Genomic DNA, 230,686 nt, shown 5'->3' with positions numbered 1-230,686 from the left:
TGTTAGTTATGCATATTTATTATTTCAATATCAATTAGCAACAGGACAAGCAGAAAACACATCTTGGGTTAGAAGAAGACTATCTTTCTTCCACGTTTCTGAACTTTCTCAATTACAACGTGAGATTGGGCCACTTGGTGGAATTTATGGACTACTTGCTTCTTTATCTGAGGACACTCTAAGAGATATCATCAATGAGGAAGCTAGGATCTTAGCAAAGAATTATCTACTTTCTCGAATAAAATACCCACGTCAATACAATGTTCTTGAGTATCGTTTTTACACAATGGACTCTATTGAACGCTATTTAGAATCGACCCCATATCAAATCTCTCGAGCAAGACCTGGTAAATGGTGTGTCTATACTGAAGGGCCAATTTGTTGGCGTCAAAGTACGAAGCATTTATTGCAAACTGTTTCAACTTCAACCTTAACTTCCTTCATTGGAATCCTCGTCATATTCTTCATTATCTTATGGCTACTCTTTAGCAAGATTAAGTGGGACAAAGTAGAAGAGAATCGTAAGAAAATGGCCTTGCAAGTTTTAACACATGAGTTTAGAACGCCAGTGGCATCTCTTCTTCTAATTATTGATAAGCTCAATCGTGATATTGATAAATTTCCTGAAGAGCAGCAAGAGGACTTATTAAGAATCTCCGGTGAAGTTTATCGCCTTCAGAGGTTAACTGAGAAGTCGAAACATTACTTACAGGGGGCAAATGCAAGAGGAATGCTCTCGTTTACATATCAAGAACTCGAAAATCCTGAGGACTTAATTTATGATACAATAATTCCTATTAAGGATACTTACCTAAAGGAAATTGATATCAATATCGATCTTAAAGGCCCTGTCTTTGTGGATTTTTATTGGTTTCAAATTTTAATAAAAAACTTAGTGGAGAACTCATTTATCCACGGTGAAGAAAAACATTATATTAATGTATTTGAGAAAGATAAAAACTTTGTCATTGAAGTTGGTGATGGCGGAGAGTTGAATAAGGATCTAGAGACCTTAACAAGTGAATTTGTAAAAGGATCAAAAAGTTCTGGAACAGGTTTAGGATTAAATATTATTAAAAATATCGTAGATGAATGGGGCGGTAAAATTGAGTTGGTAAAAAAGCCAACGAGATTTATTATTACGCTACCTAAGAGGAAAAAGCCAAATGGATAAATTATTACTAGTAGAAGATGATGTTTCTTTAGGCAAAGGGATTATGGACTTCCTAAAGATGGAAGGCTTTGATGCCATTTGGGCGCAGACCTTAGAGGATGCAAGAAAGGTTGATCTTAAAGATGTCGATCTTATCATTCAGGATTGGATGTTACCTGATGGCCAAGGAATTGATTTTCTAAAAGAGTTACGCTCAAATGGAAACACGACGCCAATGATTATCCTTACGGCAAAAACTGATCTTATCGATAAAGTTGTTGGCCTTGAGTCAGGGGCAAATGATTATATGACAAAGCCTTTTGAGACAAGAGAACTTCTTGCTCGTATTCGTGTTCAGTTAAGAATTGGTGAACAAGGTGGGAATAATAATGGCAATAACGCCGTTGATACAAAAGGAATTCTAACCTTAGGTAAACTTAAGATCGATAATGATACTCGTGAAGTAACTTGGGATGGTGGTCTCGTTGAGTTAACTAAGATGGAGTTTGATTTTTTAAAGCTACTTGTCGAAAATCCAAATCGCGCTCTTTCAAGAGACGAGATTTTAAATAAGGTTTGGGGTTATGAGTGTTATCCTTCAACACGTACTGTGGATACACACGTTCTTCAGCTTCGTCAGAAGTTTAATGAAAACTTAATTGAAACAGTTCGAGGTATCGGTTATAAGCTTCGACCGCAACATGCTCAATAAATAATTGAAAGGGGGAGTCCTTCCCCCTTTAGTATTCACAACTTTTCAAAGAATTGACATAACTCTAACGTAGCTTCGATAAAGCTAGTGCATAATTGTACGATAGGTTGTTAACAACTTAGGAGAAATAATGCTTAGTTCTAACAAAACATTTAACTTTTCAATTCTACTTGTGCTGGTTGCCTTGTTCTTAGCATCTTGCTCAAATAAGAACTCCGCGCAAGATATTAGAAAGGCACTAGATGACGATCCGACAATTCTTACAGATGTTATGAAGAAAAACCCTCAGGTTTTTATGGAAACATTACAACAAATGGCATCTGAAATGAAACAACAGGCATTGGCCGATCGTAATCGTAAAGAAAAAGAGATTCTAGAAGATGCTTTTAAAAATCCAATTCAGGTTCAATCTCATAGTGATGATCTTATTATAGGAAATCCAAATGCCAAGGTTAAGATCTATGAATATTCTGATTTTCAATGTCCATTCTGTTTTAGGGCCCTTGAAACTGTTAAACAGTTAATGGATGAATATGGTAAAGATGTGGCCTTTATTTATCGCCACTTACCAATCGATTCAATTCATCCTCAAGCAAGATTAGCAGCACAGTACTACGAAGCTATTCGTATTAAGCATGGAAAAAAAGCATTTAAGTTTCATGAAACAATCCTTCATAATCAAGCAAAGATTCGACTAGGAGAGAAGTACTTATTAGAAGTCGTTAAGAAAATGGGACTTGATACTAAAGAAATTAAAAAGCTAGCTAATTCAAAGCAGGTTGATGATAAGATTGCTTTTGATATTGAAAGTGCAAATAAGCTTGGCTTCAGTGGAACACCAGGATTTGTAGTTGGCGGAGTTCCTGTGAAGGGTGCTTATCCTTATGCTCACTTCAAGAAGATTATTGATCGTTTGTTAGAGAATAAGACTGCTGATACTAAGTAAGTCTAGGCCTATAGATTAGGAATTAATTTTATTAATTCAGGGTAGTCGATAAATGGGTTACGGTTACCCTGATACTTTTCAACCATTTCATTTCTAAATTTTTCAAAAGAAGAAACAGGGTCAAGTTTGTCCCAAGCTCTTAGAAACTCTTCTTCTCTATCGTCGATTGGAAGCTCATACATTACAGCAAAGTAGAAGAGGCCTCTTGCAATATCACCTTTAACTTCATCAGGTGGCTCAAAGAATTGTACTTGAGGGTATTTAGAGTTTTGTCCCATTTTGGAAGCTTCACATAATTGGCCTTTATTTTCCTGATCGACTTCTCCAAAGAAGTGATCACCACGCTTTTGATTTACTAATGAGTCAGTTGGATAGAGGTGATGCATATCAGATACCATTTCATCATAAGTGTTTTGATGATGAGGTACTTGCGGACCATAATCAAAGAAACGAGACTTTGGCCAAGTGTGTTCTGTATTTAAAACATTTCCATCAGGAAGGTCATCGTTATCCATAAAGATATCAACATTATTCTGGTATTCAACTTCACAGTAGATATCTCTTATAAAGTTATTCTCACTTCCTTCTTTATAATAAGCATAGATTTCATTAAATAGATGTAGTCTTGCTTCTTTGTAATAAAGAGTCTTTTTATTCTTCTTCATTAGGACGATTAGCTTTTGTCTTAATTCAAGAGATCGCTCTGGTCCTAGCGGTGTGATTTCGCCAGCAAGTATTGAGGTTGAAAGAATAAATAGACTAATAAGAGTTATAAATCTGCGCATGAGATGTTTTTACGGCCATTTATGAATTCTTGATAGGTTATTGTAGAATTTACGTGTAAATAAAAAGACAGGACCCCGTAAGGTCCTGTTATTATTGAAATCAAGCGCTTGGTTATCAGGCCACTTAAAAACGTGTTTTAAGCAGCTTTATTAAATTGTTGGTACTCTTTATTTTCTTCTTCTACACTGTCTCTAAGACTGTTTAAAAGCTTCTCAAGTTGGATTCTCTCGCTAACGCCAAGGTCGATAAATTGTACGCCCATTCCTTCTGGGTAACGTCCTACGGCCATAGACTTTCTAACTACTTTTGCCTTAAGTTCTAGCTCCTCACCAATATTAAAAGTGAAAACATCACCACATGAGAAAATATCCTTTTGAGTTGGAACATTATAAGAAATATAGGCTCCAGTTCTAGAGATATCAAAAGTATTACCTAAGTTAATTGGAATATCTGTTGAAGATACTTTTGTTGGTAGTGGTGCCTTATATCTTAGGGCCGTCTTCCACCACTGAGCAGCTGGTGAGTTAATTACATTTGTATCCTGACTTAGAATAAAATATGAGGTCATTAAGATATATGCGAATGTCGATAAAATAACTGTCGCTGCTTCAAAATCATTTCCATAAACGAGAACAATCGAATTATTTAAACAAACAAAACCAATTGAAAGAGGGAAGCTCCACTTTATATCATTTTGGGCCGTGAATGAGAAGTATGCATTAATACAGCAAGATGCCATGACCATTAAATTAAAGAATGTCATCTTGGACCAGATTGCACCAATATCTGTTGCGTTGTACCCATAGAGGAACATTACTTGGACTGGTATACTTACAGCAATTGCTAAAAATACAAATGCATAAACGTTAAAGATTAACGGCTTGATCTTCATGGATTTCTCCTTGTTCTTGATTTTGGCTAAAGTGATAACAGTAGCTATTTACTTTATTAATATAATTCTTTGCTTCTTTTAGGCGATCTGATTGACGCCAATTTGTACTTAGTTTTATTAGCTGTGACTTTACTCGAAATGGGCCTGAGTTATAACTTGCTAGAATAAGATCAGTGAATAATTGGCTTTTTTCAAATGATCTCACTGTCTTAATTTTTGGATAAGACTTTTGAATCAGATCAAAATTTCCTCTCCAGTACTTTTTTAGGTAGTTAATATATTCAAGGCCACCTATAACAGACTTTTTCTTATTAAGACGCCAGTCATTTTTATAATTAATTTTTCCTGTTCTAACTAAGAATTTAACAACACCATAAGGAAGCTTTTCAATTCTTTTATCAACCTTCCATTTATCATGCTTTTTAATAACATGTTGGCTTGCTGCATCTGTTACTTGTGTAAGGCCTATGGCCTTGGCCGAACTTACTGAGCGATAATTAAAACCAGATTCCTGTGCAATTAGGCCAAGAAGCATAGAAGGGTTTGTCTTTTCCTTATTTGCTTCTTTTTCAACTAATTCAATAAAGCTATCTTTTACATTAAAAGGATCAGTAGAAGATATTTTGATCTTCTCTTTAGATGCTTGACGACATGAAGGTTCTTCATATCGATAAAGAGATCTAATTTCTCCGCGATATTGATATCCAACTTTAATGTCCGTAGTAAGTCTAGCAGGTAGGCTTAATCGATTTATCTTATAGATGATATTCTTTTCATCTTGAAAGATAACTTTATTATTATGCTTAAAACTTGAGGTAACATTTTTTCCATTCCAAAAGATAACGATATTATCTGGATTTAGCTTACCTCTTGTTGAATTTATTTTTACGTATAAGTCATAGATGGAATGACGGTTTTGCTTTTTTGGGAAGAATTCGATTCCGATAGTACTTGTACCAACATTATCAAAGTTAATATGCTCATCTAAGATCTTTGTAAATGCTTGTAAATTCTCAAAATCATCACGATCATTAATAAGAGATAGAGTGTCACTTCCAAATGGATTCATAGGACCTGCACATGAACTTAGAAGGACCGTGGCCCCTAAAAGTAATGCTGAGAAACAGGCACGTGTTAAGGCACGGGCCATGTAATTGATAAATGTTTGTTTCTTGGAAGCGTTCATTGACAATATTATGTCAATTTTGTGTAATTTGCAGTAGATACTGGGAAGTTAATTGAATGATTACAGAGTCTTAACCCATTTTTTCCATAAAAATTCTAGTTATGAAAAATCGTAAATTTCGCCAACTTTAGAAGCCATAGAAAAAACCGTTATTGGATTTTGTTAAGTTTCTTAGGAATTTGTATAAGTTAGAGGATTTACTGAAGTTTTTGGCCCCTACTCCGATAGCATTAATCTGAACCTTGCGAAGACGGTTCTTAGTCGTGACCTGTTTGACGATATCATCGATATTATCGGGAGATGCTGTTGCTCCTGACTTTGTTGGTGAGCCATCACTCAATAAGACAATATCACTTAGATCAGAATATTGATCGAGGGTGTACATTAAAGCTGCTCTAGTTGGTGTCGTACCATTTGGAGTAAGCCTAGTAAGAAACCCATATACTTCTTCTTTTACTTTTAGATTATGAAGGCTTTGTAAAACACCCCAAAGAGAATAATATGATGAGCGATTAGGGCCTGGATAATAAATGATATCAACTTTATAGTCTTTACCCATTGAGGCAATTAACATTTTAAGGCCAGCCTTTACTTCTCCTATACGGTCATCTGTTGCCATTGATCCAGAAACATCAATGACAAAGGCAACATTCTTTCCTTTAAAGTTAAATCCTACATCATTAGTATTTGATGTATCATCTTGCTTCTTAGTGATCTTTTCAACGCTATCTTCTTTCTTAGGTTTTATACTTTCCTTAAGTTTTTGATTTAGCTCTTTTATAAGGTCTTGTTGTTGCGCTACAATTTTTTGACATTGATCTAGTGCCTGTGAGTTATCGACACAGACCTCTTGCTTTTGTGGTGGCTTTTGGGCAACTGGATTTTCATTTTTTGGAACGACAATAAATAAAATAATGACAGCACCGAGGGCACCAGAAAGTAGATCAAGAAATGAAATATTAAAGACGTCGATGGACTTTCTTTGGCGGCGCATAGACTTCCTTATACTTCGATTTTATTAACAAGGTTTTCAATGACATATTCCTTTGTTTTCATATGGAATTTGTCTGTTTTCTTTTGTAGGTCATGAAATAACCACATGAGAATAATACTTAAGATTAGTGCAACAAGTGTTGTATCGAAAGCTACACCAAGTGTTGCTGTAATGAGATTCATATCTTTTGAATTTGCAATCATCAATGCACTTGAGATACCTAGAACAGTTCCAATAAAACCAAGAGAAGGAATGGCCCACAGTAGATAGCGAATATTTGATTGTTCTGTTTCAGAATTATCGCGATGAAGATCAGTGATAATATTAATAACTTCTAAGACTTCTGAAATACTTTTTGAAGAGCGAAACTTTGCACAAGAATTTTTTATTAATTGAGTAAGTAGAGTTTTTGAGTATTTCTTTTCAAATTCTTTAACATTTCGGCCAATTTCAATGACTTCATTTGCCATTAAAAGGTGACCTTCATTAGTCGGTAAAAGATTTGCTTTAAAATATGATTTTTCAGCTTTAATTTGTGCCTTTAAAGATTTGATCTCTTTATAAGACCAAATAAATGCCATATAGGTTAACCACTGTATATAGCCGCCTTTAATAAAGTCTCCACCTAATAGGATTAATATCCTTGAGACGATACCATCTTTTGCAAAAATATCCGACAGATATGCTCCGTTTAAAATGACAATAAAAACAGTACTGAAAACAACGGCCTGTCCAATGAGTTGCAATTCTTTCTTTTCTAGCATTGAGCTACCTTTTAAATTATGATGATAAGTATATGTTATTATAATTATATCGAATTTTAAAAGGATATAAATGGTGGGAAAAAATAGTGAAACTCAAAACGAGCAAGAAAATATTCAACCTGAAGGTGAGCTTTCAGTAAGAACTCTAACAATGCCATGTGATACTAATCATAATGGTGATATTTTTGGAGGTTGGGTTCTTTCTCAAATGGATATTGCAGGTGCAATCTATTCAGGAAAAAGATGTAACGGAAGAACTGCCACAATCGCAATTGAGGCCATGAAGTTTATTCAGCCTGTTGGTGTTGGGGATATTCTTTGTTGCTATTGCTCTACTGTCAAAGAGGGAAATACTTCTTTGTCTGTAAAGGTTGAGGCTTGGGTTGTTCGTAAATTTGAAACAGAACGAGTTAAAGTAACAAGTGGTGTTTTCACATATGTTGCTATTGATGAGGACAAACGTCCAAGAAGTATTAATTCTAAAACAGTTCTAAAATAAAGGTTATCTATGAGTGTTATTGATGTACGAGGTGTATCGAAGAGATATCGTGACCAATTGGCCTTAAGTGATTTTTCTTTAAGTGTTGAAAATGGCGATGTTGTGGCATTGCTAGGGCCAAACGGAGCAGGGAAAACGACATTTGTAAAATGTATGTTGGATTTAATAAGCGCTGATTCGGGTGAGATTACAATATTTGGAAAGTCTTCTAAGGATCCACGCTCGAGAGCAAGTCTCGTTTATCTTCCAGAGAAGTTTAATTTTTATGATTATTTCACAGTAAAAGAAACACTTAAGTTCTTTGCTGAATTTCACGGTGTGGAAAAGTCTCAAGTAAATGGAAGAATTGATGAGGCCTTAAAGAAGTTATCGATTGATAAGTTTGAAAAGAAGAAATTAAAAGAACTTTCTAAGGGACAAATGCAAAGAGTTGGTCTTTGTATTGCTGTCGTTGCCAATAAGGAGCTTATCATTTTAGATGAGCCTTTCTCTGGCCTAGATCCAATTGGAATTAAAGATGTAAAAGATATCTGCCTTGAATTATCACAACAAGGAAAGACGATTTTAATCAACTCTCATATTCTTTCTGAGGTCGAGAAGTTTGCAACAAAGGTAATTATTCTAAATAACGGTCAAGTCAAAGCTCAAGGTCCTCTAAATGAAGTAAGAGGGGATATCTCATTAGAAGAGCGTTTCTATGATTTAGTTAAAAATGATAGTGGAAGTGAACATGCTTAATTTAATAAATTTTACATTAATTAAAAATACAGTAGAAAAAGAAATAAGAAATAAGTCAGTTATCTTTTTATTTGTTCTAACATTTGTAGTTATGTACTTAGGTGGCGTTTTAACCAATACATTACAAATTGAAATAGAAGAGTCTGGCTTTAGTACATATCTAGCAAATGCTAGTATGACAGTTGTTATTTGGGTCATTAGCTTAAGTGCAAAACTTGTGGCGGCCCTTATCGCTGCAAATATCTTTAAAAGTGATTTAGAAAGTGGAGTTATTTCTCAGATCTTAGCATTACCAATTAAACGTTCTTCATATGTTTTAAACCGTATGCTTGGGGGAGGGATCTTAAGCTTTCTTTATCTTGTTATAATTCTTGTTATTGGTATGATTATTTTAAGTGTAAATAATCTACTTCCTAAGGGAATGGACTTACCAGTCATAAGTATGATTGCTTCACTTATTCCCCATTTTATACAGATTATAATCATTATGTTTGTAAGCTGTTTTTTAAGTTTATACTTTAATAAAATTGGGACTTTATTATTAACTTTATTTTATGTTCTGGCTTCAATCGGAACTTATGCATATATTAGCAGTGGAAACCCTGTTATCACAGGCTTTAATATATCATCTATATTTGGAAGTATCTTTTATGGAATCTTACCACGTATTGGTGAAGTTTCTGCTATTTCTGATATGCTTTCATTTGGGGCCGAGCTTGATGGTGAAAAAGTTAAGAGTATAATATTTGGTCTAATTCATTTAGTTGCAACTTTAAGTGCATGGGGATTTTTATTTAATTATTTATTTAGAAAAAGATCGTTCTAATGAGAAGAATACTTATTATACACTCAGATCAAGGTGTTCAATCTAGCTTGCGAGAATATCTCTCAAATGAATACTCATTTGAAGTTGAGTCGATTAGACATTTTGAAGAGATTAAATCACCAAAAGAGTTATCTACTTTTGACGGCATTCTTTGTGAAAATAAGTATACTGATAAGGAAGGCTTTAATGTTACTTCTGGTAGAAACTTAATTAACTACTCTATCGATCATTCAATTAAAAAGCCAATCATTATCTTAGGTGAAGTGGAAGTTGACTATGGAAATTATGTCAGTCTACCTTCACGCTTTTCATTAAGAGACGTGAGTCTTCAGTTAATCAAGAGCCTTGGTGTTACTGAAGAAGAGTTAAGGCATCTTAAAATGCCTGATTATATCCAGGTTGAGATATCCAACTTCTATCAATTATCAAATCCTTGTTGTGATATTTATATTAAAATGACTAAAACAGGTGAGGATCACTACGTTAAGCGTATTTATGCCGATGATGTTCTAGATAAGGATATCGTTCGTCGTTATGAAGATAATAATCTAACTCATTTCTATGTTCAAAAGGAAGACTTTGAAAAATTAATGGGACAAATTTTATCTCAATCATTAAGTAAAGTCGTTAAAGCTTTTAAGCAGGGAAGTAAGGTATTAGAAACAAGTTCTGATACTTATGAGATCTCTCAGAATTTATTAAATGATATGGGAATAACTCCTCAGACTGTTAAACTTGCTAAGACTTCAATTGTGGCCATGCAAAAGACTATTGCTGGCTCTAAAAAGTTAATGCCACTTTTAAGAGGATTACTTGAAAATGAAACATCTTATGCCTTTAAAAGAAATTATCTTATAAGTTTATTCTTTTATCAGATTATTCCAAATCTCGGCTGGGGGCGTGGTGACCAATTAAAGCAAACTATGGATAAGGTATGTTATATCTGTTTCTTTCACGACATTGTTTTAAGAGATGAGGAGTTACTAAAGATTCACGACTCTGAAGACTTGGCCTTGGCCGATATTACAGCAAATCAAAAGAAGCTTGTATTAGAGCATGCAAATATGTGTACAACACTTCTACAGGAAATCTCAGGGATTCCTAGTGGTATTGATGTTATTGTACGCCAACATCATGGGGCATTAAATGGAATTGGATTCCCTGATGTCTACACATCCAATCTTTCTCCTTTAGCAATTTGTTTTATTGTTATTGAGAAGTATGTCGTTGAAATTCTTAAGTGTCTTGAGAATCGTGAAAAACTAAAGCTTAACTCGATATTATTAGAGCTCGATGACTTTTTTCATTTAAGTAGTTATCGTAAGATAGTTTTCGAATTAAAAAGCCTTATTAATCCTAATTAACATCATAATATAAAGGGAAAGTTATGAATCAAAGAAAAGTATGTATCGTTACAGGTTCGAGAATTCCATTTGCTCGCTCTGGAACAAAGTATCAAGGAGTTTCTAATAAGGAACTAATGACAGCGGCCCTTAAAGGTCTTGTTGATAAAATGAATTTAAAGGGAAAAGAAGTTGGTGAAGTTGTTCTTGGAGCTGTTAGTAAGCATGCTTATGACTTTTCTTTGGCCCGTGAATGTACAATTGAAGCAGGGCTTTCATTTCATACTCCTGCAACAGATATTCAAAAAGCTTGTGGCCTATCTCTTGAGGCCTCTAATATTATCGCCATGAAAATTGCTACAGGACAAATTGAATGCGGTATTGCAGGTGGTGTTGATACAAATAGTGATATTCCAGTTGAGTTCTCTAAGAATTTCTCAGATGCTATGAGTAAAGCAAATTATGCTCGTTCAACAGGTGATCGTATCAAGGCTTTATTGAGTATTCGTCCAGCGGACTTAAAGCCTTCATTTCCTGCTGTAAAAGAGCCTCGTACAGGTCTTTCGATGGGACAAAGTTGTGAACTTATGGCGCAACGTTGGCAGATTCCAAGAAGTGAACAAGATCAATTAGCATGGGAGTCTCATCAAAATGCAGATCGTGCATATAACGAAGGCTTTTATAGTGATCTCGTTGTTCCATTTAAGGGATTAGAAAAGGATGGGATCTTAAGAGCGGATACGACAGTTGAAAAAATGGGAAGCTTGAGAACGGCCTTTGAGAAGTCTGATAAGGCGACATTAACTGCTGCAAATTCAACTCCTCTTACTGACGGAGCATCTGCCGTTTTCTTATGTAGTGAAGAATATGCAAAAGAAAATAATCTAGAGATTCAAGCTTACTTTACAACTTGCCAGTCTGCTGCAGTTGATTTTATTGAAGAAGAAGGGCTTCTTATGGCCCCTGTTTATGCCGTTCCTAAACTTTTAAAAAGAGCAGGCCTTACTCTTCAAGATTTTGACTTCTATGAAATTCATGAAGCCTTTGCTGCTCAAGTTCTTTGTACTTTAAAAGCCTGGGAAGATGAAGAGTTCTGTAAAACAAAACTAGGGCTTGATGGGGCACTTGGATCAATTGATCGCTCGAAGCTAAATGTTAAAGGTGGATCACTTGCTCTTGGACATCCATTTGGTGCTACTGGCGCAAGAATTGTGGCAGGCCTTGCTAAAATGCTTAATGAAAAAGGCGGTGGAAGAGGACTCATCTCAATCTGTACAGCAGGTGGGATGGGAGTCGTTGCCATTGTTGAAAAATAAATAATTCTAAAAATAAAAAAGGGCATCAATGATGCCCTTTTCTTTGTTCAAATATAATCTTTAAATTTTTAAAATTATTTTTCGTTACAAGTTTCGTAACAAAGATTTCTTTGAGCTTCGTCAGCAACAAGTGCACACTCATCGTAACACCATGGCATCGACTTATTTCCTGATGCATAGTATGGCCCGTTTAAACATGAGTCCATGATTGCATTATGACATGCCATGAAATCATCTTTATTTGTTATTTCTTTACAAACTTCATTTGCTTGTTTTGCACAAACTTTTAAAACGCTTGCTGAAACATTTACTGATAATACTAAAGTAGCTGCTACTAATAATCCTTTCATATTTTTCCCCTTATAGATCATACACACAAGATGCTTTATTCCCAGTTAGAGACTCTAGCTTTGCTAGTGCCGCTTCGTAGTAATAGGCATCTTCCCCATTAGATTCTTTTAATACATATAATGTTTTGTAATTTGGTAATTCTTTTTCTTTTAAAACTTTAAAATTATCTGAGTATAAGATATTTTCAAGTTCCACAAGTGCGTGGTCTGAGATTCTTGCCCAATTAACGACAATCTTATATTGATGTAACTTTACGTAACCTGTTGCATAATATGCATTTTCACATTGCTCACGTAGCGTCTGCGCATTTGCAAAAAAACTAGTAGCTAGCATTAATATTGCTATTATTTTCTTCATGACCTCTCCAATGTAATTGGCCACTTATAACGAACGCATAACGAAAATAAAAGTTAATTTAAGAGATATGTAATAAGTTCTCAACTATTTTTATGACGCCCTCTGTCGCAGTCTTATCTATTGTGTAGTCAAATAATTGAGCGTTATTAGTTGGATGGGGATTAATTTCAAGACAGTATGCACCAGCGCTTTTGGCCATAGTTACAAAGTTGGCCGCTGGATAGACTAAACCTGACGTTCCAATAGAGATAAATAAGTCACAATCAAGTAAGATCTGTTGGATTTCATCGAGATGATGGGGGACTTCTCCAAACCAGACAATATCTGGCCTAAGATTGCCCTTTGTATGACAACACTCACAGCGACTTTCGCCAGTTAAATCGTCAAGCCATTGATAGACACGACCCGTTTTTATACAGCGGGCCTTTAGAAGTTCTCCGTGCATATGATAGACGTTCTTTGAGCCACCAGATTCATGGAGGTTGTCCACATTTTGCGTAATGATATTAACTGTATACTCACCACTTGCTTCAAGTTCACCAAGTTTTATATGGGCAGCATTGGGAGTTACCTCATCGCTTAAAAGCTGACGTCTTCTTTGATTGTAGAATTCATAAACTAAAGTGGGATTGTTTTTAAAGGCCAAGGGGGAGGCCACTTCATAAATATCATGATTTTCCCAAAGGCCATTCTGATCACGAAAAGTCTTAAGACCTGACTCTTTTGAGATACCTGCACCACTTAAGACACAGATATTTTTTATTGAATGTGAACCTGTAAGCTCTTTTAGAAAATCCATGGGAATATGGTATCATAAGCGAGTGAATTTAAAAATATGAGGTTTATAGGTGGATCCAGTTTCTCAAGCCGTTGTGGGAACAATGGCAGCTCTTGGAAGCATACGTAGAAAGAAAACTAAGACGACTGAAAAGGAGTCTGGCCCAAGCTTTAAGGCCATTGCCTTGTGGGGTGCTCTGGGGGGATTAGCTCCGGACTTAGATGTATTAATTCGCTCAGCTAGTGATCCTCTTTTTCACGTACAATTTCATCGCCATTTTACTCATTCCATTTTCTTTATTCCCATAGGTGCTCTTGTCGTCAGTTTATTCTTGCGATTATTTAGAGTGCCAATTAAAAGAAGTTATCTCTATACTTTCCTAGGTTATGCCACTCATGGAACTCTTGATGCTTTTACTAATTACGGGACACAGCTTTTTTGGCCACTCAGTGATATGCGTGTTGCTCTAAATGGTGTTGCAGTCATTGATCCTCTTTGCACAATACCGCTTGTGATTCTTGTCTTAGTCGCTATTAGGCTTAAAGATATACGATTTAATATAGCGGCCATTACTTATCTTTGTTTGTTTATGAGTCTAGGCCTTTACCAAAAGCAGAGGGTGACTGAGTTTTTGATTAGTAAATCGCTAATTAATAATGAAACAACACGCTTTATGGTTAAACCAACAATCTTTAATAATGTCGTATGGAGATCTATTGTTCTAGATCAGTCTCAAGCGAAATTCTATGCTGTAAAAAGTATTCCTTTTGGCGAGATTAAACTTTATCCAAAACATGAAAGCGCAAAGATTGTAAAAGAGGATGAGATTGAAAACTTACTCAAGCATTATGATTCAAAAAAGTTCTCTTATGATTATGAACGCTTTAAGCACTTTACTAGTGGCTACCTACATTGGGGAAAGAATAACACTATAGTAGATTCTCGCTATAGCATTCTGCCATATTCTTCTGAGGCCATGTGGTCTGTTCAATTTCATAAGGGCCCAGGCCACGTTCATTTTAATACTGAAAGGGCCGTTGATGTGAATGCTAGAAAAGAATTCTTAAAGCTACTCTTAGATTTCTAAGAGGTAACTTGATAGGTATTTAATATTTTCTTCTTGCAGCTCGTGAGAGTTAATTTTAAAACTCTTGTATTGTGCATTTGAAATGATTGTCTTCAGTTTTTCAAAACTTTTAAAAGAGTTCTCATACTCAACAACAGGGTCTCCCTCATTGTGAATTGAAAGGTGAGTGAAGTCTTTATTTTGCCCTAATTTATCAACCCTAGTATTTGAGTTAATGGCAATAGATGACTTAATCCCGCTTATCGACGAGGCCATAATCGGAGCAAGATACCCACCTTGAGAATAACCAATCAAACTCACTGTATTCATAGGCACATTTAATGTATTTAGAAAGTTTTCTAAGGCCATAATTGGTGCCTGCATATCAATATGATAACTACCCTTACTATGATCAAAGAAGTACCAACTATAACGATAATGAATAACTTTTGGTCTTATCTTTGGAATGGGAAGGATGCCATTAGGGATAAGGATTCGAAACTTATCTTTAACTTTATCTGCTAATTTATCAACTAATGTCTCTTTTATTTGCTGCGCATTTTGGGCAAAGCCGTGCAAGACAAGTAGAGTTTGCTCGGCGTTCTTATTTCCCATCTCAATATAGTCAATCGGTAAAGTCGTTTGGACATTTATTCGGCTAGTATTATTTTCCATATGTCATATAATAGTAGGGGCGAGGAGATATTAAAAGTGAATTCTAGTAGTGTGGACTTGGCCCGTGAAATTGTTTTAGAAAATATTTCATTCTTTGAATGGATGAATATGGAAAATATTCTTATCTCGATAAAAAAAGAAGATCTCACTCTCTTAGATGAGGTCAATATGGAAGTCCTGGAAGATTACTTAAGTGAATTCTTAAATGAGGATTTAATCGAGAGAAAAATTGAAATAATTAACTCTCGAAAAGAGCCTTATTATCGCCGCAAGCAAATTAAAAAGAAAAAGAGGTTTGGAATCTTCTAAGCTTCTCTCTTCTACATAATCAATGCAAGAAATACCCAAATTGAAGAAGCTGTCACAAGTGGAATTGTGAGATTGTCATCAATTTTAAAGTCTAAGAAGTCAAAACCGGTTACGACAATTGAGCTAAAAACACATACTAATGCGAGTTTCACATCAAAAGTGTAAACACTTGTAAGTACACCAATGTGGATTGCTAGAGTTGCAATAAGAAATGCAACAGTACCTTCAAGAGATCTATTAGGCGCTAACTTTGTCTTACCAAATCGAATTCCAATAATGGCACTTAATGGATCACATACTGCTAGTGTAAAGATGGCCACAAGTGCAATAGTTTTTGGAAATGTTAAAATTGTAAGAAGTAGCCCCATGAGATAAGGCATTGATGCCGATTCTTTAAGTTGCTCCTCTGCTCTTAGAAGATATTTTGAACCAAGTTTTGTTAACTTGTTTTCTGGATAGTTTAAACGAATTTGTTCAAGAATATAGAAAAGACACGTGGCCACCCCTAAGATATGCACGGCCTGAGTGTGAGTAAGAAAGTGCTTATAAATCATTCCTGCAATAACTCCCATCGAGAAATGGAAGATACGACGCGGCATGTGAAGGTCTTTACGAGTTTTTGTTATCTCTTCTTTCTTATCGTTATTCTTATCTGTATTTTCTGTCTCACTTGCTTTCACTTCACAAGTGTCTTGTTCATTAGCAGTCATTGAGGTTGTATCCATGTCTACATCTTAACTCACAACGTAAATCCTGACAAAGATATTTCAGTATATTCCTACTTTTTAAGGGCGGAAATACTATTATCAATGAAATCTTTCGTAATTTTAAAGAAACTTCGTGTTTGATCTGGGCCGTAACGACTTGCAGCATCGTTCATCATCTCCACTGATATCTCTCCACTTCGCTTCAATGTTTCCTTTAGGATAAGGGGACCAGCTAACTCAAATATGAATATACTAGAGATTATTGTTTGAAAGATGATTTCACTTGTTACATGTGGGATTTCTCCAATAACCATTGCAACCGCTATGGCCGTACCTGCATGTGAATATAGACAGTGGCCAAGATTGTGGTAGTCATTTTCTTTTACACGATAGGCAAAGACTTTATTAGCAAAGTAAATTGAAATTACTCTAACGACTATATACATGAGAACATAGAGAGCGCCCTCTGAGATAATACCTGCAATATTGATATGGGTACCAGCATAGACGAAGAAAATTGCATAGAGGGAGCTTCCCATATCTCTTACGGTAGTATGAATGAGGCGACCTTTGGAAGAAGCCTGAGTGATGGTAAAGCCCATCACTAAGGAAACCAATAGGACGTTCAAGTTTAAAAAATAAGTAAGGGTTTGCGCAAATATCAGCATTGTTACAATTGAAAAGAGAAAGTTTCCAATTTTATTTTCAAAATTCTCTAGCCAGGCAAGTAGGATTCCTAGAACAACACCGATAGCAATAGAGCCAAAAATGACCTTGGCCATACTTAAGATGGTCTCGTATGGAGTATCAAAAGATGGCCAAACACCTGTGGCCTCAAAGATAGCAGTAAAGATTAAAGTTCCAATGATTGTAACACCAGTGACAATTCCTAGGTGAATCATGATTGCATCTGTTAATGGCCCATGGCTATTATACTCTTTCATAACAAGAACTGTTGTAGGGGGAGCCGCTTCAACACTTATAACAGCAAGCATAAATGAAATAATAAGGATATTACTAAAAGTGAAGGAAGAAAAAATCAATAGGGTGATGGCAAAGAGAATAAAACTAAAGAAGAACATGAGGGCAACTTTTATATGTGATTCTTTCACAACCTGCTCTGATATACGCCTCAAAAGATACTTATTAAACTCGCCACCTATATTGAATAGAATAAGTCCTAGGGCAAGATCGGAGAGGTAACTTGTTTTTTCTAAGAACTCATGAGTTATCACACCACTTACATATGGCCCAAGTAGTATGCCCAAGATAATGAAACCAGAGACTTTTGGAATCCCAATATTCTTCGAAAACCTGGCCACAATAAGACATAGAAGTAGGCATAATCCCAGAATAGGAATAACGGCCTGAGTGTCTGATGGGTCAATAAAGTTGAACAATTTTTACCTCGAGCGTTTTCTGAGTACCATGAGTAATTTAATGCAGTGAGAAACTTTGACCAACTTAAGAGGTCTTAATTTTTACAAAATTAGTTTTTTGCGGATACAATAGAATAAATGAAGGGTGCCATGCACCTTTTGTTTCGCAATTGCGTAACAAAAGGTGCATGGCACCCACACTAAAGAGGGTGTTCAGTGAAAAAAAAGGTCTATTTTATTGTTTTTATTTTAGTCATTCTAGCAGGTTTACTGGGGTGGGGAATTCTAAATTACCCTAAGTCTGATGGTTATCGTTCAGGAAAACTTGTTCGTATCACAAAGAAAGGTGTTTTTTTTAAAACATATGAGGGAACTCTAGACCTTGGAAGTGGAGACAGATTAACTTGGAATTTCTCCATTCATGATGAGTCCATTGGTGAGCAGTTGTCAGCACAGGCCGGAAGAGATGTAAAACTTAAATACCAAGAACTCTTTTTCAAATTATTCTATGAGACTAATAATGTCGTACAATCGTGGCAAGTTGTGGAGAGTCGTGAAGATAATGTCTTCTTATGTCGACTTGTTCGTATTCTACAAGAAAACTCATCTGTCGTTGAATACTTAAGACCTAAGATTCAAGCACAAGATAGTGAACTACTTCAGCGTATGCGCGACTGCAAGTAAGGTTGCTCTACCAGTACTTCGCAGTTAGGGCGACTAGTAAGCATGGAAAGAGAATGATTACTGTGAAGATCAGAAAGTTGAATGCATAGTAATCAGGGTCACGAAAGAATTTCATAATAATTTTCTTTATATTTAATGACATAGTGGGGCTCCAGCTTGGGGGTTCCACATTGTATATACTCGATATGCAATTGTCACCGTTCCAATGATTAGAAATAAGTATGGGATTCCCATTTGCACCTTGGCCGGGAATTTAATTTTTTGAATAAGTGTTGGGCCAAAAACTAAACCAGGTAAAGTTCCAAGCCAAAAGAAGAAAACAAATAGGGCCGCAAGGGCAGGGGAAGCTGCACTGATAGCAAGAGCTAGCATCGCCCAAAGTAGACCACAAGGAAGTAAGACGCTAATACTTCCAATAGAAAAGTTAAATAGGTAAGGCCTATTTCCAACCTTCTTTGATATTGCAGGCCAAAGCCTTGCGTTCAATTGATGAAGCTTTTGAGAGATCTTTGCAGCAAATTTAAAATTATTAAACTTAAAGACTTTCTTTGCACCCATCCATATAAGAATGAGTCCAATACTTAGACTCGAAAAAAGCATTAAGTAAGGGTTGCCTTTAAAGTCAAGTAGAGTAAAACCTAGAGTTGGAATAATTAGTGCAACTGATAGGTAACCTAGTAGTCTTCCCAATTGGTATGAGAGATTTTGACCGACATTTCTTGAGACGGCCATTGTTATGCCACCACACATTCCCACACAGTGGAAATTTGCCACAAGTCCCATTGTTAAGCCTGCGCTTATAATGAGATATGGAGAAATGCCTTGGAGACTACTTAGTTGGTCCAACGAGTACCGCCTCTTTTTTTATAACTTTATTTGTATCTAAATCAGTAATGATAAAAGTAAACTTACGACTTCCTTTTTCTAATATACTATTATCGAAGACAATAAATACGTTTTGTCTCTTGTGAGTTGTCGTAAACTCAAAAGGGTTTCTTTGCATTTTTATCTCATAGTTTTCTTTATCAACACCTTCGATAGCAAATTTCACATTATGAGTTTTTATATCACCACTTTGTTCTAAAACAATTTGGAAATGATTTAATGTCTTTGTATCTGACTGTACTCTAAAAGGTGTACCTGGACCTCTGAGGACAGTAGTCGTAATTCCTTGTGACATTGAGACACTGAAAATAAAGCCGATTAAAAGTCCAATTAAGACAATAAGATAAGCGATATTTCTAAATGAAAAAATATGGCGTCCTTTGCCTTCCATATTACTTTGAGTATCGTAGCGAATTAAACCCTTGGGTCTCTTTGTTTTCACCATGATATCATCACATGCATCAATACAATTAGTACAAGCAATGCATTCAAGTTGAACACCACGTCTAATATCAATACCTGTCGGGCAGGCCTTTACACATGCATAGCAGTTAATACAGTCACCGTGCTCGTTAGGCTTCATCCCTGGCTGACGCCTCGGCTCCCCACGTTTTTCATCGTAGAGAATTGCCATCGAGTTATCGTCCATTATTACTGATTGCATTCTTCCGTAAGGACAAGCAATGATACAAAATTGCTCTCTAAACCAGCCAAAGTCTAAAAGAAATAATGCAGTCAAAAAGAGCATAATAGAAAATAGAGTGAAGTTTTCGGCCGGGTTTTGGAAACTGACTGATACAAGGTGGTGTGTTCCTACGAAGTAGCCGAGAAATGTATGAGAAATATGAAGAGAAACAATCGTAAAGACAATCCACTTTAGTGATTTCTTAATGATTTTTTCTTTGTTCCATGGAGAATCGTTAAGTTTTTTTCTTTGTCTTGGCTTTCCTTCAATTAGTGCCTCTAGTTTGAGGAAAATTGAAGTGATAAATACTGTCTGAGGACAGGCCCAACCACACCATACTCTTCCAAGGATACTTGTGATGAATCCAATAAAGAAGAGGAAGCCAAGAATGACAAATATAAGGATTGGTGCATTATGAGCATAGAATTTATATGTAAAAAATGAAAACTCTCTTGCCGGGATATTAAGGAGAATCATTTGTTCTCCTTGAATATAAATCCACGGCAAGATGAGATAAAAGAATATTAAGAACCAATAGAATATCTCACGCCTTGTTCGCCAAAAGCCTTTTACCTCTTCTGGGAAGAGGTAGACACGGTGACCTTTTTCATCCACTGTGCCTAGGCGTGAGTCGTGTAATTCAAATTGGTTCTTATTTGCCATTTTCTTCTCTTTAGTAATCTAGTATTTCACCTTGAGGCTCTTTTGCCTTAGCTGGAGTTGTTCCTTGAAGCTGAATTACATGGTCAGTTACGGCCATAATATCTTCTTTACTTAGAACTTCTCCCCATGCAGGCATCCCCATATCAACGTTACCATGAACAATGAAACTATAGATTTGTTCTGGCGCAAATTTCTTAATATTTTTCCAGTGCTTATCTGTTAAGTTTGGACCGATATCACCACCACCATCTTCAAGGTGACAGGCAGCACAGTTATCAATGAATACTGTGTTTCCAAGCTCTTTTGCAGCATCTGTTTCAACATATTTATTATAAACTTCAATATCAAAATTTGCTGTGTTTGCAGCTTCTGCATCAATAACTTTTTGCATTTCCTGCATATCTTTTTTGTACGTTTCAAGTAGTGTTGGACCATCCATTAAAACATAATACATAAAGTAAGGGATTGAGAAAATGAAAGAAAGCGCCCAAAGTCCACTCCACCAACTTGGAAGTGGGTGATTAAGCTCTTGTATCCCATCGTAGTCATGATCGAGGACTAGATGTTTTTCATCTTCTAAAACAATATTTTCGCTCTTGCTATTTTTGTTTTCGTTACTCATTGTTGCTTCCTTTGTTTTCATTTTTGACGGCTTCGCCATCAGAAAGGGCATTGTTTGCCACTTCTTCGTAGAGCTTTTTAGAGCCTGGTCGATGTGACCAGGCCAGGACTGCTACGAAGATCGTAAAGAAAATTAGAAGTGCTAATGTTGGCATCCATTCCCATGGCATGTTTTGCATTGCTTCTGTTTTCATCTCTATTCTCCTGCCTCTTCTTTAGTATCAATACCAAGTCTTTGAAGATAGGCGATTAGAGCAACGATTTCTTTATCGGCAACTTTCATCGAAACACCATTCTCACTTAGACCTTGTGCGATCTCTTGAGCTTGTGCCATCGCATCGTCAATTGAGCGAGTTACTTGCTCAGGAGTGTAAGGAGTTCCAAGTGCCATCATTGCATTCATTTTCTTTGGAAGCATTTTAAAGTTTACTTTCTTTTTAGTTAACCAATCATAATTTGGCATAATCGATCCAGCTGTTACTTCACGTGGATTGATCATATGGCGATAGTGCCACATATCGTTGTACTTTCCACCCACACGAGCAAGGTCTGGACCAATACGACGTGATCCCCACTGAAATGGCCTATCATATACTGATTCGGCCGCTACTGATGGGTTACCATAGCGAAGCTTTTCAGAAACAGTTGGTCTAATTTGTTGAGAGTGACATACATAACAACCTTCTTTTACGTAGATATCACGTCCAAGTAATTCAAGTGGAGTATATGGTTTTACTCGTGGATCTTTTTCTACAAAACGATCCGATAGAATTGATGGAATAATCTCGACAGCACCACCAACAAGAATCGCTAGAAGAGTAAGTACAGTAAATACCATTGGTAAACCTTCAAGCTTACGGTGGCTATCTGCATCTTTTTCTTCAGGTTGTGCTGATAAAGGAGCTGCTTTGTATACTTCTTCTGCTTCTTCTTTATCTTGGTTTACCCATTTTGATTTTCTATATGTCATCCAAATATTAAAAATCATTAAGAAGAAACCAACTAGAACGAATACACCACCAAAAGCTCTTACCCAATACATAGGTACAACTTTTACTACTGTTTCAATAAAGTTTGGATAAACAAGTTTTCCTGAAGCATCAACTGCACGCCACATTAGACCTTGAGTGATACCAGCAACCCACATCGACATCATATAAAGTAGAAGTCCAATTGTTGCTAGCCAGAATTGTGCGTTTGCAATTTTCTTTGAATAGATTTCTGTTTTAAATAATTTTGGAACTAAGAAGTAGATTACCCCAGCAATCATCATGTAGTTCCAACCAATCGTTCCTGCGTGTACGTGACCAACTACCCAGTCAGTAAAGTGTCCAATGTAGTTTACTGATTTGATTGACAGTAGAGGACCTTCAAATGTTGCCATTCCGTAGAAAGTTACAGCAGTGGCAAAGTATTTAAGCATTGGTTCTGTACGTACTTTATCCCATACTCCTCGTAGAGTTAGAAGACCGTTGATCATCCCACCCCAAGAAGGCATCCATAGAATAATAGAGAAAGTCATCCCTAGTGTTTGTACCCAGTCTGGAACTGAAGTGTAGAGTAGGTGGTGAGGACCTGCCCAAATATAAATGAATACTAAAGACCAATAGTGGATAATCGATAGACGGTAAGAATAAACCGGACGATTGGCCGCTTTTGGAATGAAGTAGTACATAATCCCTAGAAATGGAGTTGTTAAAAAGAAGGCAACGGCGTTGTGGCCATACCACCACTGAACAAGTGCATCTTGAATCCCTGCATATACCGGATAAGACTTCATAAAGCTTACAGGTAGTGAAAGAGAGTTAAAGATGTGAAGAACAGCTACTGTTACAATCGTTGCAATATAGAACCAAAGAGCGACGTACATATGACGTTCACGTCTCTTTATCAGTGTTCCAAAGAAGTTTACAGCAAAGACAACCCACACAACTGCAATAGCAATATCAATTGGCCATTCTAGTTCTGCATACTCTTTACCAGTTGTAATTCCCAGTGGGAGTGTAATGGCAGCTGAAACAATAATTAATTGCCAACCCCAAAAGTGTACCCAAGATAAGAAGTCTGAGAACATTCTTGTTTTACATAGTCTCTGAGTCGAGTAGTAAACACCAAGAAACATCCCGTTTCCAACAAAGGCAAAGATCGCCGCATTAGTGTGAAGTGGTCTTAAACGACCAAAAGTTGTCCATTCTAGCCCAAGGTTAAATTTCCAATAAGCTAGTTGAAATGCAATAAAGACTCCCATGAATAGAGCTATCGCACCCCAGAGAATTGTTGCCATTAAGAAGGCTTTCGAAATCTTGTCGTCGTACGAAAACTCTTCTAATTGGGCTTCATGATTTGTACTCATAATCACTCTTCCTTTTTGTTTATAACATCATCATTTATATGATTTTTTTTCTTCTCAGTTTTAATATCTTTATCATCATCAAATAACATTCTTACTGATGGCGTATCTAAGTCATCATATTGTCCGCTCTTTGCGGCCCAAATAAAGAAAACTAGAAACGCCACACCTAGCATTATCGCAAGAGGTAACAAAACAAATATGACTTCCATCAGCTTTCACCCTTTATTTTTAAAATTCTCTTATCAAATCCAATAAGAGGTATTGTACTAGAGAGCAATACAGTTAAAGAGCTTAGTGGCATTAGTATTGCCGCATAAAGAGGAGTAATTATATTGGCCATGGCCAGGCTTATACCTACGATGTTGTAGCTTACTGCAAAGAAGATATTTCTTCTTAATGTTTCTCTTACATTTGAAGCAACTTGAAATAGAATTTGGATAGGAGAGAGATCATCATTAGCAACGTAGATATCACAGCTTCTCATGGCCATATCTGCTCTTGCTCCTATTGCTATTGATGTATTGGCCTTAACCATTGCTAGGGCGTCATTATCACCGTCACCAATAAATGTAACATTCTGAAGCTTTGCTGCTAATGTTAGCTTTTCTTCAGGCTTTTGTTCGATGTAGATATGTTTTGGATTAATTCCAAGCTTTGTTGCAACATCGTATGCAGAATCAGAATGATCACCAGTTGATAAGTGTATATCGATATCTTTTTCTTTAAGGTAATTAACGACTTGTATACTTTCTGCTCTCACGCTATCTGATACTTCAAATGTTGCAAGAAGAGTTGAATCTTTAAATAATCCAATAAGATTTTTTTCTTGTTGAGTGATTGCTTTTATTTCATATTGAGCTTTGTTAATGATTGCACTAACTCCGCTTCCTAAAATATTAACAACATCAATAAGTTGGTATTGATTTGCTTCCTCTTTTGTTAACTTCGATTTTGCATATTTCTTTATAGCAATGGCAATTGGATGTTGAATACTTCGCTCAATTCCTAGTGCTATTGCAAGAATCTCATTATCGCTATATTGAGACTTATTAATGAAGTGATTAACGGCAAAGTCACCTTTAGTTAGAGTCCCTGTTTTATCAAAGATTAAATTCTTAGTATTATTTAATTCTTCAAGAGAAGATTCATTTTTAATATAGATACCAATTGATTTTAATTTATTAATTCTTGTTGCAATAACAATTGGTGTAGCAATTGCAAAAGCACATGGGCAGCCTACAATTAAAATGGCCAAGATCTTTTCAAAGCTTGTTGTAAGATTACCTGTATATAGGCCTTGTAATAGAACGATTGTACTTAAGAAGATAATTCCAATAGTGAAGTACTTCGAAATTTTTTGGGCCCATAAATTAGCAGGGTTCTTTTGGATTGAATTTGATTCAATTCTCTCTAGTGTCTTTCCTAGTTGAGTTTGTAGTCCTATTTCTTCAACCTCAAGAGACATACTAGGGCCAATGCAAATTGCTCCGGCCTTAATTTTGTCGCCTTTATTAAGAACTATAGGGTGGCTTTCTCCTGTGTTGATTGTATTGAGAATAATTCCCTTTTCACTCAATAACTTACAATCAAAAATTATGCGCTCATCTTCTTCAACGACAATTGTATCGCCGACTTCAATCTTACTTGAGTAAACCTGTTCTTCTTTTCCATCTTTAACAAGTTTCACACCTGTATTGTAGAAAAGAGAAGAGATACCTTTTGTGGACATTGATTTTTGCGTTAATACCTTAACAGCAAATCGCGATAGTAAGATTAGGAAAACTAAAGTTGTGATTGAATCAAAATATACAGGACCTGATCCAATTAGAAAATTATATGTTGATAGGATAAAGCCAAATGCAATGGCCATAGCAAGTGGGATATCAACACTTGTACTTTTAAGTTTAATAGCGCTTAAACTGCTAATAAAGATAGGTTTTGCGCTAAAGAAAATAACAGGTAGGGCAAAAGCAAGACTAATTCCATCAAATAGACGAGCGTACTCATGAGTTGCTCCTGCATAATTTGAAATCGCATAGATCATAATATTCATCATGGCCGAAGCAGCAACACCGATTCTTAAAATCTCTGTACGATTACTAAGTTTTACACTCTTATTTGATGCTGGATTATAAGCATGAGGAAGATAACCAAGTCCTTCTAATGTAGCGGCCAACTTTGCTATTGAATAAGGCTTCTTAGTGTCGATAGTAAAGCTTGCGACATTATTACCAATATTAACTTGGCCATGATCGATGAAGTCCAGTAGCTTAGAGATTCTCTCAATTAACCAGACACAAGCAAGGCAGTGAATTCCTTCTATTAGAAAGTGTACTCTTAGCTTGTCATTATCAATTGTGATAAAGTCATTTAAGAATTCTTTCTTATCCATAAATTGATACTTATCACTTAACTTTTCGTAACTTTCTTTACTTGTTGTTTGTAAAAGTTTTGGATTCTTAGACTTCTGGACATCTTGATATTGGTAGAATTCTTGTAGGTTATTTGAATGAAGTAGGCCATAGACACTCATACAGCCGTAACAACAAAAGTGATGTTTCTTACCACTCTCATTACCATCACTTTCTGATGTGATAATGTTATTGGCATCAAGAGGTTCACCGCAGTGATGACATATGCCATCTTGAGCTGCGACTAAGTGCTCTTGGGCCTGGGCCCTTTCAAAATCCATTTCTCAATTCTTCGTTATAATAACAATTCTTTAAACTTAATTAAGTAAAATATTAGTGAACCCCGTCGGCTCTTTTTTGTAGCTCTTTGCGATCTTTAATAACGATCAATTTACCATTTTGATCAATAAGGCCATCCTTTCGATATTCAGAGATGATGCGAATTAATGTTTCATTCGCTGTCCCAATCATTGTTGCCATCTCTTCTCTTGTAAGCTTGAGGTTAATTTGAACTTCGCCGTTACCAAGATCAACACCGTGCGAGTCTGAAAGTTCCAGTATAAGCTGTGCAATACGCTCTCTTACATTTTTTTGATGAAAAGAACTTGAGCGCTCTTCAGCAACACCCATATCACGGCTAAGCTTGTTAATTAATTCTAATGCGATTGATGGCTTATCATTGATTAGCTTAAGGACATGATTGCGATCGATAAAACAAACCACGACATCATCAAGGGCCGTAGCTGTTCCGTGAAATTCTTGTGCTGTAAAAAGAGAGCGGTGACCAATAACATCACCATGAGTAACAATTCTAATAATTGTTTCTTTCCCGTCTTGACCAGTTTTTGTAAGTTTTATATTTCCAGATTGAATGCAGTAGATTCCTTCCGGGCTATTTCCCTGAGAGAAAATACTTTGGCCACGTTTAAATTTTAATGTGTGTGTCGTCGATGAAACTTCCATTGCTTCTTGGAAAGTTAGACCACAAAAAATTCCCATATCTTTTGATGGGCAATCTGCACATTGTTTCTTATCTAAAACTGCCATTTTCTACCTACTCGTTCCTTACAAACATAATTTAACACTTATTTAAGTTAAATAATATTTTTGTAAAAAAACATGATCTTCATCATATTAATTGCATTATTTATAGTCAAATTTTCATATACTTAGCCAATTTAGCCTCTTTTTGTTGATGCAGTGTTTCTAAGTGCTTATCAAACCAATATAAATATTAACATCTTATACCAAATGCCGTAAATTAGGCATATGACTAATGATTCAAAAAATAAGAAAGAAATAAAAGATAATTCTAAGAATAATCCGGAGAATGCATCGCTTCCTAATACTGATGTTATTAACCTTATTCTTAAAGAATCTAAGGCCTACACTTCGATGGAATTAGTTAATAGCTATATATCAAAGGGAGAAAGCCTTGAAAAACTACCTGTTCAACCTCTTTATGTTTCTATTAAGGCCTTGCCAATTGAGGTTAAGACTCATGCTCTAAGCCTTTTATCAAAGGAGCAAAGAGAAACTTTCTACGATATTGATCTTTGGTCAAAAGATGACTTAGACATTAACGAATTCTCATCGTGGGTAAGCTCTGTTGCTAAGAGTCCAGATGATCATATTCGTTACGAGTTTATTGAATCTGATCAATTTATTCTCTTTCTAAAGGGACGCTTCAATGTATGGACTTTTGATGTTGAAGATCCTGAGTACCCTGACCACGATAATTATTTCTTAACTGAAGATAATTTACTACTTTTTGAATTTGATGAAGAAAATGAAATTGTTGATGAAGTAAGACAATTAATTCGTGATCTCTATACAAAAGTTGGAGTCGAAAAGGCCTATCAGCATCTTTTTAAAATGATCTCTGAAGATTATATGATTTATAATGAGAACCAATACCAGGCCAAAAAAGAGAGGCTTAGAGAGTATGGTTTTGTCGATTATTTTGATGCGCTAGAGGTAATGAATGCATTCCCATCAATCAGTCATATCGATTTCTTTATTAAAAAGAGAGAGCCCTTAACTGGAAATATTTCTACTCTTGGCAAGCTTCAAACTCTTCATCAGAACTCAATTATCGCTTTTGAAAAGAACTCTGGAAGTATTCATGAGGAACTTTCAAAGGTTTCAGATGAAAAGCGTTTTAACTACCTTCATTTTAACTTTATTCGTATGCTCAATGCGAGTATGGAATATTATGGCGTTCTAAAAGATGGCCCAGTGGCCATGACAAGAATTGGAAACCAAAACCGAGAACTTGTCTTACTTGGAATGTCTTATATCAATGAACAAAGATCTTTTGATAATGAAAGTCTTTTTGATTACTTTGATTTTACAGATATATATAAAATTGGAAATTCTCTTATTCGCATCTTACAAAAAGATGTGAAAAAGGCCCTTCGTAATAATCTTATGGAGGACTCAACAGATAACTTCTTAGGTGCATCTTTTGATCTTTTCCTCGATGATTTCTTTAGTGATCTGGTTAAGTATCGTGATGATGATAACAAAATTGTCGTGGTCAATAATGCTGAGGTTTGGCGAAAGCTTCAAAGTAAGTGCAACTTGTTAAGAGAGCTTATGCCTTTTATAAAAGGGTTAAAAGAAACATATCTTTCATTAAAAGATGATGGACTATTATCTGATAATTACTATTTAAATTACGATGTGAATTCAATTGATTTTGAGGCCATTATTCTCTCTACTTTTATTAATTTTAGTTTAGAGAAATTTAAAAAAGATGACTCTCGAAAAATGGGTGTTTCCATTGAAGAATTTAAGGACTTTCTAGGAAAGTCTAAGCTTAGTGAAGGAATTTTTGATAATCCATATATTGAAGAAAAGATTGCTCTTTTTGCTCAAACCTTTGGATTGGATAAGATAGATAATATTCACGCCTATATTATGAAGATTTTACATGATCATTTATCTGGTTATGAATTCGAAAATTTACGAGATGATGAGTTCAAGCACATCGGTGGCCCTATTATTTTCAACACTTTAAGTTAAGGCTAATAGTGCTTATTAGTCTGAGCTAATGCTTATTGGTCTTCAACGAGTGGAGCATGTAATATTTTCTCTCCCAAAAATTACGAAATAATGGCAGTATGCCTTATCAAATTGGAAGGGAGAGTAAATATGAAATTACTTATTCAATTATCGATTGTGGCATTTATAGCAACTAAACTTATGGCCGCACCAGTTAAACTTGTTCACATTACAAATGATGAAGACAAGTCATACTACCATCTTGGTATTAATGTCGATGATGAAACTTTGGAGGTTGAATCTCTTTATAAGAATGAATTCGATCAAAATGGAAAAGTTATCTCAACACAGACATATACCTTACAACAGCTTCTTAAAGGAGTGACTCTGGTTGAGCGCTCTGATCGTCAAGTTGTAAAAATCAAGGCTTCAAACTTAAACCCATCGGATGGTGCCGATATCACAATTGATACTTTGTACTCAGGTATTAACGGTGAAAGAAAGCATTACGATGCCTCTGTTGAAAGAGTTGGTTCAGATTGGAAGTTTAATTTTGAATCGAGAGCTTCATCAAAGCTTCACTTTGTTTCTAATAAGAAATTTCTAATTGGAACAATTGGTATCAAAGACATCAAAAGAGTTAAATAATTATCTAAAAAACAGGCGAGCGTTTCTAGTTCGCCTGTAATATCTTTGAAAATTCTTTTAAAAATGGCGGCATATTCTTATAGCTAAGAGTGGTCATATAAATATTCATATTCTTAAGGCCTGTAATAGGTTCTGTATGAAATTTATGATTCTTAGAAAGGGTATGATCAGGTACTACAGCAATACCTACACCGTGCTTAACTAGCGCTTTTATACTTTCAAGAGAGCTAACAACGATCTTTTTTGCGGGAGCCTTCTTTGAAAGCTTGTATAAGTGGTCTAGTTCACTAAAAACAATCCACGTGTACTCGTGAAGCTTCTTCTTGTTAATTTCTTCTTTTGAGATAATAACAAACTTCTCTTCAAATAACTTCAATGACGAAGTTAGGTCTGATTGAAAGCCATCAGTTGAAAAGATCATGTCATAGACACCGTCTTCAATACCTCGTCTAAGGGCCGGAGAGTCTGCTACGTGTACATATATATCGCGTTTATAATTTTGGGCATACTTTGCAAGAATTGGATTAAACCAGTTTACAAGTAGTCCATCCAGGATTCCTATGTGAATTGGCTTATCTTGATTTTTTTCAAAGATTTCACCAACGTCAACTTCAAAGTGCTCTATCGACTTAAGAAGATCTTTTGCTTTTTTCGTAAGAATAACTTTCTTACTAGAGCGAATAATAAGTTCTTCATTCATCGATTCTTCTAATAGCTTTACTTGACGAGATACCGCAGATTGAGCAATTTTTAACTCTGCTGCCGCTTTTGAAAAGCTTAGGTATTTTGCCGTTAGAGTAAATGCCTTTAGATAGCGATAATCCATATTTTATCCTACTGAATTTTGCTATTGAACTTTTGGAGGAATTTTTGACTTATCTTTACGCCAAAATTTTCCTTGGAACTCATCTTGTTGCTTATTAACAACGACAAAACCTTCTTCGTCGTTAATGTAGTTAAATTGATAATCGATCTGCGTTTCACCTAAGTAGAAAGCAGTAAATGGATCAATGGCCACTTCAGTATCCATTTCCTTCACAGGAACTAGAAAGTCATCATCATTTAAGTCGTGGAAACCTATTGAATATTTAAATCCTTCGCATCCTTTACCACTTATAAGAATTCTTAAGTACTTGCCTTGTAGAGTAAAGTCGTTTTCAAGCATAAGATTAAGCTGATCTTGGGCCATTTGAGTAAAACTTAATTTTGGTAGCGTTACTTGAGAGCGGTCGATATTGTACGACGCACTGCTTTGCGCTGATTTTGATTCAGTTTTCATCGGTTGTCTTCCATTAAATTGTGTTGTTAATGGCTTTTAGCAAGTAAACGAACCCTTTTCAAGAGGTTTTTGATGAAATAAATTAGAGTTATCTAACAGTTATAAAGTAAAGATAAAAGGAGCTATAGAAGTGCTTAAATATACGATTGATATTCCAAATCCACACACTCATCTCGTCAATATTAGTTTAGAAGCAGATATCAAATCTCAAGGTGTAGAAGGTGATAATTTTCGTTTCTATATGCCATCTTGGTCACCAGGCTCTTATTTAATGCGTGAGTATGCAAGGCATATTAAAGAGATAAAAGTTGAGGATTCTAAAGGTAATCGACTTTTTCACAAGCAAGTATCTAAGAATGAATGGGAAGTTCAACTTGATCATCCTGTTTTCAAGTCAGAAGTGATTAAAGACGATTCAAAGGTTCTTATTCAATATAGTGTCTATTGTCATGACTTAACGGTTAGAACATCTCACGTGGATAATACACATGCCTTCTTACATGGACCAAGTGTCTTTATTGCATTTGAAAATCAGCAAGGCCCTGCTCAAATTGAGATCAAGATTAATCCTCTTTGGACTAAAGTTACAACTGCATTAAAAGATGTATCTCCTGAGAGAACGACTTTCTTATATGAAGCAGAGAATCTTGATGAATTAATGGATTCTCCCTTTGAAATAGGCTGTCATGAAACTAATGGGTTTATGTATAAAGATAAGGAACATCACGTTGCTTTCTATGGAGATTTTGCTTCACAAAAAGATGTCTTCTCTGGACTAATGGCGGATATGGAAAAGGCCGTTCACGAGACAGCAAAGATTTTCGATGAAGATTTACCTTATGATCATTATTATTTCATCACTCATCTAACTCCTAATGGCTTTGGAGGTCTTGAGCATCTCGATTCTACAGTTCTTCAATTCTGTCCATTTGAATTGGCAAAAGAAAAAGGAAGGAAGCAATTTGTTGAATTAGTTGCCCATGAATATTTTCACCTATGGAATGTTAAAAGGATTAGGCCAAAAGAGCTTGGACCTTTTGATTATAAGAATGAGAATTATACTCGTATGCACTGGCTTACTGAAGGACTAACTAGTTTTGTGGATCAGTTAGTAACTTATCGTGCAGGTTTTTATTCACCAAGTGAGTATATGGAGTGCATGAAGAAAAATATTAATAATTTTCTTTCAACACCTGGCCGTGGTTATCACTCTTTAGAAGATTCATCTTTTAATGCATGGGTAAAGCTTTATCGCGCAGGGGAGAATTTTAAAAATTCTTCAGTTAGCTATTATTTAAAAGGTGGCCTTGTATTCTTCGTCCTAAATGTTCTTATGAAAGAAGAAGGTAAGGGGATTAATGACCTCGTCCGTGCTCTATGGGCGGATTATAAGCAAAGGCCTGAGACTGGTTTAACTAAAGATGGCTTCTTTAAAATCTTATCATCTCTTGTTTCTCAGAAAGTATGTGATGAATTTAAACTTCTAGTAGAAGGTGTTGAAGAGATTGATTTTGAATCTCATCTTAAAAAAATGGGTGTTGAGGTTGAGTGGACAACTCCTAAACTTGATCTTGGTGTTAATCTTTCGGATGAAAAGGGAAGAATCAATATTAAGTCAGTAAGACAAGGAAGCTGCGGATATAAAAGTGGCCTAAATGCTGGAGATGAAATTATTGCAATCAATGCTTTAAGGGTAGATAAGAAGATCATCGATAAATTAGATGAGATGTATAGTGAAAATGATCAAATCGATCTTTTAATCGCACGTACAGGTAAGTTGCAAACTGTAACAGTTACTCTAGGCAATGGATTAAGATCAATTAAAGAACTTAAAGTTAATGATGAAGAATTATTTAAAAAGTATTTGAGTTAATATTCTGCGAGGACAAGGATAAATTCTTTGTCCTCTACTTTTTGCTTTGTTAGTGAAAAATCAAAGGTTTCACCGTTTGGGGCCAACAAGGTCGCGTTTTCTTTAATTACAAAATCAGTTAGAACAAGTGTTTTTTGCGATTGATCGTGAAATGGATAATAGGCCTTAAAGGCCGCTTCTTTTATGCACCAAATCTCTAGGGGAGAATAGAGTTCTAATTCCTCTTCTTTTGAAACAAAGTATTTAAAGCTTCCATCCCTTATTTTTCTTCCAACCCATTCGATATCGATGCCGATAGAACGTACGTTTTTGTTGATGCATAGCGCACAGGCTGCTAGCTCCTTAGTATGACTTATTGATACCAACTTAGTCTCGTCAGCTTCCATATGTAAGTGATTGAATATACTTAAGTTCTCTTCTTGAGTCAGCTCTTTTAGGCACCATCTGGATAAGCGGTAATCAAGCTTGTGATCCATAAGATAGTCTTTTGGAACTTCTTTTGGTGTCACATATAAAAATGTACTTCGTTTAAAATTTTTATTGCTCATCAGCATTTCTTTTGCAATTATGCATTTATCTATCAATTATTTTTGTAGCTTAAAGTTTTGGAGTTCGCAATGTTACCACCAGATGCATATGAAGCAATATTAAAAATGGTCTTTGTTTTAATGGCAGGTTGTGTTCTTTGTATGTCTAAAATCAAGGCCGAAACAATTGATTATTCTAAAATCCAAACATTCCAAGAAATTCAAATTTCTCAATAAGATTTTGTTGGCATAAATATTCATCCTTTCCTATAATATTGGTAATAATAACTCACTGCCATGGAGAGGAAGTATATGAGTGTTCAAAGTAGTCTTAATGACACTATCAGTCAAGGCTTAAGTTTTTTTCGCCCTAAGGATACAGCTGGAAATTATCACAAGATATCAGATTATTTCGGTGAAAATACATTTGATATTCAAACAGCTGAAGAAATCCCTGATTCTATTAGAGAAGAAATTAACGAAGTCATTAATAGTAACGCTCAAATCACAGAGTCTCAGGCGCAGATTGTGGCAAAGGCCGTAACTGCTTGGGCCTTAAATAAAGGCGCAACTCACTTTTGCCATTGGTTCCAACCCTTAACAGGTGCAACTGCTGAAAAGCATGACGCCTTTCTCGATTACGATTATTCAACAGGACAGCCAATAGAAGAATTATCAGCGACTCAACTTATTCAAGGTGAGCCGGATGCATCTTCTTTCCCAAATGGGGGAGCGAGATCAACTTTTGAGGCCCGTGGTTATACAGCATGGGATTTAACATCTCCAATGTTCTTAATCGGCTCTGGACAGTCAAAGACGCTTTGTATTCCAACGGCCTTTGTTTCTTATCACGGAGAAGCTCTTGATATTAAGACTCCATTACTAAGATCAAATTCAGCTCTTGGTGAAGTAGCAAAGAAGTTCTTGCACTTAACTGGAGAAACTGATGTTAAGCGCGTTATCGCAACTTGTGGGGCAGAACAAGAATATTTCCTAATTGATAAGGCCTATTACTACCAAAGACGCGACCTCGTAATGACAGGACGAACTCTCTTTGGTGCTGCTTCAACAAAGAACCAACAACTAGATGATCACTACTTTGGCGCTATTAACGAAAGAGTTATGGCGTTTATGGAAGAGCTTGATTTTGAACTTCATAAATTAGGGATTCCTGCAAAGACTCGTCACAATGAAGTTGCTCCAGGACAATTTGAAATTGCTCAGATTTTTAGAGATGCAAATATCTCTGCAGATAATAATCACATGGTTATGGCGACAATTGAAAATGTGGCCAAGCGCCATGACTTTGAAGCTCTAATGCATGAAAAGCCGTTTGCTGGAATCAATGGATCAGGTAAGCACCTAAATTGGTCACTTGCAAGTGATACTGGAATCAATTTATTAAACCCAGGAAAAGAGCCTCACCAAAATTATCGCTTCTTAGCTTTTACTGCTGCCGTAATTACTGCGGTAGATCGCCATGCAAAACTACTAAGAGCTTCTATTGCTTCTCATAGTAACGACCATAGACTTGGTGCAAATGAAGCTCCTCCTTCTATTATTTCAGTTTTTACTGGATCAACAATTGAGAAAATTTTTAAAGCAATTAAAGAAAAATCTGACTTTGCTCCAGAGTCTCAAGAAATACTAGATCTTGGTGCTGGACAACTTGCCAAGCTTCCAAAAGATAATACGGACCGAAATCGTACTTCGCCATTTGCTTTTACTGGAAATAAGTTTGAATTTAGAGCATGTGGTTCTGATCAATCAATTGGATTTCCTCTAACAATTCTCAATGGAGCTGTGACAAGTGTTCTTGAAGAAGTTAATCATAAGCTTGAAAGCAAAATTAATGAAGGAACACCTGTTGATCAGGCCTTATTAGATGTTTGTCATGAGTTATTAAATGAGTCTTGGAATGTTATTTTCAATGGTGATGGTTACTCTCAAGAATGGTTAGAAGAAGCTGAGCGTAGGGGACTACCAAATCTTAAAACAACTGCAGATTGTTTAGAGTATTTAGTTAATAAAGATGAGACTTCATTTTTAACGAAGCATGGTATTTATCGCAATTCTGAATTAGAGACTCTTTATAACGTTCACTTAGAAGCTTATATCACTAAGCGTGAGATTGAATTTAATACTCTCATTGGAATGGTTAATCAGCATGTAATCCCTGCAGCGATTCAATATAAAGAAAAACTTACGAATTCAATTCTAGCTAGTAAGTCATGTAAGGTAGAGGCAACTGTGGAAAAAGAGCTTCTAAAAGAGCTACAATTCTCTCTTGAGGGTGCATTTGAGCAAACGCGAAACCTAAAGAATGCCCTAAGTGACTTACATGAGAAAAACTCAGAAGAAGAAGCTGCTAGAAAAATTGCTTATGACTTAATGCCTGTAAGTGAATTGATTGCACAAAACTGTGCTAATCTTGAGCAGATCATTCCTGATGATATGTGGCCAGTTCCAACTTACTTTGAAATGCTTTTTTGTATTTAAGATATGTAGAAGGCCAGCTTAATGCTGGCCTTATTTTTTTACTTTGAAGCGTATAATTCTTCTAATTTATCGCGTCCACCAATCAACTCCCCGTTGATAAAAATCTGAGGAACTTTTGTTTGGCCTGTGATAGCGAATAAGGCCTGATTTGAAGTATCCTTACCAAGGATTATTTCATTATACTTATGGCCTTTTTCTGTTAAAAGCTCTTTTGCACGATGACAGTGAGGACAACCTGGTCTTGTAAATAGAGCAATGGCCTCAGGTGCTTTAGCTTTCGGGTTTAAGTATTTTAACATTGTATCAGCGTCAGATACTTCAAATGGGTCACCTGGTTTATCAGGTTCAATAAATGATTTTTCTACCACACCGTCATTTACCACCATTGAGTAACGCCAAGTACGTGACCCAAAACCAATATCTGATTTATCAACAAGTAGTCCGATACCTTTTGAGAACTCACCATTACCATCAGGTAGGACGTGAATATCTTCTGCGTTTTGATCTTGTATCCAAGCATCCATTACAAAAGCATCGTTTACTGAGAGAACATAGATCTCATCAACACCTTCTTTTTTGATTGCATTGGCCAGTTCATTATAACGAGGTAGGTGTGTTGATGAACATGTTGGCGTATATGCACCAGGTAGTGAGAATACGACAACTCTCTTTCCCTTAAACACATCATCATAACTTAAATCTACCAGGCCACCATCTCTATAAACTTTAAATGATGTCTTAGGTACTTGTTTTCCATCAATACTTTCAAATGCCATGTTTTTTCTCCTAGTTATTTACTCGTTTATTGATTATTAAAACTTCTTAACGTTCAACGAATTTTATCGTTATATTCATTATCGAACGCTTTATAGTATAAATCCAGTAAATTAATATTAAGTCGCATTAGATAATATCTATCACTATTTAGTCGTAAATATATGAAATTAAGCCAGTGTTAATAATGGATAAGAAAAATCTTGCTTCGCGTCGATAAATGAACGAACATCCCTTTTAGGCTAAGAATCTGTATTGCACGTTAGTTTCCGTTTCTTTTCCTACCAAAAGTCCATTGTGGATAGTCCGCAGGGGAAATAGGGGGATGAACCGTGAACACTAAAGGTAATGCAGAGAAGAACTTGAAAACTCTACTTCTCATTTTAACATTCACAACTTTTACTAATCTAAATCTTGCTTTCGCACAGACAGGGCAGGAATCTGTTCAATTTTCTAATTTCAGTGTTGATAAGTATAAGTTAGAAAGTGAGTTTTCCGATACAGATCTGGCCGACATATCGCCAATTTATAAAACGATTTATGATAATTACGAAGCAAATTACCAGTCCATTGGTGATCGACTTAGTAATGAATCAAATGGTTTCTTTGGTGGTGTCAATCTTGTGGGGTGGAGACACGCTGGAAATTTTCATGGTTTTAAAGTTATGTTTAATCGCTCAGCTGCACCTTCTCTTTTTGATGAGGATCAGTATCTTGTAAATGATGAAATGGTGATTGAAATTTCTGCCCGTAATTTCCTAAGCGCTCTTCAAGAAAAGGGGATCATTGATATAGCCCCTGGGGTTTTGAAGTCTTATAGTAATTTATCTCTTAAAAGAACAATTCGCTACAATCACTTTGCTGCAAATGCAACGGATGCACTTCAGACAAACTTTGATCGTTTATTCTTTATGTATCGTTATTTGAATCCAGAAAATTTTGATAAATTAAGTGATTACGATTTTATCAAAAAAGAAGATGCCCTTACTTTTGCAGCTGGAGCGGCAGCAACTGCTTCCTATCAAGGTATTGGTGTTGCAGCTGGTGCACTTGCTAGCTATGAAAGAAAGTCCTCTGTTGAAATACAAAGACTTGGCCCGGCAGATAATGCAAAAGAAAATGAGTTAATACGTCTTACAGCAGAAGATTCTAAGTTAATTTCAGCTGGAGCAAATATCACGCTTATGGCGGACTTTTTAAATATTGTTAAGCTTACATTATTTCGCTATGACTTTAGTTATAGTTTTGAAAAATCATATAAGGCCTATATGTCTATTTATGTTCAGGACTTACATGATAGAGAGAAGTTATCTGAGTTAAAAAATGTAACTCGTTTTGGAAAATTTAATTATTCAAAATTAGCAGATAATATAACTAGCTATGAAAACCGTAAGAAAGAATTAAAAAAGAGTAAGTACTTGGCCTTTATTATAGGTGGGGTCAAAGACTCTCAAACAGAATCGACAGAGGTCGTAAAAGATGGAAAGGTTTATAAGTTCTTTTCTCATCGTTATGAACGTCTATCGTATACACAAAACTTTTTTACTAAATTACTTAATATCGTTCTTGGTCAATTAGTTGGCTATGATCAATTAATCTCAAATGATCGAGTTGATTCTAAGGTCGTTGATATCAATTATGAATCAGATGAGGAGCTTATTAAGTCTCGTCGTGATTTTGATATCTTTAGCTCTAATGTCTATACCATGACCCTTGATCAGCAAAGCAAGGTAAATAAGGACTATAAGTGGAGTAAGAATAAAACCGAAAAAAAGATGAGAGGTCTCATTAGAGATCGCACTCAAAGTTATGGTAACTTTGCCTCTGTCTTTGAAAACTATACAGTTAAGGCACCTGCTGAGTTTTCATCTACTATGACAATTGATAATTCTAATATGGCAAACTTCTTAAATCGTAATTCATCTGAAGTTTACGATATCTTTAAAGAAGCTTGTGGTGGAAAATCAAAGAACTTTTTTAGACGCCTAAGGTCTTTTTTCAGTGCTTGTCGTCACAAGCTTTATCGTTCATATGGGACATTCTTAAAAGAGTGGTCCGTTGGAAAGTATACTTCTGAAATAAAGAGAAAGTGCGAAAGAAAGTATCGCTGGAAGTATTTCTTTAGGCCTTCAAAGCGCAGAAGAATGGTCGCAGCATGTATGGAAATTGGTTCAAAGCAGCTCTATGCAAAGTATAAGCATGAACTACCACTGTGGCGTTTTAAAGATATTGCTTACAATATTAATAATCACGTTGAAAAAGATTATCTCATTCGTCGACTATTTGGTTCTTATTCAAATAAAGGAAGTTTTAGTGCTAATTTAAATGGTTCAATACCTTATAAGAATTATTATTCTGAAGGAGAGAATAAGGAGAATATCTTTACTCAATTTCAGATTGAACAAAATCTTCGTTCACCTGCATCATTATAATTTCAATATACTTGTGTATACGCCCATAAATAATTTATGGGCGCATGTGCATATAAATCATGTTAGGATGGGCCTATGAACGATTTTTACTTATTTTTCTATCATGAAAAGCTAAAGGATCTTCTACTTGAAGAAATTAAGTTAAAGCATCCTAAGCTTAGATTAAGTTTCTCTAATAAAGAATTCATCAGTATGAAAGGCCCTTCTTCATATGAAGAACAACTAACATCAAATCCCTTAATCTTTGCACGCAGACAAGCAGTCTTTAATGAGAAGAGTCAGGAAAAACCATCTGCTGGAAAGTTTGTCGCAGTCTCAGAGAATCAATTCTGGTCTTATCGTACAATTTCTACTTCGGTCGATACATTTGATATTGAAGAGGTTGAATTAGCGCAGGAAGTTCCTGCTCGTGCTTATCATAAGATTAACCAAGCATTTACACTATTTAATATAGAGCTATCATCAGATGATCAGGTTATTGAAGTAGGGAGTGCTCCTGGTGGAATTTCATACTATGTATTAGAAAGAGGTGCTAAGCTCGTCTCAATTGATCCTGCTAAGATGGATCCAATTATTAGTGAAAAGTTTGGTGATAATTTTGAACATATTAAAAAGAGTGTATTTGATATCACTCGTGCTCAATTGCCAAAACATTGTGATTGGTTGATTTCAGATCTAAATCTAAATGGTGACTTAAATACAAATCAATCTCGACGCATTATGGACTTTTATAAAGATATTAAAGGTGGCTTTCTTACGATTAAAACACCAGTCTTAAGTGATTTAGAAAAGATTGATTTGTGGGTAAAGAACTTCTCGGATAAATATGATGTGACAGTTTTTCATTTACCATCTCATCGCAGAGAGATCGGCTTTATGATAAGGCCGCTTAATAAGTAAGATCTATTAAGCGGCCGAGATCAATTATTGATTTAATACTTCAATTGCTTTTGAAATCCATCCTGACATGTAGTTTTTAGAATCTTCTAATGTCTCTACATATTCAATATCTGCCTTAACAGGTACATTTTCTGAATTTAGTTCATAGGCTGAGTCTAAACCTAGGTCTTGTTTGTAGCTAACTTCAGATTGTCCGTAACCAAATAGCATATTAGGAATCTGAGTAGAGAATACATGAAAGCGGTCTTTAAACTGTGTATTGTATTCATCATTTGAGCGATAACCTGCCCCTGTTCCATTAGCATGTGTACCTATTAACTTAGCTCGTTTTGATCCTTTAAGAAGAATACTTGTGATATCACACGCTGAAATACAATTTGGAGAGATAAGAGCTACGATTTTTCCATTGTAACCACCAACTTCTTCATCTGCTTTAATATCTTCATTTTGTACAGCTCTAGAGTATGGACGTTCGTTATATGCTGCTTCAAAGAATGCATCTGATTGTCTTTCCCAATCCATTCCATTGATATCTTTAAATAACTCTCTTACCCCATAGTATTCTATTAATTGGCGCATATAGCGTGTTGTTGCTGTTGCCCAAGTTGCATTTGGATAAGTCTCATTCTCTTGAGTTAGCATTGAAAGTAGTTGTGCAGGGTAACCACCGTTACCACCACCATTATTTCTTATGTCTAGAATTAGGTCTAGGCCTTGATCTTTAAAATATTTAATGTTTTGTCTTAAAGCATCAAGGAAGCTTTTGCTTTGGCCATTGTTATAAACAGTCGATACCGAAAATGAATTTACAGCAAGGTAAGCATAGGCTTTAGTGTTTTTAAGTATTAAAGCTGAGTGAACAATTGGACTTCCTCCACCATTTGCAGATGTCCAGTTCTCTAGTTCAATTGCACCTTTTGGTAGTCCTGAATCGAAGCCTTTTACTTTTAGGCTAGTGTTCTTTACAAATTTTCTTTCTTTATCTGAAAAAGTAAATCTTAACTCTTTAAGCTTTAGGAAACCTTTTTGCTCAAGGTAGTATGAAATATCTTTCTTTCTAATAACTGATGTATCACCAGAGAAATAAAGTGGTAGGCGTACTTTATAAATGCTTCCGTTTTTAGCACTCTTAATTTCTGCATCAAAGAAAGGTCTCGATGGAAAGAGGAAGTATCTTTCTAATAGAAAACGTCCTGCTTGTGACTTTGCAAAACCAACACTTGATGCATCCATATATGGCATAAGGTTTTTCATGGCCTCTTTTACTGGTACACCGTCAACGCTTAGTAGCTCATCTCCAAGTTCTACTTGCTCGATAACACCTGAGCGACTTTCTAAAACTGTCTTTTGAATAACTTTCTCATACATTTGTGCAATAACAACTTTATCACTAGCTGGGATGTATTTAGTATTAAAGCCAGATACAATCCAAGGTGCAGGTATATGAGTGTTAAGTCCAAAGTGAGTATCTTGGAAAGTTGCGATGATCTTTTTAGTACGATCGTAGAAATTCATATTGCTTCTTGCTTGTGCAATTGCACCATCGACATCAGCAATTGTTTTTTCTGCTTCGATTGCCTCTTTAAATAACTTATCTCCATCAACACCGATACGCTTTTTCTTAATTTCCCAAAGAGCGTATTCTGCTTTTGTTTGCTTATAAAGATCAGTTAAGATTTCTACACGGTCTGCCTGATCGATATACCAAAATTCTTTGCCAGAAAAGGCCGTTTTATTGATTGCCTGAATATTAAAAGAAATATTGAGGATGGTTAAGATTAAGACATACTTTATCGTATTCATGGGGCTCCTTTTGTGAATGAGGGAATTTACCAATCCTTGATGTACACGTCATGACTCTTTGCGTAAATATCTGAAAGCATTACAAAAATGACTCTTTTCATATGGTGGCATGTTGACACTAATAATTGTTGTAAACAGATCTTTTTTGACGAATATGGCCAAAACTGTTGTTAGATTTTGAATAAGATTTTCATTGGCCCTTTATAAGCACCTATTTTTATAGGTATTATATGTGCACTCAAGGAAAATGGGGAAATCTTAATATTTGGATGAGATTTTACTTTTGGTTACTGCGCTTTCTAAGATGGTCCCCGGTTACATACTCTATGGAGGAGAGAGATATGATTAAGCAATTAGCTGTACTACCTGGTGTTATTGTAGGAACAGGACGCCGCGTAAAGCGTATCTACCGTTCGGAGCTTAGAAATATTACTGAGGTTGATGAACTAAAAGAATTTCAAAGATTGGCCTACCAAAGAATTGGAGTTAAGTTTCCAATCGACTTTCTTGCTAGAAATAAAACATTCGCACTTTTTAATCGTCACGGCGTTATGTGTGGTGGTTTTACTTTTGCACTAGGAAGTGACTCACGTGTTGTTAAAAGTCTTCCAGATGAGGCCTTAGCAAAACTTAAAAAAGATGTACCTGACTTTGAAAATGATCTCTTCGAGGCAACTGCTCTTTGGATGTCTCGATATCAACGTTGTCGTATGCTTGGAATTTACTTCTGGCTTATGATGTATCTTGAAGCTACTAAGATGAGAAGAAACTTCTATATCTATGCATATTCAAGTTCTAAACCAAAATTAGGTGAAATTTATAATACTATTAGACCTTTTAGACTTTATAAAGGATATACTAAGTTACTTCCAGGGATGACTGAACCAGATGATGAAGTTATCGAGTATGGAACAATGATGAATGTCCACTTTTCATTTGGTCGTATTGTTACTTTCTTATTAAAGAGATTAGTTAGAGCAAGATCAGTAAGAAAAGTTAAATCTTACACTTAGACTTTTTTTAGTCAGATTTAAGTCCTTAAGGAGGCGTCTATGTTGACCTTAGAAGAGGTCATGGAACCATATAGTCATATCAGACTCGCTACAAAATCCGATAATGACGCCATCTTAAACTTCTACAAAGATATACATATGCAAACAGGGACAGAGTCCCTGTCTTTTGATCGTGGTGATAACTTCTTTGAATTTTATGAAAGAAAAGGAAATCACTACTGGAGCTTCGTCTTTTTAAATGATGATGAAACAATTTGTGGAGTAGGGACTATTATTAGGCAAATTCGCCATGTTGATGGAGAGTTTCGACCAGTTGCTTATTTTTGTGACTTACGAGTTTCTCCCGTTGGAGGCAGAAGAGCTAAAGTTCAATGGAGAAAATTGTTCAAAGATATCATTGAGGCCCTGCCAAATTTAAGTGAAGAGTTAAGATGTGAAATGTCTTATACTGCAATTTTATCTGATAATGAGCGTGCCATTAAATCCTTGACGAAAAATGGCCGAGGTTTCAATTACCGTCATATTGATAATTACCATGTTTACTCCGTTGTCTGTCCTCCAGTTTTTAATCCAGCAAGAGGGCGAGTTCAAAAAATAAATTTTAAGAAATTTAATGATTTCTATCGTAGTGAAAACTCTAATCTTGAACTTAGAGAGCAGATCACTGATGAGAAGGACAATAAATACTTTGGTGTATTTGATGGAGCAAAGCTTTGTGCAGTTTTTATGATTACAGACAAGTCATTAGGACGTCGTTATAAATTATATAATATGCAAGCACCTAAGAGGCTATTAACAAAGCTTGTTCAATTAATGGGAAGGCCAGGGGTTAGTAACGGTATCTTACAAACTCTTGAAGTTCTTTATTTATCATTTGAAAGATCATTGAGTAATGAAGCAAAAAAAGAAATGATAATGAGTATTCTAAAATATTTCAGTCTTAATAAGACGATGAATGATTTTCATATTTGCAATTTATATACAGGTCAGGAAAAGTTTAATTTCTCGTACTTTATTGATGGGATAATCGTTGAATCGACAGGGCATATGTTTGAAATTCACGGTGATACAACAGGTCCTCTTTGGCCAGTGAGAAAATTTCGATTTGAAGGAAGTGTTCTGTGATCTTTTCTATTTGGCCATTTAGTATTTTAAAAAACCGTTACCTCTCTAGAGATTGGGTAGGTGTTTGGTATGAGATTCTAAAAGAAAGAGGAGAGAATGATCAATGTGTTATTGGTAGGGCCAAATATATTGATGGTGATATTCATGAGCCTCAGTATTTTGAATACTCACACTCCTTAATGGATGGTAGTGCTTCAATCCCTTTTTATCTTACTAAGCTTGGGGCAAAAAGAGGTCCAATCTTTTCTAATTACAAAAAAGAGATTAGTTTCTTTGATCATATTAAACTTGCTTTTAGAGCAAAGGATATCTCACCAGCACACAAACCTGATTGGAAAATTCAAAGTCAAAAACGACCTAAGAATAATTATGAGTTTGCGCTAAAGGCCTTAAGTGTAGATGAAACAAAAAAGTTTAACGATTACTTGAAAGAGAATAAACTTTCGCAAAATATCGTCATCTTAGAATTATTAAATCGTTTTGTATTTGAGCTGATAAAAGAAGAAAGTCAAAATGAATCATATTCTTGGTTACTTCCAATTAATATTCGAGGCATCGTCAATAAAATTAATCCTTATGAGAATCATACATCATTTGTCCAGATGCGCTTAAATGCAAACTCTACATATGAAAGTATTAGAAAAGTTTTTAGTGCAAAAGTTAAGACTTTAAATCATATAGGACTTTGGTGGGTACATCACATAGGTGTGCTCTTTGGTCGAGGCTATATGGCAAAATTATCTCGTAACTCAGCAGGTAAGAATTTTTGGCTTGGTACATTTTCAAATGTTGGTTCATGGGATGTGAGAGATGAAACTTATGATAGTTTAGGGGAGCAAGAGGTGTGGTTTGCAACGACTCCTGGCTCAAGAAATTTTCCCATTGGATTAGTGGCCATGGAGTTTAATGCTAAACTTTCTCTTACTTTAAAAGTACATCCTTTCATAAGCGAAAATCATGTTGATACTGCAAAACGTATCTTAGATAAAATCACCACTGAAATAAGATCTAATTACAGTTAAGAACTTGCACTGGTGGTGTAGCGCTTTGAAGTGCGTTCGCTGTTGCTTGTGGAATACAATAAACATTAGAGTTCCACTTCATTCCTTCAAGGAAGTAGTCAACGCGTCCTAATTCATTATCATTATCATAGTTTTGCATGAATCTTTTTACATTACCTGCACCAAGTTGATCAGCGTCCTCAAGAGTCTCTTCAGGAAGTCCGTATTGTCCGTGAACAAGTCCAAAAGCAACAAAACCTTCTGCACACATTTCTCTTTCACATGCAATTACCGCTAGTTTCTCTCGGTCTGTCATCATACCTGTTGTTGCTTCAAACTCTGTGTCTGGTAATGTTTGTAGCTCACTTGAAACATAGCGATTTGTATAGGCCGTTACATTAGTATAATTCTTTAGCTGACATTTATTATTTTGTGGGTTGATGTATCCCGTACAACACATATTAGCATCATCTCCTGCTGCCATTTGAGTTCCTGCTGGCATACAACATGCAAACTCATCGGCCTCAAATACTGTCTTAAAGTCTTGTCCGGCCTGTGTTGTTGTATCAACATCTCTTGTCGCGTTAGTTAGTCCATTTAGAGTATAGAAGTCATCAGTATATTCATCTTGATTAGCATCAGGAGCAGCTCCATTTGAATATTCTGGAGTCGCAGCTGCTGATCTATATATTGGTTTTCTACACATTGGGTAGGAAGCTGATGTATCATGAACAGATTCAATATGATCCTTTATGACAACATTAGGAATACCTGTTAGTTCATAATAACTAAGCCATTTCGTTATATCTAAAGCGATAGGCTCTGGGATATCGAGTAGAGAACATAGATTACCGTTTAGAGCATTATTCCCATCACATGTGGCCTTGTCTTGCTCAGCATAATTATAACATTTGAAATCAGATAGGGTTTGTTGACCATGGGCCTGCATCTTATTAGGGCCCCATTCATGGCCGCCACCATTTTCATCTTTATTAAAACTTCTGACCCAGTTTTCAGAACAACACATCTTCTTACCATATGTTGTTAGTAATTTGTATTGTCTATCAACAGATGGTGTTGTTGGGTCTGAGATATCAACTGTGAGATCATTTCTTTGGATTTCCATTGTATTAAGAGAGTCTGTATTTCTCTCGTACTCTGTTAGAACATTTCCTGAGAAGCGTGTTGCTTCCTTGGCCCCGATTTCTGCTGCAGGAACTCTTTCAAGATCAACAGTGTCTGTTGCTGTAATAGATGAATCTGTAGAGATAGGTGAGCCAGTCGTTTCTAGAGTCGGAAGTTTAAATGTATTTCCAATTTCTGAACAACAGCGATTATTTCTAATATCGTAGTCACTGTCTGTTACTCTGGCCGGTTGAGAACACACAAGTTCTGTTTGCCAGAATGATAATTCATATTGGCTTGTTAGAGTTAAAATATCTTCTAGTGCAACACCTTTAGTGTTGTCGGCCACAAATTTAGAAGCTGAGCAGTCTAGGTCTGTGAAACAAGTTGAACCTGGCGCTCTTAAGCAAGCGTTGACAGGTAGAGATAGACTTTCGATTATACTTGTATCACTTTCATTTAGATCTGTTAGAAGCTCTTCGTTTGTTAGACCATCAAATACTTCTAAGAAGTATGTACTTAAGTTTTGAGAACGTGATAGTAATTGAAGTTCTGTCGTCTTAGTTGTTACATCTTGAAGAGGATCAAATGCTACATAATTTCCATTAGTATCAAAAGTAGGGCAGCTTAAGAACATATTCTCATTAGTATTATTTTGCATATCTGATACTGTATTACCCATATTTCCAATAAAGTCAGGCATGAATTCAGATGGTTCATCCATAGATGTTACGACATCTTCTAAGTTTGCATCACGGCCTGGTAGACAGAGTCCTTTTACATCATTAAGGATAAGGTTTCTTCTTGCTTGGTAGTTTGGTTCTTCATCACCTCTATATTTAAAAGGTCTTCCAAGGCTTGGTGCCACTAAACCTACAGTTGAAACCATTTCAGTATCATTGTCAGCTTGACCATTTTGAAGAGCTAGAGAAGTTGCTTTTCTAGAGATACGATTATTAAAGTATTTGTTGTCTGCTCCTTCCAGAGGTTGACAGTGATTATTAAAAGAGCAACCGTGAAGTTTCTTTGTCCCTACAGCAGTATATGAAATAGATGATGAATTTGTTTCATTATACTCTGGTCGACAAGCAGCACCGCGACCTCTATATACACATCGTTTCACATTACCTGAAAAAGTACCATTTAAAGATAGTAGGCGATCTATATCTAACTCTTGTGGAATCTCATTAGCATTGATATCAAAGTTTGGATATGGAGAAGATACTGTTGAGATATTCTCACATACATAATCCCAACCAAGAGATGAAACACATTCATTATCTGTGTTACAAGTATGAACTTGCTGACAAGTGGCACCATCGGTTTCAAAGTCAGTTGTTGGAATACTAATACTTCCATTAATAGTAGAGTCTTGAACAGTTACTGAATAACTATTTTCAACTGTTTGATCTGAAAATTTAGCATTTATTGCAAGAAATAATTTATTCGTTGTGGCCTTGATACGTCTCTTCGTACCTACAGCAAACCATTTTACTCCATCAAATGAACCAATGACTGATCCATAATTGAAACCATACCAATCGCGATCATAACCATTGGCGACCATGAAGTGTTGTGTACGCATACGATTTAATCTCTGCTCTTGCACATCTTCAAAAGTCTGATGGGCCCATCCAATCATTGTTGCTGGAACAAAACAGGCGCGTCCAAAGAGAAAATCATCAGAGCGGTATTTACTTGTCTCACTTCTTGAAGAAGTGGAAAGGTCTGGCTGGTAACCAGCAGGACCATTTTCAAATTCATTAGGGAACATTTTTACAGAAGAAGCGTAGTAGTCATTTCCACAAGATGAACAGCTAGAGTAGTTACCACCTGATACAAAAATATCATACGTTGTACCTTCTTTAACTTGAATCTCTTTAGCTGGTTTTGCTGAACTACTTGTTAAGTCAAAACTTCCGTATATTTCATTAAATCCAACATATCCATCAATATTATTTGGTTTCGCCTTGTCTCCACTAATATAAGCAAAAGCAGATCCTTCTTGAGCAAGTGTAGGGTCGGCGATGACATCTGAAAGAGTTAAGTCTTTCTTTGCTACACCGTTTGAGTCAAAGTATCTTTGAGGTGCAGTCTTAGCAGAAAGATAAAAGTTTTGTTGTAGCGGAGGATCATCTTGTGTTGGTTTTAAATAACACTGATAATCTACAACTGTATCACTCGTGTTTCTAACCTCTTCAAGAGCACATTCTCTTAGTGCACACTTACAATATGATGCGATCTCTGCTTGTGCCTTTTCTTTTGCATCAAGTATTGTTGTGTGATTAGTTAAATCAACATAAAAGATGATCTTTACAGTTTGTGAGTCTTGTACAATATGTGAGCTATTAAAGACAACTTCATTGATTGCACCAACTTCTAAGTTCCAAGATGTATTTTGTGTACGAGTTACATCATCAACTTGTACAACTAATTTATTTCCTAGATTTGCATAGTATGGAATTTGAAAGCGTTGTGTACCAGGGTAGTGGTCTGTGATAAGGCCTTCATTTTGTCCTTGTTTATACACTTTATAACATTGTGCCTGGAAGTTATTGATTCTCTTACATGAAACATCAGTATAAGCGTCTATTTCTAGATTTTTATATTTATTATCTTCATCATATGCTGTGGTAATTGTAAGCTTTGTTGTGTCAGTTAAGTTGTCATTTTCACCTGAGATTGATACTTCTCCAGGTCTAACTGATGAGCCATCTTTATAGATAACTGCATTTTGATATCTTACTTCGTGTACAGAATTTAAAAATGGTTTAGTTCCTTTATAAATATAGTCAAAGTTTGTATCATCGATATTCGTTTCGTAATTTGAAACGAGATCTGTACGCGCACCTTCATAAATAGTTGTACAAATACCTCTTTCTCCATCGATTGGAGTTGTACACTGATATAATTGTTTTAAACGATTAAAGCGAATAGCTGCTTCTTCATCTGGAGTATATTGATCTTCGTTATCTGTAGGTGGAGTGCTTCCTACTGTACAGATATTGTAATAATTTGGATAATTGTAAATAGCAGATGGATTGAGTTCAATTTCATTAAGAATTGAATTTGGTACTGTTTCTGTTTTTTGTGAAAGATCTTGAACACATTGATTACTTAAACAGCAAAAATCACTTCCGTATGTTGCACATGCACTATCGCTACTGCAGAGGTTATTGCTCCCACCACTATTGTCGCCATTGTATGTAAAATAAACTTTAAAGGCCAAGTTGTTTCCAAGATTCGTTGATAGGTCTTTTCCCATTGAGGTGGCAAACTTAAGTGGCCCGGAAGTAACTGAAACATTTGATAAACTTGAAGAAAGGTCTGAAACTTTGTATGTCACTTTAGACCAGTCAAGACCGTTTGCTGTAAAATAAGTTTGTAAGTTACCGCAATAGCTCTGTGATAAACCGGCATCATCCTTACGATAAGTGAAACGTATAAAGTATTCACGTGATGAGTCTTCTACATTTATAGTGTATTGTGGAAAACCAACCACAAGAAGAGGTGTTCCCGAATTAATAGAAGGAAAATTAACAACTGCACAATAAGTATCTGCTAGGTTTTCTTTAACGTAATTGTGTACACCTTCACCTTTAAGTGTAATCTGATCATCAAAGTAATTATCAATTTCAAAGACTGAAGAGTAAGTGCTGCCACCATATTGAATATATGTTGCCGACGACTCAAAGTCAGGTTCGTTGATGTTGCCACCAACGTCTTCACTATCTGTACTAGAAGTTAGACGATTATTGGCCGCTTCAGGTACACACGATGACGCCATCACTAGCACTAGTGTACTTACCAGTATGAATTTTAACTTATCCGTGTATTTCTTCATTTACTATCCCAAGTAATTATCGTCTCAATCACGTAACTACTTAAGATTAATATAAAGTAAGGTTAAAAAATGCCGTAGTAATTTTCAACTTTTATGAGCTTTCAGCTAGTTGCACCTGAAATCTGTGGACTTAAACTTGAGGGATTAGCTCAGATAGTGGGCATTCATATCTTTTTATTTAAATGAACTCAATGTGACTATTTTAATTGTCAAAATATCACCATATTTTAAAAAGCTGTTTTTGGCACCTAATATGCTCAGTAGAACTTTATCTATCTGATTTTATTGATCATTACTAAATATATAGCTCTGTATGCCATGAGTATCTTTTATAAGTCACAGAAATCGCTATTCTAGGTGCTATTCGAGGGTAGGATTATGAAAAAAGAAGAAAGAAAAGACGACGGATCAATCTGGAGTTCTTATTCAGATATGTTTACGACAGTTGCTGTCGTTTTCCTAGTTATGTTCGTTTTTGCCATGATCAAGGTCGGGGTAAAGTCACTCCAGCAAGCTCAACAGAAAAAAAAGCATGAAGAGCAGATGCAGGGGATGGTTTCAAAAGAGCAGAAAATCAAAGAAATGAAGGCCAAGAATAAGATTGAGCAATCAATCAATGAGGTCACTGACTATAAGAACGTCATTAATCAAAAGATGGTAGAGCTTTCTAAATTTGTTGAGAAGTTAGAGCAAAACAAGAAAGTTATGCAGGATATGGTTAAGGATCAAATCAAAAAAGAATCAATTGTTGAAAAAGTTGGAAAGCAACTTGATAAAGAGAAGTATAAATCATCTAAAATTTCTCGTGAAAACACAAAATTAAAGAAAGAAATTAATGAGAAGTCAGAAGAACTTAAAAAGCGTCTTGAAGAAATTCGCAAAAATAAAGACGATTTAAAGTCAAAAGAATCTCAATTAGACAAGCTATCAAAGATGATGGAGCGTCAGAAGAAAGAAGAAAAAGAGCTTGAAAAGAAGATAAAGAAAATCGTTCAAGAAATGAAACAAAAGTCTAAAGAGAACGAAAAGCTTTCTAAGAATCTTGAAAAAACAAAAGAAGAAGTAAAGAAGAAGGCAGAAGAAGAAGCAAGAATTAAGCAACTTTTGGAATTTAAAGAAAAGTCTCTCGTTAATCTTGAAAAGAAGATTGAAGAACGCGACTCTATGCTCGCAAAGGCAAAAGATAAGGAAAATATTCTTTTCTCTAAAGTCGGTGAATTAGATAAGAAAAAGAAAGAAGTTGAGGAAGAAAAGAAGAAAATTGAAGAGATGCTTGCTTCAGCTAAGAAAGTTAAGTCTCAGCAAGAAAAGAAGTTAAAAGAGCTTACAACACAAGTATCTAAGCAAACACAGAATATTAAACAAATTGAAAATGTTAAAACAAAGTTAGAAACAAAACTTAAGCAAGAGCAGCAAAAAGTACAAGAACAAGTTGCAGAAAATAAGCTTGTGAATAATGAAATCGTAAAGGTTCGTTCAAAATTAGCGAATACTCTTCAAAAATTATCAGAAGATACTAAAAAAATTCAAGAACTTCAGCAAGTAAAGCGTAAGAATGAAGAAATTATTGCTAAAGCTAATCGTGAAATACAAGGTCGAATTATTGCTCAAGAGAAGCTAGAGCAAAAGATTGTTGAACAAAAGAAGGCCCAAGAGCAGGAAGTTCAAAAGTTAAATCAAGATCATACTTTCAAAGTTGAGAGCCTTAATAAGAAGTATGCCAATATTATTTCAACTAAAGAACATGAGATTAAAACTCTAAATGCCCAACACCAGAATAAAGTTGCTGATCTTACTAAACAATTTGAAAAGAAAGAGCAAACTCAAAAAGCAGGCTTTGAAAAGAAGGTTGCAGATTTAAATAAGAAGTATCAAGCAGAACTTGATACGAAGGCCAAACAACTTGCCGGACAGAAGAAAGAGTCTCAAGAAACTATTGCTCGTTTAAACTCTGACCATCAAAAGAAAGTTGCTGATTTAACGAAAACTTATCAAAAGCAGCAGCAAGATACGAAAATGGGCTATGAGACGCAAATAGCAAATCTTAATAAGAAGTATCAGTCTGAACTTGATACTAAAGAGAAGCAATTAGCAGGACAAAAGAAAGAGTCTCAAGAGACAATTGCTCGTCTTAATTCTGATCACGCTAAAAAAGTCGATGATCTAACGAAGTCTTACGAGAAAAAGCAGCAAGATACAAAGATGGGATATGAATCTCAAATAGCAAATCTTAATAAAAAATATCAAAGTGAGCTTACATCTAAGCAACAACAACTTGATGGTCAAATTAAAAAGTCAAAAGAAACAATCGCAAAACTAAATGCAGATCATGCAAAGAAAGTTGACTCTATTACAAAGTCATATGAGAAAAAGCAACAAGATACAAAAATGGGTTATGAAACTCAAATTGCAAATCTCAATAAGAAATATCAATCAGAACTTGATACTAAAGATAAGATGCTTGCTGGTCAAAAGAAGAAGTCTGATGAAACAATTGCTAAGCTAAATGCTGATCACGCAAAGAAAGTGAATGATTTAACTAAGTCATATGAGAAAAAGCAACAAGATACAAAAATGGGTTATGAAACTCAAATTGCTAACTTAAATAAGAAATTTCAGTCTGAATTAGAGACTAAAGATAAGCAATTAGCAGGAACAATTAAAAAATCTCAAGAAGCAATTGCAAAACTTAATTCTGATCATGCTAAGAAGATCAATGATTTAGAAAAAATGCACCAAAGAACAGAAGCAAAGACGAAAGCTGGTTATGAAAGTCGTATTGCTGATTTAAATAAGAAGTATCAGTCTGAGTTAGATACAAAAGAAGCACAACTTGCTGGTCAAATTAAAAAATCAAAAGAGACAATTGCCAAGCTTAACTCTGATCATGCTAAGAAAATTACTGATCTTGAGAAAATGCACAAGAAATCTGAAGCAAAACAAAAAGCAGGTTATGAGTCTAAGATTGCTGATCTTAATAAGAAGTATCAGTCAGAACTTGATACAAAAGAAAAGCAACTTGCAGGTGTTAAGAAGGATGCAAAGTCTCAAATTGCAAAACTAAATGCTGATCATAAACGTGAGCTTACTGACTTAACTAAGCAATTTGAAAAGAGTAAGGCCGACCAAAAAATGGCCTATGATAACCAAATCAAGGATCTTAAAGGAAAACACGCTCAGGCGATGGACTCTCTTACAGCTCAAAAAGATTCTCAAATTAAAAAGCTTAATGCGGATGTAGCCGCTCGTGATGGAAAGATTGCAGGTTTAAATGATGATGTAAAAGGTCTTAAATCAAATCTTGCACGCTCTCAACAAAATAACCAGGGTTTAAAAGGTGATATTAAAAACCTTCAATCAAAGCTAGCTCAAGGAGACGCGAAGAATAAAGGTCTTGCTGGAGAAGTTGATCGTTTAAAGGCGATGGTTGGAAAACTTGAAGGTGATAAGAAGTCTTTAATGGCACAAAATGGTGGACTTAAAGATGCTCTAGGGCAGGCCAAAGGTAAACTTAAGGGAATGGCCGAAGAAAACGGTGGCCTAAAGAAGGCCCTTGGTCAGGCCCAAGGAAAGCTTGCAGGTATGCAAGAAGAAAATGGTGGTCTTAAGAAAGCTCTAGGTGAAGCTAAAGGCAAGATGAAAGGAATGGGCGAAGAGATCGGAGGCCTAAAAAAAGCTCTTGGTCAGGCCAAAGGAAAACTTGCTGGTATGTCTGAAGAAAATGGCGGACTCAAGAAAGCTCTAGGTGAAGCTAAAGGCAAGATGAAAGGAATGGGCGAAGAAATCGGTGGTCTAAAAAAGGCACTTGGTCAGGCAAAAGGCAAGATGGCCGGTATGGGTAAAGAGATCGGTGGACTTAAAGAGGCCCTTGGTCAAGCTAAAGGTAAAATGGCCGGTATGGGTAAAGAGATCGGTGGACTTAAAGACGCTCTTGGTAAAGCAAAAGGTGAGCTTGCCGGACTTGGAAAAGAGAACGGTGGGCTTAAAGAAGCTCTAGGTCAGGCAAAAGGTAAGCTTGCTGGTATGGGTAAAGAAATAGGTGGTCTAAAAGAGGCCCTTGGTCAGGCAAAAGGCAAGATGGCCGGTATGGGTAAAGAGATCGGTGGACTTAAAGAGGCCCTTGGTCAGGCAAAAGGCAAGATGGCCGGTATGGGTAAAGAGATCGGTGGACTTAAAGATGCTCTTGGTAAAGCTAAAGGTAAGCTTGCTGGTCTTGGAAAAGAGAATGGTGGTCTAAAAGATGCTCTTGGAAAAGCTCGCGGTAAGATGGCCGGTATGGGTAAAGAGATCGGTGGGCTTAAAGATGCTCTTGGAAAAGCTAAAGGCAAGATAGCCGGTATGGGTAAAGAGATCGGTGGACTTAAAGATGCTCTTGGAAAAGCAAAAGGTGAACTGGCCGGTCTTGGTAAAGAAAATGGTGGCCTAAAAGAAGCACTTGGAAAAGCAAAAGGTAAACTTGCAGGTATGGGAAAAGAGATCGGTGGACTTAAAGAGGCCCTTGGAAAAGCTAAAGGTGAGCTAGCTGGTCTTGGAAAAGAGAACGGTGGTCTTAAGAAAGCTCTTGGTGAAGCACAAGGAAAACTTGCAGGTCTTGGAAAAGAAAATAAAGGACTTAAAGATCAACTTGGTAAGGCCAAGGGTGATCTAGGTAAGGCAAAAGAGAAGATTGCAACTCTTAATAAAGATAATAACAATCTAAAAGGTAAGGTTGCGGGTCTTGGTAAAGAAGTTAATGATCTTCAAAATGCACTTGCTAATAAGAATGATGAAAATGGTAACTTAGGTCGTAAAATCGCCTCTCTTGGTAATGATCTTAATAACTGTCAGGCAGGTAATGCTGACTTAAGCAAGAAAGTTACAGAACTTGGAAATGGGCTAGATGGAACAACTAAGAAGCTTAATTCTTGTTTAACTGAAATTAACGATAAGAAAGACTTAATGAAGCAAGTTAAGAAGATTGCTAAAAAGGTTGATGATCAAAAGCGTAACCTACGTGCCAATATCGCAAAGAATCTTGCTAATAAGTTTAGAGAAAACGATATTGATGCAGCAGTTGACCCAGTTACAGGTAACGTAACTCTACTTATGAATAAGAACTTATTATTTGAGACAGGTTCGTCAAAACTTAGTCGCCATGCAAAGACTAAGCTTAAAGGATTAATCCCTCTATATTCTGAAGTTCTATTTGAAGATGATACTGTTAGAGAACAAATTGATAGCTTCAACGTTGAAGGGCACGCTTCACCACTATTTGCTGGTAAAGCAGTTGATCCAATGATGGCCGAAGCATACTCATATAACTTTAACTTAAACCTTTCGTCACGAAGAGCTCTTGCTATCTCTAACTATATCTATAGTGATGGCATGAACTATCCATATAAGTTTTATATGAGAAATGTGACGAAGTCGATTGGTTACGGGTTCTCAAGACCTGTTCCAATCAAGAAGGTAATTGAGCGCCAGCGCGAATCAATCGCAGCAGAGCTTATCGAGCCTAAAGGATTTATCCTTGAAGACCGTGCTCCTGCAAGTGTGATCGCTGTACCACTTCAAAATGAAGATATGAAGTGTGGTATTTACAGCTGTTCTGAATCACAACGTGTTGAGCTTAGCTTTACGCTTAAGGATGATCCAAAAGCGATGGAGCGTTTAATGAAATTAGATCCAATAGTGAAAAAGGATAACTTTACAACCAAATAGTCGAGGATTTGGTAAACAAAGAGGTACGTATGATTGAGTTAGTATTAGGATTTTTCGGTAATTATCTTATCGAATTTATGATGGGGCTACTATGTTGTGCTCTTGTCTTCCGCTACTTGGCCTATCGCCACAGTAAAGATGATGATGCTTATTATTCACGTTTTACAAGAGAATTAGATGCTTGTATCGATGATGATAAGCAAAAGAATATTCCTATTGATGATATCGATTCTTATATGTCTAATTTACTTGGACGTGTAAATGCTGCATTACCTGATAACGCTCTTCGTTTCAGTAATAATGCTAATATTCAAAATCGTCACTATGACGGTAAAGAGGCTATGCAACAAAGGGAAATTGATAAAGAGGCGCAAAGTTCTGATGGAACAAGTATTTCTCTAAATCAATACATTGGTTCTAAGCACGGTCTTATTGCATCCATTCATGGGGAGAGTTCGGTTTTTAAATCAACTGTTCCACCAAATTATACAGAACTTACTGATCGTATTATGAGTGATGATAGAAATTGGACGAAGCTCTATGGGCATATTCCAATTGATGGTGCTTCTCGTATGATCGATATTCTTCCAAACTTATTCATTGTATTTGGGGTTTTTGGTACCTTCATTGGTATTGCCATGGCACTTCCTGAGATTGCGGCCATTGACTTCAATAATATTGAAAAGTCGTCAGATAATCTTACAAACTTCGTTATTAACGTTGCCTTCTCCATGAAGACATCGATTGCGGGGATTTTCTTCTCTTTAATCTTAACTTTCCTAAACACTCTTTTCCCATTACCGGAGAAGCGTTTTAAGATCTTTAAGAAAGTTGAAACAAGTATGCAAAACCTTTGGTATCACCTGCAAAGAGGTAATGCTAAAGAGCAAATTGCAATGGAAGGTGTTTTAAAAGTTCTTCAAAGTATTGAAAGGTACTTAAAAGAAGATGCACCTTTAAAAGAGCAGCAACACGCAAAACGTGATGATAAGAAAGATGCTGCTTAATTAAAACTTGTAATACTAATTTTAATAAAGAGAGGAAGATATGAGTGTATTATCAATCGTTAAAGGTTGTCCGCTATTTTTCGACCTTTACGACAACGAAATTATGACTATATGTGAGCGCTGTAAGGTTCTAACTTTAAAGCCTGGTGACTATGTATTTAAGCATGGCGATGTGGGTGAAGAGCTTTTTTTGATTCTTAACGGTTCTGCTAAGGTCTTTAATGTAAATGATAAAGAGATTGCTAAATGTAAAAAAGGAGACCTCTTTGGTGAGATGGTTCTTCTAAAAGAAAATGTCCGCTATGGGACAGTTCAATCAGATAATTATACAGATGTTCTCGTTATGAAGTACTCAGACATATTCGGCCTGTACAAAACCAATCCTCGAATATTTTCACTCTTGATACTCAATCTATCAAGGTTACTGGCCGGACGTTTACAAGGCGCAGGTAAACGGATCTCTAACCTTATCACGGAAATGGAAGAATCTAAAAAAGCTGCCTAAGTTGAAGTACAGATGGGGGGAGGGGCCTGGTCACGAATCTGGCCCCTCTTATTTTTTAAGGCGTCATTTTCCAGGATGGAAAAATGATGCCGCGAAACGCATGGCCACACAGGAAGTGTGGCCAGGTGAAGCAGCTACGAACTTCTAATCTCATTCAATAAATCGATTAATCCTTGCTGACAGAACTTATTCTTCAACCTTTTTCGGTCACCGCGAAACTCATATCTGCTTGCACTTACTCCATTCTTTGTTGCAACACCTATGCATACGGTTCCAACAGGCTTACCTGGAGTAGCTCCGCCTGGACCAGCAATACCGGTATAAGAGATGACAATGTCTGCGCCAAGGGATTTTCTTGCGCCATTGGCCATCTCACTAGCTGTTTCAATACTTACAGCTCCATTTTCTTTTAAGGTTTCTTCTTTAACGTGAATAATACTCTCTTTGATGGAATTAGCGTAACTAACTACTGAGCCTAGAAAAACCGCTGATGATCCTGACACATCTGTTATTGTTGAACTTGCAAGACCTCCTGTACAGCTTTCTGCAAATCCAATTGTTAAGCCTTTTGCACTGGCTTCATGAACAATAACTTCCTCGATATTACGAGGCCCATAAGTCCATATATTATCTTTTAAGGGAGTTTCTTCTAATATTACTTTTAATCTTTGACGACTTTCATCGTTTTGATGCTCTGGCCTTAGGTCTACAGTAATATCCACACCAGAGATAATTGGAAGAGAGCTGACCTTTCCAAACTCCTCTAATGTCTCCCACAAGTTGGGGCAAAGTTTAAAGAAGATGGTTTCTTCAGGAATACTGTGAGTTCTACATATGAATAATTCATGACCACTTTGAGCACGATCTTTTAACATTGGAACGATTGTCTCTCGAACCATTGCCTGGCATTCTCTTGGAACTCCTGGGGTGCAAAAAACTTCACACTTATCAATTTTAGCGTGAATTCCTGGTGCCATTCCCGCAGGATTGTATAAAGGTAAAGATCCTTCTGGCATCATATGATAGTGACTATTTTCTTTTGACCACTCTCTACCAAAGTTGGCATATTGCTTTATTGCATATTCTCTAGCAAGTTCATTTTCTACTAAAGAGACACCTAAAGCATTAGCAATAATTGACTTCGTAAGATCATCTTTAGTAGGGCCAAGGCCACCAGTGATGATTAAAATATCATTTTCTTTAGATTGTTTTTGTATCTCATCTGTTACTTGATCGAACTTGTCGCCTAAGACGGTGCATTTTTTAAAGCTAAATCCTAAAGGTGCGATCTCTTTTGCTAGTATCTGCAAGTTAAGATCGTTGATTTTAGCGTTTAATAGTTCATCTCCAATAATTATCATGGAGACTCTAAGGGAAATTTTAACCATGTTAATCCTTTAACTTTACCAAGATAGGTTATAATATACGCTGATATTTTATCATATAAATTTACAAGAAAGAGATTGAATGAGTAAAATTACAAATTTTAAATTAGACTTTGATCAAGACTTAGAATTCTACTTAAATAAGAACTTTCCAGGTTTTGAGGATTATCGTATTCATAATAAGGCACTTGATGCACGTGGTGCTAACCGTGGAAAAAAGCCAATCTATAATTATAAGATAGAAGTTATTTACCCTGGTGAGAAATTTAGTGCTTATCAAGAGCAATTCAATTTTCTAGGTGAGTTCAAAGAAAAGCCTATTATTGTAGGAGCAGGGCCTGCTGGATTATTCTGTGCTCTAAGACTTGCTGAATATGGAATAAAGTCAATTGTCATTGAAAGAGGAGATCGTGCCCATAATCGTATGAAGCATATTGCTCGTTTTTGGCGATATAATGAATTTGATAAGGATAATAATGTTTGCTTTGGTGAGGGGGGCGCGGGCCTATTTTCAGATGGTAAACTTATTACTCGTATTAAATCTCCATATGTTCAATATGTAATGAATAAATTTGTTGATTTTGGTGCTCCTCCTGAAACGGCCTATGTTTCAAATCCACATCTTGGATCAAATAAAATTAGAGGACTAATAAAAAAGATAACAGATCACCTTAAAGAAAAAGGTTGTGAGATCTATTATAACGTGAAGGTTGATGAGGTTCTTTTTGATGAATCTCAAGTTCGTGGTGTAAAGCTTAGTGATGGTAGATTATTAGAAAGTAACAATATTGTTCTAGCAACAGGCCATTCAGCTAAAGAGATGTATCGTCATTTAAAAGAAAAAGAAGTTAAGATGGTACCAAAGGACTTTGCTGTTGGTGTTAGAGTTGAGCATCGTCGTGAGTTAATTGATTTTCTTCAATATGGACGCTTTGTTCACGAAAACCTAGGTGCTGCTCGCTATAAGCTTACATATCACAATAAAGATAATGACAAAGGTACGTATTCTTTTTGTATGTGTCCTGGAGGATATGTTCTTTCATCTGGAACAGATGAAGATGGTATTGTGGTTAATGGAATGAGTAACTTCGCTCGTAATTCACCATGGTCAAATTCGGCCCTTGTTGTTTCTGTTCAAGCTGGTAAAGACTTCTCAACTGATGATGTCTTAAATGGCCATTACTTTCAACGTGATATTGAGAAAAAGGCATATGAAGCTTCTATGGAGCATGCTGAAGGTAAGCAGGTCCCAACCCAAAGACTTAAGGACTTCTTAGAAGGTAAGGTTTCAAAAGATCTTCCTAAGACTTCTTGTCCATCTGGAATCTTTTCTCATTCATTAAACTCAGTTCTACCTGACTTTATTGCAACGGGCTTAAGGGAAGGACTTGAAAGCTTTGATAAGAAAATGCCAGGTTTTATAAATAATGATGCTATTCTAATGGCCCCTGAAACAAGAACCTCTGCTCCTGTAACGATAAAGAGAAGCCGAGCAACTTTTGAGTCAGAATCTCACAAAGGCCTATATCCATGTGGTGAAGGTGCTGGTTATGCAGGTGGGATTACATCTGCTGCTGTCGATGGTGTGAAAGTCGCCATGGCCATGATTCGTAAAGAAAAGAATGTTTAGGTGATGAAGTTATTTTAATTTAATTTTTCTAAGATCAATCGACATTGAAGCATTGGTGTAGAATTCCATATAATCCGTACCGAGATTGTCTTGAATCTCTTTTGATGTGAGAGGATTACTGCGCTTTTGATCGGCAACAGCAAAGAAGAGTCCAATTATATCACCAGTCTCTAAATTCATTACAGCACTTCCAGAGTCTCCTGATTGAGCATCACAGGCCGTGAAGAAAACATCTCTGACTTTATCTTTATTGAAAGTTATATCGATATTTCCATTTAAATAAAGGCAATCGCGATCCATTGATATTTTAGCATCATATCTTCTTCGGTTTGCTTTTCCCGCGCCAAAGCCTACACTCACAAGTCTGTCTCCGATTACCGGATCAGAAAAATCAGTACGAACCTCACTTATTTGAGATAAGAAGTTTAATCTCTCTTCTTTATTTACTTTAAAGTAAATATAATCACTTCCTGACTTGATTGTACCTTCTTGAATAACTCCATCACATGAAGCGTAGCGCTTATTGAAATCAGAATTAATAAGAAGAAGTTTTGAGTCGCGACATTCTCTGTTGCCAGATATGACGTGGTAATTTGTTAGGAAAATATAGTGGTCAGCATTCTCTTTATAAAAGAATGCTGTTCCAACTTTTCTTTGTTTTGTATTTACGACTTTTACAGTTCTTAAGATTAGCTCTTTTATAAACTTGTCTTGCTTTATAAAGAAGCTTTTATTTATACGTGGCCTATTCCATTGGTCACCACCTATATACCTCTTTGCATTAGTTGATAATGCGAAAGTAAGAAGAGTCAATAGTAAGCTTAACCTAATCAGTGCCATTGCTTTCCTAGTTATTCTTTGAACCGTCGTCTTTTTTATAACTCTTTAAGAAGTCTTCTTTCCACTGTGAGTAACGATTATCTAGAATTGCTTCACGAGCTTCTTCTGCCATATTCTTATAAAATTCAATATTGTGCATTGTTGCTAGAACTTGTCCTAGAATTTCATTTGAATCAAATAAGTGCTTCACATATGCGCGTGTAAAGTTCTGGCAGCAGTAGCACTTACAATTTGGTTCAATAGGAAAGAAGTCACGACGATAATTCTTATGACGTATTCTAATCTTTCCTCTTCTTGTAAAGAGAGTTCCACCACGAGCAAATTTCGTTGGAATGATACAGTCACTCATATCAATTCCATTCTCCCAGATCATACAGAGATCTTCAGGATTTCCAACACCCATTACATAACGAGGTTTATCTTTTGGCATCTTAGGACCTGTGTACTTTACGATCTTCTCCATTAACTCAGGGCCTTCACCAACTGATACTCCACCAATGGCATAGCCTGGTAGATCTCTTTTAACGAGTTCATCGAGACATTCGTCACGGTAGTCATCGTATGTTGATCCTTGAATAATTCCAAAAAGTGCTTGTTTTGGATTTGTCCAAGACTCAATACAGCGGTCTAGCCAACGATGTGTTCGATCAATTGACTTCTTAGTGTATTCGCGTGTTGCAGGGTATGGAATACACTCATCAAAGGCCATCATAATATCTGATCCCAGCTCTTGCTGAATCTCAATTGATGTTTCAGGAGACAGAAGAATTGTCTTACCTTTATGGTCTTTAAATTCTGCTCCTTCTTCTTTGATACTTTTTCTCTGCAAAGAGAATACCTGGAACCCACCAGAATCTGTTAAGATTGGGCGTGGCCAATTCATAAATTTATGAAGGCCTCCTGCTTTCTTAACTAGTTTTGAACCTGGTGATAGGTGAAGGTGATATGTATTTGATAGAATAATTTTTGTATCTAAGTCTTCTAGAAAGTTGGGTGGTAATGCTTTGATGGCACCATGTGTACCAACAGGCATAAATACAGGTGTCGGAATTTCTCCGTGAGGAGTAGTGATGACACCAGCTCTTGCCCCAGACTTTTTATCTTCGTGGACAACTTTAAATTGAAAATGTTCTTTGACTTGATCTTGAATGCGCATGGACTGCCCTTTGTCGTAACTCGACTTATGTATTCGTTCTAATAACTTTAGTTATTTAAAGTATTTAGCATTAATAAGGCCATTAGGCTTGCTTGTCTATTTAAAACTCTCTTATCTGTAAAAATTAAACAAGAGACGCATACACAGTCAGTGATGAGAGAAATAAGCAAACCATAAAAAATAGGATAAAAAAGTAGTTCATAAGCTCAATTAAACATATCGAGACTATTGTCACCATTGTTATGAAATATTTATAGAGCAGATAAGGCCAAGATTGATTTGCTTGGCCTCATTTTTGAAGTTTTAGTTACTTAGAATATTTAGATTCAGAATTTGTGTTGCAACTCGATTGGCCGATTCATTACCTGAGGCCTTAAAATATTCCACAAGATATTGAGTGAAGTCTCTAAATGCCTTTCTATTTTCACCATTATCTGTAACGGCAATAATGGATTGAATATCTTTTAATTCTTTTATTAAGAAAGAATCATTTGTTCCTTTGAATGCTTTTTCTACTGCATCAACATATTCAATTCTTACTTTAGGACGTGCAAGGAATGTAAAACCAGAAAGCTCGCTTGATCGCATTGTGCCAGCGACTTTTGCAAATTGCATTAGCGAATTATCATTTATGTACAAATAAACATCCTCAACTTTTGAGCGATAAAAAGATGTGAACTTATTTAAGTTGCGATATTCAACATATGGAAACTTAAAATGATTGAATATCTTCTTTGATTGATCAATTGCAAGAAAATCTAGATACATTAAATCTTCCGTTGCCATTCCTTTAATGATTTCTCCACCCCATAGAATCTTAGAAAAATCTTCTCTTACAAGAAATGATGATTTTTCATCTTTTAAGAAACTACTTAGGTAAGGATAGCGATATTTAAAGAATGGTATAGTTTCTAAAGTCTTTTTAAATGAAGCAAAGAAAGTAGAAGATGTGTTCTTTAAATAGAGTGATCTTCCAGACTTCTTATTAATAATAAAGTAGCTCGGTCGAGTCGCTGGTATTCTTAGAATAATATTTTCTTGTGAGAATTGTTTTGAGATAAGAAGCTCTTTCATTTTTAAAGGCCTCTTTCCTAGCTTCTTAGGAATATTTATTTTTTCTGGAGGATTACTATTAGATAATCCTTGTTCAATAATAGGGTATCCAACACAAATAAATGTAAATATTGAAAGGGTTACTAGTGGAATATAGCGAAAAGCTCTTAGGCGATAGCTGATAGGGCCCCTCGTTATAATCTCTTTCAAAGATGGAGTATCAAAAATAACTGGTGTTTCAAAAATTGGAAAGAAATGTGCAATAAAGTCAAATGGCGTTCTTAAAATCGCCTTCGCTCTCTTTGTTAGAAAGCTTCCTTTTGTTGTTGCCCCACAAATAAATAGTGTAGGAGAAACACTAAAGAGTAAATTTGAGATAAAAAGAATAATAAATAGGACAATTAGTGACTTTGTAATTTCTGGATTGAAGCTAAAGTCTACAAATTTTGCAATTTGTGTGTTGATGATTTCAGTTCCTTTATTACTCAAAGAGTTAACTGCTTCATTTTCAACTTGAGCACTAAGTAAGACTGTCACAAACATTAGAGATAAAGCACTTAAGAATCTCGTAAATGGCCCAACTAATTTATGATCATTTAAAAGTTTTGATCTTGATCTTGCTTTCTTCTTTGAGTCTCTCTTAGCGCGATTTCCTTTGTAATCACGTGCCGTTGTGATGGCCAATCCTGAGTCTGAGGCATTCTTGCTCTTTTTCTTTCCCGATTTCTTCTTGGCCTTCTTTTTACTTTTTTTCTTTAATGGCCTACTTACATGCTCATCATCTTTCTTTGATGCTTGCTTTTCATCTTCTTGAAGTCTTGCAACATTTAGGACTTGAGTGATACTCATTGTACCAGAGTCTTTTTCTTCATCCTCATTTGTATCTTGAGCAAGGTTAGTATCTAATTGAAATGAGTAGCCATTTCCTGAATTCTCGACATCAGACTCATCTTCAGAATCAGGTGAGTCAGCTGAGTCTGGTGTCTCTTTTGATTCAGAGATCTCTTTGGCCTGTTTTTCATTACTTTCGTCATCATCTGCATCTTCAAATTGAATACTATTATGACTTTCTTCATTCTCTAGACTTAACGATGGTGATTGGCCCAAGTCCTCATTGACTGAGTTTGGCGCAATTTCATCATTTTGTGTGATAGTTGGTTCTGGAATAGGTGATGAGGTATCAAGAGTTTTTAATTCATACGTGCTGTCTTTGTATGAAAGTTTTTCTCCGATTTCCATGAAGTAAGTAGAACCCTCTTGGAGGCTTGCTTCTTCTAAAATGGCATGTGGGATTTTTTGTATGACTTTTAAGATTAGGCAATCATCATCAATTTGAGCACGGATACTTCCTCCGTTTTCAGAGATAATGAGTTCATTATTTTCTTCTTTAAAATAAAATTCATGATTAGAGACACTAACTTCCTGTGAGTCCCCCTGATTGCTGTGGGTAAAACCAACCTGCATACTCAACCTTTTCTTACGTAATCTATTAATTTAATTACTATTTTAAGGTGAATATATAAATTTTCCTACTAATTTTTTCTCTCACGCTCATGGTAAAATCAGTTAACAAAAATTTCATGCTTTATTAAGTTCGAAAGACTCGAATAATTATAACAACTAGGGGACGTTGATGTTTAAAATGAAGAAAAAATCAATCCTAACAAAGGCCGCTTTAGCGACTCTTATGGTAGGACAGGTAGCTTACGCAGCAGACGCTGATTACAATGTGCTTGATCGCTTCCGTCTAATGGAAGACAAGTTTCAAACTCAAGAATTCTTAAGAGAGCCAGGACATGACTTTTTAATTGATATGTCAGTCTACGCTAATACTGACATTATGGAGCTTGCTTCAGATGTATCAGATGCTGAAGATTCAACTGCTGCCGCTGAAGTTCTTAGCGAATATGCTGATACAGAACAAAACTTAAGAGTAAATGTTGAGGTCGGAGTTCCTCTTCCTTCATTTAGTGCTTTTAAAGGAACAATTAGCCCAAGTGTAAGACTAGGGGTTAATGTTGGCTCTCTTATTGGTATTGGAGAAGAAGATATTGAAAAAGATACTCTTATTGCGGCCATTCCAGCAGATGCTTCTGCAAAGACAATTCTAGAAGATAAGTTAACACAAGATATTGTTAATGATGTTCTAGCTGGGACTACTAATACTGTTTCTGATTTAGCAACGGCATTAGGACTAAGTGGATCTGAGAGAACTCAATTTGAAACAGAATTAACAGAAGCACTAGGTGGTACAGCTATTCCATTTGCAGGATCTGGACAAACTGCAGCTATTATCGACGCTTATGTAAAAGCTGATGTTACAGCTGGATTAAACTTTGATTATAAGAATGAGAACCACTTTGGTGGACTTTCTCTATATGGGCTATATAGAGCTGACGTAAGACGTGTTCTTGATCAGGATGCAATTGCTGGAGATGGTGATGCTATCGACACTGAAAACCTTGATCAGAATATGACTCTTTATGCTATGGCCGATATTACTTATGGTTTCAATTGGCTAACAAACTTTAGAACAATGTTTAAGATTCAAGATATTGCACTTGCAACAATTATTGAAAGTGATGAAGGATATCTTCCAATTTATGAGCCAGAAGTTGGTTACCGTATGCACACTGACTATAGTTTTGACCTTTCTAACTTAAAACTTCGTCCATTTGTTGGTTTCCATATGAGAGATGGATATGATTTCGCAGATGGTGTTTATGCTGGTACAGATGTTATGCTTCACGTATGGAAGCAAAGAATTGCCTTAACTCTTAGAGGGATGGTTGATTCAGAACACCTGACTCTGACTCCAAGATTTAAGCTAGGATTCATGGATTTCATGTATTCTCTTAAGCAACCAATCACTTCTGAGGTAAAAGGTGTGGAAATTGCAACAATTCACTCTGTAAATTTCAGACTACACTTCTAATACAACTGCCATTGTGTTACATATTGGGGGATCTTTGATCCCCCTTTTTATTTTTACCGTGTAGGCTACGGGGAGCCGCGAGCGGAATTGTCACTTTAGGAGAGTACATAATGGCAAAAGACTCACAAAATTTTATTGATTTAATTAATATGGACCTATTTGCAGGTTTTCTAAAAGAAAATAAACTTGCAGCACCAACTGATGTTCAAGTTCAGTCAATTCCTGTTTTTCTAGATGGAAAAAATATTCAAATTCAGGCCAAAACTGGTAGTGGTAAAACTCTAAGTTATCTTCTTCCACTTTTTCAAATGCTTAAAGAAAGTGAAGCAAATCTTAGTAAGAATGATCAAAAACCTGGTTCTCCACGTGCAATTATACTTCTTCCTATTAAAGAACTTGCAATACAAGTTGCCGATGAGTGTAAGAAGATCTCTCACCATGCAAAGCTTCGAGTTAGACTGGCACTTGGTGGAGAGAAGGGAAAGAAAGTAAGTTCTCTAAAGAGCCAGAACTTTGATATCCTAGTGGGTGGCCCTGGAAGAATTAAGTCTATGATTGAGAAAAAAGAAATTCGTCTAGATAATCTTGAATTTCTTGTTATTGATGAAGCAGACCAACTTCTTGATATGGGATTTATGCGTGAGCTAAAATCCATTAGAAGACATTTAACAAATGATTATCAAGCGGCCCTTGTTTCTGCGACCATGGCCGATGACTTTGACCTATTAAAAGCAGACTTCTTCTCTGGAATGGAATTTGAGACAATCAGCTTAACTGATGCTCACGGTCTATCTCAAACTATTGAAACTTATAATATCGCTCTGGAATATACTGAGAAAAATGCCATGCTTGATGTCTTTATGAAAAATGAGGCCAAAGGCAATGGTATTATTTTTGTGAATCAAAAAGAGAAGGCCGTTGAAGTTTATAATTATATGAAAGAGAAGAAGCTTGCAAAAAAGCTTTTCCTATCTCATGGTGATATCAGCGCAAGAGAGCGAAGTGATAACTTTAAAAACTTTAAGTCTACTGGTGGTGTTCTTATCACAACAGATATGGCCGCTCGTGGAATCGATATTAAAACACTTCAATGGGTTTTAAATTATGATCTTCCATTTGAAGCTGTTTACTATATTCACCGTTCAGGACGAGTTGGACGTGCTGGAAGAAGCGGACGTGTTTATAATTTTGTTACAAAGAAAGATCAAAAGCTCATTGGTCAAATCAATGATGCCATTAAAAATCAGGATACACTCAAAATTGATCCAATCTTTCTTAAATCGACAATGGGGAAGGCGAATAAGGGAGCTTCTAAGAAGAAGGCACCTGCTAGACGTGGGCGTATGCCTAAGAAACCTGTTGTATCTGGACGAAACACGCCCAATAAGTCAAAAAAATCTCGCGGCCGTCGCGGTTAAGTGATAAAATGCTAATATGTCTAAACATATTAGCATTGTCTTTCTATTTACATTATCTCTAATTTTTACGTCTTGTTCTGAAAAGGATATTTACACTCCTTTAGAAATGTTTGATATGGCCTATAAATTTGATAATACAATTGAAGAAGTTCGTATTGCAGCAAAGGATAAAGATCGTCATTTAGAGTGTAGTGATTATCCTCAAGAAGGTTGTCTTAAGGGCTCTCCTAAGCGCTTCAAGGTTCGTCTTGTGGAAATGATAGTTGTTCAATACATGACAACTCGTGATTCTTGTCGTGCGGCCGCAAAAATTGGTCAATGGCATGCTCGTAATTGGCTTCTAGATGATGTGACAGGTGAGCCTGTTCTTGAGGATTTTGTTAAAAAAGTTTATAAGGCCAAAAAACCTAAAACTATCGAAAGTTGTAATTAGCTCTTTATCCAATTTCTGAGTTCTTCATAAATTTCATTAATCTCTTTATTTGACTGAAAAGCATCAGTTGTCATAATTTTTAGTCTCTTAGAGTTATTCAATTTTATTGTAATAAAGTAGTTGCCTGCATTCCCGCTGCCACGTCCTTTATTAAGTTCAATTTCTTCAATCTCATCTAGACCAAAGTTTTCAAACTTCTTTCTTATAAGAGAGCGTGTTTCCAGTCTTCCTGTGTTGCGAGGTTTATTGAGCTCAAGATGACGCTTTTTTAATATTGAAACAGTTGCAATAATTGGGATGAGAAAAATTATAATGTCTTTTGTTGCAGGCCTTGGGTCTTTGAAGATAAGCGTTAGGATTAATGCTAGTAAGAAGAAGGTGCAAATTAAGAATATATTTCTAGAATAGCTGTCAATTGTGACATATTGAATATTCTTCTCATATTTAATCATGCCTATCCCTCAAAAAAATACTTTTCAAAGCCTACTTTAAAAGTATCAATCTTATGTTCCCAAATATTAATAAATTTTGGATCTTCAGATCGATTTTCCTCTAGTGTTTGTTTAAATAATATTACCCATCGACCTAGCTCTCCCTTTCGAATCTTTAAATATTCGTGGGCCGATAAGAGGTGATGGGCCCCTTTAGGTAATTTTATTCCAAGTAATTGGGCCTGCCAAAAGGCATTTATTGATTTTAGATGCTCGTTGAAGTCTTCAATATTTGAGATCGGCCCGTTGTTTGAAGTTAATTTACGAAAGTGATAACCAATGAAAACGTCATTTATGGCCTTTTGATAAAAAGACCGAGTAACTTTCTCGATTAACTTAATACTTTCTTCCTGATTTTTCATAACTTAAGTCTACACTAAATATTGCATCATAAATACCGATTCATATGTATGAAGAAAATTTTAGATAGCTCCCGAGTATTCTTATTTATCATGATTGTGACTTCAAGCTCACTATTGGCCGGTCCTTTAACTTCTGTTGGAAATGATACCTGCTGGTATAAAGAAGGTGACTATCGTACAAAAATTGCTTCATTCAATGATCAAATAAGTTTAAATACCTCTCGTGATGATATTTTAGCTCCCGTGGTTAAGTTTTTTCATAAGAAAGGATTTAAAGCTGATCAGATCGATGCCATCCATACTTATGGAATTTGTGGCCCTCGTTTGGCCATCGCATTTCGTGTGACTTACGATGCAGTAGAGTATTGTCTTCGTGCAAATGCCAGTAAAGATGGAGAGTTAGTTTTTGATAAAGGTGAGGATATGTTACCATTGGCCGCTTCACGAAAAGGTGCTTGTGAAGGGATAAATCCACATCGTCTTATAATTTCGATTAAATCTGATCTTGTTGTGGATCTACAAAAATATTTAAATGCCAAAGGGCATATTGTTAAGAAAGCACAACACTTATCTGGCTCAGTTTATGTCTTAGATTTTTCAGTTGAAAGAGATGAGATTAAGAAGATTAAAACTTCGGTCGAGTCTTCTGGTCTTGCCCGTTCTGTGAGCTTCTCGTCTGGCCAATACCATATTGCAGATGAGTTTGAATTACTTAGTCTTAGTTATTTCAGAAAATAAAAAGGCCGCATAAGCGGCCTTTAGTATCTTTATCTTTTTCCAATTTCAGCAATTGTTTTTCCAAGAGATTTCGAACGCTTTAGATAAACATTTGATTTCTCTTCATGCTCAGCTTCTTCTTTACATGCAATACAAAGCTCTGCTGTATTTCTTGCCATAAGGCGATCGTAACCGATTTCAATATCACACTCATCACAAAGGCCATATTCGCCTTTTTCAATTTTTTGAAGTGCTTTATTGATTTTCTTTACGTAGAAGTTCTCACGATTTCTGAAACGAATTTCCTGCGAAGTTTGGACATTTGCTACTGCCTCATCCAGAGGATCAAGTAGTTCATTCTTGTCCATGCAATACTGCTCTTTCTCACTGTTTTTGTTAAGAATTCTTTCTTTGTCAGCAAGTAGTGCATCTTTTAGTGCAGCTATTTGCTTGTCCGATAGATACGAGTTTGCTCTTTTCATTTCGACTCCCTTGTGCCGTGTTTCTTCCAGTGAAACAAGTTGCTTGTAGCTGTAAAATTTCGATTTGGCAAAATTAAAGCTATTTACAACAAATATTGTGTTCGTGTGTTGTAGAAAGAATTTACTGGTCTAGAAAGTGTTAGTAAAAGGTATTTTTCTTACAAAGATTTACTTTAAAACGAGATTTCAGATACTTATCCGTGATTTTTTGGAAACGGTGCTTCACAGTAGGGGCAAAACTTCCAAAATTGCTGATCAATCTGAGTTTTACAACTTGAACAAGTGATTATTGCGCTTAATTCCTCAAATGCTTCGTCATGCATATTTGCAAAAAGATCACTTCGCATTGCGGCGATAGTTGTTGGGTGGGCGCGAAATGTTCCAGGCATACTTTGATTTGGAATAAATTTAGCTGGAGAGACACTCTTATCTGGATAGATTTGAACTTTTACTTCTTGTGAAGGGCGCTTTTCATACATTGCCCGTCCTGCAATATTGCGCTCATTCTTTAACAATTCAAAATTTTCATTAGCATCAAACTTTCTATTCATAGAGCTATTATAACATCTTAGCCCCAGCGACGCTCAAGAAGCTCAATAATTTCCGTGCACGCCTTCTTGTGCTGGTTAAATCGAGCAAAAAAGCCTGGTTTTGCCTTTAAAATGGCCTCTTTAAAGAAGATAGACTGTGAGCCAAGTCCTTCTATTAGTCTTAGATTCCATTCGAATACTTCCGGATTACTATGACCGATAAGGCCCTCAAGTACCTCTAAGAAGTCAAATGGAAGTCTCTCTCCACGCTTGTGGTGCTCATCAATAATCTGCTTTCTTGCAACTCCTAATATTAGAACAAGAACCTCATTATCATCACATTCTTTTATTGCATGGATAATTTGGGGATATAAGTCGTGATCGAGTGTTATCGTATTATCGAGAATACACAGAAGGGGAATTAAGGCCTGCCAGTCTCTCTTGTCATTGAGTCGAATAAATTCATCTTTAAAGACTTTTATATCTTGTTTGGAATAGCTGCAATTTGGTCTTTTCCCACTTTGTAAGTCCTTAATGACAGCTTGAAACTGTTCATTTATATCAATCATAATCATTGCCTTAAGTTATTTCGTGTAGCTTTTACTTGATTTTACATAATTCTATGACATTTTAAAGGCTTATGCTATATAAATAGGCTTAAACATTGGTGTTTAGAAGGTTTCATGGAATTTTTAATTAACGATATTTATCGCGCTACAGAAGGTGAGGGAGTCTTTGTCGGACGCTCACAAGTCTTTGTGCGTTTTCAAGGATGTAATATCGGTTGTGTTAATTGCGACTCTATGGACACCTGGAGTTTTGATATTGAGAGCACTTCTCTTAATACAATCTTTGAAAGAATTCTTGAAGAGAGTTATCAAGGTAAAATTAATTGGATTTCTATTACTGGTGGTGATCCTCTTCATCCTAAACACGTTCCAAGCGTTGTGGAGCTTACAAAGTTTTTAAAATCGAGAGGTTTTAAAATTAATCTTGAGGCCGCTGGAACTCGAGTTGTTGACGAGGTTTTTGATCTTCTTGACTATATCTCTTATGACCTAAAAACTCCTTCAACAGGTGTTAGAACACGTCTGTCACTTATCGAAAAGATGGCACAGCAATATCCTAATCGCTTTCAAATGAAGGCCGTGATTGCTGATCGAAAGGATTTTGAATACACATTAAGCGCTTATCGCGAACTTGAATCAAAGCTTGGTAATATTGAATTTCCTTGGGTTTTGACTCCTTGTTATGAGCCAAGTGAAGAATTTCCTATGCAGCGATTTATCGATATTCAAGAATGGAATCAAATCGAAGGTGGTCCTTTCCGAGTTATTGGACAACAGCATAAGTGGATTTTTGGCGCAGATAAGAAAAGTGTCTAATGGCCTTTAAGAGGCTTGTCTTTGAGCTCTCTGCTTGGCATCGAGCATTTCAACACCGTATTGCTTAATCGTACCTAGAGAAGTGATTGTATACTGGCTGGCCTCTGCTTTTGAACGATCCTCATCGGTAAAATCATTACAGATTACCACTAGGCGAGTGCCTTCTGGAAGTTTCTTGAGAGCTATTTTTATAATACCCTGAACTTTTTCAAGTGAGTTTGTGCAGTAGACGACATACTTCTTATCGTCTTTAGTTACGCTAAAATGCCAAAGATTCTGCTTATTCTTAGATTCAACTACATTGTAGTCGTAGGACTTAAATACTAACGTACATTGAGTAATGAATCCTCTAATAATCTTTTTAGAATTTGCTATTTTTGCCATTTACACTCCAAACTTCACATTAACACATATCGGAAATCCGCTCAAAAGTTTTAGATAATCTTTAAATAAAGCGAATTTTGTTACGGAATTCAGTAAGTTATTAATTTTGTGGAGGCTTTGCCATTAATGCCTTTGCCAATTTTAAATGACTTTCCCGCTTTATTACCTAGGCTCCAGGCCTTTGGATCAAAGCTTGAAGATTGGCTCGATTGAGAGCTAACGCGAGGATAGACACGATTGCGATGGGCCGAAGTTAGGCCATTTAAGTGGACGAGCTCACGAGAGCTAATATGTTGTTGTTGAGATTTCTTTAATTCTTGTAGAAAGGATTTTGTGAAGCTTTTAAAGTACGTATTCTTAGCTCGAACACCTTTAAGGTTAGATGACTTCTTAGCTTGAAGCCAAAGTCCGTTCATGGCCTGTGTAGTGTAGTCATAAATATAATGGGCCGCTTCGACATTTTCCTTTGCGCCGATAACTTCAAGATAGCCACCACCACGGCCACTGCTAAATACAGGTGCAACTGAAAACTCTTTTAGAATATCATAGAGGCAATCATGTAAGAGGTTTCGTCTTTTAAATGAGGCGACTCTTTTAACATAGGTGTCTTCAAGCTCACGCATATCGATCTCATTGCGAGTGAAATTAGTAAGTCTTACTTTTTCTAGATTGTGTTTTGCAATAAGATCATTGGCCTTTCTTGCTGCAAGCTTGGCCTCAAATTCGTTATCAGATTTAGCAAGTTCAAGTAGCTTTTGAATTTTTTGAGTAACTTGGTTACTAGTCTTTGTGTAAGCAGCTAGATTAATCTGTGATTTTGAAAAGTCCTGATTCCATGCATATCTTTTAAAGATATTTCGAAATTCAACGCCATGTGCTTGTTCACTTATGCCACACGTTACGTGTACCATAAAGTGAGCTATTTCGTGCTTTAGAACATTTTCTAAGAGCTCTTCATCATTCATGGTCATAAAGCACTTATTAATTCCAATTTGGTATATAAGTGGATCGTAGAAGCCCAAGACTTTATCTGATTCATTAACCACAAAAGATAGGGGATACATAACACCCTTATAATGCAGGCGACTTCTTTTGAGCTCAAGTCCCATGCCCGCAAAAATATCACGGGCCTTGAGACGAACTTTCTTTATAAATAATTGGGTATTTTCATTATATATAAACATTAGTATTTAACGCTACATCCATATGGTTTAGTTTTTGCCGTTGAGACCTTCTCTCCCTTAGCAATCTCTTTTATAGCTGTTTTAACATAGTTTTCGGCTTTTTGAATATCGCTTTTATCGGCCGATGGGATACTGTCAATCCCGCCCATATAGTCGATTCTTCCCTGCTCATTGATAATGAAAATCTCTGGTGTCGTTTTCGCATTATAGAGTCGACCAGTGACTCCTTTCGTATCAAGTAGAAAGTGTTGCGCTCTAGATCCTTCTGCTTTTAAGCGCTTCTTTGCCGCTTCAGAGTCCTCTATATATCCTTGTTTTCCTACATTTGAAGAATTAATTGTCAGCCATGTGTAGCCATGTCTCAATGCAAACGTTTGAGTCTCTTGCATATTCTTTGAATCATAATGTTTACGAACAAATGGACAACCTTCGTTATACCATTCAAGGACAATTCTTCGGCCTTTTAAGTTCTCAAGTGAGACGAGCTCTCCTTTTTGATTCATTAAAATAAATTCAGGAGCTTTCTCTCCTGGAGAGAGGGCGAAAGTTAGGGATGTGAGTAATATTGCTATAAGTAACTTCATCATAACTCCTTTTTTTTGTTTTCTACATTTTAGAAGAATTTTTCTTAAGTCCCAATGAAATCAATAAAAGTTTACTAGAAATTAACAAAAAAAGGCCTACTTTCGTAGGCCTCTTAATTATCTTTTAACTGTTAAGCTAAATTATACTTTTGGTGTCGTTTGAGAAACAACAGCAGCTTTTAGAAGCTCTCTGTTCATACGAGCGATATTTGTGATCTCAATTCCTTTTGGACATGATGCTTCACATTCTGCTTCGTTAGTACAGTTACCAAATCCAAGATCATCCATCTTCTTAACCATGTTTTGAACACGTTGAGAAGCTTCTGCTTGTCCTTGTGGAAGAAGTGCCATTTGCGAAACTTTTGCTGAAACGAAAAGCATTGCAGAAGCATTCTTACAAGAAGCAACACATGCACCACAACCGATACAAGCAGCTGCATCCATTGCAAGGTCAGCGTTTTCTTTAGGAACTAGGATAGCATTTGCATCTTGAGCGTTACCAGTATTTACTGAGATAAATCCACCAGCAGCGATGATTTCATCAAATGCACTTCTATCAACCATAAGGTCTTTTTCTACTGGGAAAGCTCTTGCTCTAAATGGCTCGATTACAATCGTATCACCGTCAGAAAACTTTCTCATGTGAAGCTGACAAGTTGTTGTTTCAGCTTCTGGCCCGTGGGCCTGACCGTTAATCATTAGTGAACACATACCACAGATACCTTCACGACAATCGTGGTCGAAAGCTACCGGCTCAATTCCTTGTGGGATTAGTTCTTCGTTAAGTTGATCTAGCATTTCTAGAAAAGAAGCATCTGGAGATACATTCTCTAGTGTGTAATCCGCCATTTGACCTTTGTCTTCACGGTTTTTTTGACGCCAGATCTTTAAATGTAAAGTCATATTATTATTACTACTCATATTAATACCTCTTACTTATAACTTCTTTGCGTTAGTGGAACGTTAGGGAAGTCTAATTCTTCAACGTTTCTAATTGGGTCGCTATCTTGACCAGTGAATTCCCAAACAGCACCATGACAGTAGTTTTCATCATCACGTAAGGCTTCACTTTCTTCAGTTTGAGATTCCTCTCTAAAGTGTCCACCGCATGACTCTGGTCTCTCTAGTGCATCACGTGCCATTAGTTCACCAAGTTCTAAGAAGTCGGCAAGTCTATTTGCTTTTTCAAGCTCAATATTGATTCCATCTGGAGTACCTGTAACTTTAACGTCTTTCCAGAATACTTCACGAAGCTTTTTGATTTTCTCAATACCTTCTTTAAGAGTCTTTTCATTTCTGGCCATACCAACGTGGTTCCACATGATACGTCCTAGTTCTTTGTGAATTGACTCAACAGATCTTGATCCATTGATTGAAAGAAGCTTTGTGAATCTTTCTTTTGAATCAGTTAGTGCTTTGTCGAATTCAGGATGATCTGTACCAACTTTTTTACCCATTAGTCCTTCACTAGCTAGGTAGTTTGGAACTGTGTATGGAGCAACGAAGTAACCATCTGCAAGACCTTGCATAAGTGCAGAAGCACCTAGACGGTTTGCACCGTGGTCAGAGAAGTTTGCTTCACCAAGAGCAAATAGTCCTGGAACTGTTGTTTGAAGGTTGTAATCAACCCATAAACCACCCATTGTGTAGTGAACTGCAGGATAAATTCTCATTGGAACTTTATATGGGTTTTCATCAGTAATTCTTTCATACATATCAAAGAGGTTACCGTAGCGCTCTCTAATTGCATCTTCACCATCGCGCTCAATTGCAGTTGCAAAGTCTAGATAAACAGCTTCTTCACCTTCACGTACTGACTTACCTTGGTCGATTTGTTCTTTTGCATTTCTTGAAGCAACGTCACGAGGAACAAGGTTACCAAAAGATGGATACTTTCTTTCTAGGTAGTAATCTCTTTCTTCTTCTGGAATATCATTTGGAGCTCTATAGTCACCAGCTTTCTTTGGAACCCAAACACGTCCGTCGTTTCTTAGAGACTCTGACATAAGTGTTAGCTTCGACTGGTTTTCACCGTGTCTTGGAATACAAGTTGGGTGAATTTGAGTGAAGCATGGGTTAGCAAACATTGCACCTTTCTTATAGGCCTTCCATGCTGCTGAACCATTTGAAGTCATAGCATTTGTTGATAGGTAGTAAACGTTTCCGTATCCACCAGTACACATTAGAACTGCATCAGCTGCGTGCTTTTCGAATTCACCAGTGATTACATTTCTTGTGATAATACCACGGGCCTTACCTTCAACAACTACTAGCTCAACCATCTCACGACGAGTAAGCATTTCTACTTTTCCACGTCCTACTTCTTTCATTAGAGAAGAGTAAGCACCTAGAAGAAGCTGTTGACCAGTTTGTCCACGAGCATAGAATGTACGTGATACTTGAGCACCACCAAATGAACGGTTAGAAAGTGTCCCACCGTATTCACGAGCAAAAGGAACACCTTGTGCTGCACATTGGTCGATAATATTATTTGAAACTTCAGCAAGACGATAAACGTTAGCTTCACGTGCTCTATAATCTCCACCTTTTACAGTGTCATAGAATAGTCGCCAAATCGAGTCACCATCATTTGGATAACTTTTAGCTGCGTTAACACCACCTTGAGCTGCAATCGAGTGAGCACGTCTTGCAGAATCTTGTAGGCAGAAACATTTAACATTATATCCTTGTTCACCAAGAGTTGCTGCAGCAGATGCTCCAGCAAGACCTGAACCAACAACGATAATATCAAACTTACGTCTGTTGGCAGGGTTAACAAGTTTCATTTTGAATTTATGATCAGTCCAAACTTTTGTGATGTCATTTCCCGCAGGAACTTTTCCATCCATTTTCTTAATATTTGTCATTACATTCCTCCCTTAACGTGACACCAAATAGCGATAGTCGAGTAACCAACAGTTAAGATCACAGCATAAAGCTTAGAAATGAATTGAATTGCTGGCATATACTTAGGGTGGTTAAAGCCAATTGATTGAAATGCTGACCAGAATCCGTGAGATACGTGAATCCCAATTGTAATCATAAATAGTACATAGATTCCAACATTCAGTGGTGAAGCGAAATAATCAATAACAGTCTTGTAAAGATCACGAACTTCCATTCCATTAAGTGTTGTCATGTAAACATCACCGTACTTAAAGTTAATTAAGTGCATAACAAGGAAGAAAAGAATCAACATACCTGTGTAAGGCATAGTTGATGATGCAAATGTCGAACCTCTTCCTGTCGGTTGCTTCATGTAGTACTTAACTGGGCGAGCTGCCTTATTCTCAATCGTAAGCTTAAGCGCCATAAAGATGTGAGATAAGAAGATCACTAAAAGAACTGCTTCTGCTAAGTAGATTAGCGGGTTAGAAGTAAGGGTGTATGCATACTGATTGAATGCATCCTTACCTGCGATTAATAAAAAGTTTCCTAACATGTGTGAAAAAAGGAATCCACATAGAAGTAGTCCCGTCACTCCCATTACCTGTTTCTTAGCAATGGAGTTCGTCAAATAAAAGCGTAATGCTGACATTGATCCATTTCCTTTGTCTGATTTAATAAAGTTTTAAATGTTATTTGATTTGGATTATAATCCTTAAATCACCAAAACTTAAGCGAATTTTTAGTAGTTTTTTTACTGCGTGGTGCAACAAGTTGTTAATGAGAAAAGGAGTTCTAAATGTTGGTTCATTCTATCTTTGATAAGGTCACTAATACAATGACATATATCATTTATTCATCGGTCTCAAAAACGGCCATTGTTGTTGACCCCGTTCTGAACTTCGATTACGCAAGTGGTAGCGTTTCAAGTGAAGATATCCATCAAATAGATTTATTTCTAAAAGAAAATGAATTGAGTTTAAAGTATATCTTTGAAACTCATGTTCACGCCGATCATTTGTCAGGAGCATCTAAACTAAAATCGCTTTATCCCACTGCGCAAGTTGTTATTCATAAGAATATTAAGTTGGTTCAGGGTGTATTTAATGCTGTCTTTTCATCAAATGTTAAAGAGGATGGTTCGCAATTTGATATTCTTACACAAGAAGGTGAGAGTTTTGATGTTTGTAGCGATATTAATGTGAAAATTATTGAGACTCCAGGCCATACACCTGCGTGTATGAGTCTTTATGTAAATGAGAAGGCCCTTTTTGTAGGTGATGCGATATTTATGCCTGATATGGGTACCGGACGTTGTGACTTTCCAAAGGGAAGTGCAGATAAGCTATACAATTCAATTCAAAAGATTTACGCACTTGATGATGAATGTGAGATTTATGTTGGCCATGATTATGGACCTGGTGGGCGTGAGATAAAATATAAAACAACAGTAGGTGAGCAAAAGCGTAGTAATATCCAATGTAAAAGCTCGACTTCTAAGGAAGAGTTCTTAGAGTTTCGTACTAATCGAGATGCGCAACTTAATGAGCCAAGATTAATTATACCTAGTATCCAATATAATATGAATGGCGGAGAGTTTATATTTACTGAAGCTGATGGTGGCCCTTATATCAAAGTTCCTTTAAAGTTTAAGTAGGAACTTGAGTAATATAACTATCTAATTTTATTTAAGTTTTATTATTCGATGTCGACAAGTAAGATGTTGGAGTAATTATAATGACAAACGAATTTCATTCTGAAATTGAAAAGACAATGCAATTTACTAAAATTGGTATTGCCTTAAAAGACTGGCCGTCTCTTTCGGAGTCGCAGCGTCTTGAGATTTTTAATAGTTTGTCAGAAGAAGAGGCAAGTGACTTCTTTGATTCACTAGATTCGAATTACCAAGCTGACTTATTTGAACAATTTGATCGTGACCTGAAAAGAAGATGGGCCAATGACCTGGCCTATGATGATCTTGCAGATATTCTCCAGCTTCTTGAACCTGAACAAGTTGAAGAAACATTAAGCTTATTAGCAAAACACGCTCGTATCGAAGTCATGGCCCTTATGGCCTACGCAGAAGATGTGGCCGGTGGTTTAATGAATTCGAATTATATTCGACTTCGCGCCAATATGTATGTTGAAGAGGCCATTCGCTATATTCGAACTCAAACTTTAAGTAATGTTGAAACAATTTATTATACTTATGTAATCGATGCCACTCAAAAGCTTCTAGGTGTTGTTTCCCTTCGTGAACTCTTTGGTGCACGAGATGGTCAAAAGGTATCAGATCTGATGACTAGTGGAGATGACCTCATTGCTATTCCTGATAATATGGACCAGGAAGAAATTGGACGCGTCTTCAGTCGTTTTGAACAAGTTGTTCTTCCGGTTATTGATGATGAGTTCAGAATGAAAGGTATCATTACAATTGATGATATTATCAAGGCCGTTGAAGAAGAGACCACGGAAGATATGCAAAAAATTGCGGCCGTCGAATCTCTTGATGCTCCTTATCTTGAAGTAGGCTTCTTTGAGATGACAAAAAAGCGTCTCGGTTGGCTTGTTATACTCTTTATCGGACAAATGTTAACTGCGACGGCCATGACTCATTTTGAAGCGGCCATTGCTCACACAGTAGCATTAGTGACTTTTATTCCTCTTATTATCTCATCTGGTGGGAATTCAGGTGCTCAAGCTTCGACTCTCGTTATTCGTGCGCTTGCCCTAGGTGAAGTTAAAAATAGTGACTCTCTTCGCGTCTTCTTTCGCGAATTAGGCTCAGGTCTTTTTATGGGATTTATTCTTGGAATCTTTGGATTCATGAGAATTTACTTTTGGCCTCATGCTAATGAAGCATACGGTGTGAACTTTGCTCAGATATCTTTAATTGTTGGATGTAGTATTATTTGTATCGTAATGTGGGGGACACTTGTTGGCTCAATGCTGCCATTTCTCTTAAAAAAGTTACGCTTTGACCCTGCTACAGCTTCAACTCCCTTTGTTGCAACGATTTGTGACGTCACGGGGATCATTATTTATTTTTCAATTGCTCACGCACTCTTATAGAAAGGCCCTGAATTTCAGGGCCTAGTATTAGTATTTATTTTGATTTTTTCTTAGCAGCTTTCTTGGCCACTTTTTTCTTGGCCGTTTTTTTGGCAGCTTTCTTGGCAGCTTTCTTGGCAGCTTTCTTGGCAGTTTTCTTGGCAGTTTTCTTAGCAGTTTTCTTTGCTACTTTCTTTTTCGCTGTCTTCTTGGCAACCTTTTTCTTCGCAGTTTTCTTCGCAGTTTTCTTCGCAGTTTTCTTCGCAGTTTTCTTTGCAGTCTTTTTGGCTACCTTTTTCTTGGCAGTTTTCTTTGCTGCCTTTTTAGCTGTCTTTTTGGCCGCCTTTTTAACAACCTTCTTCTTGGCCGCTTTCTTTAAGTCACTTGCAACTTTCTTCGTTGTTTTGCGTACCTCTTCAACGGTTTCTTCCATCTCATCAGAAACATCTTTGGCCGCTTTCTTAACGCGATTAATTGCCTTCTTAGTCCCTTTTTTAACATTTTGATATGTTTCCCCATGGCCAAGAGAAGCAATCTCTTTTTCAATCTTCTCTTCATATTGGGCCAAGACTTTCATTGGATCTTTACCAAGACGATCGAGTTCTTCTTTTAATTCTTCATAGAATTTTTCAAGTTTATGCTTTTGCACATTTACTTTGTCGTAACGAAAACGAAAGTGGTAATAGAGTTCATCGTACTTCTCACTACCTTCATCTTGAATTCGCTCTAGTAAATGCTTACACTTTTTTAGAATCTCATCACTTGAAGAAGTTAGGGCGTGTTTTGCCTGTTTATTCTTCTTCTTTAAAAAATCTTCTAAGCTCATTTTTATCCTCGCTATCGATCTTCTTGGTTAAAATCTCAACCGATTCATTCTTGAATGGGTATCAATAATATTACCTTAATACGGTAAACTCATTAGCAAGTATTTTCAACACTTTAATACCCTGAATAATTTAATATTTTCTTGCTTTGGAGTTAAGAATTCTCTATATATACTTATAATAAATAGTTGGACGATTATGGATAATGATATGGAAGAAACAAAAGTAACAAATTTGAACGAATCTGCGGATCGCGCGGGACTTATCGTTTCTGTCCTATGTTGCCTACATTGTATGGCAATCCCTTTATTGGTGATGTTTACGCCTTCAGTGGCAAGTATCTTTGAAAATCCATTAATTCATAGTCTTTCTATCTTCATCGTGGTTCCTGTTGGCCTCTACGCTTTTGTTAAGAATCTTAAGGTTCACTCGGATAAGAGACCTCTTATTATTGGTGTTCTTGGTATGGCGGCCATTTTATTTGGGCATTTTAAGCATCTCTTTCTACTTGCAGAACACGCAGGACATGCACACCATGTTCATACTATCGGTCCAGTTGAAATCGTTGCTTCTATCATTGGTGGACTTGCATTGATTGCTGCCCATATGCTTAATATTAAGCTTTGTCGCTGTCATCACTGCGATCACTAAATATTAATATCTAAGATTTGTTCGAGCTGACATTTTAAGAGAAGAGTTTGACATGAATTGGTCAATGGCCTCTTTGTACTCTTGTAGCGTCTCAAGTTTAAAGAGCTTCTTTGAAAAGCTATGCCCAAAATTAAGCCAGACGTGTCCCACTTTTAGAAAGAAGCGTATTCTCTTTAAAGCATCTTTAAAATCGTAATAACGAAAACAAGCTTCAATATAGGACTTCACAAATTCTCCATATAAGACAGCGTGGGCACTTGGATCTTTATTTATTATTGCTTCTTGGTATTCATTTAGCTGATGTCCACTTTCGTAAGCATATTGTGTAATAATCCAAGGTTTTGCTGTTAAGGCCCTTCCAAGCATAGCGGCTTGGCAGCCAGTTTCTTCAAGCATGCGAGTGATATCTTGAGCTTCTTGAATATCGCCATTGCCAATAATTGGTATATCGATACTTTCTTGAAGAAGCCTAATTTGTGACCAATCTGCACTTCCTTTTCTTTTTTGCTCTGCTAGGCGAGGGTGGAGGATAAGCCAATCTGCTCCACCTTCCTTAAGAGCATGGCAGAATTCAAGTAAGAAGCCCTTATCTGATTGAAGTCCGGCCCTTAGCTTCACTGATACTGGAACAGTGGCATATTTCTTTACACAAGAAACAACTTGGGAGGCATATTTTATATCACCCATTAATGAGACCCCATAATTATGTTTTAAGGCTTTTTTTACTGGGCAACCCATATTTATATCAATTGCTTTTGCTCCCCATTCTTCTAGCTTTGGAATTGAATCTTGAATATATCTTTCTTCGTTACATAGAATTTGGGGATAGAGATTTATATCTTGTTGTGACTTTAGGGTCTCTGGTGTTTCCCCAAGCCTTTGGCCTGGAATTCGACGCGAATTTAGCATCTCTGTTGTCCAAAGTGTTGGTGTATCCTCTGGAAAGTAGGGACGTAGGGCATCTCTTAGGGCCACATGTGAGAGTCCAACCATTGGGGCCAGGAGGGCCTTAAGTTGGACTAGCTCGTTAAATTTGTGCCAAGAAGGGCCTTCAGGTTTTGCCAAATTCTATCCTTTAAATCATCAATCTCTATTTCTTGTTTTTGAGCAAACTTTTCATAGATTGTTTGGATATTAATATCACCTCGCTCATCTGTCTCAAAGAAAATAAGATTCAAATCAATTTTGTGATCAGAGATTGTATGAGCAATCCTTGCGGTTTGAGATTCATAAAAGCGTGGCCCAAGGCTCATGGCAATGCTTCTTTTTTGGCATTCTTGGATATCGCTAAGACTTCCATTAAAGTCGTGTAAGACCCAATTCGAGTGATTTGGGAATTGCTTGTGGAGGCGAAAAATTTCGGACAGGCATTTCACATTATGAATGATAAGTGGTTTTTTAAGCTCATTTGCTAGCTGAATATGCCACTTAAAGACTTCTTCTTGTTGCCTTAGGTCACTATCATCCACGATTGAGCGATCAAGTCCTGCTTCTCCAACCATTAGACAATTACTATCACCACATAATCTCTTTACCTCTTCAAAGCTTGTTCTTGCATCTTCAATCTCCCATGGGTGTACTCCTGCGGAAAAGAATTGGCCCTCTTCAGGTAAGTCATTGATTTTGGGAGAGTAGGAATAAATATATAAGAAGTCTCTATCTTCGCTTTTAGAAGAGCTGTGATGGCCGTGGAGGTCGATAAATTTTGCACTCTGGGATTCTTTGCTTGTCATATGACAGATATTTTAATACATTACCGTTCTAATTAAAAATTTGAAAAAAGATATTGCTTATCTTTTTAAAATCAATTATTTATTTAGAAATATTTAAACTGATTATTATAGCGTTACTATAGATGTAGGAGTACTTAATGTTAACAATTAGATTACAACGCGGTGGTAGAACTCACATGCCTATTTACACAATCGTTGCTGCAGACTCAAGAAATGCAAGAGACGGTAAATTTAGTGAAAAACTAGGTCAATACAATCCACAACTTAAAGAAGGTAACCTTATCGATGTTAAAGCTGAGAGAATTTCTGAGCTACTAGGTAAAGGTGCTACAATTTCTGACACTGTTAGAACACTTCTAAAGAAAAACGAAATTACTCTTAACTAAGAATTTCGATTTTTCTTAAATTAAGCGATAACGGCATTTTTGTAGAAGGAGTTCATGATGAGTGAGTTAAAAGATTTAATCGACACAGTTAGTCGCGCACTAGTTGATATGCCAGAGCAAGTAGAAGTAAATGAAATTGTTGGTGAGCAGACAACAGTTATCGAATTAAAAGTTGATAAGACTGACCTTGGTAAAGTTATCGGTAAGCAAGGTAAAACAGCTCGTGCACTAAGAACAATTCTTAATGCTGCATCAACAAAATTGAAAAAAAGATCTGTTTTAGAAATTATAGAATAATTTACTTGAATCAATAATTTTTATGTTTTAAAAAAGCCTATCGAAAGATAGGTTTTTTTTTGCTCAAAATTGAGCATCTACCAATAAACAAATTTCCAATCCTAGGAGGATGTGTGGAAAGAATTATGAATTCAAAGCGTATTTTACTTGTGGATGATCAGGTTGAGATATTGGAGCTTCTTCAAGATGCACTAATTTCTGAGGGCTATGAAGTTGACGCTTGTGCTGGTGCTAAAGAAGCATTAAACGCTTTAGGAAGTAATCATTATTCTCATATTATTTCAGATTATCAAATGCCTGAGGTGAATGGAATGGAGTTTGCTAGTCAGGCCAGAGGCTTTCTTAAAGAGAATATGCCTTCGTTTATTTTGGCCACTGGTGATTGCACAATAAATGATGATTCTATTAAAGGTATGGGTGTTTCTGGAATTCTTCCAAAGCCTTTTACTCTTAAACAAGTTATTTCAGTGATCCAAGAATAGCTTTTAGCTATTCTTGGTGTCATCTTTCTTATTTTCGCTCTGTTCTGTTATTTTCTTTGCTGTAATCGTTTCTTCGTTTTGCTCTTCTTTTAGTCCTGATTTAAAGCCTGTAATTGCTTTTCCTAGTGATTTACCAAGTTCAGGAAGCTTCTTACCACCAAATAATAGGATGATAATAGCTAAGATGATTAAACTTTCTGTTATTCCAAGACTCATAAAATCCTCTTTTATGCTAAATTAATAAATTTTAGATAAGTCCATTGTATACTTACCTGGGGCATATTCGCTAAACCTTTTTGATCGAATTTCCTTATAAATCTTCTTATTATTGGAATTTGAGGCATATGGATAGATACAAATACCACCACGAGGTGTGAATTCACCAATAACTTCAATGAACTTTGGCTTCATGAGCTTTGTTAAATCGTCACAAATTTTTTGCACACAATCTTCGTGGAAATCTCCGTGATTTCTGAAGCTGAACAGATATAGTTTTAGTGACTTAGATTCCACCATTTTCTTGTCTGCAATATAGTTGATATAGATTCTTGCAAAATCTGGTTGTGCTGTTTTTGGGCATAGAGAAGTGAACTCTGTACAAACAAATGTTGTCCATGCATCACTGCCTGGATTCTTGTTATCAAATGCTTCTAATACTTCTGGAGCATATGTATCTGGATATTGTGTATTTGCGCTACCAAGGGCAAATGCTGTTAGCTCTTCTACGTTACGACCTTTTTTAGGCGCTTTCTTAGTCGTCTTCTTTGTCGCTGCTTTTTTCTTTGTTGCTTTCTTTTTGATAGATTTCTTCGATGCACTCATTTATCGACTCTCTTGAATTATTTTGATAGGTTATAGTCATCTAATTTAACACTATCAAGGACCAATGACAATGCGTCATGAGCAATTAACTTTTCCAGCATCTAAAAAAAATGCAAAGAAAGTCATTAAAGTCGTTCTCGTTCAACTAGGCTCTCCTAAGAGTCCAAAAGTTTCCGATGTACGATCATATTTAAAAGAGTTTTTAGGGGATCCAAGAGTTGTTGATATTAATCCAACTCTATGGAAGATTATTTTAAATCTCTTTGTCATACCATTTAGGCCAAAGCGCTCAGCTGCTTTATATAGCAGGATTTGGGAAGGCAATGAATTTCCTCTTACTCGTATCACACGGGAGTTTACTCATAAGGTAAATGAGTTAACGCCTGAGCATATTGAAGTTGAACACGCTTTTCTACTTTGTGAGCCTAGAGTTGCTGATGTCTATGCGAAGTGGGAAAAAGAATTAGATGAGAGAATGGATCCTGCTCAAAAACTCATCGTTATACCTATGTTTCCACAGTATTCAGAATCAACAATTGCTAGTGGGATAGACTTCCTAGGTAAGCTATTAGGGACAAAGGTTAGGATTCCTAACTTTGAGGTCATTACTAATTTCCATCGTCTCCAAGCTTTTATTGATAACTCTGCAAGACTAATTAATGAAAAGTTAAAAAGTGAACAGATCGATGATTTAGTTATCTCATTTCACGGGATCCCAAAGAGAAGAGTGATTTATAAAAAAGATCCATACTATCAACATTGCTTTGAAACTTTTGAGTTGATTAAAGATCGCGTTTCAGAAATTGATAGCCATCGCATACATTTTACTTTTCAATCAAGATTTGGAAGTGAAGAGTGGTTAACTCCTTATACTGATGATTATGTTTGTGAGCTTGCTAAAAGTGGAAAGAAGAATATCGCTGTTTATTGTCCTGCATTTGTAGCAGATTGTTTAGAAACAGTTGATGAAATTGGTACTGAGTTACAAGAAGAAGTTGAAGAGTTTGGGACAACAATACATGCAATCCCTTGTTTAAATGATGATCAGAAGTGGTCTGAAGGCTTTGCCGATTATGTTGAAACATTATGTGACAAACCTAATGAGGTTGCACAATTAGAATATGAAGTTGAAGAGGAAAAGTATATGGATATGCCAAAAGTTAATATGGAATCAGAGCCTTTAAGTGACAATGCTAAGAAGTCTCTAAAAATTGTGTTCTTAACATTATTCTTAGACCTCGTTGGTTTCTCAATTATCTTTCCATTATTTCCGGCCCTGGCCAAGTACTACTTAACGGTTGATGCTGATAACTTCTTTTTAAAAGCAATCTTTGGCTCAATTGATACACTCACAAATGTAGGAGGAGCAGGAGAGTTTTCTGCTATCGTTCTCTTTGGTGGTGCCCTTGGTGCCTTATATTCTTTATTGCAATTTGTTGCTGCACCAATTTGGGGAACTATTTCCGATCGAATTGGGCGAAGACCAGTTCTACTTATCTCTGTATTTGGACTCTTTGTAAGTTATGTTCTCTGGGCCGTTGCTGGCAACTTTACTATTCTCATTCTTGCGCGTTTTATCGGTGGAATTATGGGAGGTAATATTTCAACAGCGACAGCAGTTGTTGCTGATGTGACAACTAGAAAGAATCGCTCAAAAGGGATGGCCATCATTGGTATTGCCTTTGCTCTTGGATTTATTATTGGCCCTGCAATGGGTGGTATCTTATCTCTTTTTGATTTAACAAAAATGTATCCAGCACTAGAGTCTATTGGAATAAATCCTTTCTCTATGGCCGCCATTGTTGCTGGACTACTTTCATTATTTAATCTTGTTAATTTATTTAATAAATTTGATGAGACATTACCTGAGGAAAAAAGAGGTAAGCATGAGACTGAAAGAAGTGCTAATCCTTTAAAGTTATTTAAGCCTCTTCCATATGAAGGAGTTAATTTAACAAACTTTGGATACTTCTTATTCCTATTAGCATTTTCAGGAATGGAGTTTACTCTAACATTCTTAGCTGCTGAGAGACTAAATTATTCATCAATGGATAATGCTTACATGTTTATCTTTATTGGATTTATTCTCGCAATGGTTCAAGGAGGATATGTAAGAAGAAAAGCTCATCAAGTAGGTGAGAGGAAGATGGCCCTTCAAGGTCTTATTGCAATTATACCTGGACTTGTTCTAATCGGATTGGCCTCTTCAAGTTGGCTAGTTTATGCAGGTCTTTTCTTCTTAGCAATTGGATCATCATTAGTTGTACCTTGTTTAACATCTCTTGTTTCAATGTACTCACCTTCAAATCATCAAGGACATGTTATTGGTGTATTTAGATCTCTAGGTGCTCTTGCCCGTGTCTTTGGGCCTATTATTGCATCTCTTATTTATTGGAGATACAACTCTGCAGCACCTTATTTTATTGGAAGTGTATTTTTAATTATTCCTATTATAATGGTGGCGAAGTTACCTAAGCCTAGTGAAGCAAAAGCAGACTCCTAAGAGTCTGCTTTATATTATGCGGCCTTAGTGGCCAGATGATTTCATTTCGATTTGAGATTGCATATAGTTCTCAACACCAACTTTTTTGATAAGTTCTTGTTGCGTTTCTAGCCAATCAATATGCTCTTCTTCAGAATCAAGAATCTTCGATAGAAGATCACGTGAAACATAGTCTTGCTTCTTTTCACAAAGCTCGATTGCTTCTTTTAATAATGGAATTGTTTCTGCCTCAGTTTCAAGGTCTGACTTGATAATCTCTTCAACATTTTGACCTATTCTGATTCTTTCTAGCTTTTGTAGATTAGGTAAACCCTCAAGGAAGAGAATTCTTTTAATTACTTCATCAGCAAATTTCATCTCATCGATACTTGCTTTGTATTCTAGATGACCGATTTTATCGAGTCCCCAGTCCTCAAGCATGCGTGCGTGAAGGAAGTATTGATTAATTGCTGTAAGCTCTTTTGTAAGAACACCATTTAGTGCTTTTATGACGTCTTGATCACCTTTCATGATTAAACCCTTTCATTAAATTAATAATTGTATGGATTAATGCTATAGAAGAAGTGAATGTGTTTCAAGAAATTATTTTTTTGGTTGAGTTAAGTTTTTCTTTGCCGTCTGTTGACTTGCTTCAGCTTTCTTTTTGGCCGCAAGACCTGAGCTTACTTTTTCAAGTACACAAACACCGCATGAATTACCAATCCCTAACTTATTCATGACTTCTTTTTCGCTCTGACCCTGCTTTATCGCATTGTCTAGCATATCTTGTGTAATGGCGTTACATATACAAATATACATATAAACTGTCTCCTGCTTCTATCTTATCGACAAAAGTTTTAATAATCAAACAAAAAGTTGAGTTGCGATATATTTTTTAGAGCTGCCTAATATGATTTCAATACGTTATACAAGTCTATTGAAATCTGATTTGAGGTATTGAAGATAAGTTTCAATAATATTGGTGGACTTTGACTGCCTTTGTAACAGGTTTGATACCCCTTCAAAGCCTGGTGAACTATTGATTTCAAGAAGCTTTATCATAGCGTTCTCATCTTCTAAGAAGTCGATGGTGATAAAGTGAAAATCAAGTTGTGATTTCATGATGATACTTACCAATTCGTTAATAACCTTAGGTACTTGATTGTCTTTGATTAAACTTGGTAAGGAGTTTTCAAAATTTAGAATATAAAATGGAGACTTCTTATCCAGTGGTCTTTTTTCAAGATATATTAATTTAGAATGTTTCGAATCTAGGCTTTTAAGTACTAGGACACGAATTTCTCTCGTTAGAGGGAAGTAGGGCTGAATAATATAATTGTGATCACCTTTAGCTATAAGGTCTTTGGCATCTTTTTCAAGATCGACGCTTGAATGTATCCCTTTGGCCTTTTGTCCTCTTCGTGTTTTTATAATCCACTTTTTTTGTTCTGGAGAGTCGATAAGTGCTTTTTGATATTCTAACAAACTATAGGTAGCAATTAGGTTTTCATTAGGGATAAGACTTCTTAAATATTCGGCCTGCCGTAATTTATCTCTTAAGGTCCTAGAGCAATTAAGAGAGTTAGTTAAAAGCTGTTTATCTGGCCTGAGTACTTCTTCAATAAACTCTAGATCATTATCTGAATAATTTAGGCCTGTGTTTCGATTGATGATAATATCAGCACTTTTTAGTGTATCTATTTCAAGACTTTTAGGTGAACAAATGTTAATTAGATGACCTTCTTTCTCAATATGATTTTCTAACTGCTTAGCAGCATAGACATTGGGGTTTGTGGTGATAATGAGGAAGTTGATGGCCTTGTGCATAAATAGTCTTTTGACTCGATAAAATATTGATAATATTTGTTAATTATATGATATTATAACACTTTAACAATATGCCCTTTTGGTGATTATGAATTTAGTAAGTAAAATCTCTCTTTTTCTTTCCTTAACTTTAACACTTATTAGCTGCTCAGGTGTTGAGATGCTTGAAATTTCTAATGAGAAGAAAGAGGAGTTAAAAGTTGCGCGAAAGAAAGTCGGGCCCCCAAAGTCTAAGAAGACTGATAAGAGCAAAGATATTTTAGATGATTCAAAATTTACAGATCACTCTCATAAGAATGAATTTGTTAAAGTTGAAAATACGAAGGCCGTTTCAGACTATTGTAATAAGATAGATGAGAAATTTCGTAAGTATGGTTGGGGTAAATCTCATTGTGATTCTTATAAGTGGATTCACGTAAGAAATAGCCACCTAGGTCAGCCAATAATGTGGACTGTTTTTGGTGATGAAGTTGAACACCGTATCGAGCCAAAGAATATGACTCTCGTTTTTTGTGGTGTACATGGGGATGAGATTACACCAATTAAATTCTGCTTTGATATTTTACATCACCTCTATCATGAAGTCGCTACTGTTGAAGGGCAGAAGAAGCTTAAAAATAACTTAGTAGCAGTGGCACCAATTGTTTCACCAGATTCTTTTTTCAAAAGAAGACCTACGAGAACGAATGCTCGTGGAATCGATCCAAATCGCAACTTCCCAACGAAAGATTGGGATAAGAAAGCCTTAAAGCTTTGGAAGACACGCTACCGAGCAGCGAAGAGACGCTATCCTGGAGTTCGTGCAAATTCAGAACAAGAAACGATATTTCAAGTAAATATCATTGCTAGGTATAACCCAGATAAGATTATTACTGTACATGCTCCTCTTACGATTCTCGACTATGATGGCCCAGTTGTAAGTAATCATGTTCATGATGAAGATGGCCTGGCCCTAAAAGCAGAAGAGTTATTAAATGTTATGAGTGAGAAAGCAAATGGCTATCGTGTTAAAAATTATCCCTTCTTTCCTGGAAGCCTAGGCAACTATGCTGGGAATGAAAGGAAGATACCAACTTATACACTTGAGCTGCCTTCAAGTGATAATCGTAACCATAAGAAATATTGGAAGATGTTTCGTGAATCAATCGATTTCGCTCTCTTTCATGCACCCATGACTCGTCGAGAGTTTGCCGCTAATAGGAATAAAGAAAAGTTAGATTAGACTTTTTGGAGAAGTGCAATGTTAAAACTAAAAGGGCCAATCGCGCCTGAAACTCCATATGATATGTCAATTGCTACTGATGAACTTAGAGACTCATCTGTTTCTCTCATCGGTTTTGGCTTTGATGGTACCGCTTGTTTTCGAAAGGGGACTCGCCTAGGTCCTAATGCCCTAAGAGAAGTCTCAGATGGTATAGAAACATATTCACCATATCTTGACTTAACAACTGAAGATTATACTTTCTATGATCTTGGAAATTTGCCAGTAAAAGATCAAACTGAGGCCAGTTGGCAAGAGGCCACGAAATGTTTCGAGGATAACTTTAGTCAAATTAACTTTAAAGAACATGATATCAAACTTATGACTTTAGGTGGTGAGCATTCCATCTCATATGCTCCGATTAAAAAATATCTGAATGATTTTGATGATCTCGTTCTCATACATTTAGATGCCCATGCGGATCTTAGAGATGGTTACTTAGGCTATCATTATTCACATGCTTCAATCATTAAAAGAAGTCTTGATCACTTCAAAGAAGGGCATGAGCTAATTCAATACGGTATTCGCTCTGGAACAAAAGAAGAGTATGAATATATGAATAGTTCTGGATCGATTGCTAAGTCTCGCAAGGAATTTCTTGAGAGAGTAACTAAGATCGACTCGAATAGGCCAATATACTTAACTTTGGATCTCGACTACTTTGATCCAAGCTTCTTTCCTGGAACAGGTACTCCAGAGCCAGGTGGTGAAGATTTTCATTCTTTTATTAGTTTTGTTAAGATCCTAACAGAGAAGAATATTGTTGGATGTGATGTGGTTGAGCTTTCTCCTGAAATTGATTCAACAGGAAATAGTTCTGTATTTGCAGCAAAAGTTGTTAGGGAATTAATTCTTCTTCTAACTTCGAAAACAAAAGGGGCCATAAAATGACAAATGGTACTTGGACAATTGATGATTCAGACCGACTCTATAATGTTAGTAAGTGGAGTAATGGTTATTTTAAAATAGATGAAAGTGGAAAACTTAAGGCAACGCCTAATCCAAAAAAAGATGTCGGAATTCTCATCGATGATGTAATCGAGGATGCTAAAGAGCAGGGCCTAAGCCTTCCACTTGTTATTCGATTCCATGATATTCTTCGCTCTCAAGTAAAGCTTCTCAATCGTACTTTTCAAAAAGTTATTGATGAAGAAGATTACGGTGGAAAGTTCTTTGGGGTTTATCCTGTTAAGGTTAACCAAATGCGAGAAGTTGTTGAAGAAATTGTTGATGCAGGTTCACGATATAATTATGGACTTGAAGCTGGGTCAAAGCCTGAGCTCTTATCTGCTCTAGCATATAATACAAATATCGATTCACTAACTGTTCTTAATGGTTATAAAGATCGTGATTATTTAAGACTTGCTATTTTAGGAACTAAAATTGGGCGTAAGATCTTTGTTGTTATTGAAAAATTTTCTGAACTTAAGATGCTTGTTGAGCTTTCAAAAGAATATGGTGTTATTCCAAATATTGGAATACGTGGAAGAATGACTGTTAAAGGTCGTGGTAAGTGGGAGTCAAGTGGTGGAGAAAAGGCCAAGTTTGGTCTAACGACATCTGAGATTATTCTAGCAATTGAATATTTAAAAAAGCATAAGAAATTAGGTGCACTTAAATTATTTCACTTCCATATCGGCTCCCAAATCACAGATATTCGCTCGATTAAAGAGGCCATTGAAGAAGGCTCTCGTATCTATTGTAAGATGCAAAAAATTGGTGCACCTCTGGAGTATTTTGATGTTGGAGGTGGACTCGGTGTTGATTACGATGGAACAAATTCAACGAATGATTCGTCTATAAATTATTCTATTAGTGATTATATAACAGATATCGTCTACGGCCTTAAAACAGTTTGTGATCTTGAAAATGTTGAGCACCCACATATTATTACTGAAAGTGGCCGTGCTATGACGGCACATCACAGTTGTGTCATTACAAATATTATAGGTGAAATTGATAATACAAAGATTGAATTTTCAACGAAGAAGAAGACAGGAGAGCATCATCTTGTTACTGAGATGAGACAAGTGAAAGATCTCCTTGATAAAAGTAAAAATTGGCAAGAAGCTTATAATGACTCAGTAAAGATTAAGTCTGATTCAATCCATGCTTTCAAACTTGGTATTTTAGAATTAGAAGAGCGTGCAAAGATCGAGACACTTCACTTACAAATTCTTAAGCAGATCAATAATCTTGTTCCTGATGAAGATTTTCAAACCGAACAAATTGCAGAACTTGAAAATAGCTTAAGTGGCCAGTATCTTTGTAATTTTTCTGTTTTTCAATCTGCATGCGATAGCTGGGCAATTGAACAAGTCTTACCTGTTGTTCCATTAACAAGATTAAATGAAAGGCCATCAAAGCGTTCAACTCTTGCTGATATTACCTGTGATAGTGATGGGAAGATCGACCGCTTTTATGACCCAGATGAAGGCTTTAAGAAAACACTTTCTGTACACGAGTTAAAAGAAGGGGAGCAATATAATATTGGTATTTTTCTAACTGGTGCTTATCAGGATGTAATGGGTGATATGCATAATCTTTTTGGCCGCGTAAATGAAGTACATGTATACGCTGATAAGCATGACCCTAAAGGCTTCTATATTGAAGAGACCGTTCCAGGCTCTTCAGCACGTAATGTTTTATCGACGATGCAGTATAATCCAGAATATATGGCGTTTAAGGTTAAAAGATCAATTGATAAACAAGTTGCTAGGGGAACAATTAGACCTCGTGACGGTGTGTCATTAGTTGATTTCTATGAGAGCTGTTTAAAGAGTTATACCTACCTTTCGTAAAAATATTGGTCCCTGATAATTGACTTACTTACTTTAGTGTCTAATAATTATATTAACATTGAAGTTAAAAGAGTTTATCAGGGATCGATAACATGTCATTAAAATTTGATCAAAAATTAAAAGAGGCCACTAAATCAGCTTCTGGAAAGAATACAAATCCAAAATCAAAAACAAATTACTTAATTATCTGTGCATTGGCCTTGCTTACGCATGGAGCGTTAATATATAACTGGTTCTTAAATAGAAACCTTCTGAACTTAATTTTTATGGCCTCTGCCATTGCTTTTGCTATCTTGGCAATTATCCCAATGATCAAAGAGTATTATGCAAAAGTAAGAATCCACAATGATAAAGAGTTACTAAGTTTAGAGCTAGAGCGAATCAATGAAGAACTTTCAGAATTAAAAGAAAGTAAGCATTCGCTTCAAATTAAGCTTTCTCAAGAAATCGAAGATTCAAATCGTTTAAAGTCTGATATTGAAAAAATGGAAGCAGATGATCTAGAAGTTATTGCAGCAAGCGATGATATTAACGATCAATTACTTCTCGTTGAAGATACTAGCAAGTCGCTAGATACTGTTGTTAATTCTTTAATTGATGCTCGTAGAGAGCTTATTGATTTTGAAAAAGAAATGTCTGATAGCTTAAAGCATAAGAAAGATAGTGAGCAGACTCAAGAACAGGATGAGATTAAATTTCATGAACTCTTTGATACATTTATGAATGAGTTTAAAGATATGAAAGATCTTATTTTTCAGCTTAAGACTTTAAGTTTTAGAGTTGATGTACAAGCTTCACTTAGCAATGATAGCGAATTAACTCAAAGTAGTGTCGAGCTTGAAGGGCTAAGTCGTAATTTGGCCAAGTTCTTCAATAATACCATTGGGCTTCTTTCTAATCTCGAACAAGAAGTAAGATCTGGACAACAGGATCTTACAGATCGTCTCACTAGTTGCTTAGAGCAATTTAATTTAGAATTAGAGGCCAAGCAAGATCTAAGCTCTCAGTTGATGGACTTGAAAGAACAGCTAGATAGTGTGAATGAAATTTCTTGTGATAAATTAGATCTTGTTAGAGAGATTCTAGTTGACTCTGTCGTTATTGCTGAAGATGATCTCGATGATCCAAATATTGATGCTGATAGTGAGGAAAGCTCTGTAATTACAGATACTAAAGCCTCTACGGGCCTTGTTTCAAGCTCTCAGGACCCTTTAGTTGAAACAGCTTCATTAATTCAATAAACCGCCAAAATACTCAAATTTAATTTTTACTTAAATTCTACCGATACTCTATTTAGCTTTAATAAAGTTAAGAGGGTATTGGGGAATTTATGGCAGCAGAAGACTTTGGTAATCAAGAAGGTGGTGGAGCAAAGGTTCACCAGTTTGGTGGTACCCACGGCCATAATGATCTCTCACATCTTTCTCTCTATTATAAGCAGCCAATTAAATCATTGCTTGGACGAACGGGAATCGTAATTTTAAGCTTCTTTACAATTGGCCTAATCTTAAGCTTTGCAACTCTTTTTTTGAGTTATACAAGTTTTGGACGTGAGTTTCTTCAAGGTCTAGTTTTTTACATCTTTTAAAATTAGTGTGGCAATCTTTTTAGGGATAGGCATTATTGATAGGCGAGAGCCTTTCTTAACTAGTGGCATCTCATCATATCGTTTATCAGCTTTCATCTCTTTTAAGCTGAGTTGTTTTTCAAACTTTTCTTCAAACTTTATATCAACGAGAAACCATCGCGGTTCTTCTTTTGTTGCCTTAGGGTCATAGTATTTTGAATTCTTATCAAATTGAGTTTTGTCAGGATGTGACTCTTTAACAACTTCTGCTATTCCAACAATCGCTGGCTCTTTACAACTTGAGTGATAAAAAAAGACCTTATCTCCCATTTTGATTTCATCGCGCATGAAGTTTCGTGCTTGATAATTTCTTACACCATCCCAAGATTCAGTTTGCTTGGGCCTTTTGGCAAGGTCATCAATTGAGAAAGCATCAGGTTCACTTTTAAAGAGCCAGTATTGCATGACGATTCCTTATTATGGATTTTGTATTAGTCCTTCAAGATTCTTCTTCATAAAAGTAGGAAGATAGAATGCAGCTTGATGAAGCCCCTCATTATAATAAGAAAACTCTAGGCCACTTGCTGCCACAGCTTCTTTTCTAAAATCATTGATTGGGTGTATGTCGCCTTTAGTTGCAAATGTAAATGACCAAAGCCCACCTGGATAAGTTAGGTTAGAGAAATTATAGATAAATATATTCTTAAAAATATCATTTAAAACACCAAGCATGCTCTTTTGAATCTCTGCTTCAAACCAAGGAGATTCTCCTTGAGAGACAACGATACCGTTATCAGCAAGGCACTTATTTACATTTGTGTAGAACTCTGGTCCAAATAGTGGAGCAGCAGGCCCGATTGGATCTGTTGAGTCGATGATAATGACATCAAATTTCTCATTCGTAGCTTGGAACTCCTGGACAAATTTAACACCGTCACCGATGATAAGATCTAATTTAGGATGACCTTTTAAAACTTCGGCCGTTTGTGGAATGAATTCCATACAAGCTTCGCAAACAGCACCATCGATTTCTACCATCGTACACTTTTCAACTGAAGAGTGACGTAGAACTTCACGTGCTGTACCACCGTCACCACCACCAATAACAAGAACATTCTTTGGATTTGGATGAACAAATAATGGAACGTGAGCAATCATATCGTGATAAGCGATTTCATCTCTTTCTGTTACCATAACTAGGCCGTCGTTAAGAAGCATCTTTCCATGTCCTTTCGTTTCAACAACGTCTACAGTTTGAAATTCAGTCTTCTTAGAGTAGAGAACATTTTCAACTTTGTATCTCATTCCGTAAAAATCTTTATATCTTTCTTCGATCCATAGATTGCTATGCATGGTAACTCCTATTCATTTAAAGTAATTTATAAGGCTTTAGGCGATTTGGGCGTACTTTATAAAAGTGTGAAAAGTACATTATGTAGCCACATTTTAGATAGCTTTCAACTTGGGTTTTAGCTATATAATCTTCTTTCTTAAGATTTAATCCACAGCTTCCATCTTGATTTGGACAGAACTCGATAAAGTCATATGAAATTGGCTCCATTGCTTCGATTAGAACATCTGCAATTTCTTTCATATTGATATCAGTCTCAAAACTAATATATGGGCACTCTTCCTGAGGTGTAATATGACATGTGAAATAATTATCATCTTTGATGGCATTTAGAGAGTAGCCGTATGGATTAAATACGAAATCATCCAATTCAAAACCAGGTAAGATCTTATCAAGTTTTAAAAGTTGGCGAATTTCATCTTTTGTCACACTCTCATTAGTTAGAATTTCTCTCGCTTTACATGAGATTTCATACATAAGTAACTCATGAGTGTGATCATCTGCACTTGGTGCATATTCTTGATCGAGAAAATAGATGAAGTTATGATGATCATCTATATTTCCAAAGCGTAGTGCTTGTCCTGAAAATTTATTTTCTAATAGCTTCACATCATCTGCAAAAGTTGAGTGTTGCATATGAGAGAAGTACTCATTCTTTCTTTGAAAAATTAATTGTTTGATTACATCTTTACCAAAGCGATCTGTGAAGAAGTCGATGGCCTTGATTAAGGTTGTTTGTCCACATGTGATTATCAGCATGCGATCTTTCCAAACAAAAAGCGAGGATTCTGATAAGAGAAATGCTTTTATATTTTCATTATTAATAGTGGATAAAATTGTTGCTTGTGCTTTTTCGACTAATTGAGACCAAAAGTCGTCTGAGATATCCAATAGATTTAAGTTAGGCCCAACAATTATTTCGGCCTTCTTTTCAGAACCTTCAAAAATCATTTACTCTTCCTGTCACTCTTGCAAGTGTTTAAAATTACGATCTTTTTTTAAGCATCATCATACGCAAAAGCTTAAGTCTAGGCAAGTAGTAAGGAGTTGATTTTCATGTAACGTATAGAAATTATAGCCAATTTTTGTGGGCATTTACCTAAAGTTTAAAGCAAATTTACCGATATGTTCACAGTATAGTTTAATGAGGGGATTAACATGCTCGCTAGTTTTTCAGAATTTAAGTTTTTTCAATCGTTTCGTATTCCAGTTGAGGAAGCCGATAATCTAAGGTTTTTGATACAAAAAGAAGACGACATGGGGAGGCTTTCTTATATCGATGATGCAAAGCTTGTGGACATTTCAGTTACAGGATTCGGTTTTAAAACACATGAAAGAATCTCTGTTGGAACTGAGTTGGAAGTTTCTCTACAATTTAAAAAACGTCACCTTGATCTAACTGGTCGAGTTGTTCGTGCATTTTCAAATGTTTTAGAAGACGAAGAAATTATATATGGAGTTGAACTTGATGTTGAAAAAGGAATTAATAAATTCCTTGAAAGTTACATTATGAGTTTCTCTTCAGAAAGATTAAAAGACTGTCTTATTCAGTCAGCACTTAAGGAGCGATATACAGACCCTAATGAAGGGTTTGAAATGTTTTCTCTACTTCTTTCATTATTTAAAGATATTACACATTTTGGAGATAAAGAAGGATTCCTCGATACAATGCTTGAAGAGGTTATTCGTATCCTAAATGCTCAACGTTCTTCTATCTTTTTAATTAATCCAGATACAAATGAATTAGAAGCAGTTGCTGCTCTAGGTTTGGATAAGACAGGATTAAAGTTTGATTATCGTCTTGGTATTGCTGGGTCTGTTTTTACAACAGGTGTGGCCTTAAATATTTGTACTGAAAGTGATGACTCTCGTTTTAATAACGCATTTGATGAAAAGAATGGTTTTGAAACGAAATCAATTATTTGTTATCCGATTCATAATCGTGAAGATAAGATAATTGGTGTAATTGAAGTTATCAATAAAAGAAATGAAGATCGATTTACTATAGAAGATGAAAAGACGATGAAAGTTCTTGCTCTTGTTTTCTCTTCAGTATTTCATAGTTTTAATCCAATTTCGACGACTTCTAAAATTCGCCGCTTCTCAGCGCCATATGATCGTCAATTTGCAATCATTGGTAACACGCCAGGTGTAAAATCAATGAGAAACTCTATTTCAAAACTTAAAGACTTAGATAGTCCTGTACTGATCACTGGTGAAAAAGGAGTTGGTAAAAATCTTTTTGCCACTGTTCTTCACTATGAAGGTAAACGTGGGCTACATGATATTACAACAGTTGATTGTAAGCTAAAAGATCTCAATAGGCTTGAAGCAATGCTTTTTGGCCCTAATGAAGAAGAATGTGTTTTTACTAGCACTCAAGGTGGAACTGTTGTTCTAAGCCATATTGAGCACTTGTCGTTTGAGTGGCAAGAAAGACTATTTGAACTTATCGAAAAGAAAGGCCTAGAAGGTGGAATCGTAAGTTTTGATTGTCGTATTATGGCCACATCAATTAAAGATCTTGCCATAATGACAGATGAAGGAAAGTTCTATCGTGATCTGTTTGAATATATCTCACAGGCCCAGATTAATTTAGATCCACTTCGTCGTCGTGAAGAAGATATTGAAATGCTTGTTGAATATTTCTTAAAAGTTGAATGTAAACGACAAGGACTTCTATTAAAGAGCTTCTCTAAAAAAGTAATGGATCAAATCAAACAATATGATTGGCCAGGAAATGTTTATGAGCTAAAGAAATGTGTCGAAAGAGCTGTTCTTTATCATCCAAAATCTCATATCATATCTGATATTGAAATTAATGATGGTGTTGCACCTCTAGTTGATATTTCAATGAAGCAAAAGCAATTTGGTCAAATTGATCATGTGACAGACTTCACACTTCCTCTAAAAGAGCGTTTAGCTCTTGTTGAGAGACAAATGATTTTAGAGGAGATTAAGCGTAATTTTGGTAATAAATCAAAAGCTGCTAAGGAGATGGGAATTTCTCGTGAGGCATTACGTAAGAAGTTAATTTATTCTCAAGAGGTTCTTGATTCTCTTGAAGGAAATGAAAAGAAAGCTGCTTAATAAAAGCATAAAAAATATCAAGGCCTCATACGAGGCCTTTTTTATTATAAATTAATTATTGGTGTCCATTCTAGCCATTCTTCCTGCGCTTTCTTATGAACTTGAAAATATTGTTTCTTACGCATTGAAAACTTCTCTGGGGTTGCAAATTCGACTCCACCAGAAAGAATACTTTCAATTGATTGGGTACTTATTTTTGCACCTGAAAATAGGCCAAACTCTACATCGACACCACTTGTATTCCAAAACTTTGTTTCTTCCTTTACCAGCTTGTGATAAGGAGAGTTGATAAAGATTTCTGTTATAACATTCTTTGCTCGTGTATTAAGTCTAACATCTGTTATAACACCTACTTGAACGCCTCTATAGTAAACTCCCTGGCCTTTTGCTAGTGAATTTCTTCTTGAACTAAATAGGTTTAAATGGGTCCCGTATTTATTGTGAACTTCTTTTAGTGGAGCTTGGGCAAGAGCTGTAAAGGTTCCTGCAGGCTTTGATTTCTTAAAATTATAACGACTGATATCAACTGCGATATAGTTGCCAGTTATTGCATCAAGATTATCAATTCCTTTAAGAGAGATTTTTGGTTTAACTTCCCAAAACTTCGCACCTTTAACAATAATATTCTCAAATTCTTTCTTTATCGTCGCTTCTACTAAGAGTTGGGCCTTATTGCGATCAACTTCTGAACCTGTAACAACTCCGATATTAATATTTCTAAACTTAATTGGAGTCTTCTCTTTTGCTACCGCACTTCCTAGAGGAAATATTACTTTTATTTTTTTTCCTGGGACAGTATGAGCATAGCTAGGGTAGAGAGTATATTTCTTTTCAAAGTTAGTTGTTACTTTCTGATTATTCTTATTCTCTTCTGATTCATGATTAACAAATGCAATTCCGCCTTTGATGATTGAAATAAGTGAGTCTGATTGAACCTTTACTCCTGCTAGAGAAGCATCTAATTCAAAGCCGCTAACATTGTAAAAACGCGACGTCGTTAGAAGTAGGTTGCGATAATTTTCTTCAATAAAGATCGTAACTTCAACACCATTGCCATCCATATCGAGATCAAAATTTGTAACCTCTCCAACTTGTACCTTATTAAAATAAATAGGTGAGCCAATTGAAACTGAGTCTAGTTTTTTACTGTGAAGTTTTACATAAAGGCCGTCTTTTCTTAGACCTCTTGGTGGCTCTTCAAAAGCGTTGAATACTTTTACGGCCTTTCCCTTCACTGGAAACATATTGATAAATTTTCCACTTATAATCGTACTTAGCCCTGAGATACCAGATAGATTTACTGTCGGACTTACAAGCCAAAACTTTGTATCTTTAGATAGATAGTTTTTCATTTGTGGAGACATCTCAATATGGACGGCAACGCTTGAGAGGTCCTTATTTAATTCAGTATCTTTTACTCTACCGACAATCGTACCTTTGTAGATAACAGTGGTCTTTCCTGGCGTGATACCATCCGCATTTCTAAAGTTTATAGTGATATATGAGCCACGGGCCATAATGCTAGTATATAAAAGCCAAAGTCCAATCGATACAGCAGCAACAGGAAAGAACCATATAGGATTAATTCCTCTTTTGTTTTCTACTTTAGGCGTGGCATTACTCATACTTTTCCTTATCATCCCAGATTAACCTAGTGTCGACTTCATTTGACGCTAGAATGGTCAATATAACAACTGCAGTGAAATATAAGACTGCAGGCTCAGCTCTTATCTCTGATATAAACTCAACCTTGACGAGAATAACTAATAGGGCAATAACGAAAATATCTAACATGGACCATTTACCGACAACATGTACGACTCGATAAAGTCTTGTGAGCATTAGTTTTTTCTTTTCATTTAAGGTGTTTATATTATCTATGATATACCAAAGTGAAACTATTTTAAATATTGGAACAATTATACTAGCTGCAAAAACAATCATGGCAATGGGATACATTTTCAGATTGATCAGATTGACGACACCTCCAACAATTGTACGAGGGATACCATGGTTGAATTTTAAAACCGTCATAATTGGTAGGATATTAGCAGGGATATATAATGCAATTGCTGCAATTAAATAGGCTTTACAGCGTGAGATACCTTCATAGTTTCGAAGTTTGATGGGAGTTCCACAGCGCTGGCAGGTGAGTATTGAATTTACTTTATAGCACTTTGGACAAAGGGCCTTTTGATGATCAATTCCTCTCATATAGCTTCTTCCATAACTCATCATAGTGAGTAACTGATTGTAGTAAGATATTATTAACCATTAATAGGATAAGGCTTAGTGTCCCAATAGTGAGCTCTACTTCAGAACGATCAACCATTTTAGCAACCGTTACAATGATTCCCATAAAATAGACATCAATCATAGACCATTCGTGTGAGGCCCTTAGAAATCTGATGAAAGTTCTTCCAAGGTGATGATTGATAAATTGGTTTTTAAAGACAACAGTTAAGTATGCAACGAGGCGAAAGAGGGGAATTAAGATTGCAAAGAGAACAACACTAATTGCTATTGGCCAATACGCTTTAGTTGTAAAAGCAAATATCGATTCGTAAGTTGAAGTTTCAAGGTTTGCTCCGGCCATCTTTATTTTCAATACTGGTAGGAAGATTGCTGGATAAAAAAGTAGTAATCCTGAAATCGTTAAGACTTTCACCATCGTTATGGTGCTGTCTCCATTATAAAGAATTTCTCCACAGCGATGGCATTTTGCCCTTTGTCGCTTATTGATCATTTCAAATAGATAGATTTCATCACATTCTGGGCAAAGTAGAAGCTTTGAATTATCCTTCAAAGTTTCTTCATCAATTTGACTTTGATAAATGTTTTCGTAATTGTTGCCCATACTACTATTAGGCCATAAGTTATGGATTTTTTTTAGAGAGCAAAATGGTGCATTCTTAAAATTTGTTAAAAATTAAAAGACTTTATGATCGTGTATTAGGCTTCCATCTTGAAAATGGCGACAATGTCCGTCGGCCCTTAATTCGATATAGCCGTGGATAATCTTCGGTTTTTCTTGGCCATCGTCAGCGTTCTTCATTGATTCGTCTACGCTAGCTGAACTGAATGCTTGGGCCGTCTTAAGTGCTTGAGTATTTGTGTCGTATAGATTTGAAATTGATAGGGAGTCATAGTAACCAAGAGTTCTCTTAACTTCTGTTGAACCAAGTTGTGGGTACATGATTGATTGAACTGTTGATGAGGTTGTATGTTTAAGTCCTAAGAGGTGGCCTAGTTCATGTAAGATGACAGAAGGAAGGTCGTAGTAAGTCGTTGACTCCTGAGTTCTGGCCTTATCAAATGAGAAATAATAATCACGGAAATTTACAATAATATCACCATGAACCATTCTTAAGTGATCTGTTCGTTGTTCTGCAAAATATGAAGTGATTGCCAAAACACCATAACCAATACTTGAAAACCAATTCTCTGTTACATAAATTCCGATTTCTCCATCGTAATAGTCATCTAGGTCAGTATATGGGTCTGCTCCAGCGGCTTGGCCGTGGTCAAGAACAAAGTATTCTCTTGCATCATCAGCATCATTCCATGCCTTTTGCATCTCCTGCATTAAATCGTAATCATCATAGAGGCCATCATCAGCGGCCGCTAATGGAAGATCATCTGATGATCCATCAATTGCATTTAAACTGCTAAAATCTGCATGAACTTTTACTGTTAAAGGAAGTGCACTTTCACGCCATTTTAAAGGCAGGGCCGTAATAGAAACTTTCTCTGGCTCTTCGACACACGATAGAGTCAGCAGAATCACCAAAACTGATAATATGGTTCTATTAATTTTCATCCCAAAAATACCTTGAAAATACATTTACAGGTACAAAGTTGAGCTTAAAGCTCGACTATGACGTGCTTTGCACCATTTTATACGATATCGGTATTTAAGATTTTAAATTTAGAAAAAATAAAGAAACGGGGACTGTAAGCCCCCGTTATTATATAGATATTATTGAATTAGTTAATAAGTCGCCTAATTGGTATTATTTTTGCGACTTCTCATAATCGGCCAAAAATTGTGCCAGTCCTTTATCTGTTAAAGGGTGGTTAAAAAGTGACTTGATTACTTTATATGGCATCGTTGCAACGTCTGCACCTACCATCGAGCAGTGCTTTACATGGTCTGCGTGACGTACAGATGCTGCTAGAACTTCTGTATCAAAACCGTAAACATCATACATATGACGGATCTCTTGAATAAGAGTCATACCATCTGCACCGATATCATCGAGACGGCCGATGAATGGAGAGATGTAAGTAGCACCATTTTTTGCTGCTAGTAATGCTTGGTTTGAGCTGAAACAAAGTGTTACGTTCGTTTTAATATCATTGTCACTAAACCACTTACAAGCAGCGATTCCAGCTTCTGTCAGTGGAAGTTTAATAACGACATTCTCGTGAATCTTTGCAAGTTCACTACCTTCTTTGATCATCCCTTCAGTATCTGTTGCAATAACTTCTGCTGAAATTGGTCCATCAACGATTTCGCAAATGTCTTTGATTACTTCTTCTTGAGTACGCCCAGTTTTGGCAATAATTGATGGGTTAGTCGTAACTCCGTCAATTAGGCCCCATTTTACTGCTTCTTTGATTTCTTCAATATCACCTGTATCGATAAAAAATTGCATTCTATTCTCCTAATAAATTTTCTAAAAATTTATCATGAGCACAGGTAATGGACAAGTTTTCTCCCCCTATTGTCTGCTTAGATTTGCGTTATAATGAACGTATGAGAAGATTTTTTCTATTCATTTCATTGAGCTTAATAACGCTGGTCTCTGTTGCAAATAGTGATGGCTTTATTATTAAAAGAGATGAGGTTAGAAATAAAGATATCAAAAATGATTATGATGCCTACGATAATTATATCAAGGATCATGGTTATGATACTTTCTACGATCCTAGCATTGATTATTCAAAGTTCTCTGGCCGAGTTACAGATAAGGACCCATCAAGTACTGTGTTTAAAATTCAAGTCGAATCAAAGAATGTTAAGTTCTTGAAGCCTTCTGATATTGTTTACTTCAATGTGGCGCGACGTATGGATGAAGATAAGTGCAAGGGCCACGTCAGAAATAGTGAAGATATGTATATTACAATCTACGCAAAAGACCTTGAGAATTGTTGGGGGCAAAACTCGACTTTAAGACGAGGAACAATTCTTGTTTTTGAAAGTGATAAGCTAGCATTGAGAATTAAGGAAGCTTCTCGTTACCGTTTAACATTGTTGGCGAAAAAAAGAGATTTCACATTCCAATTAAATGAAGTGAATAAATTTGTCTGGGGCTTTTCACAGAAACAAGTTGAGGTCGCTGCAGAATACGATAAGCAGATTCTTGAGTTACAACGAAAAAAAGATGAGGCCTTAAATTTACTTCTTTCTAAGAAGAACGATCAGGTCAGACTACAATCACAGCTAATCTATAGTTTGGATAAATTAGATAAAGATCTCGACTTCTATCGTATTGAAAAAGATGAGCTTTATACAGATCGTTGGCACCTCGATAAGGATACCGGCCTTCCTGTTTATGATAGGCCAGTTCCAATTAAGCAGCCTTAAATCAATTTATCTTCATTAAGTGCCAATTCAATAAATTGTTGATTATAGAAATGTGAGTCCATATGCTCTTTATAAAGTTTTAAAGAGTATGCTGGCGAGACACCAAGCCATTCCTTTATGGTTGTATCATTAACCCCGTCGTGGAGCCAGGTAAAGACACAGGCCTGTCTTAAAGTCTTTGGTGTTATTTCAATCATAAGTCTAGAGCGCCAGTCTTCAAAGAGTAGCTCCATCCCACGTGCAGATAGCCCACCTGATAGAATCTTATGAGCGTTAGCATTAAAAAGTAAGTGATCAAAAGAGACACCTTGGGCCTTTTTAACCTTCTCTAATAGCTCAACATATTCATAGAAAATACGGCCAAAGATACTTGGAAATGTGACGGTATATGGGTCTCTTTTTTCATGTGTAATAATGGCCTTGATTTCATCGCGAAATGAGAAGCTTGCAACTTTAATTTTAGATAGTTCTGAGACCTTAAGGCCTCCTAGATAAACGGTTGCAAAGATGATTCCATTTCTTTTGGCCTTAAGTTTTTCAAGATCACTTTGTGCATTTCTTTGATCATTGAGTAATGTGTGCCAAAGACTTTTAATATGTGAAAACGAAGCTGGCCTTGGTATATCTAGGAACTTTGGAGAAGTTGGTATTTTTCGTACTGGATTGACGTTAAAGACACCTTCTTCTACTAGGTGATCAAAGAATATTCTAAGGGCCTGGACACGGCGTCTTCGTGAATTATCTGACTTATATTTTTCTTCTAAATACTTTCCGTATTCTTGAATCTCTGGAATTGAATATTTTTCAATATCCGTTTGTTTCTTATGTTCTGTTACGTATTGATTAAAGCAAGCAAGGTCAGTGCGATAGTTTTTCAGGGTATTATTTGAGCGGCCCTTGGCCGCTATCTTCTTGAAAAATGCATCTTGCCACTTATCTAATTTCTTTTTATTGACTTCTGTTAGTTCCATAAACCACCCTAAGGACTTGTAACTACGTATATTACTGTAAGAGATTTTAACGAACCTGTTATTCTTTCACAAGTAGTAATCTTGCACTTGCAAATGATGGGCAGAAGCACTATAAATCGTTTAACAATTTAATATTAGGTGATTACATGCTTGAGACGACCTCACTCAACCCACAAGGGAAGAGTCCTACATTTGCACACGCATTTTATAGGCTAACTATTGCAGATTTTAAGCAATTAGGTGCTGGTAATAGCGTGTCTAAGCATGAAGTCACAGATCTATTTTTTGATCAATCCAATATTCAATCAATTTTCTTAGATAAATTCGACCTAAAATTTAATGACAACTCTCTTGTCATGAGGGCCTTTACTCATAGTTCATATGTTCATGAGGCCAAACTAGAGTTTAAAAGTTATGAGCGCCTAGAGTTCTATGGCGACTCTGTTCTTGGCTCATATGTGACAAAGAACCTCTTTTTAAACTTTGAAGATATGAATGAAGGGCAACTTTCAAAATTAAGAAGTGCACTTGTAAATGAAGATAGCCTAAGCTCATTAACTGACTTTTTAGGACTCTCTCAATTTCTAATCGTTGGAAAAGGTGAATTAGACCAAGAAGTAAATAAAGGGATTCGTTGTGATCTTTTTGAATCAATTCTTGGGGCCATTGCCATTGATCAAGGAAATGATAAAGCAAACTCTTATCTCGACCAGGTCATTGCGACTTATGAAAAGGAAAGTGGAGAGGTCTTCTTTAATGCTCAAAAACTTGTGGATTTTGATCCAAAGACAAAATTACAAGAGGAGACATTGGCACGATTTAAATGTCTACCTGAGTACCGCACAAAGGCCTTAAATAAAGGTCAAGAGTTTGAAATCGAACTTTATATAAATGGAGAGTTAATATCGAAATTAATCTCCAATAGTAAAAAAATAGGAACAAAAGAAATCGCAAAAGAATGTTTAGAAAATAATCTATTAGACAAAATTAAATAAGGACAACGGAGAAAATTATGTTATTGACTGATCAACACCCAGACAACAAATCCATTATGGCAGCAATCGTTGGTGCACCAAATGTAGGAAAGAGTTCACTTGTAAATTACTTACTAGGAATGGACCTTTCAATTGTAACGAGTAAACCACAAACAACACGTAATAAGTTTCACGCAGTTTTCACAGTTGATCATACTGAAGTTGTTCTAGTTGATACTCCAGGTCTACACACTTCAAGCCAGGAGCTTAATAAGCGTATTAATCAACAGGCCGTTGAAGGTGTTGATGGTGTTGATGTTAACTTACTTCTAATTGATCTAACAAAAGATATTCTTGAGCAAATCAAGGCCTTCAAAGATTTCATTGGTGGAAAAGAGAAAGAGTTATCGAAAACATGGCTTGTTTTCACTAAGTCAGATCGTGTTGAAAATGCAGAAAATATGCCACTAGATAAGGTATTTGAACAAGCAAAAGAAGTTATTCCAGCTCTTGAGCAGTACTTTGTTATCTCAACTAAGTCCGGAGATAATGTACACCTTTTAACAGCAGCTCTTTGTGATAATGCTCAGCCAGGTTCACACTTATACCTTGATGGTGCTATCTCGAATAAGAACCAAAGATTCTTTGCTACTGAGTATATTCGTGAGCAGGCATTTGACCTTTTAAAGGATGAGCTACCATATGAGATGGCCGTCATTATTGATGAATATAAAGATTTCAAAGATAAGACAGGTGCTTTTACTTCTCACATCTCAGCTTCAATTCTTGTTAATCGTCCATCACAGCGAGCTATCGTTGTTGGTTCTAAAGGTTCGATGATCAAAGAAATTGGAACACGTGCTCGTAAGAAGATTGCAGCAATGACTGATGGTAAGGTTCATTTAAACCTACACGTGAAAGTATCACCAAAGTGGTTTAAGAATAACTTTGTTCTAGAAGAACTAGGACTTCCACGTGCAATTAACTCTGCCCGTGTATGGAAACAAAAATAATTATAAATAATAAACTTAAATAGGATTTTGAAATGCAAAAGCGTTCAATGATTATTTCATTAATTGGTAGGCCAAACGTTGGGAAAAGTTCCATCTTTAACCGCCTAATGAAAAAACAACATAAGGCCATTACTCACGATATGCCAGGTGTAACACGTGATCGCCACTATGGAATTACATCTTTTAATGATAAAGATGAAGACCGTCCATTAGATGCGATTCTTGTTGATACTGGTGGGTTCTATCCAACTCAAGTTGATGAGAGTGGAAAGAATGATCAAGAAGTTAATGCTAATAAGTTCTTCAATATTATGACAGATCATGCTCATCAAGCGATTGAAGAATCTGATCTTGTTCTCTTTGTTGTCGATGTAAGAGAAGGTGTTCTTCCTTTTGATAAGACCATTGCTAATTATATTAGAAAGCAAAAGAAGAAGATGTGGCTTGTTGTTAACAAGTATGATTCTGAGTCTCAAAGTGGAGATGAGTATAGCTTCTATGAACTTGGTGTAAATGATGACGAAATGTTTGTTACTTCTGCCGCTCACGGTAGGGGAATGGAGACATTGCGTGAGAATATTCATGAGGAGATGATGCGTTTTGATGACTCTGCTGATGTTATGAATATTACAGCTCTTCAAAAAGGTGTAACTCCACGTGAGAATGTTGTGGCAAAACTTGCACTAATTGGTGCACCTAATGCTGGTAAATCAACTCTACTAAATCAACTTCTTGGAAGTGAACGTGCTCTAGTTTCTGATATTGCTGGAACTACAGTTGATCCAATTGATGGATACTTTGATATCTACCTTGGAGATGATGCTAGAAAGCTTGATCAAGCAAAAGAGCATTTTAAAAATGATAATCTTCTTCAGTCTCAATACGAAGACTTTAAAAAGAATAATCCTGATCTCTATAACGAACTTGTTTCATCTTATGATGTTGAAGAAGAGTTAGATACTGATAGCTATGAGCTTGAAGGTCTTGAGGATGTAATGCTCGAGCAGGATGAGCAGCTGGATGAAACATCTGCTAATCGTATGGAAGCACAAGTTTTCGGTGAAGAAGCTACTGGTGAAGAAGTCGAGCAAGAATTAGTAGATGATGAGCAAGAAGTTTCTGAAGGAAGTTTCTGGCGCTCAATTCACATCGTAGACACTGCAGGAATTAGAAAGCAAAAGAAAATTGATGACTTTGTTGAGTCACAATCAGTTTATCGCTCACTAAGAAGTATTGCTGATAGTGATATTTGTATCTATATGATTGATGCAACAAAGGGTGTTTCACACCAAGATAAGCGTCTTCTTGATATCGCTATTGAAAAAGGTGCTTCTGTTATTGTTTGTCTAAATAAAGTTGATCTGATGGGTGATAAGTTTAGAGATCAAGAATCACGTAAAGAATGGCTTCTTGATATTCGCGATAAACTTCCATGGCTTAATTATTGCGATATTATTCCAATCTCAGCAAAGCATAAAAGAGGTCTTAAGCGTCTTAAGAAGATTCTTACGAAAACGATTTTCATTAGAAGACAAAATATTGCAACAGGTGCGCTTAACCGTTTCGTATTTGAGCTTATTGAAAGACATCCTATTATCCTTAAAGGTTCTCGTGGTAAGAGATTCCGTGTTAAATACGCTTCTCAAATTAAAGCGAATCCACCAACGTTCTTATTTTACACAAATAAGTCACGTGGAATTCCTGAAAACTACCGACGCTACCTTAAAAACGGTTTAAGAGGGGCCTTCCCGCTTGATAATACGCCGATTCACCTGATCTTTAGAACAGGTACAGATCTTCAAAAGCGTATGAAAAAAGTTTCAAAATAAAATAGATATTAGCCAATGACCTCTTGAATATAAGCAAAGAGGTCAGAGGCTATACTTCCTCGTATTCCTCTTGTATTTTCTCTTAATAAGTCACTGGCCTTGCCATGTACCCAAGTACCAAGACAAGCTGCTTCAGTTAAGCTCAGGCCTTGTCCTAGGAAACTACCGATAATTCCTGCTAGAATATCTCCTGTCCCGGCCATTGCTAAGATGGAATTTCCTGTATCGTTTTCATAGATATCTTGATCATTTGCGATAAGAGAATGGTCTCCTTTTAAGACAACGCATTCACTTATTTGTAGAAGGTTTTTAGCTGCTTCTTTTCTATCTTTTCTAATTTCTTCACTCGTGCAATTTAGAAGACGTGCGGCTTCGCCAAAATGAGGGGTGATTATTGCATTTTGATATCTTTGCTTTTCACTTCTTTGACATAGGTTCCAAAGAGCGTCAGCATCTAAAACTTTTGGTGCCGTGAAATCTTCAATCAATGAACATATATGATTTGCCCATTCGTCTCTTCCAAGGCCAGGGCCAATAACGATAGCATCTGCTTTTTCTAAGATTGGTCTGGCCTGATTGATTCCAGAAGTTTGTGTGTCAAAACCTCGCACCATTAGCTCAGCTCTTGTTGAAACAATTGAAGAAACATTCTCTTGCCTTGTAAGGACAGTAACTAAGCCTGATCCTGAACGTAGAGCTGCTTGTGCACAGAGCTTGACTGCTCCTGCATAACCGACATTCCCACCGATAATTACAACGTGACCAAAACTGTACTTATTTGATTCTTTTGTGAAAGGTGGAAGCTTTTGTAAAAGTTCTCTTGAATCAATTTTTTTCATAATATGATCTTAGTATTTAATGAAAAAAAAAGCTCCCTTGTGGGAGCTTAAGATTATGCTTTAACTGAATATTTACCACCATTAGAGAAAAAGAGTCCGATGTATATAATTGCATACATTATGGCCTTTTCTTTTCCAGAGAATGGATCGCTTGCGTGAACGACAAAAGCCGCTACAAGCATAGTAATTGCTGAAATTGCAGCAAACCATCTCGTTTTAAATCCGATGATAATAAAAATCTGGCAAAACACTTCTGCAAATACTGTTGCAGAAAGTGCAAAAGGTGAACCAAGTCCAATTGGATCTGGGAATTTTGTCATTAGAGTACTAAAGCCTGCAAGTTTTCCCCAACCATGCCCAAGTAGCATCGCTAGTCCAACTGTGATTCTAAGCCATAACCAACCTAAATCTGAGTTTAAACGATTCATAAATACATCCTTTTATTTTATGCAAATTAAGTTTGCGCTTTGCAATCATCATCGAGCTATAGCTCTCTGTGATTATTGTTTCTTCTTTATTGCTCTACCAATTCCAAACATAATTAACTGTTAGAGAGTAAGCAAATCCTGATAAATCAGGCACACCAGGCCCTCCATCCTTAGATGCGTATTTTATCGTACGCACATCTTGTAGAGCTACAGTGTGAAGAAGTGCTTCAATATTCACATATGATTCTTTTATTTTTATTGGAAATTCAAGTCCGCCACCTAGTGCAACACCTGCGCCTCCAAAGCTGTCTTCTTTTTTTTCACCTACAGTTTCAATCTTTTCTTGTTCATACCAATATTCAAATCTCGCCGTTATATAAGGATTTGAGTAAGTTATGGCCGTACCAAGGTTTGAAGTGTCGATATAGTAACGGTATCCAAAGTACATGCGAAGCATTGAAATATCGATTGATGCTGCACTACTGATTCCTTGAGTCGGCTTTGTTAAACTTATATTGTGCTTAGAATATGCAAAACCAATATTCCATGCCGATTGAAAGTCTGAGAAGTATTGAACTGTTAGGTTGAAAGTAGGAGGTAGATCCTCATACATCTTTCCACGATTGCCATCCCAAGTTGTGTAACCAATACCCATTGAGAATGAAAAGAAGCGTCCGTATTTGTAGTAACGTTCATCTTCATAGATTTGTTGTTCTTGTAGGTCTTCATTAAAATCTGAGAAAATATCGCCACCGATATTTAAGTCATCATCTGCACCGATCATCCCATCTTGTGCCTTTGTAAATTGTGGAGACACAATTGCAAATATGAAGACAAGAATGAAGGCCATGTATTTAGATATATGCATTCAATAATTCCAATTTAAAGATAAAAGTGAATACCTGCATTTAAGAAGTTTTCACCCATTGTCGTAACTTCAAAGTCATCCAGATTTTTGAAGCGTACGCCAAATTCAACGCTAAAGCCTAGGCTGTCAATTCCTTGTAGAGAAAACTCTGCTCCAAGTCCTACATCGCCTTGAAATCCTGATTCGCTATCTTGGCCAGGTACTTTTTGGTTGATCAATGTCGCGGCGCCAACCGTATAAAATGTGAGATACGGTTCATCAAAGATATTACGGTAAAGTCGAATTCCTCCGTGCCATCCACCGTCGTCAGCAGTGTTTACTCCAAAAATTGCTCCATATGAGAATGTCGAGCTTCTTTGGACCTTGATTGACAGAGAAGGGATAGAGTCAGAGATAGTATTTGAAAAACCAACTCCTAATCTTCCTACTCTTTCAATGGCAAAAGAGTTAAGTGAAATAAATAAGGTAATTATTAAAAATGAAATCCTTTTCATGGTGCGTAATAATCCTTTATGAAATTAATTAATTTAATTCTAACAATACTCATGTATTTTTGACAACTTTCAATGTTATTTATTAAAATGATAAAAATTTTTAACTAGAGGGTAATGGATGACAACACAAGTAGCGCCAAATGAAGGCCTAAATTCTGAATTAAATTCAACTGAGCTTGGTGCTTTTATCGCTAAGAATAAGGCATTGGTTATTGGATTAATCTTACTTATTATCGGTGCGACTGCAGGTTACGGTATTTTTTCATATGTTAAAAACCAACAAAATGAGAAAGCTGCCCAAACTCTTTATAGCTTTGAAACTGGAAGTTTAGAGAAGTTTAAAAAAGGTGAGATCGACTCTGCCGCAATGGTTTCTGAGCTAAAAACTATTCTTGGTGAGTTTGGTGATAGCTCTGCTGCTATTTCAACAACTTTATTGGCCGTAGATCACTTAACGAATAAAGGTCAAAATCAAGAAGCTTTTGAAATTATTAGTCTAATAAGCGCATCTAATTCATTACAATCATATTTTATCAATGTTCGAAAGGCAGTGATACAGCAAGATTTAAAAGACTACGATGGAGCAATTGCGACACTTAAAGAACTTAAAAGTAATGATCGTGCACTATCAATGGGTCGAATTGAGCTTGAACTTGGGCGTAGCTACCTTGCAAAAGGTGACACTGCTTCGGCCAAAGGACACTTTGAAAGAGTCCTTACTCTAACAACTGAAAATGTATATAAGTCGTTAGCTAAATATCACTTAAATACAATCAAATAAGCGGAATTTATGAAGTTATATCGTAATATTTTAGTGGTCATAGCAATGGCCACTTTGCTTGCCTCTTGTTCAAGCATAAAAAAAGTAACAAGTATGTTAGAAGGCAAGAAGCTTGAGGTGGACCCTCTAACTCTTACTTGGACTAAGAATCTAGAGCCAAGTTACGAGTCTGGAAATCTTCCGATTTCATTATCTTCACCACTAATTGCTGATGGAATTCTCTATGCTGCTGATGGCCGTGGTAATTTTAATGCTTATAATGTTGAAAATGGCCGCCTAATTTGGACGCACAAGATTAAAGGGCAAATGACAAGTGCTCCAATTATTTTTGAAAATCTATTGATCTTTGGTGATGATACTGGACGTGTTTATGCAAGAGACCTCAATAAGGGCGAGCTCGCTTATGAGTTTGACCTAGATGGTGGAATCGATTCAACTCCTGTTACAGCAAATGGCCGATTATTCATTCATACTCGAAATCATAAATTATTTAGTATTGATGTTTATACTGGTCGCGTTATTTGGTCGTACAAGAGATCTGTTCCATACTATTCAACAGTGCAACGCGCTTCAACACCATTAATACTTGATGGACGCTTATACGCAGGCTTTGCTGATGGATACTTTGTCTGCTTCTCTCTTGAAGAAGGTCAAGTACTTTGGGAAAGAAGGCTAAGCCCTGGGCAGAAATTTGTTGATGTTGATATGCGACCTGTCATTTTTAATGAAAAGATCCTTGTTGGCTCAGTTGATGATCGTACCGAAGTGATCGTGCCGAAGTCTGGTGTTCTTTTTAAAAAATTGAACTTCCGTACAAACCGCGCAGGCCTAGAAATTGGTAACGGCCAAAATATGGTCTTTGGTAGCGTTAATGGTGAACTCATTTATATTGATAAACAATTTCAAGAATATAAGAGAGTGAAGCTTTCAGATGAAGCAGTGTCGTCTCTCGCTCCTTGGAAGGGTGGTGTTGTTGTCACAACAGTTGGTAAAACTGCTTTTTTCATCGACTCTAATGGAATGATCAAACAAGAGTTTGACTTAGGTTCTGCCTACTCGGCCGTATTTGGTCACATGAGCTATGACGATGAGTTTTTAGCTTTTATTTCATCACGTTATCGTCTTTATACTTTCAGATAAAACCTAAAATTCCCTTGTGTGTGTCTTTTCGACAATGATATTATGACGTTGAAATTACACACACGGGATTGTTATTTTAGGGGAGAGTATGGATTTAACATTCAAAGCAAATGGTATTTTAAGTCGTGGAAAAGGTTTAACTTTTGATGACGTTTTATTAATTCCTAGGTATTCAGAGATTTCTTCTCGCAGACACACGAATTTAAAAACAAAAATTACTAAGAACCATTCAATTGATATTCCAATTATTGCTGCAAATATGGATACAGTTACAGGACCAGAGATGGCAATGGAGATGGGGCGTCTAGGTGGCGTTGGTATTCTTCATCGTTTCATGTCTCCAGAGCAACAAGTTGAAGATGTAAAAGCAATTCAAAAATATTTCAAAGAACATTCTATCTCTCTTCCAATCGCAGCTTCAGTTGGTGTTAAGGATGAGGGAAAAAAGAGAGCAGACCTACTTGCTGAATTAGGAGTAGAAATTCTAACTGTTGATATCGCTCATGGTGATTCAATTATGATGATGGAAGTTCTCGAGTATATTAAGAAAAATTATCCATCAATTGATGTTATTGCAGGTAATGTTGCAACACCAGATGGTGTAAAGCGTATGATTGATAAAGGTGCTGATGCTGTTAAAGTTGGTATCGGTCCTGGAAGTATGTGTACAACACGTATCATTACAGGTCATGGCGTTCCACAATTAACAGCTGTTGCAATGTGTGTTGCAGAAGCACAGAGAGCAGGGATCCCTGTTATCGCAGATGGTGGACTTAAGAACTCTGGAGACATGGTAAAAGCATTATGTGCTGGAGCTAATTCATGTATGGCCGGATCACTTCTCTCAGGAGCATTAGAAACTCCAGGTGAAGTTAAAGGTGGAATGAAAGAATATCGTGGAATGGCTTCAAAGGCCGCTCAAGTTTCTTGGCGTGGGGAGCTTCCTAAAGGTATGGCCGCAGAAGGTGTTGATACAATGATTCCTTGTAAAGGGCCAGTTGAGAATATTATCAATGAACTTACAGGTGGTATTCGCTCAGGGATGACTTATCTTGGTGTTGATCAACTTGATCAAATGAGTGAAGCCGGATTATTTATGGAAATGTCATCTTCAGGTATGGCAGAGAGTAAACCACACGGAAAACAATAAAAGGCCGCTCTATGCAAACTGATATCCTAGATGACTTATTAAGTTATCCTAAGATCGTAAAACGCATCAGTGATAGTAAAGATCCTGAAGCGACTAGGAAGAAAGTAATTGCAAACTTTAAAGAAATGCGTGCAATTAACTCACCTTCATATATGAAGTCGATGGAAAAGTTCTTTGATGCTACTTTACCAAGACTTTATGATGGTATCAGTTACAAAGAAAATGACACTGATCTTCGAGCTTTGCTTGAAAAAGACAGTGTCGTTCTCGTTCCAAATCATCAATCACATGCCGATTATATTGCTATTAATTACAAATTCTTTAAAGAATACAAACGTATGCTCTATGTTGCAGGTGGTGATAACTTAAATATATTCCCAATTGGTAAAATATTTAGAAAATCTGGATGTTTCTTTATCAGAAGAAGCTTTCAAAACGACATTCTCTATAAATTTACAATGGAGGCCTACCTCTTTGCTTTATTAAAAAGGAAAGAGCCCATTGAATTCTTCTTTGAAGGTGGGCGTACTCGCTCTGGAAAACTTAGGCCACCAAAATACGGCCTATACCAAATGCTACTAGAGGCACATTCACATCTTCCAAATGCAAAAGAGAGAGGATTAGCATTTGTTCCTGTAAGTATTGCTCATGAGTATGTTCCAGAGCAAAAAGCACTGGCAAAAGAGATGATGGGTGGAAAGAAAAAGAAAGAGTCGACAGGACAACTCTTTGGCCTTCTAAAACTTATGGCCTATCAATTTGGTAAAATACATATCAATCTTGGTAAGCCTCAATATGCATATAAATTAGATGATCCAGATGAGAATAAGAAGCATGTAAGAGACCTTGCATTTAAATGTTTTAGAAGTGTTGGTGATCAAATGGTTATCACGCCGACTAACTTACTTGTTCTAATTCTTCTTGATGAGCCAACAGGTGCTCTTAAGTGGACAGATATCATATTAAAAGCTCAGGCAATTTTAGAATATTGTAAGTCATATGATATTCCTTTTACTGATGGTCTAAAAGACTCTCTATTAGAAGACTCTATTGGCCGTGCAATGGACATCCTTATTGGCAATAATAAGGTTGATGTTATTGGGCAAAAAGAAGTTGGATCTTCTCTATTTTATTCAATTAAGAAGGACTCAAGAGGAGAGCTTCTCTTTTTCAAAAATACAATAGTTCATCACTTCATTATACCTTGGACCATATCACTTGCTTGGTTTAATGTTTTTAGTGGTGAGATAGAAAATGCCGATTGTTTAAAACAATTCTTCATTAAGCAAAGAAGCTTATTGAAGATGGAGTTTTATTTACCAACTGTAAAACAATACTATTCAAAGACTCTTAAGATACTAAGTAATGTTGTGGGAAGAGATATTGCTAATTTAAACGAGGCCATTGAGTTCACTAATAAAGATCTCTATGAAGTCGCTTCCAAATTAAGTATCTTTGCTCGCTCTCTTACTTATATAAACGAAGCATACTTTGTATCGGCCTTGACGTTAGAAAGTTTTCAAAAGAATAATGTCTCTTTTAAGACGGCCGATTATATGAAGCGATTTGCGGATGTTTATAATGCAGAAATTCAAACTCAAAGAGTCATCCGTTTTCCAGAAAGCCAAAATGTTGAATTAATGAAAACTGCTCTGCAGTATTTTGAACAAGTCGGTGTTTTAGGTTACGAAGACAATTCTTACTACGTAGCAGATAGAGATAAACTCGCTGATTTTATCGAGTCTACTGAGAAGATTCTATTAGACCAACTGAAACTTAATTTTAAAGTGGTATAACTAAAAGGTTGCCTTTGAAGACTGAATTACTATCAAGAGAAAGTGCGATAAAGAAAGTTTTACTTATAACTTTCTTCCTAAATATCGCTGTCGCTCTAATTAAGCTCTTTGCTGGTATTCAATTTGATTTTCTCTCTCTTAGATCTTCTGGGATTGAGTCACTTTTTGATGGCTCTTCAAATATCTTAGGTTTAATCACGATAGCAATCGCTGCAAAGCCAAGTGATCGTAGACATAATTATGGCCATTATAAATTTGAAAATCTTGGAGCACTAATTATTGCTCTAATGTTATTTGGTTCTTCAATTAAATTAGGTATTGATTATCATGACTTTGTTTTTTCTGGGGAGCAGACCAGAGGTTTATTCGGGGCCATACCAATATTATCAATACTCATCTCAATTGCAGTAAGTGCATTTGTATCAAGTTATGAAGGTCGAAAAGGGCGAGAGTTAAATTCTAAGATTTTAATTGCAGATAGCGGGCACACGTTCGGTGATATGGTCATTAGTATTGGTGTTCTTATCTCAATCGTTTGTGCTAAGTTTGAAATCTTTATTGTCGACTATATTGTTGGTGGACTTATTATCTTCTACCTCTTTTATCTAGCGATTCAAATTACATTAGATAATTTAAATGATCTCCTCGATGTATCACCAGTTATTAAGGATCGTTATCTAAAAGCATTAGAGGATATGCAATATGTCCGTGATATACATGAGTTTAGAGCGCGTGGAAATACGACCTGGATGCAAATAGACTTTCATCTTCTACTTGATCCTAAGCTCTCATTAACAAAGGCCCATGAAATTTCACATGAGGTTGAAGATCGCTTAAGATCACTACTTAAGGATTATTGTCGCGATATTGATATTTTAATCCATATTGAACCAGATGATGAGACTCACGAGGACTAAATGGATTTAGGTAAAGATAAAAATATTAGAAAAATTGGAAATATTCGATTGGTTCACGGGGCCACTCATAAAGAATTAGGCCGCATTTTCTCTGAAGCGGCCCATTTAATGTCTGAAATTGTCCATGGCAATCTCATTCATTTCAAATACGATGAACTCTATCTTCTCGTTAGTAGGGATGAAGAGCAGGACTTAGAGTATATTGTAGGGATTCCTATTATAGGTAATATACAGAATAAGAATCTTATAACTAAGGATCTAAATTCTGGAGATATTGAAAGCGTAGAGATTGGCCTAGAAAAGTTAAGAGAATATAAGAAGATTTCTGAGTTATTTAATGATTTAGGTATAGATGAGGACTATTTTTTACGAATATCTTCACATGAAGGGGATTATCAGGTTTTTTATGAGAAATATCTCCTTCATTAATGTATACTCGAGGAATATTTTTTGTTATGTTTGCAATCACAATTGTAAACTATTAGAATTGTATATGATCAATTCTTGATATTTATTTATTATGAGACCAACCGCTAATAATTGGTCTTATTTCCGGAGGTGTTTTATTAGCAACAATTTTAAAGGTGGAAGGGGTAGAAGAAAAGAGAGAGGCCCTAGAACGAATGACCAAATCAGAATTCCAGAATGTCGTCTAATGAGTGATGAAGAACAGTATGGAGTCGTTTCTATTGATAAGGCACGTGAAATTGCTGAAGAACTTGGCGTTGATCTCATCGAGATCGCACCAACAGCTAAGCCACCTGTTGTAAAGCTAATGGACTACGGTAAGTTTAAGTACGAACAACAGAAAAAAGCTGCTGAAGCAAAGAAGAAGCAAGCTAAGGTTCAACTTAAAGAAATTCAGCTGCGTCCAAATATTGAAGCACATGATCTTGAAACTAAGCTTAAGAAGGCCTACAAATTCCTTGAAAATGGCGACAAAGTAAAATTTGTTATGCAATTTCGTGGACGTGAAATGGCCTATAAAGATATGGGGAAAGAGAAGTTTGAGTCGATTCTTGCAGGAGTTTGCGAAGAAGCCTCTGCTGCTATTGAGTCTCCAATTAAGATGATGGGGAATCGTATTATTACAATCGTTGCCCCTGTTAAAAAGAAATAACTCTTTTTCATATGTAAGTGCCTGATTTTACGTCAGGCGCTTCTTCTCATATACTTCCTAAGTACCTGATATTTTTTTACTAAAAGATGATTATCCTTTGCATTAAGTGTGCAAACCTGCTACAAATATGCACTTATAGTTTTGTTATATTTTGTTGAATTCTCGATCTGTGTTTTAACACAGAAAAATTTAAGGAGTATTTAATGCCAAAAATGAAAACAAGAAGAGCTGCTGCTAAAAGATTTAAGCCAGTAGGTAACGGTAAGTTCAAAAGAAAAAGAGCAAACCTAAGACACATTCTTGAAAAGAAACCAACTGATGCGAAGAAAAGAGCTGGTAAAACAGATTACGTTCACGCTTCAGATACTGGTCGTGTAAAAAGAATGTTACCTTACGCTGCAAAAAACTAAGCGCAAGCAATTCAAAAATTAAGTTGGTCGAAACTATAAATCGACAAAACAATTTGTTTTTTTAACCTGATTTTTGGGAAGTACAAGAGTTGACGATTAATGAGTTAACCCCCAAACGTCAAAAAAATGGAGTAAATTATGTCTAGAGTTAGAAGAGGTTTTAAAGCAAGAGCGAGAAGAAACAAGGTTCTTAAATTAGCGAAAGGTTTTCACTTTTCAAGAAGAACTAAGTACTATCACGCTTCTGAAACAGTAAAAAGAGCATTACACTACAGATATATCGGTAGAAGGCTTCTTAAAAGAGATATGAGAAAGCTTTGGATCGTTAGAATCTCTGCAGCTGCTAAGCTTCTTGGTACTTCTTATTCAAAGTTCATGGGACAGCTTAAGAAGAACAATGTTGAAATCAACAGAAAGATGCTTGCGGAAATCGCTGCTAGAGACTTTGAAGGATTTAAAGCAATCTACGAATCAACAAAGTAATTCATTAAACTATTGATTTAATAAAATAAAAAACAAAACTATATAACAGGGCCTCTTTATGAGGCCTTTGTTATTTATCCCTCTATAAATTTCACTTTTACTTTTCTTTCTTGCTTGTGATCTCGAAACTCACAAAGATAAATGCCCGACCATCTGCCAATATCAAATTCTCCATCTTCAATAATTAGGGTCAGTCCTGTTTGCATAAGAATAGACTTCATGTGTGAAGGTGAGTCATCTGGGCCTTCTGCCGTATGTGTGATGAAGTTTAAATCTCTTGGAACAAGATATTTTAAGAAGTTTTCCATATCTTCTTTTGCACTTGGATCAAATGCTTCGTTAACACATAGTGCCGCGCTCGTATGTTGAATTTGTAAAACAAGGATTCCATCACGCTCTTGTGGATTAAGTTCTTTTGCGCAGTGACGAATTTCTTTTGTAATATTATAAAAGCCTTCCCCTGATGTGTTTACTATCTGCGTTTTTATAGGCATCATTAAACTCCAAACATTTAATATTATTAATAATAAAAGAATTATATATGACTTTATTCTCCACGCTATTAAAGCAGCTCAGTATAAAAGACTTTTTCGATATGGGAATTGTCGCTTTTATGATCTATCAAGTATTAAAGATTGTAAAAGGTACCAGAGCAATTCAAGTATTATTGGGGATGGTTTTTTTGGCCATTCTTTACTTCTTAGGAATTAACTATAATCTCTACACTGTTAATTGGATTCTAGAACACTTTTTTGATTATATTTTCATCATTTTCATCGTTATCTTTCAAGATCAATTACGAGCAGCACTTGCGACTGTTGGTACTGGACGTAAGATGTTTAACTTCTTCGATCGTTCTCCTGTTAATTACGACCTTGAAGAAGTTATAAAAAGTGTCACGGCATTATCAAAAGAGAGAACTGGTGCACTAATTGTTGTTGAAAGAAAAAATGGACTACAAAATTATATCGACACTGGAACTGTCTTAGATGCTCAGGTTCACTCTGATTTAATTTATTCAATTTTCCAAACGATTTCTCCACTTCATGATGGAGCAATCATTTTACGTGCTGGAAAGATTCTGGCCGCTGGATGTTTTCTTCCTCTATCTAAGAATATTGAAATTGACCGCCACTTTGGTACACGCCACAGGGCCGCTCTTGGTATCTCAGAAGTTTCAGATGCTATTGTAATTATCGTTAGTGAAGAGACTGGAAAAATCAAACTTTGCTATAATGGAGAGTTCTTATATTGTCATAACGAAAACGAATTACGTGTACTTCTTAAGAAAGCTTGGTCAGGTAAAAGGCTTGATTCACAAACTCATCTTACAGGACAGGGAGTTTAGAGATGTTACGTAAAATTGAAAATAGTCGACTATTTGAATTCTTACAAAACCAATTTCTTATCCTAACAAGTTTAGCGCTGGCCGTTTTTCTATGGTTCTACGTTGTAAACTCTGAGCCAATTGAAACTGAGAGGATCTATAATCTAAGTGTGCTTCCTGCAACAAGTGTTGATGTTACATCTGTTTCTGCAAAAGAGATTCATGTCAAACTAAAAGGTGCAAGGGCCTTTTTAAAGGACTTTCATGGTGATGATCATTTAAAGTTTCAAATTGATTTGAAGAAATTGAAGGTAAAGCGCAATACTAAAAGAATAAAGTATACGATTAAGGATAGTGATCTGGTTGTCCCTTTTGGTGTTGAAGTTGTAGAAATTTCTCCAAAATATGTAACCATAAACCTTGATAAACTCATTTATAAGAATGTCCCAGTAAAATTAAATTATACAAATAATCTCCCGAAGGACTTAAAACTTATTTCGGCCGATATAGAGCCTTCTAAAGTTAGAATTGAAGGAGCAAGAGATATTATGCGAGGAGTAGGGCTTGTTAAAACTCGTATGATTGATCTATCTGAGTACACTGGACAAGGTGAGGCCCAAGTTGAACTTGAAGAGCTGCCAGACTTCTTAAGATACGGGGAAAAGAATATCGTAAAGTTTAAATATGATATTAGGCCGCAAAAAGCCAATTTAACATTAAAGAATATTCCTATTCTCTTTGTCGCACCTAATATTAAATTTCGCTCTCGAGTGAGAAAAGTTTCCCTAGATGTATTAAAGACAGGAAATGATAAAATTAAAGAAAGTGATATAAAGATTTATGCAGATATTCCTGCAGATATGGGCAAAAGTGCAAATATTCGTTTAAGGGCCGAACTCCCGGATGATGTGCACTTATTAAAAATACACCCAGAAGTAATAAAAGTGAGTCGTTAAAATGAGTGAAAGAAAATTATTTGGAACAGATGGAATTAGAGGAAAAGCTAATATTTACCCAATGGTTCCTGAGATCGCAACGGCACTAGGCCGTGCAGTAACATTTTATTTTCAAAAGAAAAATGAAAATAAGAAAGCACCTCTAATCATTATCGGAAAAGATACTCGTTTAAGCTGCTATATGATTGAACAAGCTTTCTCTGCTGGAGTACTTTCTCAAGGTGGACGAGTCATTTTTACGGGACCTCTTCCAACTCCTGGCGTGGCTTTTGTTACAACTTCCATGAGAGCAGATGCTGGAATTATGATTTCGGCCTCTCATAATGATTTTGATGATAATGGAATTAAAATATTTGATGCTCATGGTTTTAAGCTTCCTGATGAAGTTGAGCTTGAGCTTGAAGAACTAGTGTTAAATCCTAAGCTTATCCCGCCAAAGGTTGGTGGTGAAATTGGCCGTGCTAAGAGGTTAGAAGGTGTTGAAGGACGATACGTTGTTCACGTGAAATCAGCAATTGCTGAAGAATGTGACCTTACTGGAATGAGAGTCGTTGTAGATAGTGCCAATGGTGCTAGTTATAAAGTCGCTCCTCTTGTTATGAGTGAGCTTGGTGCAGAAGTTTTTTCAATTGGAGTAAATCCAAACGGTGAAAATATTAATTTAAATTGTGGAAGTCTTCATCCTTCAGAGGCTGCAAATGAAGTTGTAAAGCTTCGTGCTGACATTGGCTTCTGTCTTGATGGTGATGCTGATCGTATTCAGGTGATTGATAAGAACGGTGGACTAATTGATGGTGACCGACTAATTGGAATTTTTGCTAAGTTACTTCTAGATCAAGGTAAACTTAAAAAGGGAGACACTGTTGTTGGTACAATAATGTCGAACTTAGGACTTGAGAATTATCTGAAGAAACTTGGCCTTAACTTTCATCGCACTAAAGTTGGTGATCGCTATATCATGGAATATATGAAGAGCGAAAATGCCCTTTTAGGTGGTGAGCCTTCTGGTCATATCATCTTCCTAGAGCATGCAACGACAGGGGATGGAACACTTGCTGCACTTAAGGCCATTGAAGCAACTTTCTACTTTAAGAAATCAATCAATGAACTTTCTGAAGAAATTGAATTATATCCTCAAATCCTTAAGAATGTTTCAGTTTCTCAAAAGAAAAGCATTGAAGAGATGCCTGGCTTTGAAAAAGAATTAAGAGCTTGTGAGGAAGAGCTTGGAAATGAAGGGCGTGTTATTTTCCGTTATTCAGGAACAGAGCCTCTTGCTCGAGTTATGGTTGAAGGAAAGAGCAGTGCTCTAATTGAAGCGGTATGTGATCGTCTGGTTGCCGCTCTTAAAAAGGAAATAGCGTAATGAGTACAAAGAATATAGCTAGATTAGGTGTTAATATTGATCATGTTGCAACCTTAAGACAACAACGCGATGAAGGTTATCCAAGCGTTGCCGATGCAGCTGCTCATGTATTAAAGGCCGGTGCGGATCAAATTACAATTCACCTAAGAGAAGATCGAAGACATATTCAAGATACTGACTTAACAAGTGTTATGGCCGTAACAAAACGCTATGAAAAACCACTTAATTTAGAAATAGGATGTGCCAAAGAGATTGTTGAGATAGCAGCAGACTTTAGGCCAGAGTGGATTTGTCTTGTTCCTGAAAAAAGGGAAGAGAAGACAACTGAAGGTGGTCTTGATCTATTGAGTGATAACTTTTCTAAGGTACAAGATTCAATGAATTATCTTCGCGAAAAGACACCAAATACGAAAATTTCACTCTTTGTAGAAGCTGATACTAAAGTAATGCAAAGATGTATTGACTTGAAGGCTGATGCTGTAGAAATTCACACAGGTGCTTATGCAATCGACTTTTTAAAAGAAGGTGACTTAAATCCTCATTTAGAAAAATATGTTCAATGCTTCAATTATCTTAAAGATAGTGGGGTTTCCTTCCATGCTGGTCATGGCCTTACGATGGAGAGTGTAAAACCTCTTTTAGAGCAGGGTTTATTTGTTGAATATAATATTGGTCACTGGATTGTATCTCAGGCCGTCTTTAGCGGAATAGCTAATGTGACCTCTGATATGCTTAATTTGTTTAGAAACCATCCAATTAAGTAAGGAATGCTTTTCCTTTCGTTGCTTTAAAAATTTTAATCGTTGAAAATATTCTTAAATGAATTTTAAGGAGAAACCGTTGTTTGACTACAAAGACGTTAGACATTGGAAGAAAGTTTACCAAAGCGATATTTCAAATATTATTGTCGAATTAAAAGAATCATTAAAAGAGCCAGCAATCGTTGTTTTAAATGGGCCAGTTGGTGCAGGTAAGACAACTTTTACAAATATTTTTCTTGGTGAAGATAATTCTGGATCTCCAACATATTCTCTAATCAATGATTGCGGAGAAGTTGTCCATGCTGACTTCTATCGTCTTGAAACAGCAGAAGAGATCATGCATTTAGAACTTCCTATGTACTTAGAAGAGAAGAAGTACTTTCTAGTAGAATGGGGAAAAGACTATATTCGTGATATTTATCGTGAACTCTCAGATGATTTCCATTATTTTCAATTAGACATTGAAAGCAATGAAGTTAAAGATGGACACGATGAAGCCTCAAGAAACTACTTTCTGAAAAAAATTATTTTTTAACATCTTCTAACAAGTGGGCAGAAATAACCGAGTAAGTCTGTTTTTAAATAGATTTACTTGCCTCTTTTTCACCTTCAAGTGTCTGAATTTATTAGCTTTCTATAGATATATTAAATGAAAAATATTTTTTCATAATAATTGATTAAATCGAGTTGACTTTAAGTCTGATGGGCTGACATAATATTTAGGAAGAAAGATTTTATAGATAAGGTCTTTCAAGGAAAGGATAGCATGGAAAGCGACTCCTGATTAGCACACACTTGCTTAAAGTATAAAAAACTAATTTTTTATTTAACATTTGGATTTATGGAGGAAGACCAATGAGACTCACTTCGAAAGGACGCTACGCAGTTAGAGCAATGCTTGATCTAACTACAAACAGCAACGGTAACCCTGTTAGACTACAGGAAATTTCAGAAAGACAAAACATTTCACTACACTATCTTGAGCAGCTTTTTAGAAAGCTAAGAAATGGTCAAGCAGTTAAGTCTGTAAGAGGACCAGGTGGTGGTTATGTTCTTGCTCGTTCGATGGAAGAAATTACAATTAAAGATGTTCTTGAATGTGTTGGTGAAAACATCAACCCTGCTAAGGATATTCTTGGAACAGAAGCTGAACAAGCAAATACAGTAGAGTTCCACCTATCAAAGAATTATTTCCAAAACCTTGGTTTCATTATGAGCGAATACCTATCGACAACTTCTTTAGGTGACCTTATTAGAAAATCAGGTGAGGTTGAGTCTGAAGTAAGAGGTAACGAAGAGCGCACTAATGAGCAACCTTCACAAACAGTTGAAGCTCAAACTCAAAGCACATCTACAGAAAGTGCATTTAGCGAGTACGCTTCAGGAATCAGATCAGGCTTAGGTGAAATTAATCAATAATTGTCTTTATCTAGATTATAATGCTACGGCCCCCTTAGTGAAACCAGTTGAAGATTGGCTCACTAAGGGGGCCGCATGCTTTGGTAATCCGGCCTCTACCCATCAATTAGGTAGAAAGTCGAAATCTCTTATCAATGCAACAATTGATACAATTCAATCCACTTTTAATGCTAAGGAATACGATGTCTTCTTTCACTCAGGTGCAACAGAGGCCATTAATAGTGTTGTAAAAGGCTTTAGCTTCAATTCATTAAAAGCAAAGAGGCCATTTCATGTTCTATGCTTTGATAGCGATCATTCTAGTATGGTCAATCAAAGAGAGCACGTAGAAATATTAGGTGGTACGTTTCAAGTGCTAAATACTAAGGATGGTGACTTCAATAAAGAAGAAGTTATTAAGGCCTTAAAAGGACTTGAGGGTGATAAGCTTATTAATTTCACTTACGTAAATAATGAAAGCGGTGTTGTTTGGGATTTAAATGAAGTGTTGGAGATAAAGAATGAGACAGGTGCAACTGTCCATATTGATTGTGTTCAACTTGTTTCTAAGGTTAAAGATTGGCAAAAGCTTCCTTTAGGTCTTGATTACTATACATTTTCTGGCCACAAATTTGGTGCCATGAAAAGTGTTGGCTTTACCCTTATCTCGACAAAGTCTAATTGGACTCCACTTATACGTGGAGGCGGTCAACAAAAGGCCATGCGTTCGGGAACGGAGAATGCATTTGGTACAAATACTATTAAGCTAGCTCTTGAATACAATCTTGAAAAATTTGATTACGATAAAGTAAATAATGCCAAAGTCGAAATTGAAAAATGGTTATTAGAAAACTTTAATAATGAGATTACGGTAATAGGTGCTAATGCTAAAGGCCGTAATGCCACGACAATCTTCTTTAGTATAGGTGATCGAGATATTAATACTCTTATGATGGCACTTGATATGGCCGGTATCTGCGGATCAAGTGGCTCAGCATGCGCATCTGGTATCATAAAGCCTTCTCGAGTGGCAAAGGCCTATGGATTAGATGATATTTCTTCGACTAATGTTCTACGATTATCTCTTTCTCCGTTCACAGAAAACTCTAGTGAGATCATTCAAAAGCTAGAACCCGTTCTATCTAAATTCCTAAAATAATCTCCGCATGATGCAATGCAGTGTGCGCTTTGGCATCAAGGAACTATTTTGAAATGAGTTCATTTTGACCTCAGGACGCATTATGCACCTCGATTAACTATTTGAATTTACTTGAGTGAATCAGTTCAAAAGTTGGCACGTGCATTGCTTTAATTAAAGTATCAATGGTTGGATGGCCTTGGTTCTTTAAAAAGAGTCCCACTTAACACTTCTACCGACCATGCTGAAAAACAAGAATTTGTTTTTTTCTCTTGCTCTAAAATCCTACCTTTTCTTTTAAAGTACAAGCCAAGGCCCCATTTTTATTTTGCACCAGAATCAATAAGAATATTTATACACTCTTCATTTCCATTTCTCTTGGCATAATCAAGTGCACTTTTATTGTGAGTATCTTTCATATTTAAATCGGCCCCCGCTTCAATTAGGGCCATAAGAATTTTAGGGTTACAATTTAAACTCTTATCCATTGCCATGGTAAACTTTCGATTATTAAAGATTATATTTGGATTTGCCCCTGCTTTTAATGCATGAATAACTTCTTCGTCATCCTCCATCGCTAGGCTTGCAATTAAGGCCTCATCAAAATTTTTATAATTGCTATGATTTTTTATATTAGTGCGCTCTAATTCTTTTCTACTCTCTCTTGAGATTTCAATAGGAACAGGAGACTCGAACGTTGTATTAGCGGCCTTTGTTCCGTTACGAGAAATATAAGTAGCAAGACCTATAAAAAATATGACAAGTGGAATGGTAAGTTTATTCAAGTAGCACTGCCTCTGATAATTTTAGTGGGAAGAATTGTTTTGGCCTTTTGTAGATAAGAGGTTTTGCTCCTCCAAATTCTTCAATTAAATATTCTGTCATAAGATCTTGAACAATTTTTGCATTATATTGTTCGCTTCCATTGGCCTTATATACATGATGAAAGAAGCCAAAGAATATATCTCCTGATTTCGTCTTTAGCTTACCTGCTAGAGACTTTGTATTCATTAGAGTTCCTGTCTTGGCCATTATTGATCCTAGGTTTCGACGTGCATTTAAGCGATTGGCCAATGTTCCTATATCAACTCCAGCAACTGGTAATATATCGCTAAGCCCTTTACCATAGTCTGCTAATTCTAACTCTAATTGTTCATATGCTTTAACTATAATTGCACAAGTTGCGTAATTATCAACACGCTCATCATTGATCTTTGAATCTAGGCCTGAGCCTGTGTAGAGTAGTGCATGGGGCTCTTGATCTTTAAATCCAATTCGTTTTTGGTAGTAGTCGTTTCCAAATGATTCTTCAGCTAAATTTTCTAGAAACCAGTCTCCATATGATCTTGCGCCAAAGCTTCGATAAGTTATATCTGCAAGCCAATTATGCGACACTGAGTTTTGATACTTAAGATAAGTCAGCAGTTTTGGAGCAGTCAGTGTGAAATTGTAATTATAATCAATCAAAGGAATTCTTGTGCTGTAGAAAACTCTTTTAGTACTCATTTTGTAATCAGAATATCTTGAAGAGATTCCAAGATCGTTAAGTATTTCAGACGGAGTATTTTTTAGAAATCTTCTTAGTCTCGATTGAATGTCCTTATTAGTATCTAAATTGAAATATTCTTCAAGTTGCTCAATATTATATTCTTTTGAATACCACGCTTCGCTCATACTCATGCGTGAGTATAGTGCAATTGCAAATATTGGAGTGTAGTTATCAAAACTTAAATTATCTAGTTCTGTTATTCCCAAAGCATTTAATCTGCCTATTAGATAGAAGATTTTATCTTCGTTAAACATGCCATCATCAGATCCAATAAGATGTATATTTCTTCCATCGGAAATGACTTCTGTTTGATGCTCATAGTTTGGTCCTTGTGTTTTTAAGGCCATTAGACTTGTTAGAGGTTTTGAAGTGGATGCTAGCCTCGCTTTTAGATGGGCCGTTTTTCCGTATATTTCTCCATTGTAGAGATAGCAAAATCCATGTTCCTTACTATCAAGACCAAATTCTTTAGAGAGCTCTAACCATTTATTGGCAATCTCATTGTGGATATTAGCATTTACACTAATGGCAAAAAGGAAAATGGATATAAGTTTGAACGAATTCATGAAGGGGAATTCTAGGTAATTTGGTCTCTTCGGTCAAGAGCTGATGCCTTTGTGCGTTATTAAGATTTTCTTAAAGTTGTGCTTTTAGAATTGGTAGAATTGATGCCAATCCATTTGTTATCATTTCAACAGACATGGCCAGGAGAAAGAGCCCCATGACACGTGTTGTTACATTGACACCAAGTTGGCCAACTTTTTCACTAATTGTATTCGCATTGATCAGAGCAATGTAGATACATAGAACGGCAAGAAATAGGATCGGAATACTTAAGGCCCAGTCAATTGGAGACGTCAGTTTTTGCGCGTAGATGATAGTCGTTGATATGGCCCCTGGTCCAGCAAGAAGTGGAATGGCCAAAGGTACTATTCCAATTTCACGAATTGAATCGTCATCCATTTCATCTTGTGTAAGTTTAGATTCAACGTCTTTTGCATTGATCATGGAAGTTGCCATGGAGAAAATAAGTATACCTCCTCCTACAGTAAAGGCCCCTATTGATATGCCAAAGAAGCTTAGAATTTTCTTTCCAATAAATAGAGAGATCACAAGAGTAACAAAGACGGCAATGGAACAAACTCGCACCATACTCTTTCTTTGAGTCTTTGAAAGATTCTTTGTCAGTCCCATAAACATTGGGAGTGCTCCAATTGGATTAACAACAGAGAGAAGGGCAACAAAGAATGAGATCATGTGAGCAGTTTTCATATTTAGATTATGACTGCTTTCAATAAATATTCAAGTTAGATTTTTTACGTATGTTATAATTTTATAAACTAATTTTGGGGGAGACGTGATTCTAGACTTTTTAACATTCAGAGGACATGGAGCGCGAAAAGAGTTTCTGATATTTGGGCTTATCTTTCCAGTAGTGATGACTCCAATTGTAATCTTCGGGCCTATTGCTGCTTTTCCTGGTGATAAAGGAGGGCTTTCTATGTCACCGTCTGGAGAGGTCTTGTTTGCTATTTTAATATGCTTTACTTTCTATATTCTAATCAGTTCATTTGTTAGAAGAACTAGAGATATATTCGGTAGATTCATGCCAGAGTATATATTGCTTGCTCATGGAACAATGATGATACCAATTATAGGACAACTTTTCTTGGCCGCATTTCTTGTTCTTTGTCCTGGTTTTATTTCAAGTGAATATACAAGAGTTGCTAAAAATAAGTATGTATTAAAATTCTTCTCCAATCGACTCGTTTCGATTACAGTTTCTTTGTTTGTTTTTCCAATCGCACCGGTTTTATTTTTTGTCGCTCAGTACTATTACAATTTAAGTAATCTGTAAAAAATAGGAAAATAGGTACGTCGATACTTTTCGACATTTCATAATGTTATGTGTTTAAATTTTGTTTTTTTATCATCTGGAAAGCTATTTCTATGTAACAAGAAGCATATTAGTAGGGTCCCTAATACAAAAGTCTAAAAAGAATAACTTTTATTAATATTAGATGCTTTAAAACTAAGCTCAATTGTTACTGTCTTGTGTATGTGATTGAAGTGTCGAAAAGTATCGACGTACCGGTTTGTGTTTTGTCTTGCAGGTGCTTTCCCATTGCTCCAGAGGCAACAAAGCCGGGCTTGAACCCGGCTTGTTGAATTAAGTATATTAGCTAAAGAATGGGGAGCTGTCGACGCGTCCAATAGTCTGCCTTTGGGCAGACAATGCCGCGTCTACTCATCAATTTTGTCCCAATCTAGATCATTTGAAATCGTTACACCTGAAATTGTTTTTTGAATATCCTTTTTAATAAAAGGGAAGTTGATTGCAGTCGGGTTAAAAGGCTCTAGAACTCCTTCTTCTAACACTTCATCAAAAGCGATAAAGATTGATTTTGGAGAAGCTTCAACTAAGTGTGAAAAGTAGAAGTCTTCAGGAAGCTCTGGAATATCAATTTTGATATCCTCTTCTTCACGCCCTTCTAAGATTGCTTCATTCATTGCCGCTTCTGCTTGTAGTGCCATGATTTGTTTAACTGGAGACTCTTCAGTCGTGTCACGAACAATAATTGATCCTTTGATATTTGCAGGATTTAGATTCTTCGTTAGGTTCCAGCTAGCAATATTGAAGAAGTCTAAATAGAAAGTAGACTTTCCATATTTGATCTTTCTTGGAATCTGTAATTGCTGTAAGAATTTACGCGTTGATTCATCTTTTGACTTACGAGCAAGCTTTTGTGCTAACTTCGCATCCTGAACTCGAATGATGTAAGCTCCGGCCTCTTTTGTCGATCTAAATAGCATATATTGGAACGCCACACTAAAGAGGGTATATAATTTATGTTGGGCCAAGTGTACTAATTGTGCATCGCTTTCAACTAGTGTTTTTACTGATTCGTACAGATCTTGTTTGCTTAACTGTGAAGACATACGTTTATTCCTTAATTTTAGTGTGAAAATTTTTTTAAGAACTACGTCATTTTTTGTCAACCGCTTTTATCAAAAATAAATACTTAAATATTCTTTGTTTTGGCCGTAAAAAAGCCTTATAACTCGTTGACTTGAATGGCTTTTTTCTCTAATATGCAACACTGATTATTTTGTATTTAAGGTATCTGTAAATTTGGACATCCATATTTATTTGGACTCTTTTAAAATATTAACAACCTCAAAACGGAGTTAAGAATGGTTAACAACAAATTGATGGCGAAAACGAGAAACATTGGTATCTCGGCTCACATCGACTCTGGTAAGACAACTCTTACAGAGCGTATCCTTTTCTATTGTGACATGATCCACAAAATCGAAGATGTTCGTGGTGGTGGTGCTGGTGCAACTATGGACCACATGGAACTTGAGAAGGAAAAAGGTATTACAATTACATCTGCTGCAACGACAGTTCACTGGAAAGGTATCGAAGGTAAAGGTACGACATTTGCTGATGGTATCGATAAAGATACTCGTGTAAATATCATTGATACTCCGGGTCACGTTGACTTCACAGTTGAGGTTGAAAGATCACTACGTGTTCTTGATGGTGCTATCCTTGTTCTTTGTTCTGTTTCTGGTGTTCAGTCACAGTCAATTACAGTTGATAGACAGATGAAAAGATATAACGTTCCTAGAATGGCTTTCTTAAACAAGATGGACCGTATGGGAGCGAATGCATTCAATGGTAGAGATGCTCTTAAAGAAAAACTAAACCACAATGCTGTACTTATGCAATGTCCAATCGGTGCAGAAGACGAATTCGTTGGTGCTGTAGACCTAATTACAAGAAAAGCATGGTACTACGACGGTGATAACGGTGAAAAAGTTAGAATCGAAGACTGTCCAGCTGATCTAGTGGATAAAGTAGAAGAGCTTAGATCTGAAATGGTTGACGCTGTTGCTGAATTTGATGATGACGTAATGGAAGCATACCTAGAAGGTAATGAGCCAACTGAAGAACAACTTCACCTATGTATCAAAAAAGGTGTTCAATCTCTTCAACTTACTCCAGTTTACATGGGGTCAGCTTTCAAGAACAAAGGTGTACAAGCACTTCTTGAAGCAGTTGCTAGATACCTTCCTTCACCACTTACTTGTGCTCTTCCAACAGCTGTTGATTCAGAAACTGAAGAAACTGTTACGATCACTCCAGATCCAGAACAAGATCTACTTGCGATGGCATTCAAGATCACTGATGAGCAATTCGGTCAGCTGACTTATACAAGAATCTATAGAGGTACACTAAATAAAGGTGATACTGTTTACAATACAAGAACAGGTAAGAAAGTTCGTATCGGACGTATGGTTCGTATGAACTCTAACGATAGAGAGAATATCGATTCAGCTCACGCTGGTGACATCATCGCTATCGTTGGTATCGACTGTGCATCAGGGGATACTTTCGTTGGTAACGACGATAATATGAACCTATCACTAGAAGGTATTCACGTTCCAATCCCAGTTATCGAGCTATCGATTTCTTGTAAGGATAAGAACGAGCAAGCTAAAATGTCTAAAGGTCTTGCTAAATTCCTTAAAGAAGACCCGACTTTCCACGTATACACTGATGAAGAATCAGGTGAAACACGTATCGCTGGTATGGGTGAGCTACACCTTGAGATCTACGTAGAGAGACTTAAGCGTGAGTTCGGTGCTAACGTTGAAGTTGGTGCTCCACAGGTTAACTACCGTGAAACAATCAGAACTGAAGCAGCTTTTGATTACACTCACAAGAAGCAAACTGGTGGTTCTGGTCAATTCGGTCAAGTTGTTGGTCTACTTAAGCCACTTGCTGAAGAAGATAAGGATAAAGAAGATCAAGTATTTAAGTTCAATAACGAAATTAAAGGTGGATCAATTCCTAACGAATTTATTGGTGCCTGTGAAAAAGGTTTCCAAGACGTTATGGACAAAGGTCCTCTTGCTGCATTCCCAGTTATTAACTGTGAAATCTTCCTAAGAGACGGTAAGTCACACGACGTTGACTCTTCTGATATGGCCTTCCGTATTGCTTCTAGACAAGCGATGAGACAAGCTATCAACAAAGCACAACCAGTTCTTCTAGAGCCAGTTATGAAAGTTGAAGTTACAACTCCAGATGAATTCCAAGGTTCTGTAATTGGTGACCTTTCTTCAAGAAGAGGGATGATCCAAGGTTCAGAAACTGATCCAGGTGGAGAAGTTATCATCAATGCTGAGGTACCACTTTCAGAAATGTTTGGTTACTCAAATGACCTAAGATCTATGTCTCAAGGTAAAGCATCATACACAATGGAATTTTCTCGTTACCTAGATTGTCCATCTAACATCCAAGAGGAAGTTATGAAGGCACGTAAAGAGAAACTTGCTAATGAGGATTAAAAATTAATATGCCCAAAGGCATATTGAATTTTTAATCTGCTCCCAGAGCTTGAAATTCAGATTTTCAATAAAGACGGCCGGTTTATACCGGCCGTTCTTTTTTCAGGAGCAATGGGAAGGTTGTCGTAGTAAAAGGGACGCTAGTCTAGCGCCCACCGTTTGAAATTCAAAATTAATTCAACAAGTCGGGTTCACGCCCGGCTTTGTTGTCTCAGGCGCAATGTGAAATCTGTCGTATAGTTATTGAACAGTGGCCAGAATTTAGACTACCTATCTAGTTATAAATCCGTTAAATTTCTGGCACTTAGATTGCAATTATAGAAGTGTGAAGAAACTTATCGTTACACTCATTCTTGCAAGCCTAAATGCTAGCGCCTTAGATATGACCTACATATTTGGTGGCATCACACCTCATATCCAGCGTCCAACAGGTGCTAATGCAAGGCCTCTGTGTAATGAGTTATCTCAAGGCAGCGGCGTTATTTATAATGAGCTCCATTCACTACGAATCAATTATGACTATGACTGGTCCACTGGACTACTTGTAGGTGAGAATTCGTATTGTGAGCCTATTTGGGGAGTGACACAAAGTTATAATCTCTATCGCAATCGTTATCTTGAATTTAATGCTACTGTCGGTTTCTATCACTTTGATGAAGATGGTTTTGATTTTAGTGAAGGTGCCTACTTTTCAAGAATTGGCTCGTTCTACTTTGTTCCTATTGCAGGAGTAGAGGCCAATATAAGTCTTTACAAGTCGAGGGACTTTCAAATATCCTTCATGAATCTCATTACACCTGTAATTACCAATCACGCAATCGGTGTAACTTTCAATTATTAGATATTTACATTATAGAGACAGAGATTTTGTTTACAAAACTCGTGTTTTGGTATAAGCTTCAACTTATACTTAAGATAAGGTTAAATTATGCTTGAAACTAGTCAATTACAAACTTTAGTGGCCGTAGCTCGTGCTGAAAGCTTTTCTCGCGCAGCAGAGGACTTGAATGTAACGCAATCAGCAATTTCTCAATCTGTTAAGAATTTAGAGAATAAAATTGGTGTGAAGGCATTTAAAAGAACAGGTAAGAAAGTCGTTCTTACTCAAGAAGGGGAGAGACTCTATGAGCTTGCTCAAAACTTTCTGGGTGAAATGGATGAGGCCTTAACTGAAATTAAAGATAATAAAGACGAAATGAAAGGACGTATTCGCATTGGTACCTTAACAGGTGTTGGTAAGTCTTGGCTTGCGCAAGAATTACTGAACTTTGCACTTAAAGAAGATGGACTTTCAATTCATATTTCTCTTGGATTCCAAGAAGACTTAATTAGAAGTTTTGAAGAAAATAAGATCGACTTCCTAGTACTTCCTGAAGGGGCCGTACCGAAGTCTGGTGAAAAACTTCTTCTAAGTGAAGAGGCAGTAACTCTAGTTTTTCCAAAGGGAAATCCTTTTAATATTACAAAGAACACGTCACTAGAAGAGCTTACTAGAATGCCTACTGTATTATTTGAACAAGGTGATAAGCTCTATCAAAATTGGTGTCTTGCTAAGTATGGAAAAAAGCCTAAGAAAGTAAATACTCGTTTTTCTGTTAACTCACATGGAAATATGCTCCAGGCCGTAAAAAATGGACTAGGAGTTGCTGTGGTTCCAAATCACGTTCTAAAGCGTTGGCATTATAAAGATGATATCGAAACATTGGGTAAGGCCTTTGAAGTGTCCCATGACCGTTTCTATATTGTATATCACAAGGATGCTACGGATCTTGTTAGAATCAGAAAGACAATAGAGATGCTAACAAAAGAACAGAATCCATTTCTTTAATCATGAAAGAATTTGATGTTAATAATATTCCAGCATCAATAAGAGAGTTCATTAAAGAGAATTATCGCAAAGGTTTTCGCTTCTGCTTAGTAGGTGGTTTTGTTAGAGACTGGGCCATTGGTAAGGAGAGTCTCGATTTTGATTTTGAAATAAGACATATTAATAATATGCAAGGTGAGGAGTGGATTGATTTCTTGAAATCTAGCTTTCCTTCGGCCGAGTATATCGGCATGGGTGTCATTAGAATACAACTTCCTGAATATGAAATTGAATTGTCTTCACCTCGAATTGAAGAGTTTGATGGAGGACTATCTCATAAGAATTTTACACCTCATTTTGATTCAACACTAAGTTATCTTGAATCTTTTAAAAGACGCGACCTTCGTATCAATGCTATTGGACTAGAGTTTAATTTAAAAGAGGAATTAAGCGCAACGATTGTGGATCCATATAATGGCCTTGATGAAATTTCAAATAAGGTATGTTCACATATAAATGATGATTTCTTTAAAGATCCAGTAAGGCTTCTTCGTGCAATTCGTTTCAGTGTAAACACTGGTTTTAAATTACAGTTAAGTGATTCATATAAACGCTTTAATCTATCAAAACTTACGCAATATTATTTTCAGTATGAGATAAGAAAGTGTAAGTCATCAGCGACTTTTGTCGATAATCTCGTCAAAGTTGTTTCTACTTACAATATCGCTCTTGTTAGTGAGCTTGTGCCAATTAAAGACTTTAAAAATCAATCGTTGCTATCAGAGACAAACTCTTATGAAGAGGTTCTGCTTTTTGACCTAGGCATAGTAGAAGAAGGGCCATTTAAGTTTCTTTCTATGAAAAGATCTCGTTATGCAAATCTCTGCCGCTTAAAGAAAGCAATCTTAGAAAAGGATGCTCTAGAATTCTTAGAGGCCCTTTCTAAAATTAAAGTGGATGATCGTTTTAAGTATTATGACTTAAAAGTTGAACTAGATAAGAGCTTAGATTCTGCCAGGTCAAAAGATGAACGAATTAGTACATTTAAGAGCTATTCGTCTAAGGCTTCGGCACTTTTTGCCTAAATAAGATACCACTAGATTTTCAATCTTAATATATGAGATAATAGAAGAAGGAAAATACTTCGGTGGGGGTAATATGGTTGACATTCATTCAATTATTGCAACTCATAAGAATCGAGATGTAAATGAGACGAAGCTTGATGCGAATTCGTTTCCTGTTCCTACGTTTTCTGATATTCCAGAAGTTTTCTTTGACGATATTCTTGTAAATTACCGTTTATCACGAGTTGAGATTGTGATCCTCATGTACCTGTACCGCAAGGTTTGGTCAAAGACTAATCCATATCGTCTTCATGGTATCTCACAACTTATGTCTATGTCTGAGGTTGTTGAAAAGCTAAATATTTCACTTGATGAAATTCACCAGTCAATATTGAAGCTGGAAAATTTTGGCTTTATTTCAACAATTCGTGTTGGCCAATACTTTGTTCGTAGGTTCTTTACTAAGGAATTTGACGAGTATTATGGTCAGGATTATGACGACTTTGAAGTGTAGGTAATTTAACTTTCAACAATTTCAAATATTTAACATAGATAAATGAATTTATGCTAAAATAGACTAAATAAGTCTTTGTTGGAGTTATAAATGTCTAAAAAAATCGCTTACTTTGGCCATGATTTAGGTTACTGGGATGACCTAAAGAAGCGATTTATCAATACTTACCACAAAGAGCAATTTGATTTTATCGATCTAAAAGTCGATGAAAGTAATGTTAATCACTCAATTTATGAACTTTTCAAATTTGCTCCAAATGTTGTCTATATTGATATCAAGGAAAATGACAAGGCAAGTATAGATCTTGCTAGGCTCTTAAAGAAAATCAATTTCTTTTCAATGGTTCCAGTTGTTGCTCTCGTAACTAATGTTAAAGAAGTTATGAATCTCATATCAGATCATCTTGATTTTGTTTTTGTTAAAGGTGTTGAAACTCACGATATTGTGTATCACCCTTTTATGTTTAAATTTCCAGAAATAGCAGAGTCTGAAGAGTTTGCCATGGGTGCCTTGGAAAAGCCTGCTCCAATTAAATTGAAAGAAATTGCTCGAGTTGGTTATTATGGCCTTAGTTCAATGCACGTTGAAACGGCAAATAAGATTGAATCCGGAAAGCTCATCGAAGTGGAACATCATCTACCTTCAGATCATATGGCAACGAAGTATTTTTCTGTTTTAAAATCTGGTAGTGAAGATATCTACTATGGTTCTAGATACTGGCTTGATCTAGAGTATTTATATGTCGATCCAGCAAAGAAAGAAGATGGAAGCTTCAGCTTAAATGTCGAAGATCTTAGTGAAGATGAACTCAATAAGAAATTAAAACTTGGTAAGAGCCTAAAGAAATGGGTAAATGAAAATGCCTCTTATGGATCAAGAAAAAGAACCAAGCTTCTTATGGTTGATCCTGATATGAGTTATTTTGAAGACAATAAGAAGCATCCAGATACTTATGATTTTGTATTTAGAATAAATGAAAAGTTTGATTCTGAATTTAAAAATATAACGCGTATAATGCCTGATATTATCGTTTACTCTTTTCCAACTTTTAATGAAGATACATTTGTCGATACAGAAGATGAAGACGATAAAAAGAAAAATAGCAACCCTCTTAGTTTAGACGAGCCTGGTAAGACTGTTGATGTCGAAGGTCTTTCTGAGTCCGCTAAAAAGCTTGAAGCTTTCCAGAGAAAACAAGATGCTATCTTTTCAGAATTAATTACAAGGCTAAAAAGTTTTGGTGCTGATGCTCCTTATTTAATTATTCTAAATTGTACAAAATATACATCTAAATCATTTCAAGATAAGTACTCATATCAATATGCTCTAGTAAACCCGAATAAAATTGGTATGAACGTCTTGGCGCAAATGATTCATCAATTAGAAGAGAAAAGACTTCAAAAAGAAGAGCAAGATATTAATGCTAAAATTGCGGCATTAAGAAAGAAAGATCCTATGAAGTATGCAAAAGTTAATAAGACATACTTTGATCCACCAAAATACTTTGTTAGTAAAAAAGATGAAATGAGCCATGCGCTTATTATTCGTGATGCGAGTCTGGTAGAGATATCAGAATCCACTTGTTTTTTTACTACTAAAGAAGAAATTGGATATGGAAATTATTATTTAACTCATCCTTTTAACTTCGCCGTTAAGATTGTCCCTCAAGAAGGAAAACTGAGCGTTAAAGAAGGTGATACCTATAAGTATCATGGGTTAATTCATGCAATTGGTGAAAAAGAAAAAATGCGTCTTCGTCAATTTGTAAATGATGTTTATACTCAACACAAAAAAGACGAAAGAGAAAAAGAAGCTCAAGAGCAACAAGAGGCAAATAAGCGATTTATTGAAGAGAAAGAGAGGGCCCGCTTAGAAGCTGAGGCGGCAGCATCTGCCGATAGCGAATCAGATGGGGAGAAATCATCTGCTCAAGAAACAAAAGAAAAAGAGCTAACAGAAGATGAAAAACTTATGCAAAGCCTTGAAGATACTGCCAGTAAAAAATAAAACCTTCCTTATTACTATACTAATTTAGAAACATTCTCTTCTTTTCTTACATCTTATGATTTATTTTCCGAGTGCCTTTAAAATAAAAGGATATTTTCATGGAGGAAGATAATGAGAAATCTAATATTAGCATTGATGCTATTTTTATCTAGTAATGTTCTAGCAGCAAATCTGCAAAAGTTTCATGACAGATTTTCATTTGAAAGAGATGACCAAGGTAAGATCGTTGCCGTAAGGGATCTTTCGATACGCAAAAAATTTCGTTTTCAAGACTATATTGATTACGTTAAGAACTCTATTCTTAACGAACAGGCCTTAATGGCACAATCTGGTCTTACTGGAAATTATGAAGCAGAAGTCGAAGGACTATTTGTAACAGGTAATGGTTTTCTAGGAAATGATTTTCAAACTCAAAAGAATGTAAAGAGAGTTGTACGCTCAATGAGAGCATTTGAAGGAATCAATTTTCAAGAAATTTTTGCAAACCCAAAATTTAAAGAATTAATGGAAGAATTCCAAGCAAAGCTTAAGGATGCATTTTATTACATTGATCCAACAATTATTGCTAAGCCAGATAATTCTACATTCTTCTATCGTAAGAATGTAACTTATAAAGTTGTTTCATGGGCCTTAAATCAAGCGAGAAAGAGACTATCTAGTGTTCCTGCGCTTAATACTGCTTTTTATGTAATTACTGAAGCAGAAAAGCTTTTTCGTACAAGAAGACACTACCATCAAAACTTAATGCTTCATTACTTAGAATTTGCTGATGCAAGTGCGCTAGGACTAACTAAGGAAGAAGTTGATCTGATTTATTCTTCAATTTATGAGTCTCGAATCGATTGGATCGCATTTTGGGAATCAAGTAGTGCTAAGCTTAACTGGCCAAGATATGGTACTTCAAACTTTTATTCACAGTTCAGAATGGCAACAAACCGTTTCAGACAATATAATTCAAAATACTCAGAAGTAGGTGAGAGATTAAATTACAGCTTCCAAGAAGTAACTCTTGATGGTGAGCGTGTAATTGTGAATCTATTCGATGGAAATCATACTTTTGATAGGTCTCCAGCTGTTGCTTACTCATATGATAGACCTGGGCGTGTGAAAAGACTTAGAGCTGTTCTAACGCTTGCTGGACTTGGGCTTAGCTTTGTTCCATTACCGGCCATTATTAAGGATAATGTGGATGCATTTATTAAGTCTTACTATAAGACTCAACAAATCACTGAAGGTGCTTTAGTTGGTTACTTTGAAATGAATGATAATGCATTTATGAAAGAAGAATTAAAGTCTCAATACATCAATCCATTTTCATCTAGTTTATAAAAAATAAAGGCCCACTTTGTGGGCCTTTTCTTATGCTGATTTATTCGAGTGAATCTTTATATTAGTAAAAATTAAAATTAATGTCTGAATTGTAAAGAATGTTCCAAGGAAGTAAGCTCCTCCTTGAGAGAATCCATATGAATGAAGGCCTGTTGCTAGGATATAGTTAACTCCAAACCACGCCATCATAACACTCATAAACGCTCCAGCTACGAGAGTTCCAAAGCGATTATTATTAATCCAGTTTGTGTATTTTCCATGAAGTATTGCCATATAAATACACAGAACGATTAGTGACCATGTCTCCTTAGGGTCCCAGCCCCAAAAACGTCCCCAAGAATAATCGGCCCATACACCACCGAGAATAATTCCTGCTGCTAACATAATCACACCATACTTAAGTGTTGTGTAAATTAAGTCATTGTAATAAGTTTCATCTTTTGAAGAGAACTCGCCAAAGGCCTTTCTAAATAGAATTGTATTGGCCAAAATCCAACTTAATGCTAGTGCCCCGTAAGACATAATAATAGTTGTAACGTGTGTACTTAACCAGAAATTGTCTCTTAGTACTGGTACAAGTGGGCTAATCGACGGTGAAACCATATTCGTCGCAAATGTGATCATCATAAGTGTACATAGATTATAAGCAAGCCCCATATATAAATATGTTTTTTCTTTTTTAAGGTGCCCGATGATCATTGAAAGAAGTAGCCCACCATAGCCCGAGAAGATAACTGTTTCGTACATATTAGTAATTGGTGCACGTCCAGAAATATAAACTCTTAGACTTAAGTAAATTGTTTGAACAATAATAGTTACAGCAGCAAGACTTAAGGCCACGCCAAACTTTTTAAATAAAACGAGTGCCGCAAGAGCAATAAGTGTTAAAGCAAATGCAATCTTTGTTAACTGCATTTTATCAAAAGTATACTCAACCATGTACTTGTCACCTTTTAGGTTCACATAGTCTTTCTTTGCTTGAGCAAATGCGTCTTTAAATGGCGTACTAGAAGTTTGTGCTATGGCATCAATCTTTTCCTTCGTTAGAAAGTCAGTAAGAGGTGTCCAATTTATTTCTGCTCCTACTTTCACTGGGAGTTGCCAATTTGTTCCCCCGACAATGTCATTGTAGAGGCCAATTTTGTTTAATAACTTGTTTAGCTCTTTCTTATAACCTGACTCTACCTTTTCTTTTTGGTATGCCATTCTAATTGTCGTGCTATGAGTGATGAGTTCATCAAATCCCATCTCTCCATCGCTATCTAAAAGTTTTTTCGTGTCTTTATGCTCAATTTTTGTTTTAAGCTTAAATGGTACTTCAAGTCCAAATGCTTTCGCACTTAAATGACAGAAAGTTTCTACACTTGTGTATCCTTTAGCTTTCTTCTTGCCCGTTAAGTGATCAATAACTTCTTTAGCATGAACCGTTAAAGGCTTAACTCTTCCGTCCTGCCTAATTGGCATTTTTTCAAGTTCACTTTGGCAAAAATTAACATTTGCATAAACGTTTGTTAGTACAAAAAAGCTTAGTAGTAGTTTAAGCATTTAGGTCTCCTGTTTCTTCATCAAGTCCAAGTAGGTCCTTATTCTTCTTCTTTGGCCTATAATTTAGGTAATAATGCCAAGAGCAACCAAAAACAAGAAGAAGTGAACCAAGATACTTAATCCAACGTCCTTGGTCTAAGTTCACTGAAAGAGTTGAACTATATTGACCAGTTTGTGGATCTTGTGAATATGAAGCTTGGTAGAATGTGAATCCATCATATTTTAATGGATTATTCATATAGACATGATATGGGGTAGTATTTCCGTTTGTGAATAGGTTTACAAAACTCTCATAACTTGCAGGACGATTCGTCCCTGGGTCTTTATCCATTTTGAAACGAGTTAACGTAAACTCAAATGGAAGCATAAATGATCGCTTTGTTAAAAAGATATTTGTTTTAACACCATCAATTAGAACTGTTACGGGCTTATCATCAGTTAGCCAGTACTCTTTGTCTCTAACTTTTACTCTGGCCGCTCTAGTGGCACCTTTTACAAGAGAACCATTTTGCTGAATTGGTAATGTCGAGTGAGGTACCATTGTCGGTACAAGATTATCTTCATGGCGTATTAGTTTTAATGTGAAGCCCATCCAAGGTAGAGTCATCTCACCATTGTTATCGAATTCTTGGCTAACCCATTTTTCTTCGTACTTGTCCCAGAATGAAGCCTGGCGGCCAAATAGGAAGAGGTTCGGTTTTTCTTTAAATAAATTCATTGAAAAAACACGAATTGGTGCATTCATGACTGGTTTTAAATTACTGTCGAGGGCCCATGGGCTTAAATCAGGTAGAAATGAATATACATTGCCTTCATCTTTAATAACGAAGAATCTTTTATCAGAGCTTGTTTTTTCTACTTTTATATTCTTATCTTCGGCCGTGAAACATTTTGAATTTCTTGAATCCCAAAGTATTAATCCGCTATCTCCTGGGCGGCTAATACATGGTGCCAATGTTTTTGGTAGGTAAGTGATATTTAATAATCCCATTGATAGAGATGCTTCAAAGTCATATGCTTCTGGATGAAGGCTTAGTGTGAAGTCTTGAGCAACGTTATCGTTTGAAATAATGTAACTTGAAGAATGAGTATTCTCACTATTTTCAGATTCATCAAGAGCTGGTAGCCATTCCATTTGTTTTTCAGCAAATGGCATATAACGTCCAATCTCAACGTCTTTATATTTGACATCAATATTCTTATCAAATGCTGTATATGGAAGAGGAAGAACGGCCCTTGTATTTTCATCAGGGCGTGTGATCTCGATTACATCTTCATTTAAAACAACTTGTCTTGATGGAGTCATTGGACGAAGGTGAATCGTCCCGTCAATACCAGCGATATATGTAACGAATGAGCCTATTCCAATTACGATTAGACCTGTGTGAATTGTATAAAATCCATAGAGACGCTTTTTAGGAGGGAGTCTTACAAAGGCCGCAAATAGGATACTCAGACACATGAAGAATTGGATGGCCATGAACCACCAAGTCTTATAGATCAGGCGCCCTACAAAGTCAGTTCCGTAATAGCTTTCAACAAATGTTCCCACAGTCATTGCTAATGAAAATAAAGCGATAATAATAACTGCAAACTTCATTGAGCCGATTGTGCGCTCAAGATACTTATAATTTATCTTATTCGTTAATTTTTCTGTAATCATTGATACTTGGCCTTTCCTTCTTTGCTACTTTGAATAGCATTTTCCCTGAAGTCAGGCCATTTATTTTGCTTAATTTACAAAGAACTTACAATTGAGAGATCCATTTTGTGAACTGGTATACGACATATACAATTGAGTAAAGTATCACTTGATGCGTAACGTAAATAAGGAATGAATGCTTTCCAAGAAATTGTATTTTTCTCAATGGATAAAGTTGAGGGTAGTTAATACGGTGTAGGCCGAGATGAAAAAAGGTGATACCAAGTAGTGAAACGGCCACCCATGGAAATATTGCAATATAATCTAGAGATGCATGATCCATTTGTGGAAAAGGAATTGCATACTTTGTTTGTTCAAGGATAAGGATTATGACGGCAAGGGTTGCACTAAGCCATGGCCTATTGCGTAGTGGCGTGATCAAAATAGTCGCAAAGAATATGCAGTGGAGAGTTCCAAAGTATATCCAATTCTTAGGAAACATGAAGTAAGTTGAGATACTTATGATTAAGGCCGCAATTCCAATTTTTGCAAGGCGGATATTATAGGATCTCATGTGTATTTTTCCGGGGTGGGCCATACAGATGGAGACACCTACTGAAAACATAAATAAAGTAACAATAAGTCTTGGTAGGTAATACCAGAAACCAGGCCTAAAGAACTCGACATCAACATATCCGAATATATCCAGGTCATAGGTGAAGTGGAAGATAATCATTAGAATCACGGCAATGCCGCGAATCAAATCAATTAAATGAAAGCGTTTAGAATTTTCACTCATGTGATTATGATAACATAAAAGATTACTGCGCTAGCTAGTGGTCAAAATGTAACATTATTGATAATTTGCAGATCTCATACTTTAACAAAAAGATAAAAATGAATATATCTAACCAGGCCCATTCTCTCTTAGAAAACTATTCCGGAAGTGAATTTGGGCAATACTTATCACCAACATTCTTTGACGAGCATTTTATGTCTACGCAAGAGAATGCTGAGGCAAAAAAAGCTTTAGTGGTAAGTGCTCTAAATATAATTAGTAAAATTGGCCCTCGAGGACTGTTTATGGCGAGTTTTCGCGAAGCAGAAAGCTTCTTGCGTGATGATCCTACAAAAAGTGCCTGGGATGGTGTTTTAGAGCTAAAAAAGTGGTTTGAAATGATTCTCTTGGACATCCAAAAGGACTATTTTGATTCTCAATTGATGAGCAATAAGGTTGAAATGAGGCAATGGGAAAGTCTTTCTCTGAGACAGAGAATTGATTCTGTTAGTAATTTTGTTGAAAATACTAATTCTTGTTTAGACCAGTTTGAAATTGGTGAAATTCAGTTATTTAGCATAGAAGAGAATGAAGTTTGCCTTGATGATAGAATCATATTTAGTGGACTTCGTGGCCCGCAGGCCAATAAATTGAAAGAGGTATTATTTGATAGTATTGCTAGATATTTGAATTTCTCATATCAGAGTACAAAGATAAAATTGGTTGCGCAGTAATATATAAACAGTTAATATTAGATAGCTATAGGTAAATAAATATTAAAAATTTTTGAGTATATAAAAGAGGAAGTAGAATGAAGTTAACGGCCCTAGCACTTATCACACTTGGTATTTTTTCAATGAATAGTGTTCAAGCACAGAGCGCTGCTAATGGTAAGACATTATATAATCGTTGTGTTTCTTGTCACGGTGAAAATGGTGAAGGTAAGAAGTCAATGAAGGCTCCACGTATTGCTGGCCAATATGATTGGTATATTTACTCGTCACTTGTTCAATTTAAAACAGGTGAAAGAAAGAACCCAGATATGTTACCATTTATTAAGAATCTGAAAGACTCAGATTTCAAAGATCTTGCTGCGTATATCTCAACTCTTTAAGATCAATTTTTATATTTAAATTTTACTAGGAAGGAATCATGGTAAAGGCCATTAATGTCGGCGATCTCAAATTTGAATCAGTAACATCTCAAAAGAATGTAAAAGATGTGTATGACTACAATGTTGAAGCATTCTCTGATAGTCCAGATTTTAAGTGGACTCTTGATGATATTAAAAAAGAGATGAGTGATGGTTGGCAATTATTTTCAGTAAAGCTATCAGATGAAATCATTGCAGCTGCTTTCGTAAAGAAAGAAGATAGCAAACTGCTTTGTAAAAATACTTCAATCAAAATGCAACATAGTGGGAGTGGTTACTCTCACAGAATAATGGACTTCTTTGAAGAAGCCGCGAAAGAATTTAATGTCGATGAGATTGTTCATTATTGTTCAATTGATAATTTCAGACAATATTCTTTAAATGAAAGCCACGGCTACCATAAAACTCCTCGTAAGCTTGGCCTAAACGGTCATACAACTGAGTGGGTAAAGCAAGTTAGTAAGTAGTTGCTGGGTAGTGTCTTGTTGCTTGGGGCATTTCATATCGTGTTTTGCCCCAGCTCTTTTCAATTCGACCACTCTTGTTATCAATTAGTGCTGTAAATGATTGCGGTAATCCATTAAATGTCTGATTAACGATATAAATCGACTTATTAGAGATTCTTAGCCTTTTTACAATTTCAAATTCACTATCTGCAAGGGCAGGGATATTGCTCTTAACCTTGTTGATAACTTCAATATCAGATTCAGTTAATTCTTTCTTTATTCGTCCAAATTGTGGTGTTTCCGTTTCTACTTTATGCGGTTTCTTATTTAGTGATGTATCCAAAGATGCAATAGAGCGAGACTTTACTTTCTTATTATGATGATGCTTATGTGTGTTTTTTGTTATAGCTTTATCTGCTTGAACTTTTGACTTTGTGACAATATTTGATTCTTCATTTTGATAAGAAGAGATAATGAATAACCCAGCAACAAAGAAACTTCCAATTACTAATGCTTTTTTCATGATTTCCCTTATGGCCTATTGTCCAATCTTAAAATTAATATTTAAAATATTAAAAGGTTTCTCACCTGCAAATTCAAAATCACTGAAGTCGTCATATGAAGATTGGCTATCATGATAGCAATCATCACAATTTGAAAATGTCGTACGTAGGCGACATGTGACTTCCGTTCCAATTGGTATATTTTTGTTAATTTCAAAAAACATTAAATTTGAGTCAGTGAATATTGGCTGTCCTTGTTCATCTTGCATTGTTTCTTGCCAGTTTGAGTTAGGTAGCATGAATGGTATATTCTGTGTGTTAGCACTTGGTATGGCCTTTACGAAACAGTTATTTAAATCATCTTGTGTTCTTTCTTCTCCTTGTCCAAGACAATCTTGTTCAAGTAGTCCAATATCTGATTTCATCTTTTTTAAGAATTCATGTTGATTTAAAATCTTTGTGCTTGAGCCATCATTATATGTAAGCATGCAAACTGGCATGATACGTCCTGAATCATCATAGTTATCTTTTGTTAATTGGTCACATGTTGTTCCACCCTGAGCTAGGGAAGGAAAGTTGTCACTTAAATCTGTACATGGAAGGCCATCTTGCATATGTGCCCAGTCTGAAGCGAGCACTCTTGTTCCTGCCATAATCGAATTGGACTTATTAAAGACATTAGCAAAGATTCCAACGATTTCTCCTGGTGAAACCTGGCCGTTACCATTATTGTATCTTGCATCTGTTGTTGTGACTTCTTCGATCTTCATTTGATTTCTAATTGTTTGATAGATCGTCGATCTTATATCGAAAACACTAATATCCGAATATGTCGATCTTGTGTCTTCTATTAAAAGATTTTTACTTATTAGTTCAGATTTTTTTCTATTAAGTTGATTAACAGTTACGTTACCAGATGTACCTGTAAAGTTATAATTAGTATTATATGTTCTAAATAGGAGTAGGCCATAAGAGTCCAGTAATTGCTCAAGATCATCTTTTGAGAATGAATTGAGAGGGCATAGGCTTGTGCTTTGTATAGTCATTTTTAAAACATTTCTAGCAAATGCCTGAGAGAAGTTTCTAAAATTAACAGGCTTTACTGATTTAAGCCATTCGTGTGCATAGTTAATATCCAGATTTATCTGGTCGACAAAACTGTCCTTTGCCTTTGCTGTTAAGTCACCAAGTTCTGCCAGTGTTTCGGCCAAAGTGTAGAATACTAATTTCTTAGCTTGTGTGTGAGTGCCAGTACATTTATTTTGAAATTCTTTTGTAAGAGCAACTAAGAAGTGACTGATTATTTGTCCATCTAAGTGGATATCATCAATTCTTTTTTCAGGTGAATATACATTATATCCTAGGTATTCTGGATATCTTAAGCGTGAATCACTATCACTTGATATTCCTGCAATGTGAAGACTATCATCTTCTGAAAGTGGGCGAGAGGCATTTTTAAATTTACCAAGTCCCCATTCTCCCATATGTTCACGACTATTAACGAAGTACGAGAAATAATCTGATAGACCTTCGTTGATTGATAAAGCATCATCGTGAGCAAAGTATCCTAGTTGACTTTCACCACTACATACTTCGTATTCATCATTTCCAAGGCAATTATTTACTGCGTAAGAGCGATTACGATGGTTCATTAGACGCTCAACAACAGTATGACCGAACTCATGGTAGATAACTGAAGGGTCTTGTGCCATTTTTAAATTTGTATAACCAGATAGATAACCTAGCCTTATTTTGAAATTACTTGGGCTAAAGCTTGCATTATCTTTAAGTGAAGAATCCGCTTCTACAATAAGTTTTGAACTTGAGTTTGTTAAGCTTTTCCAAAATGACTTATGCTGATCGGAATCACTTGGAATTGTACTTGAGAAGGGACGTGATCCAGTATTTGGATAAACGATATTATAGTAATTTTGCATGTCCGATAGGTATGTATCCATGATCTTTGACATGTGGTAGTAAGCATTAATTTGTAGAAATTCAGTTGATGTAACTGGAAATGCCCATTGACTTGTTTCATTGTAGAAAGGAGAAATTCCTGTATCTTCTGTAACCTCAAGGCAGTTTGCAACCATGGTACAATCTTTAATTAGATATTGATTATTTGTGATTGGTACTGGAGAGCGCGTGATAAGAGTTGATAGATCTGTATCTTCATCAGCACTATAATCACTTAAGATCAGTGGATTAGCAGCAAGTACTCGTCCATAACCTGCAGAGACTGTATCTTGTGTATTCTTTAGGGCCTTTCCCCCAGAACCTGTACGATTTTGAGCGGGATCTACTAAGCATGAAGTTGTAAGAAGCCCTAAGCACAAATAAAAGGTGAGTGCTTTTAATTCTCTTTGTTTTTTTCTAAGCTTACGTACCGCTATATTCAATTAGGCCTCCTATGCCTTAATTAATTTTCCTTATTGGATCATCCCATCCTCTGAAGCTATATCGCGATTGATCTTCTCCATAAGTCCTGGGATAAGTCCTTTTTGCCCGAGTTGTGATCCGTTGATGGCCGCACATGCTGTACCATTATACTTCTCACCAATGCTATGCCATGCATCTTGAAGTCCTGGACTATTAACTGAGGCAATAACTTTTGCAGCTGATGAAAGTCCAAGGGCATCGAGTTTATCGTCACTGAAGCGATCTCTTGCTTCTGATTCACATTTTTGGAAAGCAGTCTTATCTTCATCGCCTTCATATTTCTTACATTCTTTAGAGATATAAGCTGTTTTTCCGCTATTGCTAGTAATCATTGAACAGAATCCACGGCCATATCCATTCTCAGAGTCTTTAAACTCATTAGATCTTTCTTGTAATGACTTAATTTGTCTTGCCATTGTTCTATTGTCTTTCCTTAGCACTTTCTTCAGATCTTCACTTAAGTCGGCTTCTCCAAGGATGTAGTCCTTTAAGTTATCTTCATACTTCTTCTCATCCTCTGTTAGGCCTTTGATAAGTGTATCTGTTAAGTTCGTGATTAACTCTTGATCGCCACCATTGTCTTCACATAGTGTAATTAATTGATCATTTGAGCTATCATCCTCTCCATTATCAGAAAGTAGTCCTTGTGAATTTGCTTCATCACAAAAGCGACTATATTCATTTATCTGTTCAAATATTTGTGTACTATTGCTACCTGGGTTTAATATACTTGCTGGTCCTCGTTGAGGCTGTTGTGCTTGAAGAACAGAAGCAATTTCTACTGCATCAGAGTAGAGATCCTTTGCTGAGTGATCACCGTTACAACCTGGCCCTGGTCCTTGCTCTTGAAGACCTCTTAGTTTTTGACAAAACTTCAATTGTTCTTGCGCATTTTCTGAAGCTTGTTTTCTAGCTTCTTCTAGTTGTGAGGCCATCTTGTTATTTCTTTCTTGAATTGCTCCATTACAGTCTGAAACAAAGTTTTGCCACTTTGTGATCTCATCATTTAAGCTTTGTCCAATTGTGCCTTTTTGTTCAGCAATATGATTCATTTGCTCTTTTTTCCAGTTTTCAAGACTTCCTTTCATTTTAGAAATATTTCCAACCATCTGATCCATTAATGCTTTCTTAAACTTTTCTGGATCTTTTTCAAGAAAGATACCAGCTATTTGTTGATCACTTTTTGGAACATCAATAGCAGTAAGTCCACCTTCAAATGTTAGACCGTTCATTGATGATAATCCAAAAGCTTTTGCTGCAGCTGGTGTTAGGTTAGGGAACATTCCCTTATACATTTTGTCTGCAACATTTGACATGTGTGACTGCATTTGAGTCACAAGGGCCTTGGCCCTTTCTTCTTGTTGCATCATTTGTGCATTATAAAGGTCAGCTTGTTGCTTTAGTTCTTGTGTCTTTTGTTGCACTAAGTTCTCTGTGAATGCACTACATTGTGCAAGGTTTTCAGAACAAGAGGCTGCCTGAGTTACACAGAAACTTGAGCTTGATGTATTATAAGTATCTTTAGAACTACAGCTACTTAGTTCAACAGAGCGTCCATTACAATTGTATAATGCTTCATCGATAAGAGCAGAAATACTTCCTTCTCCACCTGAAGCGATACTTCTACTTGTATCTTCTTGTAGTTTCTTAGCTTCACTTACTAGTTCTTGAACTTCTGCACGATATGTTTCAAGTTTTGCAGCATCACCAGCTGGCTTTAGGTCACCATTATAGATTGCTGTACATTCATTCTTTAGATCATTGTAGTATTGACCAACTGATTTTGTTACATCACGACCGCTACTATTAGTAACAGTAATTCTGATATTTCCATCTTCGATTGAGTTAACTGTACGATCAAGTGCTGATAGAGAAGTTGGAGAGCTAAATGCATCAGAAGCAACTCTTTTAAAACGGCTTAAGGCATCACCACTATTACCTAGCTTTACGTGATCGAAGCTCTTTAGTGATTGTGCTAGTGGAGTTGAGTATGCAGCTCTATTTGAACCTGACATACACTCTAAGACAAACTTCTCTTGATATGAAGCAGTACTCTTTGCAGCAAGACGTTCTACTTTTGCACTAAAGCTTGGGTCTAATGGATCCTTTGGTACGTCTGCATCACTTACACCAAGTTTGCTCATAAGATTATTGATCTTTGCAGCTCTTGTTCCAAGGTCTGCTCTTAGGTTACCTTTTCCGATATCATTAAATAGTTTCCCAAATCTTAGGCCACTATAAGTACTATTTCGTGTAAGGGCACCGAGTCCGTCGTTTTTAAGAGCAGCAATAACTTTTTTCTTATCACTTGCTATTTTTGCATTTAATTCAGCAAGAGAGTGTCCTCTAAATCCTTTTGCTTCTCTTTCATCATTTGTCATTTTATCTTTTAGGCCAACAAGTCCACCACCTCTAGGGCTTTTGATGATCTTGTTAACATCATATGCATCAACGCAGTTTTCTGGTAGTAGCTTATTAAAGTCAGTATTTTTAAAGTCCTGACTTACTTTATTTCCGCCACCATTTAGTAATGCGTTTAATTCATCGACTTTGATTTTATTCTTCTTTTGAATTTCAATTGTTTGATTTAATTGAGCTTCAAATTGAGCAATCATCTCTTCATATTTAGATGTCATTGATTGGTAATTGTCTTCAATACTCTTTAGACCCTCTGTAAGACATTGTTCCCCGATATAAGGAGGAACATTGCGAGGCTTTTTAAAGCTCATATATTCATTTAGAATCTTTTGTCCAAATTCAAGCGCTTGCTCTGGAATTTTCATTTGTCCACCAACACTACAGGCACCATTTGGAGCAAGGATTGGTTCAGGAGCAAGAGGGCAGTTAAAGGCAGGGTGAAAACGACGAGCAGACATTTTCTGTTGTGCATCTGCTTGTGCTTTATTGAATGAATGCAGGCCTTGGATTTCTTGTTGTGAAAGTTGTCCTTGGTTATACATCTGCTTAGACATATTACCGACAAGGTTTAGGGCACCCATAATTGTTTTAGCACCAGAGCCAGAAGTGTATTGAGACCATGTCTCTCCATCTTTTTTTACAAAAGCTTGAGCACTTAATGGTAGAGATGAATGAATAAGAGTTAGTGCAAGTACGCTAACCTTAACTTTTTTTAAAGAAGAATTTTCACCTTCTTTATTCAAGCTCTTTGTTTCTTTGGCCTTTGTTAATCTTTTCACTTTAGTTCCCCTGTCAATTCAATGCCTTATACTTATCGACAAATTATCTATTTTCTTTATTTTATTAAGGTTTTCAATTCTGACCTAGTAAGTTGGGTAATTTATTGTTTCGACAAGAAAATAAGTCCTTGAAATTATGAATTGGATCACGTCATTTCATAGTGTTAAAATATATCTAAATTTCAAAATTTCTAAAAATATAGTGCCAAATTTTGTGGCCGTTTTAAGAAATAACTATTATTTGGAAGCAAAATCTCTATGTTTTTTACACCGAAACGATATTTAAAGACTACGGCCACTATAATCGATTTATGCCTATGTTTGTTTTTAAGCTACGGATTATTGTCAAATGAGTTCGTGTTGGCACTGGCCAACTCTGTTTTTCATATTTCAAAGGATTCTCTCTCGATCCAGCATCTCTTTGTTTTTGTCGTGACTTATTTCTTCTATTATTTCTATTGCGCTCTGTTGTTCAGTTTAACTTTTGGACAATTAATATGTGGTGTAAGAATTATGGCCCCTAGCTTCTTTTTGCGAAGATTGGCCGCCATTATGCGATTAATACTTTTACCTATTCGTGTTGTACTTGACCTCTTTTCTAGAGAAATTGAACATCCTTGGAGTTCTAAATTAACAGCATCTCGCTTAGTGTATCGTTCAAAAGTAATTTCTTACTTCTTTGCTACGTTAATCTGTCTCATAGCAGTCGCCTTAACACCTTTTAGTCCTTTGATGTATAAGCAACAACTTCTAGGACAGCAACAAGTTGATTATGGCCTAAAGAGTTTTGTGGAAGGGGATATTAAGGACTTTGAATCTTTTCAAGAAATTGGTTCAAAAACTTTGGGATTTTCTAGTTTCACAAACTTGGCAGATGGGCGTTTTGAGCTTATTCCAAGTTATGAAATTAGAAAGGTTTCATCAAAAACAATCTTTCGTCCTTTAGTCTCTCTATGGGATAAGAAACTTTCAATTAAGGGCAGTTTTAAAATAGCTTCACGTTTTGATCTCTATGAGCTTGTTAAAGTCGCCAAAAATAATCTTTGGTTTTTTAGCCTGTACTATCCCGAACTTGATAAATCGCTGGAGTTATCAATTAAAGATGACAAGGACTACTTCTATATTAATCAACGAGCATCACTAGAGCTGTTTCAATTAATATCAAATGCTTTTCTTGTTGATTATAAAAATATTCCTAAATTAATGATGAAAGGGCATTTCCAATTCCTACCATACCTTCAAATGAAACTAGAGCTATCTAAGTTACTTGAATTAACACACGATAATTATGTGGACTTCATTAAAAGTGGAGACACTATATTTGTACGTAAAAAAGATTATTCTGGTGAGAATATTATATACCGTGAAACTTTTTTTAGTCTCTCACAGTTAAGGCCTATTGTTTATAAAAGTGTTTGGGACAGACATCTTGATAATGATAAGTCACAGGCCGCTTTGTCTAACGCACTTTTTTTCAAAGCTAGATGGGGAAAGAAAGTAGAGGAGAGATATGATATTTGGATTAAGGAGAGCTTGTTTAATCCTTTATTTGCCTTTGATTTTTTAAATGAAGTTGATCAGAGTAAAGATTATCGACGAAACTTTGAAAGATATATTTTAGGAGTTTACGTTGAGTCTGCTTTATCTGCCCTAGAGTCTAATCAGCAAGATTATATCGATACTGTACGTTCAGCCTTGCAGCGTTATTCTTTAGTTTTTAAAATGGCATTAGAAAGAAAAGACATATTTTATTCTAAAGCGACAATTAAGGGTTTCAATGACATTCTTCTTGGCCTAAAATTAAAAGATAAAAAGCCAATTTTAGAAGTTAAGGAAAAGTTGAAATGACATTATGGATGGCCATTGTTTATGGAATAATTCAAGGATTAACAGAGTTTCTACCTGTTTCAAGCTCTGGTCATTTGGCCTTACTTCCATTCATATATGAGTTTAAAGACCCAGGAATATTCTTTGATTTAGCTATGCATGTGGGAACAGCTTTGGCCGTAGGTATCTACTTCCATAAAGATGTCTTAAGAATTTCAAAGAATGCAATTTTCTTTATTCTACCTGGAAAAACATGTGATGATTTCACTAAGAACTTTATGATCGCAACTTTTTTTACAGGCTTTTTTGCATTAATCTTAAAACCAGTTGCTGAAGCTTATGGAAGAAATGAAGTCTTTATTGCATTCAACTTAGCATTCTTTGGTATCTTATTGTTCATATCAGATCGCATAAGTAAAACAAATAAGAATATGGAAGGGTTTCGTGCCTCATCGTCTATTGTAATTGGACTATCTCAAGTACTGGCGATTTTCCCAGGTGTATCACGTTCAGGTATTACAATTACTGCGGCAAGATTCTTAGGGCTTTCTAAAGCTGACGCTTCTTCATTTTCATTCTTATTATCTCTGCCTCTTATTTTTGCAGCCTTTATGCTCAAAAGTTATAACTTAATGTCTAAACCACAAGGTGTGCAATTTGAGCTCTTTAATTGTGCAATAGGCATGTTGGTTTCATTCTTTGTGGGCCTTGCTACTATTCACTATTTTATGAAACTTATAAAGAGAATCCAATTTGGTTACTTTTTAGTTTATCGCTTGATTTTAAGTGCGCTAGTTTTTTATCTTCTCAAGTGATTCTTCAATTGTTATTTTAGGTGAATAACCAAAATCAACTCTTGCATTATCATGCTTGAAATAATGAGAAGTTCCCATTTGTAGGGCCACAAAACGTGTCATTGGTGGTTGATCGTCATACTTTCCTAGAAGCTTATAAACTAATTCGAAAATAAGGCCAATAAAGTATACGATCTTAAGAGAAACTTTACTACTAATAGGCTTTTCACCTTTGGCCTCTAGTATTTTATTAATGAAGTCCCATAGGTTGACGGGTTTCTCTTGGCCAATAAAATATGCTTTTCCTTGATTCTTGGCCTCTGTAGATAGCTCTTTTAAGGCCATGACATGTGCATGTGATGCATTCTCTACGTAGTTAATATCAACTAAATTCTGGCCATCACCAATAATTTTTAAACGGCCACTTTTTGCCCTTTGAATAAGTCTTGGGATGATATTCTTATCGCGTTCTCCATAAATTAAGTGAGGCCTAATTGAAGTTGTTAGTATTCCATGGCCATTTGACTCTAGGACAAATCGTTCTGCAATAGATTTGGATTTTGCGTATTCATTAAGATATTTTTTTGGATAGGGAAGTGACTCGTCTCCATTTTTAATCTCGTCTTTTCCAAAGACTACGCTTGGTGTACTTGTGTAGATTAAATATTTTGCACCTTGCTCCTTCATAGCATTTACAAGGTTCTTTGTTCCATCAACATTAATGCGATGAAAGTCTTTACTCTTCCCCCACATTCCAACTTTTCCTGCAGCATGGAATACTGCATCGATATCTCTTAAGGCATTTTTAATATCTTCATAATTAGTTAGGTCGCCTTTAATTGTTTCGATACCGAGCTCGTCAACTTCTGAGGTGTGTCGACGAGAGAAGTTGATTACTTCATGTCCATCTTTTAATAAGTCTTTTGCAATATGATAGCCTAAGAAGCCAGTAACACCTGTAACTAAGACTCTCATGACTACCTCAGCTTCCCTGCTTGTGCTAGTTTTGATAAAGCCTTGCGATCAATTTTTATATTGTGGCGAATATCAACTGGAAATTTTGAGCAGATATAAATCTCATCGATATCTTTTGTGTGTGAGTGTTGATTGGCCATGATCTTTAACTCTTGTTTTAAGCGAGATTTATTCATGACAAATGAATTTGGTTCAACACTTAAAGCAGGTCTAATGCGATTATTTTTAAGAATCCATATCAAAGCGGATTTCTCAACTAATGGATGTTTATTAAATATTGCTTCTATTGAGATTGGATAATATGTCGTGGCATGGGCCTTTACTTGATGGGCCTTGCGTCCATAAAACCAGAGTCTACCTTCGTTATCAATTCTTCCAATATCACCCATGCGGTGCCAGAATGTATCACCGTCATAGATTTTTGCTTCTCGTGTTTTGTCTTCTAATTCATGATAAGCGGCAGTAGCTGTTTTCGTTCGCACAATAATTTCACCAATCATTCCGCTAGGAAGCTGCCTTGTATCTTTTATATCTTTAATTACGCCGTCTACATCTTTAATAATTCTAATTTCTACGCCTGGACAAGGTAGACCAATACAAGTACCAGAACCCTTAGCAGTTTCAAATTGTGTTTTGGTAAGAACTTCTTTTCCGTTAAAACAGCTAACTGGCAAACATTCAGTTGCTCCATATGGTGTATATGTGTCCGCATCTTCACGAGTCAGTCTTGAAAGTAGTCTTTCATGTACTTCATTGCGAACAGGAGCACCAAACATAACAATGTATTTTACAGTATCGAGTGTTTGATTCGTCTTTTCTAGATGACGTCCAACTCTATCCCATATAGCAGGTGAGCCAGCAACAAATGTTGCCTTATTATCATTGATATTTTTAATGAGTGCTTCGGGATCACATTTTGCTGGTTTACTCGGGTTCATGTCTGGGATTACGCTAGTCATTCCCATTGACATGGTAAAAAATGAAAATAGAGGAAACCCTGGAACATCAATATCTTCAGCAGTTAGATTGAATAATTCCTGTAGCACATCAGTTTGTCTGTTAAATATTTCATGTGTGTATTCAACACCTTTTGGCCTACCAGTTCCACCGGAAGTAAAGAGAATGGCCGCTAAGTCTTGAGGGGCAACTTCTTGTGTACTAAAGTCCCTATGTTCTTTATTTCTGAGTGAACTAATTGTTGTTAAAGAAGAAAGTATCTTACTTTCTGTAGTGAAATACTTCTTAATTGTTTTAAAGCTATCTTTTTTAAATAGCCTTAGAATATGCACGATATTAACTGCGATTAGATAGTCAGGTTTTGCATCTTTGATTGCTTTAAAAAGGTTTTTAAGGCCCATTCCTGGATCAATTAGAATAGGGATGGCCCCTAGTTTAAAGAGAGCAAAAGTAAGGGCAGGGAAGTCAAATGATGGTTTTACAAAAAGTAAGACCTTGTCTCCTTTTTGGATACCTTCTTCATTTAAGCAGGCCGCATAGTGAGAACTTAAGTCATTAAACGCTTTAAAACTTAATTGGTCATACTTATATCCACTGCCTGTTTTAACTGGAAATTTAAGACAAGTCTTGTCTGGAGTTTTTTGTGCCCAGTTCTCAATTCTAAGAGCTATATTCATTCAGAAAGCCTTTTATTTCTTTAAGACAATTTTCTCTTTCGTCTTCAATCACATAGTGACCAGCATTTTCATATACGACATACTTAGTCTTTGAGTCCTCTTGGGGATAAAACTCTTTCCATCTCTTTAAGAACTTCATATTAAAACAGAAGTCCTTAGCGCCCCAGAGAAACATTTTTGGACATTTTACGTTCTTTAGTCCATTTTCAATCTCTTCTAATCTTCCATAACTTGGATGGGACTTTGTTAGAGGAATATCTTTTACAAATCGAGCTGTAGCAATTCGATTCTTGTAGCTATTATATGGGTGGAGATAACCTTCTTTAATATGTTTAGCTAGAGGCTTTGTTGTGGTCATAAATGTTGCAGGCCAAGCAAAAGCATTAAACGTGCGAACCATTGGCTCACCAATAAGAGGGAGCTTACAAAGAGCAATTCTTTTTGGGATATCAAGAGACTTAAATGCAGCTGTATTAAGTAGAATAACACCTGTTACACTTTCTGGTCTTGATGTTGCAACACCCATTCCAATAGCTCCACCCCAATCGTGAACTAGAAGTTTAAACTTCTTTATTTGGAGTTGATCAATAAGCATTAGGACGTTATTGATGTGATTTTCTAATGTATACTCATAGTCTTGTGGCTTATCTGATAGGCCACATCCAAAGTGATCAGGAACAATGCAACGATAATCTTCTTGTAATTCTTTTACAATATTTCTGTAATAGAATGACCACGTTGGATTTCCGTGAAGCATGATAACAACTTCACCTTCAGGATTACCTTCATCCAGATAGTGATATTTATTGCCATTGATTTCAAGAAAATTATTCCTAAATGGGTATTCGTGTTGCCAAGTATCGATTGTCATATCCATTACCAAGTTACTCCTAGTACAGAACAAGAAAGACCAGAACCAATTCCTACAAGAGCAACTTTCTTACCTTTTTCAATTCCCTGTTCATCATTCATTTTTGCAAGTGTAATAGGAAGCGCTGCTGAGCCTGTATTTCCTAAAGTATCAAATGTATCAAATGTTTGATGTTTATTTAGTCCTAGCTCTGTTAGAACGACTTCTTTATGTGCCTTACCAACTTGATGGCCGATAACGATATCAATCTCATTAGCTTTTAATTGAGACTCTTCAAAAGTTTTCTTTGCTAGTGCCTTTCCGTATTTTAGTAATTCTTCAGAGTCTGTTTCCATGACAAGTGTCTCTGGGTTACCATCGCCTTGGCATAGCTTATTTGCTGTCGAGTCACTTCTGTTAATTATTGAAGTAATTTGAGGTGCATTAGGGGCCTCGCTCTTATGAGCTAGACAATATGCTACACCTGCAGATCCAATTGTTAAGTTTGCAAAAAACTTTTTAACGCTTTTTCTTGTAATTGTTTGATCTTCATTAAGTGTTTTAATTGTGTTTTCTAAAAGGGGAGCGCTATTTTCACCAGATAGAATAATTGCACGCTTAATAGCACCTGTTTCAATCATATTTGCCACAACTTCCCATCCACTAATCATACCTAAGCAAGCATTTGAGATATCAAATAGGCTACAGCTTTGTGGCATTTCTAAATTAGAGTGAATAACCGAAGCCGTTGAGGGCTCTAAGAAGTCACGACATACACTGGAATTAATTAGCAGTTTGATATCTCTTTTTTGAATACCTTTTTTAGAAAGCTTTTCTAGGAGCTTTTCTCCTGCCTGAGTTGCAATTGAGCTTGGCCTAGTTGAATTTGGCCAAAAACCTCGTGACCTAATTCCCGTCATAAGCTCTAGTCTTCCATGAGGAAGTTTTAATCTTGTATATATAGGTTCAAGTAATTCCTCAAGTTTATCACTTGTTAAAACTTCTGGAGGATCTATATATGCGTAGTCTTCTATTACGACATTATTATACTTCATTTTTTTCCTTTCTTATTCCATTAGGCCATGTAAGTTTGCCATTGAAATTCCACTTAGCATTGAGCCTATGATTCCTAGGAATCCCTGATCTGTTCCACATAAAAACAGTCCATTAACTGGTGTTCTACCATCACGTAGTTTCTGAGTTGAGCCGTAAACACATCCACGCATATGGCCTGTGTAGCGTTCAATTGTATGAGGTGTGAAAACATCTTTGAATTTCACATCAAGCTTCGCATTTGGATATATTGTTTTAAGAGTTTTTAATGATTGCTCGTATATTTCATTTTTCTTAGCTAAATAGGCCTTGCGATCAGTATTGACTAGTTCTTTCCACTTTTCGTAATTTGCCATGTAAGTAAGTCTAATTAGGCCTTCATTGTTATCATCATCTGCAAAATTATTTGGGAAACAAATGACTGCACTTTTGTCGTCGATAAAGTCGCTTGGAGCTCGATATTGATAATCTTCTCTTTCATTGTAAAAGAGAATAGTGTCATTCATATCAAAGTCTTTAGGTCTTTCATCTAAACACAGAATAGTCTCACAAAAGGTCATCGGGCCTACTTCTATCTTTTGAGATGTTTGGCCTTGAGTGATTGACATTGTTTCAGGGTGTCCCATACTTGAGATTACTTTTTCACATTCAAGGACTTCACCGTTTTCTAGGGTAACACTTGTTACTTTATCATTTTGTGTATTGATCGATTGGACACCTGCGCGAAAACGAAGTTCTCCTCCTAGATCTTTATACTTATCAAGTAGGAGATTGATAATCTTTCGAACACCTCCATCTGGTCTAGCAAAACCCTCAAGATAAATACTTTTAAACATGATTACAAACTGAGAGAAATCCATGTCGTCTTCCCATGCAGATCCATAAATCAACAAAGGTGCAAAGATCATTGAGATAAGCTTTTCATTTTTTATATATTTTCTGGCAACATCTTTTGCCATAAATGTTTCATTAGTTAGGGCGACTTCATTGAAGTCTTTTATGTGTTCCACAAATAAATTGAATTCATCAATATGAGTAGGGAACTTTTCTGCAATGTCTTGAACTAAAGTAGCAAAGTCATTGTTGAAAGTAAGAGTTGTATCGGGAAAGATAATCTTTGATTGTTTTTGTTCAATTAATTCTAGCTCTTTCCATGGAATACGTAGTTGTTTTAAGAGTTTTGTAAGAGGTTTTCCTCTTTCTCCTCTTTGTGCAAAGTTAGTTAGAGCGTGTAGACCAACATCAAAATTTCTTTTACCTCGACGGTAGTATGAATTCAGTCCTCCCGAGATAGAGTGCTTTTCTAGGCAGACAACTTTCTTACCAAACATCGCAAGCCTAATACTTGCAGCAAGTCCACTCATCCCAGCGCCAATAACAATTACATCATATTTTTGTGTCATATCGTTTCTTTTTAAAAATTGGCCACCTTTGGTGGCCATGTATCAATTTATTGAAATTTTGGTGTTAGATAAGCAACACAAGAGTTCATTGAAGCAAGCTCTGGGTAGTCTTCTTGAGGTACTTCTACAGCGTGTTGTTTCTTAAGTTCCATAACGATGTCTAGAAAGTCCATTGAGTCTAGATCTAGTTGGTCTCTTAGTGGAGTTGCATCATCGATTGTTGTTACATCATCATCAACAGCAATGTCTGCAATAATATCTACAACGATTTGTCTTACTTGTTCTGGTGTCATTTTCTTCTCCTGTAATTCTTTTTACTTTAAATTAAGCCTTAGCTTCGTATTTTTTTATAATTAGCGTTGAGTTAATACCTAACATTCCAAATGAATTGTTTAGGATATACTTCACATCTTTTTTTAGTGGTTTTTCTAAAACGAGTTGATCCATTGCACATTCAGGATCGATCTCATCAATTTTGTGACAAGGATGAACCATTCCATCTTCAAAGCTTGGAAGGTTTCCTGCTAGCTCTAATGCACCAGCAGCACCCATTGCGTGACCAATAAGGCCTTTTGTACAATTAACAGCAACTTCTGGAGCATCCTTAAATGCTTCTTTAATTCCTGAAACTTCTTGGATGTCGCCCATTTTTGTTCCTGTCGCATGAAGGTTTACAATATCGATATCCTTAATTGTAAGTCCTGCTTTCTCAATTGCTTTATGTACACATTGCATTTGACGCTCTGGATTTGGTAATACGAAATCTGAGGCATCACTATTTGTATGATAGCCAACGATTTCACCGTAAATTTTTGCACCACGAGCGAGTGCATCTTCTAGTCTTTCAAGTGTATATACACATCCACCTTCAGAGATAACGATTCCATTTCTATTGTTATCAAGTGGACGACTTGCTCTAGTCTGATCTTCTGGGAAGTCTGCTAGTGCACCTTGCGCTTTAAATGAAACGTGGTTTCCAAATGAATTTGCAGACTCTGATACACCACCTGCAAGAGCGAGATCAACTTCTCCAAGTTGTAACATTTGTACCGCTTGGATTAGTCCCATATTCCCGGCCGCGCATGCAGCACCTATTGTATAGTGAGGCCCTGTAATTCCTAGATTTAGTGAAACTTCACCAGCAGGAGCATTGGCAACTGTTCTTGGATTGTGGTGATGAGTCCAAAGTGAATTATCTTCATTGTTATTCTTGTAGAATTGGAATAATTCTTCTTCTGTCTCTACTGGCCCATGCTCAGTAATTCCAAGATAGATTCCAATTCGAGACTTATCCATTTCATCGATATTGAGATTTGCGTCTTCTAGTGCTTCTTTAGAACAATAAACAGAGATACTTCCTACGCGTGTTCCACGTTTTCTCATCTTTCCTTTTTGATGCTTCTTCACATCAAAGTCACATTTTCCAACTGGAATCTCTCCCATAAAACGAACTTCTTCGTATGTGATTCCTGACTTTTGTTCAAGAAGTGCTGAGCGGAATTCTCTTAAATTATTTCCATTTGGTGCTGTTAGTCCAACACCTGTAATCACAACGCGTGATAGATTCATTTACCTGCTCCATTATGTTTTTCATTTTCAATTTTTGATACAATATTTAGAAATGAGTTTCTTAAACCAGTTTTAAGTCCTGATTTAAGTTGATTAATATCTGTCATAGAGTTTTTTAATACTTTCGTTACAACTGGGAATTTCTCAATGGCCATATAAGGATTATCTAATTCTTTGCTGATAGAGATGATGAATTCGCTCAATGATTTTGCAAATCGAGTTGTCGTTAAAATATTTGTTAGTCGTGTTTTTCTTTTCTCATCTTTTATAAGGTTTAAAGACTCTGAAGTGATATTCTCAAACTCTTCGATGATTTCAAGTTCACGTTTCTTTACAATATTGGAAACGATATTGATGGCATCATCATTGGCCTCATGGATTTTCATTCGTTTAATTTCAGGATGATCCTTAGTTAGAACCATCTTATATGTTGAAAGTGTTTTTAAGGCACTTGAAACTGCTGGTTGCGATAGACCTAAGATCTTTTCAATCTCATCAGAGGCAAGGGCCCTTGGAGAATAAACGAGTACACCAAAGACAGCGCCTTCAATGCGCTTAAAGCCGACTTTTGAAAAGAAAGCTTCATAATGAGGTAGATAGTCTAGTAGACTGGCCTCGATAATCTCAATTTCCATATTTTCAGTTACTTTCATCTTGAAATTCTTTACTCAAAAACACGTTAATATTTTAAATATAAAATATAAGTAATATTGTCTAAGTGGTCAATCTTAAAAGGATCTTGAGCGCTTATGAAGAGCACAGCGTTAAATGATGTGCTGCAAGGTGCATTCTGGTCCTAAAATAATATCTAGTTACATTAAGCACCTGTTAATTTTTCAACTTGGGGCCAGTATGCTACTAAAAACGTCAATTATGTGGTGTAAAAGTTGGCATGAATCTTGAAATAGTTTCACTATTCAATTTTAAATCAAGAAGATTTAACTTTAACACTATCGGCAGCGAGGGGTGTCGAGTTTTTGAAACGTAGGGAGAAAATTACATGAAAAACTTATTGGTTATTGCAGCGCTAGCAACTTTATTCGCATCTTGTGGACGTTCAGGTGGAGGAAGCAGTTCTTCTTCGACTTACGGTACTTACACGTCACCTTATGTTACAGCAAATGGATTTGTATCAGCTCTAAATAGTGTTGATCCTTATTACTATGACCTAAATACACTTGAAAAAGATGAATATGATTCTCTTAGAGAAGACTTCTTTGTTTACTGGGATGCTAAATATAATGAATTTGTAGCTATTGATATTACATACCTTAGAACTCTTGCTTATTGGGACTACTACTCAAATAACCAAGGTCTAGCTGATGAGTTCCGTGATGTTCAAAGTGATGATGCTTGGGACTATGGAATTATCGGTGACGGTTGGGGTGATGATTACGAAATCGTTGATCACGTAGGTTACGATGTATTTGGTGATCCAGTATTTGAAGGTTTTGATACTGGTTACTACTATGAAGATGAAGAAGAAACAATGGATACAGGTCTTATGGCCGCTAATGATGAAGAGTTAGAAATGTTTAATAAAGCTTCTCTTTATTCTCAAGCATTTAAACTTCCTTCAGATAAAGCTCTTTCTCTAGTAACGATGGAAAAAGAAGTTTCAAGAATGCTAGAAAATGCCAAAAATGGTGAACTTCTTGAAGAAGACCAAAAAGCAATTGCAAATAATATCAAGCACTTTACAGGTAAGTCGATTGAGGAATTCATGGCCGCAAAGAATGATCTAAATGCACGTGAACAAATCATTGATGATGTAGCTGGCCACTTAGGAACGACAACTCAGAATATCGAAGATGTTATCCTTCCAGAGCTACTATCAATTGAATTATAAGTTGTTGATAAGACAAGAAATACCACACCGTAGAGGGGGCCTAAATTGGCCCCTTTGTTTTTAGAGAACTAATTACTGTTCACATTATTTACATACTTGAATTTGTTTCAATTTCTCCTTATTTCGTTCCATATGTTGATAGAGTTAGGGCAATGAATTTATTTAAAGCAGCTATATTATTTATTGTCTTAGTCAGTATGTCTTATAAGACATTTGCTTCCACTGGTTTGGTTGCTATTAAAGGTGAGTCTTTACCTGCTGCTGATCTCTATAGTCCTAAATATGGTGCTATCGACTCAGAACAAGCCTTCGAATTACAACAAGAAGGAGTGGACCTATCCAAGCTTTCACCTGTACTTTCAAGTCTTTGGAACGGTCACAATAACTTCGCTGATCATGAGCGTGATGACAAAGAATTACCAATTTATAAAGGCCATGAATTAGATTTCAAGGGAACAATCAGCTCTCCTGCAAGTATCTTACGATTTAATGCTTCAAATAATGAAGGTAATTTCCAGGTACACCTTTCAAAAAGTCTACATACAATACTTCTTCGTAAGCATTTTCTAAGAAGGCTTGGCTACATTATCCCAGCTTCAAAATATTTAGAAGAAGTGCGTATCAATTTTAAAAATGAAAGACAAAAAGACTTCTTTAAAGACGTTGATCTAGTAACTCAATTAGGAGCATCATATAAGAATTGGCTAGTTGAAGAAGGTACGAATTATCTAGTTCTAAAAGATATCTTTGTTCGTATGCCACAAGAAAGTGATTTCTATGACGTTGCTCTGACATCTTTAAATGACTCAAAAGATTTGAGATCCCTTAGAAGCTTAATTGTGATCTATTCTTATCTTAATTTAAATGAATCAATTAATAAATTCTCATATAATTTCTTAAAAATAAAAAATGAACATCTCGTTTTTGATTATCCTACAACTTCAGATTTCGATGCAACATATGATGATGTGCTTTGGATGGCAAGACTTGTGGCCGAGCTTGATCGTGAAGATATAACGGCATTAGTAAAGGCCTCTCACTATCCCGCAATCGTTGAAAAGATTCTTATCGAGAAATTAATTGCTAGACGAAATAATTTGGTTGAAGTTTTAAAGCTTCAGGCCAAGCAATATGACTTTAAAAAAGAAATAAAACACGAATTAGTGAAAGATGGACACTTAAAGCCTCATAAGTTTGAGGGCTACGCTGGACAATTCAGTTTTGGAGCATCTCAAGGTCCACTTGATCATCTACCATCTTTTCTCTTTGGAGAAGCTCAATCAGCAGCTTTTTCTGGAATTATGGGTAAGGTGAGTGAAAACTTAAAACTATTTAATATTTCGGATGCAAAAATAAAATGGCTGCAAGAAGACTTTGAAGGAAATAAAGAATTTGCTTTAGATTATTTTGAAGAACATGGACAATTTCCACCACTTCCTTTTTCAAGCTGGAAGTCTCCTGTTGTAAGTGGAAATATTTTATTTGGTAGAGATGTTGTCGTAGGTCAAAACTTTGGTACAGATAACTTTGTTCAATTAGCAGATACCATTGGTTTTACAACAAATTTAGGACTCTTTATTGGGCTTGAAAGGTTTATCTCTCAAACAACCAGTGGATCGTTATTTCCTAATATTGGTATTCATACAAGCTATACTCATGTAAGGCCTGTCGAAGATCTTAAGCAAGCAATTAAAACACCTTATAAGAATATGCTTGTAGGAAAAACACTTAAGGTCTTACAAAAGAATCTTACTCAATATTTATCTGCTTCAAATGATGAGGAAGATAAAAAAGAAAAGCTATTTGATATATACCGCTCAATTTCAGAGAACTTTGGGGTTGGAGAGTCGATTATTATATCAACTTCAGTGGTTCCTGATATTACACTTTCTATAAATGCTCCTCTGTTTGATGTTGCTAACGGTTATGGGAGTGTAAGTAAGAAGTATAAAGAGTTATCACGTATTCATATTACTAGAAAATCAAAATATAATTTTCATATTTATTATGATGATGCACGTGTAAATGAACTTAGGGTTCGAGGTGGATTATCATATCTTATTCCAATTGTTATGTTTGAAGGAAAGAAGATAGATTCAAAGCTTGATATGAAATTATATCAAATCAATCTTGATCCAGACCAGGATGAATTAGATTTTTCTAAGAACGTTGCTAAGTTTATCTCTTTATTAAGAGATCGTACAAACGATGCGATGGGAGAAGAAGATATTCAAGTTTATAATAATTCAAACGACAGTCTCTTTAACTTTAACTTTTTATTTCTTGTTAAAAAGTCTCTTAATACATTTAGTGAAATACTGGTTAAAATAAAGAATCGCCTTGATATAAAATTAGTTTCTGCTAGTCATGGTGAACTTGATGGTGTCAATTATAGTAAGTTTCTTCGCAACATGGGTGGCTACCTTTTAAAGAGATATATTAGTGAAATTGGCTCAAGCTTTGATGTCGATGATCTTCCATTTTTGTCTGAAGCCAAACATTATTATAAGAATCCAGGAAAGAATCTCTTTGGAGCAGCTACTACACATGAGACAACTTTAGAGTCAAAGCTTATTGATGACGAAGGAAAAGTTGAAATCAGCAATATGAAAGAGCTTTATATGAGTTATCGTAAAACATATGAAAGAGCTGTAATTAAAGAAAAAGTTGTTAGAAAGAAACTTAAAAAGGAAAACGAGGACTTTAATTTAAAGCTATATACAAAATCAGATGCATCTGATGCCGGAGATATGCACTTTGCACGACTTGAGACAAAGATTCATTTCTTTGATGGAGCAGTTAAGAGAATTCTTAATATCTCAGATAGAGAATTAGATGAGTTATCAAATAAGATGATTATTAGAAATTGTCACCAGAGACATCGTCGTCACGACCGCAATACTTCAGGGCAAACACGCTCTCAACGTCTTCGTTGTGGGGATCTTGATGTAATATCTAATAAATTATATTGGTGTAGGAAGTATTTACGAAAAGATAAAGCTCAAAAAGGTTTAAAGTGCCTCTCTCATGTCGGTCATTATTTTGCTCGCTACATTGATGCACGTACTCTTTTAGACTTCTTTGGTGAAAGAAACTTATACGTTGAATCTAAGCTTTCAGGATATCGCGTTGATCATGAATTAATGCTAGCTCCTATTGAAGGTAATTCATATGGAAAGATCAATACGAGAAGCTTTGGTGGGCCTATTGGTAAGTTAATATCTGTTCTTAATCTAATTAAAGCAGAAGTTAAAGGCCTGTGGTATAGGGAGGATCTTAATTAATGAGAACTCACTTGTTAAAAACATTATTGCTTTCTGCTGTATATTTTGTTGTGAATGCTAATAGTATCGATTTAGTTTCTAGACAATGGTCTATAGATAATAATTCACAATCATATTCAAGAAAAGTATCAGAATTAGAATTTAAAGAAATCAAAGGCGTTGATGGTGTCGATATTAATTACTTTTCTGACGAGGACTTAGAAAGTATTGATGATAAAAAGTCTTTAGTTGCTATTATTGATACTGGTGTCGATATCGATCATCCTGAATTAAAAGATAATATTTGGCTCTATCCTGAATGTATTGGTAAGAGTGAAGAAGAAAAGAAAGAATTACCATGTCGTGGTTATAATGTGCTAGATGGTAATGCTGACGTTTCAGATAATGAAGGACACGGTACATTTGTTGCAGGTCTTTTATCCGCTAAGAAAGATGGTGTCGGTATCGATGGCCTATTGCCTAAAAATATCAAAATTATGCCAATTAAGGCCATTACAAACTTTCAGGGTTTTACTTATAAAGGTAAGGTCGTTTCAAGTTATATAGCTCGTGCTATAGCTTTTGCTGTAAATAATGGTGCTGATGTAATTAATCTCTCTCTTGGTATTCCAAAAGTAATCGAAACTCCACAGCTAATTAGTGCAATTGATTACGCCCTAGAAAAAGATGTGATTGTTGTTGCTGCTGCCGGAAATAATAATAAGAAAAAGAATATCTTTCCTTGTAATTATGATGGAGTTATTTGTGTTGGTGGGATTGATATTCAAGGTGAAAAAGTTGCATCCTCTAACTTTGGTCAGGTTGTTGATATCTATGCTCCTGGAGAGAAGCTAATTAGTACGATTCCAACAAATATGGAATCAAAAGTTCTTCGTATTGGTCAATATGATCTTAAAAGTGGAACTTCTTACGCTATTGCTCATGTGACAGCACTTGCAGCTGCCTTAAAGTTAAAAGGAATTGTTAAAAATAGCTATGAATTCTTATCTGTCTTGAATCAATCAAGCACAAATTATTCTAAAGACTCTTGGCTTCCTAGTGTTGATTACAAGAGATCTCTTCTAGTTAAGAATCTTTATCCTGTTCTTCTTACTAAGAAGATGGATACATTAGAAGTATCTCCTCGTGGAGATATTGTATTTGAATTTGAAGTATATAATCCAAATGAATCAATTTCAGCTCATAAAGTATGTCTAACGTCTGATAGTGACATACTTATTAAAGATACTTGCTTTGACAAAGAAATAGTAAATGGACGCAATAAGATAAAGCTTAAGTCAAAAATTAAATCTTTTGATATTGAGTCTTGGCAAAATTTTAATATAAAATTAATCACTTCATCTGATAAGGTTCTTGTTTCTAAAAAGGCAAGTCTACAGCTTGTTAAGCCAATTAAGTTAGATGAGGCCAAGGTGATCACTAAGATTGCAGCAGGCGCTCTGTTAAGAATTGCACCTAATATTAAAAGTTCAGCTCTGTTAAAAGTAATCGATTTCACTGCTAATAAAGCAACACAGGATTATTATGTATTAAATAATCGTTCATTAAGAAGTATTTTCTATCTAAATGAAGCAAAAAAAGAGTATTCACCAATGCAAATTAAATTTGCAACAGATATCAATGTCATTAGTGTTTTAAAAGCTGACATGAATCTAGATGGTACAAAAGATATTCTTGTGTATGGAACTTCTAAAGATAAGAGAGAATATATCCTCGCTTCATATGATGTAGCTGGGAAACCACTATTTGGTGAAAAATCAATATGGAAACTAAATGCTACACAATTTGGTGGATTGAATTTTAATCGTGGAAGGCCTTATTTTAATTTTATTAAAACCACGTCTAAATCTCTTGGTGATGTCTTAGTACCGCTTGTTTCAAGAGTTTTTGATTTACCTCAAATTGATAATAATCAAGATCCAATCGACTATTTAAATAACGTTAAAAAGAAACGTCCATACTATCTTCTACCTGAGGTTGTCGACGAAGAAGTTAAGTTACAAATTAGAACATTAGAGTCTTATGATTTTGACTCTAAGTTAAGAGAAAAGCTAGACCTTAGTTTTTTTGAAAATCTACAATTTGTATCACTTCTTGAGCAAGATAATAAATCTCTAATGAAGGGGAGTGTGAAGTTAATTTTTGCAGTAGGAGAGGTCAGTTTTAATAATTACTATGTGATTAATTTTGATGATACAACTAATTTTAATATCGTTAAAAAGAATCGATCGTTACAAATTCATAAGTCTAATATTACAACGATTAGATCTACTGTTGATGGTGAGTTCACTCAAAACTATCTCATCACAAGACAGCAAGAACGTAACAAGCTTGCATTTAAATTCTCCGATTCATCTAAGACCTTAAGGTTTGAGAGTGAGTGGGAAGATCCACTTTCTTCAATTCTTGCAGCATTTGATGAAGGTCAAGGCGAGTATTCAATATACGTTGAAGGAAGATATAATATTCACTTATTAAAAATTGTAGATAATAAGATCGTGAATCACTCTAAGCGTTCTATTAATAGAGAGTCTAGTTTCCCAGGTGCTAACTTTTCTCAAATCTTTCAAATGTCACAAATTGATACTTCTAAAGGTGCAATCTATACCGATATGCAAAGATTATTTGGAAATAACATAAGCGTTATAACAAAAAATGGTAATGAGTTATCAACGAAACTCAAGTATCACTACTCAATACCTGCGCAATGTGCACTAATTGGTCATGCTCAAATTGATAAAAATATGCAGATCAGGCTACATTGTATGGGACCTGGAAAGCTAAGTTCTGTCTACATTCATAATGTTAAATAAGTTTCTATTTTGTAAATGGAAAGAATAGTGTGGTTAAATTAAAGATTTGATGATCATCAGAGCTACCATCTTCTCTATCAAACTCATCTGTAAATTCTTGGATGAATTCATATAGTTTTTTTCTTGCCTTAGTTAAGTCTTCTTTTTTTACATTGATAAGGACGTGCTCAAGAATTCTTTGCTCTTTTGGCATATAGTAACTATCATCTGATAGATCACATATTTCTTGATGGAGAGGGACAAATTGTGACATCTCAAGTTTGTATTGAGGTTCGTAATCTGGATTAAGACTAATTTTTTTCTTTTCTTCTTTGATTATCGTTGAGCTTTTCATTTGTTCGATAATCTCTTGATAACCTTCATTTGATTGAAAAATAATTGGTAGCGAGCTTAAGTCCTTAGTTGTATTAAAGTTCTTCCACTTTAACATCTCTCTAATTAGGGCCATCTCCCATTTAAATTCAACTTGCCTTTCTTTTTTGGAGATATCCGTCACACGCTTTTGAGCAATAACTTGAAATACTTCTTCATCTCCTTTTGCATTCTTTTTTGCTTGAACAAGAGATGTAAAGAAGTCTGCTTCTTTTTCATTTAATTTGAGATTCTCTATTAATTTCTTAATTAGCTTAGGGCCAGGATGTCTTTGCCCTTTTAAGATCATAGTTAGACCTGAAACACTTGAGATACCAAGCTCTTTTGCCCACTTTCCAAAAGTGTACTTGCGATCAAGTTTTTTTCGCTCACTAAAGACATCTTCTAAATAAAGTCGATAATCAATATAGCTAAATAGGTCTATACCTCTAATATCCATAACTTACGTTTCGTCTCTTTTTTCAAATAAATTTAGCAAAATCTGTGAAATATTTGAAAATTTACTAATTTATACAATGAACTAAAGATATTACACACATGGTTGAGTAAATGACGCCAATATAGGATAAATAGGCATTAAAAGGAATACACTATATGCTTAAAACTATTTTTCTCACACTCATTATCTCTTTAAACACAAGTGCAATGTTTTCTACTGTCGTATTCGATGAACTCTTACCAAATGTATCTGATGTTCTTGGAAAGACTGGTTGGGGTGCTAAAACTGGCTGGGGTGCACGTGAAATTGAAGACAAAATCCGTGATGTTCTTTTAAACGACTATCGAAATGTATGTCTTGATGGACAGAAAAATTCTGCTCGTACTGATGAAGATATAGAAATTAGATTATATAATCTTAGAGCAGAAGGTGATAAGGCATTCAATGGAAATACAATTAGCTATAATGCAATCGTAAGCCTTAAAAATTCAATTTTTATTCAAGAAAGCTTTGATCAGTATTATATTACAGTTAATTATGATGAAAAGCTTGATGAAATTTTCATTGAATATGTAAATGAATCTGGAGAAAATGCTTCAATAAATTGTTTCTAAATATACAGGCCTAGCTTTTAGCTAGGCTTTTTTTATAGTCGATAACTTATACCAACACCTAAAGATACGCCACCTACAGAAGAAACAGTCTCAGTAACGATTTCATCCATTGAGTAAGAATTATAAGATACTATTGCTGCTTGAGCATAGAATCCTAGGGCCGAAAAAGGTGCAATCCTTACTCTTCCTCCTGCATTATATCCCCAAGCGCCTCCAGCTGACTTCTCACCAAAGTTTTCTTGTGTAAAGTCTCCAGTTATAATGAGTCCTGCATAGGCCTCAAGTGCAAAACTTGATCGATTAATAATGCGAAATTGATATTGAAAATCCCCGTAGATACTAGTGATTTTTGTATTTTCACTTGAACCAAAGAGATAACCCAGTCCAAGCTTAAAGCCGTTTCTCGACTTTGGGTCTCGGTATTCAATAGCAAGGTTGATTCGATTAAAAGCCGGGGCATCTGTATTGCTATATTTTTCATGAAAGTCTTGCCAGTCACTGCCTGGTGAAACTCGCATGTAATCAAGACTTAAGTAGCTATTTTCTTTAAGTTTCTCAGCATCACTTTTGAAAATTTTATCAATTTCATGCTCAGTTAGCTCTGGAGTTCTATGCTCAAGTTTTGAGCCAGAGATTGTAAAGCTGATATCACTTGTTTTAACATAGGCTATTTTTCCAGAAACGATTAAAGGGACAATGCTACCTTGTTTTAAACTCGTATCTCCAACCTTAAGCTTCCTACCGCTTCTGATATATCCAATAGGGGCCGCGAGGTCGACATCAGCATAAACAACTGTTTGTCTTGCCTTTGTTATGGCAAAACGATAAGCATGCCCTGTTAAATGGAAAAGAATACAAAATAATACTAAAATTTTTTTCATATATACATTATAATCAATTTAAAATTTTTGACTACAATAGTTTAGGAACTACCATGAGATTTCCAGGTAAGAGACGCTCCAAGCACTACTTTCCGGTAAGTGCTAAAGGCAGACTTTCATTTGAAACAGATTTCAACAGTAAGGAAAATGTATATATTGTTGGAATCGATCAATTATTAGTTGATATCGAAATTGATGCCCCAACAGATCTATTAAAGCGCTATAAGCTTTCACCAGGTGAATCTTATATCTTACCTGATCACATCGTTGAAGAGCTTTATCAAGACTGTTTAGAAAACGATAAAATTCTTGGCCAATATGCTGGTGGTGCCGTTGGGAATACCCTTCATAATTACTCAGTTTTATCAGATGATCAATCATTTGCTCTGGGAACTATTTGTGAAAATATAAAAGTAGGGGATTATGCCTTTAAGTATATTTGCAGTACTTCATCTAAAGTAGATTTTAGCTATTTACAGCCTTGTAAAGGGCAAATGGCCAGAGCAATTTGTATGATCACTCCTGATAAAGAGCGTACATTCGCTATTGGAAAAGGAATAATGAATCAATTAGATGAATCATTCATTCCTTATGAATTAATAAAAAACTCAAGTGCCCTCTTAGTTACTGCATTCTTGTTAAGAGATCATAGCGCTCCGTTGTTTAAAGCTACCCTTAAGGCCGTAAGCATAGCCAAGAAATATAAGGTTCCAGTTGTATTTGCTCTTGGAACAAGTTCACTTATTGAAGAGAATCGCGATTTCTTTTTTGACTTTGTAAAAGAGAATGTAAATGTCTTGGCCATGAATCGCCAGGAAGCTCATGCTCTTTTAGGAATTGATGATCCACTATTAATTGGACAGGCCGTTTTAGATATTACTGATCTTGCTCTTATTACTGATGGCGACCAGGGCCTTTATATGGCCTCTTGGGCATGTAAGCAAAAGGCCAGAGAAACTAAAGATAAGCTGCATTCAAAATCAATTGAAAACTATAATCAATTTGAATATTCTCGTGGACAACTAAAAGAACATTGTAAAGAGCCTATAAAGATTTACTCTCATATTAATCCTTTTATGGGAGGACCTGAGAGTATTGAAAATACTAATGGTGCTGGAGATGCTGCACTTGCAGCTATTTTGCATGATATCTCTGCTAATGTTTATCACCGTAAACTCTTACCGCATTCAATTAAGCATGATGGTACCTACTTAACTTATTCTTCGATTCACCAATTATGTAAATATGCAAATAGAACTAGTTACGAGGTTCTTAAGCAAAAGTCGCCAAGACTATCGCGCAATTTGCCAGTAAAAGAGCAGAGCTTAGAAGAAAGTTACTGGGATATGTAATTAAGGGTAGTGACCTTCTAAAATCGAATTGGGGTTTTTAGTTATAGAGCGCCCAACGACAAGAAAGTTACTGCCGGCCTTAATTGCATCTTCAGGTGTCATGATCCTTGTTTGATCATCACTTTCATCATTCTTTAGCCGAATCCCTGGTGTCACTTTTGTAAAGCTTAAGTTTGTTTCATTTTCTTGTGCGCTAATAATGGACAGGTCTTGGGCAGAGCATACAAGGCCTGTGATTTGTGCTTTTGTGATCTCATTAAGTAATGCGCTTAAACTCTCTTTATATTCTCTTCCCCATATATCTTTAATTTCTCGTGTTGTATGAGAAGTTAGAATTGTAACGGCAAGAAGTTGGCAGTTTGGAAGATTTTCTTGTGCACTTTCAAATGCTGCTTCTAACATTTTTCTTCCACCACTTGCATGAATCGTTAAGAAGTTAATTGGTAGGCCTTTTAGCGCTGAAATTGCCTTTGCAACAGTTGAAGGGATGTCATGTAGTTTTAAATCGAGAAAGATTTCAACGTTAAAGTCATTTGCAATTTCATTAACTATCGAATTGCCATACTTTAAATAGAGTTCAAGTCCAATTTTAACTTTTTTGATTTGAGGATAGTCACTTAGAAGCTGTCTAACTTGATCCTTATCCATATTATCTAGCGCTACAAAGGTCTTTTCCATTTATACCTCTCCACTCATTTCTTGAAGGCTTACTGGTTCAAGTTCTGTGGTATATGATTTAATAATGGAACTTGTTACTGCCTTAATATTTTCTATTCTAGTAAAGCATGGGACAGCATATTGGATGGCGGCATTTCTAATAAATTCTCCATCGGATTGTGAGCGTCCCTGATTTAATGGTGTGTTTAGTACGAAGGCCATATCGTCTTTCTTGATAGCATCAAGCATTGAAAGATTGTCACCTTTATCTGCTAATTTATTAATTAAAGTCGCATCTACATTGCATTCTTCTTTTAAGAATTTATGTGTCCCTTTAGTCGCATAGAAATTAAGTCCAAGTTCTGATAGCTTTTGGATATTTTCAATTAACTTTGGATCGTCTTTTTTTGCTAGAGATACAAGAACTGACTTCTTATTTGTTATGTCTGGATAATTTCCCAAGTACGACTTTAACATTGCAAGATCTGTGTCTTTATCAATACCAAGTGTTTCTCCAGTAGAGCGCATTTTTGGGCCAAGGATAATTGAATCTTGTACAAATCGATCAAAAGGAAATGTCGACTGCTTAATGATATGATAATCACCTTTGATATTACTTATTGTTTCAATTTCTTTTCCAAGTAATGCTTTTGTTGCAATGGCCGCAAGATTTATATCGTAGGCCTTTGATAGGAAAGGAATCGTTCGAGAGCCTCTTGGGTTCGCTTCAATACAATAGATATCTTCACCCTTAAGAGCAAATTGGAAGTTTACTGGCCCAGTAATCTTCATAATATCTGCCATCTGGCAGGCAAGTTCTCTCATTTTGTTGATGGTATTATCATTTGCTTTGGCAGGAGGAGATATCATACCAGAATCACCGGAATGAACTCCTGCATATTCAATATGCTCACATACTGTAAATACAGTATTACCGTTTTTATCTCTTATTAAGTCAACATCATACTCCAGTGCACCAGAAATATAATTTTCGACCTGGAAAACTATCGAGTTTTCATGAAGGCTTTTTAAAATTTGATCAGGAAGATTTTCGATATCCTCTGGGCCCTCAAAGATAAACATACTTTCACCACCAATAACATAACTTGGTCTAATGATGACTGGGAAGCCTACCTCAGTAATAGCGTTAATGAAGTTTTTATAACCTCTAACTTCTTTAGAAGTTGTATGCGATAGAGGAACTTCCTTAGTTAGGCTATCAAAACGTTTTCGATCCTCAACCGTATCGAGTAATTCAAGTGAAGGTCCTAAAAAGTTAAATTCTTGATGCTTCTTTCTAAATGGTGCCTCAAGATGAGAGCGAATATTAATCCCTGTTTGACCACTAAATGAAGTGATAATTTGTTCTGGAGATTCAAAACTTAGGATTTCAAAAAGGTCTTCTGAAAATAGAGGAGTAAGATAGAGTCTATCGGAGCTATCATAATCTGTTGAAACTGTTTCAGGATTTGAGTTAAGGAGTATAGACTTTACTCCTTGCTCTTTTAATTCCATACAACTTTTTACACATGAGTAGTCAAACTCAATTCCTTGTCCAATACGATTTGGACCAGAACCAAATATTGCACAACTTTCTTCTGATATAGGTTTTACGTCACTAAATTGTGTGTATGTAGAGTAAAAATAAGGTGTCAGAGCGTTAAACTCACCTGAGCATGTATCGACGGCCTTAAAGACTGGTCTTATGTTATTTGCTATTCTTTGGTCAAGAATTGCCTCAAGGCTTTTACCAGTTAATAAGGCCAAGTACTTATCTGAGAAACCATTCTTTTTTAGATTAAAAAGAGATTCTTTGTCTTTAATTAAATCTGGAGAGTTTTTAAGGGCAACTTCATCTCGATGGAATAAGGCCATTTGATTAACAAACCAAGGAGTGATGGAGCTTATTTCATAAATCTCTTGTGTCGTAAATCCTTGTCTTAAAGCTTCAAGGGCCGTTAGTAGAGATAGCTCTCTTTGATTTGTTAAGCGCTCTTTAAGATATTCTTTTGTTAATGGATAAGGGGTTGTTTTTAATTGCTCAAGTGAAGGTACTTCAAGTCCTTGTTCTGTAGCACGAAGGGCCTTCATAAAAGCTTCATTAAAATTTCCACCGAGTGCAAGAACTTCTCCCACAGATCTCATTTGAGGGCCTAGAACCTGTGAGCTTGAAGGGAATTTATTAAAAGGAAAAATTGGTATCTTTACTGCAACATAATCTAGCGTCGGCTCAAATGCTACTGGAGAGATACGTGTGATATCGTTCAAAATTTCAAATAATGTTAGACCTACAGCTAGGCCAGCAGAGATTTTTGCAATAGGATAACCTGTGGCCTTGGAAGCTAGCGCCGATGATCTTGAAACTCTTGGATTCATCTCGATAACAACAATATCATCTTCATCTAGTGGATTTACTGCAAATTGCACATTTGCACCACCGGCTACGACATTCATATGTTTAGCAATCGTTAGAGACATGGTTCTTAGTTGTTGGTAACAACGATCAGAGATTGTTTGAGCAGGAGCAACTGTAATGGAATCACCTGTGTGAATTCCACATGGGTCGACATTTTCAATAGAGCAAATGACAACACCACAGCGATTTTTATCAACCATTACTTCTAGTTCAAGTTCTTTCCATCCTAGAAGAGATTTTTCCATGGTAATTGGAAACTTTACATCACTTGACGATAAGGTTTCTTCTAGCTCTTTTAGATTGTGAACTAAAGCGGCACCTTTTCCTCCAAGAGCAAAGTCACGTCTAATAATTAAAGGAAATTTTACATCATTGTCAGCAAGCTCTAGTGCGTGTTCAAAACTCTTTGCACAAAATCTCTTACCCGATTTATAGCCAAGCTTATCTAGTTCTTTTGCAAATAATTCACGGTCTTCTGTTCTTTCAATTGTATCTGTATTTGCTCCCAATAGAGCGACACCGTTGTCCTTTAGAAAATTTTCTTTTTCTAGTTCTATGCACATATTAAGTGCTGTTTGACCTCCCATTGTGGATAAGACTGCATCGACATTTTCTTTTAGGATAATTTTTTTAATAGTTTCTTTGGTAATAGGCTCAATATATGTTCGATGACTCATCTCTTTATCAGTCATGATAGTTGCTGGATTTGAATTTAGTAGTATTACTTCAAATCCAAGCTCTCTAAGTGACTTTAATGCCTGTGTCCCACTATAATCAAACTCAGAGGCTTGACCTATTTTTATTGGCCCAGATCCAATTAAGAGAATTTTCTTATAAGGTGACTCCATTTGGCCTTGGTGATATTCTGGAATCTCTTTAATATCTTCAGGATTATATTTTTTAATATCTCCATTTAAAAATTCTTTAATTTCTTCAAAGAAAACGAAGGCGTCTTTAGGCCCAGGGTTTGATTCTGGGTGAAATTGTACACTTCGGATTCTTGAATCGTAACTTCTTAAACCTTCAAGTGAGCGATCAAATAGGGAAGTGAACTCACAAAAAAGTTTTAGATTAAATTCGTTTTCAAGTCTTTTTGAATTAAATGATTCTGCATCAATTGCATAACCATGATTTTGACTTGTGATAAGTAGGGACTCATCTCCATGATTGTAGACTGGGTGGTTTGCCCCTCTTTGTCCAAATGGAAGTTTTATTGTTTCCATTTCACACGCAAGGCCAATAAGTTGATGTCCTAGACAGATTCCCCTAACCGGAATATCTGATTTTAGAATTTCTTTTACTTGTGAAATCTCTTCTTTATATTCTTTTGGATCTCCTGGCCCATTTGATAAAAAGACCATCCTTGGTCTAAATTCCATAACTTCCTGTGCAGGCGTATTGTTAGGAACAACCACTAGGGGATGTCCAAGGTCTTTTAAATAATTTACGATTGATTTTTTTATCCCATAATCCATAACGACAATCGGATTTTTACCTTCAATTATCCACTTCTTCTCTTTTATTGATACTCTAGATAATTCATTACAAATCAATTTGTGATTATTAAAATTTGGTGCTTCTTCACTTGTTGCTATAAGACAGCGGTGATCTTTTGATTCACATGATAAGTATTTTGTAAGAGCTCTTGTGTCGACGTCACTTATTAGTGGAGTATCACAATTTTCTAAGAACTCATTATATGAAAAGTTTCGTGCTATTAAACTTTGGGCCAATGGTTTTTGTGAAATAAGACTTTGGGAAACTTTCTCATTGTATTCGTAATTTCCAACATGGGCCGTTGTGAAAATGATATGTTGACCAAGGAAGGATGGATCGGTAGCTGTTTCTTGGTATCCGCTCATTCCCGTTGTAAAAGCCGCTTCACCAAAAATACCATCTTTTAGTCGAGAGTCGTTATTAGGGAGATTAATATATGCTTGGAATTTTGTATGATCTGGAAAATGAAGAAAAATAGGAGTTTGTTTAAGAGAGGTTTGAAAATTAAGTTCCGACTGTTGTGATGATGTCAATTGACCATCAGACTTTGTTTTCTTCATTTGTCGTTAATCCTTTATCAAAGTTAATTGTGTTATATTTTGCACCAATATTTGTATCGCCATTAGTAACCATTGCCTCAATGATTGCCATACGTACATATACTGAGTTTTCTACTTGCTTGTGGGCCATCCATAGGTTTGAATCTACTAATTCTTGATCCACTTCAATACCTATATTTGCTGGACCTGGGTGAAACACTGGAATCTTGCGGCCTACCTGACGAATTAAATCTAAGTTTAGTCCCCATTTCTCATTGTAAGTGGACATATCAAATTGATTCTCATGTCTTTCAGCTTGAATTCTTAACAGATAAACAGCATCTGTTTCTTTTAATGCTTCTTCTAGATTTGCATTTGTTTTAATACCTGCAGGTATTTCTTTCGGTAGGAACTCTTTAGGCCCACATAGGGTAATTTCAATACCAAATTGTGGCAGAAGCTTCATAAGAGAATGTGTTACACGTGAATGAGTACAATCTCCTGCAATACAAACTTTCTTTCCTGCTAACTCGCCATTAAATAATTCATTTAAAGTATAGAGATCGAGCAGGGCCTGAGTTGGATGCTCATTTGTTCCATCTCCACCGTTAATCATTTTTATAGGTGGCCTTTGTTTAAATTGAGATAAGAGCTTCGTTTCCTTTGTTCGAACGATGCATATATCAAAACCTTGATAGTTAAGAGTCAGAAGTGTTTGTTCTAGACTTTCACCTTTTTTAAGTGAAGACTTCTCTGCCTCAAAATCAATGTGAATACCTTTAAGTAGGTTTATGGCCATTATGAATGAAAGTTTTGTACGTGTTGAATTCTCTAGGAAAGAGGTTGCAACTGAAATTTTTCTTTTTAGGGGAAGTCTAGCAGGGGAACCAATTTTTAGTTCCTTTGTGCGAGCGAGGAGTTTCTCAACTTGCTCTCGATTTAAGTCTTCTATTCCTTCCAGAATAGATGGAAATCCAATCATGACATTCCAATAGTGTTGAGCTAGTATGGTTTTTAAAAAGAATAATAAAGTCAAAGCTTTATGGCCACAAAAAACTTCACTTTTTTTAAATAGGGAATATGGTTACCAAGAACTTTAAAGAAATACATAATAATACTCAATTAGAAGCACTCAAAAATGAAGTGAAGGGCAATCTTTTTGAGTTTTTAGTGGCCCGTCAAATTGCTATTGTCAGTAAAGTAGAGTCTCTATTCTTGAAGAATGTGGATAGTGAGCTTTTAACTATGATGAGAGAGTATGAAAGTTGGTTAAGGCAATATGATCGTAACCTATTGGCAAAACTTCCTCTTCTGGCAATTGAGATGGCCAAGGATTTAAGCTCAAATATTGAAGGTGAAATTAAAAACGTTACCGTCGTCGGTAAGAGACACGATCATATTATTAAAGAACGCCTACATGAAGCAGATATCGTTGTACAAGTTCAAGATATAAAAAGCGGTGATTTGAAGATTGTTCCAATTAGCTTAAAGCTTGTTAAAAGTGGTGCCAATATCACAACTAAGTCTGCTGGTGCGAAGAGTATTTTTGAAAAGTACTTTAGATCATATGACTCAATTGGCTTCGTTCAAAATACTTTAAATGAATTTATTGATAAGGAATTTGATCGTTTTGCTAGCTCTCTTTATAATAGACATGGACTTGAATATAGTGGACGATTTGACTCCCTTTGGACAAAGACTCAACTGCCAGGAGAGCTTAAGGATGCAGACCGTGATGACCTCTATATTCTCTATCGTCATTTAATTAAGCATTATCACGAAATATTTACTAAATTACTCAGTCAAGATAAGGCCAAATTTATTGAATCCTTACTTCCTTTAATGGGGCTTGGAAATAAAGATGTTGTCCAAGGGATTTGTTTTTATAAGCATAAAAGTTATGATTTAGATTATTGTCATGTCGTAAATTACACAGAAGTTGAAGAGATAAGAATTCACGATTTAAATCCCGAGATCTCTTCATTTAATATCTCCATTGGTGGAGATAACCTTCAAGTAAGGGTTAAGCCTATGAATAAGTTTACGGCACCTTCTTACAAAATTAACTGCTCAATGAAGTTTAAGCGCAAGGATTAAATATGTTTGATATTGTTCTCTGTCAACGTGACTATAAAGAGATAAAAGAACTAGAATGTGACCTTTTTCAAGTTTTAGAGTTTGAAGACGATGGCCAACTAAAGGATCTAGTGAATGAAGGTAATAAGGTTTTGTTCATTACTTATAAAAGTAGTGTGAGGCCAGACCTATTTAATATTTATGACTTACCTAAGAATGGTAATTGTGAGTACTACTATTTATCAAAACTAAATCTCAATGGTGAAGAGTTGGAAAATAATGAAAAATTCTTTCCTGAAGTAATGGATATCACACTTTGCTCTGAATATTACGCTGCTAGTGGTGTGTTCTATGTTGATGCTGTTGATCCAGTGGGGATGCCTCATTTTGAGAAAGCAGTGATGCCAATAGTTAAGTCTTACCATAAGAAGCAGGCTTATCGACCTGCTGTATTTCTTGATCGCGATGGTGTTTTAAACGTTGATCATTCATATGTGCATAAGGTTGATGATTTAGAGCTTAAAGAGGGGGCATATGAATTCCTCTTAAATGAGTTCAATATTGAACGTCTTAAAATCGTTTTAACTAATCAATCTGGTGTATCAAAAGGAATGTTTGAATATGAAGATGTTGTTCATTTTAATAATGCATTAAATGATTCATTACAAAATCTCATCGATGCTTTTTATATTGCACCATTTGAATTCTTAAAAGGTGTCGGCCAGTATAAATTCCACTCTCTTTGTCGTAAGCCTCATCCAGGAATGCTACTAGAGGCATGTTATGACTTTCCAATTAAGCTTTCTGATTCGTATATGGTAGGAGATAAAATGAGTGATGATCTCGATTTTCCTCTTGTTGAAACAATTCATTTACGTGGAAAGTATGAATTGGATAGTGACGTCACAATTGCTGATAACTTTCGCGAAGTAATAAATTTTGCCACTGCATTGCCAAAGAAGACAAAATAAGTCAAAATTTCTGTATGTAAAAGGAATTACATATGAAACTTAACTTAAAAACCTCATCTATATTAATCATTATTGGTTTTTGTATCAATATTGTGAACGTGTCAGCTCGTCGTTTAACTCATAAAGAACAGGAGATCGCCTCCTCTTTAAATGAGTTAACTCGTTTAAATAGTGAATACCTCTCTAAGATAAACGCATCTGTAAAAATTGAAGAGCTTCCCTTATCAAAATATCTTTCTCTCTTGGTCCTTAAAAACGGTTGTGCGCCATTTAAGCAAACACTTGAGAAGATAGAGATGGCAGATGAGTCTTTTCCTGATCAAAGCCATGGGCTTGTTGAAAAACTAAGTATTTGTAAACGATCAACTAATGGCCTAAAGGAGTTTGATATTTTTGCTAAAGTAGAAGAAGATATGGATCTTCTATCTGATGAGTAGCTTCTCCTGTGGCCGATATGACATCTTCTAAACTAAAACTATATCTTCTTGAGTCTCTTAATCCATTTGTTAATCTTGCCTATGAGAATCATTTACTTCGCTCTCACAGTGAAAATGAAAGTCAAGATCAGATCATTCTACTTTGGAAGAGTTCCCCTAGTATCGTAATGGGGAAGTTTCAAAATCCATGGGTTGAATGTCGTGTAAAAGAAATACGAGATCGAGGAATAAATCTTGTACGAAGACAAAGTGGTGGTGGTTGTGTCTATCATGATCCTGGAAATTTGAATTACTCTTTTATAGGCCCCCGCTCACATTATGATAAATCTGCTAATGCTGGCATTATAGTTGATGCCCTTAGAAGTTTAGGGATTAGAGCATTTGAAAATCAACGTCATGACTTAAGAGTCGATCATGAAGGTGAAGATTATAAGATATCGGGGTGCGCTTTTAAAGAGATAAGAAATAGTGCTCTACACCATGGAACACTCCTTATGAATGCAGATTTAGATATCTTGAATAAATTATTACGTTCTAAATTTGAGGCCAGTACGGCACTTGGAGTAAAGTCAGTAAGATCTAATGTTATAAATCTATTTGATATTTCTAACAGTCTTTCAGAAGAGAAAATTAAAACATCGATTCAAGACTCTTTTGGTAAGTACTATAAAACGGATGTCGAAGTTTTACATATTACAGAACAAGATATCTGTATGCTTCCAGATATGATCTCAAAGATATCTGACACTTCTAGTTGGCAACATATCTATGGTGGAACTCCTAAATTTAGCTTTAAGTTAAATAATATCGAAGTTATTTCTAAATATGCTAGAATAATACAAGTAAGTAATGACGATAAAGACCTTTTGGATCTCGTTATTGATAAAACTTATTATGAAGAAAATATTCTAGAGAAAGATAAGCTATCACAAAAGCAGCATGACTTTATTAATGCATGTCATGAGGTTCTTTTTCTTTAAATTTAAGGCCTAAGATGAGAGAAAAAATTAACTTAGTTCAAGGTGAAGTTTTGATTGAAGAAGGTGGCGCAAGTGATTGTATGTATCTTCTAAAAGAAGGAACTCTTGCTGTTTTTAAACAAACAACAGATGGACAAAAGCAGATTGGAACCATTTATCCTGGAGAGTTTGTTGGAGAAGTAAGTTTTCTTGATAATAGGCCTCGATGTGCAACCGTAAAGTCTATTGGTGAAAGTGAAGTTGAGGTATTTGATGCTCACAAATTCCAAGCTTTCTTAGATTCACAACCAAAGTGGCTTCAAACTATGATGAGAACCCTTGCAGATCGTTTAAGAACTACTAATGAAAAGATAAAGGTGTAATTTATGGCATCTCCTACAACGGTATTTGTAAATAAAGATCAATATTTAATTCGTGAAGGTGAAGAGAGTAACGAAGTATATATCGTGGAAGAGGGAAGTCTTGGTGTCTTCAAAGTAAAAAATAGCCAAGAAGTAAAAATAGGCACTATCTTTGAAGGAGAGTTAGTTGGGGAAATGAGCTTCTTTGATAATTCTCCAAGATGTGCAACAATTAAGGCCTTAACTGATTCACGTCTTCTTGTAATCCCTTCATCGAAATTTGAGATGTATGTTAATAAGCAACCAAAATGGTTTCGAACTTTATTAGAAACACTAATCGATCGCATACGAAAGGCATCAAATCGTGTTAAACCTGAGGTTTAACTGTTTAAAAGTTGTAAGAAGTCTCTTAATTTCTGTTGACCTATCTCATTAGCATCACATGAAAGATGGTTAAGTTCACAAAGGTTCGCAAGGACTCTTGGAACATCTTGAAATAGGTTATTGTCCAAATTTAATCTCTTGAGGTTTTTGAGCCATTCAAATTCAATTGGAAGATCAGTTAATTTATTTCTTTGTAATTCTAGTGTTTCGATTTTAGTGAGCTTGTAGAGCCAACTAGGAATCGCATGTAGATTGCACTCAGTTAATTGTAGTATCTTAATAGGTGAGCTCTCATGAATATGTATATCATGACAATTCTTAACACCTCTCATTTTGAGAATTTCTAAAGGAGCCTTGCCTATTAGATTTAGGCTACATTCACCGTCAGCATAAATATAAAACTTCTTAAGGTTTGTTAAAGTATCGAGGTTTAAGTGGACTTCACATTTATGCTTAACCATTAGCTCTAATGTGTTTATACTTGTTAATGACTCATCTTTTTCTTCAAAGAAGTCATTAATATCAAAGTTACTATATCTTTTTGATACCTTTATAAGCATAAAGAAATTGTAACATATATGATTGTCTGTTGAGTTAAATTATAGATATTGGACGAATTTGTTATTCTTATCGACTAAGATTTGCTTTGGCCTAATGTCTTTCTTATCTGTCATCTGAAAGCCGATTATAATAACTTCGTGGCCTTCGTTAATTAGGTGTGCAGCGGCACCATTTAAGCATATCTCACCACTACCGGGCTCTCCCTTAATAACGTAAGTCTCAAGTCTTGCACCGTTAGTATTTGAAACAATGAGTACTTTCTGACCAGGCCATAAGTCTACGAGATCAAGTAGCTCCTCATCAATAGTAATTGAGCCTATATAGTTAAGATCGGCCTGAGTAACGACGGCCTTATGTATTTTTGATTGTAACATTTCGCGCATGAAACTTATTTATCAAATTCTTAGGCGAGAACGCAACAAAAATGAAGATTTTATTAACGTAATAAGCGCTTTCTATTTATATTTCTGCTTCAGGACCTGGAATACCTAGAAAGTATAAAATAGATGTCATTGGGCCGTGACTCATGTGGTTTTGTGCGTTTTTGCGCACTATGTCTTTTGCATGAAAAGCGATACCAAGGCCTGCTTGTGCTAGCATAGGTAAGTCATTGGCCCCGTCACCGATTGCCACAACTTGTTCTAGAGAAATACCTTCTTGTTGAGAGATTAAGTTTACAAGTACGGCCTTTTGGTCTGCGTTGATAATTGTACCTTTTACCTTGCCTGTAAGTTCACCATTTTCAAATTCAAGCTCGTTTGCAAACGCATAGTCTAATTCAAGTTTGTTCTTTAAGTAATTTGCAAAGTATGTAAATCCACCTGAAATTAATGCAACTTTATATCCATATTTTTTTACTGTTTTTATGAATTCTTCAACACCCTCTGTTAAGGGAAGGTTTTGACAGATATCTTCTAGCGTTGATTCTTTAAGGCCTTTTAAGTGCGAGACTCTTTCAACAAGTGACTGATTAAAATCGAGTTCTCCATTCATGGCCCTTTCTGTAATCGCGCTAACTTTTGCGCCAATACCATGTACTTTTGCAAGTTCATCAATGACTTCTGCTTGAATTAAAGTTGAGTCCATATCAAATACAATTAGTCTCTTTGACCTTCTGTAAACATCGTCTCTAATAAAGGCTATATCTGTACTGTGCGTATTACTTATAGCAAGTAGATCCTCTTTAACTTTGTTTAGATCAACTTGCTCAGGAACGTCAGTTAAAACTTCTAGAGAGTTAAAGCCTTCTTTAGATACATTATCAATTCGATATATATTGATTCCATTTGAGGCGATATTTTGTGACATATCAGCAATGAAGCTTGCAGATATTTTCTTAGGGGCCACACAATTTACTATAAAACTATTGTAAGGAGACTTGTATTTAACGTCTTCTTTAATAATAGAGTATTCTAACTTTAATCCCATTTCATGGGCCGCAAAAAGTAGCTCTTTTAGAACGTTTTGATCATGATCCTTGTCACTACTGATATTTAAGACAAATGAAAGAGAAAGTAGGTTGTGAGTAATGGCCTGATTGATATCAGTAATATCGGAATTATTATCACTAATTACTTTCATTAATTTTGCCGTAATCCCCGGTCTGTCGGCACCAGATACAGTGATAATGATTTCTTTAGAGTTTTTATTTGATTTATCTTCCATGAGCTCAACCTAGTATGTATTTTTAAACTTTTGCTTTCTTTGCTTGCCTTACTTCAGTGATTCTCTTTGCAAGTCCAAATGTATAAACTAGCGCAGACAATACAGAGAAGAAAAATGATAAATAAATCAATATCGTACCAACAAGTGGGAATGAGAAACCAAAAGGTTTATCCCAGGCCATAAGCATTGGAATGGCCATCATTTGAAATGTTGTTTTCCATTTTCCTAGTTGATTGACACTTACTTTTAGGCCTTTCTCCATTGCAAGTAATCTCAATGCCGTCATATACATTTCTCTAATAACTAAAACGATAACCACTAGTACATTTACACGATTAAGTGATTGAAGAAGAATAAGAGAAGAAACAACTAAGAATTTATCAGCAATAGGATCTAAGAAAGATCCAAAAACTGTGACAATATTTCTTTTTCTAGCAATATATCCATCTAAGAAGTCAGTAAAAGAAGCCGCTACAAATGTCCAAGCAGCAATATAACCAAGAGTTTTTTGCGTGGCCTTAAAGATATTTTCTTCAAATAAACATAGATAAAGAGTCAGGCAAATAACAGGAATTAAAGCTACACGAAAAATAGTTAAGCGATTAGGTAGATTATCGATCTCCCATTCACTTAATAACTCTCTGTCAGTCATTGTATTCGTTGCGCTCTTTTTATTATCATTATTTTTATTGTTATCTGACATATCTACTCAATGAAGAATTTTCCTATTAATTAAACTTTAAACCTTAAGGCCATAAACGTCTATAATAATTAACATAAATTAGATAAAACAAAAAAAACAAGGATATCAGAAGCTATGAAAAAGCATCTCAATTTAATCAAAACTGGTCATCAATCTATTGAAAAGCGTGTTTTTCCACGTTTTCCATTTAGCTACTTGGTCTTTAAAAGAGATGATAATTCTGTAAATTACCAAGTAAAAGATATTTCATATGGCGGTATGAGTCTCGCTCTAAAAGATGGTGTTGTTAATGCTAAATTAGATGATGAGTTCTCGGGAGAGATCCACTGGTATGACCAGAAAGTAAATGTAAAATGTATTGTAAGAAGAGTTGAAGAAGATAATATCGGAGTTGAATTTGTAAAAAGTGATATCTTTGATAAATCACTTCTAAACTTTCTATCTGTTTCTAATGTTTCAAAGAATTTAAGACCAATTCATGAATATGATGAACAAATGGATCTGCCTATCGGTCTTAAGACATGGTTGCGTTGTGATGGCCCATTTGAAATTTTTGTTTGGCACCATCGCGATGGTGAAATTTCTAAAATTCAAATTCTTATGATGGATTCAATTCTAGAATGGACTGATGGAGAAGGTATTCAGACTGGAAAAGTCTTAAGTGTGCGTCCTTCAGACAAACCTCTAACTCATGAAGAAGAAATTGAATTCCTAATTGATTCACCAATTGATCAAGACAAGCTTGAATTCGCTAATGAACTTGTGCAGCATATCCCTGAGTCTTTGATTTCAGAAGGGGATCTTAAGTTTTTAACGCGTAAGATTAGTGGATAACTCATAAAACACCTCGAGATTCTTCATTTGATTTGAAACAAGGCTTTTCATTTGGAAATTAACTTCCTAAAATATAGCTAAATATTTCAAATTAAAAGGATTACCAATGAATAGAAACCTCGCTTTAGAATTTGTAAGAGTAACAGAAATGGCCGCTATTAGCAGTGCTAGGCTTATGGGACGCGGTGATGAAAAAGCTGCAGACCAAGCAGCAGTTGATGCTATGAGAACAATGCTCGACTCTGTTGAGTGTAATGCAACGGTTGTTATCGGTGAAGGTGAGCGAGATGAAGCTCCAATGCTCTACATTGGTGAGAAAGTTGGTTCTGGTAATGGACCTGAGCTTGATATTGCTCTTGATCCATTAGAGGGGACAACAGTTTGTGCAAATGGTGGTTGGAATTCAATTGCTGTTATGGCCATTGCTGAAAAGGGTAATTTCCTTAACGCTCCTGATACATATATGGAAAAAATCGCAGTTGGCCCTGAAGGTAAGGGCCTAATCAATATTGATGATACTCCTGCTGAAAATTTAAAGAGACTTGCAGAGGCCAAGAAGTGTCGAATCCAAGATTTAACTGCAGTTATTCTAGATCGTCCTCGTCACGAAGAATTAATTAGACAAGTAAGGGATGCAGGAGCTCGTATCCAATTAATTGGAGACGGTGATGTTTCTGCAGCTATTGCATGTAGTGAGCCTGATTCAGGTATTGATATCCTCTTTGGTATCGGTGGTGCGCCTGAAGGTGTTATCGCTGCAGCAGCACTTCGTTGTATTGGTGGAGACTTTCAAGGAAGACTTAAGCCAAGAAATGATGAGGAAATTGAGCGCGCTAAGACAATGGGAATAGATGATATTAATAAGATCTATAATATCGATGAACTAGCGGCCGGAAATGTAATGTTTTGTGCAACTGGTGTAACGGATGGAAGTTTCTTAAACGGTGTTAAGTTTAAGTCTTGGGGTGCTGTTACTGAGTCGATTGTTATGAGAAGTCAGTCTGGGACAATTAGAAGAATTGTTGCTGAACATCGCTTTGATACAAAACCACGCTATTAAAATAAGTTACTTTATTGATTAAACAGGGAAGTTGATTATGGCAAAGGCAAGCCGAACTGAAGTATTTGATATTGATATTAACAAATTATACGACGTTATTGTCGACTTTGAGTCTTATCCTGACTTTGTACTTGGTGTTAATGATATTAAAGTTCATGACATGACTGAAACAAGTGGTGTTGTGGAGTATTCAATTGATATGATTAAAAAACTTAATTATCAATTGGATATGGAAATGAGTCGTCCTAATAAAGTAGCATGGACTTTTAAGAAAGGTGACCTCTTTAAAATCAACGATGGTGGTTGGGATCTTAAAGATCTTGGTGATGGTAAGACAGAAGTCACTTATAGCTTAGAGATTGAAGTAAAAGGATTTATTCCTGGTTCTAAAATGATTGTTAATAAATTAACTGAAACATCTCTTCCGTCAATGATGAAGAGTTTTTATGAGAGAGCTAAATCTTAATGACTGATTCAAAAGACAATAAGAAAGAATATCATAAAGAAGGCCTACTTGGTGATACCATCAAGAAGGTAGTTTCAATAGGAATAGGCGCAGCCTTTATGACTGAAGAAGCAGTCAAGAAAGTGATTGATGATTTGCCTCTTCCAAATGATGTCGTTAATGGACTTCTTGCTAATGCAAAAAAGTCGAAGCAGGACTTCATCGATTCTGTTCAAGAGGAATTAAGACATTATTTAAAAAATGTTGATCCAAAAACACTTTTAGAGTCGATACTTGATGATTATGAAGTCGTAGTACGATTTAAAAAAAGAGATGATAAGAAAACTAAGTGATCACTAAAAATTATCAAAAAATTCTAGATGAAATCGGTGATAAGAATAAACTTATGGCCGTCACAAAATATAGTGAATTTGATGATATTAAAGAAGTTTACGATCTAGGCCATCGAGACTTTGGAGAGAATCGAATTGAATCCCTCTTGCCTAAAGCACTTAAAGCTCAAGAATTAGGCTTATCTGATATAAGGTGGCACTTTATTGGCCACATCCAGTCAAAGAAAATATCTAAGATTACACAAGTTCCAAATTTAAAGTCAGTACAATCACTTGATTCAATAAAGCATATGAAAATCTTTGATGAAAAATTAGCTAGGCCATTAGACTTCTATATTCAAGTTAATACGAGCGCAGAAGAACAAAAAGGTGGCCTGTGGGATAGCTCAACTGTTCAAGAGTTTTATAATGCAGCAAAAGAATTAAAAAATATCAATATTGTAGGACTCATGACAATGGCCGCTGCCAGTGGCCTTCCTCCTAGAGAATCATTCCAAAAACTAGTAGATATTAGAAATGAGATTGATCCTAATCTAAAACTTTCAATGGGTATGAGTGGTGATATGAAGGTGGCCCTGGAGCTTGGAAGTGACTGCATTAGGGTCGGAAGTGCCATATTTAAGTCCTAATTATTGTATTCTTACTATCTAATTTCTAAAATTACGCTTCTAAGCCATTAAAAATACAGCAAACATAAGTTTGAACTAATTCTAGGTATTATTGACTTTAATTTATGCGCACTGTAATAAATTTTTATCAACTAATTTAATTCGACTTTAAAAACGGAGAGTCATTATGAGTAATGCCAATAATAATGAAAGAAAAGTACCAGAATTAAGTCTTACTTCTTACACTAAGGGAAGCCCTGAAGAGCAAGTACAATTTGTCGATACTTTAATGTTTGGACTTAAAGAATATGGATTCGTTATTCTTAATGATCACACTGTTGACCAGAAAAAAGTTGATGAAGCATATGCAATGGTAAAGCAATTCTTCGCTCTACCTGTTGAAAAGAAGAATGAATACAAAGGTGAGAATGGTGGACAGCGCGGTTATACACCATTTGGTATGGAGCACGCTAAAGATAGCGAACATCCTGACCTGAAAGAGTTTTGGCACGTTGGACGCGAATTGGCAGCTGATTCTCAATATAAGGGTATTTACCCTGAAAATATTTGGCCAGCTGAAGTTCCTGGTTTTAAAGAGAAATTTCTTGATCTTTATGAATCAATGGATGCTACAGCTAATGTTCTTTTAGAGGCCATTGGTAAAGGTCTAGACGTTCCTGAGAACTTCTTTGCAGATATGGTAAAGGATGGAAATTCAATCTTAAGAACGATTCACTATCCACCAACTGATGGACACGATACTACTAACTCAATCAGAGCGGGTGCACACGAAGATATTAATTTAATTACAATGCTTGTGGGTGCGACTTCATCTGGTTTACAACTTCTAGATCGCGATGGAACTTGGCTAGATGTTAACTCAAAGCCTGGTCAATTAGTGGTTGACTCTGGGGATATGATGGCAAGATTAACTAATAATGTTCTTCCTGCAACAACTCACAGAGTTATTAACCCAGATAACTCTGGTGAAGAGAGATATTCTATGCCATACTTCGTGCATCCACACTCTAAAGCGTCACTTGCTTGCCTTGATAGCTGTGTAGGTGAAGGCAAGAAATGGGAAGATATCACTGCTGGTGACTTCTTAAATCAGAGGCTTAGAGAGATTGGTCTAATCAAATAATTCAAATACTGGGAAACCAGAACAACAACACTACGAATAATAAGAGGCCTCCTTCACGGAGGCCTTTTTTGTTCAATCTTTGAAGAAATGTTTAAAAAGTGAACACTTTTTAAATATTAAGTGCTTAATATTTAGACTTTGTCTGTGGCATATGAATTGCACTTACTTTCGTATGCAAAATTTAAAACAAAGCTCTAGGTCTCTAGTGGCCACATTTTATTTAATATTAACAATCCTCGTTTTATCAATGAGTACAAACGCAAATGCAAATACTGCGATAAAGCGTGAGATTCTTGAATCAAAGCGAGCTTCTTCTAAGATCTTATCTCGCTTACGACAAGTGGCCCGTCACAATAAAGGTTTCCTACATGAAGAGGAAACGCAAGAAGCTTATCATTTTTATTGGAATATCCATTCAAAAATTAAAAACCTTCATAAGAGAGCTCTTAAAAAAGGAGAGCTTGGTAAAGATGATGATGGAAATTATTCAGATGAATTGGCCTATAAAGAATTAGATGACTTTATTCAATATGTTGGCAAGTACATCATCACATTCTTAGAATTAGAAGGATATAAAAGACTTCCTTCTTCACGTAAGCTTCTTGTTTCACAAATTGCAAACTCTGTTGAAACCTTAATTCAATACTTAAAAGAAGATGGTTATAACATATCAATACCGGCAGATATCCTAGATGGCCTAAAGAAACTTGGCAAAGTCTATAAGAAACAAGAAGAGTTCTTGGCACTAAAAGAAGAATTACTAGGTGATTACTTTGAGGCCTTAGACCTTTTAGAAGAAGAACTTTATAAACTTGAAGACAATCTGAAGCAATTTATTAAAAGAGCGATTGGACCTAGACGTGAAAGACGTCATCGTATTTATACAGATGAGTCATATCCATATTTAAAATTTAAAAGGTTAGCAGATAGTATTGCTGATGATCTAGAAGACTTTGATATCAATGACCTTGGTGAGTATGAAGAAATTTCAAAGCAGGTGTTAGATTTACAACACTTAGTAAAACTTACAAAGGCAAATAACAAAAACACAAAAGTACTCTTAAATCGTGTAAATATCCTGTTCAATAGATTTTCTTTGGAGGCGGCTAAAGTAAATAGCAAATTAAGGCCAACGAAAATTGAAACTGACTTAGGAATTAAGTCTGTTGAATATAAGTATTATCGAGCAACACAGGTGTGTTCACTACTAGGTGGGCCTGGGAATATTCTACTTAGAAAGTCGATTGAAAGTGATATTGACCTCTTTGAAGACTTTAGCCCAAGAACAAGTGGTGCCATTAAATTAGTTGAATTTTTAAAATTTAACGATCGTCAGCTGGACTTTAGACATGCTGAGATTATTACAGATATTGAAAGGGATACAAGAATTACATCAATGGGATTCTATCCTTTAAGTTTTAACTGGGGAAAAGATGAAGAAGATAAGATGCCTCCATTTTTAGAAATTAAGAAGGGGTATCGTCGATGTGATTCTAGTGGTTGCGATACATATAACGATTATCGAACGAATTTTGCATGGATGAGTGTTAACGCAAGTTCAGCAAAGAAGGTAACAAAGAGAAAAGAGAAAGCCTTAAAGAAAGTAGATAAGAAAGAGAAATATTCAAAATTGGGTGTTTGTTCTGACTTTGTGAACTGGGCCTTTGGAAATGTTATCTCTTCTAATTGGAACCAAATTCCAATTATTAGAAATTTAATACAGATTGTATATCCTCCAGAAGGGTTACAGACACCAGATAATCTGTATGAATCATATATGACAGATGTTGTATGTGAAGTAGAAAAAAGAAGGCTTAAGTATCCACAATATGTGAATGCTCACAATTTAAAAGAGCAGATACTAAGAGATATGAATTCATCAAATGAAGCAATTAGTGTGCATGCAAAGAATTCACTTAATGAATTAGTAAAAAAAGGAATTATAGATAAAGACTTAAACTTAAAATATGACGTTATTGAATTTGAAACAAAATAAACAACAAGAAGAACTAACTTATGTTTCTAAAAGGAGAGAAGGAATGAAACAAAAACAACAAAACACAAGGAGCAGGTTACTAGTGGCTGCTTTCTTAATGACTCAGGCGCCGGCCGTAATAGCTGGTTATTACAACTCATCAATCGATGGGATTTCTCTTGATGGTATTTATACGCCAGAAAATCTAAGTAATATCTCAAAAACAGTGTGTAAGAAAGTTTACGATGATGCAAATATGGACAAAGAGCATACGCAAATGTGTGAGCGTGGTGTTCAGTCTGCTCAACGTATGGCCGCTGTATATGCTGCTGGTGAAGGTACACACCTTGGTTGTGTTGATGGTTACCAACAAGGTCTATATAGAGGATTCAATATGACGTCTAACCCGTCTATTGAGATTCTAAAAGAAGAGCAGCGTGCTCTTAAGGGTGTAACACTTGAAAATGCAGTTGCACGCGGTAAAGCAAAAGCATCAAAGGACTCACGTTACTCAACTGAGAGTGAAATCATTGCTCGTTTTAGAGATAATGTAAGAGATAGTGAAAATCAACAAATTACAGCTCCAAGCTCTGACTACTCAGATGTACTTAAAGTTCCTCGTTTTGAAGGTTTTGGAGATGGTTATGCAGCTGATGGAAAAGGTGGATCTTTTAATGATGTAATTAACGCTGGTTGGGTTTCATCATCAAGTGCAATTGGAAAAAGAATCCAAGCACGTGCTGTTGCAAGACAATTTGGTATTAAAGCAAATTTAGCAGATAAGTGTTCTTCAACACCAATTCTATTTGATCGTGGACTACATACGATCTCTCTTTGGGATCTATTCTCTGCATATGGAGAGTATAACTTCAAAGATTATGGTTGGAAGTCGACAACTAGAGCATGGAATAAGTTTAAAGCTTCAGAAGAACAAGAAGCAATTGCATACAGAAATATTCAAGATGTAAAAGAAGCTTACCAAGCTAAAATTGGTTACCACAAGAAAAGTGTTGCAGTTGAAGTTGATGAATTAGATGCTAATGGTCAGCCAACTGGTAGAAAAGTTGTAAAAAGAGATGCAAATGGAAATATCGTTTATAAGCAAGTAGATGATACATCACGTCCTATTTTCGAAACTCGCTACCGTACAGTTCAAGGTAAGTCAGCGCAAGATCTTAAGGCCGTTTATGAAGATGCATTCTTTGAATCTTATAGAAACCTTGCAAAAGAGCACTTTGGAAAAGCTTTCGTATCAACTCACAATATGGCACGTAACCTAGGTGAAGATGCTGGTAAAGCGGTAGGTGCAATCGTTGCACGCGATGTAGCAAAGCAAGAAGCATATGATGGTGTTTATAAAGCACAATCAGCAACTTCATTTGCTAAAGAATATGAAAACCTATTCGTTACTTCTTGGAATAAGAATTATGATTACTTTGCAAATAATCCTATGGTTGAGATCACTGGTTTTGACCTTTCAGGTGATGGAAATGGAATCTTTACAAGAGGTGAGTCTTTAAAGTCTGTTTTAGGGCTTAGAAACTTAGGTCTTAAGTCTGGTGCCGTAAAAGTATCACTTAATTCATCATCTTTTGAAGCTGGAAGTGCCCGCTCTGAATACGTTACTGCACCTGCTTCACTAAACTTTACGCATAAGTCACAAAGTGCTCAAGGTAAATTAAGTAATAATCTTGAAGTATTTGATACAGCTTATTTAACAGTAAGTATTGATGGAAGTGATATTAAAAAGGTATATGAGCTAAAGAGTACTGATTCAAAGAGAATTGAGATCTTAGATGTTGCTCCTGTGTACAAAGCAGATACTAAAATTAATTCTGTCGTAGCTGGTGATGCAACAGTTTATGTAACTGTTAAGAACCCATCAAACTCTGAGACTTCAGCATCTGTTGATATTTCGGTAGCGATGAATGATGGAAATACTTATACTGCATCGACGACTGCGCTAAAAGCAGGTGAGTCAAAGCGTGTACCAGTACGTGTAACAGGACTTGACCCACTATTTATCATCAACAATGGTGTAAGTGGTAAAGCAACTTCTAAAGTTGGTGGAAGAATTATGAACTCTCGTAGTGCTTCTGGTGACAGTGTTGATTATGACAGAGCAGTAGCAGATTACTTCAATTCAATTCTTACAAACTCAACGACTAACTATGGTAGCGATGGGTACAAAGAAGACCGTGTTGAGACATTAATCACAATGATCCTTAACAGAACTGAAGCTCAAATCGATACTGATTGGGATAACAATGCTAGAGTTGCAAATACTTTAATCGGTGCACTTCAAAAAGAATACAAGGCTTCAGCAGCAGCTGGAAAGCTAAATGAAGAAGCTAAGCAAACTTATGTTGTACTAGCTCAAGAACTTGAAGCTCTTTACGATGATGTATTTGGATACAAGGATTATGTAAATCAACTTAAGGTATTCAATGGTGATCTTGAAACTCGTAAGAAGAAAGATCGTAAGAAAGACTAATTGGTAGATACCGAATTAATAAAAAGAAAGGCCCTCATCTTGAGGGCCTTTTTTATTTCTTTAATTTAATTTTTTAATTAAAGTTGAGCTTGTCCTTCAACAATTTGCTCACCTGGCTTGAACCAACATAGTGGTCTTAGACCATTTGTGAAGTTCTCATCTCTGTTACAAGCACCTGTGTTTACATCTGAATCTGAAAGATCAGTGTAAGCATCGATTGTACAAAGAGCACCTTGGTAGTAAGTATCTAGACGACACTGTGGTGCTGGGTGATTGTGGTTAGTTCTAGAAACAACATTTGAATCTGGAGTATCAAACTTAAGATCAGTTGTTAGGTTTCTTAGAGCTCTAAAAAGGTTAGCTAGTGACATACCTGCCATTGAACCTCTTAAACACATTGCATATTCGTTCTCGTTAACAAAGTTCTTTGCACAAGACTCTTTAGCGATTGCTGGAACTTCAACTTCGTTCATCATTTTGATGTTGTTGTCGTTTTCCATGTACTTTCTTAGACACTTAGAAGTTGCGAAGTAATCAGCTTGACCTTCGTTTGATGCCCAAGATGATCCCCACCAGCTTGATTTCTTTGGTGCTCCACCTAGGTGGTGACCAAGTTCGTGACATACAACTGTTGCGAATCCGTCACCTGTAATTGTTTCGTGTCTTGCAAGACCACCAAACATACTTACTTTCCAAGTGTTTCCTACTTGTTGTGCGTAAGCATTAACAGTTCCGTCTTCCCACTTTCTTTCGATTTCAAGAGTTTTACCTTTTGCTTCAATAATAGGAGCATAGATAGCTTCAATTTTATCGATGATTGAGTTGAACTCACCTTCTGTAATTGTGTTGATACCTTTAACATTTGATGGAATCCATAGGTTGTTGTCTTCTACGATTCCAGTTTTTCCGTGCTCATCACATGCGTATGAAAAAGAAGCCACACAAGTGATCAATAGAGCTAAAATTCCTTTTTTCAATTCAGTCCTCCCTGAAAGTATGTTGTCTGATTTGCTTTATTAACTTGACTAATACAATTTGTTTTAGCGTAGGTTTGATTTTTCTAAAAAGTTCACGGTATGTCTAAGGGTTTTTGCCCAAAGTAACTAAATGTAAGTTTTTGTTGGTTTCTTTGTTGTCTGGTGCGTCATTTTGCTGGTATAATTTTTTGTCGAATATTGCCTAACTATCTAGAATTATGATAGAATTCTGTTATGAAATCATTGTTTTTGTTTACATTGTTAACATTCAATTTTCTTGCATTCTCACAATCAAATGATCCTGTGATGGAACAATTGAATCGAATGAGAGAAGAAATGATGAAGCAGATGCAGGCAACTGATAGTTTTGACAGTGAAATTCAAAAGATGTTTCAAAGAATGCAGAAGATGGGGCAAATCCAAGGCCTTCCCGATCGCTTTAATACGAATGTTCAAGCAATAGAATATTTTTGGAAAGACTCAAAAACCCTTGTTGTTAAGGTAAATAAGGACGATGAAGTTAATATCGATGTAAAAGAGGGAATGGTTGTTCTAAGTGGGATGAAAGTCTCTAAGTCGAAGAACTCATTTTCAAAATTTAACTTCTCACAAAGTATTCCTATTAAGTCGAGCCTCGATACTACTAGTGTCGATATGAAGATGGATGATGGTAATATTGTCTTATCTTTTAAAGAAAAGCTTCCTAAAAATTCTATTTAATATAAAGACTAAGCCGCAATAATCTCACCATTGAGATTTTCAAGAATTGCATATAGCTTATGATTAAAGTCTTTTGCGCTAAATGGCTTTGTTAGAACCTGCTCCACATTTATCTGAGATGCATTATCAATTTTGCCTAAATCGAGGTCCCCAGAAATAAGCATAATATGAGGGTAGTTCTCCTTATTTCTTTCTTCTAGATGATAAAGTCTTTCAATATATTGTAAGACTTCTTTTCCTCCCATCTCAGGTAGGTTTAAGTCTAGAACAATCAGATCATAGCGATCCTTTTTAATTTCCTCACAGGCATCAATCCCATTAGTTACTGTCGATACATTAGAGAAGTAGCCACTTTGTGAAATAAGTAGTTTTAAAGATTCTGATATTCTTTTGCGGTCATCAATAATTAGGGCCTTCATGTTGATATCCTCATTGATTATTGGGCGTTAAGCTCTATTAGTTGTCTAGACTCATCTTAGATCTAACTATCAATAATTCTTAGTTAAAAAACTTTAAGATTTATTAATAAATATAACTAGCTGGAATTACGATAATATGTCTGATCTTTTTTTGGGCCAAATTTGAGCAAGAAGCTAAAGTATGGGGCATAAAATGCCGATAAAACAGTTATGAAAAGCTTCGTTATGACTCTATTTGCGCTCTTCTTATCAATTGATTCTTTTGGAATTGAAGAAGACTATTTCAAAAAAACATCCTTTGATGTTCCAAGAAGAAGCATTTCTGTAATAGCAAGTGAGAAGGGTTTCTATCCTGAAAATATCACTGCATTTGTAGGGGAAAGAGTTAGCTTATTTGTAACGGCCGCTACTGATCGTCCAAGCTGTTTTATTATGAAAGAGCATGATGTTTATGTCGAGGCCAAAAAGGGAGAAGTTCGTGAGGCCACGATCTTTCTCGATTCTCCAGGGCGCTTTAAGTTCTATTGCCCATCAGGAGAGATTAGCGGAAGCTTTACAGTTATTGATCACCCGAAGGATCAAAAGAAGAAAAAGAGGGATTTAGCTTCTACTCGACGTGATAACGTTAGAGTATGGCAACCTAAGGAAGAGTAGGAATTTTACTTAAGCTTAGGAATAATTAGCATGTGAGGGATTATGTCTTCTGTATTTACGGATGCAATTAAAAATTTACTTTCACCTATTGGGGATCTTTTAGAAGATGAAGGTGTTTCTGAGGTCATGATTAATGGGCCACATGAAATCTTTGTCGAAAAGAAAGGATTAGTTTTTAAAGTTCCTAATGAATTTGAAGATGAGGGTACATTGATTTCAGCAATGCGTGCCATTGCTCAATCTGTAAATCGTACAATTGATGAAGATAATCCACGTCTGGATGCAAGATTACCAGATGGCTCTCGTATCCACGTTGTCCTTCCTCCAATGGCAAAGAATGGTACCACTGTTGCCATTCGTAAGTTTTCAAAAGATAGCTTAACTTTAAAGGATCTCATTGAGTTTGGTTCGATGTCAGATGTTGCCGCAAGGTTCTTAGATATTTGTGTTTATTTAGGTAAGAATATTTTGGTATCAGGTGGTACTGGTTCTGGTAAGACCACTATGCTTAACGTTCTTGGTGGGCGTATTCCTAAAACTCAAAGATTAATAATTATTGAAGATGCGGCCGAGCTACAAGTGGATGCTGAGCACGTTGTAAATTTTGAAACACGTAAGGCCGATGAATTAAAAGGTCTAGGTGAAATTACTATTAGAGATCTTGTTATCTCGGCCATGAGACTACGTCCTGATCGTATTATTGTAGGAGAGGTTCGTGGGGATGAAGCGCTTGATCTTGTGCAGGTTATGAATACTGGTCACGATGGTTCAATGGGGACAGTTCACGCAAATAATCCTGTGGATGCTTGTACTCGTTTAGAAACTCTTTGCCTTATGGGTGAGACTAAAATACCACCGGATGCGATTCGTAAAATGGTTGGAAGTGCACTGCAAATCATTGTTCAATGTAGTCGCTATCATGATGGTGGTAGACGTACATCACATATCTCAGAAGTACTTGGTGTTGATAATAATGGGAATTATATAACTCGCGATATTTTTAGATGGGTTCAAACAGGTAAGGATCCTGAGACTGGAAAGTATATCGGTGAAATGGTTCCTTGTAATTATGTTCCTACATTCTTTGAAGATATTGTGGTTCACAAACTACCTTTTCCAAAACAGAATTTTCTTGCTCCAGACTGGGCAAGACCACTTGTTAAGAAGAAAGCTGCTTAGGAATTATCTAAATATCGACTTCAATACCGTCTTCGTAGATTTCCACGATAAAGCGCTCTTGCTCTAGCTCTTTGGTCTTATCAATTATGTCATCAATGTCATCAGGACTGAGCTCTGGCTCAAGCTCCATATCGGCACTGAAGACTTTAATAATGGCAATGGCCATCTTAGAGTCTGTTAAGTCGTTGAATTCACTAAGAGGGAAAGTAAGCTTATAACCCCCTGAAAACTTGTCAATATCTACATCAATCTTCATATAATTAATTGTAATTACAATAAAATAAAAAGCAATTATTTTGTACTACGCAGATTCCTGCAAGTGTCTGTAATCTTTGACTAAATTTTAGTGACAAATTTTTTAACATGGCCTTTCATATTTTCAACGAGCAAGAAAATAGTCTTTTGAATTGATAGAATGAATATGGAAAAAGAACACACACATTAGGACGAGAGGATAGAAATAAATGAAATTAAGTGCTTTCAGTAGAAACATTCTGAAGTTGGCCCTAGTCACTTATGCAGGGTTAACATTTGCCACAGATGCAAATATTAAAGACGATATTAGCTCTATCTCAGTTAGATTAAAATCAAAGCAAATTTTTACGATGAAAAATCACGGTAATGGTGAGTTTAAAGAGCTTGCATTTACTCGAATTGAAAGGCCATCGTTAGAAGTTGAGATTAAAGATAAGAAGAAGCAAGTTGAGAGTGTTGAAGTGGCAGTTGATGAGTCGATTTTCACAACGAAGACAAGTCTAATTAATCTCGATATTTCGAAAGAAAAAATAGTAAAAATCAATTCAAATAAGGCCACTACAATGGCAAAGCTTTCTCATGGTGGATTAACATTGGAGAGTAAGCAAGCAGCTAAGGTTCTTAAAAATGATATTACTTCAAACCTTAATCGTTTAATGTCTAGAATCGGATTTAAAGATCAGACAACTGTTAAGTATGAAATTAAAAAGTTAAAATTTGAATGTCCGAAACTTTCTGGGCGAATCACTAATTGTCGTGCAAGTTATGAAGTTGTAGCAACACTTAATAATACTCAAAAGAAAGATAAGGGATTAGTTTCTATCTTTAAAGAGGCCAAGAATAAAATGCTAGGTCTTGGTGAAGAGATTCAAATTAATACATATATTGGTGAGCTTAAGGCAATTAATAAACAACTTGAGGGCCTTGCTAAGTCAAATACAGATAAGAAAAAGCTACAAAATATATATGTGCTTAAAAAAGATGTTCAGTCTGAAATTTTAGATTCGTATCAATACACTGCAATCTCTAATACTTCAGCGGTAGCATTCGTCGATAAACTTGATAAGAAAGTAATTAGAAAATAAAAATATATAGGCCGCAGTCTCTTACTGCGGTCGATTTCTCACTTCTTTTAATTTAATAAATACATTTATTATTTCATTTAATACTTCATTGTGAAGTTGTTTAAATGAAGCTTGGTATAGCTTTGCATTCTCATCAAAGTCTTGACGGTTTTCTTTATTTCTAACTTCTAGAAGAAGCTCATTCTGAGAAAAGGCCAACTTAATATCAAGATTATAAATCATGAAGCGTAGAATAGGATTTTCTTCCCATTCACCAAAGTATATCTTGTAGCTTTGTATCGTTGTTTGATGATCGATTTTATCAAGAGACTTCTTTAACGTTAGAAGAGTAACTTTAAGCCATTCAAGTGATTTGTCTTCGTTGTTAAAGGTTGCTTGTGGAGTTATTTTTGTCAGTTCTTTAATGGCATTATCAATAATGAACTTTGTGGTCTTATCTTCGATTTGTGCAATATCAAATTCGGCCATCTCTTTTTGGTATTCAATATAGCCATCTTTAACAAGGTGCAAAGTTGAATCCTGATCGAGATGAATAATGTGACCAGCTTGTTTTCCTGACTCTAGGTTGTAGTCGAAACTTAGGTATGTATCATGTAGGTTTTTTCGCAAATCTTTTATGGCCACTTTTTCAAATGTATTATGGGCCAGGCAGATCCTTAAATTATTAATATGATCTTCATTCTTCTTATTTAGAAGATCATTAATATTTTCCAAAAGAATCTCCTTCGTGGATTCTTTTTCTAATCGCTTTCTTTGACTTAACGTCATAAAGTTCTTTAATATTTTAAATAATGCCATAGAGGTAAAATAATCTTTTTTGGCAGGATGTCTAGTTTAATTTTTCAAGGTGTAAGTATTTGAAGATTGGAATTTTTGATTCAGGAATTGGCGGATTAAGTGTCCTTAAGGAAGTGGCCCATTACATGGATCGTTATGATATTTACTATCTTGCAGATCGTCTAAATGCACCTTATGGAAATAAGACTAAACAAGAGGTTTATTCTTATTGTGAAGCTATTGTTAATGAATTTCTAAGTATTGATATTGATACCATTCTAATCGCATGTAACTCTGCTACAGCAATGGCAATTGATGAATTAAGAAGTAACTTTCCTCAAATTCGCTTTTTTGGAATTGAGCCATTTATCAACGTCATAAATTTAAGGCCTGAACTTATTAGTAAAAGGGGAGTATGTTTAACAACTCAGTTAACGGCCGACTCAAATCGCTTTAAGTACCTTCAGCAAAAATACGATGCGAATCATACTCTTGAGTACCGAACATCAAAGATGCTTGCGAAGCTAATTGAAGAAGCTTTTGATTCAGGACGCCTCGATACACATAAAATTGAAGAAGAGATTAAGAGTTCTGTTTTTACAAAATCTACTAAGGACAGTTTTGATTACATTATTTTAGGTTGTACACATTATCCATTTGTAAGTGAGGTTTTTGAAAAAGTCTTAGGGACTACTTCCATTTCTCCTTGTGCTCATGTGGCCAAGCATATGGCCTCTTGCCTTGTTAATAAGCTTGATGAAACACAGGAAATCAGAGACTACTTTTATTTTCGAGATACTTCAAAAGCTGCAACTAAAGAACAATGGCGCATTGTCAAAAAAGAAAACCTTAAAGGATTTCCGTTTTTTTAGGTTAAAAAAGTGACGATCCTTGAATTTTAACGATACAATATCGGCCAGCTTTGTATAAAGATAATGATATTTAGATAAAACTAAGGATTTGGATATGTCTGAAAAAATCGCAAAAATTAAATCAATTACTCCCCGTCAAATTCTGGACTCAAGAGGTAATCCAACTGTTGAAGTTGATCTTGTGACTGAAAATGGGTTTATGGCCCGTGCCGCTGTTCCTTCTGGAGCATCAACTGGTTCAAAAGAAGCACTTGAGCTTAGAGATGGTGACAAGTCTTATTATCTTGGAAAGTCTGTTAAGAAGGCCCTTTCAAATATTACTGAATATATTGCACCAAAGTTGATTGGGATGAATGTATTTGATTTGAAGGCAATTGATGCGCTTATGCTTGAAATTGATGGTACAGAGAATAAGGAAAAACTTGGGGCCAATGCAATCTTAGCGGTTTCAATGTGTGTTGCACGCGCTGGTGCTCTCGAATTAGGTAAACCTCTTTGGCAATACTTAAGAGAAGACCTTAAGGTACCAACTGCAAGTAATAAAACACGTCTTCCAGCACCTCTAATGAATATTATCAATGGTGGTGAACACGCTTCAAATAATCTCGATATTCAAGAGTTTATGATCGTTCCTCATATGGATAAGTCATTTAGTGAAAACTTAAGAGCTGGTGTTGAAACATTTCATTCGCTAAAGAAAGTATTAACTGAGAAAAATTATTCAACAAATGTTGGTGACGAAGGTGGATTTGCACCAAGCCTTTCTTCACACGAAGAGGCGCTAGACCTTATTCTAGTGGCCATTGAGAAGGCCGGTTATACACCAGGTAAGGACATTAGTATCAGCCTTGATTCGGCCGCTAGTGAGTTCTACAAAGATGGTAAGTATAAAATGCAAGGAAAAGAGTTATCAAGCTCTGATATGGTTGATTATTACTCAAATTTAGTCTCAAAGTATCCGATATATTCAATTGAAGATGGCCTTGATGAAGCTGATTATGATGGTTGGGTAAGTCTGACTGAAAAGCTTGGTGAAAAGATTCTTCTAGTAGGGGATGACTTATTTGTAACAAATAAGAAAATTCTTGCTGAAGGAATTGAGAAGAAACAGGCCAACTCAATCTTAGTTAAGATCAACCAAATTGGTTCTCTTACTGAGACATTTGAAACACTAAAGCTTGCTTTTGATAATAATTTCCAAGCGATTATTTCACATCGCTCTGGTGAAACAAGTGATGCATTTATTGCAGATCTTGCTGTTGCAACTTCAAGTGGGTTAATCAAGACTGGATCAGCTTCAAGAAGTGACCGTCTTGCAAAATACAATCAATTATTAAGAATTGAAGAGGCCCTTGGCAGTAATGCCGCCTTTGATGGTTTAATCTAAATCTTTCAATACAAGGCCTCTCCTACTTTGTAAAATATGAAGAGAGGCCTTTTATATGTCGAAGAAAATACCAGAAAATGAAGCCATTCACTTCTTACATGATCTTCTCAATCACACTCATGGCCTTAAATTATTTCTCGAAGCAAGAGAGAATGATGTTGATGGAATGGGCAAAGAATCCTTGGCCCTGATTTACCAAGAGATTCAGGCCCTGGAAAATCAAATAGCCTCGCAATTTGATAAGCTTACGGCCAAAGCAAAAACGTTAACGGTTGAACAACTTACAACGTATATTTCTGAGCAATTTAAACTTTATAACTTAGAATTCTCAATTAAGCTCGATAAGGACTTAAGTGATAGCACTCTTGATCTTGATATCGCCCTTTTTGAACGAATGATAAAAAATATCGTAAAAAATATCTTTCTCTGGTCGAATAAGAAGGATTTAAAAGTATTTATCACATCTATTGATGAATCAATTGAGCTAATCTTTGAGAATACGATTTCACAAGACTTCAGTGAACAGGATCCATCAAATAGTGTTGGCCTTCATTCTTTGGCCTCATTAGCTAAAAAGCAAGATATCAGCTTTAAGTCTTGGGCCAAGAATCACAAATGGTATACCTCTATTCGTATAAAAAAACTCGGTTACTTACAGTATAAGTTGGTTAGCTAGGTAAAAGAATACTACTTCTATAAAAGAATAAAAATGTACGTTATTCTATTAAACGTATGGAAATCATTAAGTTATTCGTTTTTTCTTTAGTAGTTATACTATCATTATTTGCTAAAAATAATTCCTATGCCAATGATCGAATCTATCGATCTGAAGCAAAGCTCTTATCTAAAGGTGCTTCTTGGGTTGATCTTTCGTTTGATCTCTCATCGACTCTTTCTCAGCATGATGTTGATGGAAATGAAGTAATCTATAATGATGAAGTAAGCTACTTTCTATTTGATGCCAATATTAATTATCAATATGCAATCATGGATAACTTTCAACTCTTGGCCGGGTTAAAGGCCCGCTACGTTAGTAGTGGAGACTCTGTAGAGACGATTACTAATGCAGGTCTTGAATCATTTTATGCTGGTGTTATTTACGGGCTTGGTAAGAAGAGAGGTCGCGACTTTGCAATAAGCGCTTTGTATCGATTTAGGCCCTACTCTGTTGATACCTATGCAAATGCAGCTCCTAGTGATGAAGTTATTCTCGGAGATGGCGGAAACGATATTGAGTTTAATTTCCTTGCAAAATTTGATTCTACTAAATGGACCTCATATGATTTTAAAATTGGTTATCGAATCCCTGGGGCCCCTATTTCTTCAGAAATCCCATTTGAAGCGAGATGGGTTAAGCACTATGTCGATTGGGCATTTTGGCTATCAGCAAATGGAGTCTATAGTTTAGGTGGAGATGAGTATACAGATTCACCACAGACAAAGCCAGCTGTATCAAGTGGCTATACATCAAGATGGAATTCTATTAATCGTCAATTCTTGGCCCTTGATGCTACCGCTCAAACCATCATTAAAAATAAATATTTAATATATGGAAAAGTCGGCTCAACTGTACTTGCGACTTCTACAGATAAGGATATCTATGCTTCACTAGGTGTTCAATGGACAACTGGTGGGGTTAGCGCTCAACAAAAATTTGAAGAAAGCTTTAAAGAATACACCATTGAAGCAAATGTTATTAAAGTTTCTCCACGAGGTGTCTTTATTAAGATTGATCACGGAAGCCTAGATGATATTCAAAAAGGTAATATTGTGGATATTTATAAAACTGACTACTTTGGTGGAAATATTTTAGTGGCAAAGGGAATGGTGTATGAAGTTGCAAGTGCCTCTTCAATTGTGAAGATTGTTACTCGTTATAGAAAGATGCCAATTCAAAAAGGCTTTGCGGCCAGAATTAAGTAGTTGATATTAGGAAATATTTAACCTTTGATATAATTTTAAGTTAAGATAAAATATTGAATATAAACACAAAAAGGATTTATTGATGATAAAGCATATTCTGATTGCTTTCTACTTATTGGCCGCTTCAAGTATCGTTGCCAAACCTTATACATCTAATTTCTTGGAATTTGAGCTACCTAATGGTTGGGAATGTGCAATTGAAGGAAGTGAATATGTTTGTCAGTCGACAAATGATCGAAGAAAGAAAGAGGCCATTATTATTTTTGCTGCCAAACATCGTGGTAAGCAAGATGATCTTATTCAATACAAGGCTTACTTGGAACAAGCAAAAACTTTTAAACTACCTGGTGGTAAGAGTCAGATCTCTGAGCCTTCATATACAAGAATGAAAAAGATTCAAGGCCAAGGTCACACATGGGTTGATTCTCTTCACTTATCAAGTGAGGTTCCAGGCTTCTATACTCGTTATATGGCAACAGTTAAGGGAGAGCTTGGTGTTGCGGTAACATTCTCTGTAGCAAAAGAACACTACCAAACTTATAAGCCAATTTTTGATAAAATTATTGAAACGATGCAGGTGTTCTCACGTATTAAGAGTAATGCTGACGGATTAAAACTTGCAGGAAATAAAGGTGAAGCTGTACCAGGAGCATCAGGTGACTTCCTGGATAGTGAAACAGGTCTTCAGGATATTGGAGTTGGCGGACAACGCAAGCAAGGTAAAGGCTCTGGTGGCGATGATATGACTTTATATATTATCTTGGCCCTTATGGTTGGAGCAGGTGTCTTTATTGCAAAAAATCGTAAGAAGAAAGGTAAGAAGAAAAAGAAAGGTAAGAAGAAAAAGAAATCATAATTTAAAGGCCTCTCGAAAGAGAGGCTTTTTTATTTCTAATCTTCTTCTTTTTCTGAATCAAGACACTCTTTAACGGCCTTATTAAACTCTTCATTTAGAATGATACTTGTACCCTTATTCATTGTATTCGAGTAGTGACTCATATTACATCCGCCGTGTGAGTGAACTCCAATGACTTGATTATTCTTTGCTTCAACAATACTTGAGCCAGAGTTTCCACCCATCGTATCAACTTTATGTGAAATTAGGCCTGGCAGGTTTCTATAGCGCTCCTGTGCACCATATGATTTTAATTCTCCAATATTAGTTTGTTGAGCAAAGTTTTTCTCAAACTCATCGTCGTATCCATAGCCTGTGATCTTTATAAAAGCACCTGGTTCAGGCATCTCACTTGCTACTTTGTAATGGCCTTGTACTTCTCCAGGGGCATAGTTCGTGAATTCGTTATTTTCAACTTTCATAACTGCCCAGTCATCTCCTGGTCCATTATTCTTATAAACTAAGCTTTCTTGATTAACGTAGTATATATCCATTGGAGAAGGATGCTGAATACCTTCTTTAGTTGACTCTGGTGTGTTGAATTCAATAATCTTGAGGTCTTTTTTACAGTGGCCAACAGAGATAGCGCACGAGTTAGAGATCATCGTTACAGTACAGCCATTTCTGGACGTTAGCGACTTTAATGCACGAGCTACTTTTGGGTTTTTTGATGGTACACGATCGTCAAATCCACAAATGGACTTATTATTTGCTAATGTCGTTATAGGTAATACAAATAGTAAGATGAATAATGTTTTCAAAGTCTTCCCCGCATTTAATTAATATTTGAATGATTTAAAATAACGCACGGCGAGGGCAGAATCTATATTTTTGAATCTTTTATAGACAAAAAAAGCCTCCAAACTGGAGGCTTTCTATAGATTTAAATTTTATTTATTTGATATTATTCAGATGCTAGACAGCTTTCAACTGCTGCTTTGAATTCTGGGTGAAGTTGAAGAACTGTTCCTGCATTCTTGCTATCATCACTTGTGTAACATCCACCATGAGAGTGAACACCAATGATTTCACCAGTTTCAAGATTGATAATACTTGAACCAGAGTTACCACCCATTGTATCAACTCTATGCTCTAGAAGGGCAGGTCTGTGTCCACCATTCCAAATTGATCCACCAACAGTTTTTAGCGGTCCAAAATTATTTTGTTGAGCGAAGTGTCTTTCATATTCACCACGGTCACTTCCATATCCTGTAATTGAAAGCATTGTTCCAATTGGTGGAACTTCTTTAGCGATTGGGTAATAACCTTGTGCTTGACCTGGTAGAAGTCCAGTGTGCTCATTTGGTAGTGCTTTTACAACTGCCCAATCATCACCTTGTCCATTGCTCTTATATTTAAGTGTTGTTCTATCTGCGCGATAGATATCTTTTGGACCTGGGTGTCTGATACCTCTTCTTGTTGAAGTAGGTGTATTGAACTCTAGGTAGTTTAGAGTTGCAGCACAGTGTCCGACTGAAATTACACATGAGTTTGAAATTAGAGTTACAGTACAACCAGCTTTATCTCTTTTATTTTCTAGTGAACGCCCAACCTTAGGGTCACTTGATGGTACACGTTCATCCATTCCACATATAGACTTGTCCATTGCAAAGACGGTAAGTGGCAATAATGTCACAAGTATTAACTTTTTCACTACGATCTCCCTTTGTTTGTGAACAAAAAGTCTATGACCTCAGTCACACTCCTGCAAATTTCGAGAGCTTATAGTAAGAAGTTGTAAGAAGTTAATCTCTTCTGACACAAAAATAAGCATTATTTCAGTATTTTATGAAGAACTTTTAAGTAATCTTGTGGGGACATGAGGTGAGTGTTGTGTGAAGCATCTGCTATTTCATAGGTGAATGCACCATGGGCCTTGAGTTGCTGGGCGTATTGAGAATATTTTGTATCAAGTCTGCCGTGTATATAGTGATACTTCATTCCTTTAGGCAGTTTTGTAATGTCCAAAAGGTTTTCTTGGTTTGCTACAGATAAAGTCGTAGCAGCTTTTTGCCAATAAGTGATCATAGAAGGAAGTTGTGCAGACTTCGTTTCAATCATGTTTTGATATTCACTATGTTCATTTACTTTTGTAAAAACACTCTGCTCGTACCAGTTTTTGTAAAACTCTCTTGCATCTTGATTTGAATTATATTTATCAAAGATTCGGCCATCATGGGCCATGCGTTTTTTTCGTGAGTCCTCATCTGTTAAGAAGCCTGGTGATCCAGACTCATTAATAAAATTATCAATATTTTGGATCTTAGAAAGTCGTTTATCTAAAAGAATTTCCTGGAATATACGGGCCGACATTGAATAAGTTAGGAAATTTATTTTACGATCCTTATTGCTGGCATTTTTTATGAAATTAATCATCTCATTTTTAAACTCTTCTAAGCTTTCTAATTTGCAATTGCTCCCATGGCCTGGAAGATCGATAAAGATAATTAAATACTTTTCTTTAAGTTCTTGAATCAAGTTTTCAAACTCTAGGGCCTCTCCCATAAATCCATGAGAGACGATAAGAATATCGCCACTAGGCCTACCACAAGCGTTTAAATAGAGCTTCTCACTGAAGCCATCGTGTAGCTCATTTAATGTTGACGCAATCTGCTTGCGACTAATTTTAATTCCTTTCTGGTAAGAGCTTATATCATCACATTGATAAATGAGATGTGGCCTTTCAAATGGAATTAGGGAGTCATTAATAATTTTATTTACTTTCTTAAGAGTTTCTCTCTTATCAAAAATTAAACTGATAAGGTTTTCATAACGATTATTATCAATAGGGACGACATAACAATTTGTTTCTAAGCCTACGTTTATTTTTGCTTCAATATTTTCTGGGTTTATATTTTCAGCTGCTTTTTGAAAAGTGTTATCACTTCTTCCTATAATTGAAATATTATTATTGGCATCATAAGTGGCCTTGTCATTGGTCATTAGTCTTGAATTAAAGTTTTCTCCATTAAGGTAACCTAGCGCAATACTGTCACCTTCTAAAATGAGGTGATCATTTTCGATAAAGACATGGCCATTCATTGGACTTCCAACACTCATAAGCGTTTGCAGATCAGTGGTAAATGGTGTTGCTAAGAATTGAGCACAACTCTCTGTTGCTCCATATGAATTTGAAAGCTTTAAGTTCTTTGAGATTGCCTTTTTCATTAACGTTGGATCTACTTTTGATCCCCCAAGAACGACTCCCTTAAGCTTTTTAAAATCATCCATGCTCGCAATATTAACAATTCGTTCAAGTTGCAATTGTACAAGTGAGGCCATTGTAACTTTCTTACTATTAATGATTGTTTCTTGCACATTATCAGGGCGTGCTAGAGTCGTGCTAGCGCCTGCCATCAGGCATCGCCATAAGATCATAAGTCCACCTATGTGATATAGGGGAAGTGAGAGTGCCCAGTTATCTTCTGATGTAATTTGATAATGCTCAATAGTTGCTTTTGCACTAGAGATTAAATTTTTAAGTGAGATACGTACACCCTTTGGTGTACCTGTTGTTCCTGAAGTGTAGAGTATTGTTGCACAATCTTCATATCTTTCAATTATATGAATTTGATTTTTTTGAAATGATTCAAAGACATCTTTTATGTCATAGTCACCAGGAGAGTTTTGTAATCTTCTTTCATCAACAAGGATGGGAATAATGCCAAAGTTTATTAATTGAAAATAGCGACAAATAAACTCTTTATTATTTTCCGTCCATTTTAAGAATGTATAAGATTTATCACTTTGCTTTAATTGGTCTAGCTGATCTAAGTTAGGCCTTTTACTGATTGCTTCTAATAATTCTTGGTATGTTAATTGGACCTTGTCATCTTTATAAAGAAGGGGAGAATCCAATCTAATATTAAGATTGTTAATTATATGAGAAATGAAGTTCTTGTTATTCATAACTTCTTAGAAGGCCTACGACGATACCAGCTATACGAAAATCATTTTGCCCCGTAATAATAAAAGGTGAGAGTCGATCATTGGCCGGGTGTAATTCAATAGAATTCTTTTTCTTGTAGAAGTTCTTTACAGTGGCCTCATTATCCACAACAGCAATAACGGTTTGACCTTGGTTTGCATTTTCTTGTGCTCGGCAAACAAGAATATCTCCTTCAAATATACCGTCATTAATCATTGAATCACCCTGTACATTTAAAGCAAAGTATCGGCCTGGTTTGGCCACCATGTGATTTGGAACCATTGTGTGCTCTGATGGGTTTTCAATGGCCTCAATGGGATTTCCGGCGGCGACATCACCAAGCAGTGGGACCTCACTAAATTGTGCCTGATGTGTTGTTACCATGGCCGGTGGGGCAGTGATTTCTTCAAGTAATTTTATTCCACGTCTCGCATTCCAATCGATTTCGATTTTTCCTGCTTCTTGAAGATAGTGCATGTACTTATTGACTGAACCAAAGGACTTAAGCCCAAAGTGTTCTTTGATTTCTTTCTGAGTTGGGGCATAGCCCTCTTTATCAAAATACTCTTTAATATATAAATAAACTTGATTCTGTTTTTTAGTTAACGCCATATTCATATGTTATGCGTAAGTACTGCGTAAGTCAAATTGTTAAAAATTCACAAAATTAGTGAAAAATGTTCACGGTTTTTGTGAAAAAAACTTACAATGGCAGATATCTCCCTTGTTTTATTGACGAGTCTCCTTTGAAAAGGATAGTTATGTCTTAACAAATCATTGGGAGGGTTAAATGAAATCATCAAACTCATTTTTAAGTTTATTTGTTACCGTTGTAACTATTGTTATCGGATTCAATTCGTTCGCTCAGGTTCCTGAGGTAGGGACAAGAGAGTCGTTCTTAAAATTAGATAACGTTGATCAAGAACAATATTTACATATTGTATCAAGAGAGGTTGAAGAAGTCGCTCCTGATTATGAAGCTGTCTATGAAGGTTTAGTCGAAAAGTCTGGTGCCGCTTCATTGGGTCAAGTATTTATGACAATTGATAAATTCATTGCCTTGGGACAAAAGATTTGGAAGATTGTTGAAGCTGGTAAGCCAGTTAGTAATTCAAGTTTTGCTAAGGCCATTAGCGTAATTCCAAATATGGATGATCCAAACTCAACGTTTAGTTCAATGTCAAATTGGAAGATGCCAATTGTTCGCTCATTTAAAGTAACTTATAAAAATGGCTTTGGCTCAGAGGTTATCTCTTTTGTTTATACTGTAGCATTTCAATACGGTGGTAAATATGAAGGCAAGGGTGCTTATTTAACAGGATTATTTGTTACAGCAAGTAATATTAGTGTTTCTTGGGGATTTAACTTTAATGCTTCTAGTGAAGTAATCTCAATTGCTAACCAAGGAAGTCTTGATAGCCCAATTGCTTCCGCTATGATTAAAGTTAATTATAAGGCCTCATCTGTTCTACGATCAATTGATGAAAACGATTTATTCTTCGTAAACGGGCAGGGAATGCTTCAGAGAATGAGATAATTTAAATTAAATTCTATATAATAAAGGGCCTCTTTTTAAAGAGGCCTTTTTTATTTCTTAATCATTAGCTTCTTTAAGTGCCTGTGTGATCATTTCAGTAAGCTTTCCAAGTCGCTCTTCTTGTTGATTTGGATATTTTCTGTCTCTGCTCTCAAGTGCACTTAAGTCTTCACCTTTAATTGAAGGGGCGAGTATTTCTTTAATCATGTACTCTCGTGCTCTTTGTCCAGAGCGTGTCTTTGTTAGGATATCCCATTTGAAGTCTTTACGATCAATAATATTAAGAATGTCACCAAACTTCACTTTGAACTCTCTAAATAGTCCTCCAAAGCCACTTGATCTTCTTCTCATCTTATTTAATTGTATTTGAACTAGGCCTTCAGCAAGTCCATCTCCAAATGATCCTTCTCCAGTATCTTTTGTTAGGGCCTCGGCCAATAGCTCTCTAAGTCTTGTGTCTTCGGCCAGATTATCTAATTCACCCTTTTCAATTTTATCAAATATATATGATTTTAATTCCCTACCTTCAGGCGTTGCTAAAATATTAGTTAACATGCGATTATTTGTAATCTCGTCAATCTTTCTATTAAGAAGGTTAGAGCTATCATTATATTCGTTTAACTCTGTTTTAAAAGTTTCATTAAGAGTCATTCCTATTTGAGAAGCGATGACGTTGTCCATGATAGGGCTATTCATAAAAGCTTGCGTATTTTCTTGTGTTGTAGCATTTGGATTATTTTGAAAATGCCTTGTGAGTGAAATCTTTGCGTTATAAATATGCTGCTGACAGACAGCTGTATTATTGTCGCAAGAATATTTCATCGTTTCCCCAAGAAGCTCAAGTGTTGAAATCAATTCACTATTAGGAGTTCCTGAAGTCTCTTCATTACTTTTATATTCTTGTGCTTTATCTTCTCCTGGAATTTGTAGGATAAGATCGATAACTTCATTAATTTCTCTTGGGTTGTTTTGGCCATAAACATGGACAAATCGCTTTTGTAATTCAGTTTTAGCGCCTCTTTCAAGATCTTTTATACAATCATTCATATTCTCAGTAGCCTCGCTAAGTGAAGGAGACTCAAGACGTATAAGACACTTTTCAAATTCTTGGTAGCTATTAGAAGCGAGTAGTGATGGTTGTCTTCCATCTTTATTTGCAAAACTATTAAGATCTCCTAATAGTTGAGATGCTATTGTTGTCGCAATTTGTGGTAATTCATCAATAACACATTTTTCAGCATTAGCTTGTGCGTTTTCATCATCTTTAATTCTTGCAAGACAAGGCATGACATTTCTCTTTGCACGATTTGTTAAGTCTAGAACTTTTTGTGGCTCTGAATTAAATAAAGGTGCGATCGACTCTTCTATTATAGTTGGTGCTAATGTAATAAAGGCATCCTTAGCTGTAACAGAGATACAAATATTTGATGCATCAGTAGCATTAAAAGAAGTATCTTTTTCATTTTCAGACATAACCTTATCAAGGCATGTATTTAATTGGTCTTGAATTTGATCACGCTTTGTCTCATATTCTTCTTTTGTCATTGTTGACTTAAAGTCACTTACTGTTCCCTCAATGGCCTCCGATGCGACATTTCTTATCAGTAGAGGAGTTAGAGTATCAATTCTTTCATCCATATCTAGTGGAGTACTTGCATTGATATGACTAGAGATTAATTGTCTAACTTCGTTAGTCTTATTCTCGCTTAAACCAAAGTCTCCAATCTTATCTGAGGCCATCTCTTGTGCGATTGATTCAATAACTGTTTTTTGCGTTTTAAAGGTACAATTTTCAATCTCTTTATTGAGGTTTTCTTGGTAAGTACTCATTGTTTCATACTTTCCTAGGCCCTCATCAAAACATTTTTTAATCTCTGTTTTTAGTCTTTCTAGTTTCTGACGGTCAACTGCTCTGGATACGAGAGACACATCGATATCTTTTTCTGCTGTTGCCTTATTTATACTGTCTTCTAAGATACTACTAGATAGCTTTTTAATGGCACCTGTTAAGCAGTTGTTTACTAACTTCTCATTTGGCTCTTTTGTTAAGTCTTTGTAGTATTCTTCTTTTGTACGTTGTGCACAAGCTTGGTATTGTTCGATTATTTCATCTGTTAATTCATCTCTTCTTTGTTGTGGTAGGTTTAAGTCTTCAAATTGTGATTCAAACTCATTTCTTAAAATTGATTCCGCAGCTGTTAGTGTTGCCATGGCCGTAACGAATTTTGCACATTCATTTCCATCACTCGTCTTACGTGCCTCCATACATGCTCTTAGATGAATATCTTTTAGTTCTTGAGACAGTAGTTGCGCTTCATCTGCACTTAAATTTTCTACGATTTGTTGATTTGTTCTAACGGCAATTTCAACAACATCACCAGCTGCTACTCTTTGTAATCCATCGATGCAGTCTTTTATTTCATTGGTAAAACTATCAGTGCTCATTTGAGCTAAAGCAAGGTAGTCTCTGTCATTGTGATCTGCTTTGTTTATCACAGGTGCAAATCGACATGTATTTGTCTTTGAAAGGATGGAAGTTACAATCTCTCTATTATCATCTCTTCCAGTGTATGACTTTAGGGTATCGTTTAAGCGAGTTCTTCTTGTTTCTTGATAACTTGCTATCATTCCCTGGTAAACACATCCTTTAACAGTTGCAGTGGCATCAATTATTTTTTCAAATTTACCTAAGTTTTTATCAAGGCAACCCAGATATTTATTCTTTGCTTTAAGTTTTAAAGAAGAGAGATCATCTTCTGGTGAAAAATTTAGTCCAATTTGGCGATCTAATTCAACTTCACCAATGGCCGTTGAAATATTATTAGTGAAAGTATTTGCACATTCTTTAACTTGGGAAGAGTTTATTGTTTTTGAAAGACATACTTTAAAATCATCCATATACGATTTTAGAAAATCGTTTTTTTCTTGTGCAGTTTCAAAAGTTCCCATTTCATCAAGAACCTTATGAACTACCGTTTCAGAGTAGGCAAGGGCCAATTCTCGTATTTTCTCAAAGTTAGATAGATCAAGCTGGTTAACTTTATCAAAAGTTGCTTTGATCTCTGCTTCACTTAAGTTCTGTGCAATTGCTTCAGTGTTTTTAAATTGACTTAGTAAGAAGTCTTCATCATCAAATGGGTTAACGCTTTCAATGGCCCTAAAGACACCAATAACACCTTTTTCTAAAGCACCCATTGCTTTATCACCCATTCCGGCGTCATTACCTGTATTGTAATCGATTCTGGCCTCTACATTTGTTCGATGACATTTTGCTTCAAGTTCTTGAAAATCTCGTGCAAGTTGTTGACGTTCTTCTTCTATTTGTTTGTTTGAAAAGCGCTTTAATATTTCATCTAAGTCTTTATTAAGCTGATTTACATCTTCAATTAATTCACTTACACACTGATAAGCACCGTGACATATTTCTGATATTGAATCTTGTTCGTAATTACTTGTATCTAAATTTACCTTAAAGTCAGATTCAATTGAGAACTCATTATTTAAACTATCAATGTCCTTGAAATGACCATTCTCATCTAATGTACCCATGAGTACAACTTCGTCATCATTCGTACTCTTACAATAGACAGGAGCATTACTTAAATCTTTTTGAAAATTTAAATTTCTTGTATCATCTTTGAGCCTGTTACTTCTTAAAGGAATTTGTCTTTTGTGGGTTTCAATAAAACAATTTGCTAATGTTGAATTATCGACTTGATTAGAATGCTTTGTCGGGATGAAAGGAAGCTCATCTTCAAATGTGAATAATGTGGAACTTCTTTTAGGACGAAAAGTGTTTATTCTTGGAAGTTTAAATGACGTTAATCCATTGGCACAGCTTACGATATATCTTTGATTTCTTCTACTTCTAGGGTTTACGCCGCCCTGGCAAGAAGGATCAAATAGAATATTGTGTTGATCAATTAAGGTTGCACTACAGATATCTCGAACACTATTGCTCACTGTTGATTCTTTTTGAACCACACATGTTGAAGTCTGCGCACCGTAGGCGAAGTTCAATTGTAGAATGAATGTTAAAACAATAATGATATATCGATACATTTCGTTAAACTTTTCGGCTATGTATGGGTAATACTTGAGTATTTAACGAAAGTTTTTTTGAGAAAAATAAATTAAAAGAGGTTAGGGCCTGATATGGAGTCTAAGTAGCTAATAATACCTTTTGCAGCGTACTTTGCATAAAGGTGGTGAAACCAGTTATCCAATACCAAACTAGCTTCAGAGTTATTTGTTAAAAAACCAGCCTCCAAGAGAATTGAAGGTCTTTTTGAAAGGGCCAAAACATAGAAGAGACCTGGTTTTAAGCCTCGGTCTTTCATTTTATAATTCTTTGTTAAGAGTTTACTTAGTTCTCCGTGAACATTTTCTCCAAGCTTTTTTGATTCTGGAGCAACTCTTTCAACAACAAGGTCTGTAAGAATATTATTGATAACAACTTCTTTGCCGTGAAGATCTCGGTTTTCGACATTTTCAATCTTTGTTATTGCCGCATCCTTATGATTATTTAAATAATAAGTTTCAAAGCCATTTGAGCTCTTATCTGTTGCTGCATTTAAGTGAATTGAAATGAAAATATCGGCCTTTATTATGTCGGCCATATCGGCCCTTTTTTGTAGGGTGATTGTTGTGTCGAGAGTTCTTGTTAAATAGGCTCGATGCCTTTTTGTTTCATTGATAAACTTTTTGAGTTTTTTTGCAATTTTTAGTGCGATATCTTTTTCGCAAACTACCTTTAGCTTTTTCTTCTTCCACACTTTTGCTTTGGCTCCACAGTCTTCACCCCCATGTCCTGGGTCTATTAAGACCGTTGCTGCCATTATATTGGTGCAAATAATTAATGTTGTAATCAATTGAAAGAGAAGTTTTAAACTCATGTATTACCATTATATGGACAAAATCTAGCAGTGCAAATTTATTTTATACAGCTTGTGTATTTTTGCATCGTGAAAGTCTTGTGGAATACTCCATTTGGTGAGGTCTTTGACGTCAAATGATTCTTGAACACTCTCATCAAGCTTAAAGCTGCGTAAATTATTTGAAAAATAGAGAGTCCCATCTTTCTTTAAAAGCTTTGCACAATTATTTATAAGTTCAACATGATCACTTTGAATATCAAAGAGCTTCTCCATTTTCTTTGATTTAGACATTGATGGAGGATCGAGGATGATGAGATCGTATTTTTCTTCTTCTTTTAAAACCTTTTGAGCGTTATGTGCTAAATACTTTAAGACATCTTCTCTTATAAATTTGTGCTTGTTCGGATCGATATCATTTAATTTAAAATTATCTTCTGCCCAATTAAGATAGGTGTTAGACATGTCAACGCTGGTAACGATTGCACCAGCGTGGGCAGAGGCAACAGAGAGGCTTCCTGTATAGCAAAATAGATTTAAGACATTTTTATCTTCTAGCTGTTCATTTGCTAGTTTCTGTCTAAGGGGCCTATGATCTAAAAAGAGACCAGTATCAATATAGCGATTAAGAATTAACTTAAACTGAATTTCACCTTCTTTTGAGTTAAAGACAAGATCTTGGTGTGTGCTCTCTTTTGTGTATTGAAAAGTTTCGTCTTGAACTTTTCTTTCTTTGATAACGATATTCTTTTCACTGTACTCACATTCATTGATTAAGGCATCAATGAGTAGTGGGAGATGATTTTTCTTCTCATCAATTCGATCAATCTCTCTTCGATAAATCACGCAATATGGGCCATGACAATCGACAATAAATGGGAAGTCAGGAATATCTCGATCGTAGAGTCGATAGGAATCGATTTGATTTTTTCTGGCCCACTTTTTCTTATGTCGATAGAGTTTTTTTATTCGACCATGTATTGCACTCATTTCTGTCCTTGGTAACTAATCAGATTTACGTAAATTATGCTCTAATTTGAAAAAAAAGCAATTACTGGACTCAAGTTATCAGTTAATTCACCCGTTAAGTTGAATGATATTTTAGCTATTTATCAAATTTATTGATAAGTGAGGAGAGATTAATGAAATTATTTGGCAAAAGTGCGCTACTTTTCTGCGCTTCAGTTGCAATAACGTTATCGGCCAATGCCAGTGTTTTTACTTTAGGTGAAATGCTTTTAAAGCCTATTTCAATTAAATCAAAAATTGTAAAAGAAGGTGTTTCAGGGGCATCGGTAACGACATTAAAGGATTCTATTCGTACAAGTGTTGTTTCCTTAAAGCATGGTTATCCTGACTTAAGTACCGCACTGGCCGATATTAAAAATCGTGCAAATAGAGAAGACCAAGCAAAGATTGGTCGTGTTATGGCAGCATTGAAGATGTCTCATAAAGATGTAGAAGGTGAGACTTTTAGAGATGTTGTAAATGATCTCGCTTATATTGCTTCAGTATATGGTGAGCAATCTGCAAAAGTTCTTAACTGTTCGTATTGTAAAGCAGATGAACTCGCAACATTAGGTTTTAGTAACAATCTTGTGAAAGTTGCTGATTCAAACTTAATGAGAGTTGTTCAAAGAGTACCTAAAACTCCTGCCGGAGTTACAAGATACATTTCTAGATTATCACGAAACAATAATATCAAAGATGCTTCTCGCTATCTAAATAGTAGTGAAAGAAGATCATATGCAATTTTCTTAAGCTTCTCTGAGCAAAGAGCTAAGAAGGAGTATCGTGAATTCTTTAATGCCGTTGCAAAATTTAGCAAAGGTAATTCTAGAGAAGTAACAATGGTCGGGCCAAGAGCTAAAAATTCATTTTGGAAGATTATTGATGGAAAGTTTTCACCTGAAAGAGCTGCAAAGCTTGCAAAGGCCATTGATGAAGCGGCCAATAAGCCTGTTTCACAAAGGGAAGATGCGTTCTTTAAAGAACTGTACAAGGTGAGTGATAAGACTCCTGAGACTCTTTCAAGTATAGAAGAGCTTAAGTCTAAGAAATGTTTTTTTAAGTAATTAATTTTTATTAAATATACAAAAAGGTATGACCTATGAGTAAAACAAACAAAAAATTTAAAGATCTCTATTTGCCAGTTCTTGGAACTGTTGCGATTGGAACTGCTGCTTGGTTTGGTATTTCCCACGTAAAAAATAGTGATTATCGTACGCCATCATCAGATGGTAACTATAAAACGGCCTATGAGGCCTGGGCAGACCTCCAGTATTCTGGGGCAAGCTATAGCGCAAAAGCAGCACTTGTCGATGGTCAGACTCTTCCTGGAATGCTTGGTGGGGTAACTTTTGGTGCAGAAAAAGAGGCATCTTCAAGTTTACTTACACGTGTAATGACGCCACCAACTTCTTATATTAAAACAAAAATTGGAAATTTAAGTGCTGAAAAGCAAGAAGAGTTCTATCGTGACTTTCTTTCTAATTACGCCAAAGATGCTAATGGTTATCGTACATATAAAGATATGTTTACAGGAAAGAAAATCGATCTTGCTTCAGATGTTGTAGATTTAGAGGGGAACCCTAAGGTACTTGATCTTACAGAACTTAAGGCAACAAATATTGAAGAGGCAAATTTAGATACTCTAAAAACAGTTTTTAATAACCTCTTTGATCAAATGGGGGATAAGCCTCTTTCATTTATTAAACCTACTGTAAGAATGAAAATGTTTAATGGAAATCTACCTGGCCTTCCAGATAAATTTCTTAAACAAAGATATGATTATTCTCAGTGGACTTCTGTTTTTGGAAAGGCGGAAAAATTTATTAATGATGCCCACGCACATGGTGGTGGACAAGGTGGTGGTTGGGAAATCAACTTCCACGCTCAAAACACATATGGTGAGTTTGAGGAAATGGTCGCTTGGTTTAGAGAGTCACTAGCACAGGTTATTCGTGACCCTCAAACATTAGAGAAAAAAATAAAATTATTCCAAGCTCCTGGTCACCAACGTATTGTATTTGCAAAACACCCTGAATTAGAAACAGGAAAACTTTCTGAATTCTATCGTATGGTCCAGTCTTATATTGTTCTTAACGGAATTAAAGGGAATTCTGGAATTGAATTTGCGAATTATAAAAGTGTTCAATCTGAAGCAAACTTAAGTAATCTCTATCATGGTGGCCGCGGTGTAATTAGACCTGATGATCAGTGGAAACCATGGGTTAGAAATACTGGCGGACTAGGTATTGAATTTAGAGCGGGGACAAAGAATCTTGCACCAGCTCGTTTTTATCAAACAACACTTGCCGCTAGAATTGCAGCTAATGACTTTAGTGGAATTGCAGACATTGCTGATTATAATTTAAATAGTTCATCGTTTCAGACTGCACAGAGTATTTCAGAGCGTTTTGGAATTGAACAAGACGTTGTTAAGCAGGCCCTTGATAATATGAATAAGGCCGGAATAAAAGACTCTTATCGAGTCATGTATTGGGGATGGACTGAGCCAGGTGTTGCTTTCATCGGTGATACAAAAAGAGAGATTATTAAAAACTTAGTTAAGGATTATACGCAAAAGGTTGCTCTAATGGACCCAGATATGGATCCTTCGCAATTGAAAAATGAAATTCGTGAAATGAATCGTACATGGGTTTCTGCTTCTAAGCTTATTGATGATCTTGAAAACTATATGCGTCCTAAAGATATGGACTATAACGAATTAACAATGGACTTTAAGGCCAAAGTTGATGCTCCTAACCGAGTTAATAATCCAGTTGACGTTAATGATATCGATCTAGGAATTGAATATTCAGGTAAATTCCCATTAAGACTTAAGTCAATCACTTCTAAAGAGAGACTTGAAGATGGAAAACGTGCATGGGTACAAACGATTATTGATCTATCTTCACAAGAAAGAGAAGCAATTATTAAGAGAGTTGCTAAGGACCTTTACGATCAGATTGGCGGTGAAGAAGGTGAGCCACCTGTTAAGCTAGAGGTTGATGGGCACGGCCACGGTTTAGATGTAGCCTATGCTATTCGCGACTCGAAAGGTCGTAAGTGGCAAGTTGAGTGGGACGGTATTGGACGTTCGTATACTCCTGAAGGTGAAATCATCGCAGATTCTCCACGTGGTGGAACGATAGAGCTTATTACACCAAAGTTCACACCAACAATTGAAGAAGTAAGTGCAGTTTATAAAGCATTTGAGAAAAATAATGTTCTACCGTCTATTATGGCCGGTGGTGGTCACGTGAATATTGACCTAGCTGCATTTGATGATAACCCTAAGGCCCTTGCAAGATTTTTAACGATCTTCCATGAGCACAGAGGGATTATTTCACTTATGTTCCAGCATATTAATCGTACTCACACTTCTGAACAAATAGAGATTAGTGATACCCTTAAGAATGCGCTAAAAGACTTTAACGGAACAGAGGAAGAGCTTAAAAAACTGCTTTATAATGAAAGATACTTTAACACTCGTTTTGGACGTAAGACACGTTACCTACAACTTGATGTTTCAGCTTATTACCAAGATGTAATTCCTGAAGAGTTTGTAACAGATGATTTCGATATTTCAAATCCGACAACAGACTGGAGAAGAACATTTAGAGTTGACCCGAAAATTAGAAAAGCTGAGTTTAGAATGTTTAATGCGCCAAGAGATGCTGCTGAATCAGCAATGCAAATTAAGCTAGTTCGTGCAATGCTTGATAAGGCAATTAATTCAACTGAGCCTTTAGATGGCGAAGTTGATAATACAACTCACTTAGATTATGTAAAATCTCCAGCAACTGTTGAAGATGACTTAAAGAAACTTTGTGATGACTTAGGTCTTGATGTAAATCAATTTAGAACTGCTGCAATGGAAGGATTATCAACTTCACAAATTGAAAGTCAGAAGGTCTTCTTTAGAGATATTGAAGAGAAAATGGCGATTCATCCACATCAACGAGGTTGGGGACAGGCCGTTGATGCTAGAAGTGAAGAGAATGCTTTAAACTCTACTGGCCGTCAGTGGACACCAGGTCCAGCAGATGAGCTAAATACAATGAATAATGATCATCGTATTAGAGCTGCTATGGCCGCTCAAGAAATGAGACAAGAAATTGTACCAGCTCGTGAGCTACCTGGAGAGTTTGTTCGAACCAATAGTTGTGACGAATTAATCAATGAAATTCTATAAATAAAAAGGGCCCGTGCAGGGCCCTTTTTTATGCTTGTAAATCTTGAATATAATCCATGAAAACTTGATGTCTTATTGGTTTATAGAGTATGTCGTGTGCTCCCATCTCCTTAACCTCATCTAGTGAGACTTCTTGATGGGCCGTAACGAAAACAAACTTCTTGAAATTGAGACCTTCTGAAATAAGATTCTTTAGAAAATCAATTCCATTCATTTTAGGCATACGAATATCAGAGAAAATAAAGTCGAATTGACCATTCTTTACTTTTTCAAGTGCTTCTTCGCCATTATAGGCGACTTCATAGTCTAGGCCGATTCGATCAAACATATATTGATATAATTCGACTAACTCTACTTCATCTTCTACAAATAAAAATTTCAATACTCTTAACCTTGTTTTTTGTTCAATAAGGTGAAGATAATAATAGTTAATTTTTATTTGATTTACAAGACATATTTAGTTTAGTTTAGTTAACTATTTAAAATCATTAGTCTTGAAAAATTCCACTTCTTCAAATTTTTCCTGGGCCAGCTTCAAATCCCACTCCGTGCGATAGATAAAGCATATACGTCCTTTTATATCGTAGGCGATATTAGCAGAATAACGCGACACAAATTCATCTTTCATCTTCTCTGTTGGAATTTTAACCCAGCGAATACCTGTATAAGGGAAACCTTCATATTCTCCTTTTACATTGTACTCATCCTCAAGTCTTCTTTGTACAACTTCAAATTGGAGAACACCTACGGCACCAAGAATCTTTTCAGTTGAATTATGTCTTTTAAACAATTGAACAGAGCCTTCTTCTGAAAGTTGTTGAAGTCCCTTATCAAGCTGCTTTCCTTTCATTGGATCTTTTAATAAAACTCTTTTAAAGATCTCTGGGGCAAAGCTTGGAATTCCTGTAAATTGGATAATTTCACCTTCAGTGAATGTATCACCAATCTGTAATTTTCCAGAGTCGTGGATTCCAATTATATCTCCAGGAATGGCATACTCTGTGATCTCTCTATCTTGTGCTTGAAACATAAGAGGAGTTGCAATCTTTATCTCTTTGCCAGTTCTTGCAAGAGTAACTTTTTGTCCTCTTGTGAATCGCCCAGAGCATACTCTAATGAATGCAACACGATCACGGTGCTTCTTATCCATATTTGCTTGAATCTTAAAGACAAATCCAGTGAACTTCTTTTCACTTGGATCAACCATACGTGTTTCTTCTTTTTCAAATGGGGCCTTAAGAACTTCACGCTCTCCAGGACCTGGAGCAAATTTTGAAAAAGTATCAAGAACTTCTTTAACACCAAAGTTATTAAGGGCAGATCCAAAATACATTGGAGTCATGATACCTGCTAGAAATTCTTCTTCGTTAAATTCTGGCATTAACTCTTCAATCATCATTAGGTCTTCTTCAAGTTTTTCAAGAAGAGTTTCACCTACAAATTCTTTAATATGATCCGCTTTTAAATCGCTTGCATCGATAATATTTGGGCTAAACGGATCTTTAGCATCTTTAAAACTCATAATAGTTTTATTGCGAAGATCGTATACACCTTTAAACTCAACACCTGAGCCGATTGGCCAAGTCATTGGAACACATTGAATTGAGCATGTTTTCTCCACATCGTCGATTAGTTCAAACGGGTCAAGAGCATCACGATCAAACTTATTACAAAAAGATACAATAGGAGTGTCTCTCATTCGACAGACTTCCATTAGCTTCTTTGTCTGTGCTTCAACCCCTTTTGCTGAATCAATCATCATAAGAACACTTTCAACAGCTGTAAGAGTTCGATAAGTATCTTCTGAGAAGTCCTTGTGACCAGGAGTATCGAGTAGGTGCATGGCCCTTTCATTATATGGGAATGACATAACTGAAGAAGTAATAGAGATTCCACGCTCTTTTTCCATCTCCATCCAGTCAGATTTAGCATAATTACCTTGCTTACTTTTTACCATCCCTGCGCTTCTTACAACTTGACCAAACCATAATAGCTTTTCTGTCATTGTTGTCTTACCGGCATCCGGGTGAGAGATGATTGCAAATGTTGCTCTTTTTAAATCTTCCATAGTTACTTCTTTCTTGTCTTTTTAGTTAGTATTTTATTTAATTTCTTTCGTATCTATAAGGGCCACTTATATCTGAATTAAGCTTTGTTAATAACAAGGCTTAACAGTTCAAGACCCCTTTGTAATATTTACACGTGCAAAAATGATAGGTTGTAACTTCCAAAATCACATCGTATAAATCACAGACATATGTAGCAGGGATTGATGAATAAACATATCGATAAAGTTGTGTTGTTGTTCTTTGTTCCCCAAATTCGTGTTAATTTTCGTGTTGTTGTTTATTCTCGAATTATTCGTATGTTTTTCAATTCCTGCTACTTCAATATATAAACGCCAGTCACTGACTGGCGTTTTTTATTTCTATGCTTCTTTTATTTCTCTGTGTTTCTTTCTAATCATTTCAACTACTTCGATTGCATCATTCAGCCTTAATTGCTTAGGAGAAACTTCGTCACTTGGTAGCTCCCACAATTCTTTAAGCTCTGTGTAGAATTTTAGATTCTTATTGGCCCATACCTCATCAACTTTCTTTATTGGTGTAAAGTGTGGTGCTGTTTGAAGAACTTCTGGAGAATCGCTTAAAACATTCTTGATTGCAATGAGTACATCACAGAATTCATCTAGTTCTTTTTTAGTAAATGATTCAGTTGGCTCGATCATTAAACCAAAAACTTCAGGGAAGGCAACTGTTGGAGCATGAAGTCCGAAGTCTAAAAATAGCTTTCCAACCTTTGCAATGATTTGATTCTTTGGTGTCCCAGATTTTTCAATATGAGCAAACATATCGTCGCTTAATGTAATAATAAACTCATGCATTCTCGGTGTATTGTCTGCACCAAGAGGTAGCATTGGATATACATCTTTAAGTTTATTAAATAAGTACCTTGCACTTAAAACTGCAATTTGTGACATCGTAACAACGCCGTCTTGACCGAGGGCCTTAAGGTAAGTGTATGCACGAACTTTGTGGGCAACATTTCCATCGTGACGGTGAAAGTCTCCGATGCATTTTTTTGCACGTACTTTTTTGAAACTTCCATCTGAAAGTTTTTCAACTTGAGTACCTGGTATATAATCAACGAGTTTATCACTTACTGCTACAATAGCATCACCTGGTCCACCTCCACCATGTGGAATAGTCCAAGTTTTATGTAGGTTATTATGGCAAGCATCAACACCAAGCTTTTCTAGAGAGACAATACCTGCAATTGCATTCATGTTGGCCCCATCCATATAGACAAGCCCATCTACTGAGTGAATTAGGTCTGCAACTTCTTTGAAATTTTCTTCAAAAACACCTGCTGTATTTGGATTTGTAACCATGATACCGGCAATTCGATCACCATCTGTTTTAATAATCTCTTTTAATTGCTCAAGATCAATTTGACCTCTTTGGTCAGCATCAAGAGTGATAATTCCGACTTGTTTTCCATCCTCTTTACCAGGAACGAATCCTGCCACTGCAGCAGTTGCTGGGTTAGTTCCATGCGCTGATTTTGGTATTAAGATAACATTCTTAGTTTGCGCATTTCCTTTATCAGCATGGTATGCTTGAAACATTTTAATACCAACAAGCTCGCCTTGAGCTCCTGCAACTGCTTGAGTTACAACACCTGGTAGTCCTGTGATGGCCTTAAAGTCTTCTTGAATATTATAAAGGAGCTCAAGAGTTCCTTGAGTGTATTTATCGTCTAGGTCTGGGTGGGCCATTGTGAAGCCTTTTAGACCTGCTGCCCAGTCATTTACGTATGGGTTATACTTCATTGTACATGAACCTAGTGGATAGATCGCATCATCAGGAGATACATTTAGCTCTCCACATTTATCATAGAAGGCCTTTACTTCTTCTAATGTAAATTGAGCTATCCCTGGTGCGTCTGTACGTAGGAACTTTTCTGGTAAATCAGGCATGAATACATCTGCATTTTCATCACCTGTGAAATTATTTTTAAATACGTTAATAAGCTTGTCGATATCTTCTTGTGAATGAAGATCACCAAATGAGATCTTTAATAGATTTCCTTCTAGGCCGTGGCGTCCAGTGATATCTTTTCCTATAACAATATCATCATTAGAGTTGATGAAGTCTTTTACTGGCTTATTGATTTTTAAAACGACTTCATTGAAATAAGGCGCATTAAAAGCTAATTCAACACCATCAAGGTGTAAAATATTAGCAAGGAAGTATTGTGTGTTTTGTCTTGAGATTCCAAGCTTCGTTTCTAGCCCTTGATCACCGTGAGCAAGAAGGGCGGCTCCTGCAATTGTTGCAACAAAAGATTGGTTAGAACAAATATTGCTCGTGGCCTTCTCTCGACGAATATGTTGTTCACGAGTCGATAGAACCATTGCTAGACATTGTTTATTATTCATATCAACTGCATTACCAACATAGCGGCCAGCAGTTTGACGGATTTGATTCTTGTTCTTTTCGTTAAATCGAATACCGAAAATACCAAGACCAGGTCCTCCGTAATTTGCATCAAGACATAAGTGTTGGCCTTCACCGACAATCATTGTGACACCTGACTTGTCACTTCCGTACTCACTTGGTTTTTTAAGTCCTTTGTTTGCAAGAAGAATTGGATCAATAATTGCAATAGATGACACGTCATTTTCTTGGCATAAATCTGTTAGAGCATCGACATCTTCTAAAAGTCCAAGAGAGTTTACTTGTCCAAAGGCAAATGCAGCGATGTCTTTATTTGTAGTAAGGATCTCTTTTGTAATTTCGAAATCAATAAGACCACTTTCTTTATTAATAGGTGCCCATAAGATTTCTAATCCAGTGTGTGCAGCATTTGTTTCAATTACACTTCTGTCTTGTGGGTAAATTGCCTCACTTACTAGAACCTTTGTTTTTTTTCTAGCTAAACGAACACCTGTTTTAAGTGCTTCAAATAAGCAAGTTGATCTTTCGTAAAGAGAAGAGTTAATTGCTTCAAAACCAGTTAGTGCAGTTATTGCACTTGAATAGATCCAAAGAGTATTAAGTGTTCCCTGAGACCTTTCTGGTTGATATGGAGTGTAGGCAGTAGTAAGTCCGCGGATATTACATACGTAAGGAACAATATCGTGAATCTTATATTGTGGTAGTCCATCTCCTAAGTAATTAGTAGGGATGTTATTTTTCTTAGAGAGTGTATCTAAATTTGCTACTAGCTCGTCGTAGTTAAGGCCCTTTTCTAAAGCGATCTTTTCAGAGAATTTAACGTCATCTTTGATATGTGAAAAAAGCTCATCTAGAGAATTAAGACCTAGCTCTTTTAACATTGATTCTATGTCGTTATCACTAGCGCTAATATAATTCTTTGCTAGCTCACGGTTTATATCCTGAGAGTTTACCTTCAAACTTCTAGGATCAAATCCTAATTTATCGATTGTTGCATTAGAAACGTCTTGTGTGTGTGACATCCATTCTCCAATTGTGTTATAAATTGTGTCTCAATTAAGAATGATTTTATAACATAGAAACAACAGGCCATCTACTTGATTTTAATATGAAAAATGACGTAAAACTAACACCTATTCAAATTCTTGTTCATGGCATTGATATTAATATGAAATCATTAGAATCTCAGAACGATGCACTAGGTCTTTGGGCCAAACAGTTAAGAGATTTTGGTGTCGAATTTGAGATTTGTTCAAGCTTAACTGATGAGGTTTCTTATTATTTAGATTTTAATGGTGAACAGTTAAGTTTAATTGATTTGAAAAAATCATCTAAGCTAACACTGGATTGGGCCAAAGAATTAAAGTCACATCTTAAAAAACGCTATGCAGTTACTAAGGAGCCTCTTTTTCGAGCTCTAAAACTCAAGGGTGATGATTTAGCACATAATCAAATTATTGATGCAACAATGGGGACAGGAAAGGATGCTTGTTTATTATTAAGTTTTAAATGCAATTTAATATGTTTTGAAAGAAACCCATATGTCTTTGCGTTAGGATTATGGGCCTATTTGCAGGCCTGTGCTAGTGACGACGAAATGATTGCTCAAGCCTTTAAAAATCAGATGAGGCTAGAATATGGCCAGGCCTATTCTAGTGAAATTCCAGCTGGCTACGATCGCTGCTTTTATGATCCGATGTACGAATCAGGTAAGTCCAAAACAAAGAGCGCCCTTAGCCGTAAGGAAATGGAAACATTCAAAGAACTTGTTGGAAGTGACCAAGACCAAGCTACTATTTTATCTGAATTATGTAAGAAATTTAAGTTGGTTTGTTTTAAGAGGCCATTGAAAGCACCTAATTTAGAACTACCGGATGATTCTAGGTGTCAGAAAGTTGTCTATACAGGTAAATCCACACGTTATGAACGTTATTTTATCCCTTAAATACTCCTAAGAAATCATAGTCTTTTGATAAAGTTATTGTTATCATTTCAAGCGTTTAGTTACGAATTTTATTCAAAGGATATTCATGGATATTGTTATCTCACCTGCGAAAAAACTTAATTTTGACCACTCAGAAATTGAGCTTGCAAATAGTGTCGAATTACAAACGCCTGCATTCATCGATGAGGCCAGTGAGTTGGCAAAGAAAATGGCAAAATTTGATAGTAGTGATCTTTCTAAAATGATGAAGCTCTCTGACAATCTTGCTAATTTAAATGTGGAGCGTTTTAAAAAGTTTAAGAAGACAAATGATCTTGGTGCGGCCGTCTTTAGCTTTGCTGGCGATACATACCAGGGACTAAATGCAAGTGAATTCAAAAAAAGTGAGTTGAATTACGCCCAAAAGCATTTAAAAATCTTATCTGGTCTATATGGTGTTTTAGCACCACTTGATGAGTTAAGAGCTTATCGACTTGAGATGGGAACACGTATCAACGCAGAAGGATTAACAAATCTCTATAACTTCTGGGGCGATAAAATTGTTGAAAAAATCAATGAAGACGCTAAGAAGAATAAATCTAAGTACCTTGTTAACCTTGCTTCAGAAGAGTATTTCAAAAGTGTGAAGAAAGATAAGCTAGTTCCCGAATTAGTAAATATACGCTTTCTTGATTGGAAGAATGGTAAATATAAAGTGATCTCATTCAATGCTAAAAGAGCACGTGGAATGATGGCCCGTTATATTATCGAAAATAAAGTCAAAGATATTGAAGGTCTCAAGAAGTTTAATGTGGCCGGATATCAATATGATGGATTTGATGACGCTAGTAACGAATTAATATTTAAAAGAAGAGAAGTATAATAAAGGAATTTATATGAAGAAGTACGATATTTATGGAATGGGAAATGCCCTTGTTGATATGGAATTTAAAGTTAGTGATGAATTCTTAACTGATCACTTAATAGAAAAAGGTCTTATGACTCTTGTTGAAAAGGAAAGACAAGATCATCTTCTTAAAGCTTTAAGTGGTAATAACGTTGGTCATT

At 35.9% G+C, this 230,686-nt stretch carries 214 protein-coding genes (2 of these 214 only partly in view); 110 read left to right on the top strand and 104 right to left on the bottom strand.

The genetic code is table 11. From position 1 onward, the window contains the following. The 3 genes from DAY19_RS13200 to DAY19_RS13190 form a co-directional block, all read left to right on the top strand. Positions 1-1,174: the 3' portion of a sensor histidine kinase gene (locus tag DAY19_RS13200; protein WP_115363216.1), read on the top strand. Its footprint begins 407 nt before the window's first position; the window shows 1,174 of its 1,581 coding nt (coding positions 408-1,581); the start codon falls outside the window, past its left edge; it ends in the stop codon at positions 1,172-1,174. Beyond that, positions 1,167-1,865 carry a response regulator transcription factor gene (locus DAY19_RS13195; protein ID WP_115363214.1) on the top strand — a complete coding sequence of 233 codons (699 nt, stop codon included), beginning with the start codon at positions 1,167-1,169 and terminating at the stop codon, positions 1,863-1,865. The genes DAY19_RS13200 and DAY19_RS13195 overlap by 8 nt, the downstream gene beginning before the upstream one ends. Positions 1,866-1,995: 130 nt before the next feature. Then, positions 1,996-2,811 carry a DsbA family protein gene (locus tag DAY19_RS13190; RefSeq protein ID WP_115363212.1) on the top strand — a complete coding sequence of 272 codons (816 nt, stop codon included), beginning with the start codon at positions 1,996-1,998 and terminating at the stop codon, positions 2,809-2,811. A gap of 8 nt (positions 2,812-2,819) precedes the next feature. Here the strand turns inward: DAY19_RS13190 and DAY19_RS13185 are convergent, their stop codons facing one another. The 5 genes from DAY19_RS13185 to DAY19_RS13165 form a co-directional block, all read right to left on the bottom strand. Further along, positions 2,820-3,596: an endonuclease I family protein gene (locus DAY19_RS13185; RefSeq protein ID WP_115363210.1), complete on the bottom strand. Its 777-nt coding sequence runs from the start codon at positions 3,594-3,596 to the stop codon at positions 2,820-2,822. Between the two features lie 137 nt (positions 3,597-3,733). Continuing rightward, positions 3,734-4,489, bottom strand: coding sequence for a PilZ domain-containing protein (locus DAY19_RS13180; RefSeq protein ID WP_115363207.1), 756 nt, complete (start codon positions 4,487-4,489; stop codon positions 3,734-3,736). Then, positions 4,464-5,675: a lytic transglycosylase domain-containing protein gene (locus DAY19_RS13175; protein WP_133296972.1), complete on the bottom strand. Its 1,212-nt coding sequence runs from the start codon at positions 5,673-5,675 to the stop codon at positions 4,464-4,466. Before DAY19_RS13175 ends, DAY19_RS13180 begins: the two co-directional genes overlap by 26 nt. Positions 5,676-5,802: 127 nt before the next feature. After that, positions 5,803-6,669 carry a vWA domain-containing protein gene (locus DAY19_RS13170; protein WP_115363203.1) on the bottom strand — a complete coding sequence of 289 codons (867 nt, stop codon included), beginning with the start codon at positions 6,667-6,669 and terminating at the stop codon, positions 5,803-5,805. Positions 6,670-6,677: 8 nt separating this feature from the next. Next, a complete protein-coding gene (locus DAY19_RS13165) occupies positions 6,678-7,433 on the bottom strand; it encodes a MotA/TolQ/ExbB proton channel family protein (protein WP_115363201.1) in 756 nt (251 codons plus the stop codon). A 70-nt stretch (positions 7,434-7,503) separates the two neighbouring features. Between DAY19_RS13165 and DAY19_RS13160 the strand changes: the two genes are divergently transcribed. The 5 genes from DAY19_RS13160 to DAY19_RS13140 are packed head-to-tail and all read left to right on the top strand — an operon-like array spanning position 7,504 to position 12,155. Continuing rightward, positions 7,504-7,932, top strand: coding sequence for an acyl-CoA thioesterase (locus DAY19_RS13160; protein ID WP_115363199.1), 429 nt, complete (start codon positions 7,504-7,506; stop codon positions 7,930-7,932). 9 nt (positions 7,933-7,941) lie between these two features. Then, entirely contained in the window at positions 7,942-8,670 is a 729-nt protein-coding gene (locus DAY19_RS13155) for an ABC transporter ATP-binding protein (RefSeq protein ID WP_115363197.1), read from the top strand. Further along, positions 8,663-9,496, top strand: a complete 834-nt coding sequence (locus DAY19_RS13150) for an ABC transporter permease (RefSeq protein ID WP_158536909.1) — start codon at positions 8,663-8,665, stop codon at positions 9,494-9,496. The genes DAY19_RS13155 and DAY19_RS13150 overlap by 8 nt, the downstream gene beginning before the upstream one ends. Then, positions 9,496-10,860 (top strand): hypothetical protein, encoded by a 1,365-nt coding sequence (locus DAY19_RS13145; RefSeq protein WP_115363192.1) that lies wholly within the window; start codon positions 9,496-9,498, stop codon positions 10,858-10,860. The genes DAY19_RS13150 and DAY19_RS13145 overlap by 1 nt, the downstream gene beginning before the upstream one ends. Before the next feature lie 23 nt (positions 10,861-10,883). Further along, on the top strand, positions 10,884-12,155 hold the full coding sequence (locus DAY19_RS13140) for an acetyl-CoA C-acetyltransferase (protein ID WP_115363190.1): 1,272 nt from the start codon (positions 10,884-10,886) through the stop codon (positions 12,153-12,155). A gap of 74 nt (positions 12,156-12,229) precedes the next feature. On the opposite strand, the gene DAY19_RS13135 is transcribed toward DAY19_RS13140, so the two are convergent. Genes DAY19_RS13135 through DAY19_RS13125 form a run of 3 tightly spaced genes read right to left on the bottom strand, consistent with a single transcriptional unit; the run spans position 12,230 to position 13,662 of the window. Further along, positions 12,230-12,505, bottom strand: coding sequence for a hypothetical protein (locus DAY19_RS13135; protein ID WP_115363188.1), 276 nt, complete (start codon positions 12,503-12,505; stop codon positions 12,230-12,232). A gap of 10 nt (positions 12,506-12,515) precedes the next feature. Beyond that, on the bottom strand, positions 12,516-12,863 hold the full coding sequence (locus DAY19_RS13130; RefSeq protein WP_115363186.1) for a hypothetical protein: 348 nt from the start codon (positions 12,861-12,863) through the stop codon (positions 12,516-12,518). Positions 12,864-12,921: 58 nt separating this feature from the next. Then, positions 12,922-13,662 carry an NAD-dependent deacylase gene (locus DAY19_RS13125; protein WP_115363184.1) on the bottom strand — a complete coding sequence of 247 codons (741 nt, stop codon included), beginning with the start codon at positions 13,660-13,662 and terminating at the stop codon, positions 12,922-12,924. 49 nt (positions 13,663-13,711) lie between these two features. On the opposite strand from DAY19_RS13125, the gene DAY19_RS13120 reads away from it, so the two are divergent. After that, positions 13,712-14,728: a metal-dependent hydrolase gene (locus DAY19_RS13120; protein WP_115363182.1), complete on the top strand. Its 1,017-nt coding sequence runs from the start codon at positions 13,712-13,714 to the stop codon at positions 14,726-14,728. On the opposite strand, the gene DAY19_RS13115 is transcribed toward DAY19_RS13120, so the two are convergent. Next, complete coding sequence (locus DAY19_RS13115; RefSeq protein ID WP_115363180.1) at positions 14,717-15,382, bottom strand: hypothetical protein; 666 nt, start codon at positions 15,380-15,382, stop codon at positions 14,717-14,719. The genes DAY19_RS13120 and DAY19_RS13115 overlap by 12 nt on opposite strands. A gap of 36 nt (positions 15,383-15,418) precedes the next feature. Between DAY19_RS13115 and DAY19_RS13110 the strand changes: the two genes are divergently transcribed. Next, entirely contained in the window at positions 15,419-15,691 is a 273-nt protein-coding gene (locus DAY19_RS13110) for a hypothetical protein (RefSeq protein ID WP_133296971.1), read from the top strand. 11 nt (positions 15,692-15,702) lie between these two features. Here the strand turns inward: DAY19_RS13110 and DAY19_RS13105 are convergent, their stop codons facing one another. After that, entirely contained in the window at positions 15,703-16,416 is a 714-nt protein-coding gene (locus tag DAY19_RS13105; protein WP_115363176.1) for a diacylglycerol/polyprenol kinase family protein, read from the bottom strand. 53 nt (positions 16,417-16,469) lie between these two features. Next, a complete protein-coding gene (locus tag DAY19_RS13100) occupies positions 16,470-17,798 on the bottom strand; it encodes a cation:proton antiporter (protein ID WP_115363174.1) in 1,329 nt (442 codons plus the stop codon). Between the two features lie 195 nt (positions 17,799-17,993). On the opposite strand from DAY19_RS13100, the gene DAY19_RS13095 reads away from it, so the two are divergent. Then, complete coding sequence (locus DAY19_RS13095; protein ID WP_115363172.1) at positions 17,994-18,461, top strand: hypothetical protein; 468 nt, start codon at positions 17,994-17,996, stop codon at positions 18,459-18,461. 7 nt (positions 18,462-18,468) lie between these two features. Here the strand turns inward: DAY19_RS13095 and DAY19_RS15455 are convergent, their stop codons facing one another. The 9 genes from DAY19_RS15455 to DAY19_RS13055 are packed head-to-tail and all read right to left on the bottom strand — an operon-like array spanning position 18,469 to position 27,126. Further along, positions 18,469-18,603, bottom strand: coding sequence for a hypothetical protein (locus tag DAY19_RS15455; protein ID WP_255509249.1), 135 nt, complete (start codon positions 18,601-18,603; stop codon positions 18,469-18,471). Further along, positions 18,594-19,307: a sulfite exporter TauE/SafE family protein gene (locus tag DAY19_RS13090; RefSeq protein WP_115363171.1), complete on the bottom strand. Its 714-nt coding sequence runs from the start codon at positions 19,305-19,307 to the stop codon at positions 18,594-18,596. The genes DAY19_RS15455 and DAY19_RS13090 overlap by 10 nt, the downstream gene beginning before the upstream one ends. After that, on the bottom strand, positions 19,291-20,694 hold the full coding sequence (gene ccoG, locus DAY19_RS13085; RefSeq protein WP_115363169.1) for a cytochrome c oxidase accessory protein CcoG: 1,404 nt from the start codon (positions 20,692-20,694) through the stop codon (positions 19,291-19,293). Before ccoG ends, DAY19_RS13090 begins: the two co-directional genes overlap by 17 nt. A 10-nt stretch (positions 20,695-20,704) precedes the next feature. After that, positions 20,705-21,316 (bottom strand): c-type cytochrome, encoded by a 612-nt coding sequence (locus tag DAY19_RS13080; RefSeq protein WP_158536908.1) that lies wholly within the window; start codon positions 21,314-21,316, stop codon positions 20,705-20,707. Further along, the gene (locus DAY19_RS13075; RefSeq protein WP_115363165.1) at positions 21,309-21,509 is read right to left on the bottom strand and encodes a cbb3-type cytochrome oxidase subunit 3; all 201 of its coding nucleotides are present in this window, start codon (positions 21,507-21,509) and stop codon (positions 21,309-21,311) included. The genes DAY19_RS13080 and DAY19_RS13075 overlap by 8 nt, the downstream gene beginning before the upstream one ends. 2 nt (positions 21,510-21,511) lie before the next feature. Next, positions 21,512-23,668, bottom strand: coding sequence for a cytochrome-c oxidase, cbb3-type subunit I (gene ccoN, locus DAY19_RS13070; RefSeq protein ID WP_115363164.1), 2,157 nt, complete (start codon positions 23,666-23,668; stop codon positions 21,512-21,514). A 2-nt stretch (positions 23,669-23,670) separates the two neighbouring features. Next, a complete protein-coding gene (ccoS, locus tag DAY19_RS13065) occupies positions 23,671-23,877 on the bottom strand; it encodes a cbb3-type cytochrome oxidase assembly protein CcoS (protein ID WP_115363162.1) in 207 nt (68 codons plus the stop codon). After that, positions 23,877-26,360 (bottom strand): heavy metal translocating P-type ATPase, encoded by a 2,484-nt coding sequence (locus DAY19_RS13060; RefSeq protein ID WP_115363160.1) that lies wholly within the window; start codon positions 26,358-26,360, stop codon positions 23,877-23,879. The genes ccoS and DAY19_RS13060 overlap by 1 nt, the downstream gene beginning before the upstream one ends. A 52-nt stretch (positions 26,361-26,412) precedes the next feature. After that, positions 26,413-27,126 (bottom strand): Crp/Fnr family transcriptional regulator, encoded by a 714-nt coding sequence (locus tag DAY19_RS13055; protein ID WP_115363158.1) that lies wholly within the window; start codon positions 27,124-27,126, stop codon positions 26,413-26,415. 222 nt (positions 27,127-27,348) lie between these two features. Between DAY19_RS13055 and DAY19_RS13050 the strand changes: the two genes are divergently transcribed. Together DAY19_RS13050 and DAY19_RS13045 are read left to right on the top strand one after the other, a co-directional pair. Further along, the gene (locus tag DAY19_RS13050; protein ID WP_115363156.1) at positions 27,349-29,106 is read left to right on the top strand and encodes a DUF6178 family protein; all 1,758 of its coding nucleotides are present in this window, start codon (positions 27,349-27,351) and stop codon (positions 29,104-29,106) included. Positions 29,107-29,235: 129 nt separating this feature from the next. Further along, positions 29,236-29,733 (top strand): hypothetical protein, encoded by a 498-nt coding sequence (locus tag DAY19_RS13045; protein ID WP_115363154.1) that lies wholly within the window; start codon positions 29,236-29,238, stop codon positions 29,731-29,733. 25 nt (positions 29,734-29,758) lie between these two features. Here the strand turns inward: DAY19_RS13045 and DAY19_RS13040 are convergent, their stop codons facing one another. Beyond that, the gene (locus DAY19_RS13040) at positions 29,759-30,559 is read right to left on the bottom strand and encodes a LysR family transcriptional regulator (RefSeq protein WP_115363153.1); all 801 of its coding nucleotides are present in this window, start codon (positions 30,557-30,559) and stop codon (positions 29,759-29,761) included. 21 nt (positions 30,560-30,580) lie between these two features. Further along, entirely contained in the window at positions 30,581-31,012 is a 432-nt protein-coding gene (locus tag DAY19_RS13035; RefSeq protein ID WP_115363151.1) for a HesB/IscA family protein, read from the bottom strand. Positions 31,013-31,142: 130 nt separating this feature from the next. Between DAY19_RS13035 and DAY19_RS13030 the strand changes: the two genes are divergently transcribed. Further along, positions 31,143-32,885, top strand: a complete 1,743-nt coding sequence (locus tag DAY19_RS13030; protein WP_115363149.1) for a M61 family metallopeptidase — start codon at positions 31,143-31,145, stop codon at positions 32,883-32,885. Here DAY19_RS13030 and DAY19_RS13025 read toward each other — a convergent pair. Further along, complete coding sequence (locus DAY19_RS13025) at positions 32,882-33,433, bottom strand: 4'-phosphopantetheinyl transferase family protein (RefSeq protein ID WP_158536907.1); 552 nt, start codon at positions 33,431-33,433, stop codon at positions 32,882-32,884. The genes DAY19_RS13030 and DAY19_RS13025 overlap by 4 nt on opposite strands. Positions 33,434-33,502: 69 nt before the next feature. Between DAY19_RS13025 and DAY19_RS15265 the strand changes: the two genes are divergently transcribed. Further along, the gene (locus DAY19_RS15265; protein WP_158536906.1) at positions 33,503-33,649 is read left to right on the top strand and encodes a hypothetical protein; all 147 of its coding nucleotides are present in this window, start codon (positions 33,503-33,505) and stop codon (positions 33,647-33,649) included. A gap of 75 nt (positions 33,650-33,724) precedes the next feature. Next, positions 33,725-35,911: a glutamine synthetase III family protein gene (locus DAY19_RS13020; RefSeq protein ID WP_158536905.1), complete on the top strand. Its 2,187-nt coding sequence runs from the start codon at positions 33,725-33,727 to the stop codon at positions 35,909-35,911. A gap of 38 nt (positions 35,912-35,949) precedes the next feature. Here the strand turns inward: DAY19_RS13020 and DAY19_RS13015 are convergent, their stop codons facing one another. Continuing rightward, on the bottom strand, positions 35,950-36,687 hold the full coding sequence (locus DAY19_RS13015) for a glutathione peroxidase (protein WP_115363143.1): 738 nt from the start codon (positions 36,685-36,687) through the stop codon (positions 35,950-35,952). Between the two features lie 330 nt (positions 36,688-37,017). On the opposite strand from DAY19_RS13015, the gene DAY19_RS13010 reads away from it, so the two are divergent. Next, positions 37,018-39,117, top strand: a complete 2,100-nt coding sequence (locus DAY19_RS13010) for a hypothetical protein (RefSeq protein WP_115363141.1) — start codon at positions 37,018-37,020, stop codon at positions 39,115-39,117. Between the two features lie 75 nt (positions 39,118-39,192). Continuing rightward, positions 39,193-40,017: an SAM-dependent methyltransferase gene (locus tag DAY19_RS13005; RefSeq protein ID WP_115363139.1), complete on the top strand. Its 825-nt coding sequence runs from the start codon at positions 39,193-39,195 to the stop codon at positions 40,015-40,017. A 24-nt stretch (positions 40,018-40,041) separates the two neighbouring features. On the opposite strand, the gene DAY19_RS13000 is transcribed toward DAY19_RS13005, so the two are convergent. Then, entirely contained in the window at positions 40,042-41,820 is a 1,779-nt protein-coding gene (locus DAY19_RS13000) for a S41 family peptidase (RefSeq protein ID WP_115363137.1), read from the bottom strand. Between the two features lie 341 nt (positions 41,821-42,161). Between DAY19_RS13000 and DAY19_RS12995 the strand changes: the two genes are divergently transcribed. From DAY19_RS12995 to DAY19_RS12985, 3 genes are read left to right on the top strand one after another with little or no spacing between them, the layout of a single operon-like run. Next, positions 42,162-42,833 carry a hypothetical protein gene (locus DAY19_RS12995; protein ID WP_115363135.1) on the top strand — a complete coding sequence of 224 codons (672 nt, stop codon included), beginning with the start codon at positions 42,162-42,164 and terminating at the stop codon, positions 42,831-42,833. 39 nt (positions 42,834-42,872) lie between these two features. Beyond that, positions 42,873-43,958 carry a GNAT family N-acetyltransferase gene (locus DAY19_RS12990; protein WP_115363133.1) on the top strand — a complete coding sequence of 362 codons (1,086 nt, stop codon included), beginning with the start codon at positions 42,873-42,875 and terminating at the stop codon, positions 43,956-43,958. Then, positions 43,955-44,980 (top strand): hypothetical protein, encoded by a 1,026-nt coding sequence (locus DAY19_RS12985; protein ID WP_115363131.1) that lies wholly within the window; start codon positions 43,955-43,957, stop codon positions 44,978-44,980. The genes DAY19_RS12990 and DAY19_RS12985 overlap by 4 nt, the downstream gene beginning before the upstream one ends. Here the strand turns inward: DAY19_RS12985 and DAY19_RS12980 are convergent. Then, complete coding sequence (locus DAY19_RS12980; RefSeq protein WP_115363129.1) at positions 44,967-49,928, bottom strand: hypothetical protein; 4,962 nt, start codon at positions 49,926-49,928, stop codon at positions 44,967-44,969. The two genes, DAY19_RS12985 and DAY19_RS12980, sit on opposite strands and share 14 nt — an antisense overlap. A gap of 378 nt (positions 49,929-50,306) precedes the next feature. Between DAY19_RS12980 and DAY19_RS12975 the strand changes: the two genes are divergently transcribed. From DAY19_RS12975 to DAY19_RS12965, 3 genes are read left to right on the top strand one after another with little or no spacing between them, the layout of a single operon-like run. Further along, positions 50,307-55,628: a hypothetical protein gene (locus DAY19_RS12975; protein WP_115363127.1), complete on the top strand. Its 5,322-nt coding sequence runs from the start codon at positions 50,307-50,309 to the stop codon at positions 55,626-55,628. Positions 55,629-55,657: 29 nt separating this feature from the next. Beyond that, complete coding sequence (locus tag DAY19_RS12970; RefSeq protein WP_115363125.1) at positions 55,658-56,635, top strand: hypothetical protein; 978 nt, start codon at positions 55,658-55,660, stop codon at positions 56,633-56,635. 40 nt (positions 56,636-56,675) lie between these two features. Then, positions 56,676-57,140: a cyclic nucleotide-binding domain-containing protein gene (locus DAY19_RS12965; RefSeq protein WP_115363123.1), complete on the top strand. Its 465-nt coding sequence runs from the start codon at positions 56,676-56,678 to the stop codon at positions 57,138-57,140. 134 nt (positions 57,141-57,274) lie between these two features. Here DAY19_RS12965 and DAY19_RS12960 read toward each other — a convergent pair whose 3' ends face one another. Then, the gene (locus DAY19_RS12960; protein WP_158536904.1) at positions 57,275-58,501 is read right to left on the bottom strand and encodes a CinA family nicotinamide mononucleotide deamidase-related protein; all 1,227 of its coding nucleotides are present in this window, start codon (positions 58,499-58,501) and stop codon (positions 57,275-57,277) included. 106 nt (positions 58,502-58,607) lie between these two features. Here DAY19_RS12960 and DAY19_RS12955 point away from each other — a divergent pair, with 106 nt between their 5' ends. After that, a complete protein-coding gene (locus DAY19_RS12955) occupies positions 58,608-60,155 on the top strand; it encodes an NAD(P)/FAD-dependent oxidoreductase (RefSeq protein WP_115363119.1) in 1,548 nt (515 codons plus the stop codon). Positions 60,156-60,164: 9 nt separating this feature from the next. On the opposite strand, the gene DAY19_RS12950 is transcribed toward DAY19_RS12955, so the two are convergent. The 3 genes from DAY19_RS12950 to DAY19_RS12940 all read right to left on the bottom strand — a co-directional run bounded on the left by DAY19_RS12950 (position 60,165) and on the right by DAY19_RS12940 (position 64,668). Further along, a complete protein-coding gene (locus DAY19_RS12950) occupies positions 60,165-60,995 on the bottom strand; it encodes a S1 family peptidase (protein WP_115363118.1) in 831 nt (276 codons plus the stop codon). Positions 60,996-61,002: 7 nt separating this feature from the next. Further along, on the bottom strand, positions 61,003-62,151 hold the full coding sequence (gene tgt, locus DAY19_RS12945; protein WP_115363116.1) for a tRNA guanosine(34) transglycosylase Tgt: 1,149 nt from the start codon (positions 62,149-62,151) through the stop codon (positions 61,003-61,005). A gap of 303 nt (positions 62,152-62,454) precedes the next feature. Next, positions 62,455-64,668, bottom strand: coding sequence for a hypothetical protein (locus DAY19_RS12940; RefSeq protein ID WP_115363114.1), 2,214 nt, complete (start codon positions 64,666-64,668; stop codon positions 62,455-62,457). A gap of 169 nt (positions 64,669-64,837) precedes the next feature. On the opposite strand from DAY19_RS12940, the gene DAY19_RS12935 reads away from it, so the two are divergent. The 3 genes from DAY19_RS12935 to DAY19_RS12925 all read left to right on the top strand — a co-directional run bounded on the left by DAY19_RS12935 (position 64,838) and on the right by DAY19_RS12925 (position 67,990). Then, positions 64,838-66,139: a hypothetical protein gene (locus tag DAY19_RS12935; protein ID WP_115363112.1), complete on the top strand. Its 1,302-nt coding sequence runs from the start codon at positions 64,838-64,840 to the stop codon at positions 66,137-66,139. 110 nt (positions 66,140-66,249) lie between these two features. Next, positions 66,250-67,557 carry a DEAD/DEAH box helicase gene (locus DAY19_RS12930; RefSeq protein WP_115363110.1) on the top strand — a complete coding sequence of 436 codons (1,308 nt, stop codon included), beginning with the start codon at positions 66,250-66,252 and terminating at the stop codon, positions 67,555-67,557. A gap of 16 nt (positions 67,558-67,573) precedes the next feature. Then, the gene (locus tag DAY19_RS12925) at positions 67,574-67,990 is read left to right on the top strand and encodes a hypothetical protein (protein ID WP_133296969.1); all 417 of its coding nucleotides are present in this window, start codon (positions 67,574-67,576) and stop codon (positions 67,988-67,990) included. On the opposite strand, the gene DAY19_RS12920 is transcribed toward DAY19_RS12925, so the two are convergent. Both DAY19_RS12920 and DAY19_RS12915 read right to left on the bottom strand, forming a co-directional pair. Then, on the bottom strand, positions 67,987-68,442 hold the full coding sequence (locus DAY19_RS12920) for a hypothetical protein (RefSeq protein ID WP_115363106.1): 456 nt from the start codon (positions 68,440-68,442) through the stop codon (positions 67,987-67,989). The two genes, DAY19_RS12925 and DAY19_RS12920, sit on opposite strands and share 4 nt — an antisense overlap. Before the next feature lie 2 nt (positions 68,443-68,444). Next, positions 68,445-68,843: a globin family protein gene (locus tag DAY19_RS12915; protein WP_115363104.1), complete on the bottom strand. Its 399-nt coding sequence runs from the start codon at positions 68,841-68,843 to the stop codon at positions 68,445-68,447. Between the two features lie 48 nt (positions 68,844-68,891). On the opposite strand from DAY19_RS12915, the gene DAY19_RS12910 reads away from it, so the two are divergent. Next, a complete protein-coding gene (locus DAY19_RS12910) occupies positions 68,892-69,581 on the top strand; it encodes a hypothetical protein (RefSeq protein ID WP_133296968.1) in 690 nt (229 codons plus the stop codon). A 29-nt stretch (positions 69,582-69,610) separates the two neighbouring features. On the opposite strand, the gene DAY19_RS12905 is transcribed toward DAY19_RS12910, so the two are convergent. The 3 genes from DAY19_RS12905 to DAY19_RS12895 form a co-directional block, all read right to left on the bottom strand. Further along, a complete protein-coding gene (locus tag DAY19_RS12905) occupies positions 69,611-70,042 on the bottom strand; it encodes a TraR/DksA family transcriptional regulator (protein WP_115363100.1) in 432 nt (143 codons plus the stop codon). 194 nt (positions 70,043-70,236) lie between these two features. Next, positions 70,237-70,593 (bottom strand): hypothetical protein, encoded by a 357-nt coding sequence (locus tag DAY19_RS12900; protein ID WP_115363098.1) that lies wholly within the window; start codon positions 70,591-70,593, stop codon positions 70,237-70,239. A gap of 17 nt (positions 70,594-70,610) precedes the next feature. Next, positions 70,611-71,141, bottom strand: coding sequence for a hypothetical protein (locus DAY19_RS12895; protein WP_115363096.1), 531 nt, complete (start codon positions 71,139-71,141; stop codon positions 70,611-70,613). 114 nt (positions 71,142-71,255) lie between these two features. On the opposite strand from DAY19_RS12895, the gene DAY19_RS12890 reads away from it, so the two are divergent. Beyond that, the gene (locus tag DAY19_RS12890) at positions 71,256-71,957 is read left to right on the top strand and encodes a 4Fe-4S cluster-binding domain-containing protein (protein WP_115363094.1); all 702 of its coding nucleotides are present in this window, start codon (positions 71,256-71,258) and stop codon (positions 71,955-71,957) included. 6 nt (positions 71,958-71,963) lie between these two features. On the opposite strand, the gene DAY19_RS12885 is transcribed toward DAY19_RS12890, so the two are convergent. The 6 genes from DAY19_RS12885 to DAY19_RS12860 all read right to left on the bottom strand — a co-directional run bounded on the left by DAY19_RS12885 (position 71,964) and on the right by DAY19_RS12860 (position 77,647). Beyond that, positions 71,964-72,341 carry a hypothetical protein gene (locus DAY19_RS12885; protein ID WP_115363092.1) on the bottom strand — a complete coding sequence of 126 codons (378 nt, stop codon included), beginning with the start codon at positions 72,339-72,341 and terminating at the stop codon, positions 71,964-71,966. An 89-nt stretch (positions 72,342-72,430) separates the two neighbouring features. Further along, positions 72,431-73,525 carry a DUF2786 domain-containing protein gene (locus DAY19_RS12880; protein WP_115363090.1) on the bottom strand — a complete coding sequence of 365 codons (1,095 nt, stop codon included), beginning with the start codon at positions 73,523-73,525 and terminating at the stop codon, positions 72,431-72,433. Continuing rightward, entirely contained in the window at positions 73,525-74,109 is a 585-nt protein-coding gene (locus DAY19_RS12875) for a redoxin domain-containing protein (protein ID WP_199506661.1), read from the bottom strand. Before DAY19_RS12875 ends, DAY19_RS12880 begins: the two co-directional genes overlap by 1 nt. A 141-nt stretch (positions 74,110-74,250) precedes the next feature. Continuing rightward, positions 74,251-75,012, bottom strand: coding sequence for a succinate dehydrogenase/fumarate reductase iron-sulfur subunit (locus DAY19_RS12870; RefSeq protein WP_115363743.1), 762 nt, complete (start codon positions 75,010-75,012; stop codon positions 74,251-74,253). A gap of 29 nt (positions 75,013-75,041) precedes the next feature. Continuing rightward, a complete protein-coding gene (locus DAY19_RS12865) occupies positions 75,042-76,976 on the bottom strand; it encodes a fumarate reductase/succinate dehydrogenase flavoprotein subunit (RefSeq protein WP_233500273.1) in 1,935 nt (644 codons plus the stop codon). Next, entirely contained in the window at positions 76,976-77,647 is a 672-nt protein-coding gene (locus DAY19_RS12860; protein ID WP_115363086.1) for a succinate dehydrogenase cytochrome b subunit, read from the bottom strand. The genes DAY19_RS12865 and DAY19_RS12860 overlap by 1 nt, the downstream gene beginning before the upstream one ends. 147 nt (positions 77,648-77,794) lie before the next feature. Between DAY19_RS12860 and DAY19_RS12855 the strand changes: the two genes are divergently transcribed. Beyond that, positions 77,795-78,652, top strand: a complete 858-nt coding sequence (locus DAY19_RS12855) for an MBL fold metallo-hydrolase (protein WP_115363084.1) — start codon at positions 77,795-77,797, stop codon at positions 78,650-78,652. 80 nt (positions 78,653-78,732) lie between these two features. Further along, positions 78,733-80,067, top strand: a complete 1,335-nt coding sequence (gene mgtE, locus DAY19_RS12850; protein WP_115363082.1) for a magnesium transporter — start codon at positions 78,733-78,735, stop codon at positions 80,065-80,067. 34 nt (positions 80,068-80,101) lie between these two features. On the opposite strand, the gene DAY19_RS15340 is transcribed toward mgtE, so the two are convergent. Then, entirely contained in the window at positions 80,102-80,872 is a 771-nt protein-coding gene (locus DAY19_RS15340; protein WP_199506660.1) for a hypothetical protein, read from the bottom strand. Between the two features lie 196 nt (positions 80,873-81,068). Here DAY19_RS15340 and DAY19_RS12840 point away from each other — a divergent pair, with 196 nt between their 5' ends. After that, positions 81,069-81,521 (top strand): MerC domain-containing protein, encoded by a 453-nt coding sequence (locus tag DAY19_RS12840; protein ID WP_115363080.1) that lies wholly within the window; start codon positions 81,069-81,071, stop codon positions 81,519-81,521. Positions 81,522-81,524: 3 nt separating this feature from the next. Here the strand turns inward: DAY19_RS12840 and DAY19_RS12835 are convergent, their stop codons facing one another. Both DAY19_RS12835 and DAY19_RS12830 read right to left on the bottom strand, forming a co-directional pair. After that, positions 81,525-82,586, bottom strand: a complete 1,062-nt coding sequence (locus tag DAY19_RS12835) for a tRNA dihydrouridine synthase (RefSeq protein WP_115363078.1) — start codon at positions 82,584-82,586, stop codon at positions 81,525-81,527. Continuing rightward, the gene (locus tag DAY19_RS12830) at positions 82,541-83,254 is read right to left on the bottom strand and encodes a TatD family hydrolase (RefSeq protein WP_115363076.1); all 714 of its coding nucleotides are present in this window, start codon (positions 83,252-83,254) and stop codon (positions 82,541-82,543) included. Before DAY19_RS12830 ends, DAY19_RS12835 begins: the two co-directional genes overlap by 46 nt. Positions 83,255-83,391: 137 nt before the next feature. Here DAY19_RS12830 and rpsP point away from each other — a divergent pair, with 137 nt between their 5' ends. From rpsP to DAY19_RS12815, 3 genes are all read left to right on the top strand, one after another. Beyond that, entirely contained in the window at positions 83,392-83,640 is a 249-nt protein-coding gene (rpsP, locus tag DAY19_RS12825; RefSeq protein WP_115363074.1) for a 30S ribosomal protein S16, read from the top strand. Positions 83,641-83,697: 57 nt separating this feature from the next. Beyond that, positions 83,698-83,937, top strand: a complete 240-nt coding sequence (locus DAY19_RS12820; protein WP_021267274.1) for a KH domain-containing protein — start codon at positions 83,698-83,700, stop codon at positions 83,935-83,937. A 113-nt stretch (positions 83,938-84,050) separates the two neighbouring features. Continuing rightward, positions 84,051-84,419 (top strand): response regulator, encoded by a 369-nt coding sequence (locus tag DAY19_RS12815; RefSeq protein ID WP_115363072.1) that lies wholly within the window; start codon positions 84,051-84,053, stop codon positions 84,417-84,419. Positions 84,420-84,422: 3 nt separating this feature from the next. Here the strand turns inward: DAY19_RS12815 and DAY19_RS12810 are convergent, their stop codons facing one another. Both DAY19_RS12810 and queF read right to left on the bottom strand, forming a co-directional pair. Beyond that, positions 84,423-84,635, bottom strand: coding sequence for a twin-arginine translocase TatA/TatE family subunit (locus DAY19_RS12810; protein ID WP_115363070.1), 213 nt, complete (start codon positions 84,633-84,635; stop codon positions 84,423-84,425). A 21-nt stretch (positions 84,636-84,656) separates the two neighbouring features. Next, on the bottom strand, positions 84,657-85,241 hold the full coding sequence (queF, locus tag DAY19_RS12805) for a preQ(1) synthase (protein WP_115363068.1): 585 nt from the start codon (positions 85,239-85,241) through the stop codon (positions 84,657-84,659). Between the two features lie 64 nt (positions 85,242-85,305). Here queF and hemH point away from each other — a divergent pair, with 64 nt between their 5' ends. Then, positions 85,306-87,744: a ferrochelatase gene (gene hemH / locus DAY19_RS12800; RefSeq protein WP_115363066.1), complete on the top strand. Its 2,439-nt coding sequence runs from the start codon at positions 85,306-85,308 to the stop codon at positions 87,742-87,744. A 24-nt stretch (positions 87,745-87,768) separates the two neighbouring features. Here the strand turns inward: hemH and bfr are convergent, their stop codons facing one another. The 3 genes from bfr to DAY19_RS12785 all read right to left on the bottom strand — a co-directional run bounded on the left by bfr (position 87,769) and on the right by DAY19_RS12785 (position 89,550). Beyond that, positions 87,769-88,254, bottom strand: coding sequence for a bacterioferritin (bfr, locus tag DAY19_RS12795; RefSeq protein ID WP_115363064.1), 486 nt, complete (start codon positions 88,252-88,254; stop codon positions 87,769-87,771). A gap of 72 nt (positions 88,255-88,326) precedes the next feature. After that, on the bottom strand, positions 88,327-88,542 hold the full coding sequence (locus DAY19_RS12790) for a (2Fe-2S)-binding protein (RefSeq protein WP_115363062.1): 216 nt from the start codon (positions 88,540-88,542) through the stop codon (positions 88,327-88,329). A gap of 105 nt (positions 88,543-88,647) precedes the next feature. Then, positions 88,648-89,550, bottom strand: a complete 903-nt coding sequence (locus DAY19_RS12785; RefSeq protein ID WP_115363060.1) for a hypothetical protein — start codon at positions 89,548-89,550, stop codon at positions 88,648-88,650. A gap of 88 nt (positions 89,551-89,638) precedes the next feature. Here DAY19_RS12785 and DAY19_RS12780 point away from each other — a divergent pair, with 88 nt between their 5' ends. The 5 genes from DAY19_RS12780 to DAY19_RS12760 all read left to right on the top strand — a co-directional run bounded on the left by DAY19_RS12780 (position 89,639) and on the right by DAY19_RS12760 (position 95,200). Then, positions 89,639-90,772 carry a M14 family zinc carboxypeptidase gene (locus DAY19_RS12780; RefSeq protein WP_115363058.1) on the top strand — a complete coding sequence of 378 codons (1,134 nt, stop codon included), beginning with the start codon at positions 89,639-89,641 and terminating at the stop codon, positions 90,770-90,772. A gap of 18 nt (positions 90,773-90,790) precedes the next feature. Then, complete coding sequence (gene speB / locus DAY19_RS12775; RefSeq protein WP_115363056.1) at positions 90,791-91,702, top strand: agmatinase; 912 nt, start codon at positions 90,791-90,793, stop codon at positions 91,700-91,702. Continuing rightward, entirely contained in the window at positions 91,699-93,612 is a 1,914-nt protein-coding gene (speA, locus tag DAY19_RS12770; RefSeq protein WP_115363054.1) for a biosynthetic arginine decarboxylase, read from the top strand. The genes speB and speA overlap by 4 nt, the downstream gene beginning before the upstream one ends. A gap of 92 nt (positions 93,613-93,704) precedes the next feature. Beyond that, entirely contained in the window at positions 93,705-94,853 is a 1,149-nt protein-coding gene (locus tag DAY19_RS12765) for a coiled-coil domain-containing protein (protein WP_115363052.1), read from the top strand. Between the two features lie 89 nt (positions 94,854-94,942). Further along, entirely contained in the window at positions 94,943-95,200 is a 258-nt protein-coding gene (locus DAY19_RS12760; RefSeq protein WP_115363050.1) for a hypothetical protein, read from the top strand. Here the strand turns inward: DAY19_RS12760 and DAY19_RS12755 are convergent. From DAY19_RS12755 to DAY19_RS12745, 3 genes are read right to left on the bottom strand one after another with little or no spacing between them, the layout of a single operon-like run. Next, a complete protein-coding gene (locus tag DAY19_RS12755; RefSeq protein WP_115363048.1) occupies positions 95,180-95,644 on the bottom strand; it encodes an EVE domain-containing protein in 465 nt (154 codons plus the stop codon). The two genes, DAY19_RS12760 and DAY19_RS12755, sit on opposite strands and share 21 nt — an antisense overlap. Before the next feature lie 12 nt (positions 95,645-95,656). Then, on the bottom strand, positions 95,657-96,532 hold the full coding sequence (gene speE / locus DAY19_RS12750; protein WP_115363047.1) for a polyamine aminopropyltransferase: 876 nt from the start codon (positions 96,530-96,532) through the stop codon (positions 95,657-95,659). Between the two features lie 16 nt (positions 96,533-96,548). Beyond that, the gene (locus DAY19_RS12745) at positions 96,549-97,481 is read right to left on the bottom strand and encodes an adenosylmethionine decarboxylase (protein ID WP_115363045.1); all 933 of its coding nucleotides are present in this window, start codon (positions 97,479-97,481) and stop codon (positions 96,549-96,551) included. 207 nt (positions 97,482-97,688) lie between these two features. Between DAY19_RS12745 and DAY19_RS12740 the strand changes: the two genes are divergently transcribed. After that, positions 97,689-99,620: a sigma 54-interacting transcriptional regulator gene (locus DAY19_RS12740; RefSeq protein ID WP_115363043.1), complete on the top strand. Its 1,932-nt coding sequence runs from the start codon at positions 97,689-97,691 to the stop codon at positions 99,618-99,620. A 44-nt stretch (positions 99,621-99,664) separates the two neighbouring features. Here the strand turns inward: DAY19_RS12740 and DAY19_RS12735 are convergent, their stop codons facing one another. From DAY19_RS12735 to fsa, 5 genes are all read right to left on the bottom strand, one after another. Continuing rightward, on the bottom strand, positions 99,665-101,245 hold the full coding sequence (locus tag DAY19_RS12735; protein WP_158536903.1) for a PqiB family protein: 1,581 nt from the start codon (positions 101,243-101,245) through the stop codon (positions 99,665-99,667). Then, complete coding sequence (locus DAY19_RS12730) at positions 101,238-101,834, bottom strand: paraquat-inducible protein A (RefSeq protein ID WP_158536902.1); 597 nt, start codon at positions 101,832-101,834, stop codon at positions 101,238-101,240. Before DAY19_RS12730 ends, DAY19_RS12735 begins: the two co-directional genes overlap by 8 nt. Further along, positions 101,821-102,477 carry a paraquat-inducible protein A gene (locus DAY19_RS12725; protein ID WP_115363038.1) on the bottom strand — a complete coding sequence of 219 codons (657 nt, stop codon included), beginning with the start codon at positions 102,475-102,477 and terminating at the stop codon, positions 101,821-101,823. Before DAY19_RS12725 ends, DAY19_RS12730 begins: the two co-directional genes overlap by 14 nt. Before the next feature lie 72 nt (positions 102,478-102,549). Continuing rightward, positions 102,550-103,440: a matrixin family metalloprotease gene (locus tag DAY19_RS12720; protein ID WP_158536901.1), complete on the bottom strand. Its 891-nt coding sequence runs from the start codon at positions 103,438-103,440 to the stop codon at positions 102,550-102,552. A 193-nt stretch (positions 103,441-103,633) separates the two neighbouring features. Continuing rightward, entirely contained in the window at positions 103,634-104,278 is a 645-nt protein-coding gene (gene fsa, locus DAY19_RS12715) for a fructose-6-phosphate aldolase (RefSeq protein WP_115363034.1), read from the bottom strand. Between the two features lie 101 nt (positions 104,279-104,379). Between fsa and DAY19_RS12710 the strand changes: the two genes are divergently transcribed. Then, complete coding sequence (locus DAY19_RS12710) at positions 104,380-105,210, top strand: hypothetical protein (protein WP_120404916.1); 831 nt, start codon at positions 104,380-104,382, stop codon at positions 105,208-105,210. Here the strand turns inward: DAY19_RS12710 and DAY19_RS12705 are convergent. Next, the gene (locus tag DAY19_RS12705) at positions 105,207-106,181 is read right to left on the bottom strand and encodes a tyrosine-type recombinase/integrase (protein WP_115363030.1); all 975 of its coding nucleotides are present in this window, start codon (positions 106,179-106,181) and stop codon (positions 105,207-105,209) included. The genes DAY19_RS12710 and DAY19_RS12705 overlap by 4 nt on opposite strands. A 146-nt stretch (positions 106,182-106,327) precedes the next feature. Here DAY19_RS12705 and rnc point away from each other — a divergent pair, with 146 nt between their 5' ends. The 3 genes from rnc to DAY19_RS12690 are packed head-to-tail and all read left to right on the top strand — an operon-like array spanning position 106,328 to position 109,997. Continuing rightward, positions 106,328-107,176 (top strand): ribonuclease III, encoded by an 849-nt coding sequence (gene rnc, locus DAY19_RS12700; protein ID WP_115363028.1) that lies wholly within the window; start codon positions 106,328-106,330, stop codon positions 107,174-107,176. Positions 107,177-107,193: 17 nt separating this feature from the next. After that, the gene (gene era / locus DAY19_RS12695) at positions 107,194-108,168 is read left to right on the top strand and encodes a GTPase Era (RefSeq protein ID WP_115363026.1); all 975 of its coding nucleotides are present in this window, start codon (positions 107,194-107,196) and stop codon (positions 108,166-108,168) included. A gap of 32 nt (positions 108,169-108,200) precedes the next feature. Further along, positions 108,201-109,997 (top strand): GTPase, encoded by a 1,797-nt coding sequence (locus DAY19_RS12690; protein ID WP_115363025.1) that lies wholly within the window; start codon positions 108,201-108,203, stop codon positions 109,995-109,997. An 8-nt stretch (positions 109,998-110,005) separates the two neighbouring features. Here DAY19_RS12690 and DAY19_RS12685 read toward each other — a convergent pair whose 3' ends face one another. From DAY19_RS12685 to DAY19_RS12670, 4 genes are all read right to left on the bottom strand, one after another. Continuing rightward, on the bottom strand, positions 110,006-110,836 hold the full coding sequence (locus DAY19_RS12685; protein WP_115363023.1) for an NAD(P)H-hydrate dehydratase: 831 nt from the start codon (positions 110,834-110,836) through the stop codon (positions 110,006-110,008). A gap of 53 nt (positions 110,837-110,889) precedes the next feature. Beyond that, the gene (locus DAY19_RS12680; RefSeq protein WP_115363021.1) at positions 110,890-111,264 is read right to left on the bottom strand and encodes a DoxX family protein; all 375 of its coding nucleotides are present in this window, start codon (positions 111,262-111,264) and stop codon (positions 110,890-110,892) included. 94 nt (positions 111,265-111,358) lie between these two features. Next, entirely contained in the window at positions 111,359-112,132 is a 774-nt protein-coding gene (locus DAY19_RS12675) for a hypothetical protein (RefSeq protein ID WP_133296967.1), read from the bottom strand. Between the two features lie 14 nt (positions 112,133-112,146). Continuing rightward, positions 112,147-112,626, bottom strand: a complete 480-nt coding sequence (locus DAY19_RS12670; RefSeq protein WP_115363017.1) for a hypothetical protein — start codon at positions 112,624-112,626, stop codon at positions 112,147-112,149. Positions 112,627-112,744: 118 nt separating this feature from the next. Here DAY19_RS12670 and DAY19_RS12665 point away from each other — a divergent pair, with 118 nt between their 5' ends. The 9 genes from DAY19_RS12665 to rplT all read left to right on the top strand — a co-directional run bounded on the left by DAY19_RS12665 (position 112,745) and on the right by rplT (position 120,423). Beyond that, positions 112,745-113,407: a tetratricopeptide repeat protein gene (locus tag DAY19_RS12665; RefSeq protein ID WP_115363015.1), complete on the top strand. Its 663-nt coding sequence runs from the start codon at positions 112,745-112,747 to the stop codon at positions 113,405-113,407. A 9-nt stretch (positions 113,408-113,416) separates the two neighbouring features. Then, on the top strand, positions 113,417-114,547 hold the full coding sequence (locus tag DAY19_RS12660) for an outer membrane protein assembly factor BamB family protein (protein WP_115363013.1): 1,131 nt from the start codon (positions 113,417-113,419) through the stop codon (positions 114,545-114,547). Between the two features lie 88 nt (positions 114,548-114,635). Continuing rightward, positions 114,636-115,697 carry a guanosine monophosphate reductase gene (locus tag DAY19_RS12655; protein WP_115363011.1) on the top strand — a complete coding sequence of 354 codons (1,062 nt, stop codon included), beginning with the start codon at positions 114,636-114,638 and terminating at the stop codon, positions 115,695-115,697. An 11-nt stretch (positions 115,698-115,708) separates the two neighbouring features. Further along, positions 115,709-117,493, top strand: coding sequence for a 1-acyl-sn-glycerol-3-phosphate acyltransferase (locus DAY19_RS12650; protein ID WP_115363009.1), 1,785 nt, complete (start codon positions 115,709-115,711; stop codon positions 117,491-117,493). Positions 117,494-117,507: 14 nt separating this feature from the next. Next, positions 117,508-118,410: a cation diffusion facilitator family transporter gene (locus tag DAY19_RS12645; protein ID WP_158536900.1), complete on the top strand. Its 903-nt coding sequence runs from the start codon at positions 117,508-117,510 to the stop codon at positions 118,408-118,410. Beyond that, positions 118,411-118,839: a hypothetical protein gene (locus DAY19_RS12640; protein ID WP_115363004.1), complete on the top strand. Its 429-nt coding sequence runs from the start codon at positions 118,411-118,413 to the stop codon at positions 118,837-118,839. Between the two features lie 91 nt (positions 118,840-118,930). After that, entirely contained in the window at positions 118,931-119,530 is a 600-nt protein-coding gene (gene infC, locus DAY19_RS12635) for a translation initiation factor IF-3 (protein WP_255509247.1), read from the top strand. A gap of 203 nt (positions 119,531-119,733) precedes the next feature. Next, complete coding sequence (rpmI, locus tag DAY19_RS12630; protein ID WP_115363003.1) at positions 119,734-119,940, top strand: 50S ribosomal protein L35; 207 nt, start codon at positions 119,734-119,736, stop codon at positions 119,938-119,940. 138 nt (positions 119,941-120,078) lie between these two features. Beyond that, on the top strand, positions 120,079-120,423 hold the full coding sequence (rplT, locus tag DAY19_RS12625) for a 50S ribosomal protein L20 (RefSeq protein WP_115363001.1): 345 nt from the start codon (positions 120,079-120,081) through the stop codon (positions 120,421-120,423). A 74-nt stretch (positions 120,424-120,497) separates the two neighbouring features. On the opposite strand, the gene DAY19_RS12620 is transcribed toward rplT, so the two are convergent. Further along, a complete protein-coding gene (locus DAY19_RS12620; RefSeq protein ID WP_158536899.1) occupies positions 120,498-120,917 on the bottom strand; it encodes a secondary thiamine-phosphate synthase enzyme YjbQ in 420 nt (139 codons plus the stop codon). 47 nt (positions 120,918-120,964) lie between these two features. Here DAY19_RS12620 and cdaA point away from each other — a divergent pair, with 47 nt between their 5' ends. The 7 genes from cdaA to DAY19_RS12585 all read left to right on the top strand — a co-directional run bounded on the left by cdaA (position 120,965) and on the right by DAY19_RS12585 (position 127,390). Beyond that, complete coding sequence (gene cdaA / locus DAY19_RS12615) at positions 120,965-121,771, top strand: diadenylate cyclase CdaA (RefSeq protein ID WP_115362997.1); 807 nt, start codon at positions 120,965-120,967, stop codon at positions 121,769-121,771. Positions 121,772-121,773: 2 nt separating this feature from the next. After that, the gene (locus DAY19_RS12610) at positions 121,774-122,706 is read left to right on the top strand and encodes a CdaR family protein (RefSeq protein WP_115362995.1); all 933 of its coding nucleotides are present in this window, start codon (positions 121,774-121,776) and stop codon (positions 122,704-122,706) included. 1 nt (position 122,707) lies between these two features. Further along, a complete protein-coding gene (gene glmM, locus DAY19_RS12605) occupies positions 122,708-124,072 on the top strand; it encodes a phosphoglucosamine mutase (protein ID WP_115362993.1) in 1,365 nt (454 codons plus the stop codon). Then, the gene (locus tag DAY19_RS12600) at positions 124,072-124,836 is read left to right on the top strand and encodes a pyridoxine 5'-phosphate synthase (protein ID WP_115362991.1); all 765 of its coding nucleotides are present in this window, start codon (positions 124,072-124,074) and stop codon (positions 124,834-124,836) included. The genes glmM and DAY19_RS12600 overlap by 1 nt, the downstream gene beginning before the upstream one ends. Positions 124,837-124,912: 76 nt before the next feature. After that, positions 124,913-125,368, top strand: a complete 456-nt coding sequence (gene tsaE, locus DAY19_RS12595) for a tRNA (adenosine(37)-N6)-threonylcarbamoyltransferase complex ATPase subunit type 1 TsaE (protein WP_158536898.1) — start codon at positions 124,913-124,915, stop codon at positions 125,366-125,368. A 320-nt stretch (positions 125,369-125,688) separates the two neighbouring features. Next, on the top strand, positions 125,689-126,252 hold the full coding sequence (locus tag DAY19_RS12590; protein WP_115362987.1) for an Rrf2 family transcriptional regulator: 564 nt from the start codon (positions 125,689-125,691) through the stop codon (positions 126,250-126,252). Continuing rightward, the gene (locus tag DAY19_RS12585; RefSeq protein WP_115362985.1) at positions 126,236-127,390 is read left to right on the top strand and encodes a cysteine desulfurase family protein; all 1,155 of its coding nucleotides are present in this window, start codon (positions 126,236-126,238) and stop codon (positions 127,388-127,390) included. The genes DAY19_RS12590 and DAY19_RS12585 overlap by 17 nt, the downstream gene beginning before the upstream one ends. A 302-nt stretch (positions 127,391-127,692) precedes the next feature. Here DAY19_RS12585 and DAY19_RS12580 read toward each other — a convergent pair whose 3' ends face one another. The 3 genes from DAY19_RS12580 to DAY19_RS12570 form a co-directional block, all read right to left on the bottom strand. Continuing rightward, the gene (locus DAY19_RS12580; RefSeq protein ID WP_115362983.1) at positions 127,693-128,154 is read right to left on the bottom strand and encodes an ankyrin repeat domain-containing protein; all 462 of its coding nucleotides are present in this window, start codon (positions 128,152-128,154) and stop codon (positions 127,693-127,695) included. Beyond that, positions 128,147-129,484, bottom strand: coding sequence for a D-alanyl-D-alanine carboxypeptidase (locus DAY19_RS12575; protein WP_115362981.1), 1,338 nt, complete (start codon positions 129,482-129,484; stop codon positions 128,147-128,149). Before DAY19_RS12575 ends, DAY19_RS12580 begins: the two co-directional genes overlap by 8 nt. A 70-nt stretch (positions 129,485-129,554) precedes the next feature. Next, positions 129,555-130,190, bottom strand: a complete 636-nt coding sequence (locus tag DAY19_RS12570) for a MarC family protein (protein ID WP_115362979.1) — start codon at positions 130,188-130,190, stop codon at positions 129,555-129,557. 85 nt (positions 130,191-130,275) lie between these two features. On the opposite strand from DAY19_RS12570, the gene DAY19_RS12565 reads away from it, so the two are divergent. Beyond that, positions 130,276-130,776 (top strand): DUF805 domain-containing protein, encoded by a 501-nt coding sequence (locus DAY19_RS12565; RefSeq protein ID WP_115362977.1) that lies wholly within the window; start codon positions 130,276-130,278, stop codon positions 130,774-130,776. Positions 130,777-131,162: 386 nt separating this feature from the next. On the opposite strand, the gene DAY19_RS12560 is transcribed toward DAY19_RS12565, so the two are convergent. Then, complete coding sequence (locus DAY19_RS12560) at positions 131,163-131,858, bottom strand: hypothetical protein (RefSeq protein WP_115362975.1); 696 nt, start codon at positions 131,856-131,858, stop codon at positions 131,163-131,165. Between the two features lie 255 nt (positions 131,859-132,113). On the opposite strand from DAY19_RS12560, the gene fusA reads away from it, so the two are divergent. From fusA to DAY19_RS12525, 7 genes are all read left to right on the top strand, one after another. Then, the gene (fusA, locus tag DAY19_RS12555) at positions 132,114-134,279 is read left to right on the top strand and encodes an elongation factor G (RefSeq protein WP_115362973.1); all 2,166 of its coding nucleotides are present in this window, start codon (positions 132,114-132,116) and stop codon (positions 134,277-134,279) included. A gap of 325 nt (positions 134,280-134,604) precedes the next feature. After that, on the top strand, positions 134,605-135,120 hold the full coding sequence (locus DAY19_RS12550; protein ID WP_115362971.1) for a hypothetical protein: 516 nt from the start codon (positions 134,605-134,607) through the stop codon (positions 135,118-135,120). A gap of 87 nt (positions 135,121-135,207) precedes the next feature. Further along, on the top strand, positions 135,208-136,107 hold the full coding sequence (locus DAY19_RS12545; protein WP_115362969.1) for a LysR family transcriptional regulator: 900 nt from the start codon (positions 135,208-135,210) through the stop codon (positions 136,105-136,107). A 2-nt stretch (positions 136,108-136,109) separates the two neighbouring features. Beyond that, positions 136,110-137,171 (top strand): tRNA nucleotidyltransferase/poly(A) polymerase family protein, encoded by a 1,062-nt coding sequence (locus DAY19_RS12540; RefSeq protein WP_115362967.1) that lies wholly within the window; start codon positions 136,110-136,112, stop codon positions 137,169-137,171. 73 nt (positions 137,172-137,244) lie between these two features. Beyond that, positions 137,245-137,664 (top strand): hypothetical protein, encoded by a 420-nt coding sequence (locus DAY19_RS12535; protein WP_115362965.1) that lies wholly within the window; start codon positions 137,245-137,247, stop codon positions 137,662-137,664. 90 nt (positions 137,665-137,754) lie between these two features. Further along, positions 137,755-139,671, top strand: coding sequence for a hypothetical protein (locus tag DAY19_RS12530; RefSeq protein ID WP_115362964.1), 1,917 nt, complete (start codon positions 137,755-137,757; stop codon positions 139,669-139,671). 111 nt (positions 139,672-139,782) lie between these two features. Next, positions 139,783-141,000, top strand: a complete 1,218-nt coding sequence (locus DAY19_RS12525) for a hypothetical protein (protein WP_115362962.1) — start codon at positions 139,783-139,785, stop codon at positions 140,998-141,000. A gap of 30 nt (positions 141,001-141,030) precedes the next feature. Here the strand turns inward: DAY19_RS12525 and DAY19_RS12520 are convergent, their stop codons facing one another. The 3 genes from DAY19_RS12520 to DAY19_RS12510 all read right to left on the bottom strand — a co-directional run bounded on the left by DAY19_RS12520 (position 141,031) and on the right by DAY19_RS12510 (position 144,986). Next, positions 141,031-142,545 (bottom strand): cytochrome c biogenesis protein, encoded by a 1,515-nt coding sequence (locus tag DAY19_RS12520; RefSeq protein WP_115362960.1) that lies wholly within the window; start codon positions 142,543-142,545, stop codon positions 141,031-141,033. Next, positions 142,538-144,208, bottom strand: coding sequence for a cytochrome c biogenesis protein ResB (locus DAY19_RS12515; RefSeq protein WP_115362958.1), 1,671 nt, complete (start codon positions 144,206-144,208; stop codon positions 142,538-142,540). The genes DAY19_RS12520 and DAY19_RS12515 overlap by 8 nt, the downstream gene beginning before the upstream one ends. 85 nt (positions 144,209-144,293) lie before the next feature. Continuing rightward, positions 144,294-144,986, bottom strand: coding sequence for a heparan-alpha-glucosaminide N-acetyltransferase (locus DAY19_RS12510; protein ID WP_115362956.1), 693 nt, complete (start codon positions 144,984-144,986; stop codon positions 144,294-144,296). Between the two features lie 98 nt (positions 144,987-145,084). Here DAY19_RS12510 and DAY19_RS12505 point away from each other — a divergent pair, with 98 nt between their 5' ends. The 3 genes from DAY19_RS12505 to DAY19_RS12495 all read left to right on the top strand — a co-directional run bounded on the left by DAY19_RS12505 (position 145,085) and on the right by DAY19_RS12495 (position 146,585). Beyond that, entirely contained in the window at positions 145,085-145,699 is a 615-nt protein-coding gene (locus tag DAY19_RS12505) for a hypothetical protein (protein ID WP_115362954.1), read from the top strand. Between the two features lie 77 nt (positions 145,700-145,776). Beyond that, positions 145,777-146,079: a c-type cytochrome gene (locus tag DAY19_RS12500; protein WP_115362952.1), complete on the top strand. Its 303-nt coding sequence runs from the start codon at positions 145,777-145,779 to the stop codon at positions 146,077-146,079. Positions 146,080-146,117: 38 nt separating this feature from the next. Then, the gene (locus tag DAY19_RS12495; protein WP_115362950.1) at positions 146,118-146,585 is read left to right on the top strand and encodes a hypothetical protein; all 468 of its coding nucleotides are present in this window, start codon (positions 146,118-146,120) and stop codon (positions 146,583-146,585) included. On the opposite strand, the gene DAY19_RS12490 is transcribed toward DAY19_RS12495, so the two are convergent. The 3 genes from DAY19_RS12490 to DAY19_RS12480 are packed head-to-tail and all read right to left on the bottom strand — an operon-like array spanning position 146,575 to position 152,703. Continuing rightward, the gene (locus DAY19_RS12490; protein WP_115362948.1) at positions 146,575-147,087 is read right to left on the bottom strand and encodes a hypothetical protein; all 513 of its coding nucleotides are present in this window, start codon (positions 147,085-147,087) and stop codon (positions 146,575-146,577) included. The genes DAY19_RS12495 and DAY19_RS12490 overlap by 11 nt on opposite strands. Before the next feature lie 15 nt (positions 147,088-147,102). Beyond that, positions 147,103-149,466 carry a gluzincin family metallopeptidase gene (locus DAY19_RS12485; RefSeq protein ID WP_115362946.1) on the bottom strand — a complete coding sequence of 788 codons (2,364 nt, stop codon included), beginning with the start codon at positions 149,464-149,466 and terminating at the stop codon, positions 147,103-147,105. Positions 149,467-149,496: 30 nt separating this feature from the next. Next, complete coding sequence (locus tag DAY19_RS12480) at positions 149,497-152,703, bottom strand: hypothetical protein (RefSeq protein ID WP_115362944.1); 3,207 nt, start codon at positions 152,701-152,703, stop codon at positions 149,497-149,499. Between the two features lie 552 nt (positions 152,704-153,255). On the opposite strand from DAY19_RS12480, the gene DAY19_RS12475 reads away from it, so the two are divergent. Both DAY19_RS12475 and DAY19_RS12470 read left to right on the top strand, forming a co-directional pair. Beyond that, a complete protein-coding gene (locus DAY19_RS12475; RefSeq protein ID WP_115362943.1) occupies positions 153,256-154,551 on the top strand; it encodes a hypothetical protein in 1,296 nt (431 codons plus the stop codon). Continuing rightward, positions 154,548-155,345: an undecaprenyl-diphosphate phosphatase gene (locus DAY19_RS12470; RefSeq protein WP_115362941.1), complete on the top strand. Its 798-nt coding sequence runs from the start codon at positions 154,548-154,550 to the stop codon at positions 155,343-155,345. The genes DAY19_RS12475 and DAY19_RS12470 overlap by 4 nt, the downstream gene beginning before the upstream one ends. Here the strand turns inward: DAY19_RS12470 and DAY19_RS12465 are convergent. The 8 genes from DAY19_RS12465 to DAY19_RS12430 are packed head-to-tail and all read right to left on the bottom strand — an operon-like array spanning position 155,322 to position 163,461. After that, complete coding sequence (locus DAY19_RS12465) at positions 155,322-156,299, bottom strand: NAD-dependent epimerase/dehydratase family protein (RefSeq protein ID WP_115362939.1); 978 nt, start codon at positions 156,297-156,299, stop codon at positions 155,322-155,324. The genes DAY19_RS12470 and DAY19_RS12465 overlap by 24 nt on opposite strands. A gap of 2 nt (positions 156,300-156,301) precedes the next feature. Then, positions 156,302-157,933 (bottom strand): fatty acid CoA ligase family protein, encoded by a 1,632-nt coding sequence (locus DAY19_RS12460; RefSeq protein WP_115362937.1) that lies wholly within the window; start codon positions 157,931-157,933, stop codon positions 156,302-156,304. Beyond that, the gene (locus tag DAY19_RS12455; protein ID WP_167849483.1) at positions 157,917-158,810 is read right to left on the bottom strand and encodes an alpha/beta fold hydrolase; all 894 of its coding nucleotides are present in this window, start codon (positions 158,808-158,810) and stop codon (positions 157,917-157,919) included. Before DAY19_RS12455 ends, DAY19_RS12460 begins: the two co-directional genes overlap by 17 nt. Then, on the bottom strand, positions 158,810-159,838 hold the full coding sequence (locus DAY19_RS12450; protein WP_115362933.1) for a 3-oxoacyl-ACP synthase III: 1,029 nt from the start codon (positions 159,836-159,838) through the stop codon (positions 158,810-158,812). Before DAY19_RS12450 ends, DAY19_RS12455 begins: the two co-directional genes overlap by 1 nt. 12 nt (positions 159,839-159,850) lie before the next feature. Next, positions 159,851-161,239, bottom strand: a complete 1,389-nt coding sequence (locus tag DAY19_RS12445; RefSeq protein WP_115362931.1) for a phytoene desaturase family protein — start codon at positions 161,237-161,239, stop codon at positions 159,851-159,853. A gap of 47 nt (positions 161,240-161,286) precedes the next feature. Next, positions 161,287-161,532, bottom strand: a complete 246-nt coding sequence (locus DAY19_RS12440) for an acyl carrier protein (protein WP_115362930.1) — start codon at positions 161,530-161,532, stop codon at positions 161,287-161,289. A 31-nt stretch (positions 161,533-161,563) separates the two neighbouring features. Continuing rightward, positions 161,564-162,808 (bottom strand): beta-ketoacyl-[acyl-carrier-protein] synthase family protein, encoded by a 1,245-nt coding sequence (locus DAY19_RS12435; protein WP_115362928.1) that lies wholly within the window; start codon positions 162,806-162,808, stop codon positions 161,564-161,566. Further along, a complete protein-coding gene (locus tag DAY19_RS12430; RefSeq protein WP_115362926.1) occupies positions 162,805-163,461 on the bottom strand; it encodes a GbsR/MarR family transcriptional regulator in 657 nt (218 codons plus the stop codon). The genes DAY19_RS12435 and DAY19_RS12430 overlap by 4 nt, the downstream gene beginning before the upstream one ends. A 347-nt stretch (positions 163,462-163,808) precedes the next feature. Here DAY19_RS12430 and DAY19_RS12425 point away from each other — a divergent pair, with 347 nt between their 5' ends. The 3 genes from DAY19_RS12425 to DAY19_RS12415 all read left to right on the top strand — a co-directional run bounded on the left by DAY19_RS12425 (position 163,809) and on the right by DAY19_RS12415 (position 170,754). Next, positions 163,809-164,657, top strand: a complete 849-nt coding sequence (locus DAY19_RS12425; protein ID WP_115362924.1) for a hypothetical protein — start codon at positions 163,809-163,811, stop codon at positions 164,655-164,657. A gap of 152 nt (positions 164,658-164,809) precedes the next feature. Beyond that, positions 164,810-167,941 carry a hypothetical protein gene (locus DAY19_RS12420; protein WP_115362922.1) on the top strand — a complete coding sequence of 1,044 codons (3,132 nt, stop codon included), beginning with the start codon at positions 164,810-164,812 and terminating at the stop codon, positions 167,939-167,941. After that, positions 167,941-170,754 (top strand): S8 family peptidase, encoded by a 2,814-nt coding sequence (locus DAY19_RS12415; protein WP_115362920.1) that lies wholly within the window; start codon positions 167,941-167,943, stop codon positions 170,752-170,754. The genes DAY19_RS12420 and DAY19_RS12415 overlap by 1 nt, the downstream gene beginning before the upstream one ends. A gap of 4 nt (positions 170,755-170,758) precedes the next feature. Here DAY19_RS12415 and DAY19_RS12410 read toward each other — a convergent pair whose 3' ends face one another. Continuing rightward, positions 170,759-171,565 carry a TIGR02147 family protein gene (locus DAY19_RS12410; RefSeq protein ID WP_115362918.1) on the bottom strand — a complete coding sequence of 269 codons (807 nt, stop codon included), beginning with the start codon at positions 171,563-171,565 and terminating at the stop codon, positions 170,759-170,761. 155 nt (positions 171,566-171,720) lie between these two features. Here DAY19_RS12410 and DAY19_RS12405 point away from each other — a divergent pair, with 155 nt between their 5' ends. Beyond that, positions 171,721-172,179 carry a hypothetical protein gene (locus DAY19_RS12405; RefSeq protein WP_115362915.1) on the top strand — a complete coding sequence of 153 codons (459 nt, stop codon included), beginning with the start codon at positions 171,721-171,723 and terminating at the stop codon, positions 172,177-172,179. 32 nt (positions 172,180-172,211) lie between these two features. Here the strand turns inward: DAY19_RS12405 and DAY19_RS12400 are convergent, their stop codons facing one another. Then, on the bottom strand, positions 172,212-173,060 hold the full coding sequence (locus DAY19_RS12400; protein ID WP_115362913.1) for a hypothetical protein: 849 nt from the start codon (positions 173,058-173,060) through the stop codon (positions 172,212-172,214). 53 nt (positions 173,061-173,113) lie between these two features. Here DAY19_RS12400 and DAY19_RS12395 point away from each other — a divergent pair, with 53 nt between their 5' ends. Beyond that, on the top strand, positions 173,114-174,412 hold the full coding sequence (locus DAY19_RS12395; protein WP_115362912.1) for an inosine/guanosine kinase: 1,299 nt from the start codon (positions 173,114-173,116) through the stop codon (positions 174,410-174,412). Here DAY19_RS12395 and pyrF read toward each other — a convergent pair whose 3' ends face one another. The 3 genes from pyrF to DAY19_RS12380 are packed head-to-tail and all read right to left on the bottom strand — an operon-like array spanning position 174,413 to position 180,503. Then, the gene (pyrF, locus tag DAY19_RS12390) at positions 174,413-175,090 is read right to left on the bottom strand and encodes an orotidine-5'-phosphate decarboxylase (RefSeq protein ID WP_115362911.1); all 678 of its coding nucleotides are present in this window, start codon (positions 175,088-175,090) and stop codon (positions 174,413-174,415) included. Further along, positions 175,091-179,542 (bottom strand): carbamoyl-phosphate synthase large subunit, encoded by a 4,452-nt coding sequence (gene carB / locus DAY19_RS12385; protein WP_115362910.1) that lies wholly within the window; start codon positions 179,540-179,542, stop codon positions 175,091-175,093. Beyond that, a complete protein-coding gene (locus DAY19_RS12380; RefSeq protein ID WP_115362909.1) occupies positions 179,523-180,503 on the bottom strand; it encodes an aspartate carbamoyltransferase catalytic subunit in 981 nt (326 codons plus the stop codon). The genes carB and DAY19_RS12380 overlap by 20 nt, the downstream gene beginning before the upstream one ends. 98 nt (positions 180,504-180,601) lie before the next feature. Here DAY19_RS12380 and DAY19_RS12375 point away from each other — a divergent pair, with 98 nt between their 5' ends. Genes DAY19_RS12375 through DAY19_RS12350 form a run of 6 tightly spaced genes read left to right on the top strand, consistent with a single transcriptional unit; the run spans position 180,602 to position 184,710 of the window. After that, the gene (locus DAY19_RS12375) at positions 180,602-181,618 is read left to right on the top strand and encodes a hypothetical protein (RefSeq protein WP_115362908.1); all 1,017 of its coding nucleotides are present in this window, start codon (positions 180,602-180,604) and stop codon (positions 181,616-181,618) included. Positions 181,619-181,620: 2 nt separating this feature from the next. Continuing rightward, entirely contained in the window at positions 181,621-182,568 is a 948-nt protein-coding gene (locus DAY19_RS12370; RefSeq protein ID WP_115362907.1) for an HAD-IIIA family hydrolase, read from the top strand. 32 nt (positions 182,569-182,600) lie between these two features. Then, positions 182,601-183,005, top strand: coding sequence for a hypothetical protein (locus tag DAY19_RS12365; RefSeq protein ID WP_115362906.1), 405 nt, complete (start codon positions 182,601-182,603; stop codon positions 183,003-183,005). A gap of 17 nt (positions 183,006-183,022) precedes the next feature. After that, positions 183,023-183,985, top strand: a complete 963-nt coding sequence (locus DAY19_RS12360) for a lipoate--protein ligase family protein (protein ID WP_233500282.1) — start codon at positions 183,023-183,025, stop codon at positions 183,983-183,985. A gap of 14 nt (positions 183,986-183,999) precedes the next feature. Next, a complete protein-coding gene (locus DAY19_RS12355; protein ID WP_115362904.1) occupies positions 184,000-184,347 on the top strand; it encodes a Crp/Fnr family transcriptional regulator in 348 nt (115 codons plus the stop codon). Between the two features lie 3 nt (positions 184,348-184,350). Continuing rightward, positions 184,351-184,710, top strand: coding sequence for a Crp/Fnr family transcriptional regulator (locus DAY19_RS12350; RefSeq protein WP_115362903.1), 360 nt, complete (start codon positions 184,351-184,353; stop codon positions 184,708-184,710). Here the strand turns inward: DAY19_RS12350 and DAY19_RS12345 are convergent. The 4 genes from DAY19_RS12345 to pgsA all read right to left on the bottom strand — a co-directional run bounded on the left by DAY19_RS12345 (position 184,707) and on the right by pgsA (position 187,639). Further along, the gene (locus DAY19_RS12345; protein WP_115362901.1) at positions 184,707-185,270 is read right to left on the bottom strand and encodes a leucine-rich repeat domain-containing protein; all 564 of its coding nucleotides are present in this window, start codon (positions 185,268-185,270) and stop codon (positions 184,707-184,709) included. The genes DAY19_RS12350 and DAY19_RS12345 overlap by 4 nt on opposite strands. A 39-nt stretch (positions 185,271-185,309) precedes the next feature. Further along, positions 185,310-185,654: an aspartate 1-decarboxylase gene (gene panD / locus DAY19_RS12340; RefSeq protein WP_115362899.1), complete on the bottom strand. Its 345-nt coding sequence runs from the start codon at positions 185,652-185,654 to the stop codon at positions 185,310-185,312. 76 nt (positions 185,655-185,730) lie between these two features. Next, a complete protein-coding gene (gene serB / locus DAY19_RS12335) occupies positions 185,731-186,936 on the bottom strand; it encodes a phosphoserine phosphatase SerB (protein ID WP_115362897.1) in 1,206 nt (401 codons plus the stop codon). A 22-nt stretch (positions 186,937-186,958) separates the two neighbouring features. Next, on the bottom strand, positions 186,959-187,639 hold the full coding sequence (gene pgsA, locus DAY19_RS12330) for a CDP-diacylglycerol--glycerol-3-phosphate 3-phosphatidyltransferase (RefSeq protein ID WP_115362895.1): 681 nt from the start codon (positions 187,637-187,639) through the stop codon (positions 186,959-186,961). A gap of 114 nt (positions 187,640-187,753) precedes the next feature. On the opposite strand from pgsA, the gene DAY19_RS12325 reads away from it, so the two are divergent. The 8 genes from DAY19_RS12325 (at position 187,754) to DAY19_RS12290 (ending at position 196,552) form a co-directional block, all read left to right on the top strand. After that, on the top strand, positions 187,754-188,473 hold the full coding sequence (locus DAY19_RS12325) for a PilZ domain-containing protein (RefSeq protein ID WP_115362893.1): 720 nt from the start codon (positions 187,754-187,756) through the stop codon (positions 188,471-188,473). 106 nt (positions 188,474-188,579) lie between these two features. Next, positions 188,580-189,533 carry a class II fructose-bisphosphatase gene (glpX, locus tag DAY19_RS12320; RefSeq protein ID WP_115362891.1) on the top strand — a complete coding sequence of 318 codons (954 nt, stop codon included), beginning with the start codon at positions 188,580-188,582 and terminating at the stop codon, positions 189,531-189,533. Between the two features lie 37 nt (positions 189,534-189,570). Then, positions 189,571-189,999 (top strand): type II toxin-antitoxin system RatA family toxin, encoded by a 429-nt coding sequence (locus DAY19_RS12315; protein WP_115362889.1) that lies wholly within the window; start codon positions 189,571-189,573, stop codon positions 189,997-189,999. Continuing rightward, positions 189,999-190,331, top strand: a complete 333-nt coding sequence (locus DAY19_RS12310; RefSeq protein WP_115362887.1) for a hypothetical protein — start codon at positions 189,999-190,001, stop codon at positions 190,329-190,331. Before DAY19_RS12315 ends, DAY19_RS12310 begins: the two co-directional genes overlap by 1 nt. Next, positions 190,328-190,960, top strand: a complete 633-nt coding sequence (locus DAY19_RS12305; protein ID WP_115362885.1) for a YggS family pyridoxal phosphate-dependent enzyme — start codon at positions 190,328-190,330, stop codon at positions 190,958-190,960. Before DAY19_RS12310 ends, DAY19_RS12305 begins: the two co-directional genes overlap by 4 nt. A gap of 166 nt (positions 190,961-191,126) precedes the next feature. After that, the gene (locus DAY19_RS12300; protein WP_115362883.1) at positions 191,127-192,083 is read left to right on the top strand and encodes an isopenicillin N synthase family dioxygenase; all 957 of its coding nucleotides are present in this window, start codon (positions 191,127-191,129) and stop codon (positions 192,081-192,083) included. 247 nt (positions 192,084-192,330) lie between these two features. Then, entirely contained in the window at positions 192,331-194,079 is a 1,749-nt protein-coding gene (locus tag DAY19_RS12295) for a hypothetical protein (protein WP_133296966.1), read from the top strand. Positions 194,080-194,122: 43 nt separating this feature from the next. Further along, positions 194,123-196,552, top strand: a complete 2,430-nt coding sequence (locus DAY19_RS12290) for a COG1470 family protein (protein WP_133296965.1) — start codon at positions 194,123-194,125, stop codon at positions 196,550-196,552. 77 nt (positions 196,553-196,629) lie between these two features. Here the strand turns inward: DAY19_RS12290 and DAY19_RS12285 are convergent, their stop codons facing one another. Continuing rightward, positions 196,630-197,529: a hypothetical protein gene (locus DAY19_RS12285; protein ID WP_115362877.1), complete on the bottom strand. Its 900-nt coding sequence runs from the start codon at positions 197,527-197,529 to the stop codon at positions 196,630-196,632. Positions 197,530-197,763: 234 nt separating this feature from the next. Between DAY19_RS12285 and DAY19_RS12280 the strand changes: the two genes are divergently transcribed. Beyond that, positions 197,764-198,249 carry an Hsp20/alpha crystallin family protein gene (locus DAY19_RS12280; RefSeq protein WP_133296964.1) on the top strand — a complete coding sequence of 162 codons (486 nt, stop codon included), beginning with the start codon at positions 197,764-197,766 and terminating at the stop codon, positions 198,247-198,249. Between the two features lie 8 nt (positions 198,250-198,257). Here the strand turns inward: DAY19_RS12280 and DAY19_RS12275 are convergent, their stop codons facing one another. Beyond that, positions 198,258-198,668: a response regulator gene (locus DAY19_RS12275; protein ID WP_115362873.1), complete on the bottom strand. Its 411-nt coding sequence runs from the start codon at positions 198,666-198,668 to the stop codon at positions 198,258-198,260. Positions 198,669-198,878: 210 nt separating this feature from the next. On the opposite strand from DAY19_RS12275, the gene DAY19_RS12270 reads away from it, so the two are divergent. Continuing rightward, on the top strand, positions 198,879-199,322 hold the full coding sequence (locus DAY19_RS12270; protein WP_115362871.1) for a cupredoxin domain-containing protein: 444 nt from the start codon (positions 198,879-198,881) through the stop codon (positions 199,320-199,322). Positions 199,323-199,364: 42 nt separating this feature from the next. Further along, a complete protein-coding gene (locus tag DAY19_RS12265) occupies positions 199,365-200,501 on the top strand; it encodes a CpaF family protein (protein WP_115362869.1) in 1,137 nt (378 codons plus the stop codon). 7 nt (positions 200,502-200,508) lie between these two features. Here the strand turns inward: DAY19_RS12265 and DAY19_RS12260 are convergent, their stop codons facing one another. Further along, positions 200,509-200,757, bottom strand: coding sequence for a hypothetical protein (locus tag DAY19_RS12260; protein WP_115362867.1), 249 nt, complete (start codon positions 200,755-200,757; stop codon positions 200,509-200,511). 208 nt (positions 200,758-200,965) lie between these two features. Here DAY19_RS12260 and DAY19_RS12255 point away from each other — a divergent pair, with 208 nt between their 5' ends. Then, the gene (locus DAY19_RS12255) at positions 200,966-201,841 is read left to right on the top strand and encodes a hypothetical protein (protein ID WP_115362865.1); all 876 of its coding nucleotides are present in this window, start codon (positions 200,966-200,968) and stop codon (positions 201,839-201,841) included. A 21-nt stretch (positions 201,842-201,862) separates the two neighbouring features. Here DAY19_RS12255 and DAY19_RS12250 read toward each other — a convergent pair whose 3' ends face one another. Next, positions 201,863-202,555 (bottom strand): hypothetical protein, encoded by a 693-nt coding sequence (locus tag DAY19_RS12250; RefSeq protein WP_115362863.1) that lies wholly within the window; start codon positions 202,553-202,555, stop codon positions 201,863-201,865. Between the two features lie 143 nt (positions 202,556-202,698). Between DAY19_RS12250 and DAY19_RS12245 the strand changes: the two genes are divergently transcribed. From DAY19_RS12245 to DAY19_RS12225, 5 genes are all read left to right on the top strand, one after another. Then, the gene (locus tag DAY19_RS12245; protein ID WP_115362861.1) at positions 202,699-203,490 is read left to right on the top strand and encodes a glutamate racemase; all 792 of its coding nucleotides are present in this window, start codon (positions 202,699-202,701) and stop codon (positions 203,488-203,490) included. A gap of 106 nt (positions 203,491-203,596) precedes the next feature. Then, positions 203,597-204,877, top strand: a complete 1,281-nt coding sequence (gene eno, locus DAY19_RS12240) for a phosphopyruvate hydratase (protein WP_115363735.1) — start codon at positions 203,597-203,599, stop codon at positions 204,875-204,877. 55 nt (positions 204,878-204,932) lie between these two features. Next, complete coding sequence (locus tag DAY19_RS12235; RefSeq protein WP_115362859.1) at positions 204,933-205,553, top strand: ATP-binding protein; 621 nt, start codon at positions 204,933-204,935, stop codon at positions 205,551-205,553. Positions 205,554-205,609: 56 nt separating this feature from the next. Then, entirely contained in the window at positions 205,610-206,800 is a 1,191-nt protein-coding gene (locus tag DAY19_RS12230; protein WP_115362857.1) for a hypothetical protein, read from the top strand. An 82-nt stretch (positions 206,801-206,882) separates the two neighbouring features. After that, entirely contained in the window at positions 206,883-207,656 is a 774-nt protein-coding gene (locus DAY19_RS12225; protein WP_115362855.1) for a hypothetical protein, read from the top strand. Positions 207,657-207,691: 35 nt separating this feature from the next. Here the strand turns inward: DAY19_RS12225 and DAY19_RS12220 are convergent, their stop codons facing one another. The 4 genes from DAY19_RS12220 to lexA form a co-directional block, all read right to left on the bottom strand. Then, positions 207,692-208,456 carry a trypsin-like serine peptidase gene (locus tag DAY19_RS12220; RefSeq protein WP_115362853.1) on the bottom strand — a complete coding sequence of 255 codons (765 nt, stop codon included), beginning with the start codon at positions 208,454-208,456 and terminating at the stop codon, positions 207,692-207,694. Between the two features lie 143 nt (positions 208,457-208,599). Further along, a complete protein-coding gene (locus tag DAY19_RS12215) occupies positions 208,600-209,349 on the bottom strand; it encodes a trypsin-like serine peptidase (protein ID WP_115362851.1) in 750 nt (249 codons plus the stop codon). 119 nt (positions 209,350-209,468) lie between these two features. After that, positions 209,469-211,604 carry an AMP-binding protein gene (locus DAY19_RS12210; RefSeq protein ID WP_115362849.1) on the bottom strand — a complete coding sequence of 712 codons (2,136 nt, stop codon included), beginning with the start codon at positions 211,602-211,604 and terminating at the stop codon, positions 209,469-209,471. Further along, on the bottom strand, positions 211,597-212,235 hold the full coding sequence (gene lexA, locus DAY19_RS12205) for a transcriptional repressor LexA (protein WP_158536897.1): 639 nt from the start codon (positions 212,233-212,235) through the stop codon (positions 211,597-211,599). The genes DAY19_RS12210 and lexA overlap by 8 nt, the downstream gene beginning before the upstream one ends. A gap of 178 nt (positions 212,236-212,413) precedes the next feature. Here lexA and DAY19_RS12200 point away from each other — a divergent pair, with 178 nt between their 5' ends. Next, on the top strand, positions 212,414-213,160 hold the full coding sequence (locus DAY19_RS12200) for a hypothetical protein (RefSeq protein WP_115362844.1): 747 nt from the start codon (positions 212,414-212,416) through the stop codon (positions 213,158-213,160). A gap of 57 nt (positions 213,161-213,217) precedes the next feature. On the opposite strand, the gene DAY19_RS12195 is transcribed toward DAY19_RS12200, so the two are convergent. The 3 genes from DAY19_RS12195 to DAY19_RS12185 all read right to left on the bottom strand — a co-directional run bounded on the left by DAY19_RS12195 (position 213,218) and on the right by DAY19_RS12185 (position 219,024). Then, entirely contained in the window at positions 213,218-217,222 is a 4,005-nt protein-coding gene (locus DAY19_RS12195; protein WP_133296963.1) for an NHP6B family protein, read from the bottom strand. A 71-nt stretch (positions 217,223-217,293) separates the two neighbouring features. Further along, positions 217,294-218,055 carry an N-acetylmuramoyl-L-alanine amidase family protein gene (locus DAY19_RS12190; protein ID WP_115362838.1) on the bottom strand — a complete coding sequence of 254 codons (762 nt, stop codon included), beginning with the start codon at positions 218,053-218,055 and terminating at the stop codon, positions 217,294-217,296. Between the two features lie 24 nt (positions 218,056-218,079). Continuing rightward, positions 218,080-219,024: a class I SAM-dependent methyltransferase gene (locus DAY19_RS12185; RefSeq protein ID WP_115362836.1), complete on the bottom strand. Its 945-nt coding sequence runs from the start codon at positions 219,022-219,024 to the stop codon at positions 218,080-218,082. Between the two features lie 152 nt (positions 219,025-219,176). Between DAY19_RS12185 and DAY19_RS12180 the strand changes: the two genes are divergently transcribed. Both DAY19_RS12180 and DAY19_RS12175 read left to right on the top strand, forming a co-directional pair. After that, a complete protein-coding gene (locus DAY19_RS12180) occupies positions 219,177-220,109 on the top strand; it encodes a hypothetical protein (protein WP_115362834.1) in 933 nt (310 codons plus the stop codon). Between the two features lie 35 nt (positions 220,110-220,144). Then, positions 220,145-223,234 carry an amidoligase family protein gene (locus tag DAY19_RS12175; RefSeq protein ID WP_115362832.1) on the top strand — a complete coding sequence of 1,030 codons (3,090 nt, stop codon included), beginning with the start codon at positions 220,145-220,147 and terminating at the stop codon, positions 223,232-223,234. Between the two features lie 28 nt (positions 223,235-223,262). Here the strand turns inward: DAY19_RS12175 and DAY19_RS12170 are convergent, their stop codons facing one another. The 3 genes from DAY19_RS12170 to gcvPB form a co-directional block, all read right to left on the bottom strand. Further along, complete coding sequence (locus DAY19_RS12170; protein WP_115362830.1) at positions 223,263-223,616, bottom strand: response regulator; 354 nt, start codon at positions 223,614-223,616, stop codon at positions 223,263-223,265. A gap of 93 nt (positions 223,617-223,709) precedes the next feature. Then, complete coding sequence (locus tag DAY19_RS12165; RefSeq protein ID WP_115362828.1) at positions 223,710-225,302, bottom strand: peptide chain release factor 3; 1,593 nt, start codon at positions 225,300-225,302, stop codon at positions 223,710-223,712. Between the two features lie 360 nt (positions 225,303-225,662). Further along, entirely contained in the window at positions 225,663-228,716 is a 3,054-nt protein-coding gene (gcvPB, locus tag DAY19_RS12160) for an aminomethyl-transferring glycine dehydrogenase subunit GcvPB (protein WP_115362826.1), read from the bottom strand. An 86-nt stretch (positions 228,717-228,802) separates the two neighbouring features. Here gcvPB and DAY19_RS12155 point away from each other — a divergent pair, with 86 nt between their 5' ends. From DAY19_RS12155 to DAY19_RS12145, 3 genes are all read left to right on the top strand, one after another. Further along, positions 228,803-229,639, top strand: coding sequence for a class I SAM-dependent methyltransferase (locus tag DAY19_RS12155; RefSeq protein ID WP_115362824.1), 837 nt, complete (start codon positions 228,803-228,805; stop codon positions 229,637-229,639). 85 nt (positions 229,640-229,724) lie between these two features. Continuing rightward, positions 229,725-230,501 (top strand): peroxide stress protein YaaA, encoded by a 777-nt coding sequence (gene yaaA, locus DAY19_RS12150; RefSeq protein ID WP_115362822.1) that lies wholly within the window; start codon positions 229,725-229,727, stop codon positions 230,499-230,501. 13 nt (positions 230,502-230,514) lie between these two features. Further along, positions 230,515-230,686, top strand: partial view of an adenosine kinase gene (locus DAY19_RS12145; RefSeq protein ID WP_115362820.1) — the beginning only. The gene runs 827 nt beyond the window's last position; the window shows 172 of its 999 coding nt (coding positions 1-172); its start codon is at positions 230,515-230,517; its stop codon lies beyond the right edge, outside the window.

The organism is Halobacteriovorax vibrionivorans (assembly GCF_003346865.1).
GTDB lineage: Bacteria > Bdellovibrionota > Bacteriovoracia > Bacteriovoracales > Bacteriovoracaceae > Halobacteriovorax_A > Halobacteriovorax_A vibrionivorans.
Note: the sequence above shows the minus strand (reverse complement) of the source record. Positions and strands in the feature narration are given on the sequence as shown.

Coding starts and splice junctions, on each gene's coding strand:
- DAY19_RS13195 (WP_115363214.1), top strand. CDS start 1,167: ATGGATAAATTATTACTAGTAGAAGATGATGTTTCTTTAGGCAAAGGG.
- DAY19_RS13190 (WP_115363212.1), top strand. CDS start 1,996: ATGCTTAGTTCTAACAAAACATTTAACTTTTCAATTCTACTTGTGCTG.
- DAY19_RS13185 (WP_115363210.1), bottom strand. CDS start 3,596: ATGCGCAGATTTATAACTCTTATTAGTCTATTTATTCTTTCAACCTCA.
- DAY19_RS13180 (WP_115363207.1), bottom strand. CDS start 4,489: ATGAAGATCAAGCCGTTAATCTTTAACGTTTATGCATTTGTATTTTTA.
- DAY19_RS13175 (WP_133296972.1), bottom strand. CDS start 5,675: ATGAACGCTTCCAAGAAACAAACATTTATCAATTACATGGCCCGTGCC.
- DAY19_RS13170 (WP_115363203.1), bottom strand. CDS start 6,669: ATGCGCCGCCAAAGAAAGTCCATCGACGTCTTTAATATTTCATTTCTT.
- DAY19_RS13165 (WP_115363201.1), bottom strand. CDS start 7,433: ATGCTAGAAAAGAAAGAATTGCAACTCATTGGACAGGCCGTTGTTTTC.
- DAY19_RS13160 (WP_115363199.1), top strand. CDS start 7,504: ATGGTGGGAAAAAATAGTGAAACTCAAAACGAGCAAGAAAATATTCAA.
- DAY19_RS13155 (WP_115363197.1), top strand. CDS start 7,942: ATGAGTGTTATTGATGTACGAGGTGTATCGAAGAGATATCGTGACCAA.
- DAY19_RS13150 (WP_158536909.1), top strand. CDS start 8,663: ATGCTTAATTTAATAAATTTTACATTAATTAAAAATACAGTAGAAAAA.
- DAY19_RS13145 (WP_115363192.1), top strand. CDS start 9,496: ATGAGAAGAATACTTATTATACACTCAGATCAAGGTGTTCAATCTAGC.
- DAY19_RS13140 (WP_115363190.1), top strand. CDS start 10,884: ATGAATCAAAGAAAAGTATGTATCGTTACAGGTTCGAGAATTCCATTT.
- DAY19_RS13135 (WP_115363188.1), bottom strand. CDS start 12,505: ATGAAAGGATTATTAGTAGCAGCTACTTTAGTATTATCAGTAAATGTT.
- DAY19_RS13130 (WP_115363186.1), bottom strand. CDS start 12,863: ATGAAGAAAATAATAGCAATATTAATGCTAGCTACTAGTTTTTTTGCA.
- DAY19_RS13125 (WP_115363184.1), bottom strand. CDS start 13,662: ATGGATTTTCTAAAAGAGCTTACAGGTTCACATTCAATAAAAAATATC.
- DAY19_RS13115 (WP_115363180.1), bottom strand. CDS start 15,382: ATGGAAAATAATACTAGCCGAATAAATGTCCAAACGACTTTACCGATT.
- DAY19_RS13105 (WP_115363176.1), bottom strand. CDS start 16,416: ATGGATACAACCTCAATGACTGCTAATGAACAAGACACTTGTGAAGTG.
- DAY19_RS15455 (WP_255509249.1), bottom strand. CDS start 18,603: ATGTCATTAAATATAAAGAAAATTATTATGAAATTCTTTCGTGACCCT.
- ccoG (WP_115363169.1), bottom strand. CDS start 20,694: ATGGCAAATAAGAACCAATTTGAATTACACGACTCACGCCTAGGCACA.
- DAY19_RS13080 (WP_158536908.1), bottom strand. CDS start 21,316: ATGAGTAACGAAAACAAAAATAGCAAGAGCGAAAATATTGTTTTAGAA.
- DAY19_RS13075 (WP_115363165.1), bottom strand. CDS start 21,509: ATGAAAACAGAAGCAATGCAAAACATGCCATGGGAATGGATGCCAACA.
- ccoN (WP_115363164.1), bottom strand. CDS start 23,668: ATGAGTACAAATCATGAAGCCCAATTAGAAGAGTTTTCGTACGACGAC.
- ccoS (WP_115363162.1), bottom strand. CDS start 23,877: ATGGAAGTCATATTTGTTTTGTTACCTCTTGCGATAATGCTAGGTGTG.
- DAY19_RS13060 (WP_115363160.1), bottom strand. CDS start 26,360: ATGGATTTTGAAAGGGCCCAGGCCCAAGAGCACTTAGTCGCAGCTCAA.
- DAY19_RS13055 (WP_115363158.1), bottom strand. CDS start 27,126: ATGGCAGTTTTAGATAAGAAACAATGTGCAGATTGCCCATCAAAAGAT.
- DAY19_RS13050 (WP_115363156.1), top strand. CDS start 27,349: ATGACTAATGATTCAAAAAATAAGAAAGAAATAAAAGATAATTCTAAG.
- DAY19_RS13045 (WP_115363154.1), top strand. CDS start 29,236: ATGAAATTACTTATTCAATTATCGATTGTGGCATTTATAGCAACTAAA.
- DAY19_RS13040 (WP_115363153.1), bottom strand. CDS start 30,559: ATGGATTATCGCTATCTAAAGGCATTTACTCTAACGGCAAAATACCTA.
- DAY19_RS13035 (WP_115363151.1), bottom strand. CDS start 31,012: ATGAAAACTGAATCAAAATCAGCGCAAAGCAGTGCGTCGTACAATATC.
- DAY19_RS13025 (WP_158536907.1), bottom strand. CDS start 33,433: ATGAGCAATAAAAATTTTAAACGAAGTACATTTTTATATGTGACACCA.
- DAY19_RS15265 (WP_158536906.1), top strand. CDS start 33,503: ATGTTACCACCAGATGCATATGAAGCAATATTAAAAATGGTCTTTGTT.
- DAY19_RS13020 (WP_158536905.1), top strand. CDS start 33,725: ATGAGTGTTCAAAGTAGTCTTAATGACACTATCAGTCAAGGCTTAAGT.
- DAY19_RS13015 (WP_115363143.1), bottom strand. CDS start 36,687: ATGGCATTTGAAAGTATTGATGGAAAACAAGTACCTAAGACATCATTT.
- DAY19_RS13005 (WP_115363139.1), top strand. CDS start 39,193: ATGAACGATTTTTACTTATTTTTCTATCATGAAAAGCTAAAGGATCTT.
- DAY19_RS13000 (WP_115363137.1), bottom strand. CDS start 41,820: ATGAATACGATAAAGTATGTCTTAATCTTAACCATCCTCAATATTTCT.
- DAY19_RS12995 (WP_115363135.1), top strand. CDS start 42,162: ATGATTAAGCAATTAGCTGTACTACCTGGTGTTATTGTAGGAACAGGA.
- DAY19_RS12990 (WP_115363133.1), top strand. CDS start 42,873: ATGTTGACCTTAGAAGAGGTCATGGAACCATATAGTCATATCAGACTC.
- DAY19_RS12980 (WP_115363129.1), bottom strand. CDS start 49,928: ATGAAGAAATACACGGATAAGTTAAAATTCATACTGGTAAGTACACTA.
- DAY19_RS12975 (WP_115363127.1), top strand. CDS start 50,307: ATGAAAAAAGAAGAAAGAAAAGACGACGGATCAATCTGGAGTTCTTAT.
- DAY19_RS12970 (WP_115363125.1), top strand. CDS start 55,658: ATGATTGAGTTAGTATTAGGATTTTTCGGTAATTATCTTATCGAATTT.
- DAY19_RS12965 (WP_115363123.1), top strand. CDS start 56,676: ATGAGTGTATTATCAATCGTTAAAGGTTGTCCGCTATTTTTCGACCTT.
- DAY19_RS12960 (WP_158536904.1), bottom strand. CDS start 58,501: ATGATAATTATTGGAGATGAACTATTAAACGCTAAAATCAACGATCTT.
- DAY19_RS12955 (WP_115363119.1), top strand. CDS start 58,608: ATGAGTAAAATTACAAATTTTAAATTAGACTTTGATCAAGACTTAGAA.
- DAY19_RS12950 (WP_115363118.1), bottom strand. CDS start 60,995: ATGGCACTGATTAGGTTAAGCTTACTATTGACTCTTCTTACTTTCGCA.
- tgt (WP_115363116.1), bottom strand. CDS start 62,151: ATGCGCATTCAAGATCAAGTCAAAGAACATTTTCAATTTAAAGTTGTC.
- DAY19_RS12940 (WP_115363114.1), bottom strand. CDS start 64,668: ATGCAGGTTGGTTTTACCCACAGCAATCAGGGGGACTCACAGGAAGTT.
- DAY19_RS12935 (WP_115363112.1), top strand. CDS start 64,838: ATGTTTAAAATGAAGAAAAAATCAATCCTAACAAAGGCCGCTTTAGCG.
- DAY19_RS12930 (WP_115363110.1), top strand. CDS start 66,250: ATGGCAAAAGACTCACAAAATTTTATTGATTTAATTAATATGGACCTA.
- DAY19_RS12925 (WP_133296969.1), top strand. CDS start 67,574: ATGTCTAAACATATTAGCATTGTCTTTCTATTTACATTATCTCTAATT.
- DAY19_RS12920 (WP_115363106.1), bottom strand. CDS start 68,442: ATGATTAAATATGAGAAGAATATTCAATATGTCACAATTGACAGCTAT.
- DAY19_RS12915 (WP_115363104.1), bottom strand. CDS start 68,843: ATGAAAAATCAGGAAGAAAGTATTAAGTTAATCGAGAAAGTTACTCGG.
- DAY19_RS12910 (WP_133296968.1), top strand. CDS start 68,892: ATGAAGAAAATTTTAGATAGCTCCCGAGTATTCTTATTTATCATGATT.
- DAY19_RS12905 (WP_115363100.1), bottom strand. CDS start 70,042: ATGAAAAGAGCAAACTCGTATCTATCGGACAAGCAAATAGCTGCACTA.
- DAY19_RS12900 (WP_115363098.1), bottom strand. CDS start 70,593: ATGAATAGAAAGTTTGATGCTAATGAAAATTTTGAATTGTTAAAGAAT.
- DAY19_RS12895 (WP_115363096.1), bottom strand. CDS start 71,141: ATGATTGATATAAATGAACAGTTTCAAGCTGTCATTAAGGACTTACAA.
- DAY19_RS12890 (WP_115363094.1), top strand. CDS start 71,256: ATGGAATTTTTAATTAACGATATTTATCGCGCTACAGAAGGTGAGGGA.
- DAY19_RS12885 (WP_115363092.1), bottom strand. CDS start 72,341: ATGGCAAAAATAGCAAATTCTAAAAAGATTATTAGAGGATTCATTACT.
- DAY19_RS12880 (WP_115363090.1), bottom strand. CDS start 73,525: ATGTTTATATATAATGAAAATACCCAATTATTTATAAAGAAAGTTCGT.
- DAY19_RS12875 (WP_199506661.1), bottom strand. CDS start 74,109: ATGAAGTTACTTATAGCAATATTACTCACATCCCTAACTTTCGCCCTC.
- DAY19_RS12870 (WP_115363743.1), bottom strand. CDS start 75,012: ATGACTTTACATTTAAAGATCTGGCGTCAAAAAAACCGTGAAGACAAA.
- DAY19_RS12865 (WP_233500273.1), bottom strand. CDS start 76,976: ATGACAAATATTAAGAAAATGGATGGAAAAGTTCCTGCGGGAAATGAC.
- DAY19_RS12860 (WP_115363086.1), bottom strand. CDS start 77,647: ATGTCAGCATTACGCTTTTATTTGACGAACTCCATTGCTAAGAAACAG.
- DAY19_RS12855 (WP_115363084.1), top strand. CDS start 77,795: ATGTTGGTTCATTCTATCTTTGATAAGGTCACTAATACAATGACATAT.
- mgtE (WP_115363082.1), top strand. CDS start 78,733: ATGACAAACGAATTTCATTCTGAAATTGAAAAGACAATGCAATTTACT.
- DAY19_RS15340 (WP_199506660.1), bottom strand. CDS start 80,872: ATGAGCTTAGAAGATTTTTTAAAGAAGAAGAATAAACAGGCAAAACAC.
- DAY19_RS12840 (WP_115363080.1), top strand. CDS start 81,069: ATGGATAATGATATGGAAGAAACAAAAGTAACAAATTTGAACGAATCT.
- DAY19_RS12830 (WP_115363076.1), bottom strand. CDS start 83,254: ATGACAAGCAAAGAATCCCAGAGTGCAAAATTTATCGACCTCCACGGC.
- rpsP (WP_115363074.1), top strand. CDS start 83,392: ATGTTAACAATTAGATTACAACGCGGTGGTAGAACTCACATGCCTATT.
- DAY19_RS12820 (WP_021267274.1), top strand. CDS start 83,698: ATGAGTGAGTTAAAAGATTTAATCGACACAGTTAGTCGCGCACTAGTT.
- DAY19_RS12810 (WP_115363070.1), bottom strand. CDS start 84,635: ATGAGTCTTGGAATAACAGAAAGTTTAATCATCTTAGCTATTATCATC.
- queF (WP_115363068.1), bottom strand. CDS start 85,241: ATGAGTGCATCGAAGAAATCTATCAAAAAGAAAGCAACAAAGAAAAAA.
- hemH (WP_115363066.1), top strand. CDS start 85,306: ATGACAATGCGTCATGAGCAATTAACTTTTCCAGCATCTAAAAAAAAT.
- bfr (WP_115363064.1), bottom strand. CDS start 88,254: ATGAAAGGTGATCAAGACGTCATAAAAGCACTAAATGGTGTTCTTACA.
- DAY19_RS12790 (WP_115363062.1), bottom strand. CDS start 88,542: ATGTATATTTGTATATGTAACGCCATTACACAAGATATGCTAGACAAT.
- DAY19_RS12785 (WP_115363060.1), bottom strand. CDS start 89,550: ATGCACAAGGCCATCAACTTCCTCATTATCACCACAAACCCCAATGTC.
- DAY19_RS12780 (WP_115363058.1), top strand. CDS start 89,639: ATGAATTTAGTAAGTAAAATCTCTCTTTTTCTTTCCTTAACTTTAACA.
- speB (WP_115363056.1), top strand. CDS start 90,791: ATGTTAAAACTAAAAGGGCCAATCGCGCCTGAAACTCCATATGATATG.
- speA (WP_115363054.1), top strand. CDS start 91,699: ATGACAAATGGTACTTGGACAATTGATGATTCAGACCGACTCTATAAT.
- DAY19_RS12765 (WP_115363052.1), top strand. CDS start 93,705: ATGTCATTAAAATTTGATCAAAAATTAAAAGAGGCCACTAAATCAGCT.
- DAY19_RS12760 (WP_115363050.1), top strand. CDS start 94,943: ATGGCAGCAGAAGACTTTGGTAATCAAGAAGGTGGTGGAGCAAAGGTT.
- DAY19_RS12755 (WP_115363048.1), bottom strand. CDS start 95,644: ATGCAATACTGGCTCTTTAAAAGTGAACCTGATGCTTTCTCAATTGAT.
- speE (WP_115363047.1), bottom strand. CDS start 96,532: ATGCATAGCAATCTATGGATCGAAGAAAGATATAAAGATTTTTACGGA.
- DAY19_RS12745 (WP_115363045.1), bottom strand. CDS start 97,481: ATGATTTTTGAAGGTTCTGAAAAGAAGGCCGAAATAATTGTTGGGCCT.
- DAY19_RS12740 (WP_115363043.1), top strand. CDS start 97,689: ATGCTCGCTAGTTTTTCAGAATTTAAGTTTTTTCAATCGTTTCGTATT.
- DAY19_RS12735 (WP_158536903.1), bottom strand. CDS start 101,245: ATGAGTAATGCCACGCCTAAAGTAGAAAACAAAAGAGGAATTAATCCT.
- DAY19_RS12730 (WP_158536902.1), bottom strand. CDS start 101,834: ATGAGAGGAATTGATCATCAAAAGGCCCTTTGTCCAAAGTGCTATAAA.
- DAY19_RS12725 (WP_115363038.1), bottom strand. CDS start 102,477: ATGGGCAACAATTACGAAAACATTTATCAAAGTCAAATTGATGAAGAA.
- DAY19_RS12720 (WP_158536901.1), bottom strand. CDS start 103,440: ATGAAAATTAATAGAACCATATTATCAGTTTTGGTGATTCTGCTGACT.
- fsa (WP_115363034.1), bottom strand. CDS start 104,278: ATGCAATTTTTTATCGATACAGGTGATATTGAAGAAATCAAAGAAGCA.
- DAY19_RS12710 (WP_120404916.1), top strand. CDS start 104,380: ATGAGAAGATTTTTTCTATTCATTTCATTGAGCTTAATAACGCTGGTC.
- DAY19_RS12705 (WP_115363030.1), bottom strand. CDS start 106,181: ATGGAACTAACAGAAGTCAATAAAAAGAAATTAGATAAGTGGCAAGAT.
- rnc (WP_115363028.1), top strand. CDS start 106,328: ATGCTTGAGACGACCTCACTCAACCCACAAGGGAAGAGTCCTACATTT.
- era (WP_115363026.1), top strand. CDS start 107,194: ATGTTATTGACTGATCAACACCCAGACAACAAATCCATTATGGCAGCA.
- DAY19_RS12690 (WP_115363025.1), top strand. CDS start 108,201: ATGCAAAAGCGTTCAATGATTATTTCATTAATTGGTAGGCCAAACGTT.
- DAY19_RS12685 (WP_115363023.1), bottom strand. CDS start 110,836: ATGAAAAAAATTGATTCAAGAGAACTTTTACAAAAGCTTCCACCTTTC.
- DAY19_RS12680 (WP_115363021.1), bottom strand. CDS start 111,264: ATGAATCGTTTAAACTCAGATTTAGGTTGGTTATGGCTTAGAATCACA.
- DAY19_RS12675 (WP_133296967.1), bottom strand. CDS start 112,132: ATGCATATATCTAAATACATGGCCTTCATTCTTGTCTTCATATTTGCA.
- DAY19_RS12670 (WP_115363017.1), bottom strand. CDS start 112,626: ATGAAAAGGATTTCATTTTTAATAATTACCTTATTTATTTCACTTAAC.
- DAY19_RS12665 (WP_115363015.1), top strand. CDS start 112,745: ATGACAACACAAGTAGCGCCAAATGAAGGCCTAAATTCTGAATTAAAT.
- DAY19_RS12660 (WP_115363013.1), top strand. CDS start 113,417: ATGAAGTTATATCGTAATATTTTAGTGGTCATAGCAATGGCCACTTTG.
- DAY19_RS12655 (WP_115363011.1), top strand. CDS start 114,636: ATGGATTTAACATTCAAAGCAAATGGTATTTTAAGTCGTGGAAAAGGT.
- DAY19_RS12650 (WP_115363009.1), top strand. CDS start 115,709: ATGCAAACTGATATCCTAGATGACTTATTAAGTTATCCTAAGATCGTA.
- DAY19_RS12640 (WP_115363004.1), top strand. CDS start 118,411: ATGGATTTAGGTAAAGATAAAAATATTAGAAAAATTGGAAATATTCGA.
- infC (WP_255509247.1), top strand. CDS start 118,931: ATGAGACCAACCGCTAATAATTGGTCTTATTTCCGGAGGTGTTTTATT.
- rpmI (WP_115363003.1), top strand. CDS start 119,734: ATGCCAAAAATGAAAACAAGAAGAGCTGCTGCTAAAAGATTTAAGCCA.
- rplT (WP_115363001.1), top strand. CDS start 120,079: ATGTCTAGAGTTAGAAGAGGTTTTAAAGCAAGAGCGAGAAGAAACAAG.
- DAY19_RS12620 (WP_158536899.1), bottom strand. CDS start 120,917: ATGCCTATAAAAACGCAGATAGTAAACACATCAGGGGAAGGCTTTTAT.
- cdaA (WP_115362997.1), top strand. CDS start 120,965: ATGACTTTATTCTCCACGCTATTAAAGCAGCTCAGTATAAAAGACTTT.
- DAY19_RS12610 (WP_115362995.1), top strand. CDS start 121,774: ATGTTACGTAAAATTGAAAATAGTCGACTATTTGAATTCTTACAAAAC.
- glmM (WP_115362993.1), top strand. CDS start 122,708: ATGAGTGAAAGAAAATTATTTGGAACAGATGGAATTAGAGGAAAAGCT.
- DAY19_RS12600 (WP_115362991.1), top strand. CDS start 124,072: ATGAGTACAAAGAATATAGCTAGATTAGGTGTTAATATTGATCATGTT.
- DAY19_RS12590 (WP_115362987.1), top strand. CDS start 125,689: ATGAGACTCACTTCGAAAGGACGCTACGCAGTTAGAGCAATGCTTGAT.
- DAY19_RS12575 (WP_115362981.1), bottom strand. CDS start 129,484: ATGAATTCGTTCAAACTTATATCCATTTTCCTTTTTGCCATTAGTGTA.
- DAY19_RS12570 (WP_115362979.1), bottom strand. CDS start 130,190: ATGAAAACTGCTCACATGATCTCATTCTTTGTTGCCCTTCTCTCTGTT.
- DAY19_RS12560 (WP_115362975.1), bottom strand. CDS start 131,858: ATGTCTTCACAGTTAAGCAAACAAGATCTGTACGAATCAGTAAAAACA.
- fusA (WP_115362973.1), top strand. CDS start 132,114: ATGGTTAACAACAAATTGATGGCGAAAACGAGAAACATTGGTATCTCG.
- DAY19_RS12545 (WP_115362969.1), top strand. CDS start 135,208: ATGCTTGAAACTAGTCAATTACAAACTTTAGTGGCCGTAGCTCGTGCT.
- DAY19_RS12540 (WP_115362967.1), top strand. CDS start 136,110: ATGAAAGAATTTGATGTTAATAATATTCCAGCATCAATAAGAGAGTTC.
- DAY19_RS12535 (WP_115362965.1), top strand. CDS start 137,245: ATGGTTGACATTCATTCAATTATTGCAACTCATAAGAATCGAGATGTA.
- DAY19_RS12530 (WP_115362964.1), top strand. CDS start 137,755: ATGTCTAAAAAAATCGCTTACTTTGGCCATGATTTAGGTTACTGGGAT.
- DAY19_RS12525 (WP_115362962.1), top strand. CDS start 139,783: ATGAGAAATCTAATATTAGCATTGATGCTATTTTTATCTAGTAATGTT.
- DAY19_RS12520 (WP_115362960.1), bottom strand. CDS start 142,545: ATGCTTAAACTACTACTAAGCTTTTTTGTACTAACAAACGTTTATGCA.
- DAY19_RS12515 (WP_115362958.1), bottom strand. CDS start 144,208: ATGATTACAGAAAAATTAACGAATAAGATAAATTATAAGTATCTTGAG.
- DAY19_RS12510 (WP_115362956.1), bottom strand. CDS start 144,986: ATGAGTGAAAATTCTAAACGCTTTCATTTAATTGATTTGATTCGCGGC.
- DAY19_RS12505 (WP_115362954.1), top strand. CDS start 145,085: ATGAATATATCTAACCAGGCCCATTCTCTCTTAGAAAACTATTCCGGA.
- DAY19_RS12500 (WP_115362952.1), top strand. CDS start 145,777: ATGAAGTTAACGGCCCTAGCACTTATCACACTTGGTATTTTTTCAATG.
- DAY19_RS12495 (WP_115362950.1), top strand. CDS start 146,118: ATGGTAAAGGCCATTAATGTCGGCGATCTCAAATTTGAATCAGTAACA.
- DAY19_RS12490 (WP_115362948.1), bottom strand. CDS start 147,087: ATGAAAAAAGCATTAGTAATTGGAAGTTTCTTTGTTGCTGGGTTATTC.
- DAY19_RS12475 (WP_115362943.1), top strand. CDS start 153,256: ATGCGATTAATACTTTTACCTATTCGTGTTGTACTTGACCTCTTTTCT.
- DAY19_RS12470 (WP_115362941.1), top strand. CDS start 154,548: ATGACATTATGGATGGCCATTGTTTATGGAATAATTCAAGGATTAACA.
- DAY19_RS12465 (WP_115362939.1), bottom strand. CDS start 156,299: ATGAGAGTCTTAGTTACAGGTGTTACTGGCTTCTTAGGCTATCATATT.
- DAY19_RS12460 (WP_115362937.1), bottom strand. CDS start 157,933: ATGAATATAGCTCTTAGAATTGAGAACTGGGCACAAAAAACTCCAGAC.
- DAY19_RS12455 (WP_167849483.1), bottom strand. CDS start 158,810: ATGGATATGACAATCGATACTTGGCAACACGAATACCCATTTAGGAAT.
- DAY19_RS12450 (WP_115362933.1), bottom strand. CDS start 159,838: ATGAAGTATAATAATGTCGTAATAGAAGACTACGCATATATAGATCCT.
- DAY19_RS12445 (WP_115362931.1), bottom strand. CDS start 161,239: ATGACACAAAAATATGATGTAATTGTTATTGGCGCTGGGATGAGTGGA.
- DAY19_RS12440 (WP_115362930.1), bottom strand. CDS start 161,532: ATGACACCAGAACAAGTAAGACAAATCGTTGTAGATATTATTGCAGAC.
- DAY19_RS12435 (WP_115362928.1), bottom strand. CDS start 162,808: ATGAATCTATCACGCGTTGTGATTACAGGTGTTGGACTAACAGCACCA.
- DAY19_RS12430 (WP_115362926.1), bottom strand. CDS start 163,461: ATGAAAGTAACTGAAAATATGGAAATTGAGATTATCGAGGCCAGTCTA.
- DAY19_RS12425 (WP_115362924.1), top strand. CDS start 163,809: ATGAAAAACTTATTGGTTATTGCAGCGCTAGCAACTTTATTCGCATCT.
- DAY19_RS12420 (WP_115362922.1), top strand. CDS start 164,810: ATGAATTTATTTAAAGCAGCTATATTATTTATTGTCTTAGTCAGTATG.
- DAY19_RS12415 (WP_115362920.1), top strand. CDS start 167,941: ATGAGAACTCACTTGTTAAAAACATTATTGCTTTCTGCTGTATATTTT.
- DAY19_RS12410 (WP_115362918.1), bottom strand. CDS start 171,565: ATGGATATTAGAGGTATAGACCTATTTAGCTATATTGATTATCGACTT.
- DAY19_RS12405 (WP_115362915.1), top strand. CDS start 171,721: ATGCTTAAAACTATTTTTCTCACACTCATTATCTCTTTAAACACAAGT.
- DAY19_RS12400 (WP_115362913.1), bottom strand. CDS start 173,060: ATGAAAAAAATTTTAGTATTATTTTGTATTCTTTTCCATTTAACAGGG.
- DAY19_RS12395 (WP_115362912.1), top strand. CDS start 173,114: ATGAGATTTCCAGGTAAGAGACGCTCCAAGCACTACTTTCCGGTAAGT.
- pyrF (WP_115362911.1), bottom strand. CDS start 175,090: ATGGAAAAGACCTTTGTAGCGCTAGATAATATGGATAAGGATCAAGTT.
- carB (WP_115362910.1), bottom strand. CDS start 179,542: ATGAAGAAAACAAAGTCTGATGGTCAATTGACATCATCACAACAGTCG.
- DAY19_RS12380 (WP_115362909.1), bottom strand. CDS start 180,503: ATGATTGGATTTCCATCTATTCTGGAAGGAATAGAAGACTTAAATCGA.
- DAY19_RS12375 (WP_115362908.1), top strand. CDS start 180,602: ATGGTTACCAAGAACTTTAAAGAAATACATAATAATACTCAATTAGAA.
- DAY19_RS12370 (WP_115362907.1), top strand. CDS start 181,621: ATGTTTGATATTGTTCTCTGTCAACGTGACTATAAAGAGATAAAAGAA.
- DAY19_RS12365 (WP_115362906.1), top strand. CDS start 182,601: ATGAAACTTAACTTAAAAACCTCATCTATATTAATCATTATTGGTTTT.
- DAY19_RS12360 (WP_233500282.1), top strand. CDS start 183,023: ATGACATCTTCTAAACTAAAACTATATCTTCTTGAGTCTCTTAATCCA.
- DAY19_RS12355 (WP_115362904.1), top strand. CDS start 184,000: ATGAGAGAAAAAATTAACTTAGTTCAAGGTGAAGTTTTGATTGAAGAA.
- DAY19_RS12350 (WP_115362903.1), top strand. CDS start 184,351: ATGGCATCTCCTACAACGGTATTTGTAAATAAAGATCAATATTTAATT.
- DAY19_RS12345 (WP_115362901.1), bottom strand. CDS start 185,270: ATGCTTATAAAGGTATCAAAAAGATATAGTAACTTTGATATTAATGAC.
- panD (WP_115362899.1), bottom strand. CDS start 185,654: ATGCGCGAAATGTTACAATCAAAAATACATAAGGCCGTCGTTACTCAG.
- serB (WP_115362897.1), bottom strand. CDS start 186,936: ATGGAAGATAAATCAAATAAAAACTCTAAAGAAATCATTATCACTGTA.
- pgsA (WP_115362895.1), bottom strand. CDS start 187,639: ATGTCAGATAACAATAAAAATAATGATAATAAAAAGAGCGCAACGAAT.
- DAY19_RS12325 (WP_115362893.1), top strand. CDS start 187,754: ATGAAAAAGCATCTCAATTTAATCAAAACTGGTCATCAATCTATTGAA.
- glpX (WP_115362891.1), top strand. CDS start 188,580: ATGAATAGAAACCTCGCTTTAGAATTTGTAAGAGTAACAGAAATGGCC.
- DAY19_RS12315 (WP_115362889.1), top strand. CDS start 189,571: ATGGCAAAGGCAAGCCGAACTGAAGTATTTGATATTGATATTAACAAA.
- DAY19_RS12310 (WP_115362887.1), top strand. CDS start 189,999: ATGACTGATTCAAAAGACAATAAGAAAGAATATCATAAAGAAGGCCTA.
- DAY19_RS12300 (WP_115362883.1), top strand. CDS start 191,127: ATGAGTAATGCCAATAATAATGAAAGAAAAGTACCAGAATTAAGTCTT.
- DAY19_RS12295 (WP_133296966.1), top strand. CDS start 192,331: ATGAGTACAAACGCAAATGCAAATACTGCGATAAAGCGTGAGATTCTT.
- DAY19_RS12290 (WP_133296965.1), top strand. CDS start 194,123: ATGAAACAAAAACAACAAAACACAAGGAGCAGGTTACTAGTGGCTGCT.
- DAY19_RS12280 (WP_133296964.1), top strand. CDS start 197,764: ATGAAATCATTGTTTTTGTTTACATTGTTAACATTCAATTTTCTTGCA.
- DAY19_RS12275 (WP_115362873.1), bottom strand. CDS start 198,668: ATGAAGGCCCTAATTATTGATGACCGCAAAAGAATATCAGAATCTTTA.
- DAY19_RS12270 (WP_115362871.1), top strand. CDS start 198,879: ATGAAAAGCTTCGTTATGACTCTATTTGCGCTCTTCTTATCAATTGAT.
- DAY19_RS12265 (WP_115362869.1), top strand. CDS start 199,365: ATGTCTTCTGTATTTACGGATGCAATTAAAAATTTACTTTCACCTATT.
- DAY19_RS12260 (WP_115362867.1), bottom strand. CDS start 200,757: ATGAAGATTGATGTAGATATTGACAAGTTTTCAGGGGGTTATAAGCTT.
- DAY19_RS12255 (WP_115362865.1), top strand. CDS start 200,966: ATGAAATTAAGTGCTTTCAGTAGAAACATTCTGAAGTTGGCCCTAGTC.
- DAY19_RS12235 (WP_115362859.1), top strand. CDS start 204,933: ATGTCGAAGAAAATACCAGAAAATGAAGCCATTCACTTCTTACATGAT.
- DAY19_RS12230 (WP_115362857.1), top strand. CDS start 205,610: ATGGAAATCATTAAGTTATTCGTTTTTTCTTTAGTAGTTATACTATCA.
- DAY19_RS12225 (WP_115362855.1), top strand. CDS start 206,883: ATGATAAAGCATATTCTGATTGCTTTCTACTTATTGGCCGCTTCAAGT.
- DAY19_RS12210 (WP_115362849.1), bottom strand. CDS start 211,604: ATGAATAACAAGAACTTCATTTCTCATATAATTAACAATCTTAATATT.
- lexA (WP_158536897.1), bottom strand. CDS start 212,235: ATGGCGTTAACTAAAAAACAGAATCAAGTTTATTTATATATTAAAGAG.
- DAY19_RS12200 (WP_115362844.1), top strand. CDS start 212,414: ATGAAATCATCAAACTCATTTTTAAGTTTATTTGTTACCGTTGTAACT.
- DAY19_RS12195 (WP_133296963.1), bottom strand. CDS start 217,222: ATGTATCGATATATCATTATTGTTTTAACATTCATTCTACAATTGAAC.
- DAY19_RS12190 (WP_115362838.1), bottom strand. CDS start 218,055: ATGAGTTTAAAACTTCTCTTTCAATTGATTACAACATTAATTATTTGC.
- DAY19_RS12185 (WP_115362836.1), bottom strand. CDS start 219,024: ATGAGTGCAATACATGGTCGAATAAAAAAACTCTATCGACATAAGAAA.
- DAY19_RS12180 (WP_115362834.1), top strand. CDS start 219,177: ATGAAATTATTTGGCAAAAGTGCGCTACTTTTCTGCGCTTCAGTTGCA.
- DAY19_RS12175 (WP_115362832.1), top strand. CDS start 220,145: ATGAGTAAAACAAACAAAAAATTTAAAGATCTCTATTTGCCAGTTCTT.
- DAY19_RS12165 (WP_115362828.1), bottom strand. CDS start 225,302: ATGGAAGATTTAAAAAGAGCAACATTTGCAATCATCTCTCACCCGGAT.
- gcvPB (WP_115362826.1), bottom strand. CDS start 228,716: ATGTCACACACACAAGACGTTTCTAATGCAACAATCGATAAATTAGGA.
- DAY19_RS12155 (WP_115362824.1), top strand. CDS start 228,803: ATGAAAAATGACGTAAAACTAACACCTATTCAAATTCTTGTTCATGGC.
- yaaA (WP_115362822.1), top strand. CDS start 229,725: ATGGATATTGTTATCTCACCTGCGAAAAAACTTAATTTTGACCACTCA.